The sequence below is a fragment of the Nostoc sp. genome, assembly GCF_036917975.1.
In the GTDB taxonomy this organism is placed as follows: Bacteria; Cyanobacteriota; Cyanobacteriia; order Cyanobacteriales; family Nostocaceae; genus Nostoc.
The window spans coordinates 57,672-269,694 of record NZ_JBALEJ010000099.1 but is presented as its reverse complement, the minus strand read 5'-3'; the positions used below and the strand labels follow the sequence as shown (position 1 = coordinate 269,694).

The 212,023-nt window shown below is 42.2% G+C and carries 200 protein-coding genes, 1 tRNA gene, 7 pseudogenes and 1 riboswitch (1 of these 209 running past the window's edge); of the genes and pseudogenes, 106 read left to right on the top strand and 102 right to left on the bottom strand.

Annotated elements, in window-relative coordinates; genetic code table 11:
* The first annotated feature begins 12 nt into the window (after positions 1–12).
* The 3 genes from V7K76_RS34745 to V7K76_RS31255 all read left to right on the top strand — a co-directional run bounded on the left by V7K76_RS34745 (position 13) and on the right by V7K76_RS31255 (position 881).
* Positions 13–117 (top strand): sunset domain-containing protein, encoded by a 105-nt coding sequence (locus V7K76_RS34745; RefSeq protein WP_442936804.1) that lies wholly within the window; start codon positions 13–15, stop codon positions 115–117.
* 208 nt (positions 118–325) lie between these two features.
* Positions 326–613: a hypothetical protein gene (locus tag V7K76_RS31260; RefSeq protein ID WP_334778940.1), complete on the top strand. Its 288-nt coding sequence runs from the start codon at positions 326–328 to the stop codon at positions 611–613.
* A gap of 106 nt (positions 614–719) precedes the next feature.
* Positions 720–881, top strand: a complete 162-nt coding sequence (locus V7K76_RS31255; protein ID WP_334778939.1) for a hypothetical protein — start codon at positions 720–722, stop codon at positions 879–881.
* A gap of 82 nt (positions 882–963) precedes the next feature.
* Here V7K76_RS31255 and V7K76_RS31250 read toward each other — a convergent pair whose 3' ends face one another.
* Positions 964–1,137, bottom strand: a complete 174-nt coding sequence (locus V7K76_RS31250) for a nicotinate phosphoribosyltransferase (protein ID WP_334778938.1) — start codon at positions 1,135–1,137, stop codon at positions 964–966.
* A 775-nt stretch (positions 1,138–1,912) separates the two neighbouring features.
* Here V7K76_RS31250 and V7K76_RS31245 point away from each other — a divergent pair.
* From V7K76_RS31245 to V7K76_RS31225, 4 genes and pseudogenes are all read left to right on the top strand, one after another.
* A complete protein-coding gene (locus tag V7K76_RS31245; RefSeq protein WP_335030369.1) occupies positions 1,913–2,221 on the top strand; it encodes a hypothetical protein in 309 nt (102 codons plus the stop codon).
* A gap of 253 nt (positions 2,222–2,474) precedes the next feature.
* Positions 2,475–2,810 (top strand): annotated as a pseudogene (locus V7K76_RS31240) (IS4 family transposase); the annotation flags it as partial.
* Between the two features lie 2 nt (positions 2,811–2,812).
* Entirely contained in the window at positions 2,813–3,601 is a 789-nt protein-coding gene (locus V7K76_RS34740; protein ID WP_442936803.1) for a reverse transcriptase N-terminal domain-containing protein, read from the top strand.
* A gap of 117 nt (positions 3,602–3,718) precedes the next feature.
* Complete coding sequence (locus V7K76_RS31225; RefSeq protein WP_335030368.1) at positions 3,719–4,255, top strand: helix-turn-helix domain-containing protein; 537 nt, start codon at positions 3,719–3,721, stop codon at positions 4,253–4,255.
* Here V7K76_RS31225 and V7K76_RS31220 read toward each other — a convergent pair.
* The 3 genes from V7K76_RS31220 to V7K76_RS31210 all read right to left on the bottom strand — a co-directional run bounded on the left by V7K76_RS31220 (position 4,245) and on the right by V7K76_RS31210 (position 7,270).
* On the bottom strand, positions 4,245–5,405 hold the full coding sequence (locus V7K76_RS31220; RefSeq protein ID WP_334778712.1) for a beta-ketoacyl-ACP synthase: 1,161 nt from the start codon (positions 5,403–5,405) through the stop codon (positions 4,245–4,247). The two genes, V7K76_RS31225 and V7K76_RS31220, sit on opposite strands and share 11 nt — an antisense overlap.
* A 347-nt stretch (positions 5,406–5,752) precedes the next feature.
* Positions 5,753–6,553 (bottom strand): peptidylprolyl isomerase, encoded by an 801-nt coding sequence (locus V7K76_RS31215; RefSeq protein WP_334778711.1) that lies wholly within the window; start codon positions 6,551–6,553, stop codon positions 5,753–5,755.
* 147 nt (positions 6,554–6,700) lie between these two features.
* Positions 6,701–7,270, bottom strand: a complete 570-nt coding sequence (locus V7K76_RS31210; RefSeq protein WP_334778710.1) for a photosystem I assembly protein Ycf4 — start codon at positions 7,268–7,270, stop codon at positions 6,701–6,703.
* A gap of 991 nt (positions 7,271–8,261) precedes the next feature.
* On the opposite strand from V7K76_RS31210, the gene psbD reads away from it, so the two are divergent.
* The 4 genes from psbD to V7K76_RS31190 all read left to right on the top strand — a co-directional run bounded on the left by psbD (position 8,262) and on the right by V7K76_RS31190 (position 11,673).
* Positions 8,262–9,317, top strand: coding sequence for a photosystem II D2 protein (photosystem q(a) protein) (gene psbD, locus V7K76_RS31205; protein WP_292844628.1), 1,056 nt, complete (start codon positions 8,262–8,264; stop codon positions 9,315–9,317).
* A complete protein-coding gene (gene psbC, locus V7K76_RS31200) occupies positions 9,301–10,692 on the top strand; it encodes a photosystem II reaction center protein CP43 (RefSeq protein WP_334778709.1) in 1,392 nt (463 codons plus the stop codon). The genes psbD and psbC overlap by 17 nt, the downstream gene beginning before the upstream one ends.
* Positions 10,693–10,821: 129 nt before the next feature.
* Complete coding sequence (locus V7K76_RS31195; RefSeq protein WP_334778708.1) at positions 10,822–11,007, top strand: PCP reductase family protein; 186 nt, start codon at positions 10,822–10,824, stop codon at positions 11,005–11,007.
* A 21-nt stretch (positions 11,008–11,028) separates the two neighbouring features.
* A complete protein-coding gene (locus V7K76_RS31190) occupies positions 11,029–11,673 on the top strand; it encodes a Uma2 family endonuclease (protein WP_334778707.1) in 645 nt (214 codons plus the stop codon).
* 156 nt (positions 11,674–11,829) lie between these two features.
* On the opposite strand, the gene V7K76_RS31185 is transcribed toward V7K76_RS31190, so the two are convergent.
* From V7K76_RS31185 to V7K76_RS31175, 3 genes are all read right to left on the bottom strand, one after another.
* The gene (locus V7K76_RS31185; RefSeq protein ID WP_334953802.1) at positions 11,830–12,666 is read right to left on the bottom strand and encodes an SWIM zinc finger family protein; all 837 of its coding nucleotides are present in this window, start codon (positions 12,664–12,666) and stop codon (positions 11,830–11,832) included.
* A gap of 236 nt (positions 12,667–12,902) precedes the next feature.
* Entirely contained in the window at positions 12,903–13,790 is an 888-nt protein-coding gene (locus tag V7K76_RS31180; protein WP_335030367.1) for a caspase family protein, read from the bottom strand.
* 205 nt (positions 13,791–13,995) lie between these two features.
* A complete protein-coding gene (locus tag V7K76_RS31175; protein WP_334953799.1) occupies positions 13,996–17,286 on the bottom strand; it encodes a DEAD/DEAH box helicase in 3,291 nt (1,096 codons plus the stop codon).
* Between the two features lie 220 nt (positions 17,287–17,506).
* On the opposite strand from V7K76_RS31175, the gene V7K76_RS31170 reads away from it, so the two are divergent.
* Positions 17,507–18,052: a GNAT family N-acetyltransferase gene (locus V7K76_RS31170; RefSeq protein ID WP_334778704.1), complete on the top strand. Its 546-nt coding sequence runs from the start codon at positions 17,507–17,509 to the stop codon at positions 18,050–18,052.
* 101 nt (positions 18,053–18,153) lie between these two features.
* Positions 18,154–20,310 (top strand): polyribonucleotide nucleotidyltransferase, encoded by a 2,157-nt coding sequence (locus V7K76_RS31165; RefSeq protein WP_334778703.1) that lies wholly within the window; start codon positions 18,154–18,156, stop codon positions 20,308–20,310.
* A 325-nt stretch (positions 20,311–20,635) separates the two neighbouring features.
* Here the strand turns inward: V7K76_RS31165 and V7K76_RS31160 are convergent, their stop codons facing one another.
* From V7K76_RS31160 to V7K76_RS31140, 5 genes are all read right to left on the bottom strand, one after another.
* Positions 20,636–21,868 carry a DUF1501 domain-containing protein gene (locus V7K76_RS31160; protein WP_334778702.1) on the bottom strand — a complete coding sequence of 411 codons (1,233 nt, stop codon included), beginning with the start codon at positions 21,866–21,868 and terminating at the stop codon, positions 20,636–20,638.
* Between the two features lie 636 nt (positions 21,869–22,504).
* Complete coding sequence (locus V7K76_RS31155) at positions 22,505–24,040, bottom strand: DUF1800 domain-containing protein (RefSeq protein ID WP_335030366.1); 1,536 nt, start codon at positions 24,038–24,040, stop codon at positions 22,505–22,507.
* A gap of 4 nt (positions 24,041–24,044) precedes the next feature.
* Positions 24,045–24,488 carry a Spy/CpxP family protein refolding chaperone gene (locus V7K76_RS31150; protein WP_335030365.1) on the bottom strand — a complete coding sequence of 148 codons (444 nt, stop codon included), beginning with the start codon at positions 24,486–24,488 and terminating at the stop codon, positions 24,045–24,047.
* 12 nt (positions 24,489–24,500) lie between these two features.
* Positions 24,501–24,848 (bottom strand): hypothetical protein, encoded by a 348-nt coding sequence (locus V7K76_RS31145; RefSeq protein WP_335030364.1) that lies wholly within the window; start codon positions 24,846–24,848, stop codon positions 24,501–24,503.
* The gene (locus V7K76_RS31140; protein ID WP_334778698.1) at positions 24,845–25,441 is read right to left on the bottom strand and encodes a sigma-70 family RNA polymerase sigma factor; all 597 of its coding nucleotides are present in this window, start codon (positions 25,439–25,441) and stop codon (positions 24,845–24,847) included. Before V7K76_RS31140 ends, V7K76_RS31145 begins: the two co-directional genes overlap by 4 nt.
* Positions 25,442–25,721: 280 nt before the next feature.
* Between V7K76_RS31140 and V7K76_RS31135 the strand changes: the two genes are divergently transcribed.
* Entirely contained in the window at positions 25,722–25,973 is a 252-nt protein-coding gene (locus tag V7K76_RS31135; RefSeq protein ID WP_335030363.1) for a hypothetical protein, read from the top strand.
* A gap of 351 nt (positions 25,974–26,324) precedes the next feature.
* Here the strand turns inward: V7K76_RS31135 and V7K76_RS31130 are convergent, their stop codons facing one another.
* From V7K76_RS31130 to V7K76_RS31120, 3 genes are all read right to left on the bottom strand, one after another.
* A complete protein-coding gene (locus V7K76_RS31130) occupies positions 26,325–26,987 on the bottom strand; it encodes a DNA-3-methyladenine glycosylase family protein (protein ID WP_335030362.1) in 663 nt (220 codons plus the stop codon).
* 230 nt (positions 26,988–27,217) lie between these two features.
* Positions 27,218–27,760 (bottom strand): methylated-DNA--[protein]-cysteine S-methyltransferase, encoded by a 543-nt coding sequence (locus tag V7K76_RS31125; protein ID WP_335030361.1) that lies wholly within the window; start codon positions 27,758–27,760, stop codon positions 27,218–27,220.
* A 77-nt stretch (positions 27,761–27,837) separates the two neighbouring features.
* The gene (locus tag V7K76_RS31120) at positions 27,838–28,656 is read right to left on the bottom strand and encodes a class I SAM-dependent methyltransferase (protein ID WP_334778694.1); all 819 of its coding nucleotides are present in this window, start codon (positions 28,654–28,656) and stop codon (positions 27,838–27,840) included.
* Between the two features lie 238 nt (positions 28,657–28,894).
* Between V7K76_RS31120 and V7K76_RS31115 the strand changes: the two are divergent.
* Both V7K76_RS31115 and V7K76_RS31110 read left to right on the top strand, forming a co-directional pair.
* A pseudogene (locus V7K76_RS31115) lies at positions 28,895–29,103 on the top strand (SAM-dependent methyltransferase); the annotation flags it as partial.
* A 33-nt stretch (positions 29,104–29,136) separates the two neighbouring features.
* Complete coding sequence (locus V7K76_RS31110) at positions 29,137–29,817, top strand: Uma2 family endonuclease (RefSeq protein ID WP_334778693.1); 681 nt, start codon at positions 29,137–29,139, stop codon at positions 29,815–29,817.
* Positions 29,818–29,874: 57 nt separating this feature from the next.
* On the opposite strand, the gene V7K76_RS31105 is transcribed toward V7K76_RS31110, so the two are convergent.
* Both V7K76_RS31105 and V7K76_RS31100 read right to left on the bottom strand, forming a co-directional pair.
* Entirely contained in the window at positions 29,875–30,171 is a 297-nt protein-coding gene (locus tag V7K76_RS31105; protein ID WP_334778692.1) for a hypothetical protein, read from the bottom strand.
* Between the two features lie 28 nt (positions 30,172–30,199).
* On the bottom strand, positions 30,200–30,667 hold the full coding sequence (locus tag V7K76_RS31100) for a VOC family protein (protein WP_334778691.1): 468 nt from the start codon (positions 30,665–30,667) through the stop codon (positions 30,200–30,202).
* A gap of 78 nt (positions 30,668–30,745) precedes the next feature.
* Here V7K76_RS31100 and V7K76_RS31095 point away from each other — a divergent pair.
* A pseudogene (locus tag V7K76_RS31095) lies at positions 30,746–30,898 on the top strand (DUF4385 family protein); the annotation flags it as partial.
* 479 nt (positions 30,899–31,377) lie between these two features.
* Here V7K76_RS31095 and V7K76_RS31090 read toward each other — a convergent pair.
* Positions 31,378–31,575, bottom strand: a complete 198-nt coding sequence (locus V7K76_RS31090) for a hypothetical protein (protein WP_334778690.1) — start codon at positions 31,573–31,575, stop codon at positions 31,378–31,380.
* Between the two features lie 306 nt (positions 31,576–31,881).
* Here V7K76_RS31090 and V7K76_RS31085 point away from each other — a divergent pair, with 306 nt between their 5' ends.
* The 6 genes from V7K76_RS31085 (at position 31,882) to V7K76_RS31060 (ending at position 43,854) form a co-directional block, all read left to right on the top strand.
* Entirely contained in the window at positions 31,882–32,946 is a 1,065-nt protein-coding gene (locus V7K76_RS31085) for a metal ABC transporter solute-binding protein, Zn/Mn family (protein ID WP_335030360.1), read from the top strand.
* 48 nt (positions 32,947–32,994) lie between these two features.
* Entirely contained in the window at positions 32,995–33,903 is a 909-nt protein-coding gene (locus V7K76_RS31080; RefSeq protein ID WP_334953797.1) for a metal ABC transporter ATP-binding protein, read from the top strand.
* 1 nt (position 33,904) lies between these two features.
* Positions 33,905–34,804 (top strand): metal ABC transporter permease, encoded by a 900-nt coding sequence (locus tag V7K76_RS31075; RefSeq protein WP_334778686.1) that lies wholly within the window; start codon positions 33,905–33,907, stop codon positions 34,802–34,804.
* Between the two features lie 31 nt (positions 34,805–34,835).
* The gene (locus V7K76_RS31070; protein WP_334778685.1) at positions 34,836–35,723 is read left to right on the top strand and encodes a metal ABC transporter permease; all 888 of its coding nucleotides are present in this window, start codon (positions 34,836–34,838) and stop codon (positions 35,721–35,723) included.
* 1,161 nt (positions 35,724–36,884) lie between these two features.
* Entirely contained in the window at positions 36,885–37,553 is a 669-nt protein-coding gene (locus V7K76_RS31065; RefSeq protein WP_334778684.1) for a DUF6875 domain-containing protein, read from the top strand.
* 256 nt (positions 37,554–37,809) lie between these two features.
* A complete protein-coding gene (locus V7K76_RS31060; protein ID WP_334953796.1) occupies positions 37,810–43,854 on the top strand; it encodes an amino acid adenylation domain-containing protein in 6,045 nt (2,014 codons plus the stop codon).
* 239 nt (positions 43,855–44,093) lie between these two features.
* On the opposite strand, the gene V7K76_RS31055 is transcribed toward V7K76_RS31060, so the two are convergent.
* Complete coding sequence (locus tag V7K76_RS31055; protein ID WP_334953795.1) at positions 44,094–44,297, bottom strand: hypothetical protein; 204 nt, start codon at positions 44,295–44,297, stop codon at positions 44,094–44,096.
* A gap of 117 nt (positions 44,298–44,414) precedes the next feature.
* Here V7K76_RS31055 and V7K76_RS31050 point away from each other — a divergent pair.
* Positions 44,415–44,633 (top strand): annotated as a pseudogene (locus V7K76_RS31050) (Uma2 family endonuclease); the annotation flags it as partial.
* A 127-nt stretch (positions 44,634–44,760) separates the two neighbouring features.
* On the opposite strand, the gene V7K76_RS31045 reads toward V7K76_RS31050, so the two are convergent.
* Positions 44,761–45,384, bottom strand: coding sequence for a tetratricopeptide repeat protein (locus tag V7K76_RS31045; protein ID WP_334953794.1), 624 nt, complete (start codon positions 45,382–45,384; stop codon positions 44,761–44,763).
* A 120-nt stretch (positions 45,385–45,504) separates the two neighbouring features.
* On the opposite strand from V7K76_RS31045, the gene V7K76_RS31040 reads away from it, so the two are divergent.
* From V7K76_RS31040 to V7K76_RS31030, 3 genes are all read left to right on the top strand, one after another.
* Positions 45,505–45,984 carry an MEKHLA domain-containing protein gene (locus tag V7K76_RS31040; RefSeq protein ID WP_334953793.1) on the top strand — a complete coding sequence of 160 codons (480 nt, stop codon included), beginning with the start codon at positions 45,505–45,507 and terminating at the stop codon, positions 45,982–45,984.
* A 133-nt stretch (positions 45,985–46,117) separates the two neighbouring features.
* Complete coding sequence (locus tag V7K76_RS31035) at positions 46,118–46,837, top strand: rhomboid family intramembrane serine protease (RefSeq protein ID WP_334778679.1); 720 nt, start codon at positions 46,118–46,120, stop codon at positions 46,835–46,837.
* Between the two features lie 343 nt (positions 46,838–47,180).
* Positions 47,181–47,852: a rhomboid family intramembrane serine protease gene (locus V7K76_RS31030; RefSeq protein WP_334778717.1), complete on the top strand. Its 672-nt coding sequence runs from the start codon at positions 47,181–47,183 to the stop codon at positions 47,850–47,852.
* Positions 47,853–47,944: 92 nt separating this feature from the next.
* On the opposite strand, the gene V7K76_RS31025 is transcribed toward V7K76_RS31030, so the two are convergent.
* The 5 genes from V7K76_RS31025 to V7K76_RS31005 form a co-directional block, all read right to left on the bottom strand.
* Positions 47,945–50,128: a GumC family protein gene (locus tag V7K76_RS31025; RefSeq protein WP_334778678.1), complete on the bottom strand. Its 2,184-nt coding sequence runs from the start codon at positions 50,126–50,128 to the stop codon at positions 47,945–47,947.
* Positions 50,129–50,356: 228 nt separating this feature from the next.
* Positions 50,357–51,709, bottom strand: coding sequence for a polysaccharide biosynthesis/export family protein (locus V7K76_RS31020; protein ID WP_334778677.1), 1,353 nt, complete (start codon positions 51,707–51,709; stop codon positions 50,357–50,359).
* A gap of 222 nt (positions 51,710–51,931) precedes the next feature.
* Complete coding sequence (locus tag V7K76_RS31015; RefSeq protein WP_334778676.1) at positions 51,932–52,654, bottom strand: cyanoexosortase B system-associated protein; 723 nt, start codon at positions 52,652–52,654, stop codon at positions 51,932–51,934.
* 197 nt (positions 52,655–52,851) lie between these two features.
* The gene (crtB, locus tag V7K76_RS31010; RefSeq protein WP_334778675.1) at positions 52,852–53,745 is read right to left on the bottom strand and encodes a cyanoexosortase B; all 894 of its coding nucleotides are present in this window, start codon (positions 53,743–53,745) and stop codon (positions 52,852–52,854) included.
* A gap of 121 nt (positions 53,746–53,866) precedes the next feature.
* Positions 53,867–55,051 (bottom strand): DegT/DnrJ/EryC1/StrS family aminotransferase, encoded by a 1,185-nt coding sequence (locus V7K76_RS31005; RefSeq protein WP_334953805.1) that lies wholly within the window; start codon positions 55,049–55,051, stop codon positions 53,867–53,869.
* A 752-nt stretch (positions 55,052–55,803) separates the two neighbouring features.
* On the opposite strand from V7K76_RS31005, the gene V7K76_RS31000 reads away from it, so the two are divergent.
* Both V7K76_RS31000 and V7K76_RS30995 read left to right on the top strand, forming a co-directional pair.
* Positions 55,804–57,357 carry a GAF domain-containing sensor histidine kinase gene (locus tag V7K76_RS31000; protein WP_334778716.1) on the top strand — a complete coding sequence of 518 codons (1,554 nt, stop codon included), beginning with the start codon at positions 55,804–55,806 and terminating at the stop codon, positions 57,355–57,357.
* 534 nt (positions 57,358–57,891) lie between these two features.
* Positions 57,892–59,310, top strand: a complete 1,419-nt coding sequence (locus V7K76_RS30995) for an IctB family putative bicarbonate transporter (protein WP_334953804.1) — start codon at positions 57,892–57,894, stop codon at positions 59,308–59,310.
* Positions 59,311–59,376: 66 nt separating this feature from the next.
* Here V7K76_RS30995 and smpB read toward each other — a convergent pair whose 3' ends face one another.
* Positions 59,377–59,844 carry an SsrA-binding protein SmpB gene (gene smpB, locus V7K76_RS30990; protein ID WP_094349892.1) on the bottom strand — a complete coding sequence of 156 codons (468 nt, stop codon included), beginning with the start codon at positions 59,842–59,844 and terminating at the stop codon, positions 59,377–59,379.
* A 466-nt stretch (positions 59,845–60,310) separates the two neighbouring features.
* On the opposite strand from smpB, the gene V7K76_RS30985 reads away from it, so the two are divergent.
* On the top strand, positions 60,311–60,994 hold the full coding sequence (locus V7K76_RS30985; protein ID WP_334778673.1) for a response regulator transcription factor: 684 nt from the start codon (positions 60,311–60,313) through the stop codon (positions 60,992–60,994).
* An 89-nt stretch (positions 60,995–61,083) separates the two neighbouring features.
* On the opposite strand, the gene V7K76_RS30980 is transcribed toward V7K76_RS30985, so the two are convergent.
* The 4 genes from V7K76_RS30980 to murC all read right to left on the bottom strand — a co-directional run bounded on the left by V7K76_RS30980 (position 61,084) and on the right by murC (position 64,956).
* Positions 61,084–61,575, bottom strand: a complete 492-nt coding sequence (locus V7K76_RS30980; protein WP_334953803.1) for a low molecular weight protein-tyrosine-phosphatase — start codon at positions 61,573–61,575, stop codon at positions 61,084–61,086.
* 97 nt (positions 61,576–61,672) lie between these two features.
* A complete protein-coding gene (locus tag V7K76_RS30975; protein WP_179067011.1) occupies positions 61,673–62,020 on the bottom strand; it encodes a YbaB/EbfC family nucleoid-associated protein in 348 nt (115 codons plus the stop codon).
* A gap of 345 nt (positions 62,021–62,365) precedes the next feature.
* Positions 62,366–63,367 (bottom strand): UDP-N-acetylmuramate dehydrogenase, encoded by a 1,002-nt coding sequence (gene murB, locus V7K76_RS30970; protein WP_334778672.1) that lies wholly within the window; start codon positions 63,365–63,367, stop codon positions 62,366–62,368.
* Between the two features lie 125 nt (positions 63,368–63,492).
* Complete coding sequence (murC, locus tag V7K76_RS30965) at positions 63,493–64,956, bottom strand: UDP-N-acetylmuramate--L-alanine ligase (RefSeq protein ID WP_334778671.1); 1,464 nt, start codon at positions 64,954–64,956, stop codon at positions 63,493–63,495.
* Between the two features lie 404 nt (positions 64,957–65,360).
* Here murC and nadD point away from each other — a divergent pair, with 404 nt between their 5' ends.
* Both nadD and V7K76_RS30955 read left to right on the top strand, forming a co-directional pair.
* Positions 65,361–65,987, top strand: a complete 627-nt coding sequence (gene nadD / locus V7K76_RS30960; protein ID WP_334778670.1) for a nicotinate (nicotinamide) nucleotide adenylyltransferase — start codon at positions 65,361–65,363, stop codon at positions 65,985–65,987.
* A gap of 116 nt (positions 65,988–66,103) precedes the next feature.
* A complete protein-coding gene (locus V7K76_RS30955; protein ID WP_334778668.1) occupies positions 66,104–67,117 on the top strand; it encodes a type I glyceraldehyde-3-phosphate dehydrogenase in 1,014 nt (337 codons plus the stop codon).
* 101 nt (positions 67,118–67,218) lie between these two features.
* Here the strand turns inward: V7K76_RS30955 and thiL are convergent, their stop codons facing one another.
* The gene (gene thiL, locus V7K76_RS30950; RefSeq protein ID WP_334778667.1) at positions 67,219–68,262 is read right to left on the bottom strand and encodes a thiamine-phosphate kinase; all 1,044 of its coding nucleotides are present in this window, start codon (positions 68,260–68,262) and stop codon (positions 67,219–67,221) included.
* Positions 68,263–68,351: 89 nt separating this feature from the next.
* Here thiL and V7K76_RS30945 point away from each other — a divergent pair, with 89 nt between their 5' ends.
* Positions 68,352–68,933: a Uma2 family endonuclease gene (locus V7K76_RS30945; protein ID WP_334778666.1), complete on the top strand. Its 582-nt coding sequence runs from the start codon at positions 68,352–68,354 to the stop codon at positions 68,931–68,933.
* A gap of 86 nt (positions 68,934–69,019) precedes the next feature.
* Here the strand turns inward: V7K76_RS30945 and V7K76_RS30940 are convergent, their stop codons facing one another.
* On the bottom strand, positions 69,020–70,126 hold the full coding sequence (locus tag V7K76_RS30940) for a peptidylprolyl isomerase (RefSeq protein WP_334778665.1): 1,107 nt from the start codon (positions 70,124–70,126) through the stop codon (positions 69,020–69,022).
* A 202-nt stretch (positions 70,127–70,328) separates the two neighbouring features.
* On the opposite strand from V7K76_RS30940, the gene efp reads away from it, so the two are divergent.
* The 3 genes from efp to V7K76_RS30925 all read left to right on the top strand — a co-directional run bounded on the left by efp (position 70,329) and on the right by V7K76_RS30925 (position 71,962).
* Positions 70,329–70,886, top strand: a complete 558-nt coding sequence (gene efp, locus V7K76_RS30935) for an elongation factor P (RefSeq protein WP_322655430.1) — start codon at positions 70,329–70,331, stop codon at positions 70,884–70,886.
* Positions 70,887–70,994: 108 nt separating this feature from the next.
* Positions 70,995–71,552, top strand: a complete 558-nt coding sequence (gene accB / locus V7K76_RS30930) for an acetyl-CoA carboxylase biotin carboxyl carrier protein (RefSeq protein ID WP_334778664.1) — start codon at positions 70,995–70,997, stop codon at positions 71,550–71,552.
* A gap of 62 nt (positions 71,553–71,614) precedes the next feature.
* The gene (locus V7K76_RS30925) at positions 71,615–71,962 is read left to right on the top strand and encodes an ArsR/SmtB family transcription factor (protein WP_104909018.1); all 348 of its coding nucleotides are present in this window, start codon (positions 71,615–71,617) and stop codon (positions 71,960–71,962) included.
* An 83-nt stretch (positions 71,963–72,045) separates the two neighbouring features.
* On the opposite strand, the gene V7K76_RS30920 is transcribed toward V7K76_RS30925, so the two are convergent.
* On the bottom strand, positions 72,046–72,660 hold the full coding sequence (locus tag V7K76_RS30920; protein ID WP_334778662.1) for a GerMN domain-containing protein: 615 nt from the start codon (positions 72,658–72,660) through the stop codon (positions 72,046–72,048).
* A gap of 665 nt (positions 72,661–73,325) precedes the next feature.
* Complete coding sequence (locus tag V7K76_RS30915) at positions 73,326–73,625, bottom strand: hypothetical protein (protein ID WP_334778661.1); 300 nt, start codon at positions 73,623–73,625, stop codon at positions 73,326–73,328.
* 689 nt (positions 73,626–74,314) lie between these two features.
* Here V7K76_RS30915 and V7K76_RS30910 point away from each other — a divergent pair.
* Positions 74,315–74,449 (top strand): hypothetical protein, encoded by a 135-nt coding sequence (locus V7K76_RS30910; RefSeq protein ID WP_334778660.1) that lies wholly within the window; start codon positions 74,315–74,317, stop codon positions 74,447–74,449.
* Between the two features lie 273 nt (positions 74,450–74,722).
* On the opposite strand, the gene V7K76_RS30905 is transcribed toward V7K76_RS30910, so the two are convergent.
* The 7 genes and pseudogenes from V7K76_RS30905 to V7K76_RS30875 form a co-directional block, all read right to left on the bottom strand.
* Positions 74,723–75,457, bottom strand: a complete 735-nt coding sequence (locus V7K76_RS30905; RefSeq protein WP_334778659.1) for a hypothetical protein — start codon at positions 75,455–75,457, stop codon at positions 74,723–74,725.
* Between the two features lie 100 nt (positions 75,458–75,557).
* Positions 75,558–75,743 carry a hypothetical protein gene (locus tag V7K76_RS30900; RefSeq protein ID WP_334778658.1) on the bottom strand — a complete coding sequence of 62 codons (186 nt, stop codon included), beginning with the start codon at positions 75,741–75,743 and terminating at the stop codon, positions 75,558–75,560.
* Positions 75,744–75,848: 105 nt separating this feature from the next.
* The gene (locus V7K76_RS30895) at positions 75,849–76,004 is read right to left on the bottom strand and encodes a UPF0175 family protein (protein ID WP_334778657.1); all 156 of its coding nucleotides are present in this window, start codon (positions 76,002–76,004) and stop codon (positions 75,849–75,851) included.
* Complete coding sequence (locus V7K76_RS30890; RefSeq protein WP_334778656.1) at positions 75,985–76,344, bottom strand: XisI protein; 360 nt, start codon at positions 76,342–76,344, stop codon at positions 75,985–75,987. Before V7K76_RS30890 ends, V7K76_RS30895 begins: the two co-directional genes overlap by 20 nt.
* Positions 76,332–76,643, bottom strand: a pseudogene (locus tag V7K76_RS30885) (element excision factor XisH family protein); the annotation flags it as partial. The gene V7K76_RS30890 and the pseudogene V7K76_RS30885, both read right to left, overlap by 13 nt.
* A gap of 85 nt (positions 76,644–76,728) precedes the next feature.
* Positions 76,729–77,250, bottom strand: a complete 522-nt coding sequence (locus tag V7K76_RS30880; RefSeq protein ID WP_334778655.1) for a CPBP family intramembrane glutamic endopeptidase — start codon at positions 77,248–77,250, stop codon at positions 76,729–76,731.
* A gap of 439 nt (positions 77,251–77,689) precedes the next feature.
* On the bottom strand, positions 77,690–79,504 hold the full coding sequence (locus V7K76_RS30875; RefSeq protein WP_334953792.1) for a proline--tRNA ligase: 1,815 nt from the start codon (positions 79,502–79,504) through the stop codon (positions 77,690–77,692).
* Between the two features lie 182 nt (positions 79,505–79,686).
* Here V7K76_RS30875 and V7K76_RS30870 point away from each other — a divergent pair, with 182 nt between their 5' ends.
* The 6 genes from V7K76_RS30870 to V7K76_RS30845 all read left to right on the top strand — a co-directional run bounded on the left by V7K76_RS30870 (position 79,687) and on the right by V7K76_RS30845 (position 86,268).
* Positions 79,687–80,256, top strand: coding sequence for a Uma2 family endonuclease (locus tag V7K76_RS30870; RefSeq protein ID WP_334953791.1), 570 nt, complete (start codon positions 79,687–79,689; stop codon positions 80,254–80,256).
* Positions 80,257–80,442: 186 nt separating this feature from the next.
* Entirely contained in the window at positions 80,443–81,825 is a 1,383-nt protein-coding gene (locus tag V7K76_RS30865; RefSeq protein WP_334953790.1) for a 1-acyl-sn-glycerol-3-phosphate acyltransferase, read from the top strand.
* A gap of 479 nt (positions 81,826–82,304) precedes the next feature.
* Positions 82,305–83,279, top strand: a complete 975-nt coding sequence (gene era, locus V7K76_RS30860) for a GTPase Era (RefSeq protein ID WP_334953789.1) — start codon at positions 82,305–82,307, stop codon at positions 83,277–83,279.
* Between the two features lie 295 nt (positions 83,280–83,574).
* Positions 83,575–84,252, top strand: coding sequence for a response regulator (locus tag V7K76_RS30855; RefSeq protein ID WP_179067025.1), 678 nt, complete (start codon positions 83,575–83,577; stop codon positions 84,250–84,252).
* A 978-nt stretch (positions 84,253–85,230) separates the two neighbouring features.
* Positions 85,231–85,704: a TspO/MBR family protein gene (locus tag V7K76_RS30850; RefSeq protein WP_179067027.1), complete on the top strand. Its 474-nt coding sequence runs from the start codon at positions 85,231–85,233 to the stop codon at positions 85,702–85,704.
* A gap of 90 nt (positions 85,705–85,794) precedes the next feature.
* A complete protein-coding gene (locus tag V7K76_RS30845; protein WP_334778650.1) occupies positions 85,795–86,268 on the top strand; it encodes a TspO/MBR family protein in 474 nt (157 codons plus the stop codon).
* Between the two features lie 322 nt (positions 86,269–86,590).
* Here the strand turns inward: V7K76_RS30845 and V7K76_RS30840 are convergent, their stop codons facing one another.
* The gene (locus tag V7K76_RS30840) at positions 86,591–87,298 is read right to left on the bottom strand and encodes a M15 family metallopeptidase (RefSeq protein WP_334778649.1); all 708 of its coding nucleotides are present in this window, start codon (positions 87,296–87,298) and stop codon (positions 86,591–86,593) included.
* Positions 87,299–87,482: 184 nt separating this feature from the next.
* Between V7K76_RS30840 and V7K76_RS30835 the strand changes: the two genes are divergently transcribed.
* The gene (locus V7K76_RS30835) at positions 87,483–87,671 is read left to right on the top strand and encodes a hypothetical protein (RefSeq protein WP_334778647.1); all 189 of its coding nucleotides are present in this window, start codon (positions 87,483–87,485) and stop codon (positions 87,669–87,671) included.
* Positions 87,672–88,143: 472 nt separating this feature from the next.
* On the opposite strand, the gene V7K76_RS30830 is transcribed toward V7K76_RS30835, so the two are convergent.
* Positions 88,144–88,332 carry a DUF4926 domain-containing protein gene (locus V7K76_RS30830; protein ID WP_334778646.1) on the bottom strand — a complete coding sequence of 63 codons (189 nt, stop codon included), beginning with the start codon at positions 88,330–88,332 and terminating at the stop codon, positions 88,144–88,146.
* Positions 88,333–88,588: 256 nt separating this feature from the next.
* On the opposite strand from V7K76_RS30830, the gene V7K76_RS30825 reads away from it, so the two are divergent.
* The 5 genes from V7K76_RS30825 to V7K76_RS30805 all read left to right on the top strand — a co-directional run bounded on the left by V7K76_RS30825 (position 88,589) and on the right by V7K76_RS30805 (position 93,940).
* The gene (locus V7K76_RS30825; RefSeq protein ID WP_334778645.1) at positions 88,589–90,058 is read left to right on the top strand and encodes an aminotransferase class I/II-fold pyridoxal phosphate-dependent enzyme; all 1,470 of its coding nucleotides are present in this window, start codon (positions 88,589–88,591) and stop codon (positions 90,056–90,058) included.
* Positions 90,059–90,261: 203 nt separating this feature from the next.
* Entirely contained in the window at positions 90,262–91,245 is a 984-nt protein-coding gene (locus V7K76_RS30820; protein WP_334778644.1) for a choice-of-anchor A family protein, read from the top strand.
* A 135-nt stretch (positions 91,246–91,380) separates the two neighbouring features.
* Positions 91,381–92,400 (top strand): ABC transporter ATP-binding protein, encoded by a 1,020-nt coding sequence (locus tag V7K76_RS30815; RefSeq protein WP_334778643.1) that lies wholly within the window; start codon positions 91,381–91,383, stop codon positions 92,398–92,400.
* A 119-nt stretch (positions 92,401–92,519) separates the two neighbouring features.
* Positions 92,520–93,407, top strand: coding sequence for an ABC transporter permease (locus V7K76_RS30810; protein ID WP_334778642.1), 888 nt, complete (start codon positions 92,520–92,522; stop codon positions 93,405–93,407).
* 134 nt (positions 93,408–93,541) lie between these two features.
* A complete protein-coding gene (locus tag V7K76_RS30805; RefSeq protein ID WP_334778641.1) occupies positions 93,542–93,940 on the top strand; it encodes a hypothetical protein in 399 nt (132 codons plus the stop codon).
* 78 nt (positions 93,941–94,018) lie between these two features.
* Here the strand turns inward: V7K76_RS30805 and V7K76_RS30800 are convergent, their stop codons facing one another.
* Entirely contained in the window at positions 94,019–94,456 is a 438-nt protein-coding gene (locus tag V7K76_RS30800) for a peroxiredoxin (RefSeq protein ID WP_334778640.1), read from the bottom strand.
* Positions 94,457–94,630: 174 nt separating this feature from the next.
* On the opposite strand from V7K76_RS30800, the gene V7K76_RS30795 reads away from it, so the two are divergent.
* The 7 genes from V7K76_RS30795 (at position 94,631) to V7K76_RS30765 (ending at position 98,393) form a co-directional block, all read left to right on the top strand.
* Entirely contained in the window at positions 94,631–95,035 is a 405-nt protein-coding gene (locus V7K76_RS30795; RefSeq protein WP_334778639.1) for an Npun_F0494 family protein, read from the top strand.
* A 298-nt stretch (positions 95,036–95,333) separates the two neighbouring features.
* Complete coding sequence (gene cobQ, locus V7K76_RS30790) at positions 95,334–96,818, top strand: cobyric acid synthase CobQ (protein WP_334778638.1); 1,485 nt, start codon at positions 95,334–95,336, stop codon at positions 96,816–96,818.
* 82 nt (positions 96,819–96,900) lie between these two features.
* Positions 96,901–97,137, top strand: coding sequence for a 2Fe-2S iron-sulfur cluster-binding protein (locus tag V7K76_RS30785; RefSeq protein ID WP_069073076.1), 237 nt, complete (start codon positions 96,901–96,903; stop codon positions 97,135–97,137).
* A gap of 109 nt (positions 97,138–97,246) precedes the next feature.
* Positions 97,247–97,549 carry a type II toxin-antitoxin system RelE/ParE family toxin gene (locus tag V7K76_RS30780; protein ID WP_334778636.1) on the top strand — a complete coding sequence of 101 codons (303 nt, stop codon included), beginning with the start codon at positions 97,247–97,249 and terminating at the stop codon, positions 97,547–97,549.
* A gap of 11 nt (positions 97,550–97,560) precedes the next feature.
* On the top strand, positions 97,561–97,872 hold the full coding sequence (locus V7K76_RS30775; RefSeq protein ID WP_179067041.1) for a HigA family addiction module antitoxin: 312 nt from the start codon (positions 97,561–97,563) through the stop codon (positions 97,870–97,872).
* A gap of 97 nt (positions 97,873–97,969) precedes the next feature.
* Complete coding sequence (locus V7K76_RS30770) at positions 97,970–98,182, top strand: type II toxin-antitoxin system HicA family toxin (protein ID WP_334778635.1); 213 nt, start codon at positions 97,970–97,972, stop codon at positions 98,180–98,182.
* Complete coding sequence (locus V7K76_RS30765) at positions 98,175–98,393, top strand: type II toxin-antitoxin system HicB family antitoxin (protein ID WP_334778634.1); 219 nt, start codon at positions 98,175–98,177, stop codon at positions 98,391–98,393. The genes V7K76_RS30770 and V7K76_RS30765 overlap by 8 nt, the downstream gene beginning before the upstream one ends.
* Positions 98,394–98,467: 74 nt before the next feature.
* Here the strand turns inward: V7K76_RS30765 and V7K76_RS30760 are convergent, their stop codons facing one another.
* The 4 genes from V7K76_RS30760 to V7K76_RS30745 form a co-directional block, all read right to left on the bottom strand.
* Positions 98,468–98,911, bottom strand: coding sequence for an SRPBCC family protein (locus V7K76_RS30760; protein ID WP_334778633.1), 444 nt, complete (start codon positions 98,909–98,911; stop codon positions 98,468–98,470).
* A 44-nt stretch (positions 98,912–98,955) separates the two neighbouring features.
* On the bottom strand, positions 98,956–100,395 hold the full coding sequence (zds, locus tag V7K76_RS30755) for a 9,9'-di-cis-zeta-carotene desaturase (RefSeq protein ID WP_334778632.1): 1,440 nt from the start codon (positions 100,393–100,395) through the stop codon (positions 98,956–98,958).
* 276 nt (positions 100,396–100,671) lie between these two features.
* Entirely contained in the window at positions 100,672–100,848 is a 177-nt protein-coding gene (locus V7K76_RS30750; protein WP_292845444.1) for a CopG family transcriptional regulator, read from the bottom strand.
* A 1,794-nt stretch (positions 100,849–102,642) separates the two neighbouring features.
* The gene (locus tag V7K76_RS30745; protein ID WP_334778631.1) at positions 102,643–104,277 is read right to left on the bottom strand and encodes a DUF6930 domain-containing protein; all 1,635 of its coding nucleotides are present in this window, start codon (positions 104,275–104,277) and stop codon (positions 102,643–102,645) included.
* Positions 104,278–104,912: 635 nt separating this feature from the next.
* Between V7K76_RS30745 and V7K76_RS30740 the strand changes: the two genes are divergently transcribed.
* The 3 genes from V7K76_RS30740 to V7K76_RS30730 all read left to right on the top strand — a co-directional run bounded on the left by V7K76_RS30740 (position 104,913) and on the right by V7K76_RS30730 (position 106,149).
* Entirely contained in the window at positions 104,913–105,269 is a 357-nt protein-coding gene (locus tag V7K76_RS30740) for an iron-sulfur cluster assembly accessory protein (protein ID WP_179069217.1), read from the top strand.
* A gap of 85 nt (positions 105,270–105,354) precedes the next feature.
* Complete coding sequence (locus V7K76_RS30735) at positions 105,355–105,777, top strand: tetratricopeptide repeat protein (RefSeq protein ID WP_292845438.1); 423 nt, start codon at positions 105,355–105,357, stop codon at positions 105,775–105,777.
* Between the two features lie 126 nt (positions 105,778–105,903).
* Positions 105,904–106,149, top strand: a complete 246-nt coding sequence (locus V7K76_RS30730; protein WP_292845435.1) for a hypothetical protein — start codon at positions 105,904–105,906, stop codon at positions 106,147–106,149.
* A gap of 95 nt (positions 106,150–106,244) precedes the next feature.
* Here V7K76_RS30730 and thyD read toward each other — a convergent pair whose 3' ends face one another.
* Complete coding sequence (gene thyD / locus V7K76_RS30725; RefSeq protein ID WP_334778630.1) at positions 106,245–107,165, bottom strand: thylakoid membrane protein ThyD; 921 nt, start codon at positions 107,163–107,165, stop codon at positions 106,245–106,247.
* A gap of 185 nt (positions 107,166–107,350) precedes the next feature.
* Between thyD and V7K76_RS30720 the strand changes: the two genes are divergently transcribed.
* Positions 107,351–107,698 carry a hypothetical protein gene (locus V7K76_RS30720; protein WP_334778629.1) on the top strand — a complete coding sequence of 116 codons (348 nt, stop codon included), beginning with the start codon at positions 107,351–107,353 and terminating at the stop codon, positions 107,696–107,698.
* A gap of 82 nt (positions 107,699–107,780) precedes the next feature.
* On the opposite strand, the gene V7K76_RS30715 is transcribed toward V7K76_RS30720, so the two are convergent.
* From V7K76_RS30715 to V7K76_RS30700, 4 genes are all read right to left on the bottom strand, one after another.
* A complete protein-coding gene (locus V7K76_RS30715; protein WP_334778628.1) occupies positions 107,781–108,278 on the bottom strand; it encodes an FHA domain-containing protein in 498 nt (165 codons plus the stop codon).
* Between the two features lie 593 nt (positions 108,279–108,871).
* Entirely contained in the window at positions 108,872–111,340 is a 2,469-nt protein-coding gene (locus tag V7K76_RS30710) for a heavy metal translocating P-type ATPase (protein ID WP_334778627.1), read from the bottom strand.
* A 604-nt stretch (positions 111,341–111,944) separates the two neighbouring features.
* The gene (locus V7K76_RS30705; protein ID WP_334778626.1) at positions 111,945–112,220 is read right to left on the bottom strand and encodes a TM2 domain-containing protein; all 276 of its coding nucleotides are present in this window, start codon (positions 112,218–112,220) and stop codon (positions 111,945–111,947) included.
* Between the two features lie 99 nt (positions 112,221–112,319).
* Complete coding sequence (locus V7K76_RS30700) at positions 112,320–112,445, bottom strand: hypothetical protein (protein ID WP_334953788.1); 126 nt, start codon at positions 112,443–112,445, stop codon at positions 112,320–112,322.
* A gap of 58 nt (positions 112,446–112,503) precedes the next feature.
* Here V7K76_RS30700 and V7K76_RS30695 point away from each other — a divergent pair, with 58 nt between their 5' ends.
* Positions 112,504–112,686 (top strand): hypothetical protein, encoded by a 183-nt coding sequence (locus tag V7K76_RS30695; protein WP_334778625.1) that lies wholly within the window; start codon positions 112,504–112,506, stop codon positions 112,684–112,686.
* 399 nt (positions 112,687–113,085) lie between these two features.
* Here V7K76_RS30695 and V7K76_RS30690 read toward each other — a convergent pair whose 3' ends face one another.
* Together V7K76_RS30690 and V7K76_RS30685 are read right to left on the bottom strand one after the other, a co-directional pair.
* Positions 113,086–114,660 carry a CPBP family intramembrane glutamic endopeptidase gene (locus V7K76_RS30690; RefSeq protein ID WP_335030357.1) on the bottom strand — a complete coding sequence of 525 codons (1,575 nt, stop codon included), beginning with the start codon at positions 114,658–114,660 and terminating at the stop codon, positions 113,086–113,088.
* Between the two features lie 347 nt (positions 114,661–115,007).
* Positions 115,008–116,276, bottom strand: coding sequence for a bifunctional sterol desaturase/short chain dehydrogenase (locus tag V7K76_RS30685; protein WP_334778623.1), 1,269 nt, complete (start codon positions 116,274–116,276; stop codon positions 115,008–115,010).
* Positions 116,277–117,251: 975 nt separating this feature from the next.
* Here V7K76_RS30685 and V7K76_RS30680 point away from each other — a divergent pair.
* Both V7K76_RS30680 and V7K76_RS30675 read left to right on the top strand, forming a co-directional pair.
* Positions 117,252–117,401, top strand: a complete 150-nt coding sequence (locus V7K76_RS30680) for a hypothetical protein (protein WP_334953754.1) — start codon at positions 117,252–117,254, stop codon at positions 117,399–117,401.
* Between the two features lie 12 nt (positions 117,402–117,413).
* A complete protein-coding gene (locus tag V7K76_RS30675; protein ID WP_334777960.1) occupies positions 117,414–119,081 on the top strand; it encodes an MBL fold metallo-hydrolase in 1,668 nt (555 codons plus the stop codon).
* A gap of 70 nt (positions 119,082–119,151) precedes the next feature.
* On the opposite strand, the gene V7K76_RS30670 is transcribed toward V7K76_RS30675, so the two are convergent.
* From V7K76_RS30670 to V7K76_RS30635, 8 genes and pseudogenes are all read right to left on the bottom strand, one after another.
* Entirely contained in the window at positions 119,152–119,463 is a 312-nt protein-coding gene (locus V7K76_RS30670; protein WP_012408115.1) for a DUF6679 family protein, read from the bottom strand.
* 1,040 nt (positions 119,464–120,503) lie between these two features.
* Positions 120,504–120,701: pseudogene (locus V7K76_RS30665) on the bottom strand (hypothetical protein); the annotation flags it as partial.
* A gap of 195 nt (positions 120,702–120,896) precedes the next feature.
* Positions 120,897–121,685, bottom strand: a complete 789-nt coding sequence (locus V7K76_RS30660; protein WP_334777959.1) for a Nif3-like dinuclear metal center hexameric protein — start codon at positions 121,683–121,685, stop codon at positions 120,897–120,899.
* Positions 121,686–121,717: 32 nt separating this feature from the next.
* A complete protein-coding gene (locus V7K76_RS30655) occupies positions 121,718–122,467 on the bottom strand; it encodes a hypothetical protein (RefSeq protein WP_334777958.1) in 750 nt (249 codons plus the stop codon).
* A gap of 356 nt (positions 122,468–122,823) precedes the next feature.
* On the bottom strand, positions 122,824–123,237 hold the full coding sequence (locus tag V7K76_RS30650; protein WP_179067165.1) for a secondary thiamine-phosphate synthase enzyme YjbQ: 414 nt from the start codon (positions 123,235–123,237) through the stop codon (positions 122,824–122,826).
* A gap of 213 nt (positions 123,238–123,450) precedes the next feature.
* Positions 123,451–124,533, bottom strand: a complete 1,083-nt coding sequence (locus V7K76_RS30645; protein WP_334777970.1) for a glycosyl transferase — start codon at positions 124,531–124,533, stop codon at positions 123,451–123,453.
* 134 nt (positions 124,534–124,667) lie between these two features.
* Positions 124,668–125,861: an aminotransferase class V-fold PLP-dependent enzyme gene (locus V7K76_RS30640; protein ID WP_334777957.1), complete on the bottom strand. Its 1,194-nt coding sequence runs from the start codon at positions 125,859–125,861 to the stop codon at positions 124,668–124,670.
* 39 nt (positions 125,862–125,900) lie between these two features.
* Positions 125,901–126,023 (bottom strand): hypothetical protein, encoded by a 123-nt coding sequence (locus V7K76_RS30635; protein ID WP_334777956.1) that lies wholly within the window; start codon positions 126,021–126,023, stop codon positions 125,901–125,903.
* Positions 126,024–126,077: 54 nt separating this feature from the next.
* On the opposite strand from V7K76_RS30635, the gene V7K76_RS30630 reads away from it, so the two are divergent.
* The 8 genes from V7K76_RS30630 to ftsH2 all read left to right on the top strand — a co-directional run bounded on the left by V7K76_RS30630 (position 126,078) and on the right by ftsH2 (position 137,739).
* On the top strand, positions 126,078–127,538 hold the full coding sequence (locus V7K76_RS30630) for a TM0106 family RecB-like putative nuclease (RefSeq protein ID WP_334777955.1): 1,461 nt from the start codon (positions 126,078–126,080) through the stop codon (positions 127,536–127,538).
* Positions 127,539–127,801: 263 nt separating this feature from the next.
* On the top strand, positions 127,802–128,986 hold the full coding sequence (locus tag V7K76_RS30625) for an esterase-like activity of phytase family protein (RefSeq protein WP_334777954.1): 1,185 nt from the start codon (positions 127,802–127,804) through the stop codon (positions 128,984–128,986).
* A 477-nt stretch (positions 128,987–129,463) separates the two neighbouring features.
* Positions 129,464–131,086, top strand: a complete 1,623-nt coding sequence (locus V7K76_RS30620) for a serine/threonine protein kinase (protein ID WP_334777953.1) — start codon at positions 129,464–129,466, stop codon at positions 131,084–131,086.
* A gap of 104 nt (positions 131,087–131,190) precedes the next feature.
* Entirely contained in the window at positions 131,191–132,714 is a 1,524-nt protein-coding gene (locus V7K76_RS30615) for a serine/threonine protein kinase (protein WP_334777952.1), read from the top strand.
* A 110-nt stretch (positions 132,715–132,824) separates the two neighbouring features.
* Positions 132,825–132,898: transfer RNA gene (locus tag V7K76_RS30610), tRNA-Asp, on the top strand.
* A 133-nt stretch (positions 132,899–133,031) separates the two neighbouring features.
* Complete coding sequence (gene gltX / locus V7K76_RS30605; protein WP_334777951.1) at positions 133,032–134,477, top strand: glutamate--tRNA ligase; 1,446 nt, start codon at positions 133,032–133,034, stop codon at positions 134,475–134,477.
* A 414-nt stretch (positions 134,478–134,891) separates the two neighbouring features.
* Positions 134,892–135,386 carry a hypothetical protein gene (locus tag V7K76_RS30600; RefSeq protein ID WP_335030355.1) on the top strand — a complete coding sequence of 165 codons (495 nt, stop codon included), beginning with the start codon at positions 134,892–134,894 and terminating at the stop codon, positions 135,384–135,386.
* Positions 135,387–135,852: 466 nt separating this feature from the next.
* Positions 135,853–137,739 (top strand): ATP-dependent zinc metalloprotease FtsH2, encoded by a 1,887-nt coding sequence (gene ftsH2, locus V7K76_RS30595; RefSeq protein ID WP_334953753.1) that lies wholly within the window; start codon positions 135,853–135,855, stop codon positions 137,737–137,739.
* Between the two features lie 298 nt (positions 137,740–138,037).
* Here the strand turns inward: ftsH2 and V7K76_RS30590 are convergent, their stop codons facing one another.
* The 4 genes from V7K76_RS30590 to V7K76_RS30575 form a co-directional block, all read right to left on the bottom strand.
* Positions 138,038–138,526 carry a hypothetical protein gene (locus tag V7K76_RS30590; protein ID WP_334777948.1) on the bottom strand — a complete coding sequence of 163 codons (489 nt, stop codon included), beginning with the start codon at positions 138,524–138,526 and terminating at the stop codon, positions 138,038–138,040.
* Between the two features lie 210 nt (positions 138,527–138,736).
* Positions 138,737–139,423 carry a ribonuclease III gene (gene rnc, locus V7K76_RS30585; RefSeq protein ID WP_334777947.1) on the bottom strand — a complete coding sequence of 229 codons (687 nt, stop codon included), beginning with the start codon at positions 139,421–139,423 and terminating at the stop codon, positions 138,737–138,739.
* Positions 139,424–139,562: 139 nt separating this feature from the next.
* Positions 139,563–140,363 carry an NYN domain-containing protein gene (locus tag V7K76_RS30580; RefSeq protein ID WP_334777946.1) on the bottom strand — a complete coding sequence of 267 codons (801 nt, stop codon included), beginning with the start codon at positions 140,361–140,363 and terminating at the stop codon, positions 139,563–139,565.
* Between the two features lie 667 nt (positions 140,364–141,030).
* Positions 141,031–141,639 (bottom strand): hypothetical protein, encoded by a 609-nt coding sequence (locus tag V7K76_RS30575; protein ID WP_334777945.1) that lies wholly within the window; start codon positions 141,637–141,639, stop codon positions 141,031–141,033.
* Between the two features lie 274 nt (positions 141,640–141,913).
* On the opposite strand from V7K76_RS30575, the gene bchD reads away from it, so the two are divergent.
* Entirely contained in the window at positions 141,914–143,947 is a 2,034-nt protein-coding gene (gene bchD, locus V7K76_RS30570; protein ID WP_334777944.1) for a magnesium chelatase ATPase subunit D, read from the top strand.
* Between the two features lie 360 nt (positions 143,948–144,307).
* Here the strand turns inward: bchD and V7K76_RS30565 are convergent, their stop codons facing one another.
* The 4 genes and pseudogenes from V7K76_RS30565 to V7K76_RS30550 all read right to left on the bottom strand — a co-directional run.
* Positions 144,308–145,690, bottom strand: a complete 1,383-nt coding sequence (locus tag V7K76_RS30565) for an aminopeptidase P family protein (RefSeq protein WP_334777943.1) — start codon at positions 145,688–145,690, stop codon at positions 144,308–144,310.
* A gap of 28 nt (positions 145,691–145,718) precedes the next feature.
* Positions 145,719–145,979, bottom strand: coding sequence for a hypothetical protein (locus V7K76_RS30560; protein WP_334777942.1), 261 nt, complete (start codon positions 145,977–145,979; stop codon positions 145,719–145,721).
* A 115-nt stretch (positions 145,980–146,094) separates the two neighbouring features.
* Positions 146,095–147,276 (bottom strand): RNA-guided endonuclease InsQ/TnpB family protein, encoded by a 1,182-nt coding sequence (locus V7K76_RS30555; RefSeq protein ID WP_334777941.1) that lies wholly within the window; start codon positions 147,274–147,276, stop codon positions 146,095–146,097.
* Positions 147,277–147,318: 42 nt separating this feature from the next.
* Positions 147,319–147,459 (bottom strand): annotated as a pseudogene (locus V7K76_RS30550) (IS607 family transposase); the annotation flags it as partial.
* Positions 147,460–147,602: 143 nt separating this feature from the next.
* On the opposite strand from V7K76_RS30550, the gene V7K76_RS30545 reads away from it, so the two are divergent.
* Together V7K76_RS30545 and V7K76_RS30540 are read left to right on the top strand one after the other, a co-directional pair.
* A complete protein-coding gene (locus V7K76_RS30545) occupies positions 147,603–147,734 on the top strand; it encodes a hypothetical protein (RefSeq protein ID WP_334777940.1) in 132 nt (43 codons plus the stop codon).
* 148 nt (positions 147,735–147,882) lie between these two features.
* On the top strand, positions 147,883–148,689 hold the full coding sequence (locus tag V7K76_RS30540; RefSeq protein WP_334777969.1) for a PhzF family phenazine biosynthesis protein: 807 nt from the start codon (positions 147,883–147,885) through the stop codon (positions 148,687–148,689).
* On the opposite strand, the gene V7K76_RS30535 is transcribed toward V7K76_RS30540, so the two are convergent.
* The 5 genes from V7K76_RS30535 to V7K76_RS30515 form a co-directional block, all read right to left on the bottom strand.
* Complete coding sequence (locus V7K76_RS30535; protein WP_334777939.1) at positions 148,673–148,936, bottom strand: DUF29 domain-containing protein; 264 nt, start codon at positions 148,934–148,936, stop codon at positions 148,673–148,675. The genes V7K76_RS30540 and V7K76_RS30535 overlap by 17 nt on opposite strands.
* Positions 148,937–149,068: 132 nt before the next feature.
* Positions 149,069–149,899 carry an energy-coupling factor ABC transporter ATP-binding protein gene (locus V7K76_RS30530; RefSeq protein ID WP_334777938.1) on the bottom strand — a complete coding sequence of 277 codons (831 nt, stop codon included), beginning with the start codon at positions 149,897–149,899 and terminating at the stop codon, positions 149,069–149,071.
* A complete protein-coding gene (cbiQ, locus tag V7K76_RS30525) occupies positions 149,874–150,686 on the bottom strand; it encodes a cobalt ECF transporter T component CbiQ (protein WP_334777937.1) in 813 nt (270 codons plus the stop codon). The genes V7K76_RS30530 and cbiQ overlap by 26 nt, the downstream gene beginning before the upstream one ends.
* Complete coding sequence (locus V7K76_RS30520; RefSeq protein WP_334777936.1) at positions 150,686–150,985, bottom strand: energy-coupling factor ABC transporter substrate-binding protein; 300 nt, start codon at positions 150,983–150,985, stop codon at positions 150,686–150,688. The genes cbiQ and V7K76_RS30520 overlap by 1 nt, the downstream gene beginning before the upstream one ends.
* Positions 150,972–151,751: an energy-coupling factor ABC transporter permease gene (locus tag V7K76_RS30515; protein ID WP_334777935.1), complete on the bottom strand. Its 780-nt coding sequence runs from the start codon at positions 151,749–151,751 to the stop codon at positions 150,972–150,974. The genes V7K76_RS30520 and V7K76_RS30515 overlap by 14 nt, the downstream gene beginning before the upstream one ends.
* Positions 151,752–151,777: 26 nt before the next feature.
* Positions 151,778–151,916, bottom strand: a riboswitch (cobalamin riboswitch).
* A gap of 149 nt (positions 151,917–152,065) precedes the next feature.
* On the opposite strand from V7K76_RS30515, the gene V7K76_RS30510 reads away from it, so the two are divergent.
* The 4 genes from V7K76_RS30510 to V7K76_RS30495 all read left to right on the top strand — a co-directional run bounded on the left by V7K76_RS30510 (position 152,066) and on the right by V7K76_RS30495 (position 154,691).
* Complete coding sequence (locus tag V7K76_RS30510) at positions 152,066–152,386, top strand: 2Fe-2S iron-sulfur cluster-binding protein (RefSeq protein WP_292851127.1); 321 nt, start codon at positions 152,066–152,068, stop codon at positions 152,384–152,386.
* A gap of 147 nt (positions 152,387–152,533) precedes the next feature.
* Positions 152,534–152,713 carry a hypothetical protein gene (locus V7K76_RS30505; RefSeq protein WP_334777934.1) on the top strand — a complete coding sequence of 60 codons (180 nt, stop codon included), beginning with the start codon at positions 152,534–152,536 and terminating at the stop codon, positions 152,711–152,713.
* 81 nt (positions 152,714–152,794) lie between these two features.
* The gene (locus V7K76_RS30500) at positions 152,795–153,874 is read left to right on the top strand and encodes a DUF3326 domain-containing protein (protein WP_334777933.1); all 1,080 of its coding nucleotides are present in this window, start codon (positions 152,795–152,797) and stop codon (positions 153,872–153,874) included.
* Between the two features lie 220 nt (positions 153,875–154,094).
* A complete protein-coding gene (locus V7K76_RS30495; RefSeq protein WP_334777932.1) occupies positions 154,095–154,691 on the top strand; it encodes a CPBP family intramembrane glutamic endopeptidase in 597 nt (198 codons plus the stop codon).
* A gap of 385 nt (positions 154,692–155,076) precedes the next feature.
* On the opposite strand, the gene V7K76_RS30490 is transcribed toward V7K76_RS30495, so the two are convergent.
* From V7K76_RS30490 to V7K76_RS30465, 6 genes are all read right to left on the bottom strand, one after another.
* The gene (locus tag V7K76_RS30490; RefSeq protein WP_334777931.1) at positions 155,077–155,679 is read right to left on the bottom strand and encodes a hypothetical protein; all 603 of its coding nucleotides are present in this window, start codon (positions 155,677–155,679) and stop codon (positions 155,077–155,079) included.
* Between the two features lie 45 nt (positions 155,680–155,724).
* Positions 155,725–156,750, bottom strand: a complete 1,026-nt coding sequence (locus tag V7K76_RS30485) for a glucokinase (protein WP_334777930.1) — start codon at positions 156,748–156,750, stop codon at positions 155,725–155,727.
* An 84-nt stretch (positions 156,751–156,834) separates the two neighbouring features.
* Positions 156,835–157,482, bottom strand: coding sequence for a histidine phosphatase family protein (locus V7K76_RS30480; RefSeq protein WP_334768365.1), 648 nt, complete (start codon positions 157,480–157,482; stop codon positions 156,835–156,837).
* Positions 157,483–157,884: 402 nt separating this feature from the next.
* Positions 157,885–158,448, bottom strand: a complete 564-nt coding sequence (locus V7K76_RS30475) for a Uma2 family endonuclease (protein WP_334777929.1) — start codon at positions 158,446–158,448, stop codon at positions 157,885–157,887.
* A 169-nt stretch (positions 158,449–158,617) separates the two neighbouring features.
* Complete coding sequence (locus tag V7K76_RS30470) at positions 158,618–158,857, bottom strand: type II toxin-antitoxin system Phd/YefM family antitoxin (protein ID WP_334777928.1); 240 nt, start codon at positions 158,855–158,857, stop codon at positions 158,618–158,620.
* 35 nt (positions 158,858–158,892) lie between these two features.
* Positions 158,893–159,624, bottom strand: a complete 732-nt coding sequence (locus V7K76_RS30465; protein WP_334777927.1) for an ABC transporter ATP-binding protein — start codon at positions 159,622–159,624, stop codon at positions 158,893–158,895.
* Positions 159,625–159,801: 177 nt separating this feature from the next.
* Here V7K76_RS30465 and V7K76_RS30460 point away from each other — a divergent pair, with 177 nt between their 5' ends.
* Positions 159,802–160,665, top strand: coding sequence for a DUF4351 domain-containing protein (locus tag V7K76_RS30460; RefSeq protein ID WP_334777926.1), 864 nt, complete (start codon positions 159,802–159,804; stop codon positions 160,663–160,665).
* 2 nt (positions 160,666–160,667) lie between these two features.
* Here the strand turns inward: V7K76_RS30460 and V7K76_RS30455 are convergent, their stop codons facing one another.
* The 6 genes from V7K76_RS30455 to V7K76_RS30430 all read right to left on the bottom strand — a co-directional run bounded on the left by V7K76_RS30455 (position 160,668) and on the right by V7K76_RS30430 (position 166,247).
* A complete protein-coding gene (locus tag V7K76_RS30455) occupies positions 160,668–161,468 on the bottom strand; it encodes an ABC transporter ATP-binding protein (protein WP_334777925.1) in 801 nt (266 codons plus the stop codon).
* Between the two features lie 20 nt (positions 161,469–161,488).
* Positions 161,489–162,454, bottom strand: coding sequence for a branched-chain amino acid ABC transporter permease (locus tag V7K76_RS30450; protein WP_334777924.1), 966 nt, complete (start codon positions 162,452–162,454; stop codon positions 161,489–161,491).
* 54 nt (positions 162,455–162,508) lie between these two features.
* Positions 162,509–163,111 carry a Uma2 family endonuclease gene (locus V7K76_RS30445; RefSeq protein WP_334777923.1) on the bottom strand — a complete coding sequence of 201 codons (603 nt, stop codon included), beginning with the start codon at positions 163,109–163,111 and terminating at the stop codon, positions 162,509–162,511.
* A gap of 14 nt (positions 163,112–163,125) precedes the next feature.
* Positions 163,126–164,076 (bottom strand): branched-chain amino acid ABC transporter permease, encoded by a 951-nt coding sequence (locus V7K76_RS30440; protein ID WP_334730366.1) that lies wholly within the window; start codon positions 164,074–164,076, stop codon positions 163,126–163,128.
* Between the two features lie 7 nt (positions 164,077–164,083).
* Positions 164,084–165,343, bottom strand: coding sequence for an ABC transporter substrate-binding protein (locus tag V7K76_RS30435; RefSeq protein ID WP_334777922.1), 1,260 nt, complete (start codon positions 165,341–165,343; stop codon positions 164,084–164,086).
* 580 nt (positions 165,344–165,923) lie between these two features.
* A complete protein-coding gene (locus V7K76_RS30430; RefSeq protein ID WP_334777921.1) occupies positions 165,924–166,247 on the bottom strand; it encodes a DUF6464 family protein in 324 nt (107 codons plus the stop codon).
* 481 nt (positions 166,248–166,728) lie between these two features.
* On the opposite strand from V7K76_RS30430, the gene acnB reads away from it, so the two are divergent.
* The 7 genes from acnB (at position 166,729) to V7K76_RS30395 (ending at position 173,490) form a co-directional block, all read left to right on the top strand.
* Complete coding sequence (gene acnB, locus V7K76_RS30425; RefSeq protein ID WP_334777968.1) at positions 166,729–169,359, top strand: bifunctional aconitate hydratase 2/2-methylisocitrate dehydratase; 2,631 nt, start codon at positions 166,729–166,731, stop codon at positions 169,357–169,359.
* Positions 169,360–169,437: 78 nt separating this feature from the next.
* Entirely contained in the window at positions 169,438–169,797 is a 360-nt protein-coding gene (locus tag V7K76_RS30420; RefSeq protein WP_334777920.1) for a hypothetical protein, read from the top strand.
* Positions 169,798–169,841: 44 nt separating this feature from the next.
* Positions 169,842–170,288, top strand: coding sequence for a DUF29 domain-containing protein (locus tag V7K76_RS30415; protein WP_334777919.1), 447 nt, complete (start codon positions 169,842–169,844; stop codon positions 170,286–170,288).
* A 272-nt stretch (positions 170,289–170,560) separates the two neighbouring features.
* The gene (locus V7K76_RS30410; protein WP_334777918.1) at positions 170,561–170,776 is read left to right on the top strand and encodes a type II toxin-antitoxin system HicA family toxin; all 216 of its coding nucleotides are present in this window, start codon (positions 170,561–170,563) and stop codon (positions 170,774–170,776) included.
* Positions 170,777–170,882: 106 nt separating this feature from the next.
* Positions 170,883–172,082 (top strand): hypothetical protein, encoded by a 1,200-nt coding sequence (locus V7K76_RS30405; protein WP_334777917.1) that lies wholly within the window; start codon positions 170,883–170,885, stop codon positions 172,080–172,082.
* A 301-nt stretch (positions 172,083–172,383) separates the two neighbouring features.
* The gene (locus V7K76_RS30400; RefSeq protein WP_334777916.1) at positions 172,384–172,914 is read left to right on the top strand and encodes a YgiT-type zinc finger protein; all 531 of its coding nucleotides are present in this window, start codon (positions 172,384–172,386) and stop codon (positions 172,912–172,914) included.
* Between the two features lie 168 nt (positions 172,915–173,082).
* Positions 173,083–173,490 carry an HNH endonuclease gene (locus tag V7K76_RS30395; RefSeq protein ID WP_334777915.1) on the top strand — a complete coding sequence of 136 codons (408 nt, stop codon included), beginning with the start codon at positions 173,083–173,085 and terminating at the stop codon, positions 173,488–173,490.
* Between the two features lie 35 nt (positions 173,491–173,525).
* Here the strand turns inward: V7K76_RS30395 and V7K76_RS30390 are convergent, their stop codons facing one another.
* On the bottom strand, positions 173,526–175,352 hold the full coding sequence (locus tag V7K76_RS30390) for a tetratricopeptide repeat protein (protein WP_334777914.1): 1,827 nt from the start codon (positions 175,350–175,352) through the stop codon (positions 173,526–173,528).
* A gap of 252 nt (positions 175,353–175,604) precedes the next feature.
* Here V7K76_RS30390 and V7K76_RS30385 point away from each other — a divergent pair, with 252 nt between their 5' ends.
* Entirely contained in the window at positions 175,605–175,832 is a 228-nt protein-coding gene (locus V7K76_RS30385; protein ID WP_334777913.1) for a DUF433 domain-containing protein, read from the top strand.
* Positions 175,833–175,848: 16 nt separating this feature from the next.
* On the opposite strand, the gene crtR is transcribed toward V7K76_RS30385, so the two are convergent.
* Entirely contained in the window at positions 175,849–176,739 is an 891-nt protein-coding gene (crtR, locus tag V7K76_RS30380; protein WP_334777967.1) for a beta-carotene hydroxylase, read from the bottom strand.
* Between the two features lie 624 nt (positions 176,740–177,363).
* Here crtR and pyk point away from each other — a divergent pair.
* Entirely contained in the window at positions 177,364–179,133 is a 1,770-nt protein-coding gene (gene pyk, locus V7K76_RS30375) for a pyruvate kinase (protein ID WP_334777912.1), read from the top strand.
* Between the two features lie 103 nt (positions 179,134–179,236).
* On the opposite strand, the gene V7K76_RS30370 is transcribed toward pyk, so the two are convergent.
* Positions 179,237–181,018, bottom strand: coding sequence for a M61 family metallopeptidase (locus tag V7K76_RS30370; protein ID WP_334777911.1), 1,782 nt, complete (start codon positions 181,016–181,018; stop codon positions 179,237–179,239).
* Between the two features lie 908 nt (positions 181,019–181,926).
* Positions 181,927–182,526, bottom strand: coding sequence for a hypothetical protein (locus tag V7K76_RS30365; RefSeq protein ID WP_334777910.1), 600 nt, complete (start codon positions 182,524–182,526; stop codon positions 181,927–181,929).
* 84 nt (positions 182,527–182,610) lie between these two features.
* Here V7K76_RS30365 and V7K76_RS30360 point away from each other — a divergent pair, with 84 nt between their 5' ends.
* The 5 genes from V7K76_RS30360 (at position 182,611) to V7K76_RS30340 (ending at position 188,853) form a co-directional block, all read left to right on the top strand.
* On the top strand, positions 182,611–185,130 hold the full coding sequence (locus V7K76_RS30360; protein WP_334777909.1) for a tetratricopeptide repeat protein: 2,520 nt from the start codon (positions 182,611–182,613) through the stop codon (positions 185,128–185,130).
* A 71-nt stretch (positions 185,131–185,201) separates the two neighbouring features.
* Entirely contained in the window at positions 185,202–185,498 is a 297-nt protein-coding gene (locus V7K76_RS30355) for a molecular chaperone DnaJ (protein ID WP_334777908.1), read from the top strand.
* Between the two features lie 121 nt (positions 185,499–185,619).
* On the top strand, positions 185,620–186,411 hold the full coding sequence (locus V7K76_RS30350; protein WP_334777907.1) for a nucleotide exchange factor GrpE: 792 nt from the start codon (positions 185,620–185,622) through the stop codon (positions 186,409–186,411).
* 110 nt (positions 186,412–186,521) lie between these two features.
* Positions 186,522–186,902: a hypothetical protein gene (locus tag V7K76_RS30345; RefSeq protein ID WP_334777906.1), complete on the top strand. Its 381-nt coding sequence runs from the start codon at positions 186,522–186,524 to the stop codon at positions 186,900–186,902.
* 10 nt (positions 186,903–186,912) lie between these two features.
* Positions 186,913–188,853 carry a caspase, EACC1-associated type gene (locus tag V7K76_RS30340; RefSeq protein WP_334777905.1) on the top strand — a complete coding sequence of 647 codons (1,941 nt, stop codon included), beginning with the start codon at positions 186,913–186,915 and terminating at the stop codon, positions 188,851–188,853.
* 187 nt (positions 188,854–189,040) lie between these two features.
* Here V7K76_RS30340 and V7K76_RS30335 read toward each other — a convergent pair whose 3' ends face one another.
* Positions 189,041–189,667, bottom strand: coding sequence for a Uma2 family endonuclease (locus V7K76_RS30335; RefSeq protein ID WP_334777904.1), 627 nt, complete (start codon positions 189,665–189,667; stop codon positions 189,041–189,043).
* 121 nt (positions 189,668–189,788) lie between these two features.
* On the opposite strand from V7K76_RS30335, the gene V7K76_RS30330 reads away from it, so the two are divergent.
* The 4 genes from V7K76_RS30330 (at position 189,789) to purT (ending at position 194,175) form a co-directional block, all read left to right on the top strand.
* Positions 189,789–189,977 (top strand): hypothetical protein, encoded by a 189-nt coding sequence (locus tag V7K76_RS30330; RefSeq protein WP_334777903.1) that lies wholly within the window; start codon positions 189,789–189,791, stop codon positions 189,975–189,977.
* Between the two features lie 225 nt (positions 189,978–190,202).
* Entirely contained in the window at positions 190,203–191,963 is a 1,761-nt protein-coding gene (locus V7K76_RS30325; RefSeq protein ID WP_334953751.1) for an Hsp70 family protein, read from the top strand.
* Positions 191,964–191,969: 6 nt separating this feature from the next.
* Positions 191,970–192,443, top strand: a complete 474-nt coding sequence (locus V7K76_RS30320; RefSeq protein ID WP_335030352.1) for a tetratricopeptide repeat protein — start codon at positions 191,970–191,972, stop codon at positions 192,441–192,443.
* Positions 192,444–193,011: 568 nt separating this feature from the next.
* A complete protein-coding gene (gene purT / locus V7K76_RS30315) occupies positions 193,012–194,175 on the top strand; it encodes a formate-dependent phosphoribosylglycinamide formyltransferase (protein ID WP_335030351.1) in 1,164 nt (387 codons plus the stop codon).
* 652 nt (positions 194,176–194,827) lie between these two features.
* On the opposite strand, the gene V7K76_RS30310 is transcribed toward purT, so the two are convergent.
* Positions 194,828–196,189 (bottom strand): serine hydrolase, encoded by a 1,362-nt coding sequence (locus tag V7K76_RS30310; protein WP_334953757.1) that lies wholly within the window; start codon positions 196,187–196,189, stop codon positions 194,828–194,830.
* 297 nt (positions 196,190–196,486) lie between these two features.
* Between V7K76_RS30310 and V7K76_RS30305 the strand changes: the two genes are divergently transcribed.
* Positions 196,487–197,431 carry a hypothetical protein gene (locus V7K76_RS30305; protein ID WP_334777898.1) on the top strand — a complete coding sequence of 315 codons (945 nt, stop codon included), beginning with the start codon at positions 196,487–196,489 and terminating at the stop codon, positions 197,429–197,431.
* A 61-nt stretch (positions 197,432–197,492) separates the two neighbouring features.
* Positions 197,493–197,882: a hypothetical protein gene (locus V7K76_RS30300; protein ID WP_334777897.1), complete on the top strand. Its 390-nt coding sequence runs from the start codon at positions 197,493–197,495 to the stop codon at positions 197,880–197,882.
* Here V7K76_RS30300 and crtH read toward each other — a convergent pair whose 3' ends face one another.
* Positions 197,883–199,373, bottom strand: a complete 1,491-nt coding sequence (gene crtH, locus V7K76_RS30295; RefSeq protein ID WP_334953749.1) for a carotenoid isomerase — start codon at positions 199,371–199,373, stop codon at positions 197,883–197,885.
* A gap of 131 nt (positions 199,374–199,504) precedes the next feature.
* Here crtH and V7K76_RS30290 point away from each other — a divergent pair, with 131 nt between their 5' ends.
* From V7K76_RS30290 to V7K76_RS30270, 5 genes are all read left to right on the top strand, one after another.
* A complete protein-coding gene (locus tag V7K76_RS30290) occupies positions 199,505–199,693 on the top strand; it encodes a hypothetical protein (RefSeq protein ID WP_334953748.1) in 189 nt (62 codons plus the stop codon).
* A 296-nt stretch (positions 199,694–199,989) separates the two neighbouring features.
* Complete coding sequence (upp, locus tag V7K76_RS30285; protein ID WP_334711302.1) at positions 199,990–200,640, top strand: uracil phosphoribosyltransferase; 651 nt, start codon at positions 199,990–199,992, stop codon at positions 200,638–200,640.
* Between the two features lie 75 nt (positions 200,641–200,715).
* Complete coding sequence (locus tag V7K76_RS30280; protein ID WP_334695264.1) at positions 200,716–201,069, top strand: hypothetical protein; 354 nt, start codon at positions 200,716–200,718, stop codon at positions 201,067–201,069.
* 123 nt (positions 201,070–201,192) lie between these two features.
* Positions 201,193–201,444 (top strand): YggT family protein, encoded by a 252-nt coding sequence (locus tag V7K76_RS30275; RefSeq protein WP_334777894.1) that lies wholly within the window; start codon positions 201,193–201,195, stop codon positions 201,442–201,444.
* Between the two features lie 113 nt (positions 201,445–201,557).
* Positions 201,558–202,358 carry an Rpn family recombination-promoting nuclease/putative transposase gene (locus V7K76_RS30270; RefSeq protein WP_334777893.1) on the top strand — a complete coding sequence of 267 codons (801 nt, stop codon included), beginning with the start codon at positions 201,558–201,560 and terminating at the stop codon, positions 202,356–202,358.
* Positions 202,359–202,963: 605 nt separating this feature from the next.
* Here the strand turns inward: V7K76_RS30270 and V7K76_RS30265 are convergent.
* Positions 202,964–203,395, bottom strand: a complete 432-nt coding sequence (locus V7K76_RS30265) for a biotin carboxylase (protein WP_334711304.1) — start codon at positions 203,393–203,395, stop codon at positions 202,964–202,966.
* Between the two features lie 370 nt (positions 203,396–203,765).
* Between V7K76_RS30265 and V7K76_RS30260 the strand changes: the two genes are divergently transcribed.
* Positions 203,766–204,398 (top strand): hypothetical protein, encoded by a 633-nt coding sequence (locus tag V7K76_RS30260; RefSeq protein ID WP_334953746.1) that lies wholly within the window; start codon positions 203,766–203,768, stop codon positions 204,396–204,398.
* Between the two features lie 17 nt (positions 204,399–204,415).
* Here V7K76_RS30260 and V7K76_RS30255 read toward each other — a convergent pair whose 3' ends face one another.
* The 4 genes from V7K76_RS30255 to V7K76_RS30240 form a co-directional block, all read right to left on the bottom strand.
* Positions 204,416–205,618 (bottom strand): alpha/beta hydrolase, encoded by a 1,203-nt coding sequence (locus V7K76_RS30255; RefSeq protein WP_335030350.1) that lies wholly within the window; start codon positions 205,616–205,618, stop codon positions 204,416–204,418.
* 359 nt (positions 205,619–205,977) lie between these two features.
* Positions 205,978–206,625: a Uma2 family endonuclease gene (locus tag V7K76_RS30250; protein WP_335030370.1), complete on the bottom strand. Its 648-nt coding sequence runs from the start codon at positions 206,623–206,625 to the stop codon at positions 205,978–205,980.
* Between the two features lie 445 nt (positions 206,626–207,070).
* Complete coding sequence (locus V7K76_RS30245; RefSeq protein ID WP_335030349.1) at positions 207,071–208,612, bottom strand: M16 family metallopeptidase; 1,542 nt, start codon at positions 208,610–208,612, stop codon at positions 207,071–207,073.
* A gap of 148 nt (positions 208,613–208,760) precedes the next feature.
* Complete coding sequence (locus tag V7K76_RS30240) at positions 208,761–210,404, bottom strand: M16 family metallopeptidase (protein ID WP_335030347.1); 1,644 nt, start codon at positions 210,402–210,404, stop codon at positions 208,761–208,763.
* A gap of 151 nt (positions 210,405–210,555) precedes the next feature.
* Between V7K76_RS30240 and V7K76_RS30235 the strand changes: the two genes are divergently transcribed.
* The gene (locus tag V7K76_RS30235; protein WP_334706830.1) at positions 210,556–211,170 is read left to right on the top strand and encodes a TetR/AcrR family transcriptional regulator; all 615 of its coding nucleotides are present in this window, start codon (positions 210,556–210,558) and stop codon (positions 211,168–211,170) included.
* A gap of 192 nt (positions 211,171–211,362) precedes the next feature.
* Here the strand turns inward: V7K76_RS30235 and V7K76_RS30230 are convergent, their stop codons facing one another.
* On the bottom strand, positions 211,363–211,809 hold the full coding sequence (locus V7K76_RS30230) for a DUF4332 domain-containing protein (protein ID WP_334777888.1): 447 nt from the start codon (positions 211,807–211,809) through the stop codon (positions 211,363–211,365).
* Positions 211,734–212,023, bottom strand: partial view of a hypothetical protein gene (locus tag V7K76_RS30225; protein ID WP_334777887.1) — the 3' portion only. It continues 70 nt past the right edge of the window; 290 of the gene's 360 nt are visible here — the last part of the coding sequence; its start codon lies beyond the right edge, outside the window; the stop codon is at positions 211,734–211,736. The genes V7K76_RS30230 and V7K76_RS30225 overlap by 76 nt, the downstream gene beginning before the upstream one ends.

Below are 212,023 nucleotides of genomic sequence, written 5' to 3'. Positions count from 1 at the left end.
AAGAGAGGCAACATTTATCACCTTCCCAAAACCTTAGATTACGAAAAAGTCAAACCGGATATTTGTTTTAAAGACCCAGCAACAGCACAACTTGCTGGTTTCCGTGCGCCTAAGTGATCTAAACAGGGCAAAGGCAGTTGTTTTAAAACAGTAGATAAATAGTGGCACTGATTGATGAGCGATTGTGCAAACTGCCTGCTGAAAAGCAATCGCACTCAATGACTTTAGTCATGTTTAAGTGGTGACATTTGCTAGATATCTTTTCTTGATTATGCAGAATATATTAGCAATATACAAGTTAAGTAAAACAAGGACTAAAGAATATATGAACCGCTTAAAATCTATTCTTCTTGGTGGTTTATTAGCATCTGTTTCAATTGCTGCTCTTTCAACTCATGCTAATGCTTCTGTTGTGAATTTTCGCAATGAACATTTAAATACTAATACTATTGCTTTTAATAACGCTAAACTAATTCGTGAGCGTCAATTGCATGAACAGCAGGCTCGTGAACAAAAGGCTCGTGAACAAAAGGCTCGTGAATTACGTGAACGCCAAGCTCGTGAACAAAAAGCCCGTGAATTGCGTGAGCGCCAAGCTCGTCTTCATCACTAAAATTTGAATTTTTACTCGCTCTGCGGTAAGCGAACGCGAATAGCGTCTCCAAGAGTTGCTATACCGTAGGCTTATCGCCCAATCCCTAATTCAGGAATCAAAGTTTTTGAAATTATCAGTTCCAAGCCAGGGGGTTAGCAGCGATCGCCGCGTCGAAGGCAATGGTAGACGAGAGCCATTCGGTAAAAACGCCCAGAATCGCCCATCGAGAGCAAGTCCCCCACTAAATCTCCGATTTAGTGGTGCAATAATCGAGTGGTGGATCTGAATCCCCCACTCATTAATTCTGACCGGAGCTAACGGAAACGTCTCCGGCTCCGCTCCTGAATTCAGAATAGCTGAATTGTTCTTTAATGATGGTTGTATTTCTCGTGATGCTTACCCTTTTTCCAAGGTTCGCCAGAAAAAGGTTGTACGCCAACTGCTGGATAGCTGTCATGATTAGGACTGAATACTTCAAGTGCAGCTTCAGTCACATATCCCAACGTTTGTTCTAAACTAGAAATACCAAATTTAATAGACATTTCACGAAATCCTTTACGCGAGATATGCATATTTAAGCAAGCCATTATGTCAGTCACTAGAGAAAAAAGTCATGACTATAACCAGGAGTTTAGTCATGGTTATAGTTGTGACTTAGAGACAGACAAAAAATAAACTATTGCGCCGTGGTATTCCTAAGACTTTAGGCTAGAATCCAGATGGCTAAAGGCTAGGGGTGTTGACAGGAGATTTATGATTTTTGGCTCATGTCACCGCAAGGATTCAGGTTTTATAATTAAAGTTAAAGGGCTTAGAGCATTAAGCATAGGTTAAAGGCTGTGAATAAAATAGTTGTTGCTGCAATATTCAGCTTAATCGCTGGCTCAACATCTTTACTTTTTACCCAAGCCGCGAAAGCTGATCCGATCACCTTCGCTTTCGATCATTTTATCGCTTGAGTTTTCTTATGAACTACTGCGATCGCTACCTTTTCCTCTCTACGAGACGCGGGAAAGCGATCGCTTGAATACAAGATCACAAAATCCCGTCGCTCCCATTGCGCTCAATCCTCAACCCTTACCTCTTGGTCGTTCTTCACCTCATCCTCGTTCGTAATAAGTTAAAAGTGAGTGAATTTTGTCAATACCTCCAAGTAGAGAAAGAAAACTTCTTAATATGGTTCTTGGTTATCACCCGAAGCTTATCGAATGCGCTTCATCTAAACTTTAAGTAGATGTAGAGTTTTCAACGAAGACTGCGACCTGACTGCAATGCCAAGCTAGAGCTTAACTATGTTTGATTAAAAGCGTATCTTTGATGAAGAAAATTATCGGTTATTGTCTGTTAGGTCTAGTGTTGGCTTCCAGTACAGGTTTAGAGCGAGTCTCTGCTCAAGGAACCGTAGAAAATGAGCGTCAAGTAGACCAAGGTCAGCATGAGCGTCAAGTAGATCAACGTCAGCATGAACGTCAAGTAGATCAACGTCAGCATGAACGCCGATTTGGGCAACGTCAGCATGAGCGTCAAGTAGATCAACGTCAGCATAAGCGTCGATTTGGGCAGCGTCAGCATGAGCGTCAAGTAGACCTTGGTCAGCATGAACGCCGAGTAAATCAAGGTCAATAATTGGGGATTAGAAAAAGCAAGAGTCACAGTAATTAAAGGCGAAAGCCCACTAGTTAAAGGGAGAAAACCAAGAAGTTTTCTCCCTCTGCGATCGCCCCACCCCATCAAGCGAGGAAAAAAGGAGCATCGCATACAAAAAGGCATGAAACCGAGATACATGTAAAAACCTGCAAGATGGGCTGAAAACCCTTATCCTGTATGGTTTTGATAATTTGATACAGTAGGCTGAAAAAAGCCGTGTTCGGTAACGAAAGAAATAGAACCGGAAATTTGGCTGCAATTAAGAGATTTAGGTTTAGCGCCTGGTCTTTCCTTCTTTTACCAAGGCATTAAATATACAAAATACCTTGGGTTTGTTAGCTTTAATCTTGCTGCTAAATGGAAGCGCAAACGTTTAGGAGTTGCGCCGGAGGAGGGTTGGTTTATCCTGAGCAACTTAGATGATTTAGATTCAGTTATTAGAGCTTATAAACAACGTTTTGATATTGTTCACCCTTGGCGTTCCCGAAGGGTAGAAATGTTTAGAGATTTTAAGAGTGGTGGTTATAACTTAGAAGATACTAATGTATCAGGTCAACGGACAATGAATCGATGGTGGAATGGAAACACATCAACTGGCGTAAGTTAGAAAGACGTGTTTTTAAGTTGCAAAAACGAATTTACAAAGCATCTCGTCGTGGTGATGTCAAAGCATTTCGCAGACTCCAAAAGACGCTGATGAATTCCTGGGCAGCAAAGTGCCTATCGGTTCGACGGGTTACACAAGACAACCAGGGTAAAAAGACAGCAGGAGTGGACGGTGTTAAATCACTATCCCCAGAAGCACGTCTTAATCTGGTTGCCAAATTAAAACCTAACTCAAAGGTGAAACCGACACGACGGGTTTGGATTCCCAAACCAGGAACGGATGAAAAACGACCTCTGGGTATTCCCATCGACTCAACCAAATTTGTTCAAATGCCTTTAGGCAAGTTGAAAGACAGATTAAAACAACTGTGTGATTTGCACAGCATTAGATTTATTGAAACAGAGGAAGCCTACACGAGCAAGTCGAGCTTTTTAGATGGAGACTCCCTACCCAAATATGGTGAAAAGCCAGTTGGTTGGAAAGCATCTGAAAAGCGGATCAAGAGAGGGCTGTATCAGTCAGCGAATGGTTCAATTGTGAACGCGGATTTGAACGGCAGTGCGAATATTTTACGAAAAGTAGCCAGCAATCTAAGCATTGACTTAGGCTTACTGGGTAGACGGTGTTTGACGACCGTAACGAGAGTTAGACTTTGGACACTATCTAAGTTTACTCTGTCTGTAGAATCTCATCGGCTTCAGCCCGGAGGTGCGATTCGTTCACTCGAAATGAATAGAAATATTCAGAGATGAGTGACATTTGAGAGATAACCCTTAGTACAGGTTTGCACAAGTTCGTAGCGAATTGACAAGGGAAATTTTTTAGGTGTAGGGTAGGCATATACACACATCCATTAACCATTCAGTACTATGATTGGTCGGCAAAAAACTTACAGGGTGCAACTGACGGAAGAAGAAAAAAAGCTGTTGCAACAACAAGCACTGGCGCGTAAAACAGGTCAAAGCAAAGCCAGACGAGCAAAAATTATCATAAAAGTTGAGGAAAATCCAGATTGGACAGATGCTCAAATCGCTGGAGAAATAGGATGTTCATCGGGTCTTGTACGTAAGTGGCGTAAGCGTTGGTGTCAAACCCGTAGTTTGGAAGAAGCACCACGTCCGGGTCGTCCTTGTTTGTTTCAAGCGATTGTAAAAGCACAAGCTACAGCGTTCGCGCTTCGCGTTGCCGCAGGCATCGCTTGCAGCAAACCAACAGATTTTGATATACCGTTAGCGAGGTGGTTCAGCATCCTACAGCGAAAACTACTAACTCCGAATGATTTTCCTGATCTTAATACATTGCAGCAACGCATCACCGATTTTATTATCCGCCACAATGATTCTGCACAACCAATAAAATGGTCATATACAGTGGCACAGATGATGGAGAAATTCGCTACGAATTAATGCAAAGCTGTACTAAGGCGATCGCGGCATTCTGTCCCCCAAAGCCAAAACTCAAACATAATACCTGCTTAATTTTACTTAGACGTGCGGCTGTAACAATATCTAAATCAAACTCTGGCTGTTTCGAGCCTACACAAGGCGGTAATATTTGATGCTTTAATGCCATGAGAGAAAAAGCTACACCTAAAGCTCCAGATGCTCCTAATGTATGACCTGTGCTTCCCTTGGTGGAACTAACTGCCACGCCTTGGGGAAACAAACGCTGGATTACCATGCTCTCCATTTGGTCATTTAGCTGGGTAGCTGTGCCATGAGCATGAATGTAATCGATATCGCTTGGTGATAGACAACTACGTTCTAGACATTGTTTGATAGCTGCGATCGCACTTTTCCCTTTAGGTTCTGGTGAATTACTATGATATGCGTCGTTGGTTAAGCCAAAACCGAGAATTTCGCCATACACTTTTGCTTGACGCTGCTTGGCAAACTCTACTGATTCTAAGACAAACACAGCTGCGCCTTCACCCAACACTAAGCCTTCCCGATGCAAATCAAAGGGATAAGCGCCAGTTTTCGCCAAAGCGCCCATCTGCTGAAACCCAGCTAAAGTTAAAGGTGTAATTGGCGCTTCCACTGCACCTGCGATCGCTTGTTGACATTGCCCAGTTTGGATAAGCATAGCTGCTTGGGCAATAGACCAAATTCCAGTAGCACAAGCTGCCATCGGTGCTAAAACTATCCCCGATGCACCAATTTGCCTTGCAGCTGCGATCGCATTTATATGAGGTAATGTCTCTAGCCAATTTCCAAAAGAGGACACGGGAAAATTTTCTGCCTCATGATGCATTTGCCGTGCCAGCTTCTCCCAAGAAGCTTGATAAGAGCGACTCGATCCAATGACTACAGCACAATCCGCTGCATGTGCAACTAACCCAGCGTCTTGCAAAGCAGAAGCAACAACCATCTGAGTTAACATCGTCAACTCAGATGGCTGTTGACCAATTAAACCTAGAGGAAGTGGTCTAAGTTCTAGAAATGGTTGGTGTAATCGAATTCCAGATTTACCCGCGATTAAATTTCGCCAACTATCCTCTAAGCTTCCACCCAAGGCGGAAACTAGACCAATACCAGTAACAACAACCTTTACCAATTTGAATTTCGGGGGATGAGGGAGATGAGGGAGATGAGGGGGATGAGGAAGATTAACAATTCAAAATTCAAAATTCAAAATTCAAAATTAAAGACATTTCAGACGTTCGCGTAGCGTCTCGTAGAGAAGAGAAGTGCCTTGCGCGGGTTCCGCGCGTTGTGGCAACTTCGGGGGATTTAGCGAGAAACGCGGTCTTGGGATGCATCCCAAGTGGAGCGATTTCTCAAGACAAACCCCGACTGAAATGGGTGCTACATGTAGATTGCAGGTTCTTAAACCCTTTAATTTACGATAATAATCGTTTGTTTGCTTCCCCTGCACCCTCATCTCTCTCTGCTCTCTTCTCCCTATTTTCCAGGTGTTTTCAGATTTTCAGCACCTTGGGTGACTTTAGCGGAGTCAATGCGATCGCCTTGCTGAATTTTGTTTACAACATCAAAGCCTTGCGTGACATTGCCAAACACCGCGTAATTACCATCTAAGAACGGCAAATCTGCTAAAGCAAAGTAAAACTGGGCAGAAGCGGAGTCTGGTGATTGCGATCGCGCCATTGCTACTGCACCCTGCTTATGTGGTAATACGACAGGTTGGGCACTAGCATCAAATGGTTTATTGTAAATCGGAGTATCTGAGCCTTTTGGCTTAACTTCTAAAGGTATATAACGAGCATTTCCCGTTTTTGGGTCAATATAACTACCGGTTCCCAGGCTATCTGCTGGAACTTTCGGGTCTTTGCTTTGAGGATCGCCCCCTTGAACTACAAACGGTTGGGGTTCGCGCACAACTCGATGGAAAGCTAAACCGTTGTACACACCCTTTTGCACTAAATCTACGAAATTGCCAGCTGTAATGGGGGCATCAGTACCGTCTACTTCAATCGTAATCGGTGAGCCTTTAACCGTGATTACCACAGTTGCCTTGCCTTCTAGCCTTGGTAAATCTGCCAGTCCAGGAATACTCTCACTACTAGTTTGAGATACAGAAGTTGCTTCAGTAGTTGTCTTGGTGCTTGCCTCCCTTGTGTTCGAGGTAGCTGTCGAGGTTGGAGAAGACGCATTAGAAGCGACTTGCTGTGTTGAACATCCTCCCAACATCAAGGCACTGATAAGCACAAAAGAAAGCAAAAATTGTGAAATTTTTAACCGCATTGCCTGTTACCGATTTAACCAGAGTATCTTATCGTTTTAAGGGGGATTGGGGACTGGGGATTAGGGATGTAGGAATTAGACAAATATCAGGCAAATAAATTTTACCAGTACCCAGTCCCCAGTACCCAGTCCCCAGTACCCAGTCCTTTACAATCCTTCTAACGACACTCCCAAAAAGCGGGCTAACTGTGCGCCTTCTGTTTCTAACTCTGTTAAAGATAAAGGTTGTCCAACCCGTGTTAAGGGTATATCTCGCCGGCCCTTAATGCGTAGATAGAGGGCACGACGGGGATTAAGACCTTCTTTCACGTCTATGATCACAGATTGTACATCTTCTATGCGGCTATCAATTTCAATTTGGCGGTTTTTGCCAGGAAACCCCCAACGGAAGATTTTGATTGCGCCAGTTTCGTGATTAAATTCGTTGTAACCGCCTCCAACGTCCAATAAAATCACTAGCCACAGGTATGTGGCTAATAGCAAGCCAGCAGCCCCATATAACCCCATTACCAATCCTTGAGGGACAAATACCAGTTGGGTTGGATCGGAAACTATAAGTAAATTAACTTTTAAATAACTGGATATTCCAGCTAAGAGAAAGCCACTTGCTCCCAAGGTAACGATAGTTGCCCACAAGTAGTTACTGAACCGACGAGAACCGAGAACATTTTGATGCAGGAGGCGATCGCCTTTGTTAATCGTTGTTGATGTCGTCATTGAACTACCATTGCCCGTGAGATACTCGCTGTTACATACTCGCCCACTAAATGCTTTTGCATAGAGTGGTAGCTGTCTGTGCCCATTTAGCTATTGCTGAGGAGGCACTGAGAGCTATGTTTTAAGTCCCCGGAAACCCTTGCCGCAGACTATAAATTTTTTACCCTGTACTCTACAAATTTTACTATCCTGGATGATGCTGGCTTACTTGCACTACGGGACAAACCACTTAGGCTATTTGTAGTTAGTCAAGATATGCCAACTTCTTTTTTCTTTGGCTAAGTTTCACCACATGCATTTTACCAAACATCGTTGACAAAAACTCAACTACGCCCCAATACGCTTGGGTTAAGGACTACTGGCAACAATTTTGAGTTTTTCGAGACGCGATCAATCGCCGTCTCTACAAGTGTTTTGTTGCTCATTCTAAACTGTATTGAATTACGCCCCTCTATGTTCCATACTACCGATATAATTTTTTAGGGTATTATGCAGGGTTTCCCGTCCATCGGACTGGCTCCCAATTGTAAGCGCCGTGTAGACGGCGGGGTTTTTGACCCAAGTTCGGTCACAGGCTTCAGTGCAGGAGTCAGTATTCCCTTCTGCGCCCTGCCCCCATCTGCATTAATTTTTTTGAGATTTCTGAGAAAAGTTGTGTCAAATTGTAAAAATTCTGATATTCATATTATTTATAAGGTTCGTGTTTCATAGCTCATTTGCTTCTGCGTATCAGGCAAAAACCCTGAGTAGTGTGATAAGTTAAGAATCATTAAGTTACCACAAGCTAGATTACTAGCCGATGGTACGTGTAATGTCATAACCCTGAGAAATAATGACTTAACTAGTCAGTAAGCTCTCAGAATCTCAGTTGCTTAAAAGCAGTTGAGATTGTCAAAAAAAACGTTAATTCCTCACGGCAGTCGGTTACACTGGCTCTCCGTAACGCCTTAGAAACGTTGCAATTTTAGTAAAAAAAGAGGATTTTAGTCCGATGACCATCGCAGTTGGACGTGCCCCCAGTAGAGGGTGGTTTGACGTTCTCGACGACTGGCTCAAGCGCGATCGCTTCGTATTCGTAGGTTGGTCAGGGATATTATTATTCCCCTGCGCCTTCCTAGCACTAGGCGGTTGGCTGACCGGCACCACCTTCGTCACCTCTTGGTACACCCACGGATTAGCCTCCTCCTACCTAGAAGGTGCGAACTTCCTGACAGTGGCAGTATCCACCCCCGCCGACAGCATGGGACATTCCCTACTGCTGTTGTGGGGGCCAGAAGCCCAAGGCAACCTCACCCGTTGGTTTCAATTGGGTGGTTTGTGGCCATTCGTTGCCCTACACGGAGCCTTTGGTTTGATTGGCTTCATGTTGCGGCAATTTGAAATTGCGCGCCTAGTAGGTATCCGTCCTTACAACGCCCTCGCCTTCTCTGCTCCCATCGCGGTATTCGTCAGCGTATTTCTGATCTACCCCTTGGGACAATCAAGCTGGTTCTTTGCTCCCAGCTTTGGCGTGGCTGCTATCTTCCGGTTCCTACTATTCCTGCAAGGCTTCCATAACTGGACACTCAACCCCTTCCACATGATGGGTGTTGCGGGTGTATTGGGTGGTGCGCTATTGTGCGCCATTCATGGTGCAACAGTAGAGAACACCTTGTTTGAAGACGGCGATGGTGCTAACACCTTCCGCGCCTTCAATCCCACCCAGTCGGAAGAAACCTACTCAATGGTGACGGCAAACCGTTTCTGGTCACAGATTTTCGGTATTGCTTTCTCAAACAAGCGCTGGTTGCACTTCTTTATGTTGTTCGTGCCAGTCACCGGTTTGTGGATGAGTGCCGTTGGCATTGTCGGTTTAGCACTCAACCTGCGGGCTTATGATTTCGTCTCCCAAGAATTACGGGCGGCGGAAGACCCTGAGTTTGAAACCTTCTATACCAAAAACATTTTGCTGAACGAGGGTATCCGCGCTTGGATGGCTCCTCAAGATCAACCCCACGAACAATTTGTATTCCCTGAGGAGGTATTACCACGTGGTAACGCTCTCTAATAGACCAAATATCTTAGGCGGCGCTGGACGCGACCAAGAATCCACTGGATTTGCTTGGTGGTCTGGTAACGCACGTTTAATTAACCTATCTGGTAAACTGCTGGGTGCCCACGTTGCCCACGCTGGTTTGATTGTATTCTGGGCTGGAGCGATGACTTTGTTTGAAGTCGCTCACTTCATTCCTGAAAAGCCCATGTACGAACAAGGCTTGATCTTGTTACCTCACCTTGCCACTCAGGGCTGGGGTGTTGGTGCTGGTGGTGAAGTCATCGACACTTTCCCCTACTTTGTTGTCGGCGTACTCCACCTAATTTCCTCAGCCGTCCTTGGCTTTGGCGGTATTTATCATGCCGTTCGTGGCCCAGAAACCTTAGAAGAATATTCTTCTTTCTTTGGTTACGACTGGAAAGACAAGAACAAGATGACCAACATCATCGGGTTCCACCTGATTATTTTGGGATTCGGTGCATTGCTGCTAGTGCTAAAAGCAATGTTCTTTGGTGGGTTGTATGACACCTGGGCACCAGGCGGTGGTGATGTTCGGATTATTACCAATCCGACATTAAACCCAGCAGTTATCTTCGGTTATGTAATCAAGTCTCCCTTTGGTGGCGAAGGCTGGATTGTTAGCGTTAATAACTTGGAAGATGTCGTTGGTGGTCACATCTGGATTGCCTTTATCTTAATTGCTGGCGGTATCTGGCACATCTTCACCAAGCCTTTTGCTTGGTCACGTCGTGCATCCATCTGGTCTGGTGAGGCTTACCTCTCCTACAGCTTGGGCGCTCTTTCACTGATGGGCTTCATCGCCTCCATCTTTGTTTGGTTTAACAACACCGTTTATCCAAGCGAATTCTTTGGCCCTACTGGCCCAGAAGCTTCTCAAGCTCAGGCTTTGACCTTCTTGATTCGTGACCAACGCTTGGGTGCTAACGTCGGTTCTGCCCAAGGCCCTACAGGTCTAGGTAAATACCTAATGCGCTCTCCAACTGGTGAAATCATCTTCGGTGGTGAAACCATGCGCTTCTGGGATTTCCGCGGCCCTTGGTTGGAGCCTCTACGTGGCCCCAATGGTCTTGACTTGGAAAAAATCAAGAATGATATTCAGCCTTGGCAAGCTCGTCGTGCTGCTGAATACATGACCCACGCTCCTCTGGGTTCTTTGAACTCTGTGGGTGGTGTGGCTACTGAAATTAACTCCTTCAACTACGTATCTCCTCGCGCTTGGTTGGCAACTTCTCACTTCGTACTAGGATTCTTCTTCCTAGTTGGTCACTTATGGCACGCTGGTCGCGCACGGGCTGCGGCTGGTGGTTTTGAGAAAGGAATTAACCGTGATACTGAGCCAGTGATGTTTATGAACGACCTTGACTAGGTTGTAAGGTTTATTTCATCACTGACAACTAAATTATTTAGAGGCTCTTGCATAAAAGCAAGGGCTTTTTTTGTAGGAGAATTAGTAATCTCTTGATAAATTGAGTGACTTACCAAGGTAATTAATACTATGAGCGATTCCAATTTTATTGATGCTTTGCGATGGACAGACGAAGCGAAGGAAAAGTTACAAAATATTCCCTTTTTTGTTCGCGCTCAAGCTAGAGTCAGAATTGAACAATTAGCTCGTGAAGCAGACCAAGAGGTTGTGACAGATGATTTGGTAGAACGGGCTAGACTTGAGTTTGGACAATAAAACATTCTGGAGTTCGTAACAATGACAGTCGCCAAAAACCGAGCAGACCGAGTAATGCTTTATGACATTAGCTGGGAACAGTTTGAAAATCTTCTAAAAGACTTGGGAGAGCATCGGGCAGCACGGTTAGCTTACGATCGCACTACCTTAGAAATTATCACACCTTTACCAGAACACGAACATTACAAAGAGGTAATTGGCGATTTGGTCAAAGAAATCGCTGATGTGCTGGATTTGGACTATGAAAGTTATGGTTCGACTACCTGGAAGCGAGAAAGCCGAATGGCAGGGTTAGAATCAGATAATTGCTTCTATTTCCAGAATGAAGCTGCGATTCGGGGTAGATTGGATCTAGACTTGAGACAAGACCCACCGCCTGATTTAGCACTGGAAATTGATGTTACCAGTAAGTCTTTAAATCGTTTTCCCATTTATGCCCGCCTGGAAGTACCAGAACTCTGGTGTTATGATTCCGGTGAACTCAAGATTTATCTCTTGCAAAATGGGGAATATATCGAGTCAGAGAAGAGTCTGGTGTTTCCTACTTTAGCAATTCGGGATTTGCCGAAACTGATTGAGCAAAATCGGGCAAATGGCAGACGGGCAATTCGTCAGGCGGTTCGGGAATGGGTGAGAAAAGGCGGGAAGGGTGAACTACCCAGTTAACATAATACAATTTTGGATTTTAGATTTTAGATTTTGGATTGGGAATCACCTTCTCTATCTGGGTTCTATTAATCCATCTATCGTAATCATTTTTAAAATTAGTATAATTTACGAATTAAGAATTACGAATTAAGAATTACGAATTACGAATTATTATCAACTTCCTCCCACATTCATCGCTGTTAAAAAAGCCTTTTGACTCACATCTCTGTAAACTGTATTTAAATACTTCATTACCACATCACTTGAAGTTGAATTTACTGCGCTTTCCTCTTCTTTTGCAAGGGGGATTGCTCCTAATACATCTAATACAGTCTCACTCGTGGACGGCGCAATCACTACCAAGGATGACTCTAGTGGCTCATTATATTGCCAGAAAGAATCAATTTTTACTGAGTATTTATTATTAGGAATTGACTGTTGAATATCGGGCGCTTCTGTAGTATTGGGTTGAATCTTGGCACTACGTAATTGGCGTAAATCGCTGATAATTTGCTCTTTGGTACGTCCGCGCAATTGAAATAGTACAAAGGGGTCTTCACTGAAGCGATCGCCTAACTGATAGTATATCGCACCAATGTGTTTACAGGGATTTGCTTTATCAGGACAAGAGCATTTGCTCTGAACATCAGCAAGGGTAAATGGAAATATCGAAAGACCATTAGCCGTGAAGACTTCTTCTATATTTTGTGGCATTTCTCCTGCTAGTAGCTTGGCAGCAAAAACTGCCCTTTGGGACATAGTTTCAATTACATAACCCCATTGTTCATCGGTAAATGGTTCAAGGGAAAGGGAAACTTTATAAGGTTCGACTTCACTACCTTGCACCCTAGCCAATACTTTTGCACCTTTAAATTCGATGCTCAAAACATTTCCTTGACGGGCGTAATTTCTCGCACGTTCTAAACGCTTTTTAAAACGATAGGAATCTAGCAAATCTAGCCATTGTTGTGACCACCATTCTCGACTTGCTTGTAATGTGTAATTAGTCATAATGAATAGGGAGTAGGGAATAGGGAGTGGGGAGTAGGGAATAGGGAGTAGGGAGTGGGGAGTAGGGAATAAGCCTTTTCGATTGGTACTTAATTTGTTCAAAAATCAAATAGGAGTACTATATACGCCTACAGATTGGAACTCTGGCACTACACAGGGACTTAAAACCTTGAATTAATTACGAATTACGTTAGCGTAGCGGTAGCGAGTCCGCGAGCGTCATTACGAATTACAAATTATTCCATCTCCGCCTTACACCGCAACCGCTCAACCAATTGGCGCGAAAAATCTAAGCCCTCCTCGCGCAGCCGCTCTCGGATTTCCAGGGCAGCCAGTGCCAAGGGTAGCGCCTCTGCGTAGCGCTCCTCTTTCTCCAGAACTCGTGCCAGACCCCCTTGAGCATCAGCCACCAAGCTTTGCCGCCCCACTTCTTGCGCTAGGGCTAACTCACGCTCGTACCAGGGGCGGGCTTCTGTAGGGCGATCGCGGTCAAGGGCTAGAAGTCCCAAGCTGGAGCAACAAGCTGCTTGGTTTGCTTTATTTCCCAGTTTTTCTCCTATCGCCAATGCTTGCTTGTAGTAGGACGCCCGTCCTTCGCCTTGCTTCAAGGCATCGACTACGCCCTTGGGCAATGCTGTAGCGATAAAATCAGCAGGTAGTTCGCCTTTAGAAGTAGCCATACCCTCTGCATGACAACTATCAATTACCACCCACAATCGCTTTGCTTGAATCTGCCGCAAAGCTTGAGTAAATTCTTGGGCAGATAGGGCGGTGTTAGCAATATCTGTGGAATTGAAGTCATGTTGCAGCAAATAATAAGATTGACTTGATAAGTCAAAGCACCCATGACCAGAGTAAAAAACTACAATTGTTGCATCGCCATCGGCAGCAGCCTTTTCCTTTAACCACGTTAATCCATCTAAAATTGCACTGTGCGTTGTCTGTTCATTCTGCAATAAGCGAATATGTTCTGAATCATCCATATAGGCACACAAGTTCGGGTCGGTTAGCACTGTTTTCAGGGCTTGCACATCTTTAACCGTAACAGGCAATGAATATCGGGATTCGGCTGTTGTGCCAACTCCAATTAACAACGCATAACCGTGGGTAAAGTGGTTCGACATTATGGCACAGGGTAAAGGAGAAGGTGTGATATTTTTCAATATCGTATATTTAATCTAGTGGTTCATCGCGTTAATTATCAGGGGGTTGCAGCGTCTCGTTAGAGAAGGACGCGAAGAGCGCAAAGGAAGAAAAATTAAGAATGAGTTCACTTTATAGTGGGTGACTCTAACCCTGAATTCAAGGACTCAAGTCATCACTAAAAATTTATTCTGTATCATCGTCAATTACTGCACTGCGATCGAGTAGTAGTAAGTTGCGGAGTTGGTCTGTATCCATTTCAGTTAACCACTCTTCACCAGCACCTACAACTTGTTCAGCTAGTTGTTTCTTACTTTCAATCATGTCATGAATTTTTTCTTCTAAAGTACCAGTACAAACAAATTTATGTACTTGCACATTCCGAGTTTGACCAATCCGAAATACTCGGTCTGTGGCTTGATTTTCTACGGCTGGATTCCACCATCTATCAAAGTGGAATACATGATTGGCGCGTGTTAAATTCAATCCTACACCACCCGCTTTCAGAGAAAGAATCATAATTGGTGGCCCTTGCGGATCGTGTTGGAAACGGTCGATCATTTCCTCACGTTGTTTTTTACTGGTGCTACCATATAAAAAGAATATTTCTCGCCCTAGCTGTTTTTCTAAATAGGGTTTAAGTAATTTACCCCACTCAGCAAATTGTGTGAAAATTAAAGCGCGATCGCCTTCTGCTAAAACTTCTTCTAACATCTCTTCTAGACGCAGAAGTTTGGCTGAATTATGTGGTTCTAATGTCGCTTGTTTCAAATATTGGGCTGGGTGATTGCAGATTTGCTTAAGTTTGATTAGTAAAGCCAAAATCATCCCTCGACGTTGCAATCCTTCAGCAGATTCTATCTCTACTAAAGATTGTTCGACAATTTGTTGATAAAGTGCAGCCTGTTCACCAGTTAAACCGCAAAATACGGTCATTTCTTGCTTATCTGGCAAGTCTTGAATAATGTCGCGATCGCTTTTCAATCGCCGCAGTATAAATGGCTGAACTAATGAACGTAACTGAGTCAAAGAAGCCGTATCACCATACTTTTCAATTGGCATGGCAAACCGCCTCTGGAAAAATTGCTTATTGCCTAAATACCCTGGATTGAGAAAATCTAAAATAGACCATAATTCTTGCAGTCTATTTTCTACGGGTGTCCCCGTCAATGCAATGCGAAATGTAGCTTCTAGTTGTCGTACTGCTTTTGACTGCTTCGCCTCTGGATTTTTCACGTTCTGGGCTTCGTCTAAAACAATTATCTGCCAAGAGACACTTTGCAATGATTTGATATCTCGATGAAGAAGTGAATAGCTGGTAACGATTAAATCGTGTTTCTTCACGGCTTCTAAAAACGCTTTACCTTTTGGGCGTTTGTCACCGTGATATTGCAAAATTTTCAGGCTTGGTGCAAATTTATTGACTTCCCTTTCCCAGTTGCCTAAAACCGAAGTTGGACAAACTAGCAGTGTTGGATTTTCGAGTGCATCCTGTTCTTTTAGATGTAGCAAGAAAGCAATGAACTGCACGGTTTTTCCGAGTCCCATATCGTCGGCGAGACACGCACCTAAGCCCCAACGTTCCAGGAAAGATAGCCAAGCAGCGCCTCGTTCTTGATAAGGTCGCAATTGCCCTTTAAAGCCTGCTGGTGTGGGCAAAGGTGCGATCGCTTGATTATTATTTAACGCCCCAATCAACTCTTGCAATGCGCCAGATGCATCAAAGCTTACCACTGGTAATTTTTCAATTGCCTGAGTATCTCCTGTACTCAGACGCAAAGCATCTTCCAGGGAAAGCGCCATTTGGTCTTTGCGGGTGGTAAAAAATGTTTGGGCTGTCTTGATATCTTGGGGACGCAATTCTACCCACTCGCCATTAATTTCCACTAGCGGACTATTTAAAGCCACAAGTTTATCAAACTCAGCTTTGGAAATAGTTTGTCCACCAATTGCTAATTGCCATTGGAAATTTAGTAGACTCTGTAACCCTAAACGTCCTTGCTTTCCTTTTGGGGTTTCGGCAGTAATTTTTAAACCCAAACGGTTCGCCCATCCTTCACGGTTCGCTAAACTGGGAGGCAAAATAACTCCCAAACCACTGTCTTCCAACCTCCAAGCTACAGCTTTGATAAACTCATAAGCTTGAATGGGGGTGATACGAGAAGATTGGGGATATTCGGTTTCTAAACTGGGTGCGTAGGCGCTTTGTGCCTTGTCGCCAGACATCGCTGGATACAACCGAGAAGCTACCCCCAAACCTCGTAAAAATGTTTCTTGTGGTTGGTCAATTGTGCGATTTTGATAAACCAATCGTTCAACTGGATTGTTCCAAATAGTTGCTGCATCCACTAAAAACTCAGGATCGTCAGCTGCTTGCAGAAAATATGCCAATGTCCAATCGGTTTCGCCAGATTCAGGAGAACGCAGTTGAAAACAGGTACGAAATAGAGTTTTAAGAGTTAATTGGGATTGTAACGGCATAGTCCAAGCCTTCAATGCCGCTTCTAATCGTTCCACTTCAATAGCATCTGCGTTAACTGTATGAGATGCACTAGTTAAAGCTTGTAACCACTGTCGCACCCCACCTGGTAAAGATGTAGGTTGGGAACCCGCCATTTCTCGCACTTGGGCATCTATTGTACTGTTAAGAAATCCCAAAAGTAATTCTTGAGGTTCGATGGGGAAGTTTACATAAGATAGGGACTGGGGATTAGGGATTGGGGATTGGGAAAACTCTTCTTCAGTCCCCAGTCCCCAGTCCCCAGTCCCTAGTCCCTCTTGATAAGTGCGACAAACTAACGGCATGGTTGCAGAAAATTTTTCTAGGCGGGTTCCATCTATTGCACTATCTACGAGTACTTGCCATTTGGCAGCAAATACACCATTTGATTGTCGGTCAATTGTTGGTAAAAACTTACACCGTGAGATTAAATCTAAACTCCAACGGGCAACTTGCGACCAAAAGCGTAAATCTCCACCTAAAAAGGCATCTTCCCCTTTAGCAGCATTTAAGGGAACAGCAGCGAGAAATTTTACTGCTTCGCTGGGGTTGAGACAAAAACCCTCAACTCGCCACGGTTGTAAATATTGCGGGGAGTCTGGATTTTCCCCCAAGCTGGCAGAATGTACAGGGAAAATCGCTGTTGTTCCTTTATCGCTACCTTCTGGGATATAAGTTGGTAAAGCAATGATTTGAGAGTGCGTTGGTAAACTGATCTCAGGCGCACTGGCGGCTTTGCGCGTTCGCCCAGTAGTTGCGAATGCAACTTGGGGTTTCTGGATGAAGTTGGTAATTGCCATATTCTGGGAATGCAGCCACTCACTCAACTCAACCGATGTCATTGCCAATGGATGTAGTGCTATGTCTCCAGATCCATTAGACTCGAAATTCACTCGTGGCGATCGCCACGTTTCTCCCCAAATAAATAAACTACCATTTTGATTTTTTAGTAACCAATTACAGTGTAAAATCGCCATTTGCTAAGTACTCAGATTTTCCCAAAACTCAAGAATTAAAATTGCAACCATTTTACTTTTTGCATCTTCTCCAGAAATTAGTTATGCGTTGCCCGAAATCCTTGGTAGGGACAATTCATGAATTGTCCCTACGTCATTGTCGGAGATGTCTATTGATTGACCCAGATTTGCATACAATAAATAATATTTAAGTAATTATTCCACATAAACATTGTTAATAATGAATTTCCCCCTAATTAAAGTCTTAAAAAATGGCATATCAGTTGAACTGGATTATATGCATCCTCAAGAACAGGAGGTTGTCAGAGCCTTGCTCAATGTTGTAATTTCTGAAGGTAAAACCTATCCCCAAAAGCAACCTCTATCTCCTACAGAATTTTCAGCTTACTGGTTAAGTAAGGATGCCTTTGTTGTCAGGACATCTGTTGTAGATCCTACACACAAATCAAAAGAAATATTAGGGGCGTTTTATTTAAAGCCAAACTTTCCCGGTCGGTGTAGCCATATTTGCAACGCTGGTTTTATTGTACAACCTGAGTTACGCGGTCAGGGTTTAGGGCGGTTCATGGGAGAGGCTATGCTTTCGATCGCAGCAAACCTGGGCTACGAAGCAGTAATGTTTAATTTGGTCTTTGAGACTAATATACCTTCAATTACACTTTGGCAGTCGTTAGGATTTAAGATCATTGGGCGAATTCCGGGTGCGGCGAAGCTAGAGAATGGGCAAGTGGTAGAGGCGCTAATCCTGTATCACACTTTGCGTTAAACGACTTGTCTATCTTTGTATGTACTAGAAGTCAGCCATAGGGCATAAATGTTAGGATTGCCACAGAAAGAGAATAGCGAAAGAGAAGGAAAAAAAACTGAATGGCAGAAGTTGATAAGTCAATATCCTTCGATGGAAGGGATATTCGACTGAAAGTAGGCCTATTAGCTCCCCAGGCAGGTGGGTCGGTTTTGATAGAATCAGGGGACACATCCGTTTTAGTGACGGCTACGCGATCGCAAGCCAGAGAAGGCATAGATTTTCTTCCCCTGACTGTAGATTATGAAGAAAGGCTATATGCCGCTGGTAGGATTCCCGGCGGGATCATGCGGCGGGAAGGTCGTCCACCAGAAAAAACAATTCTCACCAGCCGTCTTATAGACCGTCCCATGCGTCCTTTGTTCCCCTCATGGTTGCGGGATGACTTGCAAATTATTGCCTTAACGCTGTCGATGGACGAGTTAGTTCCACCCGATGTGTTAGCAGTTACGGGCGCTTCCATCGCTACCCTGATTGCCCAGATTCCTTTTAATGGGCCAATGGCAGCAGTGCGGGTTGGTTTAGTGGGAGATGATTTCATTATTAACCCTACTTATGCAGAAACCGAAGCTGGAGATTTGGATCTGATCGTAGCAGGTTCACCATACGGCGTGATCATGGTGGAAGCGGGAGCCAATCAGTTGCCAGAGCGAGATATTCTTGAGGCAATTGACTTTGGTTATGAAGCGGTGCGGGATTTAATCAAAGCGCAGCAAGATTTAATTGCCGAATTGGGTCTAGTAATAGTGCAAGAAGCACCACCAGCAGTAGACCAAACCCTAGAAAATTATATCCGCGATCGCGCCAACGGTCAGATTAAGAAAATCCTGTCTCAATTTAGTTTGACCAAACCGGAACGCGATGCAGCTTTAGATGTCGTCAAGGATGAAATTGCCGCGACGATTACTGAACTGTCAGAAGAAGACCCAATTCGAGTTGCCGCAACTGCAAATAAGAAGGCACTTGGTAACACTTTTAAAGATATTACCAAACACTTCATGCGGCGGCAAATCATCGAAGATAACGTCCGCGTTGATGGTCGTAAACTCGATCAAGTGCGTCCGGTTTCTTGTTTAGTTGATGTCTTACCAAAGCGAGTCCACGGTAGTGGTTTATTTAACCGCGAACTAACTCAGGTATTATCCACTTGTACTCTGGGTACACCTGGGGATGCTCAAAACCTCAACGATGACATGCAGCTAGATCAGCACAAGCGTTATCTGCATCATTACAACTTCCCGCCCTTCTCAGTCGGTGAAACCAAGCCAATGCGTGCCCCAGGAAGGCGTGAAATTGGTCACGGGGCATTGGCAGAACGAGCGCTAATCCCTGTGTTACCGTCCAAAGAACAATTTCCCTACGTGATTCGCATCGTATCGGAAGTACTTTCTTCCAACGGTTCCACCTCAATGGGTTCAGTCTGTGGTTCTACCCTCGCCCTGATGGATGCTGGTGTACCAATTCTCAAACCCGTCAGTGGTGCGGCAATGGGTCTGATTAAGGAAGGGGACGAAGTGCGAGTTCTGACCGATATTCAGGGCATTGAAGACTTTTTGGGTGACATGGACTTCAAAGTTGCCGGGACGGATACCGGGATTACTGCCTTGCAAATGGATATGAAAATCTCCGGTTTGTCTTTGGAGGTGATAGCCCAAGCCGTCCACCAAGCCAAAGCAGCCCGGTTGCACATTCTAGAGAAAATGCTTGCCTGCATTGACACACCACGGACTGAAACCTCACCTTATGCCCCACGTCTGTTAACAATCAAGATTGATTCAGACATGATTGGTTTGGTAATTGGGCCTGGAGGCAAGACTATTAAGGGGATCACAGAGGAAACTGGTGCAAAAATTGACATCGAAGATGATGGCACCGTGACAATTTCGGCTGTGGATGAGAATAAGGCCAAGAGAGCCAAAAATATCATCCAAGGCATGACCCGCAAGTTGCACGAAGGGGATGTCTACGCAGGACGTATTACTCGGATTATACCGATAGGTGCATTTGTGGAATTTTTGCCTGGAAAAGAAGGCATGATCCACATTTCTCAACTAGCCGACTACCGCGTTGGCAAAGTTGAAGATGAAGTAGCGGTGGGCGATGAAGTGATTATCAAAGTGCGCGAAATTGATAACAAAGGTCGGATTAATCTTACCCGCTTGGGTATCCACCCAGATCAAGCAGCAGCAGCAAGAGAAGCTGCGGCGGTGAATCGGTAACTCGATTTGGGATTTTAGATTAGATTAAATCTAAAATCCGCGATGCCTACTGTGAAGGCATCGCCGTATGCTTCTCTAAATTAATTGCACAAAATTTATTAAGAGACAGTAATCAGGATCGAATTAGTAAATTTTCTCAACGGCTATTAATAAGCTAATGTACTTTTAATTTGCATAACTAGGGCGGGCAAGATGCCCACCCCACAAGAGTTTTAATTCCAGGTAATATGCAAGGTTATTTGTCCAACAGCTTATAATCTTTTTATCAGAGAATCTCTGACAAAGTTGCTTGAGCATTAAACGAATCATTGCAACATAAATAAATTTACTTGATAATTAACGCTACTTTCTCAGTAGAAACGTAATTTGGCAAGACGTGATTCAATTTTGCTTCGTTGATATGCAGATGATCTGACAACACAGCAGAGATCACATTCCGAAAATCAGTAGTAATAGCCAAGTCTCTACCTTGGTAAAGTTGGGTTGTAGATAGACCAGGCCATTCACCGTAAACTTTACCACCGCGAATATTACCACCCAAAACCCACATAACATTCCCGTGACCGTGGTCGGTACCACCATCATCATTTTGCTTGACTGTACGACCAAACTCCGACATCACAACAATTGTCGTATTCTGGTAAACGCTCCCTAAACCTCCGACCAAAGCAGCCAAACCCGAACCCAATTTTTTGAGGTTGCCAGCTAACTGTCCTTGAGTGCTACCTTGATTGACATGGGTATCCCAACCTCCCAAAGCCATAAACCCTAACTCAATTCTGGAGTCTTTGAGCATTAGTTGTGCCAATCGTTGGGCATCGCTGGCGAAGCCATCAGGTAAAGGCGCGCCATTATTCGCCATTTTCATTTCACTATCTAGGTCATTCATGATCGCCTGACGCGCCATCCGTCCTTGGTGATAGGTCTGACTTAAGGCATCATTACCGTCATAAAGTTGGTCAAATGCTGCTGCTAATTGAGGACGATCTATTGGCAGAGGTTTGTTAGCATTGCTTCCTGATGCTATGTTAGCTACAGCCATCCGTCCAGATAAAATCCAGGGTGTTGTTTCTCCAACACTTAGCGCTTGGATGGGTGTTTTTTCAGAAATCACCCCTAGTAAACGATTCATCCAACCATCCTGAGTATGTTTATCACCAGGAGTAGCGCTTTCCATGTATTCTTGAGCATCAAAGTGAGAACGAGTTGGATCGGGAGAACCACAGGCATGAACAAAGGCCAAACTCTTCTGTTGCCAAAAGGGCATCAAAGAATCTAATGCTGGATGTAAGCCAAAGCGTCCATCTAAATCTATTACTCCCCCTTCCTTCCCTGGTTGGGGAATAGCAATTTGCGGTCGGGCTTGATAGTAGGCTGTCTCTGAGTAAGGAACCACGATGTTTAAACCGTCTACTGCTCCCCGGAGGAATATTACAATTAAGCGCTTCTGGTCGCTGTTTGGGGTAGCGGATCTAGCTATCCAAGCATTGCTGCTTAGGGCTGTGATTGCGGAAGCTGAAAAAATTCCACCTTGGATTAGGAAGTTACGTCTTTTCATAATTAAAATTACTAAGTTATCGAACAGAGTTCAGTAGTCAGGAGTCAGAATTCAGAATGAATTTTGTACGACTGGTGGATAGCGCAGCGTTAGCGAGTCTTCGAGCGTCTGAATAACCGACGTTTTTGCACCCCCACCAAATCGTAGATTTGGTGGTCTTCTCCCAAAGGGAGACGCCAAAGGCGAACAATCATAGCGCAGCGTTAGCGAGGAACGAGCGTCTTGATTCTGACCGGAGGCGGAGCATCTCCGGCTCCGCTCCTGAATTCTGACTTCTGAATTCTTCTTCAAGACTGTTTCAAATTTGCTTCTATGTCTCAGCTAGAACTGCTATGTCAACAACCTAGTTCTAAAGACATTGCTACTTTTAGGCATAAGCTTTAAAGCCGAATGGCACTAAGAAAAGCTCGAAAGCTTGTGTAGCCTCGTTCCCAGCCTGGAGGCTTGTGAATGTATTTCCAGAGGCTCTGCCTCTGGTCAAGAAAGAGGAGGCGGAGCCTCCCAGAATGGTTTCCCAGCCTCCAGGCTGGGAACCAGTTAGAGCAAGGGCTGTGTCTTAACTTAGTGCCATTCCTTTAAAGCCGTGTTAACCAGACCACTTAATGATTTGAGTTTTATAATTTCCCAAGTGCGTAACTAACGAAGCATAAATTCTGGACTGCCCAAAATTAAAGCACTATGAATTTGAGGGGAACTAGAGGCGATCGCATTCTGCGTTTTCTTTGACAAAGAATTGCCCAATGTATTGGTTAGTTGCGAAGCATCTACAGGAATACTGGGAGACTTTTGTAAAGGTCTTTGCCCTGTGCCGATTTGCCCCCTCTGTTCTATATTTGCGGGAATGGTTGATAAGGGTAAATTGCCATTAGCGATCGCCGCAGCAAAACTGAGGCGGCGGTTCATTGCATCAGGGTTTAACCACACATCTGCTGTGTTTTTGTAACCATCTGGAGTTTGACAACTGTATAGAGGCATTGCTAATTGTTGCAGCAGATGGGAGATTGGTTGTGTGTTCTCCACTTCCACACCTGTGGCTCGCACCGCAGAGATCGCATATTGATAGGGTGTTTTAAACTTGGCATTAAAGTTTTTGGCATCCCAGAATTCCTCGCTGTGGAATAGGGTGTTGAGAACCTCACGAATATTACCATCAGTGGCAAGATAGCGGTGTGTGAGATTGTTTACCAGATCAGTCGGGGGAAGATCGCTGACAAAATATTGAGCTATCTGATAGCTGATATGACGTGCAGTCACCGGACTTTGAGCCAAAATATCTAAAGCTTCCTCCCCTTGGGCTTCACCACCGCTTTTAATTGTGTGTCCCAGGAAAACTTTTTCGCTAAAATCATGAAGCTTTGGGTTGAAGTAAAATCCTAAAATATTATCTGTTTGCTGACCGGGGCGACTGAAACCCCAACCACTTAAAATCTTTGCCAGAGCAATCACATCTTGCTGAGTATAACCTCCATCCACGCCGAGAGTATGTAGCTCCATCAGTTCGCGAGCATAGTTCTCATTCAAACCTCGGATATTACCTTGGGCATCGGGGCGGCTGTTAGCTCGATTTTGGAAGTTGTCCAAATAATACTGCATGGCTGGATGATGAGCTGTTGCCCCTAACAGGTCACGAAAGCGACCCAAAGTGTAAGGTCGAATCGCCTGTTGTTCATAAGCTCCCACCCAGAGGCGATCGCGTCCTTTATTAGCATCCACATTAAAATGGTTATACCAAAATTCCACCATCACTTCCTGGAGTTGTCTCTTACTGCTAGTTGCCTCTAATAATCGCGCTTGAACTGCCTGATCTAACACCTCTTGACCCCGCTTGTTGGCAGCTTTTCTTTCAGACTCGGTGGGTTTTTTTCCTGGGAGAGTAGTTGTGTAATATTCTAAGAGTCCCACTGGATTCAAGTGGAGAGTATCTAGCTGATTTAGTTTGCTGGTGAGACTTTCTGCTTCGGGAATCGAGTCGGGTGAGAGCTGCTCCTGAATGTATCGCTCTACACCCATAGATTCTACTCTTTGCACATCTCCCGGACGAGGGCCAAAGCTGAGACGATTAATTAGATGTAATACTTTCGGGTCAACAGGTGTGGAAGCTGCATTACTAGGAGCAATTGGCCCCAGTAATATCAACAGCAACAATACCCAATACTTAGGCTTTACAGTCATAGAGTTAATTGTGCTGTGCATGAGGACTTTTATTATACATGCGATCGGCAAATTTCTGCCGTTGCTCTGGGTTCAAGATTTCCCGAATCGCAAGGGTATTTTCAAACTGGGTATCACTAAGCTGTTGCTTTAGAAGGTTAATTTGGTTATATTTACTACGCACTCGCTCTTTAGTAGCTGTCCCTGCGATCAGATCATGTAATTCCTGTTGCCCTTGACGGATTTCCTGTGATTTTTGGGCTATCTGCTGTTTAGATTGATTACGAATTTGCTTAATCTGTTGCAATTGCTGGGATGTCAAATTCAAATCCTTGAGCCATCCACCTGATTTAGCACGGGGGTTTTGGGCAATGACTTGCTGTGAAATTAAAGTTGGCTTGGCCAGAGCAATAGTGCTACCAAAGGCAATCATCGCCGCCGCCAAAATGGAAACACGACGGATTAACATCAAAGCGATCTCCTATTCACTATCTAAGTCTGTAAAATGCCATACATCACTTTCTAGATGTTCGTTACTCACTGTACCTTGCCAATTGCTTTCAATAAAACCTTCCAATGTGGCAAGTTCAGCCGGACTCGGTTGAGCCGGGATGAAGGCACGGTAGCCAACTATAGCAGCGACTAATCCAGCAGCGAGAGCAGGCAGAACGAACCTCGGTCTTGAATAGTGACGTAAGGGTGCTTGAGGCCAAGCTTTCACCTGTTGTAAAATTTGTTGTTCTAAATCAGGCGAGGCTGGCGGAACATCTGGGCAATGTTGGTATAGAAAATTAATTAGGTCACGATCATCATTCGGGATCTGAGTCATAGCTGCACCCCTTGGTTTTGAAGAAATTGACGCATGGCAGCACGAGCATGGAATAGGCGTGACTTGACTGTTCCCAGGGGAATGTCCAGAATTTGCGCTACCTCTTTTTGAGGTACTTCTTCCAAATCATGCAAAACCAATATCGTGCGATGGTCAAAACTTAGGTTTGCCAGTCCTCGTTGCACAAGGTCTTGATAATGCAGATTCATTAACTCTGGGGCTTCCTGTTGGGTCGGAGCTTTTTCACTGAGAATCTGTAATTGAGTTCGCCTCTGAACATCTGCCTGTCGCTGGTCATAAGCGACGTTCCAAGCGATTCGGTACAGCCAGGTAGAGAATTTTGCTGTTTGGCGAAACTTGGGCAATCCTTTCCAGGCTTGCAGAAACACTTCCTGCACTACATCGTCGAGGCTGGCAGGAGTACAGAGTTTATAGAGGATTGACCTGACTCTTTGCTGATGGCGACGGTAAAGCTGACCATAGCTTTGAGTATCACCTCGTAGGCATTGCTGTACTAGATAACTGTCAGATTCGCTTTCTAATTCACCAATCAATTGATTTGCTTTTGAAACCTTGGCTGGTACAACTAACACCTGAGGCGTTCTCCTCTATCCGTTTCGTTGCTTGTATTTATTAGACTGGATGAATGGGAAAAAGGTTCAAATCAGATCCACGCCACACAATGAGCAATAGACATATCCGAAAAAGAATTGTTTTGACGTAGCAGTGCTACGTCTCTACAAGGGTTCTGGGTAACGCATCTTTAATTTCTGGAGATGTCTAATTAAGAATTGGTCTGCCCTAATTGAACCTTTTGTGAAAGGAAGAAGTCTAATAGCTATAGATTTCTGGTTCAATCAAAGGTATGTCTTTATGAACATGAAAAGAATTCTCTCATCTTGTTTGTTAGGTGTTTTGTTAACTTCGAGTGTTTTAGCAGACCGTGCATCTGCTCAAGTAGAAGTCATTCTAGGAAACAATCACCGACATGAGTGGCGCGAACGAGAACAAGCGAGGCTGGCTTTGTTACGTAGAGAGCATGAACAACGTGAGCGCCGTAAATGGGAACATAGACAATATGAAAAACGTGAATGGCGCTTAAGACATGAGCATGACTATCGCTAAGGGAATTCCAAGAAATAAATTATCCAATATTGTGGGGTGGGCGTCTCGCCCGCCATATCGACTGGGCGGGCAGGATACCCACCCCACAAGAGTTAATTGGATATTTTTTTATTTGCAAGTCCCTAATAAATAGACTGAGCCGCAAAACATAAATGCTTACTGTCAAGTGGGTTTAGCGGATTCAGATTGAATAGGCGAGACGCTCCTTCCTCGCCACCGCTATCTTTGTCTACGATAAGATAGCTCAGGAGCAATCATTACAGCAGGAAACAGGGTTGAAACTCTCTTGGTATATGGTTTTGTGCTTAAAATTTGTACCTCATCTACCTGCAATCTGCTGTAAGTGCAAGTTCACGCAGAATTGGTATTACTCAGATAGTAGTGCCATAGAAGTCTTGCCGCAACTGCTCGCCACGGTCGCCAGTGCTGTGTCATTGCTTCTAGTTGTGCTGGTGTTGGACGCATCGCCAATTTTTTGAGTCGCTGTAAAGCGATCGCGATCGCTAAATCACCTTTGGGAAAGACATCAGGACGTTGCAGCGCCATCAGTAAATAAATATCAACTGTCCAGTCTCCTATGCCTTTGAGGCGCTTTAACTCAGTTCTGATAGTAGTTTCATCCATTCTTGCCAGCTTCGTTAAGTCAAGCTGACCAGTTGCGATCGCATTCGCTAACCCACGACAGTATAGAATCTTTTGCCGACTAAATCCAATCCCTTTTAATTGAGAATCATCCAATGTCAGAAAGTTTTCTGGCGTCAGAGTTACAACAACCCCACAGAGTCGAGTAAATACAGCCTTTGCTGCTGCTAAGGAAACTTGCTGTTCCAGAATTATGCACAGAAGTGTTGCAAAACCCGGTTCTCTTGACCATATTGGTGGAGGCCCCAGTATCTCTAAAATCCCAGCCAAATCGCTGTCAAGATTGGCAAGCACCATTAGACCACGGGTCAGACTTTCTTCAGTCAATGATTCTAGTTCAGGTGTTTGTACAGCTGTTTCTTCCAATGTCATCTTTTAGAAATTTCAACCTAAAAATAATTAGGATACAGAGCAAGTTAATTGATTTATTAATCGTAAGTTAAAGGGTTTAAGAACCTGCAATCTACATGTAGCACCCATTTCAGTCAGGGTTTGTCTTGAAAAATCGCTCCACTTGGGATGCATCCCAAGACCGCGTTTCTCGCTAAATCCCCTTATGTAATGTCTTTAATTTTGAATTTTGAATTTTGAATTTTGAATTTTTAATTCCCCTTTGGGGTTGATTCTTGTGTGAGCAGTTTTTGTTTGCGTTCAATTCCCCAATGATAACCACCAAGACTGCCATCACTCCGTAGTACACGGTGACACGGTACAATCAACGCTATCGGATTAGCCCCACAAGCATTTCCCACTGCGCGGACTGCTTGGGGTTTGGCAATATCACAGGCGATATCAGTGTATGTACGCGTTTCACCGTAAGGAATTTTTTGTAATGCTTGCCAAACCTGTTTCTGAAATGCTGTACCACGGACATCAAGTGGTAAATCGAGATGTACCTCACCTCCTGCAATAAAGTCGAGGATTGCTTGTATCCATTCCTTGTGTGTGTGGTCATCACGGATGATGTACGCTTGATGAAATTCCTGATTTAAGATGTGTTCAAGCTTGTCTGCTTCATCACCTAGTTTAACGGCACAGATACCCTTTTCTGTTGTTGCCACAAGCAAATATCCTAGTGGACATGGTGCGATCGCATAGACAATACTAATTGTTTTTCCAGCCTGTTGGTAAGTCTTTGGTGTCATTCCCAGTTGTTTAGATGCTTTCTCATAGAGTTGACTACTTGAACCATACCCTGTGTCGTAAAGTTTTGGTCATCAACCTATTTTCTGGCGCGAACAAATAACTTTGTAGTATCTTCCCAAAGACCTTGCTCGGTTGCTCGTTTCTCAATTTCATTTTGGTACTCAACTTCCAACTGATTTAATTGTTCTTCTGATAATGTTGACAACAGGGGATTACCTTTAAAATTAATATTAATTGCTGTCCAAGATAACCCGTTATTCTTAAGAGGTCGATAACGTCCTGATGGCTCAATCTTAATTTCGATATCTCTAAAACCTGCCTGATTCAGCAAACCGTGACATTTTTCTGGAGTCCCCAATGGTTCCAGTATATGTGGTAGTGATACACCCAAAACTTTCGCCCAGAGACTCTGCTGAAGAGATGCCATAAAAGCAGTTTCGGGAGGACAGGTAAATGCTACAAACCCTCCGCTTTTCAAGCAGCGATGCCACTTTTGCAAAATCGCAAGGATATCAGGAAAAAGTACAATCGCCTCACAGCAAAAGACAACATCAAAACTATTATCATTAAAGTTGAAGTATTCGGCATCAGCCTCAATCAACTCAATATTTTGTAATCTTGCTGCGGCAATCTTTTTTCTTGCTTGATGCAACATTCCAGGGGTCATATCAATTCCAATCACGTAGCCCTCTGAACCAACTTTTTCAGCAGCCGCGATCGCAACTAAACCTGTTCCAGTTGCCACATCAAGAATTTTCTGTCCCGAATGTAGTGGAACAAATTCAAGTAAAATTTTGGCTTCTAGAGGATGGCGAGTACCTTCTTCATGGTCATAAGTTGTTCTACTACCATAAAATTCTCTTAGTTGCTGCTTATAACTATTTAGATCAGTCATAACCAAATGTCAAATTTTCTCCACTTTATAAGAAGAATTCAGAACTCAGGAGTCAGAATTCAGTATGAATTCTGTACGAGTGGGTAATGAATATTGGTTAAAAGCGAGTGGAATGGTGGGCGAAAAAAATTAAAATATTCTCGCCTTAAAACTCTATCCCTTTATGGGTAGAGTATTCACCAATTCTGAATTCTGAATTCTGAATTCTGACTCCTGTTTTATCGTAACTCTTGTTGTGATATTTAGTTGCTGGCTGCTGAATCAAACCCTAACAGCACAAGCCGCGACTTCATCCACCACTGTTTACGAACAACGGATAATCCACAGTCCAGATTGGTATCGGCAAATATTACATGGGGCGCGAAATCGCCAAAGTGATGGGATACACCGGCGCTGGCTGGTTAGAACGTCCCAGCCGAGAGAGAGGAACAGCCAAGTCAAGCCATAATAAAGTAAGACTCCTTGCCAGAGCAGAAAATCATGGTCAACCTATCACTCAAACAGCGAATTCCTCCTTTAGAAAATGGCGATCGCCTCACTCGCTACGAATTTGAGCGACGCTATCAAGCAATGCCCCGTCATCAAAAGGCAGAATTAATTGAAGGAGTTGTATACTTGGCATCCCCATTACGCTTTGAAAGTCATGCTGAACCACATGGTCATGTAATTGGTTGGTTGTGGACTTACCAAATTGCCACTCCTGGTGTGAGATTAGGAATTGAGCCAACAGTCCGCTTAGATCGAGACAATGAACCGCAACCAGATGGAGTACTATTAATCACACCAACATCTCAAGGACAATCTCGTTTGAGTGGTGATGATTACATCGAAGGTGCGCCAGAACTCGTAATAGAGATAGCAGCTAGCAGTGTTGCTATTGACTTACATGACAAGAAAAAAGTTTATGGTCGTAATGGAGTAAAAGAATATATTGTTTGGCAAATATTTGAAAATAAATTAGATTGGTTTCGCCTGCAACAAGGAGAATATGTATCCTTAGAAGTGGACGCAGATGGAATTATCAAAAGTCAAGTATTTCCCGGTTTGTGGTTGTCAATGTCTGATTTACTTGCTGGCAATATGCCGCAAGTATTGGCTACGTTGCAATTGGGATTAAATTCGCCAGAACATCAAATATTTGTGCAGCAGTTATCTGAGTAAGGAAGATAGTTAGTCAGAATTCAGGAGTCAGGGAAACATTTGATGATTATTTTGGCATCAATCTATTTTTTGGGGAATGAGACTGGCGCTTTTGGTTGCACTATCCCAAACAATCCAGCTAAGAGAATTATCTAAATCATCGGGGCTATTTGAAACTTTAAAATATAACTTTTCTGCACGTTTTCTTTCAATAGCAAAGTCGGCATTTTGAGCATAAACGACGATAAAACCTTTCTCTCGCAAACAATACATCGCCCAAGCTTTTAATGATTGCTTGTATGGTTCGTGTGGAATTGGCGGTTTTGCGATCGCGTCTTCAATTACTTGAAATATTTGTGTGAGGTTTGCGGTCATAGTAGATACTTGTGTGATTACCCCTAAGTTAACTAGCTTCTGGATCGCAACGAATTTCAATCATAAAGCCATCTGGATCGTAAAAATACACTCCTCTACCAGTGGGACGAGTGACTGGGCCGTGTGCGATCGCTATTTTATTTTCTCTGATTACTGTCACCGCTTGCTCAAATAACTGCGGATCGATGTCAAAGGCGAGATGATACGCCCTGGTGAAGGTCTTTTCTGGGTCTGGGTTTGGTGGTGTTAAATCGGGTTCCCCAAATAAATCCAGAATTGTACCATCTGGGGTAATGAAGTTGGCTACTTTCCCAGATGCGACAAGTTCCACCAGAGTTGCAGGTACTTCGTCGCCTGTGAGTTCGTGCAAACCCAGGATAGTGCCATAAAAGTAGCGGGAAGCCTTCATATCCTGGACGTTGAGGGCAATATGATGCACTTTACGCAGATTTCCTGGCGCAAGGACACTGTTTAGGGATTGGGTGCTAGATAGCATAGTAGAACAAAATCTCTTTACTAAGATAGAAGTTGAACTTTTATCTTAAAGCTTACTATTTTTACAGCAGATTGCGATGAAGTAGACCCCGTGAAAGCGGAATCAGCAGCAATATTTAAAGCTAAGTGGTTATAAGCGAAGACAAATGAGAAATATCAAGAGCTTTTAGCCAAACATAAGCAGATGTATGACAGTATCTCACCTTTGCAAATAAATATACCTGGCGATTAGAAATCGCGTCTACACAAACTTTCGTCCGCCTGCGCGGACTCAAAAATTTGAAACCCAGGTTGGTGGGTTTTGTCTGTATCGTCGCAAAGTTTATTTGCTAGGGCGAGTATCTGAGGTATATGAACGGAGTTCTGAACTTCGTCTATGAGTCTTTGAACTCCGTGAACGTGGTGTTGTAGCCAATTAATTTAAAAGTAACGCGATCGCATTTCCCTATTCACCAATCTAACAATAATCATAGTTGCCTAAGCGATCGCATTTGGCAATACAGCCGTCGGGGCACCGCAGGCCGCATTGGTGTAAACTTAACGCTACACCTTGCTTACAAAGCAAACTCTCATTTATGGGGGGAGAGTGAAAAACTACAGAATATCACTTCATGAAACTGGATTTAGATCCCCGACTTCTTGAAGAAGTCGGGGATCTGGATAGCAACAAATTACTGCATGAACTTTTGCATTATTCTTTTGCAAACCCAATTAATTATCAGTTGCATCGTCAATCATTTCTGGTACTAAAGCTGGGTTACTTTTACGTTCTTCTGGTGATTGCTCCCGGATAACATCGTCGATTCTCCGAGGGTGTTTGATTTTGTCCAGTACCTCTGGACTTAATTGTGATGCATCACCTTCTGGATTCGACTTTTCAGCTTGATTAGGAACTGTTTCTTTATTCATCACTATTTCCCAAACTTATAAGCCAAGCTTAAGTTTTTTATGGTGAGGTACACACTATCTTGAGACTTAATTTCAGATAGCGGTGGGTAGAAATGCGTCACCCAACAACCCATCGTACTCCTACAGAAAAGGCGTAGGCTAGCAAAAACCGCAGACATCGTGCTCTGGGAAAAACTTTTTGGTTTACTGATTGACAGCTTGACTGGAATTAAGTACTATAAACCACAAATGAATTTTGAGAATGAGTACCATTATTGCCGAGAGCAAGACGGCAACAAAGAATAATTACAGGTGGAACTACAATTTATGCCTATAGTGTCATACATCTTTCAACTAGCCGCGCGTACGCCTCAAGTTGAAGGTCGCTTACCTCAATGGCAAGGAATGATAACGACTAGCTTGTTGTCCTTCTCGATGCTGGTTCCACTTCTTGCTAGCTGTAGCTCTGGAACACAAACCAGTTCCAATCCAGAGTCCAGCGCTAGCACGACTCCTGTTAGCAGTTCCAGTCCGGCTCAAGAGGCTAACGCTAGCTCCAGTAGCACGAGTACAGCACCGGTGCAAGTCGTTGCTGCGGAGAATTTCTGGGGGAGTATCGCGTCCCAAGTGGGTGGTGATCGAGTTAAAGTCACAAGTATCATTAGTAATCCTGACACTGACCCTCACGATTACGAAGCTAAACCCACTGACGCCCGCACTGTCGCCAATGCCCGTTACGTGATCGTGAATGGTGCTGGGTACGATCCGTGGGTATCAAAACTGCTGGCCGCTAACCCAGTGAATGGGCGGAAGGAACTCAATGTCGGCGATCTGGTGGGCAAGAAAGAAGGCGACAACCCACATCTGTGGTATAATCCCACCTATGTATACCAAGCCATTGATCAGATCACCTCTGACCTGAAAAGCATTAATCCAGCCGACGCATCCTACTTCGACCAGCAGCGCACACAATATTTGAACGTTGGTCTGAAGTCCTATAAAGACATCATCAGCACAATTAAACAGAAGTATGGGGGAACGCCAATTGGTGCGACCGAGAGCATTTTTGCTTACCAATCGCCAGCATTAGGGCTGAACTTGACCACACCACCAGAATTCATGAAGGCGATCGCCGAAGGTCAGCAGCCGACAGCATCAGATAAAGTAACGTTTGACAAGCAGGTGACACACAAGCAGATCAAAGTCTTTGTCTACAACAAGCAGAACACCACCCCAGATATAAATGCCTTGGAGAAGAAGGCCGAGGCGGCGAACATTCCCGTGGTTCCGATTACCGAGACACTCAGCCCAGCGACGGCGACCTTCCAGGACTGGCAAGTGGGGCAACTCAAAGACTTGCTGCAAGCCTTAGCCAAGTCTACTGGCAAATAAGCGCCATACTGGGTATTACCAAACTCCAGTTCTAAAGGAAAACAATTTATGACCCATAACTCGATGGGTTTTGATCCAGTGATGCCGCCCTTTACTGAAGCTCATAACGGCTTAGGTTCACAAAACGTGATTCAATTTGAGCACACTGGAGTCCGACGTGGAGGACGTATACTTTGGAGTGATGTCCAGTTGAGCGTAGAGGCTGGTGAGTTTATTGCTATTCTTGGACCCAATGGCGCTGGGAAATCGACGCTGCTGAAGACGATCTTGGGCTTGCTACCGTTAAGTGAGGGCAGGATCAACATCTTGGGAAAACCCGTGCGCCGTGGGAATCCTGCTGTCGGCTATCTTCCCCAGCGACGAACATTTGGTGCAGATGTGCATGTGCAGGGGCGTGAGCTGGTGCGCTTGGGTCTGGAGGGGACACGGTGGGGGGTGCCACTGCCAGGGCTGCGGCGACTTTGGGGTGGCGATCGGCTTGCCCGTGAGGAGCGACGGCGAGTGCAGCAAGCCATCGAGATGGTCGATGCCACTGCCTATGCCAATCGTCCCATTGGTACTCTCAGCGGTGGTGAACAGCAACGCCTACTCATCGCACAGGCACTCGTGACTCGACCACGCATTTTGCTCCTCGATGAACCCCTCGACAGTCTAGATTTGTACAATCAGCAAGCTGTGTCGGCATTAATTCGCCGCGTCAGCCAGGAATATCAAATAACAGTACTGCTCGTTGCCCATGATGTCAATCCGCTCTTGCCTTATTTGGATCGAGTCCTTTACATAGGACGCGGTCAGATAGCAATTGGCACACCGGAATCGGTGATTAACTCAGAGACACTCTCGCATCTTTATGACTCACCCATTGACGTGCTACACACCCAAGATGGGCGATTAATTGTCGTTGGTCAGCCGGATTCGGTTACGTATCATCCTCACCTCGACCATCGGGGTCATTAACATGGCAACATCTGATGTCCAGTTTTCATGGAATCTCGTCTCTGATTTCCAACAGATTTTTGCCTACCACTTTATGCAGAATGCCTTTGTGGCAGGGATGCTAATTGCACTGATTGCTGGGAGCGTGGGATACTTCATGGTGCTGCGCTCTCAAAGTTTCGCTGGGCATACGCTGGCTCACGTTGGCTTTGCTGGTGCATCTGGTGCGTTGCTCTTCGGTGGGTCGCCAGTTGTGGGCTTGCTCTTCTCGTGCATTGGTGCAGCACTTGGTATTGGTCTTTTGGGTGGACGACGCGCCCAGACATCCTGGGCGCATGGCATCGCCATCGGCACGATTCAGACGTTCTCTATGGGACTAGGTATCCTGTTCCTGCAACTATCCCACTCTTATACGGAAAATATCTATGCAATTTTGTTTGGGGCTGTGCTAGGGATTAGCGATCAAGATGTGCGACTCATTGTATTGACGACGGTGGTGACATTAGTCGGGTTAATGGCGATCGCGCGACCCCTGCTATTTGCCTCCATCGACCCGGATGTAGCTGATGCCCGTGGCGTACCTGTGCGCTTCCTCGACTATGCCTTCCTCGTCTTGCTGGCTTTTGCTGTGGCGCAGTCGGTGCAAGTTGTGGGAGTGCTGCTGATCTTTGCGCTACTGGTCACGCCGGCGGCGATCGCCCAACAAGTTACAGCACGTCCAGGCATAGCGGTTGGACTCTCCATCTTCCTGGCACTGTTCTTTACCTGGGCTGGCTTGGCGGTGGCATACTTCACACCTTATCCTGTCGGGTTCTTCATCACCAGCTTGGCTTTCGGAACTTATATTTTAGTGCGCCTCTTCCGGGTTGGGCGTACTATGTTCATTAGGCAAAGGTGGGTCAAGTCGCTTCCCTCCAATTAAAAATTAAAAATTATTAATTAAAAATTGAGATATGACTGATTTGATATTGCTATCAGATATTCCACCGTTCTCGCTTAACCTGATCTCTGATGTTCACGAGATGTTAAGCCTAGATTTCATGCGCTACGCTTTCCAAGCAGGCACTATGGTGGCCATCGTCGCTGGGCTGGTTGGCTACTTTATCGTACTGCGTAATCTAGTCTTTGCGACCGAGGCATTGGGGCATGTCACCTTCACAGGGGCACTGGCTGCTGCTGTGATCGGTCTAGATCCAATGCTGGGATTATTTGGAGCAACGACGCTGGTAGCGCTCTTGCTAGGAGTGCTAGGTACGCGGATACAAGAAAACGATGTGGTGGTCGGCAATGTACTGGCTTGGGTACTCGGACTTGGAGCGCTGTTCTTAAGTATCTATACGACACAATCGAGCGGTGCTAATGGGACTTTCGGGGTTAAATACCTCTTCGGTTCGCTTTTTGGTCTCCAGGCACAACAGGCGCAGCAGGCTGCTATTATCGGCTTGGGAGTCATCGTGGCATTGTTGGTCATTGCCCGACCCCTGCTATTTGCGTCCCTCGATCCTGATGTGGCAATGGCGCGTGGTGTACCCGTGCATGGACTGAGTTTGGTCTTCTTGGTCTTGGTCGCCCTGAGCTTGGCTGAAGCAGTGCCGGCGGTAGGGTCTTTGTTGAACTCCGCACTGCTGATCACACCCGCTGCGATCGCCCAGCGTCTGGTGACTCGCCCAATGGTAGCACTTGTTCTCTCTGCTGTGCTGGCACTGACCTTTACCTGGGTAGGTTTAACCGTTGGTTTCTACGCCTCTTACCCGGTCAGCTTTGTCATCAGCACGCTGGCCTTCTTCACCTATGTCTCGGTAGTTACCTGGCAACGGCTGCGGACTTCGTTCACTCATTGACAAACTAGTACAAGAAGGCAAAAGTAAAAAGAAAGAATGCTTATTTTGTAAGCTTTCTGGCTATTTTAAATGGGTGGTTTATTTGCTTTTTCGCAATTACCTTTGATCCAGCTAAAAATTGTTAAGGGAATATCCAAAACCTCTCTTTTGACCCTTAGTGCATTCCAAAATTTATTGTCATTGATTATACTGATTTATCTCTACAAGTGTGAAGATGATATTTAATCTATGCCAAAAATTCATAATTGGAATAAGTATCTAAACATAAAAATTACAATTAGTTTGCTAAAAATAATAAGAGATTGGAAATACAGGAATCAAAAAAAGGGTGTAATCAAGAAAACTATCCTATTTAGAGTGCAATGAATGATCGGTTTCCAATCTGATGTTTCCCAAGCAATTGGAAAAATCCTTTATTGAGGTAGAACTAGAATTATATATACGATTAAATAATTATCTGTAAGATATTTATATCTACTAAAAATCGTAAGTATTTTTCTCCTTTGACTAAACATCAACTAGACAAAAGGCTATATAGGAAAGATTTTATTGGTTTAGCAAGGATTAACTTTATGCTAGTTTATCGAAACAGGATAGAAGGTGTCAGTCATCAGAATTAAGAATAAATTCTGTATGACTGATAGATAGCGTAGCGTAAAGCTTGCAGGATAGCAAATGTTAGAGACGCTGTTCGCATTCGCTTAGAGGGAGTCCGTGTACCCTTTTGAGGATCTTGCTAGCAAGAGCGTTTTCGTAGAGATGGGTTTACGCCAACTATCAGTGGCAGGTCTGAATCATCACCGAAAGATTGCCGATTGGATAAGACAGGAAACATCTCCGGTTTTGCTCCTGAATTTTTCTTGAACAGCAATGTAATGTTAGTGTCATTCGTCATTTTAGGGTGCATAAATTAGTTTAAAAGCCTCGTTAAATTGTCCACACAGCAGCTCCACAGGAGAGGATTTAGCAGTCTATAATTGATAATTTTTCTAGTAGCAGAGATTTCTTTTATAGACGTGTAGGCAATTTGCTGTAAGCATCTATAGCTACACAGGAACGTCACTTTTTTACAAAGTGTAAGATTTGACTCCGAACTTTCTTTTTCAATAAGACTACTTTCTTAAAGAACTCAGACAAACAACCTCTAATTATTGAAATGTAATGCAACTTTATACACCAAGTGAGCTTGACCATCTTCAGCAAGACCTTCCGTACTTAATTGAAATCATGGAATGGGTTAAAAGTTTTGTAGCAAGGCATCATTCTGATTTAGGTAGGACTGGTTTTGTTTGTCCTTTTGTCCCCTATGCACTCAAGTCAAACAGTATTAAATTAACAGTGATTCGGGCTAAAAATTTAAGACAGAAGCAAATTGAAGAGATTGTTCTAAATTACCGAGATGTTTTTCTTGACATAGTAGAAGCACAACAGAAAGAGTTAGCACTTTACAAAGTATTTTTACTTGTATTTGCTGATCTCCCTATAGAAGATACTGCCAAACTAATTGATGGCATTCAACAAAAACTTAAGCCATTCTTTGTTGAATCAGGACTGATGCTAGGAGAATTTTATAAACAGAATGAAAGTCCAGGTCTACATAACCCAAACTTTCGTCCTCTTCGTAGTCCAATTCCCATGTTAGTTATCCGTTTTATGGTTGAGTCTGACCTTCCTTTCCTTGATAGTGAAAATGATCCACATTTGCGTATTAAATATTTAGAAGCTTATTTACGTCGTTTTAGCCAAGGGCGTAAAGATGAAACCAAGCTAATTAATGCCCAGCAAGCATTAGCGTTAGCAAAACAACAAATAGGACAAGAAATCTTATGAAGTTCAATCTAGCTTTATATATTAATTACATATAAATCTTTATATGTGAATATTTATGGAAAGTTAGAATATGTCTAGGAATGGATGATTGAAAACTGTAGTTAGAAAATAGTATGGTTCAGATTAGAAAAATTATCTGTTGAAGCATATAGGAGGAGAAAAATGTGAATTTTATCTATTTCTAAATATGTTAAGTATGTGGGGAAATCTTCATTTCGTTGATTAGGTTAGGAAGTAATTATCTTAATAGTAAAATATGCAGAAAGCAAAGAATAGCTTAGACAGAACGCAAAATATTTCGGTAAGTATTTTAGGTGACACCAAAATCAATCAGATATTGACACAGTGTGATGAGAGTAATACAGAATCCGTTGGGGATCTGTGCATACATCAAATGTTTGAGCAGCAGGTAGAGAAATCGCCTGATTCAGTGGCTTTAGTGTTTGAAAATACACAACTAACTTATCGGCAGCTAAACAATCTGGCAAATCAATTAGCACATCACTTACGAGGTTTGGGCATTGGTGGTGACGTACTTGTTGGTCTTTGTCTAGAACGTTCTATAGAAATGATAGTAGGAATGCTAGGAATTTTGAAAGCTGGAGGTGCTTATGTACCTTTAGATCCGGCGCATCCTTCAGAACGCCTAGCTTTCATCTTCGCAGACACCCAGACACCTGTGATTTTGACTACAAAACAATTGGTAACTAGTTTACCTAGTCATGAGGCGCAAGTGATTTGTCTGGACTCAGATTGGGAAGGAGCGATCGCTCAACAAAGTCAAGAAAATCCGATAAATGAAATAATAGATGATAATCTAATCTACGTAATTTATACATCTGGTTCTACAGGTCAACCCAAGGGTGTAATGATACCTCACCGTGGTATCCGCAATCTAGTTGATTGGAAGCAAACAACCTTTGGATTAACATCAACAGATAAAGTTTTACAGACGATTCCCTTTAGTTTTGATCCCTCAGTCTGGCAGATATTCTGGACTTTATGTTATGGCGGACAGCTAGTTATGGCTCGTCCTGGTGGACATCAGGACACTGCTTATTTGGTGAAGACGATTGTGGAGCAGCAAATTACAATCATTGCCTTAGTACCCTCTTTGCTGCGTGTATTTCTAGAAGAAAAGGGTATTGAAGAATGCAAACATCTGAGACACGTTACCTGTGGTGGTGAAGCTTTATCAATGGAACTGATCGAGCGATTCTTTGCAAAATTGAATTTGGACGATGTTTTGCACAATTGCTATGGTCCAACAGAAACATCTGTAGATGCGATTTTCTGGACTTGCCAGCGCCATAGTAATTATGCGATGGCTCCCATTGGTCGCCCCATTGCCAATTTTGAAATTTATATCCTAGATGAGAATTTGCAACCTGTGCCTGTTGGTGAATCGGGAGAATTACATATTGGCGGTATTGGGCTGGCGCGAGGCTATCTCAACCGTCCAGAACTGACTAGAGAAAAATTCATCCCTCACCCAAGGAACCCAGAATCTGGGGTACACCTGTACAAGACTGGAGATTTAGCACGTTACTTAAGTGATGGCAACATCGAATTTTTGGGTCGTATTGACCATCAAGTTAAGATTCGCGGCTTTCGTATCGAGTTGGGAGAAATCGAAGCCGCACTAAGTGAATATCCGACATTGAAAGAAGTGATAGTGATAGCCAGAGAGGATATTCCTGGTGACAAACGGCTGGTTGCATATCTTGTCGCAAACTCAAAGCAAATTCCTACTCACAGAGAATTACGCCGCTTTTTACAAGAGAAATTACCAGAATATATGCTTCCTGCGGCTTTTGTATTCTTGGAGACACTGCCATTAAACCCCAACGGCAAAATAAATCGTCATGTTCTACCTGCACCGGATATTTCTAGTTCCAGTCAGTCAACAAACTTTGTTCCACCCCGAAACTCCACTGAAGAAGTTTTAGCTGATATCTGGGTAAAAGTTCTGCATTTAAAACAAGTGGGCATCTACGACAATTTTTTTGAATTGGGAGGTCATTCACTGCTGGCTACACAAGTGATATCACGGGTACGCCAAGCATTTTCTGTACAAATTCCCTTACACATTTTGTTTGAAAATCCCACGATCGCTAGTTTAGCTGAAAAAATTTCCGCACAAACTCAAACAGATCACTCTCCCAACCAAATCATTCCCCAACGAACCAACCAAAACTCAGCTCCTTTATCCTTTGCCCAACAGCGAGTCTGGTTTCTGGAACAGTTGGAACCAAGCAATGCCGCTTATATCATCACCAAAGCAGTACGGTTAACAGGTGAGTTGAACTTTGGTGTATTGCAAAAATCATTAAATGCGATCGTTACTCATCATGAAGCACTGCGGACTAATTTTATCTCATCATCAGATGGTAGTCCCATACAAGTAATTAGTCCATCTCGTCCGGTAGAACTGACAGTAATTAAATTAAGGGCTGGGGAGAATAATTTTAATCAGGGGTCAAAAATTGCGACACAAACTCTTTCCCTCTCTTGTACAGAAGCGATTAATAATGTTTCTACTGCCTTCAATCTAGAATCAGACTTGATGCTGCGTGCCACTTTGTTCCAGGTAAATGAACAAGAGCATATATTACTGTTAGTGATGCATCACATTGCCTCTGATGGCTGGTCAATGGGTATTCTCTGGCAACAATTAGCAGCCGTCTATGAAAGCTTTTTAAACAATAACCCCTTCCCCTTAGCAAAACTGCCCATTCAATATACCGATTTTGCTATTTGGCAACGTCAATGGTTATCTGGTGAGGTACTTTCTAATCAAGTCAACTACTGGAAAACCCAGTTAGCAGACGCTACAACTGTACTGGAATTGCCCACTGATTACCTGCGTCCACCAGTCCAAACCTACCGGGGGGCGGCGAAATCCTTGATGCTACCCCAGAATTTGAGTGCATCGCTAACAGCACTTTCACGTCAAGAAAGTGTCACCTTATTTATGACTTTGCTGGCAGCTTTTGGGACAATACTGCATCGTTATACTGGGCAAGAAGATATCCTGATCGGTTCACCCATTGCCGGACGCAACCGTTCTGAAATAGAAAGCTTGATTGGATTTTTTATTAATACTGTGGTTTTGCGGACTGACCTTTCTGGTAAACCTAGTTTTCGTTCATTGCTTGGTCGAGTTCGCCAAATGGCATTAGATGCTTACGCTCATCAAGATATGCCTTTTGAGAAACTGGTAGAAGAACTACAACCAGAACGAGATCCCAGCCGCCATCCACTGTTTCAAGTGTGGTTTAATATGCTCAACTTGGAAGACTTGCAGCCGGAACTGCCTGGACTGGTTGTAGAATCGATTGCCTTAGAGGAGGCTGCTTCTAAATTTGACTTAACTCTGTACATCGCAGAACAACCACAAGGCATTGAATTGAAACTAGTTTATAATGCTGATTTGTTTGCCGCAGAACGAATGCGGGAAATGCTGCAACAGTTTCATCATTTGCTGAATCAGATTGTTGAAAATCCCGATCAGTCGATTAGTTTCTATTCTCTTGTCACACCAGAATCCCGACCTTTACTGCCAGAATCAAGAGCAGTGTTGCCACAACCAGAGTATGAATTAGTGACAACAATGTTTACCTCTTGGGTAAACACCACTCCCGAACATTTAGCAATTTCTCAAGGAGCTTGCACTTGGAAGTATGGGGAATTGGGCAGAATTGCTCAAACCTTAGCAAAGGTGCTACTGGTTCACGGAGTCGAAAGGGGAGATGTTGTAGCCGTGTTCGGCACAAGGAGTTTTGGGCTAATTGCTAGTATGTTGGGCGTGTTTTTGAGTGGGGGCGTGCTACTAACTATAGACTCGCAACTTGCCCACGATGCCTCCGGTGGGCTACGCCTACGCCAGCAAATGATGCTCAAAGAGGCTAAGGCTAAATATCTACTTTATATAGACGATCAGCCCCTAGAAGATCCGGAAATATGGGAATCTTTAACTATTATCTGTGTAGAAAAAGACACTGGGTATGTTGTAAATTCTCAGGAGAGTGATACCAAAGGTATGCTTAGGGGCGATGCCTGTGGCGGGCTACACCTACGCCAAATCCACTTACCAGAAATAGCTGGAGATGATGCTGCATATATTTTCTTTACTTCTGGTACAACTGGTATACCGAAAGGTGTCTTAGGGTGTCATAAAGGACTGTCGCATTTTCTGAATTGGCAACGACATACCTTTGCTATTGGAGCGCAAGACCGCGTTGCTCAATTAACAGGACTTTCCTTTGATGTCGTCCTCAGAGATATTTTTCTGCCTTTAACCAGTGGTGCAACTTTATGTTTGCCAGCAATAGGAGATAATTTAGAACCAACAAAAGTTCTACGTTACTTGGAAAGCGAAAAGATTTCTGTGCTGCACACAGTTCCGTCTTTAGCCCAATCATGGTTAGTGAATGTGCCGACAGAAGTATCTTTGCGTAGTCTCCGATGGTTATTTTTTGCGGGAGAACCACTAAAAGAGACACTTGTCAAGAAATGGCGGCAGATTTTTCCCGCATCTGGTGAAATTGTGAATCTCTATGGGCCCACAGAAACAACTTTAGCTAAATGTTACTATCAAGTGCCTGCTGCACTTAAACCAGGGATACAACCGATCGGATTACCACTTCCTGAAACTCAAGCACTTGTTTTCACGCCAAATCAGCAACTATGCGGTATTGGTGAAGCGGGTGAAATTGTTCTGAGGACACCATTTCGGAGTTTAGGCTACATTAACACTCGCCAAGAAAATTTGGCTCGATTTGTCAAAAATCCTTTTAGGAATGACGAACAGGATTTACTTTACTATACAGGCGATCGCGGTCGCTATCGTCCTGATGGCTCTTTAGAAATTCTCGGTCGTATTGATCATCAAGTCAAGATTCGCGGCATCCGCATTGAGCCAGGAGAAATTGAGACGGTGTTAGCCCAACACCCAGATGTACAGCAGACTGTAGTAATTGCCCGTGAAGATGAGTTTGGTGAAGTACGTTTACTAGCTTACATTGTCCCTCATCAAGAAACAGAACCCAGCATTAGTGGGATTCGGCGCTTCCTCTCTAGCAAGCTGCCACAGTATATGATGCCTTCAGCTTTTGTCTTGCTGGACAAACTACCCCTAACCCCGAATGGCAAAGTCAACCGCCGCGCTTTGCCCCTACCCGATTTTTTTCAGCAAGAGTTAGAAGCGACCTTTGTTGCTCCCCGCGATGAAGTGGAATGCCAGTTAACAGAGATTTGGGAACAAGTTTTAGGTGTTCACCCGATTGGTGTCAGGGATAACTTTTTTCAACTGGGAGGACATTCTCTGCTGGCAGTCAAACTGTTTTGGCAAATCGAGCAAATGTTTGGCAAGAGTCTGCCCTTAGCAACTCTTTTTCAATCAGATACTGTCGAGGCTTTAGCAAAAATCATCTCCCCAGAAGCAGCAACAAACAAAACTTTAGTAGATATCTCTAGACAACATCGCAATTGGTCATCCTTGGTAGAAATTCAACCTCATGGTTCTAAACCGCCTTTTTTCTGTGTTCACGGACTTGGTGGAGAAGTTTTAGGTTTCCGTCAATTGTCATTATATCTAGGTTCCGATCAACCATTTTATGGATTGCAACCACTTGGACTGGATAGAACTAAGTCAATTCATACCCGAGTTGAAGACATGGCAGCATACTACATTCAAGAAATCCAGACTCTTCAGCCCAAGGGGCCTTATTTTCTTGGTGGGTATTCTTTTGGTGGTGTAGTCGCTTTCGAGATGGCGCAACAACTCCGCCAGCAAGGTGAGCAAGTTGGGATTTTAGTTATGCTTGATACTTGTCGTGAAGGTTATAGCTGGCGTGAGCCATTGCCCAAGCGAATTTACTTGCATTTCAATAATCTCATGAAACAAGGCACCGCCTACCTTTGGCATAAGCTCGGCAGATGGAGCCAGTGCAATAAGTCTCGTCTAGAAAATAGATATAAACATCACTTGGATGCAGCACTGATTCCTAAAACTGACAAGCATTTAGAAATTATCGGTGCTAATGTCCAAGCTAGGAGTCAATACATCTTCCCAGCGTATTCCGGTCAAGTAGTACTTTTGCGAACTGAGGATCAGCATCGGGACGAAGCTGTAGGCATACAATACGATCTGCAATTTGGATGGGGCGATTTAGTGACTGGAGGAGTAGATATCCATTATATTCCCGGTTCTCACCTTTCTCTGCTTGATGAACCTCACGTACAGGTGTTAGCTGAGAAATTGAAAAATTCCTTAAACAAAGCTACTTCTCAAGGATGAAAAGAACAAGCCGGCATAAGCAGATGCAAAGAGAGTTTTATCGAAACGGAATACATACCTCAGGTCGTCAGAATACAGGAAAGGTATTCTGATAGAAACTGTGAATAGCGTAGACTTTTTGCAGAAGTGGGGGAAAGGGATGGAATTTTCCCTTCCCCTTTAACCTTTAACATGCAGCCCAATCTGAAAAAGCGCATTTTGGGGTTGGCAGACCAGTGGGGCGATCACAGTTTTTCAAATTAACTTTGATCTCTTACAATATTCTCACAGCATTGCATCAGATCCCCTAGCGTTACCTGCTGCGGTCGTCCCTCATCAATCCACAAGACGCAGGGTGCGATCGCCTGTTCAATTGCCTCTGTTGGGATAGCTGTTTCTAACGCTTTGAGTACCGTACCTGATTCAATCCTCGGCGAGTTCAGTGAGAATTCTTTGAGTTGCATTCAATCTCACTACACTTGAGTGATAACCCTTAGTCTATCTGGTTTTTGGCTTAATCGAACCGTATTGGAACACCGCGCACCTAAAGACATTCTGGATAATTTGGCAAAGTTGGAAATCGTTACAAGCGTTCTGAATATGCAGCGCGGGGAATTGCTGAGTATTGGATTGTTGATCCGATTGCCCAAAAGGTGACGGTTTTGGAGTGGGTGGAGGGTTTTTATGATGAGCAGGTGTATGTGGCAGATAATGCGTTGGCTCAAGCGCCCGCCGCAGGCATCGCTTCCCCTCTATTTGCTGATCTCAAGTTGACTGTTGCTGAAGTTTTGCAAGGATGAGATGTGATGAAAACTATTAATGAAATTCGACAAGTTTTAGGAAATAGAACAATTAAAATTTGGGGAGTGCCAGAATCAATTAATAACTGTAGTGACCAGCAAACACTGGTAGCTTATCTAAAAAAAATTAGTTTATGCTCGTTCGCAACTTCTTATGTACCTGCGCTAAATACCACATATAATCATCAATTTTGTAATTATCAGCAGCTTTAACTATATAATCGTGGGCTAAATCAATATTATTGTGAGCTTCGTAATATAATCCCAAGTAAAGATGACTATAAAAATCCCCCTTTATCCCTTCTGATTGACCCACAGTTAAAACATCATCTGGTGTACAATTTCCTGCATACAAATCATATACACGCTGCATAATACGTCGAGGATCATTTTTCACAGTTAGTAAAGAATTACGTGCCTCTTCAACACCTAAAGAACGAGCTATGCAGAGATATCGCCATACTGTTTCTTCTACATCTTGAGCATTCACTGTCAAATCTATTTCAAACTGTTTAGCGCCCTCAGCAAATCTTTCTGCATAATAATACGATAATCCCCGTTGCCAGAGGTAAGGTTTGATACGGTCATCCAATTGCTCCGCCATATCAAAATCTTGAATAGATTCATCAATTTTGGCCAGTTGAAAGTTAACCATGCCTCGGCGAACGTAACCATTGGGATTTTTCGGCTGATTGCGAATGGTTTCGTTCCAGCGCTGGAGTTGATTTTCCAGAGAATTTGAAAAAAACATAGGTTTGCTAGCTAATATGCATTAAATAGAATATTTTCAGCCTTGGGGAGAACTCGTCAACCCCTAAAATGAGTCAAGTTTTGTCATACTAAATTCTTGACGTTATATTTCTACTTTTCTATGACCAGTGTGATTGAGTTTCCTTGGCAGCAAGAGGCTATTATTCTCCACAGTCAATATCTAATAAATAGTTTTCAGCATTGGACAGGAAATTGTTTGCTAGATGCCAATGCTTCTGAATTTGAAAAAGCAAAGGCGTTATTTGAAGCACCTTTTGTCTTAGTTTCTCACGGCACTGAGTCAGATCCAATTTTCAACTATGGTAATCGCCAAGCGTTGGAACTATGGGAACTTTCTTGGGAAGAATTTACCAGAATGCCTTCCCGGAAATCGGCTGAAGAGGTTGTGCAGGAAGAACGCGATCGCCTATTATCAGAAGCAGGAACTAAAGGCTTTATCAATAATTATTCCGGTATCCGCACTTCTAGCACTGGTAAACGCTTCTACATAGAAGATACCATCCTATGGAACATCTTAGATGAACAAAATCAGCACTGTGGTCAAGCTGCTTTTTTCTCTAACTGGAAATTTATCGTATAAAACCTACTGTTTCAGGGGGAAGTCCTACAATAAATCTTAAATATAAAACTGAGATCCATCCATGAGGTAGAAGAAACTACTTACAAAATTCAGTATTGTAGAATTGCTGTCTTAAAATCAGGAAAAAACGCTCGTGGTTCCAATTAGCGATAATAATCCGACAAGAATCACGCCTTATGTAACTTATGGGCTGATTGCTGCCAATGTCCTCGCTTTTCTTTATGAAGCAAGTCTTCCCCCACAAGCATTAAATGGATTTTTACACCTGGCGGCTGTAGTTCCACGAGAACTGACTTTAAGCTTTGGTGGTATCTCTTTACATCAACCAGTACCAGAGTGGGCAACTTTGATTACTTCCCAATTTTTGCATGGTGGTTTCTTGCACTTAGCTGGTAATATGTTGTTTCTGTGGATTTTTGGTAACAATGTTGAAGATAAGTTAGGTCATGCCAAATATTTACTGTTTTATTTATCTTGCGGTGTTTTGGCATCCTTAACCCAGTGGTTCTTCGCTCAAGATTCTAGTATTCCATCTTTGGGTGCAAGTGGTGCGATCGCAGGTATTCTTGGTGCATACATTCTCCGCTTTCCCAACGCTGAAGTTCTCGGTGTTGTACCTTTAGGGTTTTTCTTCCCAACTTTCCGCGTCCCCGCATATTTCTTTTTAGGATTCTGGTTTCTCGAACAAGCCTTCTACGGACTTGCCAGCCTTGAAACACGTACCAACATCGGTATGGAAGGTGGCGGTATTGCCTACTGGGCCCATGCAGGCGGGTTTATATTTGGGGCAATTCTTGGTCCACTATTGGGTTTATTTAGCGATAAATCCCAAGAAGAATCTTGGTACAAGTAATTTTTCATAGGATTGTAGTGGCTTTCAATTATACTGATTGATTTAATAAGTGAAATTGCCTAAACTTCGCATCTGTTAGCCTGACCAAAACAGACTCCTGATACAGAGCAACTAAATTTATTTATGGGGATTATTAATTTTGAATTTTGTTAGCGCAGCGTAAAGCCTTCTCTTTCAGAGACGCTAACGCGAACGGCATGGCTTCGCTTAGAGCGAGTCAGCGTACCCTTACAGGGAAGCAAGCTACGCTTTTAGCGTCTCGTAGAGAGCGTCATTTTGAATTAGGAGCAAAGTGACGTGACAAGTTATATTGCAATTAGTCAATAATTTAGAAAAAACACCTGTGTTTCCCCTCTACGACGAAAATCCGACGCGAATCACCCCGTATTTCACCTACGGGTTAATTGGCATGAATATTCTAGTTTTTATTCACGAGGTGAGCCTGTCAAATGCACAATTGAGTCAGTTTTTAAATCAGTATGCGGTAGTGCCTCAACACTTAACCACCAATTTTAATGGAGAGTGGATAACATTATTTACGTCGCAATTCTTACACGGCGGATGGTGGCACTTAATCTCAAATATGGTGTTTCTCTGGGTTTTTGGCAACAATATTGAAGATCGTTTAGGTCATGCCAAATATCTGATTTTTTATTTGGCGTGTGGCGCTTTAGCTGCCTTGTGCCAATGGTTTATTGGCATGAATTCTGAGATTCCTTCCTTGGGTGCAAGTGGTGCAATTTCTGGGGTTTTAGGGGCATATATTATCCGCTTTCCCCACACTAAAGTTGTTACCTTAATATTTTTGGGGTTTTTCATCACCACAATTAGGATACCAGCACTAATAATAATTGGACTTTTTATTGTCCAAAATGTCATATCCGGTCTTGCTGCCCTGCAAACAGCCGCTAACATGACTGTAGAAACTGGTGGAGTTGCTTATTGGGCGCACATTGGTGGTTTTGCTTTTGGGATAATTCTCGCTCCCCTATTTGGCTTGTTTCGGCGCGACTAAATACAGCATTTCCGAAAATTCGTAGCGAAACAATTGCTGCTTCTCAATTCTCTGCGTATTCTCTGCGTTAAAATTTCCATATTTGGCAACTATTAGTTTTTGTTGGCACTCACCGAAACTTCTTCAGACTCTTCTACTTCTTCTACCTCAGATGTAAATGTTGATGATTTTGCAACTTCTTCAGGTACAGAAACGATGATATCAGCACCATTGATAATTGCTCCCAATAACCCTAGTTCAGATTCAACCAATTGATCGATAGCTTCACCTAGCATATTCTCTTGTGTATAGTGTGGTCGTGTAACTAGTACGATTCCATCGCTGTAGGGTTGGATTAACAAAGGGTCATTGGATATACTAAGGGGACTAGTATCTAAAATAACTAAATCAAAACGTTCGCGGACATCTTCCATCAGCCGCCGCATTTCGCTTGATTCAAGAATCGCAGCAGATTGCCGCACCGGGCCAGGACTGGGAAGAATGTATAAATTTTCTACATCAGGAACCAAACGGATACATTCACTCAAATTAGCGTAATAACGCAGGGGTTCAATACCGGCTTCAGGATCAGGAATTACTTTCAGGGATGCACTACGGGAAGGCGATCGCAAATCTGTTTCGATAATTAAGGTTCTTTTACCAGCACGGGCTGAAGCAACACCCAAGTTATAAGCACTTGCCGTTTTCCCCTCTAGGCTACTGGTGCTAGTAATCAACACTACCTTTAAGGCTTTACCACCAATCCGGCGCAGATTACTACGGAATTTTTCATAGAATTCTAAATAAGGAGAGTCGGCGGAAAGCACCACTGGCACAGCGTCTTGATCCAAATCATCAACTGGCATTAAAGGCAACTCTCCCAACACTGCCACTTCCCGTTGCTTGAGGCTCTGGCGGATATCCTCTTTGGTTTTGAAAGTTCCTTCCAATGCTCCCAACAAAAATATTACCCCGCCACCAATCACCACGCCTAAGAAACCGCCCACAGCAAGGGTAATAGGTACACTCTTCGGAGGTTTGACATCGACCGTGACTGTAGGGCGTTTGGCAATGCTGAGACTACTAGTAGTTTCTGCCTCTGCGGTTTTAGCATCAGTTAGCTTCACCTGCATTTGATCGTAGATCGCTTTTTTTAGTGCAACTTCCTGTTCTAAACGCGATCGCTCTAATTGCTTATTGGGTATCAGAGAATACTCTTGTCGTAGTCGCGCTTCTTGGCTGATTTCTTGAGATAGTTGTTGTTGCAGCGTCTCCCGTTGGGTTTGCAAAGACACCATTTGGTTTGCCAATTGCTGGCGGGCTGGATCTAAGCTACTTTGGGTGCGAATACCTGCAATGTTACCCTGAAGCGGAGCTGCCGTCCCACCACCACCTAACACCTCAGCCGCACGTTGTTGCAGCAATTCCTCAGCAGCTTGTTTCTGACGCATCAACTGAATCATCGTTGGGTGTTCTGGTCGCAAATCTTTTCTGAGTATGGCAATTTGCGACTCACTTTGATAAATTTGCGCTCGCAAATTACCAATAATTGGATCGGCACTCAAAGCAGAAGAAATATACGCCTGTCCGACTGTTAAGCCTAATTTATTTTGTAAACTGCGAACTTGACCATCAACCCCAGAAATAGTTAATTGAATTTGCCGTTGGAGATTTTGGCTGGCAGTGATAGCGCTTAACAAGCTACCATTCTCTGCTGCTAATATTGCTGTTCGTTCGACGCGATCGTACTGTTCCAACTTCTTCTCAGCAATTTGCAACTCCCGTTTAGTTGGTGGTGTGCGATCGTTAATTTTTTCAATAATTGCTTGTAATCGCCCAGTATTGATATCACTGCTCAACTTGATCATTGCTTGCATCAATTCTGCCAAAACCTGTATAGCCCGTTTGGGATCAGTATCTACATATTTCAATTCCAAAATACTAGATTCCAATTCTCCACTCCTAATGTTTTTTTTCGGAAGAGAAAGTACGATACTGGCACCGAGCTTTGCCGGTTTGACACCGACTTTTTCTGCCACTGCTGCAACTATCTGGTTTGAGAGTAAAACTTCCTGACTCAATTCCTTTCCTTGCTGTTGGATCTGAGTGCCAGTTGCAGAGAAAGAAACTGGTGGGCCACTATAGGTAAGTGCGGCAGATGCTATGTAGCTAGCAGGTGGGTCTGGTTGCATAGCGACTACAGTTGACCCAGCGACAACTAAAGCAAAACTAGCTAATCCAATCCACTTGTATTTATCAAAAGCAATAAGATAGCGCTTAACAATTGGTGGGGTCATGGTTGCTTCACTCCAATTAAAAATTAAAAATTAAAAATTAAAAATTAGGAAGCACCAAACTAAAGATAGTGGCTTTGATCCAAGGATGCTATCAACTTCCTACTCTATATCTTGGTTGATATCTTTAATATTTTTCCATTAGTGAATTCAAAGACAAGTTTGAGATATGGCTTCCTCCACTCCCAACTATATCCAGCTTGTGTCCTTCTTTTCTAGTCACTAATTTGATCAATTGCCACCGAAGTTTCTGAAAAATTGCAGAAAGGATTGAACGTTGAAGAAAGGTTGGGTAATGGTAGTCAGTAAATTAGTAATTTTACTAATGAGGTTCCGACCGACAACAATAACATCATTATCTTGAAGTGCTACATTTTGAGATGCATCACCACTTAGAGCTTTTTTAGCATCAAGTTTTTGGGTAACAGCTTTACCTTGTTCAGGATCAAAGCGAACCAGAGCGATATCTCGGAGGTTAGCAGTGTCAAGATTGACTCCTCCCAAAGCATCTACAAATGTACTACCGTTAGGCAACGCTTGAACGGAAAGGCCTCCCGCAGCGTAGTTTAAAACCCGGACTCTAATCTGTGGCACAGCCAAGGATGAACGTGCTACCAAATTGCGGTCATAACCGTCATCATTACCAACTTCACGACGGGGTACGAGTATGGCATCTCCGTCTTGTAAGCGTAAATTCGGAATTGAACCGCCATTTTGCAGTGCTGCATATAAATCAATAGTTTGTGAAATCACAGAACCATCCATTAACTTGCGGCGTACTTGCACCTGTCGTAGGTCTGCATTCAAGGTTGAACCACCAGATATTAGCAAAGCATCAGCAATGCGGGGTGTTGGTGAATTAATCGGATAAATTCCTGGTCGAAATATTTCCCCACTAATGGTCACTTGAACTGGTCGCATTCCTGCCAAAGATACTATTACAATTGGATCTGGGAAAAAGCGACTCAAACCCAAGCGAATTTTTTCTTGAGCTTCTTCCAAAGTTAAACCTTGTAATGACACCGTTCCCACTTGCGGCACTACAATGCTGCCTTCTGGACTAATTACAGCTTGAAAACTTAAGTCTTGACGCTGCGTTGCTAAGGCTAAAACTATAACTGGATCAACCACATAACGATTTAAACCCAAGCGAATTTTTTCTTGAGCTTCTTGCAAAGTTAAACCTTGTAAAAAAACTGTTCCCAGTAACGGCACTACAATATTACCCTCTGGGTTGATTAAAGCTTGAAAGCTCAAATCTGGAAAGCGCTGAACCGAAACGCTAATTCCATCACCTATGCCTAAGCGGTATGGCCCAGGGGGACGCTGAAGCACAACGCCAACTCCATCTCCTGGCCCCAAGAGGTAGCGGCTGAGTTGTGGGGAAATTTCGTCATTTGCACGTGGGGGTACAACCTCAGTACCAGGCACCGGCGAGGGAGGTTGCCCTGGTGATTGTCCTTGAGGTGGAAAAGGTTGGGCAAGAACCAGTTGGATAGGTGTTGTTAAGAAAACTCCTACTTGAAGACTGACAAAACACAGGGCGCTGAATCCACGCATATAATAACTGGGATCTATGAACATCGTTGTAGAAAATACTGATATAGAAATTAGGTGCGCCGAGTCGTTATTTTACTCTAAAAATGTCTTAGATGTCTCTTTTATCTGCAAGTATTTACCAAGGAAAAGAGAAAAATTTTACTAAATTTTATTTCCAACTTCATCTTTTAGAATAGTTTCAGCTTGAACGCAATTTCATCGAGATACTTTTGATGAATCTCTGCACAAAGGCATCTTTAACAGACTCTACAAAGGGCCTGCCATTAATGTAGTTTGCACTGTTTCCCCAATAGACTGGGCTAAAGACCAAGATGTTTCTACCTGTCCCAAAGGTTCCATTGGAATTAAAATACTGACGCCCACCCAAGGAGTGCGTTGCTTACGCCACTGTGCTAATTGATCCGCTACAAACCAGTGAAAAGGTGATGAATTTCCGCCGTCTGGCATGGCGTACCATTGCAAGACAGCAAAAGTTTGTTGTGGCGTGGAGGCGCGAAAGAATCTAGCTTCTACTTGAGTTTTGACATTAGAAGCCAACTTGGCAGGTGGTTTCACAGTAAATTCAGCAGAACGAGATTGAGCTACATCCCATTTTCCCCAACGCGATCTTCCCCAGCCGTTAACGTCTGTCCACTCTACCTCTGGTTGATCCATAGGCCCATTTTGCGGCAGCAAAAGCAAGATTGCCTGGGATTCGGAACCTTCTTTTTTAAGCACCTGCAAAGACCATTTATGTTCGCCAATTTGCTGTTCTGCTTGTTCAATAGTTTGCCAACCAGGAAGGGCTAACCCAGAATTGCGAATCTGTTTTAATTCCTTGAGGGTGGTAACAGGTGGCGGCTGTTTCCATTGCCAGTGTCCTGTCAGGTATCCGGGAACCCCTGCAATTGCTAGCAGCAGTAGTAACAACAAGAGTGCTGCTACTTGACTCAATTGGTTTTCCTTGAAAAACTTGGAAAAGGAAGTCATCAGTAAAATTTGCAATACTTACGCAAAATTTTACTTTATAAAATCACATTGTGAGTTCAGTAATATTTAGGACTTACGTATAAGTGATAAAAATTAAGGAAGTGGGCAGCGTGGAGATGGAGAAGCAGGGAGCAAGAGAAAAGAGTTTTCCCCTCTGTCCCCGCACCTCAGCCTCTTTTCAATCCCCAATCCCCATTTCAACTTTCGGCTTCTTGCTGAGTTTCTGGAGATGTCGAGAAATAGTTATTAATCCAATTCAGTAAGGGTACTAATGACACCAGCATACAAGCAGAGTAGAGATCGCCACCCCAACCCTCATGCAGCCATCTAAAGGCCGCTTCTTGTCCTGTGCCGTGAAAGAAAGTCAGTAAAGTATTACGAATGATATTGGCACTAGTACTAACGATCGCAGCAATACATAAAAATGATATAGTTGTGCGGCGCGAAGACAAAGCATCTGTCCAATAAAGCAGCATCAAACCGACGTAGAGAGTAGTAAACAACATTTTCAGCCCCGCACAATAGGGGGCAACTTCTACAATCCGTCCTCCCACATAGAGATTTATCTCATATACAGTCACTTCCATACCAAATTGATTCAGTATAAAGCCTGCTGTACCAGCAATGAAGCTTTGGAGAGGCGAGGTATAGGGAGCAATGAGATAGGGTAATGCCGTTGGGGTTGCCAAAAATACTAGTAGCAGGGGAAATCCTTGCAGTTTCAAACCTGATATTCCCTTAAACCACAAGCATAATCCTACTAATATAACGGGCAAGGAAAGGTTAACCCACTCTGTAACACCGCTAAGATAAAAAACTGCTCCTAATAACAAGAAAACAGCGCCCAAAGGATGGATGGTATCTGGTAAACGTCTCCATTTTTTCCGGTTTATCCAGCCCAGATAAGCCGCGAATGGTAGACCAATAATCCCGTGGCTAAAATATTCGTGTTCTGTACTAATATTTTTGTGTAGCCAACCATCCAACCAATGTAGCAATATCGGAGCATAGAGCAGCAGCAAAACGCCTAAAATAGCTAGATTTAACAAGCCTGATGCGTTTAAGTTTTTAACCTGTTGCCGGAGTGCCATGATTTTCAGTATTAGTCATTGGTCATTGGTCATTGGTCATTGGTCATTGGTCATTAGTTTTAGAGAAAGCACAAATGACAAATGTCTAATTGTTAGATGCACATTTAGGTATGAATTAACTTCAGGCTACCACGCTGCTAAGGTCAGCAAGAGAGAGTTCATTTGCCTCATAACTTGTTGAGACTGCATTAGCGATCGCAGCTACAACTTCTTTAACTTGGCTACTGCTCAAACCAGGATACATCGGTAATGATAATATTTGCTGTGATAACTTCTCTGCTTGGGGAAAATCTCCCCGCTGATAGCCTAAGTTGCTAAATGCTGGCTGGAGATGACAAGGAATTGGATAGTGAATGCCAGTTTGAATCCCCGCTGCTGTGAGTTTTTCCTGGAGTTGCTGACGTTCTATTGGGCAAGAATCATCAACTTTAATCACATAGAGATGATACACATGTCCTGTATCACTTTGGTTTTCTATAGGGATAATCCCAGCAGTGGCTAAAGGTGCTAGTTCTGAATCATACTGCTGGGCAATAGTCAAGCGATCGCGATTCCACTGTGGTAAATATGGTAATTTTTTGTGTAAAATCGCTGCTTGCAAAGTATCCAAACGGCTATTTGTACCTGATTCAGTATGAAAATACTTTTGTGATGCACCATAATTTCGCAAGCGCACCATCTTCTGGGCTACATCCAAATCCCGTGTCAGCAGCATTCCTCCATCTCCAAATGCTCCCAAATTTTTACTGGGATAGAAACTAAAAGCTGCTGCTATTCCTACTGAACCAGCATGATATCCCTCTCTTTGGGCGAGATGTGCTTGAGCGGCATCTTCAAAAATTAGTAGTTTGTAGGTATCGGCAAAATTAATTAGATCATTTGGTGATACCATTTGCCCATAGAGATGCACAGGGATAATGGCTTTAGTTTGAGGTGTAATTGCCTTTGCTGCGGATTCTAAATCAATTAAAGCTGTTTGGCGATCGCAATCTACCAAAATGGGCTTGGCACCAGCGCGCAGCACCCCGATTAAGGTTGCGATAAAAGTGTTTGCTGGTAAAATTACTTCATCGCCAGCACCGATATTACAGGCTTGTAATCCCAGAGCGATCGCATCTGTTCCTGATGCAACACCAACCCCGTAAGCTGCCCCAGACGCTGCCGCAAATGCTGCTTCAAAATCTGAGAGTGCTTGCCCTAAAACAAAATCTCCCCGTTCCAATACAGATTGGATTGCATCTTGCAATTGCGTTTGAATTGGTTCATGTTGTAATTTCAAGTCTACAAAAGGAACTCTAATAGTCATTTTATTCATTACCAGTTGTCCTCAACAAATATTTTCTCGTATGCCAAAAATAGAACAGCCCGCCTAATTTTCGGTGTGAAATTGTAATAGATTTAATCTATTGGATCGGGACTTAGATCAACTATTTAGTAGACTATGGGTAATTCAAAATCATCCCCTATTCATTTGATCCCTCAAAGTTACCATCAGACTTATTCCCAAACGGCCACTCCAACTTCACTCAAAATGCAAAAAGCTTTTCAACTAAGCTTTTGACTAATTTTGTAGCTTGCTTCCCCATAGAAATATGCTTGGTCTATTTACGTCATACTGTACTAGGATTATCATTTATTGGTGCTAGATGTTATCAGTAAAAGTGGCTATATATAATTACACTAACATCTAGTTATTTTAAGTAATTTTACCTTAGATATGCCAGTAAAAGTTTTCGCTTATATAGATCGAGAATGACACCGCCTTTGCATTCTGTCTGTAGGATTAGCTTACCCTAGCTGAATCCAAATCTAACGCAGCCTGATTGCAAAATCTCAAGCAATAAAGACTACACCAGTGATCAAGAAAGAATATTCAGCACCAGTAACTAGTAACTAGCGGACACACTTCCTCGGCTTAGTGGAAGAGATAAAAAATTTTTGCCCTAAATTTGTTTGTCAGAGGCAAAATTAGGGAATGCTTAAAAATAGCAATTGATAACCTAGAAATAGAGCTTATATCAATTACAGAATCGAGAAATTATTAAGGTAGCAGTGGCAATGATAGAGCCTGAAAACAAATTATTTGCCCTAAAGGATAGTTGGGATTCTCATGAATCAAGAGAACAACAACGCCTCAAAGCTTTGTCGGATTTAGGTTTGCGGCAACCAGAAACGATTCCGGTTTTTGAAGAAGCCACCCAGACTGCTGCCCACTTTTTGGAAGCACCAATTTCCATATTGGGATTTGTGGATCAAGAACGTCACTGGTTCAAGTCGTCGGTGGGCTTATCTAGACTGGGATTGATGAATCATTTGGCACAAAGCCGCCAACTGTCACGCCGGGAATCCTTTTGCACTCAGGTAGTAGAGAGTTTACAAGTATTTGTAATTAATGATACACATAAGCTTACAGATCCAGTACTTGCTAGCAGCAAGTTAGTGCAAGATTATGGTATTCGTGCTTACTTAGGAGCGCCACTGGTTGATGCTGAGGGACATTGTTTGGGTGCATTGGCGGTGATGGATTTAGTCCCACGCAATTTTACAAACCGAGACATTGAGTTTTTACAAATCATCGCTCGTTGGAGCATGAGTGAATTTGAGCGTAACCGGCTCCTGCAAGGGAAACTCGAATCAAGCACTCCCAAAAACGCTCCAATATTTTCAATCAATGACGAACGTAATACTGAGATTAAAATCACCGCATCTACTAAAGATAGCGACTCTATTTCTACCAAGCAACTGAAACTAGAACTTTTGGGTCAGCTAACTCAGGAGTTACGCACGCCCTTAACATCTGTACTCGGCATGGCTAGTGTTTTAGGACGTGAGATTTATGGCCCTTTGACAACTAAGCAGAGAGAATATGTAGAAATCATCCAACACAGTGGTCGGTACTTACTTTCTCTAGTAAACGAAATTACCGAACTAGGAGCTATGGATGAAAACTCAACTGTGCTAAATATAGCTCCTGTGGACATTGAAATGCTATGCCAACAAGCTATCAATACCCTAGAAGAAGTGGCTAACCGCCGCGAGCAAGATATTCGCCTGTCTATAGAACCGGGACGCAATCGCATTTGGCCTTTAGATAAAGACAAGGTGCGGCAAATCCTCTATCACCTGGTTTTCAGTGTGATTCAACTTTCGGCTACAGGTAGCATTGTTCGCATTCATGTTTCTTACAAGGAAGATACGCTCAACATTACTATTTGGGTTTCCCATCCTTGGCTGGGAGATGGCATCACTGAGGTTGATCCCTATTTTCGTCTCAATTCTTTGTCGCTGCTGGAACTGACAGGTGAGGTAGCAACTTACAATACTCATGTAGAAGGACAAGAGCAACTAGATGCTTCATCAGTAGCGGTGGATAATTCCAAAAATTCGAGTGATTCCCACTCAAATTTCTTTGCTACTAGTTCCGGTATAAATTTAGCTAAATCACATGGAAGTCTTTCTCGTGAAAGCTTGGGTCTATTACTAAGTTGTCAACTGGCAGAATTGCATGGTGGACACATTTTGATTCAAGGTTCGCCAGAATCAGGATATCGTTATGTGCTTTCTTTGCCCCTGCAAGTGGCGACTCCTTCACAAGCAATTAGTGATGTCTAATCTTGGGGATTGGGGACTGGGAACTTGGGATTGGGGAAGGCGAAGCGCATCGGCGTTAAAATTTCAACCCTCAATTCGCCACGATTTTACGTAAAGTTGTACTAAGTACATGAAGAACTATCTTAACTTCCTATTAACTGAGGTGGTTCCAAATTAAAGGTAGTGATTAATGGCTAGGAATAAGAGCGCCATTACACGATGTACAATTTCCATTATCGTAAATAAAAAAGTTTAAGAACCTGCAATCTACATGTAGCACCCATTTCAGTTGGGGTTTGTCTTGAGAAATCGCTCCACTTGGGATGCATCCCAAGACCGCGTTTCTCGCTAAATCCCCTTATGTAATGTCTTTAATTTTTAATTTTGTTAGCGCAGCGTAAAGCCTTCTCTTTCAGAGACGCTAACGCGAACGGCATGGCGTCTCGTAGAGAGCGTCCTGCTTGAATTTTGAATTGTTAATACCTTTTTATAGGGGTATGCATTATGATCAATTCCAAGTTCTGCGTCGGCAGGCTAATTGATCGCAATGTTTTTATGAATTTAGTCTGGCAACAATTTACTTTATCATCTTTACCGCTCAAAGAATATCTTGCTACCAGTTATGTACACCGCTCTCTGGTGGGACTGTTAAGTTCTTGGCGGCAAACCAGCATCTTGCTCCAGTGGGGAGATGCGATCGCAGCTGCTTTACTCAGCTTAATATATGCTCTTGCACCTTTTGCTTCGAGTACGTTGGTGGGTTTGTTGCTGGTGGCTTGTGTCGGATTTTGGCTGTTGTTGACTCTATCTGATGAAGTCACAACAACAAATGTCTCGTCGGTCACTCCGATTCACTTACTGGTATTGCTCTACTGGGGAGTTGCCGCAGTTGCAACAGCATTATCACCAGTAAAAAAGGCGGCACTTAATGACTTGGGCACGTTGACCTTATATTTGCTACTATTTGCCCTTTGTGCCAGGGTATTAAGGTCGCCTCGCCTCCGGTCTTGGATTATCATTCTTTACCTGCACGTATCGTTAATTGTCAGTGTCTATGGGTTGCGACAATGGTTTTTTGGAGCCACAGCACTGGCGACTTGGGTTGATCCAGAATCTCCTCTGTCTAAGACGACAAGAGTCTACAGTTATTTAGGCAATCCCAACTTATTGGCTGGATACCTTTTACCAGCAGTAATTTTTAGCTTAGTGGCAATTTTCGCATGGCAAAGCTGGCTTAAAAAAGCCTTAGCATTAACGATGTTAATTGTCAATACTTCCTGCATGATTCTGACTTTTAGTCGTGGCGGTTGGATTGGATTAGTGGTAGCATTTTTAGCTGTGATGGCATTGCTAGTTTATTGGAAAAGCGTGGAAATGCCTCGTTTTTGGCGTACTTGGTCACTGCCGATTGTCTTGGGAGGTTTGATTGGGGTATTGGTGCTAGCAGTGATATTTGTAGAGCCAGTGCGCCTGCGAGTGTTCAGTATTTTTGCCGACCGTAAAGATAGTAGTAATAATTTTCGCCGAAATGTGTGGGATGCTGTTTTTGAGATGATTCGCGATCGCCCGATTTTCGGCATTGGCCCTGGTCACGGCTCTTTTAATAAAGTTTATCCCCTCTACCAACACCCTCGTTACACTGCTTTGAGTGCCTATTCGATATTTTTGGAAGTGACTGTAGAAACTGGCTTTGTTGGTTTAGCCTGCTTTCTCTGGCTGATAATTGTCACATTTAATACGGCATTTTTGCAAGTGCGACGATTGCGACAAGTGAAAAGTGTCGAGGGATTTTGGTTAATTGGAGCGATCGCTATTTTGTTGGGTATGCTAGCTCACGGCACCGTAGATACTGTCTGGTATCGTCCTGAAGTTAATACCCTCTGGTGGCTGATTGTTGCCTTAATTGCTAGCTACTGGACACCTTTAGCTCAAAACCAGACAAATTCATCTAACTCAGAACCAGCAGTAAATTAACATCAGTAGGTTGTCAGTTGTTTTTTATGACAACTGACAAAAGAATTCTGACTCCTGAATTCTTCTTCAATAGCTTTTCATTGCCCGTTGAATGTCACGCTGATCTTGGCGTCGTTTCAGGTCTTCTCGCTTATCGTGGAGCTTTTTACCTTTGCCAAGGGCTATACTCACTTTTAGCCAGCCTCGTTTGAGATACATTTTCAACGGGATTAAAGTTAAACCCTGCTGTTCGACTTTGCCAATTAACTTACGGAGTTCTTGACGATGCAATAATAGCTTGCGTGTACGCCGTGGTTCATGATTGAAATATTGTCCACTAGCGTTGTAAGGCGAGATATGCACATTGATCAACCATGCTTCGCCATTACGAAGCAAAGCATAGCCATCTTGGAGATTGACTTTCCCCGCACGAATTGACTTCACCTCTGTTCCTGTCAATTCAATTCCAGCCTCGTAAGTTTCTAGAATTTCATACAAATAACGGGCTTGACGGTTGTCGCAAATAACTTTGTAACCTTCGTTCTTGTCGCTCATTGATAATTTTGTGTGCTTTAAATGTACCTAAAAAATTATTTGGATTGGCTTGTGAATTATAGGGTGTATCTTAGAACCGCTATGAATGGTGAACCATATATCACTAATCTAGCTTTTTTAAGTTCACAATTAAGAGTTTTCTGGCACATTTAAGTTATCGAAACAGAATTCAGGAGTCAGGGGCGGAGCCGGAGACGTTTCCGTGAGTTCCGGTCAGAATATTGATGAGTTGTTACAAATTACAAAGGTCTTTGTGCCTCCCAAGCACGGGTAGTCAAAGGTGAGTTAGACTTCGTTAACCTTCCTAAGGATTTAAGATTTTCTTTATAAATCAGCCCTAAAGGCAGTAATTAGCTGATAATCCTGTCATAGTATGAAACATAAGAACAATATTATTGTTTGTGTTCACTGATGGAACACGTAGAAGTAAATTTCTGAGTAAAAAAATGCTAGGGGTGTATTATCCATGCCCTTGACGATCCTTATAGTGGATGATGATTTGGGCACTCGTCTCTCTGTTAGCGACTATCTTGAACTGTCTGGCTACTCAGTGATCACGGCTAATGACGGTCAAGACGCTTTGTTTATGGTGGATGAGTATCATCCTGATTTGATTGTCACGGATATCGTTATGCCACGGATGAATGGCTATGAATTGGTGCGTCGAGTGCGTCAGCAACCAGTATTTCGTTTATTGCCTGTAATTTTGTTAACGGCACGCACTAAGACCCAAGAAAGAATTCTGGGCTACCAGTCAGGGTGTGATTTATATTTACCCAAGCCTTTTGAACTAGAAGAGTTAGCAGCAGCAATCCGTAATCTTTTGGAGCGATCGCAAATTATCCAATCAGAGTATCGTTTTTCTCATAAAGAGAATTTGGGCATTTCCACTTCGACAAAAGCGGGGGATGTCCATAATTCTCTGTCTACTCAAATTCAGAAATCCCATCTGCACACACCCCTAACTCATAGAGAGCAAGAAGTATTAGAGTTATTAACTCATGGTCTTTCTAATGCCGAAATGGGTCTTCAGCTACACCTGAGTCCTCGAACTGTAGAAAAGTACGTTAGCAGTTTATTGAGAAAAACCTCAACCAGCAACCGAGCAGAATTAGTGCGTTTTGCGATGAAGCATGGTCTGGTGGAATAAAAGTTAGGAGTTAAAAGTGAGGAGTGAGGAATTAAAACTCCTAACTCCTAACTCCTAACTCCTAACTCCTAACTCATAACTCCTAACTCCTAACTCCTAACTCCTAACTCCTCACTTTTAACTTTTGTCAGCAGACCTTCACAAGCATCGATCAATAAATCAATAACCTGATTAAATCCCTCTTCACCGCCGTAATAGGGATCTGGAACTTCCTTTAGAGTGTGTCGAGAGCAAAACTCGCACATCAAACGCACTTTATGCTGATATTCCTGAGTGCGATCAAGAGTAAGGATGTTCTCATAATTTTCTTGATCCATCGCTAAAATCAAATCAAAGTCTTGAAAGTCTGACTTTTGAAACTGGCGTGCCCGTCCACGTAGTTTAATCCCCAACTTTGTAGCAGCCGCAGCACTCATACGTCTGTCAGGTGGGCTACCAACGTGATAACTAGATGTACCAGCAGAGTCACAAAGGATGCGATCGCTCAAGCCAGCCTGCTCAATTAAATGATTCATGATATTTTCTGCCGATGGCGATCGGCAGATGTTACCTAAGCAGACAAACAGCAACTTGTAAGGCATAGATATTATTTGTCCTTTGTCAATAGTCATTTGTCCTTTGTCTAATGACTAATGACTAATGACCAATGACTAATGACCAATGACTAATGACCAATGACTAAAATCCAGGTAATTCCAACCCACTGGTTAATTCTTCCATACGTTCTCGCATGGTTGCTGTGGACTTGTTGTAGGCTTCTTTCATTGCCACTGCTACAAGATCGGAAAGTACTTCTGCACCTTCTGCTAAAGCTTCTGGAGAAATTTCCACCCGCTTGGGTTCTTGGTTCCCACTGACAATCACTTTTACCAGACCACCACCAGATTCTCCTTGAATCTCCATTTGCTCCAATTCTTCTTGGAGTCGCTTTGCACCTTCTTGAACTTGCTGCGCTTTCTTAAAAGCCTCAGCTAATTCTTTCATTTTTCCTAAGCCGAAGCCAAATCCCTGTCCTTTTCCTGTCATAATTATTTGTACGCGTGTGCGTTGAATAACAAATCAAATTCAATTATAGATGCGGTAAGTAATTTGACTCTTTTTTTACCAATAATTAATGCTTCATAGAATGGGAGTAGGGAATTGGGCATTGAGCAAAACAGTTCCGAGTTCCGAGTCCTGAGTAAAGAAGTGAGATTCCCCACTCAGAACTCATTGCGGGCTAAACGCCCCGCTACCGCTAACAGCACTCTTGGGAGGCAGAAGTCTTTAATGTTGAATTTTGTTAGCGCAGCGTTAGCGAGTCTTCTCCCAAGGGGAGACGCCAAGGGCGAACGAGCGTCATTTTGAATTTTGAATTGAATTCCCCATTCCCTATCCACAAGCACCTTGAAACTCTCCGAGCATTTTGACTTCTGGCTCTAAATTAATAGACCAACGTTCTTGTACTTGATTTTGTATGTGGCGAATGAGACAGAAGATATCACTAGCTTTTGCTCCACCACGGTTAACGATAAAATTAGCATGAAGTAATGCTACTTGCGCTCCGCCAATTTGGTAGCCTTTCAAACCAGTTTGTTCAATTAACCAGCCAGCGCTATAAGGTTTGGGATTGCGGAACACACTACCACAACTGGGAAAGTTGTATGGTTGGGTGCTTAACCGATGCTTTTTGTGTTGTTTGGTGATTGCTACAACTGCTGCTGGATCTGCACCTGGGGCAAGTTGTAAGGTGGCTTGGGTGACGATGCGATCGCCACCTTGCAATAATGAAGTCCGGTAACTATAACCTAATTGATCGGGGGTAAGAGTTTCTAGTGTCCCATCGGGTGAAAGTACCTGGGCACTAACTAACATATCTGCGATACAGCTATTATGTGCCCCTGCATTCATCACTACAGCACCTCCTGCTGTTCCAGGGATACCAACAGCCCACTCTAAACCCTGCCAACCTAATTCTGCTGCTGCCCATGCCAAACTAGGAATTGATTCTCCAGCAGCAACGGTTAATTGACCTTTTTCTGGGTCAAAGTGACTAAAGCGGAGATGACGAGTCGCAATGACTAAGCCTGATATACCACCATCGCTCACCAGCAAGTTAGAACCTGCTCCTAGCGTTGTCACCTTTAAATCACGTTCTTTTGCGTATTTAAGACTTTCTTGCAGTGCTTCTAAGTTTCGGGGGGAAACGTACAACTGTGCTTCTCCCCCAACTCTATAGGAAGTGAACGCTGACAAGGAAGCCTGAGACTTGATTGCACAATCAGTATTGGGTAAGTAAATTACTTCACTCTCCACCAAATTAGCTGTTTGCTGTTTCTTTGTATTCAAAGAAGAAACTGTGCAGACGTTTCCAGCGGCCTGGGAAATAGTCATTTTTACTTTTTTTTGGTAAAATTTTTACATTTATTTACCGCAAAGATACGGTAATAGAGTTAACTTATGAAACCATTACTAGAGGGGCGCTTTGCTCAGAAATAAAACTTTGCAAAGTCTCCACTTTAGGATGTGGCTTTAGCAGGCTCACAAAATGTTGTAATTACTTCCGGAATCACCTGGTTCAAGTTTCCAGCCCCCAAAAACAACGCCAAGTCTCCTGGGTGTAGTGTTTGTAGCAAGTACTCACACACTGCGGATAAAGTTGGTTGATAAACTACCTGCGAATGCTGTTTAGCAATCTCTGCGGCTAGACTTTCACCACTAATTTGCCCTAAATTTGGTTCACCAGCACTGTAGATATCAGTCAGCACAACCAAATCAGCATGTGCAAAGGAATCGGCAAATTCTTCTAAAAAGGTCAGTGTACGGCTATAGCGATGAGGTTGGAAGATGGCAACCACTCTTTGCCCTGGTCTTGCCTGTAAACGGGCTGCGGCGAGAGTAACGCGAATCTCGCTTGGATGATGGGCATAGTCATCGATAAAGGTAATGCCATTGACTTCTCCTCGGAACTCAAAGCGTCGTCTTGCTCCTTCAAAGGTGGCGATACCTTTGGCAATTGCTCCAAATTCTAAACCCAAGGCGCGACCAACAGCCACGGCGGCTAGGGCATTGCTGAGATTATGCCGACTGAGCAGCCGCAATGTCAACACGCCCAAAGCTTTGCCTCTTTCCCAAACCAAAGCCGTGGTGCCATCAGCTCGATAATCAATATTGGTGACGGTGTAATCAGCGTTGGTATCTGAGTGTAAGCTGTAGGTAATTGTGGGTTGTAAGCGATCGCGCACTGTCGCACAGTCAATGCTACCGATCAACGTTTTACAACTCTTAGCAAATGTCTGGAAGATGTCAATGACTTCTTCTAATGTGTCGTAGTGGTCAGGATGATCGAGTTCAATATTGGTAATGATGCCAATTTCCGGAGCATGTTTTACCAGGGAACCATCTGATTCATCTGCCTCGGCTACCAAATATTGGCTTTGCCCCAGTCGAGCATTACCACACCAGGCATTAACTTCGCCACCTACTAAAATTGTTGGGTCTAGGCCTGCTTCCAAAAGCATATAGCCAATCATGCTACTGGTTGTGGTTTTGCCGTGTGTTCCTGCCACTGCAATGCTGTAGTACTCGGCAATTAGAGCTGCTAGTACATCTGAACGATGTAAAATTGGACAACCTAATTCCAGCGCTGCTTTGTATTCTAAATTATTAGTGTTAATTGCTGTTGAACAAATGACTTGAGGCAATTTCAAGTTAGTATCAGCAGGTAATTGTTCTTGTGAATTTAATACTACTGCATTAGCCAATACTTGAGGTCGAAAGAATTCAAGATTGCTTGCCTCTTGTTTACCAAAAATATGAGCGCCGATAGATTCTAACTTGTGCGTAATATGGTTTGGACGAAGATCCGAACCTGATACTGGAAATTGACGCTTTGTGAGAACGTATGCCAGAGCAGACATACCTATGCCACCGATGCCAATGAAATGAAATGGTCTACCACTAAAATCTACAGAATTAGTCATTTATTGCTCCTCTTACACCACACCACACCATAATCACAAATGACACGCGTATCATAACAGGAATTTGATTTTTACCGTAACTACTCCTGTATCATGTTCATGTTTGATGTCCAAATGATGTTTCTGCTCTGGTTTTCTTTGTTCAGAATGATTTTACCTTGGTTGGAGGTTTTTGCTATTTTTGAACTGTTCTTAAGATTATTCTGAAAATTTTGGCCGCATCGGGAAAGAAATTCTTGTAATGTCAAATACATAAATTTGGCTGCCTTACTGTAATTGGCTACATAATACATTGTTTAGTGAAACTGATTTGAAATTGCATCCAGTCTAGGCGTGAATTGAGTAAAATATGTACATTGGTAATGAAACTATTTTCCAATTGCATAAAACCCAGGCATAACTGGATGCAGCAACTAGCAATTTTTGGTGGCACATTTGATCCAATTCATTGGGGACACCTGCTTGTAGCCGAGACAGCTTTGCATCAAGTATGCCTTGAAAAGGTAATTTGGGTCCCATCCCTAAATCCTCCTCACAAAGAAGCAGCTTTGTTTGAGCATCGTGTGCAAATGCTGCAATTAGCCATAAAAGATAACCCAGCGTTTACTGTCTCACTAGTGGAGACAAATCGCTCTGGGACTTCTTATGCCATTAACACCCTGATTGACTTATCTGCTTGTTACCCAAATACTCACTGGTACTGGATTGTCGGCTTGGATACTTTCCAAACCTTACCCCGTTGGCACCGTGGACACGAACTAGCACAAATGTGTGATTGGTTAATCGCACCCCGACTGCTAGGTGGTGAGACTATAACTCAAAGCAAATTAATCTGCAAGCAAGTGGAGCAACAACTCAGAGAGCAGTCCTCTACCATTCACTGGCAACTCTTGAATATACCTTTAGTAGGAGTTTCGTCAAGTCTAATTCGCAAATTTCGCCGCGAACGCCAGTCAATTCGTTATTTAGTACCGGAATCGGTCAGATCATATATCACTAACAACAATCTCTACTCTCACAAATCTGAATAAATTATGTGTTTTTTTATTGATCTAACACTTTATGGTTATAAGTGCCCCCCCCCTTTGCGATATGATTGGGGTCAACGATATCAAAATATAAGCATAAATACAGAGGGCAAGGTACTGTGATTAGAGTTGCAATCAACGGTTTCGGGCGGATTGGACGTAACTTTGCGCGTTGTTGGGTGGGTAGAGAGAATAGTAAAATCGATCTTGTCGCGATTAATGACACGTCAGACCCCAGAACTAATGCTCACCTGCTCAAGTATGACTCAATGCTAGGGAAGATCAAAGGTGCTGAGATTAGTGCCGACGATAACTCTATCATCGTTAACGGCAAGACCATTAAGTGCGTATCCGATCGCAACCCCGAAAACTTGCCCTGGAGAGATTGGGGAATTGACCTAATTATCGAAGCAACCGGGGTGTTTACTAGCAAAGAAGGAGCGCTGAAGCACGTAAATGCTGGAGCCAAAAAAGTTCTGATTACCGCTCCTGGTAAAAACGAGGATGGCACTTTTGTGGTTGGTGTGAATCATCACGACTATGACCACAACAAACACAATATTATCAGTAATGCTAGCTGTACTACCAACTGCTTGGCACCAATCGCCAAGGTGTTGAACGATAAGTTCGGTATCATCAAAGGTACGATGACCACCACCCACAGCTATACAGGCGATCAGCGCTTGCTAGACGCTTCTCACCGGGATTTGCGACGGGCGAGGGCGGCAGCGATAAACATTGTACCCACCTCCACTGGTGCAGCGAAAGCAGTGGCGCTAGTTATCCCAGACCTGAAAGGCAAGCTAAATGGCGTTGCCTTACGCGTACCAACCCCGAACGTCTCAATGGTAGATTTCGTAGTGCAGGTTGAAAAGCGTACTATTACTGAAGAAGTTAACCAAGCTCTCAAAGATGCTGCCGAAGGCCCACTTAAAGGTATTTTGGCCTACAGCGATCTAGAACTGGTATCGTCTGATTATCAAGGTCATGATGCTTCTTCGATTGTTGATGCTAGCTTGACTTTGGTCTTGGGTAATGACTTAGTAAAAGTTATGGCATGGTATGACAACGAGTGGGGTTACAGCCAACGAGTTTTGGATTTGGCAGAATTAGTAGCCGAGAAGTGGGTTTAATTAAACAGTGAGGAGTTAGGAATGAGGAGTTAGGAATAAGGAGTCAAGAGTGAACTGTGAGGAATTAAAACTCATAACTCATAACTTCTAACTCATAACTCCTAACTATTGAAGTGTTGAAATCCCTGCCTAAGACTCAGAACTTGGTCGGGGAATTTTTTTTGTTCGTCGTGCAATAGTACTGTTGATCCAGCTGTAATCCTGCCTGCGATCGCAGCACCTTCACCAAGATGTTGCACTAAGGCTGATGCTAACTCTTGTGGTAAACACAGCACTAATTCAAAGTCTTCGCCACCGTATAGAGCATATTGTAGCGCTTGCTCTGGTGGCAACCAATGGTTAAAAGTTTTTGGTACGGGAATTTGTCTGCGTTCTAAGACCGCGCCAACGCTGCTGGCGCGGCAAATTTGGATAATTGCATCTGCCAAACCATCGCTGCTATCCATACCAGCTACGGGTATGGGGCATGGGGCATTGGGCATTGGGCATGGGGATGCTAAAATTTTTTGGAGGATTGGTAAGACATCTAATCGTGGCTGTGGGCGTTGGTGTGCGCGGATTAGAGCCGTGCGTTCTGCATCTTTGAGGTTTTGTCCTAATTCGGGATGTAAGAGTAGTTGTAAGCCAGCGTGGGAGGCTCCATGAATGCCTGTGACAACGATCGCATCTCCGACAACAGCAGCAGAACGGCGGATAATTTGACTAGGGTTAACTTGACCAAAAGCGGTAATTGCCAGAGTAGTTACAGGCGATCGCACAATATCACCACCGACAATTGGGGTATTGTATTTTTGCAGGCATTCTGTCATTCCCTGGTACAAGCGTTCTACCCAACTCACCCTAAGTTCACCGGGTAGTCCCAACCCGACGGTGATTCCCAACGGAGAAGCGCCCATTGCTGCTAAATCTGATAAATTGGCAGCAGCAGCTCGCCAACCAGCATCTTCTGGGGAAGTGGTGAGGTTGCTAAAATGTACGCCATCAACCAGCACATCTGTAGTTACCACCAAAAATTGCTCTGGTGCAGTCTCAAGTACTGCGGCATCATCGCCGATCATTTCTGGAGGACAGAAGCGCTGTAATCTTTCTAAAAGACCTTGTTCGCCAATGTCTTTTACCTGTTGAGAAGATAAATCACTGTTCACAATCGGTTTTCCGTGTTGCAAAATTACGAAGAAAACTGATGATTTACTTTACTGTTTAAGATAAGGGTATCGTCTAGGAGTCAGTTGGAATGGTAACAACACCAGTAACCAGCATCACATTTGAGGAGTACTTAACCTATGATGATGGTAGCGATTTTCATTATGAACTGGTGGATGGCAAGCTAGAGCTAATGAACCCACCTACTATTGAACATTTCCTGATTGCCAAATTTATTGAGCAATTGCTAGATGCAGAAATCAAACGTTGTAACTCTACTTGGCTGTGTTTTCGGGAAAGTGGGGTGAGAACGGGTAGAAATAAATCTAGGTTGACTGATTTGTGTGTAGTGACACTGGAGCAAGCTAGAGAATTGTTGAATGCTTCAGCAGTATTTGAGTCACCTCCGTTACTAGTTGTCGAGGTGGTTAGTCCTGAGTCGGTGAAACGGGATTATCGCCATAAGCGATCTGAATATGCGGCCTTAGAGGTTCCTGAATATTGGATTGTAGACCCACTGGAAACAAAAATTTCAGTGTTACTACTGGAAGATGGATTTTACGAAGAAACAGTTTTTACAGCCAACCAGCAAATTTTATCACGAATTTTTCCAGAATTAGCGATCGCAGTCGATCAAGTGTTCAACGCCGGAAATCTAAATCAGGGGAGTTAGAAGTTAATAGTTAGGAGTTAGGAGTTAGGAGTTAGTAATTATTCTCCCTCATCCCACTTATCTCCCCCTGCTTCCCCTGCCCTCTCTTATGCAGCTTGCGGCTCAACCAGATTTTCTATCCCCTGAACCACTTTTGCTGATTCGATTTTGTCACCAGCTTTCAGTTTATCCAAAACTTCTTTACCTTCGGTGAGATAGCCAAAAACGGCATAGCGACCATCTAAGAGGTTGCGTCCGGCGGGGGTGAGTTCTGGTTCAAACAAAAAGAAGAAAAATTGTGATGAACCACCATTTACTTCACTTTCAGGACGAGCCATCACTACTGCACCAAAGGCAGAAAAAGGTAGAACTGGCATATCAACGTAACGACCAGCTTCTTCTAAAGTAATACCATAAGTAGGTGCTTTATCTCCTTGAACTAAGACTTCTAAGGGAATAGCGCGATATTTGCCCGTTTTGGGGTCAATGAAACCCACATCTTTACCTGCTGGATCTCCAGTTTGGAGAAAGTAAGATTCTTCAGAACGGGTAAATTCTAAACCATTATAAAAACCCCTCTGTACCAAATCTACAAAATTACCAGCAGTCACAGGAGCGCTGTAACCATCTACGACAAGGGACAAATCGCCTTTGTTGGTTTTGATTTCTACAGTCGCACGACCTTTGAGCTGCGGCAGGTTACTATATTCAGCAGGCACTTCAAAGGGGAATTGTTTCACCATTGATTCTTCTAGCTGAGTCACGAGATTCAAAAGTTTGCTTCTCTCTTGCAATATCTGTTCTTTATCTTTGCTGTTCGCCAATTCTTGCAATTTACCCACCCCAGATTTCAACTCGGTAATCCAAGCTTCGGCTTGGGGTTGGCGTTCTGCGGGAACGCTTGTTAAGATTTGGGAAGGTTTATCGAGAATGCGGGATGCTTGGCTAATGTCTTTGGAAATAGCACCCCAACGCCGATTCGCCCGCAGTTGGGCAGAGATGTCCTCTAAACTGCCTTGTAGTTGCCGCACAGGTTTGTTATCTATCGGGAGTGCATACCGCAACAAAGCCTTTCCGTCGGTAATTGCATTGCCGGCTGGCAGTGCGGCGCTACTGGAGGGAGTCCACCCAGCTGTAGTTATGCCTAAAAATATTGTTATCAGCAGTATTGCCATTAGGCTGTTCTTCAGCCAGGATTTTAATAAGTTAAGCATGGGATAACTCAAATGCAGCAGTGAATTGTTGACTGGACGTAACCCATAAATAATCTTCCCACGTTAGGTGATGAGTGGAGCAGAGGTCTAGGGCAGAGGAGAATTACTAATGACAAATGACCAATGACTAATGACAAATGCCCAATGACGACCCTAGAAGGGTACAATAAATGCCGATTGTCTTCCAAAATTTGAAAGTTTCATGATCTCCAGTAACGACTTTCGACCCGGTGTTTCAATTGTATTGGATGGGTCTGTATGGCGAGTGCTTGAATTCCTACACGTCAAGCCAGGCAAAGGTTCCGCTTTTGTACGAACTAAGCTAAAAAATGTCCAGAGTGGGAGCGTGATGGAAAAAACGTTCCGCGCAGGGGAAACAGTGCCGCAAGCCACTCTAGAAAAAAGCACGATGCAGCATACCTATAAAGAAGGCGATGAGTTTGTCTTTATGGATATGGAAACTTATGAAGAAGGCAGATTGACTAGGGCACAAATTGGCGATCGCGTCAAATACCTGAAGGAAGGTATGGAAGCCGAAGTTATTAAGTGGGGCGACCAGGTGCTAGGAGTAGAATTGCCTAAGTCTGTGGTTCTAGAAATTGTCCAAACAGATCCAGGTTTAAAAGGTGACACCGCCACAGGTGGCTCAAAACCAGCAACTCTGGAAACTGGTGCAGTTGTGATGGTTCCTTTGTTTATTTCCCAAGGAGAACGCATCAAAGTTGATACCCAGGAAGATAAATATATCAGCAGGGAATAACTTTCATCTCTACGGAGATCCAAGTCCCGATTTAAATCCCTACATAGGGATTAATCCCCTGCCACACTTAAAATGCTAATTTACGGATAGGTCGAGGTAATAAAAACTGTGCCATTGGACTTTAATGAAATCCGCCAACTTCTGGCAACTATCGCACAAACAGATATTGCAGAAGTCACGCTCAAAAGTGATGACTTTGAGCTAACAGTCCGTAAGGCTGTGAGCATCAGCAATCAGATGTTGTCGGTAGGTCAAGGGACTTTAGGCGGTGTGGTAGGTTCAGGCTTGACATCAGGTTCATCTGGGGGAAACCAGGTGAGCGGAAGTCAGGTAACGGAGGTGTCCACATCTCGTGTGTTTGAGAATACTGGTAGTAGCACACAATTGCAGTTGTCAGTAAGTCCTCCCTCAACCATTGACCAAAGATTAGTAGAAGTACCTTCCCCAATGGTAGGAACGTTTTACCGCGCTCCTGCGCCTGGGGAAGCAGCATTTGTGGAAGTAGGCGATCGCGTCCGCAAGGGTCAAACAGTCTGTATCATTGAAGCCATGAAGCTGATGAATGAAATCGAAGCCGAAGTTTCTGGACAGGTGATGGAAATTCTTCTCCAAAATGGCGACGCTGTAGAATATGGTCAACCTTTGATGCGAATTAACCCCGATTAAGTATTAATGTATATATGATGTGAGTCATTGTTAAAATTTTCTTTCCTTGCGGGTTAATCCTGATGAAACAAACGTTGCCTTTACCACCAGAAGTGGTGCAACAAGTAGCTGAATACTTCAGCCTGTTAAGTGAGCCAATGCGCCTACGGCTGCTACATTTATTACGGGATGAAGAAAAATGCGTGCAAGAGTTGGTAGAGGCAACACAGACTTCTCAGGCAAATGTGTCAAAACACCTGAAGGTAATGTGGCAAGCAGGTATTCTTAGCCGCCGCAGTGAAGGAACTTGCGCCTATTACCGGGTGGAAGATCAAATGATTTTTGATTTGTGTAATCGGGTTTGCGATCGCCTCGCCACAAGGTTGGAGCAGCAAGCCCGTAATTTTCGTGTATTAAATAGCAAACGGTAAGTTTAAGAGAGTTATGAGTTATGAATTAAAACTCCTCACTCCTGCACAGACGCGATTAATCGCGTCTCTACTCCTAACTTAATTTAAAGCGGATAATCTTTTTGAAACTGTTCACGAGTTAGCGGTTGTTGTATCTCTACACCCTCACCGCCTAAAACATCCAACGGTTTGCCGTTCACGTCAATGTACACCTTGGCTTTGGGATTTAAAGTTGTTGCAGTGTAAACAACTTGTCCCACGCGGCCCATCATTGAGGTGCTACCACCGCCGCTAGTAAAATCTTCAGATAAATTAACGTGAACTTCATTATTTTCCGCCTTCAGCCCCAATAATTTGGTTCCTTTAGGGATGGTTGTTGAATCTGTCCCTTCTTTTGGGCCTGCTAACAAACTTTGGAAAGCTGCTTCTAAAGCCTGGTTGGGTAATACAGAAGCTACTTTGACAGGCTGTGGAACCAAAGCAACATTTTTGTCCTTTGGTCTTAGCCAATAAACGTTAGGCGTTTGCTCATTACCTGGCTGCTTAATTGATGGCTGTACTGGTTGAGCTATTTGCCCAGAGACGTTTGATGGTGTGGGAGTAGTATTGCTGGAGTGTGAGGTAAACCAAGCTACACCGCCACCCACCGCTACAACCACTGCTGATACAGCTGCAATTACGCCTGAAGAAATACGATTAGATCCTTGTTGGTCTTTCATGTTCAAAACCTTCCTAACTGAGGGCTGATATGGTAGTTATGTGAGGAGCAGCCTGGTTAACGACGATACTTACAAGTAGAGAGTTTCCTGAAAAGTTGGAGATACCTTAGATTAGCGATAATGCTCTTCCTTTATTTTAGAATCCTATCTCTAGTCCGTCATCTACCCCACTATTGAATTTCATCCTTCTTTGAAGGATAAAATTTATTCGTCGTTAGGTAGTAATTAACTATGGTAAGTTAGATTGAGGTAGGTATAGCTTAATATTTGCTAAATAATAAGATTTTTAAATATTTAATGTTAATAAAATCGAGATATGAATTTGCCTTTAGAAGTTATTTTGAATTTCATTATAACAAGTATTATCGGTTTTTAGACTTAGCTTCTTAGAGGTTGTTTGAAAAGTGGTTTGCTGTGATTTTAGGCACTTATTGATCCCCCCAACCCCCCTTAAAAAGGGAGGAAAAACCTTTCAAAGTCCCCCAATTTATCGGGGGATTTAGGGGGATCTAGAACATTTTGCTACCAAGAAAAGGACTTTTCAAACATCCTCTAATACATCTTTGGGGTTTATCAAGCCACTCCTCCTAAAATTTCCTACCTCTATTGGTGAATTAAAACACTACCTGTTCCAAGTAATTCGACTTATTGCCGTATTAATTTTGTTAAGTATTACCCCACAATAAACGGTTCCAAGTTATTCGTTTCCAAGCTGCTCTTTCAAAATGCTCAAAGTCTCTAGTAGCATGGTTGAAAAAGGCAACATATAGGCTATTTTTGAGTCGCAAATTTCTAGCAATCAGAAGTGTGAGAGAATGCCGAGGTCTAGCTATTTTTTTCTCAGTATTTTGAAAATCAATACATTTCTCAGTACCATCTTCAAACTGCATCCATAGTGCTTGGTTGACCGAAACTGAACTATCAATACCTGTACTATCTCCATAGACCCTAGTACAAGAAGGCAAAATTCAGAAGGCAGAAGTACGAAGGCAGGAGGCTCAGTTGGAACCCACGTTTAAAAACGTGGGATTGATCTTGGACGCTTTGTATCTCGTGGCACTTTCCGCTCGATACAATTCTTTTTTTTAACTGGGCAATAACCCAGAACTAAAGTTTTTATTAATACTTCTTTCCTTCTGCCTTCTGCCTTCTGCCCTCTGCCTTTCTTGTAAAAAGAAAGAATGCTTATTTTATAAGCTTTCTGGCTATTTTAAATGGTTTATCGAACAGAATTCAGGAGTCAGGAGTCAGAATTCAGCAATGTTTTCTGACCGAAAAAGCGGATAGCGTAGCGTTAGCGAGTCTTGCCTCACGAGAATAAGAAACCTAGTATCGCCCATAAAACTGGGTTCCTATTCTTTTTCTTGGCAATCCAGTAGCAAATTGCAGTAGAAACGATAGGCAAAACGATAAACAAAAATACAAATTTCAAGCTGTAGCCTCCTTATTATTCAACAGCAATAAATAAGTACCTGAGCAAAATTAATTGAATATTTTTGGAACAAATCAAAATCCCTGTAGTGTTTATCTGTTAAGAGTTCCCTGTTCCTTTTTCCCTCTCCTAAATGTACAATTTATTTTGCACGACTACTTACAACAACTATCTTTTAAATTTTGAAACAGACTCTAAACTTCTAAAATTGATATGTTTTGTATGTCTTCGCAGGAACTTTTGGCTGCAACAGGAGTTATCGCAAAAACTGGTAAGAGAGTAGCGATCGCTAATAAAAAGGCAAATTGTGTAGGATACAGCACTTACGGCAGCTATGAGGTACATTTTCAAAGCTGAAAGCTATGCTAGGAGAGGGACAAGGAGAAAAACTGTATTGCTTAATAGCGGTAAGCGCTGTATCTCATGACTGAGGTTTTCTCATTCCATTTCATCTAAACTGCTACATTGAAAATCTAGGCTTAATTTATATACGCCGTAGGGTTATCCAGTGCTGCAAATGGTGAAGAAATTTTTTTTGGAGTTTACACCAACCCAGTCAAGAGAGCGATCGCACCAGATAAGGATTCTTTCCCTTCTGGAAAAGATATGATTGCTGAGAGATTTGGTTTTTTACTCAAAAGGAGGTAAATTATTCGGGTCAAGACCTTGAGACTGCAAGTAAGCAATTAACCGTTCTTTTTGCTGGCGTTCCTGTTCAATTTGTTCCACAGCCCAAGGTAACAAATTACCATCCCTATCCCACCAACGTAACCAATAACCAGTCCGTCCTTCTTTTGTTCCTTGCCATGTTCCTAAATATAAACCCATTTCTTCCACCCCATGACGACCATTCTCATCGGGTAACTTTAATTCATAACGTCCATTTTCTAATTGATGATATTCTAATAATCCCCCGTCCGGGGTAAAAATTATGTAGATGGGAACTTGTAAAATCTGTTCATAAAAAAACCATCTTCCTGGTGGGTAGGTGCGCTTGACTGAATATTCTCCCCCGTCGGTATCTGAAATAAATTCCATGACAATGAGCGGAATTTCACCTTCGAGGATGGGTGTGTAACTTTTGCGATTACTAATAACTTCCTTAACTGACGGGACATAAACCCAGTCTGGGGCTTTAATTACCAGTTGCTCGTTGACTGTTGCACATAATCCAAAGTTGGAAGCTATTAACATTTGTGGTTGGATGAAACCACTGATTTCTAAGCTTTCGCGCAAAGCACCAGCCAATAATGGCTGACCTGTATTCTCCACTGGTTCATCCTCTAGTTGAAAATCTTTGGGTAGGGCTTCCCATTTAATTATTAGTTGAGTTTGGGGCTTGGTTTCGCTCAGTTGGGTTGCCATATGTAATTTAAAGTACCCTATGGGATTTTGCTACAGAATTTAGAAACCAATTGATGACAAGTATTATAGCTTTTAGGATTTGGTAATGTCTTATTTAGGCTCAAGACGCTGTTTCAATATCTGACTCTGCTGCTAAAGTTTTGATGTTAACGATCGCACTTTCACAAACGATTAAGCAGATTGCAAAAAGTGCTGCGATCGCTGCGCCCGGCATTCGCGGAACGTCTCGCAGAAAAGGCACCGCAACTAATACAGGAAATCTTCTTAAATATCGAAATATTTGCATTTTCTAACTCTTGGTAGTGACTATCGCACTAGGCTTAATCTATATACTCTAGGTTGATCACCGGGATTTGCAAATGCCCTAGTTCATACATGAATTGGGGTTTGTTCATGTTGCAAAAGGCGGCGGCTTTACAAGAGATAGTCGGCGTAGTTCAAATAGTTTGACTGCAAGTAAGAATGTCAGTTCTGCTTCTAATGCTTGGGGTGATTTTCCCGAGGTAATGAGTAAGTCATCGGGATAATTAAGAGATAGGATGTGCATGGTTCTGATCTTGGTTTCTGATTCCTATGTTTGCAGCCAGAAGTTTACGGACGCTGGGAGAACGAAAACCTAAAATAATATCTTTGTGATCAACCCCGCGCTGAATTAGTTCTCGATCGATGAAAATTTCAGTGCTGTTGTGCTGAATCCAAATTTTCCCCAGGGTAATATCTAGCTGCATCACACATCCATAAATGCGGTATTCATTTCGCCATTCGTTGTGCATGACTAAATAGCGATCGCGCACTGGATCAAAAATTAATTGCGCTTGCACATCGTTAGTAGCAAATTCTTGTAAAAAATCACAGACAATTCGCCGATATTCCTCTATTCGATCCATTGTTCTATGACCTCCCTAAAAGGATTATAGTTAATTAATCTTACCTGGTATTTTTCAATGACTGTTTTAGCTGGTTCAAAGCGGAGGAAGGTTTGATAAGTATCTATAGGTACAGCGAGATAGAGAATACGTTCTGGCTCATCAGAAACTTCTAGAGCAGCTTGGTAGTTGAGGAACTGACCTAACGCTGTATGAAACTCAGAAATGGTCGATCCACCAGCAAAGCTTTTTACTTCTACTGCTATTTTACGTCCTTCTTTCTCAGCTGCGATCGCGGGTTCTGCGGCTAATCCAAATTGTGCCTCCTGCCTCCTGCCTCTTTCAAATTAAATCCATTTCCCTGAATCAATTTATTAGCTCCAGCTCCATTTTTGGCCTTGAGGCTTACACCAACCCTACTAGGATAGCGATCGCACCAAGCACCGAATGACTGACGATAATAATACTATATAAATTCCCAAGCTTGGCGTAGTAGTAACCCCAAAGCAGACCAACAATAAATGTAAAAACCAGTGTGGATAAATCTCTATAGATGAGATGTACGAAACTGTATAGCAAGCTAGAGAGTAAAATTTGCAACCATTTTGCTAATTTAGCTTTGGAGAAAATACTGAAGAGAAAGCCACGATACAAAAACTCTTGTACAGGAGAAGATGCGCCGACAAACAAAACATAGAAAGTCCAGTTATATGCAGAGTTGTCAAGGCGCGATCCTTGAGTAATATAGTGAATGAGTACCAAGAAGGTAACACCCAAGGTGGGAAGGCTGATGGCTTTGAGAGAAGTCCTTTCATGGGTATCTTGGGTGAAGTACTGTAAAGCATAGGCTCTGGCTTGTTGGCGAAACGATGCAGTGATGGGAAATGGAATCGTCATATCTTGTAGGGCATTGAGTTGATCATTCATAGTTGTCTTCTGCAAAAAAACTATGATTTCTGTCCAACCAATCTCGCAGCAATGGTTCACATTTTCTGCGTTGTAGCAGTGTCATTAAGGATACAATACCCTCTACTATCTTCTATACGAAAAATCATGGCTTGCTGCTGCAAAAAGTCATTATTTAATGCCATACCTTCAGCAAAAAAAGAGGGCTAAGATAACACACCACTTAAAAAGTTAAGGCACCAGACGCGATAAATCGCCGTCTCTACAAAAGATCGATCCTTGTAGAGACGGCGATTTATCGCGTCTTTGGATCTAGAATTTTCATCAAAAAACCAAAATCTGACCAGAGAACCTGAAAGAACGTATCTTGGTTGGTCACCTTGAAAGGGCTAGTCCTAGAAGCTTAAGATTGAGTTACATTTTTAGTCTAGGGCAGGCATCTTGCCTGCCCCACAAAAGTTTAAATTTTACCCTCTATTGCTTCGGTAATCCACTTATGAAGTGTAGTTGTAACTTCATCAATGACAATTTCTTGAGATTTACGGGTGGCTCTTTCTATAACTTCAACTTTGCCATTAGCGATCGCACGTCCGGTTACAATTCTATAAGGTATGCCAATCAAGTCAGCATCTTTAAATTTCACTCCCGCCCGTTCATCGCGGTCATCTAGTAGGGTTTCAATTCCGGCTTGATTGAGTTTTGTGTAAAGTTTTTGGGCGATTTCGATTTGTTGAGCATCCTTAATGTTGGGAATTGTGACGATCGCGTGGTAGGGTGCGATCGCAACTGGCCAAATAATCCCGTCTTTATCATAAGATTGCTCGACGGCAGCTTGTGCTAATCGTGACACGCCTACACCAAAACAACCCATAAATAGCGGCTTTTCTTCACCTTGCTCATTGGTATAAGTTGCACCCATCGCTTGGGAATATTTAGTGCCTAATTGGAAGATGTGACCTGCTTCAATTCCACGGGCGCTTGCAAGAGTTTGTTCTGGGTTATGGATGGCGCGATCGCCTGGTCTTGCCTTGCGTATATCTACTATACTATTTGGCAACTTAAATTGCTCACCCCAATTAGCACCAACTACGTGATAACCAGCTTCATTCGCGCCTGTCACAAAGTTTTTTAAATCAACGGCTGTTTGATCAACCAAACGCAAAAACTTGGGATGAATCTGTTTATTGGCGGTAATATACTCATCTGCGATGTCTGGCGCAATGTAGCCTAAAGGTAGAGATTTGGCTGTCCATGCTTGCTGCGCTTCTACATTTGGTACATTCAAACTAATAATAGTTTTAGCACTATACTCAGGAGCTAGTTTGGTCAATTCATTTTGTAATTTGACTTCATTAACTTCCTGATCGCCTCGGATGCTCACCAAAACTAACACTGTTATACCATTATCATAAACTGTTTGATAAAGGACATTTTTAACTAATTGAGTGGGAGAAGAGTTGAGAAATTGACAGACTTTTTCAATGGTTTCTGTTCCAGGTGTATCGCGTTTTTCGTAGGTTGTAAACCGTGAGGTTTCGGCGTCAATTGGTAAAGAAACAGCCTTTTCTACGTTAGCGGCGTATTTACCATCCTCAGTGTAGAGAACTTCATCTTCGCCAGCTTCCGCCAAAATCATAAATTCTGTGGAACCAGAACCGCCAATTGCACCAGAATCAGCTTCCACTGCCCGAAAAGCTAAACCAGAACGCCGTAGGATATTGCTGTAGGCTTTATACATATCCTGGTAAGTTTCTTTGAGGCTGGCTTCATCGGTATGGAAAGAGTAACCGTCCTTCATGATAAACTCTCGTCCGCGCATCAAACCAAAGCGGGGACGAATTTCATCGCGGAATTTGGTTTGAATTTGGTAGAGATGTAGTGGTAGCTGGCGATAAGAGCGAATCATATCACGAGCGATCGCTGTGATTACTTCCTCATGAGTTGGGCCTAACCCTAATTGTTGCTCGCGGCGGTCAATTAGGGAAAACATAATTCCCTCAGCTTTGGTGTAAGTGTCCCAGCGTCCCGATTCCTTCCATAAATCGGCAGGTTGTAATTGTGGTAAGAGACATTCTTGTGCGCCTGTCGCGTTCATTTCTTCCCGCACAATCTGGGAAACTTTTTGCAGTACCCGCCACATTAAAGGCAAATAAGCATAAATACCGCTACCGATGCGACGAATGTAGCCTGCACGGAGTAATAATTTATGGCTAGGAATCTCAGCATCAGCCGGATCATCCCGCAGTGTAACAAATAACATTTGTGAAAGTCGCATCGTTTACTCCCTTTCCAGAATCTCTAATTTGTTTATAAACCAATACAGTTCAGTTAAGGTCTACTGGCAACAATTTTGGGTTTTCGAGACGCGATAAATCGCCGTCTCTACAAGTGTTTTGTTGCTCATTTTGAACTGTATTGTGATATAATCTTTGGAACTATTTAATCTAGGTCTAGGTTATGAGTCTTTTGACATTAAAACTAGACACCGTTAACCTGAGTGACGAACAATTTTATCACTTATGTCAAAATAACCGCGAATTGAAATTTGAACGCACTGCCAAGGGAGAATTAATCATCATGTCCCCCGTTGGAGGTGAAAGCGGAAATCGAGAAGCAGATTTAATTATCGATCTGGGAATCTGGAATCGGCAAACTGGCCTTGGTTTTACCTTCAGTTCTTCTACTATATTCAAATTACCTAATGGTGCTGACCGTTCTCCAGATGCAGCTTGGATTCAAGGAGAACGTTGGCAAGCACTTACACCTGAACAAAGACGGAAATTTCCCCCCATTGCACCCGATTTTGTTATTGAATTAAGATCGGCAACAGATGATTTGGAAATGTTGCGTTCTAAAATGCACGAATATATAGGTGCAGGGGTGAAATTGGCGTGGTTGATAAATCCCCAACAGCAGCAAGTGGAAATTTATCGCCAAAAACAAGATGTAGAAGTGCAAAATTTGCCTACACAATTATCGGGTGAAAATGTATTACCAGGATTTAGCTTGAGTCTATCCTGTTATTAAAATTTGCAAGTGCTGCTAAATCTCCATTATCTGCCCATACTTTACATTGCAATAAAAAATACTCTATAAGTCTGCGTAGGTACGCTTCATTTTTTGTCGTGTGTGACTGCAACTTCAATCGTCAGGATATTTTACAGCAGCTAAGATAGCTTAAAAGAAATCACCACATCTTTAGGAGAAACTACCTTGGCAGATGTAATTTATCAAGCACAAGCACCCTTAGAATTTATTCCTCCAGCGTTTAACCCTTTATTGCTACGAGTCGTCAATCTATTGTTACCCAGTTGGATAAACTGGCAAACATCTATTACCCAAATTCAAGCAGATAACGTAGAAGTTCTGGTGGATCTCTATCGCCAGTTTCAGGAGGGTAAGATCCGTTTTATGCTTGCATTTCGCCATCCGAAAACAGATGATCCACTTTGTTTGGCCTACTTATTTTCTCAACTCGTACCAAAGGTAGCGCGATCGCAACATACAGCGCTACAATATCCCATTCACGCTCATTTTATCTACGATCGCGGCATTCCTCTCTGGGCAGGTTCCCACGTTGGCTGGATTGCTTCTCATTTAGGTGGTACTCCGATTCAGCGAGGTAAGGCTGACTGGACGGGATTACGTTCGGCGCGCGAGTTGTTCGCCAATGGTAAATTCCCGATGGCAGCTGCGCCTGAAGGTGCTACCAATGGTTTATCGGAGAATATTAGCCCTTTAGAACCTGGTATCGCCCAATTAGGCTTTTGGTGTGCTGAAGATTTGCACAAAGCTGGAGGCGATCAACAAGTTCTGATTGTACCAGTTGGGATTAAATATAGTTACGTTGATGCTCCTTGGGATGCGATCGCTAATCTTTTAAGTGAATTAGAGTCGGCTAGTGGTTTACCTGCAAATCCACCAGAAAATGCTTCTGTGGAGTCGCTTTATCCTCGGTTGTTAACTTTGGCAGAACATTTACTTTTGCTCATGGAAGAATTTTACACACGATTTTATCATCAACAATTGCCAGATGCGAAGATTGTCAACGGGCAAATTCCAGATAGAAATGAAGCTTTAGCAGTTCGTTTACAAGCTTTGCTGAATGCAGCGCTGTTAATATCAGAACAGTATTTTAATTTGCAGTCAAAAGGTAGTTTGAGTGACCGTTGTCGGCGGGTAGAACAAGCAGGTTGGAATTATATATTTAGAGAAGAATTTAAGGATGTAAAAGGAGTGTCTGCTGTTGAAAGAGCTTTAGGCGATCGCGTTGCAGAAGAAGCGAATGCACGGATGTGGCACATGCGTTTAGTAGAAAGTTTTGTAGCGGTTTCTGGTAATTATATTCGAGAAAATCCAACAGTAGAAAGGTTTGCTGAGACGACTTTAATTTTATGGCAAATGATTACTAAAATCAAAGGGAATAAAGCTGTGCAGCGTCCACAATTGGGTAAGCAAAAAGTAAAAATAACTATAGGCGAACCTATATCTATTTCGGAACGTTACCCGAAATATCAAGAAAATCGTTTGGCTGCTAGACAAGCTGTTGCTGATGTGACAAATGATTTACAACAAGCGATGGAAGCTTTAATTTGAGCAGGATGGAAAGGACAATTGCTTTAGATACCTCAAATTATCTTGACAAAATAAGATAAATGTGTGTCAAATGTCAAGTAAAAGTCCTTCCTGCTAAATGCCAATTCAGAAGGCAGAAGGCAGGAGGCAGAAGGCAGAAGGGAACCCACGTTTAAAAACGTGGGATTGAAGTAAGGACGCCTTGTGTCTCGTGCTACGCATCTCGACACAAATCTTTTTATACTAGTGGGCTTTAGACCCACAACTAAAGTTTTATTAGTACTTCTTTCCTTCTGCCTTCTGCCCTCTGCCCTCTGCCTTTCTTTGTAATCTTATGTTTGTTTTGTGTCTAAAAACAAAACCAAGTTATCTCAGCTGTAAAATATAAGTGTAGAGCCAGTAGTAGATTAAACCTCGGCAAAAAAATCCCTAAAAATGCCAGGGTAATTTTATGCTTGTTTTGTGTCTAAGAAAAAACCAAGTTATCCCAGCTATAAAATATGAGGGTGGAGCCAAAGGTGACTAGTATTGATGATTACACTTTCTCTTTTCCAGGAGAAGTAACAATTCCCCAGGCTCCTCCTGAATTCAAATCAGGTTTTATCGGCATTGTTGGTCGTCCAAATGTCGGTAAATCTACTCTAATGAATCAATTAGTAGGACAAAAAATTGCCATCACCTCACCAGTAGCACAAACTACACGTAACCGTTTGCGCGGTATATTAACGACACCAGAGGCGCAGTTAATATTTGTAGATACACCAGGAATTCATAAGCCTCATCATCAATTGGGCGAAGTATTGGTGCAAAATGCCAAAATTGCCATTGAATCAGTAGATGTAGTGCTATTTGTGGTAGATGGAGCGGTGGCGTGTGGAGCAGGCGATCGCTATATTGCCGAATTGCTCAGTCGCAGCAAAACACCAGTAATTCTGGGTGTGAACAAAAGCGACCAACAACCGGACGATTCTCAGTATTTAGATGATAGTTACGCTCAGATGGCCCAATCTCACGAATGGGAAATCGTGAAATTTTCTGCCAAGACTAGTACAGGATTACCGCAACTGCAAGAATTATTAATTGAACATTTAGAACTTGGGCCATTATATTATCCTCCAGACTTGGTAACTGACCAGCCAGAGCGCTTTATTATGGGTGAATTGATTCGAGAACAAATTTTATTGTTGACTCGTGAAGAAGTACCCCATTCAGTTGCGATCGCCATTGACCTAGTAGAAGAAACTCCCAGCATTACCCGTGTACTTGCTACCATCAACGTCGAGCGCGATTCCCAAAAAGGCATACTCATTGGCAAAGGTGGAGCGATGCTCAAAGCAATTGGTAGTGAAGCTCGCGAACAAATTCAAAAGTTAATTGCTGGTAAAGTTTACCTAGAATTGTTTGTGAAAGTTCAGCCAAAATGGCGACAGTCGCGGCTCAGTTTAGCAGAGTTAGGTTATCGCGTCGAAGAATAAAATTGGTCATTAGTCATTAGTCATTGGTCAAAAAGACAAAGGACAAAGGACTAATGACTAATGACCAAGCCCCTTCGGGAGCGGGTGTAGGGGTGTAGGGGTGCAGGGTAGCCCCGTATGGAGGGTACAAGCCCCTGTTTTTAAACATGGAATAAAGTTAAAGATGTATTTCGAGATACGTAGTACGAGAAATACAGCGTCCTTGCATCAAGCCCCTCAATTTATTGATGGGGTTCCCTTACACCCTTACACCCCTAATTTTTGACAAAGAACAAATGACTCTTAATTAATAAAAATGTCTTTAGATACTCCCTATCCCTTAAATTTACCCGCTAATGCTCCGCCGTTGCGGGTGTTAATTGTTGAAGATGATCCGATGATGCAATTGGGATTAGAGCAATCATTAATGGCTCATCCTCAGTTGGAGATTGTTGGACAAGCTGAAGATGGTTATTTGGGAGTTCAAGCCGCACTGCAACTGAAACCCGATTTGGTAGTTATGGATATTGGATTGCCGCGATTGGATGGCATTGCGGCAACACAGCAAATTAAAGCGGCGTTACCAGCAACTCATGTAGTGATGCTGACATCTCATCAAACGGAGACAGAAATTATTGCGGCACTATCTAGCGGTGCAGATGCCTATTGTATCAAAGGTGCAAGTGTAGAAAGATTGTTAAGTGCGATCGCCGCCGCAGTTGATGGTGCAGCCTATCTCGATCCCCAAATTGCGCGGCGAGTAATTGATAATCTCAAACCACCTTCACCCACTACCAACACAGCTAATTTATCTGGACGCGAATTAGAAGTGTTGAAACTCATGGTAGACGGGTTGAGTAACCCAGAGATTGCCGAAAAACTCTATCTCAGTCCCAACACCATTAAAACTCATGTCCGAGGGATTATGAATAAATTAGCAGTAGACGATCGCGTGCAAGCAGCAGTCGTTGCATTGCGTTCTGGGCTGGTTTGATTATATATAAATTAAACTTTATAAGTAGAGGCATACATATAATATACGTATACCTCTATGACCGATTAATTCGATTAATTTGTCGCCAAGAATTTGGAAAAATAGTCTACCTCAACGCATTTTAGTTAAAAGAGTTTGAGAATTGATTAGGGTCTAGATGATCTGGAAATAGTAAAATTTCCTTGCCTTCTAAATTTGCCTTTTGGTGAAGCAAAATCGCCTTTTCCAAAGAACAATATTTAATTGGAACCCATCTGTCGCTATAAAAGTAGACAGTTACTCGGCTCATTGCATACTCTTTCATCGGTAGTGGAACGTACCAGGACGAGTCCACAATTTGAACTTTACCTGTCGAGTCCATGCTTTGAACCTCAGCTACTAAGTATATTTACTCTCGCTCATCATTCTTATTACTTTCACTGATCCAAGTGAATTATGGTAACTATCATAAGTAATAAGCTAATTTGTCTTTAAGGTAGAAGTTTAGGAGTCAACTAGCTTTTAGTTGAGATTGAGCCTTAGTAGTTGGTAAAGAATTTTCGGGTAAAGTTTGACAGACTGTGATTGTATTTCCCAAAGTAGGAACTTATGAATTGGAATTAAGCGGTACTCCCAAATCGGGAGCTAGTTTCAAGCCCTTTGTGTTGTCTTACACCATCACAGTCGGCTCATAAAGATTGCTCTGCGTACCTTTGCGTTTACCTCTGTGTTCCTCTGCGTTTAAAAAAGTTACGAACTTATGCAAAGCTGTACTTAGTATGGTACAAACTTCACTGTAATGGCGGTGCGATCGCCTCTAAAGCAGTAGCGATCGCCTAACCTTTCAGCTTCTACCCAATGCCCATAATTTAAAATCCTGCCAAACGATCTCAAGGTTTCAAACTCAGGGACGATGAAGAATTAGCAATTAAATTGACAAAATCACACTATAAAGAGTGATATTAAGCGATAGATAGCGCTTGTAAAGGACTAACGGGCATGATTAAATCTTGGATGGTGATTGGGGGTGTGGCTTTCTTGGTTGCTTTAGCCGCGAACGTGATTACGCCTAGCGATCGCCAATGGTTCAAACGTTTACAACGACCAAGATGGCTAACTTTTGAGGGTGCAATTCCCATTATCTGGACTGTAATATTTATTTGCGGTGCTTGGTCAGCTTATATTGTCTGGGAAAAAGACCCAGGAAGCACTTCAACCTGGTTAATTATGGCTTTATATCTGCTATTAGAAATTGTCACCATTGCCTATACGCCTGTCATGTTTAAGCTTCGCAGTCTGAAAGTGGGCACAATTCTCGGTGGCACAGGTCTGATCATCAGTGCTTTATTGATACTTGCAGTCTTAGGTTTTTCTGGTTGGGCAGCACTATTACTAGTTCCTTATTTGCTCTGGAGTCCCATTGGTACTTATACCACTTGGCAGATGATCAGTCTCAATCCTCAAGATGCCTAAGAATCGCCCCAGAGAATGATTAAACATATAGCCTAAATTGTCAAACTTGCAGTGTATGACTTGACAAAATACACAAAACTTGAGTGCATTATGATTCCATCTTGGATAATAATTGGGGCTGTAACTTTCTTTATTGCTCTTGGGAGTTTCTTGATTACGCCGCGTGATGTTAAATGGTTTGTACATTTAAGTCGCCCTCGCTGGCTAATTTTTGAGCCGTTAATTCCGTTTATCTGGACTGTGATTTTTATTGGTGGTACAGCTTCAGCTACTATTGTCTGGCAAAAAAATCCCGGAAGCCTAATTACTTGGCTATTAATGGCTTTGTATCTTGTGGTGGAAATTATCACCGTCGCCTACATACCTCTAATGTTGAGATTTCGCAGTCTCAAAATTGGGGAAATTCTTGGATTAATGGGTTTGATTTTAGCCGTTGTCCTGGCAATCTGCGTTTTACCGATTTCTCTAATGGCGGCGCTGTTACTCCTTCCCTATCTAGTTTGGACTCCCATTGGTACTTACACTACTGACGAGTTAAGAGAGTTAAATCCTCAAGATGCTTGAAGAAGTATTCAGTAGTCTGAATTCAGTAGACATCTCCGAAAATGAATGTAGAGACGTAGCAGTGCTACGTCTCTACAAGGGTTCTGGATAACGCATATTTAATTTCTGGAGATGTCTAGTAGTCAGAAGAAGAAAGTGTGGGATGAACGCTTATTTATTCCTTATGGATTCCGCAAGAAAGATTTAGCATTTAGTTTCACCATTTATTCAGCATTAGATTGAACAAGTCTGCCAGTCAGACTCCAATTCAATTCTGTTAGCGGTAGCGGGGCGTTTAGCCCATTCTGAATTCTGACTCCTGAATTCTTTTGTGATAACGCATCTATATAAGCCGCCCATAACGTGCCGTGACAGGATTGGCTGGATTGGATTGATTATTCAGCCAAGCCCACATTTGATCGCCGACAGAAAAATGCCACCATTCTCTAGGATTGCGTTGAAAGCCGGCTTTTAACATTACATCTCGCAATAACTGACGGTAAGCATGATACTTTTGTGCTTCTGAGTCGTCGCTATTGGCATAATAATCGGGATGCGATCGCTCTGACATTTCATCAATTGGCGAACCCATATTCACTATTTTCCCAGCATCATCTACCAGCGTCACATCCACCGCCCCGCCAGTACTGTGAGGAGGCGGAGTTTTTTCATCCAAACTCGGTACAGCCCAAATTTCATAAACCGCTTCCCAAATCTCTCGGCGTTGGTTTGGTGATAACTCCACCTCAGTCAGTCCCTTATCCTGCACTGCTTGGGCGAAGCTGTAATCTACCATAAACTGCTGAACTGCGATCGGGCGATAGGCGTCAAAGATTTGGATATACCAGTTAGGATGCAGAATATTAAGATAATTTTGCGCTTGGAGCAAATTTTCGATCGCGCTTTGACGGAGATAATAAGGAGAGCGATCGCCATAAGTAGCACCTAACTTTTCATAAGGATGGGGAGATTCCACCGCAAACAATTCTAAAGGAATCGCCATTAGCGGTTCACCACACTCGAAAATTGGGATTTGATGATAAGGCCTCATCTAGTCAGCCACACAAAAAATTACGGATTTTAACGAAAGCATAGCATTCTGACAGGCCAAACAAGACTAAAGTTCTGTTGTTGCATATAGCCTAACGTACTTTGATAGAGTAGCAAGCTACCCGTAGCGTCTGGTAGAAAAGGTATTGCTCCTTTAATCAAATAATTTTGTTGATGAACGCGATGTGTTTGTTGATGAACGCGATGTGTTTGTTGATGAAAACGATGTGTTTGTTGATGAAAACGATGTGTTTGTTGATGAAAACGATGCGTTTGTTCATGAAAACGATGCGTTTGTTCATGAAAACGATGCGTTTGTTGATGAAAACGATGCGTTTGTTCATGAAAATCATAATTTAAGTAAAATTGTTTAGGCGTAGTCCCTCGTAAATGAGTAAGTGGTTACGCAAAATTATTTATGAAAAGAAGTGAGGTTTAAAACCTCGCCCGCAAGTGGCGCGTTCGCGGTAGCGTCTCGTAGAGAAAGAATCATTGTTTCCCAAGGTAAGTAGAAACCCCACCCCTTGTGGGTGGCTGTCTTTAATTTTGAATTTTGAATTTTGAATTTTGAATTGATTCATGTCATTGCGTAGGCGATTTAGTCTTGTCACGCTACTACAAAATGGGATTTGGGATAATTAAATTATTTGTGTGTACACGGTAGGCAGACAGGGTGCAATGACTATGCAATCATAACTAATTACCCGGACATGATATTAGATAAGCCACACAACGCAACTTTTTTTGTTGTGACTGTATTGATTGTATTATGATAAATAATTGTCAATTGGGTGAATAATTAACGCGATCGCACTTGAATTCACATATAAACCCTAAAGTAAAAACTTAAACAATTGCCAAATCATAATGTAAAACTAAAATTTCATCTGCTCTCAAAGTCGCCATTGCATATTCACAGCCTTGAGTATCAGCAAACTCGACTAAATAATGATATTCTTCTTGCTCATACACTTCTACAATTGTTCCAACTTGCCCACTGGGTAAGCTTTCGATAGAAGTATAGTCTTCTTCCACTAGTTGTAATCTCTCAATGGGAATCAGCTTAAGTGTAGCAATAGTAAGTAGATAAACAAAATTAATTACACAATGTCATTGCGAATGCAGCAAAGCGAAATGAAGCAATCGCAAGGGCTGGGATTGCTTCGCTTCGCTTGCAATGACTGTAATTAATTTTGCGTGGTTACTTATCCAAAAGTTTAATTTTGTTCACGTCTATGAATATGACCTAACAGACTTCAAATTTTATCATTGACGGTTCGTTTCTCAAAAAATGCTCAATCAAAACCAAACACCTCTATTAGATGCCTTAAAAGCCAATGCAGCAAGACCTCATGCATCTTTTTACACCCCAGGACATAAACAAGGTGAGGGAATTCCTCAACCTTTGGCTGACTTATTTGGTAAAGCCGTCTTTCGCGCTGATTTAACCGAATTAGCAGATTTAGATAATCTCTTTGCACCCCAAGGTGTTATTCAAGAAGCACAACAACTAGCGGCTGAGGCCTTTGGCGCTTCGCAAACATGGTTCCTTGTCAATGGTTCTACTTGTGGGATTGAAGCGGCAATTCTCGCTACCTGTGGCACAGGCGATAAAATTATTCTGCCTCGAAATGTGCATTCTTCGGCGATCGCAGGTTTAATTCTCTCTGGTGCAATACCAATTTTTCTCAATCCTGAATATGACCCAGTTTTAGATATTGCCCACAGCATCACGCCCAATGCTGTACAATCTGCACTCCAACAGCATCCTGATGCAAAAGCAGTGTTGATAGTTTACCCAACATACTACGGCGTTTGTGGAGATTTGAATGCGATCGCCAACATCACACATCAATATAATATTCCTCTACTTGTAGATGAGGCACACGGCGCACACTTTGCCTTTCATCCCGAATTACCAACACCAGCTTTAGCCGCAGGTGCAGATTTAACTGTACAATCCATCCACAAGGTACTTGGTGCAATGACACAAGCATCGATGCTGCACATCCAAGGTAATAGGATAGATGGCGATCGCATCAGTAAAGCTTTGCAACTTGTACAGTCTACCAGTCCTAGTTATTTACTTTTAGCTTCCTTAGATGCAGCGCGTCAGCAAATGGCACTCCACGGAAAAATGCTGATGTCTCGCACTTTGCAACTTGCTGATGAGGCTAGAACCAGAATCAGTCAAATTCCTGGATTATCAATTTTAGAAATGCCTCTGTTGGGAGGATCTCCTGGATTTGTGGCTTTAGATAAAACACGACTAACTGTCACAGTTTCCGCTTTAGGCTTAACTGGATTTGAGGCAGATGAAATTCTGGATGAAAAATTAGGTGTTACTGCTGAATTTGCTTCACTGCAACATCTCACCTTTATCATTAGTTTGGGCAATATCCCAGCCGATATTGAGCAATTAGTCCAAAGTTTTACCACCCTCGCAAAAGAATATCTCCGAACTGATTCAACAGTGAAAAACCAAGTTTGGCAAAGTCTGGATAAAACACCGAGTTATGCTTTACAACTTTCTCCTCGTGAAGCTTTTTTTGCTGTCAGCGAAATACTACCTTTGACACAAACCAATAAACGCATTTGTGCTGAAATCATCTGTCCCTATCCCCCAGGAATTCCTGTGTTAATGCCGGGAGAAGTCATCACCAAATCTGTCCTTGACTACCTACAAAAAATCCAGGCGATGGGGGGATTTATCAGTGGTTGCAATGACATTAGCCTCAAAAAGTTGAAAGTTGTGAAATAACGTCCCTACTCCTAACTCCTAAATTCTTATTGATAAAAATTTAATTGATCTAGTCAACAGTATATCTGCGGTTTGACAGATAAAATAAGTAAAAATACACAGTAATTATACCAAGCTATAAAACTTCAATGAAAATAGCAGCAAACCAATGCCATCTTTGATTTATACCCATAGGATAATATTGATGATTATTCAAATAAAAAATGAAATCGAAAGTCTATGATGTTTGGAGATTAGTAGCAACTCCGATTGTAGTCACTCTGGCGCTGGGTTTCTCAGCAAGAGCGAATGCAGTTGAGTTAGGCGCTGCCTCTGATTACAATGTATTTGCTCTGGGAGATATCACTCAACAAAATACAGATATTGAAGGAAAACTTGCTGCTGGCGGTAATGTGAATTTCGTCGGCGGACTTGGAAGCAGACTTTCTGGCAATAGCGGCAACGTAGTAGTAGCTGGAAAAAACTTAACTCTAAGCAACGGTCAAGTCAACCACGGTAATGCTGTTTACGGAGGCAGTGCCAATGTATCCAGCAATGAGGGATTTCCACAGGGAACTTTCACCAAGGGTAATCCCATCGACTTCAATGAAGCAGGGAAACAACTACAAGGACTATCTCAATATTTGGCAACCTTAACCCCTACTGGTAAAACAACTGTTCAATCTTGGGGTGCTATTAACCTTAGTGGTAGTGGTACTGCTTTCAATGTTTTTAATGTTGCCGGCTCAGATGTCTCCAAGACAAACAATTTTGAAATTAAGGGGGACGCAAACTCGACTATTGTTGTCAATATCAGCGGTAAGGATGTGTCGCTGCAAAACTTTGAGTTTAATATCCTTGGCACAGATCAACAAAAGGTGATTTACAACTTCTATGAAGCGACAAACATAACTGCCAGTGGGATTAGCATACTAGGGAGTATTCTTGCACCTTTGGCTAATTTCAATTTCAATAACGGTCAAGTTAACGGTAATGTGGTAGTAGCTTCTTTAACCGGAAATGGCGAATCTCACAACTATCTGTTTAATGGCGATCTGCCAGATGTCCCAACTCAGTACTACACTCCGCCTACGCCTCCCACTCATACTCAGGTTCCAGAGCCGACAAATCTTTCAGGTTTAGGATTAATTGCTGTAGCATTTGGTTTGTTTCGCTACAAACGCAATCCAATAACTTGCTTAAAATAGCTAGAAATTTTTGGCAGCATAGCGCATGACGCGAATTTATTTAGAGATTTTCGCTCATGCGCTATTTCCTTACTCTCTACCTTCTACAATAAGGATAGACTTTATTGAGATTTGTATAGTTGGGGATCAGCTGTCATGGCTCCCGCCGTTTTCATTCAAAATTTGCAAAAGCGCTACGGCACAGTGGTTGCCGTCCAAGATGTTTCCTTTCAGGTAGAACCAGGAGAAATCTTTGGTTTACTTGGCCCCAACGGTGCTGGGAAAACTACTACCTTGCGTGCCTTGTGTACGTTGACCACACCGGATGCAGGCATTATCGAAGTATCTGGCATCTCTGTGTTAGATAATCCGAGAGTGGCAAGACAACGACTAGGCTATGTAGCTCAGGAAGTCGCTATAGATAAAGTGCTGACTGGAAAAGAACTGCTGCAATTGCAAGCAGCACTTTATCACCTCCCAAAAGCAGTAGCCAAACAGCGTATTGAGACGGTATTAGATTTACTCGGTTTGCAAGAATACGCCAATAAAAAGACAGGAACCTACTCTGGCGGTTTACGCAAGCGCCTAGACTTGGCTGCTGGGTTGCTCCATGCACCCGATGTTTTGGTGTTAGATGAGCCAACCGTGGGGCTTGACATAGAAACCCGTTTTGTGGTATGGGATTTCTTGAGAAAATTACGCGCCTCTGGGACAACGGTAGTAATTACCAGCCATTATTTAGAAGAAATTGACGCCCTAGCCGATCGCGTGGCAATTATAGATCGTGGCGTTGTAATTGCCAGTGGTACACCTTCACAATTGAAAGATCAAGTCGGGGGCGATCGCATCACCTTGCGAATCCGCGAGTTTTCCCCCATTGAGGAAGCAGAAATTGCCAAAAACCTCCTGAAACCTTTGCCCTTTGTCCAAGAAGTGATCATCAACAGCGCTCAAGGTAATTCCCTTAACTTAGTGGTGACACCTCAGAACGATGTTTTGATTAACATACAGCAAGCGCTGAATGATGCTGGCTTGCCCATATTTGGCATCGCCCAATCTCGCCCCAGCCTCGATGACGTTTACCTTGCCGCTACAGGACGCACCTTATTGGATGCAGAACTGGCAGCCGTCGCCACCCGCGATCCCAAGGCTGAGAAAAAGCAGAATATGAGATAGGGAATGGGGAGTGAATAAGGGAATAGGTGACAGGTTACAGGGTACAGATTATTCCCTGTCACCTCTCCCCTAATCCCAATCCCCAATCTAAAATCCAAAATCCAAAATCCAAAATTCCTATGAGCGTTACTCCTAAATCTGATATCAATTGGCAGCCATTAGCATCACCGCAAGCAGATGCTAATACTGCGCCTAACTTTTTCGGTGAATTGGTACAAGAGACGTTGGCTTTAACTCGTCGCTTGTTTATTCAGTTGCAACGCCGTCCCTCATCTTTAATTGCTGGAATTATTCAACCAGTAATGTGGTTAGTACTATTTGGTGCATTGTTCCAAAATGCTCCCAAAGGTATATTTGGCAATACAACAAATTACGGTCAATTTTTGGCTGCTGGCATCATTGTGTTTACAGCCTTTGCTGGGGCGCTGAATGCTGGTTTACCTGTAATGTTTGACCGTGAGTTCGGCTTTTTGAATCGTTTGCTGGTAGCACCATTAGCATCACGGTTTTCTATTGTCTTTGCCTCCGCAATCTTCATCATCAGCCAAAGTTTGTTGCAAGCAGCCGTAATTGTTGCAGCAGCAGCATTCTTAGGGGCAGGACTACCAGATGTCGCGGGTTTAAGTGCGATCGCTCTTATTGTCTTGCTCTTAGCTTTGGGAGTAACAGCCATCTCTCTCGGTTTAGCGTTCGCTCTACCCGGACACATTGAATTGATTGCAGTGATTTTTGTCACTAACCTACCATTATTGTTTGCGAGTACTGCTTTAGCACCTCTATCTTTCATGCCTCAGTGGTTGCAGGTTATCGCTACCTTGAATCCTCTTAGTTATGCGATCGAACCGATTCGCTATCTGTATTTCCACAGTAATTGGGAATTAGGTAGTGTAGTGATGCAGGCTCCTTGGGGCAATGTTACCTTTGGGGGGGCATTGCTGGTGTTGTTTGGCTTTGCCCTAGTCGCCTTACTAAGTATTCAACCCCAACTGCGTCGGACTCTTGCTTAAAGAGATAAAATAGATAACAGGACTTAGGCAAAATCATCAAAAAACGAACCACAGAGGGCGCAGAGGACACGGAGAAATAAGAGTTTCAGAGAGTTCTTGCGTAAGTCCTAAATAAATTTTAGGGTAGAAACCCCATGAAAAAACCATTTTTACAAATTACTAGACTGTTTGTAGCTACGGCAGCAGGGATTAGCTTTGCTTCCTTGCTGATGGCTCAACCCAGTTCCGCTCAAGTCAGCAGCCCAACGGATGCTTTTCCCAGTACTAGTACCACAGACCAAAATACCGATCCTTTCTCCCGTTCCAATTCAGATAATTTCAACATGCTTGACCTGATTCATCGGGCAAATTTTGGTACTCTCAACTGGAATTCTGACCAACAGAACGAAGAACTAAACTCAGCAGCAGCAGCCTTTAAAGCAAGGCAACAAAAATTAATTCAAGGTCAACAACGGCAAGCAAACCCCAGTTCGCAAACGATTATACTACCATCAACTACGCCGCTATTGGTTACACCGCCATCAGGTAACTGAATTCAAACAAAGAACCCCAAGCCTCTAGAGGCTTGGGGTTGAGGATATTTAAAAAATCCTTAATTATCAGGTAAAAAACTACAGCCCAAGTGCAGCTAAAATATCGCTAGCATGGGTAGTAGTATTTACACTAGCGTCAACATGGGTAATTTTGCCGTTGGGGTCAATTACGTAAGTGACGCGCTTGGCATAACCACCGCCATCCACATCGAAAGCTGTGATGAGGGATTTATCGCTGTCTGCCAGTAGGGGAAAATTCAAATTATATTTTTGAGTGAATGCCTGATGGGAGACTTCATTATCTGCACTAACTCCCAAGACTACAATATCTTTGCCTTGATATTGAGGTTGGGCATCCCGAAAACTACAGGCTTGTTTGGTGCAGCCTGGCGTGTCATCTTTGGGGTAAAAATACAAAACCACTGTCTTTCCGGCAAAATCAGATAAAGAGACTGTGTTGCCGTTTGTATCTTTGGCGGTAAATGCAGGTGCATCCGTACCAACTGCTAGAGGCATAATTAACCTTTCCTGTTTCAGATTGTTGATGCACTTGAAATTTTACATTAATTTATAATGATTAAATATAATTACTAAAAAATAGCATAACTATACTTTAGGTAACTAATTTTGGTATAAAAAAGACATTCTTCAATTAATCTTTCTAAAAATAAAAATTTCTCCCCATACACAATGCCTGTTGTTGATTCCCAAAACCCAAATATTTTTGTCTATCCTCAAAGCACAGTAGAAAGAGCCGAGCGATCGCTAGTGTGTTCACCCTTTAATGTATCTTTATTTGAAGTGATGGGACACCAGAGTGTATCATTAGCTGCGATCGCACTAGAAAATGGACTCAAGCAGGGCTATACTAAGCGTCCTTTGTCAGAATTAGCCTGTGATAACGCCTTGGGCTGGCTAATTCAAGTGGGTGTATTGCGGCGAGAAGTCGATGGACAGGGGATTACAGATAGTTTTCGCCTCACTCCTTTGGGACGCCAATTGGTGGAACAATATCAAGGAAAAAATTGGCGTACTCCTTCATGGCGCGATCGTTTCTATGATGCTGTGATTCGTTGGTTACGGATACCTTTTTAGAATCAAAACCCCAAGAGTTAGGATTTGGGAATCAAAGGGAACAATATATACGGAAACATCACATCTATTCATGAAGTCTTTACCATAATCATCTTATTGAAGTTTGTTATGGTGGGCATTGGGAATTGGGCATTGGGCATTGGGCATAAGAGGCAGAGGGGAGAAACTTACTGCAACTCTCGCCTGCTTCCTCATCTCCCCTGATATCCCATGATTTTTAAATGATGGATTGATTGTTACATAACTATTCGCTCCTAAAAATTAACCCTGTATCTTGAAAAACTAAGTGATAGCGACTATGAAATCAATTATGGTGGTGGGGACAACATCTCATGCAGGGAAATCACTTTTAACTACAGCTATTTGTCGCATTCTGTCGCGGCGTGGTTGGCGAGTGGCTCCCTTCAAAGGTCAAAATATGGCTTTAAATGCTTATGTCACTGCCAGTGGTGGAGAAATTGGCTATGCCCAAGCAGTGCAGGCTTGGGCGGCGGGAGTAGTGCCTTGGGTAGAAATGAACCCAATTTTACTTAAACCCCAAGGGGATATGACTTCTCAAGTAATTATTAAAGGTAGGTCTGTAGGCAAAGTGAGTGCTTCAGATTACTACGAGCAATATTTTGAACTGGGATGGCGGACAATTGAAGAGTCGCTACAGCATTTAGGAACAGAGTTTGACTTGGTGGTTTGTGAAGGTGCCGGTAGTCCAGCAGAGATTAACCTCAAGCACCGCGATTTAACTAATATGCGGGTGGCAAAATATTTAAATGCGCCAACGATGTTAGTGGTTGATATTGATCGGGGTGGTGCTTTTGCCCATGTTGTTGGCACTTTAGAGTTATTAGAACCAGATGAACGCGCCTTAATTAAGGGTATAGTCATTAACAAGTTCCGAGGACAGCGATCGCTCCTAGATCCAGGGATAAAATGGTTAGAAGAACGTACAGGTATCCCTGTTGTCGGTGTTATACCTTACTTACAAGAAATGTTTCCAGCAGAGGATTCCCTTGATTTACTGGAACGTCAATCGTCGTCAAATAAATCCCAAACTGACCTCAACATTGCTATCATCCGCTTACCAAGAATTGCCAACTTTACTGACTTTGACCCACTGGAATCAGAAAGTACAGTTTCGGTAAAATATCTTAGCCCAAAGCAAGATTTGGGACATCCTGATGCCGTAATTATCCCAGGTACAAAGACCACAATTTCTGATTTGCTACTGCTGCAAAAAAGCGGTATGGCAGAAGCTATCCAACACTATGCAGCTTCCGGCGGAACGGTTTTAGGTATCTGCGGTGGCTATCAAATGCTCGGTCAAATCATCGCCGATCCAGAAGGGATAGAAGGACAAGCAGGCAGATTTCAAGGGTTAAATCTTTTACCGATTAGAACTGTAATTACCGGACAAAAAATCGCCCGCCAGCGCCAAGTTAGCTCAAATTATCCACAACAGGGCTTACCAGTTAATGGCTTTGAAATTCACCAAGGGCGATCGCGCATCGAACAACAAGGCATAGACCCCCAATCGTACCACGCCTTATTTGACGATATTAATTTAGGATTAGTAGATAGTTGTCAATCGGTGTGGGGAAGCTACCTCCACGGGCTTTTTGACAATGGCCCTTGGCGACGGGCTTGGTTAAATCGCCTCCGTCAACAGCGCGGTTTAAAATCTTTGCCCACAGGTGTTGCTAACTATCGGGAACAGCGAGAGCAGATTTTGGACTCCCTAGCCACTGAAGTTGAAAGCCATTTAGACTTAACTGCATTTTTGTCTTAAACTAAAGTGCATATTTTTTCGATCAAAGTGTCATTAGTAAATGACTAATGACCAATGACCAATGACCAATGACTAATGACCAATGATTGTTCGTGTCCGCTTTTTACCAGATGATGTCACAGTAGATGCTGAAGTAGGCGAAGCCCTTTTAGATGTAGCAGACCGGGCTGGGGTATTTATTCCCACCGGTTGTCTAATGGGGTCTTGTCATGCTTGCACTGTCGAATTAGAAGATGGAGAGATTATTCGCGCTTGTATCACCGCAGTACCGCCACGCGAGGAATTGACGATTAATTTGTTTAGCGATCCTACTTGGTAATGTCGTCCCTGTTATTGACAAGGACTAGTATAGTATGCGGATATTAATTGTATTATTGTAGATGGAGTAACTTATGAGTTACATAACGCATAATATCTACTACTAATTTATGTCTCCGTCAGACAAATATCCAAAATTTAAAGATAAAAGGACGGAGCGGTTTGCTTTAGGTGAGAGGGTCAAAGAGTTTCAGGCTTTTACAGATCAAGCCTACAAACGACTTGATATATTAGAAGCCGCTACTAACAAAGAATCTTTGATGAAACTACCGAGCAACCATTTTGAGTCTTTAGAGGGTGATCGAAAAGGTCAATATAGCATTCGGATCAATAAGCAATGGCGAATTTGTTTCAATTGGCCAGATGAAGAATCTAAACCTTTCAACATCGAAATTACAGACTATCATCCTTAAAGGAGAACAACATGGCACGGCCACCTATCCATCCTGGAAAAATTCTTGCTGATGAGCTTCATGAATTGCAGATGAGTGCAAGTGAGTTAGCACGTATCCTTCATGTACCAACAAATCGTATTACTGAAATAATTAATGGTGAACGGGCAATTACTGCTGATACAGCATTACGATTGGGTCAATGGTTTGGTACTGGTGCAGAGTTGTGGATGAATTTACAAAAGAATTATGAGCTTAGACTAGCTGAAGAAAAAATGGGTGAAGAAATTCAGGCAACTATTTCGCCCCGGATATTATCTGAGTACAAGCAAGTCAATGCCTAAACAAAAATCTAATGATTGATTAGATTTTTGGGATAGACAGCAAGAAACTTTGACCCATTGTTTCTTAGTGCGGCGATCGCATATTCTAACAAAATTAATGCCAAAGAAAATCCGGGAACTGAAGCAAATGCTTTCCCAAGTTGGTTTTACAGAAATCCCAGGAAAAGGAAGTCATACCAACTGGGTGCATCCCCTGTATAGTGGAAAAATCACGATTTCAGGCAAAGACGGAGCAGACGCTAAACGCTACCAAGAGAAGGAAGTGAAACAGGCAATTGAGGAAGTAGAAGAGAAAGAAAAAGATGAGTAAGTTTAAGTACCAAATGATTATTCAGTGGTCTGAAGAAGATAATTGCTTCTTGGTAGGATTCCCTGATTTTCCAGGACAACACTGGCGGACTCATGGGGATACTTACGAGTTAGCGATGGCAAATGGAATTGAAGCTTTAGAGTCTCTAATTATTGCTTACGAAGCTGTGGGTGATCCACTTCCAGAACCAAAAATTTATAAAGCTGCATAGTTTCGGATCTTAAATTCTCACAGCTTTATCACAATAATATAAGGAAACTTACTATTAACAAAGTCCATCTTTGCTTAACTAGATTTAATGTTTAACGCGTATTCTTTAAACCTTTCCAAATCAGCTTGAATTGTCGATTCAACTATCCGCCCCAAAAATAAGTTATCCATAATTTTGCCAATAATGCCGGGGATGGCGTAGGAAATGGTCATTTTGACAACGCTAGTACCGTGGCGATCGTAAAAGCGAATTGCTCCCTGATTTGGCAAACCATCAACAGATTCCCATTGGATAATTTGGTTGGGAACAACTTTGAGAATTCGAGATTTCCAATTAAATTCTAAACTTCCGGTCTTCAGTTTCCAAAGAGATATATCTGGATTATCTGGCGGAATTTTCACCGAATCAATCCACTTCATCCACCGGGGCATTTGCTCTAAATCAGACCAGAGGCTCCATACTAAATCTATGGGAGCCTCTACTTCTACCTGCACAGTATGCTCTAACCAGTCTGACATTTCTCTTCTTCCTTCTCTACGAGACGCTGCGCGATCGCAATTCGTTATTTCTTCAAACTTTCTAAAATTACTTTTGCCGCCCGCCGTCCAGAAATAGTAGCACCTTCCATACTGTCGATGTAATCTTGCTGAGTATAACTGCCAGCCAGGAAGAAGTTATCTACTGGTGTTTTTTGGTTGGGACGGTACGCATCCATTCCTGGCGCTTCTCGGTAGAGAGACTGAGCAAGTTTTACCACGCTGTACCAAGTCATATTTAGCTCCCGCGATGAGGGAAACAGTTCATGGACTTGTTTGAGGACATGCTGTGCGATCGCTTCATTACTTTGAGCAATAAACGGATCTCCCGGTGTCAGCACTAGCTGTAACAAAGATCCCTGTCCTGGGCGATAATAATCAGCAGGGCTAGTCAACGCCAAATCGGCAAAACAAGAAAAATCAGCATCGGCTGTATAAAGTAAATTATCAATTCCAGCCGCATGATTTAGTTGTTTACGTTGCTCTTTATCCTTCAATTCCGTTACCCAACCATCGAAGCGTAACTGCACTGTGGCCACTGGCACTGCATCAAGTTTGTAAATATTGTCAAATTCTGACCACTTACGCCACTCCTGGGGTAAGATGCGTTGAATTCCTGGAACATCACAGGCAAAAACGTAAGCATCAGCAGTGATTGTTTCTACGGTATCACCTTGGGCAACTGCTATACCAGTGACGCGGGTTTGTTCATCTAACTCTCTAAACTGAATTTCCCGCGCCTGCCGACGCGTGTAAACTTTAGTGCCTCTAACTTCCAGATACTCCAGAATGGGCTTATGTAAATACTCGTAAGGAGAACCTTCCAGCATTCGCAAAACTGAAGCTTCAGTTCTGACTGCAAATAACTGGAATATCGTTAACATACAACGGGCAGACATATTTTCGCAATCAATAAACCCCAATGCGTAGGCAATAGGATTCCACAGACGCTTGATGCTGCCATTACTCCCACCGTGACTGCGGAACCAATCAGCAAAGCTAACTTTATCCAAATTGCGGATGGTTTTCATCGCCCCGTCAAAGTCTACCAACCCGCGCACTATGGGACTAGTACCCAAAGCGATCGCATTTTGCAATTTATCTTGTAACGATAGTTGAGAAGTAGTGAAAAATGCCTTTAAACCATTGAAAGGCGCACCTGTTAGAAAGCGAAAATCTAAAGCACCAGTCTGGCCCCCTTTGTTAATGAAAGTGTGGGTATGTTCCTTGAGGCGTAAGTTTTCTAACACCCCCACTTTCTTCATTAAGTCAAATAGTTGGTAGTAGCACCCGAAAAATACATGCAGCCCCATTTCTAGATGGTTGCCATCTCCATCAACCCAACTGCCAACTTTACCACCCACAAACGGACGAGACTCAAAAATCTCGACTTCACAACCAGCATCAGCTAGATCTACTGCGGTTGCTAGTCCAGCCAGTCCCGCACCTACGATTGCAACGCGCATTCCGTCGTTCCTTTTCAGTTTCTTTACAGATTGTAACTGGGTTGGTGTCGGAATTTGCTACTTAATATCAACTCCACCAGCATATTAAGGCATGGCAATATCGATACTAAAACCTCTTTGATTACTTCTTTTAGTCCCAGCAAATGACCAGACGCGTTTTTCTCGCGTCTGTATCATCTAGACAAACTCTTGTCCATAGCAGCGGACTCTCAAAAGTATCATAGATATTTTTTTGGTGGCAAAGCAGTTTTCTGGATAAGTCATGAAAGTAACTTCTTACTTATTTCCATCTTTGCTGTCATCGGAGACAGGCAAACTTCTAATCAGTTCACGAATCACGTCAGTTGCAGGTCTACCTGTTTGCTGACAATATTTTTCTAGTTTTTCCGCTTCCTGTGTTGCGAGATTAACTGTTATGCGTTTAACGGCCCATTTTTTATTTGTCATTATCATGCTATTTGCTGTATATTTAGATGGTCGAAAGAGTCTAAATTAAAGAGGGAACCGATAAGATTATCAGAGTTTGTCTCAGGAAACAAGTAATACCATTAATATTAAAAATTTTCGTTTTGTCAAAGGATTCATAATTTTCTAAAAAAATCAAAAAGTAATACTTTATTTGTTACTATTGTGACAGCATAATTAGCACATAGTTGCTTTTGAAGATAATAACCCTACTAACAGCATGAGTAAAGACTGACAATGAAATTTGATAAATCAATTTGAGACACCTACTGTTGACCCAATCAAGATTTACAAAGTTATTCTTCATCGAAAGCACTTGACCTTCTCTCTTAACTAAGTTCGGCAAACCTGTTTGGAGAGAACATCTGCTAGAACACTAGAAAATAAAACTTCAGAATCACAATGGTGCTGGAATGCTGCCTGACAGGCGGGTTAGAGTGGTTTGTGTAGAGCGTGAATAGTCACTTATAAAGTAGGCAAATAAGCGATCGCTCCAGAACAAACTCTCATCTGCACCCATCACTGTAAGCAAGAATTTAGAGCTACTTGAACGGCCATAAATTTTGGCTTACCTTGATCAAGCTGATTGCTTTTCAGTGTCAATGTAGTAGCCATAAAAAAGGGAACAAAACTCAGTCTACTGGGTGTAAATTGTAAATTATTTTGGTAAATTTTGACAGCATTATCTGTAATTTCACACAGATGAATTAACCCAGGTAGATGTGATGTTAATTGACTGTTGCCGATAATAATATTTTAGTTTGATTTCATGCTTTTACACTGAAGTTCCTGTAAATATACGATTAAATTTTGCGTATTTTTTATCTTTTATCTAGCGATATAATCTGCTTTCAATCCAACGACTGCTTTGCATTTTTCCGATTCATCTATCTATAGGTTATGAAAATAATTTTTAGCCAATCATCGCACTAAAAATTCAACAGCAAATCTTCTTATGAGATTTAAGCTAAGAGATAAACTATTGTCAGAAAAAATTGATTTACAAGTATTTATTATTTGGTAAGTATACCTATAAAAATAATTGTATATTTCAATCTCCTCTGGTGGTTTGTTCATTATAGCCATTATTTACGTACTTTAAATAATCTTCATTTAGACATTCAATCAGCTAATTTTCATGCTTTATAAAAAAATTACAAAGAAAAAGATATACATCTGAACTTTTGCTTAATGATATTGATATATAAGAAGATACTCAAATAAAAAACTTGCTAAAAAAAGATTCAGATATCTAAACTGCATCAGTTAGGTTTGATTAAAGCAAACTTTGCATATAGTTTTTAGTAATCTGTAGCTATTTATACTGAATATATTTCAATGAGATGAATGAAAAATTATGAAAATACAGGTACTTCATGAACTTAAGGTAAAGCTATACCAATTCAAAAAAATTTTTTCGACAGATAACCCACCCGTCCCTTAGTAATACCATTTTGAATTTTAGATTTTAGATTTTGGATTGGGAATCGCTTTCTGTGTCTGGTTTTTGTGAAACCATCTGTAGCAATCATTTTTCAAATTGGTATATAGCGGTTCCTATTTAGATGAGGTACAACATTATATCCCAAGGTGTATGGGATATCGCATACGGGTGTACCTTACGCTTGTCGGGAAACGCTATAACTACGGTGTACACACATCTTTGTACAAAACCACAACCATTGAAGATCCTCCTAAATCCCCCGATCAATTGGGGGATTTTGAGAATTTTTTGCACCCCTTAAATCAATGTGAGATTGGGAATTATGGAAATTCGTGCAACTATTCAAATTTAAGTTGGGGCATCAGTTGGAGAGTGCCAATACCTAAATCTTTGGGTGAGAGCGATCGCGCCTCAAACAAAGCCATCATATCTCGTAACTGAGGATTGCCACGGGAGGCTCCCGTTAGTCCTTTAGCAATGATTAAACCACAGTAACCCTTAGTGTTTTTACACCGTTGATTCCATTTTTTTCGGGCTTCGACATGAGTCGGATCTTCGTCTAAAAATTCACCAAATAGGAACAATTCGCCATTTTGAGTTTGCAATAAACCCAGGTCGTAGCGATCGCCATCGAAGGGGTCAGCACCCGGATTAAAGCAAATTGCTCTCAGTCCGCCTGTTGTTTCAATTCTTTCAATTACAGTTTTCGCCTTGGGTCGGGAAGTTTGAACTAAAATTACTGGCAAACCGTCACCCACTGGTTTGATTTCACCAGCCTGATGGTAGCTGACTCCCTTTCGCAAGTACTCCAACATTTCCCAGGACACCACACCTAAGCTGAGGAAGGAATCTTCTGGTATCAAGTCATCTTGCAATGATTGGAAATCAAGATTGTCAATCTCTTGATCGTCGTCGATATCAAAACCTGCCATTTCCTCTAATTCTGCTGCTAACTGCGGCATGGTAGAGACTGTCACAGGCACAGATTTAGTTGATTCTTCCGACTGCGGTAGAGAAATGCGATAGCGACGGCTCAGAGTCGGGAAGATATCTTCATGAAGCTGGCGACGGTGATCGCGAATAAAGCGGCTCAGGCTTTCGATCGCAACCAAGATTACCAATGCTTCTTCCTCATACAAAACAGACCGTAGTCCTTCTAAGGGGTGGATATTACCGAAGCTGGGGTCAATTTCTGATAATGGCAGATCCGCCAAATCATCTTCTTCATCCTCATCTTCATCGGTTTCATCACCACTCTCAAAAGTGAGAAACAAGCAATCTTGCTTGAGGAACGCTTCTTCTAAATGCTCTGTGGATTCTTGATCTGTTAAAACTGCGGCGCGAAATTGTTTTAAAGACTCTTCTGAGCGATAAAACAGAATTCCATATTCCATTCCCAGCATTCCCATAACTGAGGCATAGAGTGTACCAACATCCCACTTATTAATCTCAATTGACAAAATTTGCTGTTCTTCTAAAAATTCCCAAGGTGCGGCTTGCCAAATTGCAAATGCTTTTTCTCGTAAGATTTGTGCATACTGTGGGGGTAAGTCGGGGGTTTGACTATCGAGGAGGTCAGCAAATCCACGAAATAGTTCGTCAATTAAAGGCAGTTCTGGTGCGTAGTCAATGGCAATATCCAAATCTTGTAGCACTCCCCGCAGGTAAAATTGGATCTCGCGGTCTTTGACTACAATTCTTTGGGGTCTGGCAGGTCTTGCCGGACTTTGGGGATGCTCCATAGCTTGCATTAAGGTGCGAACTATTGCTTCTGGGCCAATATCTGAGGCTACTATGTCCATGCCTCGAACAACACCTTGGGAGTAATCTACCCAAAGAATGCATTCTCCCTTTGCCTCTGAGTCTGAGAACTGGTTTGGTGATGACAACGGACGGCGATCGCCCTCCCATACAGAAGGAATTTGAGTTAATTTCTTCAACCGACGACTGGTAGAGCGATTAAAACTTGTCATAGAGATCAAAAGAAGCAATTTGGAAGTAAACTTTGGGAGATAGTTCGTCTCGGATTAAATTTTTATGGCTGCACCTGAAGGGTGGTTGCTTCTCAGGGCAGGGGGCAGGGGGCAGGGGGCAGGGAGCAGAAGGTAATCCCGATGAAATGAGTTTTTTAAGCCTTGTATGAAAATGTTCTAGAGACTGGGATTTTTACTCAACACGGGTTAAACCAATTCGCAATTCGCAATTCGCAATTACGTTTTGTGTTAGCGAAGCGGTAGCGAGTCTGCGAGCGTCCGGGGATTTAGACCCCGACACAAAACGCGCTGCCTGTAGAGACTCTTGACTTAAACCCCCAAAGTTCGTTAAATGACTTGATACAATTCTTCTTTTTAAACTGGATTTTATACCGAGAACTAAAGCTTTCATTCATAATTCTTTCCTCCTGCCTCCTGCCTTCTCGTATAAATATACTGAGTCTCTCAATTCTAGAATAAAAATCTTTGGCTGCTTTTAACAGAGTGTTTACAATTTGGCATCTAGCGCCTTAGAAGTCGCTAGAATGAATACAAAAACACTCAAGAGCAACCCAGAGGCATTAACAAGCCGATATCGGGTAATGCTTAGACTAATTAAGGAGTTTAAAAAGCAGATGACACAAGCAATTCAGGCTCAACAACGCGGAATTCTGTTGAGCGAAGCCGCATTGCACCAGGTAAAATCCCTCCGGGACAAGCAAGGCACAGACTTCTGCTTACGGGTAGGAGTGCGTCAGGGTGGCTGTTCTGGGATGTCTTACATGATGGACTTTGAAGACACTAGCAAGATCACCCCCCAGGATGAAGTTTTTGACTATGATGGCTTCAAAATTGTCAGCGATCGCAAGAGTCTTTTATATCTCTACGGCTTAATGCTCGATTATAGCGATGCCATGATTGGCGGTGGTTTCCAATTCACTAACCCCAATGCTAACCAAACTTGTGGTTGCGGCAAGTCATTTGGGGTGTAATATTGTCCTTTGTCATTAGTCATTTGTCCTTTGCAAATGACCAATGACTAATGACTAATGACTAATGACCAATGACCAATGACCAATGACTAATACAGTTGAATCCCTGTTTGATACGGGTTTAGAACGCTATAAAGCTGGAGAATCGGTAGAATCTTTAATCCCTGTGTTTAAAGAAGTGTGCGATCGCGCTCCTAAAACCAGTGCTGCTTGGGTTTGTTTAACGTGGTTGTATCTACTCGATAACAAACCCAGCTTGGCTTACAAAGCTGGGCAAAAAGCAGTCAAGTTAAACCCACAAGATCCCCAAGCCAGAATAAATCTTGCCCTAGCAATGCTAGAAACAGGTCAAAAAGGTTTACGGGAACACATTGACATAGCACAACAATTGATTTTTGTCAATGAAGAATGGAGTGATGAAATAAAAAATAGTATTGAAGACGGTTTAAGTAGAAAACCAGATTGGCAGAGTTTGAAAAAAGTCAAAAATTGGTTGTTTGAAGAATGATGGTTGGGGACTGGGGACTAGGGACTAGGGACTAGGGACTAGGGGAAATTTATTGAAGTCAGTCTCTAAGTTGTCTCTTCCCAATCCCCAGTCCCCAATCCCCCAATCCCCAATCCCCCTCGAATCATGAAAGATAAATTGTTAAATTGGCTAAACATGGCTTTAGTCGCAGATGTTTTTTTGGTTTTGTTTGGCTTTGGCTGGTTAGCGATCGCTGCGATCGGTGATGCCGTAGGAGTAAACCTGGGCTTGGATTTGTGGCATCAACTGTGGCAACCCTTATTTAACCCAGCGATCGGCATCCTCATGGGCGGTGCCATTCTTAGCGGTATTATCAGTTGGGTTTCCAAAAAATTTCTTTCTAGTCAATAGTCAAAGAATTGGGCATGGGGCATGGGGAATAGGGAACAGGGAATAGGGAACAGGGAATAGGGAACAGGGAAAAGTTTTTAAATGCCCAATGCCCATTAACTAAGAATTTGTGTTAATGCTGATTGTAAATTAGGATATTTGTACTCAAAGCCAGTTTCTACAGTGCGTTTTGGGATGACTTGCTGCCCTTCTAAAACTACTATAGCCCCGTCTCCTAAAAGAGCTTCGATCGCAAAACCAGGAACAGGCAACCAAGAAGGGCGATTCATAACTTGTCCCAAAGTTTGGCTTAAATCTGCCATCCGAACTGGGTTAGGGGCAGTGGCATTATATATACCTTCTATTTCCGATTTACTTAAAGCTTGCAAAATCAGGTTAACTAAGTCGTCTACGTGAATCCATGAAAACCACTGACGTCCACTGCCAATAGGCCCACCCGCGAAGAGTTTGAAAGGTGGAATCATCTTACCTAAAGCACCACCATTGCCCAAAACAATCCCAAAACGCAGAATTACTAGCCGTACACCACTATCTTTTACCTTTGTTGCCTCTGCTTCCCAGGCTTGGCTGACTTGGGCCAGAAAATCGTTACCAGATAGACTGGTTTCATCAAAGGTGGCCGTTTCACTCGTGCCGTAGTAACCAATAGCGGAAGCGTTAATTAAGACTTTTGGTTTGGGGTTAGCATTAGCTATTGCTTCAACTATTTTTTGTGTACCTAACTTTCGACTATTGAGGATTTCTTGTTTGCGTTCAGGTGTCCAACGTCCTTCACCAATGGGTTCTCCTGCCAAATTAACTACACCATCACAACTAGCGATGACATTTTGCCAAGAACCAGATGCATTTGGTGTATAGGCAACAATTTCTATATTGGGAAAAGCCTCAGATGGAAAAACCTTTTGAGCAAAGGTGGTGTTCCGAGTTAATACTACGATCTTATGACCTTGGGCGTGGAGTCGTTGTACCAAAAGATTACCAACAAATCCTGTTGCTCCAGTAATTGCGACTTTCATTTTCTATCTCAGCCAAACCTTTATTGTAAAGTTTTTGATCAAGTTTTCAGCTTACGGCACTTTCCCTATCCATAAAACAGATGTTGGTAATACCTGATCTCAAAAACTTTGCTTTGTTAATGACTATGTGTTTAGATGCTTCGGTATTATAGGATGGACGGAATGTTGCAAGGCGTGGGGCTATTATGGCTCGCTATACCGGTTCATTTGTTGTTTCTGTTCCTAGTGACCATCTGTTGCCGTTACTTGTAGAACTTCTACAGGACTGTCAGTTGGATATTCAATACCACACGGGCGATTACATTATCGCTCGTCAAGTTCCTGGCAATGTTCCTTTTCCTAAATTGGTAACAGTAGAAGTACTGATTGACAAATCAAAATCTACTGAAACAGAAACCCGGATGAGTATTGTGATTAAAAACGAAGAACTACCACTTCAACTAGATAATTACTGCCGACAAATGTTTGAATTTATCAAGCAGGCTATTGAAAATAGCCGCCATTGGCATTTGATTGAAAGTCTTGCAGGATAGCTTTGGTGATTGAATTGACACTCCCACTGCTTAAAGTTATGGGAATGTCAGACTGTGATTGTTAGTGATTGGTAGTTATAATTCACTCTCCTATATCCTCTAAATCCTCGGCCATACCGGGGTTTATTAGTGTAATGTCGTATTCACTCGAATCCGTTTGTCCCAAACGTTGGGTGTTTCTTAAAAGGTAATAAATAGCACGTACTTGAGGTCCAAAAACGATCTCGTCTTCATTTCTGAGATCGTGGGCTGGTATCTTGCGCCCATTAATCATCAAACCGTTAGAACTAGGCTTACCTTTGACATCGCCATCTACAATCCGGTAATAGTAGCTATGACTATTATGCTCTCGTGGCAATCTCACTAATGTGGCATGGCGGCGGGAGACAAACTGCGACATCAAACGGATATTACATTCGCGATCTCTACCGATAGAGTAGACGGGGTGCTCTAGAGAAAATTCTTTGCGACCTTGATCGTCTTCAATAATCAGTAGATGGTTTTCATTGGTTTCTGCTGCCATTGACAAATCGGTGGGACTATGATTAATCAAGATTTGTTTTGTATCGTATCCTGTCATTTTCGCGCACCATAAATCTGTGGTGCTGATCTAAATAAGCTTTAAAATTGCATGATACCTTGAAAGAGTAAAACATGTACCTTCTACTCCAGTAGCTATGATAGCTTTGGTAAGTGTCTAAAAAAGGTTTGTGAGCCGATAAAACTTGAATACCGACTCAGTTTAACTTTAGGGAACTCCAAGAAATAAATTATCCAATATTATGGGGTGGGCAACATGAGCGCCTTATGAACTGGGCGGGCAAGATGCCCACCCCACAAGAGTTAATTGGGTATTTTTTATTTGGAAGTTCCTTATATGGGAATTACCAAGATTGGCGCTGGGAAATTTTACAACCCCTTCGGGGCGGGAGTAGGGAGTAGAGAGTAGAGAGTAGGGGAAGAAATTAGCCCCGAACGCGAACAGCGTCTCCCTTTGGGAGAAATTGAGGTTTAAACCTCGCCCGCAAGTGGCGCGAACGCGAACAGCGTCTCGTCAGAGAAAAAATCCTTGTATCCCAAGGGTTGTTGAAACCCAGCCCGATGAAAAGCTTTCTTAGTTTCCCCACTCCCCACTCCCTACTCCCTACTCCCTTTCATGTGTAAAGGAATATTCTAAGGGTGATGAGCTAATCGCCGTAATAATATTGAGTTGGTGACGACGCTCACAGAGCTAAAAGCCATTAATGCAGCAGCACCAGATGGGTTCAGGACAAAACCCAGACTAGGGAACAAAACACCTGCTGCTAAAGGAATGCCAACTGTATTATATGCAAAAGCCCAGAATAAATTTTGGCGGATTTTGTTGAAAGTAGCACGACTCAGCTGAATAGATTCGACGACATCGTTTAAGCGATCGCGCATTAAAATAATTTCAGCAGTTTCCATCGCCACATCTGTTCCAGAGTGTAAAGCAATTCCTACATCTGCTTGAGATAAAGCTGGAGCATCGTTAATTCCATCTCCCACCATTGCGACAACGGATTGGGGATTGGGAATTGGGGATTGGGAATTGGGAAGAATTTTTCCTAGTCCCCAGTCCCTAGCCCCCAGTCCCTCCTTCTGAAGAGACTGTATTGCAGCCGCTTTTTTAGCTGGAGGAACACCTGCGATTACATCAGCGCTGTCTAATCCCAGTTGTTTAGCTATGGCGCTAGCTGCTTCTGGGCGATCGCCACTCAGCAGCATTACCCGTAAGCCCATCTGACGCAATTTATCTACGGTGGATTGGGCATCTGGTCTGAGGGTATCAGAAACACCAATGAGTCCGGCTAAAGTTCCCCCAATTGCTACACAAACGACTGTTTTGCCATCTGTTGCCAAATCCTGTGCTACCTGTTGTGCAGTTTCACTAATGGGAATGCCGTGCCAACTCAACCAGTCCCAGTTACCCAATAGCACAGCTGTGTTATCTACCACAGCAGATACCCCTAATCCCGGTTCCGTGTGAAAGTCTACAGCTTTTGGAATAGATAATTGTTGTCGCTGTGCTTCTTGCTGAATCGCTTTTGCTAGGGGATGGTGAGTACCGCTTTCTACGGCTGCTGCTAGTTGAATTAAGGATTGGGAATTTTCAGTGCCCAGTCCCCAGCCCCCAGTCCCCAATCCCTCAATTAACAGACAATCTGTGACGATGGGATTACCTGTGGTTAGAGTGCCTGTTTTATCAAAAACTACCGTGTCTAGTTGGTGTACTTTTTCTAAAACGTCGCCACCTTTGATTAACAGACCCCGTTCTGCACCCATAGCAGTGCCGACAAGAATGGCTGTTGGTGTGGCAAGTCCTAAAGCACAGGGACAGGCGACTACCATCACTGCGATCGCTAGTTTTAAACTAATTAATAAAGGGGAGTGGGGAACTTCATCTGTAGCGTGGTTCATCATTTCCATACCACCAGACATGGTGATATCAGTCCAGATGTGAGTGCCGAAAAAGTACCAAAAGATAAATGTTAATACAGATGCTGTCAGCACCCCGTAGGTAAAGTAACCTGCTACTGTATCTGCTAACTTTTGTACTGGGGCTTTCCGAGTTTGGGCGGCTTCTACTAGAGCGACAATTTGAGCTAGAGTTGTATCACTTCCAATACGGGTTGCCTGAATGGCGATCGCTCCTGATTGGTTTAGCGTCCCCCCTGTCACCATATCCCCTGGTTGCTTAATTACTGGCACGGCTTCCCCAGTTAGCATTGACTCATCGACCGTTGTTTGACCAACAACCACTTCACCATCAACTGGGATTTTATCACCTGGCAGCACTTGTAACCATTCACCGACACGTACCTGTTCCGCAGGAATTTCTATACTAGAAGAACCCGCTCCGATTTTCTCTGGATTGGCAATCAATCGCGCTAAAACCGGCTGGAGTGCTAGCAATTTCCTAAATGCGGCGGCGGCGCGACCTCTAGCTTGTTGCTCTAATGTCCTTCCTAAGAGAATAAAGCCCAACATCATTACTGGTTCGTCAAAGAAGCACTCCCAACCCATTTTGGGAAACAGTAGCGCTACTAAACTAGCAACGTAGGCTGTGAGTGTTCCTAATCCCACTAGGGTGTTCATGTTGGGTGCATTTCGCCGCCACCCCAGCCAGCCATCTACTAAAATTGGGCGGCCGGGAATTAATAGCGCCACTGTCGCCAGTCCACAGTGAAACCAGATGTTATTTAGCACTGGTAGCATTGAGCTACCAAAATGTCCACTTCCCGACAATAACAGCAACACCGCAGCGATCGCTAACTGTCTTACCGAAGATTGCATTTCCCGGCGTTGGCGTTCTGCTGGGTCTGGTAAGGTAGATATCTCACCTGCTACTGTGCCACTAGCTTTTCGGGGTTGAGTCGGAAATCCAACGCCTGTTAATCGCTGTGCCAGTGCATCTGCATCTACTGCACCAACTTCTGACTCTACAACTGCTACCTCTGTGGCCAGGTTTACACAGGCACTCTTAACTCCTGGATGTTGGGTTAGCTGTCGCTCTACTGCATTCACACACCCAGCACACTTCATGCCCCCAACATCGAGAATAATTTTCTCTAGAATTGGTTCAAGTTCTGGGACTAGCTTAGTTTTCGGGACAAGTTGCATGGCTTGTGTTTAGATTCGCTACAGAAATTCAACGCCTGACTAAAAGCGTCTCTAATTTGAGCGTAGGCGAAATATCGGACTACGACTGAACGTCAACCATATTAAAATTATTAATTTATCGTACTTTGCTGAAGATTAACGACGGCTCCAGCGTAGATAAGTTATATAAATAATAGCTCCAACCTGTATTGGCATCAGCACAATTAGGCTTTTTAAAAAATAGTTGACTTCCAAATTAGACATAGCACTGAAATATCCTAAGCCCAACATGAGGAATATCACTGAGGTAAGATGTTTAGGTTTAAGAGTCAGCATATCAGTATAAATAAGTGCTGCATATACAGCAGGGAATAGGGAATCAATACTATTCGCTTAAGACAAGATACGCGATGAATCGCCGTCTCTACAATAATCAATCTTTTGTAGAGACGGCGATTTATCGCGTCTTTATAATGATTTATCGCATCTTTGCGCTCTACAATTTCCATCAAAAAACCTTAACTGAACCGTATTGAATAGGGAATAGGGTTGTAAGTGTCTTGGTATATGGCTTTTTTATGAGATTTTTCACCAATTTACACGTATAAAATTTGCTGGAAAACTACTAAAACCAGCCCTGCTTTTTCACAAAGTAGGTATTTACGAATTTTTCAGGGGACTGGTTCAAGTAGATCATGCCTTCAACTAAACCTACAAGCTGCATAACTAACAAGGCAATGCCGTAGGTGAAAGAACCACCAACTACAGAAATCACCAACATGATAAAGCCTTCCGCAGCGTATCCTAGAATAAACTTATGAACTCCAAATGCTCCCAGGATAATGCCAGAGTAACCAGATAGAAGTTGCTTGGTGGGGTGACTGGGGTTGAGATTTGCCATATAAGTGTTGCTCCTTAATGAGTGAGTATAAAAATAAAGTCTTTATTGTAATGAAGGCAAATACGTTTACTTACTTAAATAAATAGATTTTTAATTTTTTCAGTATGAGTCAGCCTCAAGACGAATAACCAAAATCAGCGTGCTTCTATTCCAGAGGAACGCTAAGTCTTGCGGCATAGCCTGAAAATCTGGCGTTCCTTCATCACTTTTGATGGATTTGACCATCGCAACTCTGGTGCAGCAGTTTTGCAGATTTTTAGGTAAGACATTGATCTTGAGAACAATGAACCTCAATAATCAGCAATTCCTCTGCTACATCACAACTTTTTACAACCCTATCAGTATTATTTCCGGATTTTTTTGGCGATCGCTAGCGGGTGTAAAATGCGATCGCACCAATGAAAAAACCAACTGTGTGGCTAGTAGGAATCTAGAAGCGCAAGACGCATCTTCCACTTCTTTCTAACCTTTAGTTACCGATCTCCACTTCGATGAGCGCAAACGGAATTGCAATCCAATTTATGACAGCTAAAAATGGTTCGGGAAGACAATTAACATCTCGAAAATGGCTAAAATCATCCGAATGAGAATAAATGCTTAACTAGTACAACACGGCGTAAAGAAACCACCCATTTAAAATAGCCAGAAAGCTTACAAAATAAGCATTTTTTCTTTTTACTTTTGCCTTCTTGTACTAGATAGTTTGTTGCCTATGTTAACAGCATTCTTTGATTTGCTTTTGCCACGATCTCAATTTGGTTTTCAGCCAGTATTTATGCTTGAACCAATTGTAACTAGTTAATTGTCTCTACTTATGGAGATAAAAGCAAATATTTTGGTTTTGAGCAACAGTACTATTTTAGTGCTAATTACTACCTAAAATAAATAAGCTTAATAGTGTACCACTATTCCAGAGACTATGGAGGAGCATCGGAGCGAGGAGGTTACGCGATCGCGTGTAAACTACTCCCAAGACAATGCCCAATGCGGTCAGTGGCAGAATTTCTGACAAGCTGAGGTGAGCGATCGCAAACAACAAACTACTGATCAGAATCGATCCCCACACGGGTAAGTAACGAGTCAGAGAGGGTAACAAAAAGCCACGAAACAGAATTTCTTCAAAAAATGGTGCTGCGATCGCGGCTGTGAAGAAAAATATGCCAAGTGCTACACCATCTTGGCTTTCTAGGGCTAGTTGCAACAGGGGATTACTACCACCCTGTCCTTGCCATAGCTGTTGATTAATCAAAGATACCACCACAACTATAGGTAAAGCCGTGCAATAGCCTCCCAGTCCCCACCAAAACCAATTATCTTGAAAACGGAAGCGAAACCAGAATTCTGGTAATGGAAAAAAGCGCTTGAGAGAAAAATACAGCACTAACAGCGCACCTAATGCCACTAATAGGTAACTAACCAAGACAGAAAACGCCTGAAGTCGCACATCCACAATCGGACGCGGGATAGGTAGCACCGAGATTACCAAGGGTACAAAAATTTGCCCCATGAAGAAAAAGCCGATGATAAAAACCTGCAAAACTGTTTCACCATCCCAAGGCGTTGACCAAGGGATATCAGAATTTTGAGCTAATAAGGAGGCTTTTCCTTTCAACAAGCGTTGAGCAAATAATAAAATCAGCAGTATTAGACCAATTAAAGCTGCCAAGGTGGGAATAGTGCCAATAACCGCCAATTTCAACACAGCTTGAGCCGATGATTCTTGTTGTGCAGCTTTTACTGCTGATAAAGCATCTTGTCGTTGCTGGAGTTGATATAACTTAACCAAAGCAGTAGAGCGAAACCAACCTTCTAAATTCCTTTGAATCGGTTCTTGAGCATTTGGGAGGAGACGAGGAGGATTGCTCCACAATCCACTTAATACAGCAGCAGTTTGTCCAAATTCTGGATTGATATCTGAGCGTTGTTGTAATTCGCTCCAAGTCTTGGAGGCTGTATCCGTTTGTCCTTGCTGTGCTTGTAAAATTCCCAGGCGTAAGTCTAATTCAGCGAGTAATTTTTGTAATTGCTTGAGGGATTGCTGTAACGGTTGCTTTCCCTGTCTAGAGGCTTTAGTCGGGGGAGGAACCTCCGGTAGAGGTTTTGGAGGTGTGGGAGTTATTTCAGCTTGAGAGCGTAGTTGTGCAAGTTGATTGTTAACTTTGTCTAAATTAGCTTGAACTGATTGACGCGCCTCCTGATACTGCTTTGTAGCATTCTCTAGGGGTTGCTCACCAAGTATGGCTTCCCGAATCGCTTGGAGATTGTCATCGTTGCTATCTTCTGATTGCCAAGCTTGGGCTTGTAAAGCAATATTGGTTTGGTATAATTCTAGGCGACTTTGAAATTGAGGTTCTTGCCAACTACCGTATAAAGCCCAAACTGCCAACAGAACTGCTATCGGCGTCAGTACAAAAAATAAAATCAATCGCTTGAGTGTCATCTATCCCCCTTTGACTAACCAGTGAGGAGCGTGTCCCCCTTGGGAATTATCGCATTGAAGAAGAGGCAAGGGAGCAGGGAGCAGGGAGCAGGGGAGATAGTTCAGATGGGGATTCAAACCCGCCACTGAATTGTTGCACCACTTTGAAGATTTAGTGGGGGTATGTCTCGTTCCCAGTCTCAGACTGGGAATGCCTGTCCTTGAGGCTCCGCCTCTCTTGCTGGCGGCAGAGCCGCTTTTGAGTTGCATTTCCAGTCTCAGACTGGAAACGAGATTTGAAAATGGTTTTAGCTTAAGTTGAAACCAATGTTCATTAATTGCTCCTACCTGAAAATTATTCTTTCCGGCTATTGTTTGCTTAAGTCCGGTTCACTTTTCGCTGTCCGGCTAAAAAGTCGATAGTATAGCGACGTACTAGTTTCCTTTAAGGGAAACAGCAAATAGGTGAGAGGATTTATTGCCACAATAATATTTCGGAAGTCGCGCCGTGCCCAAAATAAGATCGAACGAGCAACTTGCTGTGCAGACATCACTCCATAAGGATTCAGTTGACTCTTAAATGGGCCAAGAATTAACTTGCGAATTACACAATCCCCATCCAAACGCTTGAGGGTAATAATATCAGCAAGCGATCGCTTGCTGAGTTCATAAAGCGGACTTAACGCTGGAGAAACCTCAGCTTCAGAAGTGTTTACCCAAATTTCCTTCGTTGCTTTTGCTTGTGGGCCTGTGACAGTTGTCGAAAATATATCCATCAACCGCAATGCCGAAAAGGTATTCACCTCATAAGAGGAGTTAATAGCCTCCGGTGTGCGGCTGGTGTAAACATTGATTCCGTGGTTGATAATTAAAATATCTACTTTCTCTAAAGTATTTCTCAAATTGGCTTCATTTCCCAACTGCCAGGGAACTACTTTCACGCCAACTTGCTCTCCTAATTTTTCTGGATTAGTGGTTAACGCCACGATTTTAGCATTATTCTTGACAAGTTCAGCCACTAATGCTTGTCCCAAGGCTCCTGATGCTCCGGTTAAAGCGATAGTTTTCCCCTTGAGAGACAATCCTGTACCCAGAATTTTATCCACTAAGGGAAAGACACCACTGTAGTAAGCGTTGACATCATCAAAATGATGCCGCCAATGGTAAGACCTATTCACCCACCAAATAGATGGTATTGTCTCTAAAGGGCCGGGTAGATGGTTATAGTCTGTGTCAATTTTTCCTTGAAAATACCGCACAGACGCACCATACAAGAAGGTGCAAGCATAAGCTACTCCCAACCATAACCCTAGTTGCTGGATAATTAAAGCAATTACCAGCAATACCACCAGCAGGAGACTCGACTCTAAAATGTCGTGATATAGCTGGGATTCTTGATAAATTTTCAGAGAAACTATCGATAAATCGCGGCGGTAGGCCATGTGGTGCTTGTTATGCCATTTAGCAAGCCAATTGACTTGGTGACATAAAGCATGATATGTGTCTCTCAAAACCTCAGCGAGTAAAAGTGAAAAAAGTCCCCAACCAGCGAACTGTAAGCTGGCATTTAGCCAAACCCAATTAATTTGTAATCTTGCCTCAATTCCAATCAAGTTTTCGGCTAACATTTTTATCATGTTTGTCTATACTCGTTTTTCTTAATCATTCTTCATGATCTGATAAAGCTGCGTTAAGGTCGAGTCTAGAGCAAATTAAAATCCAAATAGAGAGCAAGGGAAAAACAAGCAATGCCAAATTACGAATTACGTTAGCGTAACATTAGCAAGTATTCGAGCCTGATTACTGGAGTTGCGAGAAAAAATAAATAATAAATATTTAACTATATATTTGGTAATAACACGCTTTGTGCTTTTTGATTGAGCAGATTCTAGATAAGGATTTTTACAACAGAGCAAGCGATCGCGGGATAATACATCGATTGATGGACAGGTGAACCGAAAGGTTCTACAATCTGACTGATTGCGGTAAATTTACCTATTGCCCAATCCATATAAGCATAGTAAAGATTTTCTAGTGATTCCGTTTGATTGCGGAAGCACTAAATTAATATAGGAAAGTCTTTGAGTAAAGGGCAGCAAACAAATGGATGTAAAGCTGATTTTAGCTGGATTAACAGTTATATTTACGCTTTCGTGCTTATTTTTTGGCACGAAAAATGGATTCTATGATTCAGATAACTATCACGGCAATGGCTCCGCACATTGAGATAAGTCTGTAGACGCTCGATCGACTTCCCAGAAGGTGAGTTGGCTAAGATAGCTCTGAACTTGCAAAGGGAAAAGAAACAAGAGGCAAACTCCTTTGGTTTCTAGTTTGATAGCTTCTCGTTAGCCCACCTTTCCGAACTAGTGCGGGTTTGGTGGAGGCGTCCTCCCCAATCAAAAATCTGTATTTTCAGGGTGTAGGGGCGCACGATAAAACTTACCCCTAAGTCACAAAACCAAAATTTGTATGAGAAGGAGTCAGAAGACAGAATTCAGAATTCAGAATACCCCAAGCTATCAAGTCAGGGGTTTCAGTAAGGAAAGAATTTTTTCTTCTTCACGATAGCGACGCGGAAAGCGAGTCTTCTCCCAAAGGGAGACGCAATCATGCGAACGAGCGTCTTAAAATCGCTTGCTCTAAACCTCGATTCTCCATCCAGTCGCACAGAATCCATTCTGGATTCTGTCTCAGGAATTGCTGAATTCTTCTTCGGTAACTTTTGGCTTTTGGGATATGTCCATGATGATGAGGTTTGAGGGGAGGAGAGCATGAGGGATAATCTGTCGGCATCCTCTCGCTTAGATGCTGCGGAAGCGGGTAGTGAATTAGAATGTTTGCCCTATAGTGTCCAGCATGACAATGAGGGCGTGTGTTTATTGGTGAAGATGGGCCCACACCGCATTCTATTAGACTGCGGTTTAGAGGATGTTTCATTGCTGGCTAAGGGGCTTACTAAGTCGGTAGGAGAAGCTAGTTCGCCCCTACCAGCAGATTTAGTTTTGATTAGTCATGCCCATCCAGATCACTCCAGAGGCTTACTGGCACTGAATAAAGCTTTTCCCAAGTTACCTATTTATGGTAGCGAGGTGACTAGCAAGTTGCTGCCGCTGAATTGGCCAGAGGAAGATCCTGAGAAAATTTCCAAATTTTGTCATGCGCTGCCGTTGCGATCGCCTGTGGAACTCCAAGATGGTTTGGTAGCAGAATTATTTCCCGCAGGGCATTTACCAGGGGCAGTAGCAATTCTCCTGACCTACACTACCCAGCAGCGTACATATAAGCTACTGTATACAGGAGATTTTTTCTTATCGAACTCCCGGTTGGTAGAAGGTTTGCGTTTAGAGGAACTGCGGGGCTTAGACTTGGATGTGCTAATCATTGAAGGTAGTTATGGCACATCCCGTCATCCTCACCGCCGCAACCAAGAAAATCAACTAGCCGAGCGAATTAATCGCGCGATCGCTGATCGTTGTTCTGTAATCCTTCCCACTCCAGCTTTAGGATTGGGTCAAGAATTATTAATGCTCTTGCGATCGCATCACCATTTCACCGGTCGAGATTTAGATATTTGGGTAGATGGTGCGGTCGCTACTGGGTGTGATGCCTACCTAGAACTGCTACCCCACCTCCCCCCGTCAGTACAGAATTTTGCCCGCCATCAACCTTTATTTTGGGATGAACGGGTACGTCCCCGCGTGCGTCGTTTGCAACCAGAACATCGTTCCAATGTGGGCAAGTCACCTTGTATTGTCCTCACCGACTCGACATCTGATTTAGGTGAACATTGCCAACTAGACACCGGCCCCTGGCTGATTCTCCTACCAGAAAAAATTGATATAAAAGTTAATAAAGAATATTTAGCACCGACTAGTGTTGAAACCTATCTCTTAGCTCAACATAGTGATGGCCCTGGTACTACGCAGCTAATTCATAACTTGCGACCCCAGCACGTAATTTTTGTCCACGGTTCTCCTGCCTACTTGGCAGACCTGACTAGTTTAGAGGAACTGCAAAACCGTTACCATGTGCATTCCCCGGCGGCTGACACCTTAGTAGAACTGCCCATCGGCGATACATTTCTACAACCGGCAGCACCAGAGACTAATTACGAAGGCGAACTGACAGAGTTGGGAACAGTAATCACAATCACCCTACCCAATGTGATTACTGTTGATCCGCGTTGGCGGCAATTTGCCGACACTGGTTTAATCGAAGCTCGTTGGCAAGGGGAAGAACTGGTATTAAGGGGATTATCTCAACGAGAACTGCTCAACCAAAATAGCGATCGCTATACATGGACAGATGTAGACTGTTGTGGTACTTGCCGACATCAAAGGGGGCAGAGGTGTTGGAATCCAGCTTCCCCGTTGTATAACTTCAAAGTAACTCTCGAAGGTTACTGTCCTGCCTTTGAAGGTTTGAATGATAGCCAATAGTCATTAGCTGTTCGTCCTTTATCATTAATAACTAATGACTAATGACCAATGACTAATGACTAATGACTAATTATTCTGGATTCGAGTCAGTGTAACGGTTGTGGATGCGCTCTGCTTCGGGACAATCTTCAGTCATCAGAGGTTCCACATTCCCGCGTGGTACTGAAGCCAATTTTTGAGTTACAGCACCAATGCTCTCAAGGCGAACCATTTCTTCCCAAGAACAAACTTCATCCTCTTCTTCTGTTTCATAGCGTAGGGTAACTAAATCTCCCTCTATGTCTATGATGCGGGCGCGTTCAATCCAGCGTTGCTGGTCCCGCAAGAAAACACATACCTCGCGCCCATCGCAACACAGTTGATAAATCTTGCGGTGTAGCATGTATTGTTTCTGCCTTTTTAAACAACGTAGTTAAACCTGTCAAAATCTGGGTTCTACCCCATTACATTACACCTTTAAGAGGTTAATTTCACTCTTCAGAACAAGTATGCTTCATCACCCAATCCCAAGACTTGCTTCTAGTTGTCAAAATATCGGGAAATGTTAGGTCATAAATCAATGGTTGCTCTCACAATGAACTAAGTCTCCCTCAGGCTGATTCTAGGGAATGTCTGCTTCATCGAAGAAGTCAAACAATTCGGTACCTGTCCTAACCAGGTTTATATTTGTTGGTGAGTCATTCTTACCATTATGTAATAAAGAATACTCCAAAACAATCGTTGATTGCGGTTGTTTAATTTGCCTACTTTTACTCATTGGCATTACTGGGAAGTCCGGGGACTTGATTTTACTTTTACCCACTTGTATCTGATCTTAACTCATTCTCTTGCTGACCTTGATGGTTTTCTACAATAACACCCAAAGAGTTTTGAGTTTTTAAGATTTTTGCCTGATTATAACTGAGAAAAAGGCAACGGAGTCGGGAAAAAAGGCAGATAGACAAAAGAGATAAGGCGCTGAGGGTAAATACCCTGAGAAGATTCTCTTCTGCTTCTTTTCTGGGAGTATCACCAAGATTTATCAAGAAAGACAGTTCTTGCTGTTCGCGCAGCGTGTCGTAGACAGGCTAGTAGTCTGTCAAATAAATTTTGACGGATAAAGAAACGAACCGCATACTCCTACGGAGAAGCAAGCTACGCGCAGCGTCTCGTTAGAGAAGGACGCAAAGAGCGCTAAGGAAGAAGGAAGGAAAGAAAGAAGAAAAATTGAAAAATTTATTTACCCGTCAATTAGTTCTTGACAGACTACTAGGAGGCAGGAGGAAAACTTTCAGTAAAGCGACCAGATGGAGCTTGCGGTTTAAGACTATCACTGAATTTCCGTTCAGTGACTCCAAATCATTCGGGGTCGAATCCCATTGGAGTTTGCTCATCCTGCCTCCTGCCTCCTGCTTCCTGCCTCCTGCCCCCTTCAACCGATAGAGGAAATTCCATCAGCACGTTCGAGGAGGACGCTTCTCGTTTAATTTGACCTGCGCGAACTGCATTGTATAGGGATGCGAGAAAAGGCAAATCCTCTGACTGATAGCATTTGGTGGACAGCACTTGCTGGAGTAGACCCTCAGATTCAACACTAAGATATCCAGTTTCAAAAGCAGATTCAATGAGTGTGCGAATCATCTTGATTAGGGCAGAGTAAACAATTTATTATGTCAAGTGTGGAACATTTCTCTCGCTTGTTAATTGATATAGAACATTAATACTGTGTGATTAGTATTACACTTAAATAGTGATTCATATCACAGTGAATAGTATAAGTTTTGGATGGTCAGTACATTAATATACGGAGATGAGTTGCATATTAATAATCAGCAATCAAGCAAAAAACTGGCGGAAATCTTCATCTTTTCGACTTAATTGCACCCAGTCTAGATTTAAGGACTGGAATTTTTGCACTAAGCGATCGCAAGCTGGACGTTCGGTAGCGTAATGTCCAGCATCGATTAAAATAAGATTGCGATCGCGGCTTTCTTGAAACTGATGGAATTTACAGTCAGAAGTCAGATAAGCTTCGGCACCAGTTTTAGCTACGGCTGAAATGTAACTAGCTCCCGAACCACCCAAAACAGCAACTCGTGAAATTGTTTGCTGTAAATCAGCAGTTGGGGAAAAAATTAAATTAGGGGGAGAAAGTCGGGTTTGAATGGTGGCGAGTAATTCATGTAATGTTAGAAATGGCTCTAGCAAACCAACACGACCATATCCTAATCCTCCTTGTGTAGGTTCTATGGGAGTAACTTCTTTTAGTTCTAAAATCTGAGCTAAAACGTCAGCAGTGCCATCTTGCACTTGGTCAAAATTCGTGTGAGCAGTGTAAATACCAATATTGTGGGTAAAAGCTAACCGTACCATTTCTGCGATCGCTTCACCAGTGCGTAAAGATTTGAGAGGATTAAAAATTAAGGGATGATGGGCGAATATCAGATTAGCATTTTCTGCGATCGCTTCCTGCATTACCGCCAAAGTTGGTGTCAAACAAACTAAAACCCGTGCTTTTGCTTGTAAAACTCCTGGTTCAATTTGCCAGCCACAATTATCCCAACTTTCACACCACGCGGGATTTGCCCATGCTTCAAACCAAGTAATTAAATCAGCAATTTTCATAATTATTTTTTTCAGCAATTTTTAATTGCTCATCAGTGTCTCTGTGGTTGAATATTTAATTTTAATGCTAATTGCTGGCGCATTTCTTGGAAAGGTTTGTTCCACACAGGGCTAGCATTCCAGTTCCATACTGCTACTGGAATAAGTTGTTCTTCAGCAAGATAACTTAACAGACGGTATTCGTCTTCTGGTTCACGAGAAAAAGTGAAGGGGTTGCGGTAGCCTGTATCACACAGTTTATAAGATACGACCTGACCATGATTAATCCGTTGTAAAAGTTCCTTCCCTTTGACGAGCAAATAATCCAAAAACAACAGACTAAAAGGCTCTATATGTGCGCGATTTTGTGGCTCTTTTTGTACCCATCTTGCCCACTCAAATCCATACATAAAATCATGAACATAACGGAAGCGCATTTCCGTTTTATTTCCAAACATCTCCGTTAGGGAAATCATCTTTTCACCAAAGATTTTTAAGAATGGAATAGCGCCCTCATCTGCGGTTAAAGCCTGTCTTAACATACTACTTACAAGAAAATCAAAATCCCAGAATATATTTTCTGGGAAGTTTTGCAATTGAGTACGAACGATGCTTTCGAGAGTTTGTTGAATGGTTATGATAATTTGAATATCAGTGTTTTGTTCAGCAATCAAATCTCCCAATTCTGCAAAACTGGTAATTAATGTCTTTTCAGGACTAAGTGACAATAAGTTAACAGATTGCTGGGCAAGTACTTCATCAATAAATTTAAAATTATGAGTTTGTGTCAGTTTTTGCTTCATAGAAATAGCGCACACAGCCTACACTAAATATTAGTGTATATCGGCATAAGTAGATTATTTAATAATCACAAATAAACTTAACTTTTGAATTTACAAATATACACGAATTATTTAGTCTATATAGCAATCCTAAATGAGTTATGAAAATCGAGAGACTAAGATCCCCGGCTTCTCAAAGAAGTCGGGGATCTTATTGTTCAGTTTTGTATCAATAATTTTTATGATCAAGGTATCACGGCGAAATTTATTTAATGCTTATCACCACGAGTTGAGGAGATTATATCCAAAAGTTAGGCAGTATAACCAGAGTATTTAAACTCTATCTAATTACACCTCAAATAAAACTTGAGAATCGGCTATCCAGAAATGTGAATCACCAATTCTCTGGAATGACTACGCTGGCGGTGTTCCCAAATATAAATTCCCTGCCAAGTTCCCAGTACCAGATGGCCACGGTTAATGGGGATATGTTCAGAAGTATGGGTAAGTGCAGTACGGATATGTGCTGGCATATCATCGGGGCCTTCTGCATCGTGAATGTATTTGCCCGATTCTGGGACGAGTTTCGCCATAAAATTAGCTAGATCCACAAGAACATCAGGATCGGCATTTTCTTGAATGACTAAGCTGGCTGAAGTATGGCGTAAAAATAAAGTACAAAGACCAGTTTCAACTCCCGATTCTGCAACTGCGGCTGCAATTTTTGCAGTGATGTTGTAAAAAGATTTGCCAGTAGTGGAAATTTTTAGTAACTTTTGGTAGTGAGTCACGTCGCTTCGCTCCGAATTCAAAATTCAAAATTAATTATCCCCAGAAATAAATTTAGTTGCTCTGTATCATGAGTCGTTTTCGGTTATTTCAAACAGTAATGTTTGCATCTTATTTAATCCATGTTTAATCTATGTTCCTTGGGTGGTTAATTCTAGAGTTTCTTTATCTATGGTCGAAGATTCCATTATTAATTGATGTTACTTTGAATAACTTTATTTTGTCTGTAAATAATTGATAACAGCTTTAGCGATCGCTTCATTACCATCCTTGGCAATTGGTTGAGATTGCTTTGGTAGTTGGGGTAACTCATGGAGAAAATTCCAAGTCCCTTGAAAAAACTCAGATGGGGTGATGATTTGATGCTGGTTGTAATTAGTTATACCTTCTACTATAAAAGTTGCTTCGGCAAAATCCTTACGCGGTATGGTAACAATGGGTAATCCTAATAGTGTGGCTTCAGAAAAAGTACTGTACCCAGGTTTAGAGACGACTCGCGCACAAAGAGGCATAAAATCTACAGGGCGGTATTTGCGGTTATCAATTTTCACTAAATTAGGTAAATCGGGTGCAGATTGATCGAATACGATAAATTGCCAATCTGGAAATCGCTGTAGGTTATCATAAGGGATTTGTTGTAAACCCAAGCCGCCAAAGGTCAACAAAATAGTTTTTTCGACTGGTGCAGTTATCCCCCAAAGAGAACGTAAATCATCAGCAGAGTAACGAGGGGAACCGCCTGTTAAGCCGACATCTGTGATATTGTTAAAAGCTGGCATCGGTTCGTGAAAAGGGAGACGAAACAGGCGATCGCACTTTGAATACCAATCACTAATCCAATCTGCAACTGCGGTAAATTCGCCTCCCCAATCCCGGTAGATCAAGTCCCAGCCAAAGTTACTCATCATCCAGCAAGGAATATTTGCAGCTTTGGCAAACCCAGGAGCGAGGAAGGGAATATCTGCCAAAATGAGATTAACGCGATTTTGGCGAATAAAATTTACTTCTGAGGCAATCAGCGAATTTTGATGTTTCTTAATATCGAGCAACTTTTCTAAAGTCGCTACTTTATCCATTGTCAAACTATCCGCTTGCACCACACCCAAATCAAATGCACGGGGACGATAAATAAAATCACCTTGTATGTAGCACTCTAGCAACCAGCGTGGGGCAGTACTCGCCAGAATTAGCAGAACTTCTGGACATAATCTTTGAATGGTTGCGGCTACAGAAGCCGTGCGGGTAGCATGACCAAAGCCGTGGTTAGTTATGGCTATGTATAAGATTGGACGTTCCATTTTTAAGTTAGGAGTCATTCAATTTTGGATTTTAGATTTTGGATTTTGGATTGAAGGAAAAATCCAAAATTGGCAGAGTTAGGAGTGAAAATTATAATTTTCACACTTATAACTTACAACTCCTAAACTTTTAATTAATTTTGTTTGTCAAAATTTTTAATCGCCTCAACCAATAGGTCAATTTCCGATTCTAAAGTAAAGTAATGGACACTGGCGCGTATACAGCTAGGATCGGCAATTGTCCGAGTTAATATCCTTTGTGAGTTTAAAAATTGCACTAGCTTTAAATGAGCTTGAGGCTGATTATTTGTAAGTTGAAAGGAGACTATACCGCTTTCGGGTGGGGAAGTTCGCAAACATTTAATATCGGGTAACGCCGTCAATTGTCGCCAGAGGTACTCACTATTGTGGCAGATTTGCTCGTAACGTTCTTGTGAGGTTCCCCATTGCTGATGAATTGCGATCGCTTCCTTTAACCCAAGATACAACGGATAAGATAATGTAGACACTTCGTATCGTCGCCCATCTGGCAGCCAATCCACAGGCTGAGATTGACTATCCACAACAATGCCACTCAAGCCAATAAACGTAGGTTTCAGGCTTTCTCGTGCTTCTGGGCGGACATATAAACCACCAGCACCCGCAGGGCCACATAACCATTTGTGACCAGTGAAAGCATAAAAATCTACTCCCAATTCAGTCAAGTTTAAAGGCAATAAACCAGCAGATTGGGCAGCATCTATTAATAATGCAGAATGATTATTTCTGCATACTTCGGCAATTTTGTCCAGAGGTAAAACTTGACCAGTATTCCAAAAAACATGACTTAATATTACAAGACGGGTATTGGGGCGCAAGTGCTGGGCAATGACTTTTATGGGGTCGCCCTCATTTAAAGTCGCCTTTAGGGGACAGGTGGTAACTTCTACTGCGAATCTACGTGCGATTTCTTGGGATGTAGCAATTACGCCTGGATGTTCGCAGTCAGAGAGTAGCAGATGGTCGCCAGCCCGCCATTCAATGCCCCACATGGCGATATTACAGCCAACAGTGACATTTTGGGTGAGAGTAATTGTTTCAGATGGTGCATGGAACTCAGAAGCGATCGCAACTCTAGCAGCTTGAATCTGGGGCGCGATCCAGCTATATGCCTCATTCCCGAAGGGGCCTATTTCCTGAACATAAGCTTGAGTTTGGGCCATAGTATCCATTGCTCTTTGGGGCATCGGCCCTTGTCCCCCATAGTTAAAATAAGTCTTATTCGCTAAAGCCGGAAATTGCTCTCGATGGCTATGCAACCTGGTTTGTGCAACAGAAGTACTAGTCATATCAATTTTGGATTTTAGATTTTAGATTTTGGATTAGCATTAGTTTCTCATCTCCCCCATCTCCCCCATCTCCCCCATCTCCCCCATCTCCCCCATCTCCCTCATCTCCCCCATCTCCCTCATCTCCCTCATCTCCCTCATCTCCCCCATCTCCCACTCCATTATTAATTGTCTGAGGTACTCCCAGAGTGTGCTAAATCTTGTTAACTTAAAAGGATGCTAATCAATGCTGAACTCCTACTGCAATACCAACGCTGTAAACGCCGGCCTTTTCTAGATATCCACGGTGACAAAAGTCAACGCGATGCTCCCAATGAGTTGCTACGGAAACTGCAACAGGATAAAATCGCTCATCAGCTGAGTGCTTTGGCACAGATAACTTATCACCAACCAGATTATTCTTATGGAAACTGGGAAGTGGCAAAGGCAGCAACTTTAGAATTGATGCAGCGTGGGGTTGAGTACATCTATAAGGGAGTACTGTTAGCAACTTATTCTGAAGGATACACCCTGCTAAGTCGTCCAGATTTACTCGTCAAACGGCCAGGAAAATCCTGCTTTGGAGATTGGATATACGTTCCGGCTAGTATTGAACTGGGTAAGCGCCCTAAGCAAGAATATCAAGTTGTTGCCGCATTTCACGCCCAAGTATTGGCAACAATACAGGACTTTGCACCAGAAACAGCTTGGCTGATATTGCGTACCAAAGATAGAAATTATCCTGTTGATTTGCTCAAATGGACACCACGAATGCAGCTAATTCTGGAAGAGTTTATTCAAGTTTTAGAGTTACCGAATCCGCCAGAGGTGTTTATTTCTCGCCAAAAGTGCAATTTTTGTCATTGGTATAGTGAATGTTATGCGATCGCTCAATCTGAAAAACATCTCTCACTACTACCAGGTGTAACACCCCTTCGCTACACTCAACTCCAAGCTTTAGCCATTACCACACTGGAATCTCTTGCTAACACCAGTCCCAGCAGCTTAGAAAATCTACTTGGTTTTGACGGCGAAGTAGCACCCAAGTTAGTAGTGCAAGCTCAATCTGCACTAGAAAAACGACCGTTAATTTTACCTTACCCTCTACCGACAGAAGATATTACATTTACAGCGCCCATAGAGCTTTATTTTGATATTGAGGCCCAGCCAGACTTAGATTTAGATTATCTCTTAGGGGTTTTGGTCGTTAATAGACAAGCTAATACAGAACAGTTTTATTCCTTTTTAGCAGACAAACCAGAAGACGAAGAATTAGTTTGGCAGCAATTTTTGGATTTGGTTTGGCAATATCCCGAAGCGCCAATTTATCATTTTTGTGTCTATGAATTTGATACAGTCAAACGGTTGGCAAAACTTTACGGCACTCCACCCTCCTTAGTGCGTCCTGTACTGAATCGATTTGTGGATGTGTATGAACAATTAACCCAAAGTGTAGCATTACCAATAGAAAGCTATGCCTTGAAAGCGATCGCTCGTTGGATAGGATTTGAGTGGCGTGATAAAGAAGCCAGTGGTGCCAAGTGTATTTACTGGTACGATGAATGGTTAGAAACAGGCGATCGCACCTTACTAGAAATTATCCAACGCTACAATGAAGATGACTGTCGTGCTACTCATCAAGTGAAAGATTGGCTTGTAAATTTTTTCCAAGATGAATATGGTTTGCGACGAGCTTAAGTAATTTCCTATTTTCTAAAGCTTTTCAAATTAACAATTAATAAAGCCTATTTGATCAGGTTTCCAGGCTTATATCTGTCATTTAACATTGTTTTTTCATTGGTATTCTTTATAAAGATGCACAACTAGGCATTTATAATGCCAATACAAACCATCATGTAGAGACGCGATTTATCGCGTCTTAAAAGACCAATTATCTACACCAACAACCCTTAACTAAACCATATTGCTTTATAACGCATATTTATTTAACAAAAAAATCTATGCAGCTAATTAAAAAAATATTTGTATTCCCACGAATTATTTACTTTTTGCTCCCAATTATAATTATCGGTTTCATATTCACAAACTTAACGTCAAATGCTGTTGAAATCAATAGCATAGAATTTATTGGGGAAGCCACCTTACCGAAAGGTTTAATCTTTCAAAAAACGGAAATTGGAGGTTTATCTGGAATTACATATAATGCCAAAAGCAACCTTTATTATGCTATTTCCGATGACCGTGGACAAAAGGCTGCCGCTCGTTTCTACACTTTGAAAATCGACTTGAGCAAAGGGGTTCTACAAAAAGGTGGAATTATCCCAGTCAGCGTTACCACATTACTAAATGAAAATGGTCAAACATTTCGCCCTGGTGAAACTGATACAGAAGGTATTGCCTTAACTAATAAAGAAACTGTGTTTATTTCTTCTGAAGGTGATGCTGTAAAATTAATTAATCCTTTTATTAAAGAGTTTTCACTATCTTCTGGCAAAGAAACTGTAACACTCCCCATCCCAAACAAATTTTTGCCAGATAAAAATAGTCAAAAAGGTATCCGTAACAATTTGGCTTTTGAAAGCCTCACCATCACACCCGATAAAAAGCATCTATTCACAGCTACCGAAAATGCTCTAATTCAAGATGGTGTCGCAGCTAAACCTAATACCGGTAGTCCTTCTCGAATTTTGCAATACAACTTGCTCAACAACCAGCCAGAAAAAGAATTTCTTTACCAAACTGAACCAGTTGCACCATTTTTGAATCTGCTTGGCAAATTCGCGAGTGGATTACCCGATTTACTTGCACTCGATAATCAAGGACACTTCCTAAGTTTAGAAAGGTCTTTTACTGGTTTAGGATTTGCTATTTCCCTGTTTCAGGTTTCTTTAGAAGGAGCCGATGATATTCATAATATTGATAGCCTTTTAGCAGTTGATTCCAAAAATATTAAACCAGTTCAGAAAAAATTGCTGTTAGATTTAAGAACCCTAGATGTACTACTAGACAACATTGAAGGCTTAACTCTTGGCCCTAAATTACCCGATGGTCAGCAATCATTAATCCTCGTCAGTGATAACAATTTTAACTCCCTGCAACGCACCCAAATACTAGCCTTTAAAGTTAAAATTCAAACTCCGCTCATGAGATTATTACGCCGTTTATTCCCAAATCTTAACCTTTAACTGCACAGATATAATAGACATCTCCAGAAATTAAATATGTGTTATCCAGAACCCTTGTAGAGACGTAGCACTGCTACGTCTCTACATTCATTTTCACCAGATGTCTAATACAGCTTTGCATAAGTTCGTAACTTTTTTAAACGCAGAGGAACACAGAGTTTTGTCAAAGTTAATTCGTTATGAATTAATGAAATGTTGTAATAATACTGTTATTTCTTTTTTCTGGTTATTTCTGTGTATCCACGGAATCTACTAGACAGCTTTATCGATCCTGCTTGTAGTTTACGTGTAATTTCTCAACCGTAATCCTTAATAAATATGTTACACAATGTTTAAGAGATTTTGCAGAGAGCTTAAGCATATTTACAGCATATAATTAATTTTCTCGAAATGCGGATATTTTTTAGATTTCAATTTAATAATTAGCTAGACTTAATTAAAGTATTTTGCCAATAACATTTTTCATGAATAATTTTTATGCCAGAAAATAAAATTGAGAGTATGGTAGGGCAAAAAGTAGAATTAGACGATTATATTGGACAATTTTTAAACAATCGCTATCTAATCAGAGATTTGATTGGCAAAGGGGGGATGGGTAGAGTTTATCTAGCGGAAGATACTGCTAAAGGTGGTATGCCGATCGCAGTCAAAATCTTATCACTTAGTTTGGCAAACCAACAAATGTCTCAACGCTTTGCCAGAGAGATTTTTATTGGCGCTCAATTGGGTCGTAAAAGTAAACATATTGTTCGCATCTTAAGTTATGGCATTACTGAAGATAAAACTCCATTTTATGTAATGGAATATCTTCAAGGAAAAAATCTCAAACAAATTCTTAAAATTCAGCCCTTAACAATCTCGAAGTTTTTAGAGATTTGTAATCAGATTTGTTTAGGTTTACAATGTGCCCACCAAGGCATCAGTCTGAAAGGAGAAATTTATCCTATTGTTCACAGGGATATTAAACCAGAAAATATATTTCTTGCTGAAGATAGTAAACAAGGAGAAATTGTTAAAATACTAGATTTTGGTATTGCCAAATTTCTCACAGAGCGAAGTGGGATGACTCTTACAGATTCTTTTATTGGCAGTTTGCCTTATTGTTCTCCAGAACACATGGAAGGGCGAAAACTGCTAGATGTCCGCTCTGATATTTATAGTTTGGGAGTATTAATGTTTGAGATGCTGACAGGGAAACATCCATTTAAAACAAAAAGTAACTCCTTTGGTACTTGGTACCAAGCCCATCGCTTTCAAATTCCACCAACAGTTACAGAAGTAAATCCGCAAGTCAAAATACCGGAAATATTAGAAAAGATATTGATGAGTTGTTTAGCAAAAGAAGTAAGCGATCGCCCTCAAAATATCAACCAAATATTAGAAGGTTTAGAAAAAGTTAATCTTCAGCTTAATAATGCTATTCCTAGCAATAGTACTGACATTATTAAAGTATCATTTCCGGTTCAATTAGTACCTGCAAATTTAGTATCAGAAAAAGAGTGTTTGCAGAAAAATTGGCCGAGAAATAAACCAATTGCACCAATTGGGTTTCCGCATTTACTAAATACTCTGCAAAGACCAATACCAACTTTTTGGGCAATGTTACCCAAACAAGATATTACAAAGTTTTTGGATAACATACATGGCACTGAATTTATTAGTAAAATGAATGTATATCCGATGCTATTGTGGGTAACAGTACTATACGATGCCCAACCTTCTATGACTAAATGGCTACCTTATTTTCTGGATTTGAAAGATAATAAGGGGCAAAATATAGTACGTAGTTTAGCAGAAGTAGGCTACTATCATTTACTATTTTTTCCTCTAGAAGATCCAACACGTTGCTCTCATGTAACGACTTTAAACCTTACGGCTAACCAACGGCAACAACTTGTAGATTGGTTAAATATGAGTAAACAGTCAAATGAATCAATTTTGCCTAATCAAGCCAAAAATATTTTGAAAATAGAATATGAAAAGTTGAAGTTAGACATCTTACGCAAGTTAGCTGCACATCAAAAAGCAGATAAAGAAGGTTTAAAAAATTGGATGGTTAAATTTTTGGAGATTTTTTTAAAATTTTTATCACGTCCTTGAAAGTTTGCGATTACAATTCTTGCTATGCTTGCTACAATTGTCTAATGATATTTTTATGTGTGTATTGCTAACTTTAAATAGACTCAACAGCAGAGGTGAATAAAGTGAATAAGAGCTTATTTACATCTCCAAGTACTACGGGCTTGCTTGCCAATCGTTATCAACTTCAGCAATTAATTGGTAGTGGTGGTATGGGTGAAGTTTTTTTAGCCAATGATATTTTGCTAGGAGGCATACCGGTTGCTGTCAAGTTTTTGACTAAAACTGTTGTTAATAGCAAGATGCAACAAGACTTTGCTCGTGAAGCTTTAATGAGTGCAGCTTTGAGTCAAAAAAGTATACATATAGTCCGGGCTTATGATTATGGTGTGAATGAGAAAGGAAAACCATATTATGTCATGGAATATCTATCTGGCAAGAGCTTAAAGGATTTAATTCCGCTGCCTCTACATATATTTTTGACTCTCTCTCGCCAGATTTGTTTGGGCTTACAATGCGCTCATCAAGGTATTAACATTGATGGCAAAATTTGTCCGTTAGTTCATCGAGATATCAAGCCTGCCAATATATTAGTTATTCCCGATCCGATATTGGGTCAGTTAGTTAAAATTCTCGATTTTGGGATTGCTAGATTTTTAAATTATGCATCAACAGCCAGTACAAATAGGGGATTTAATGGCACTTTACCCTACTGTTCTCCAGAACAATTAGATGGAGAAAAATTAGATAGCCGCTCTGATATTTATAGCCTTGGTGTGATGATGTTTGAGATGCTCACAGCTAAAAAACCTTGGCAACCTGAAACTGATTATTTTGGCGCTTGGTATAAGGCACATCAATTTGAACAGCCAAAAACGATCGCAGAGGTTAAACCCACTCTGAAAATACCTCAAAAGCTGAATAATTTAATCATGGCTTGTCTAGCTAAAAAAGCAAGCGATCGCCCCCAAAATATCGCTCAAATTTTGCAAGTATTAAACAGTCTAGAATCATTAAATTGTCCCAGCATACCTACAAATCTAGCCTCTAGTTCCATCTTGAGCCGTCCTTTAAATCCTGTATTACCAATTGCAATAGAACAAAGCTGTCGGCAACTTTTATGGCCTCACAATAAACCAATTCAAGAAATTGTTTTTCCTCAGCTTCTAGACACCGCACAAGGATCGATGACAGCACTATGGTTGATGTTGTCTCAACAAGAAATCAAAAATTATGCGGCTTCTACCCGTTACAGCCGATTTATCTTCATCATATCCCCTCACCCAATGCTGTTGTGGGTGACAGTACTCTACAATCGGCAATTGGCTCCTAAGTGGCTACCATGCTACTTAGATATGCAAAATCCCCAAAATCTTAAGATGGTAAGTCTCCTGACTGAAAATGAACACTATCCTTTGATTTTCTTTACTCTGGAAGAACCGCATTCCTGCACCCAGGTTCTCAGCAGTCGCATTGAGCCAACTCAACGGCAAATGTTGAAAACCTGGGTGCAACAGAGTCAGACTCTACCACCCACTTCTCAAGCCCAGTTGAGCAGACAGCTATTAAAGCAGCAGTATAAACAAATACAATCTCGGATATTGCAGCATTTGGAATCAGAGCCACAGGTTGCATTATCAAGGTTTTAACGAAAAATTCGCACCTTGGAGAGACAGGACAAAAATAATTTCTAATTCCCAACTCCAAAAGGCTTGACAAGTAGAAAAAAAATAGTGATAATAGCAAAGTTGCCAAACAAGGGACTGTAGTTCAATTGGTTAGAGCACCGCCCTGTCACGGCGGAAGTTGCGGGTTCGAGCCCCGTCAGTCCCGTTCTAAATTTATGAGTAGTTAATCACTGAACTTCGGTGATTTTGGATTTTGAATTCCCCAAAGGCATTGCCTCAGAATTCAGGATTTGATTATAAGCTACATTTATCATGCTTTGCGAAAGAGAGAATTAACTGTGACTGTTAGAGTCCGTATTGCGCCGAGTCCAACCGGAAATTTACATATTGGTACAGCTAGAACGGCTGTATTTAACTGGTTATTTGCCCGCCACCACGGTGGGAAATTTATCTTGCGGATAGAAGATACAGATTTAGAGCGATCGCGTCCCGAATACACCGACAATATTCTTGAAGGATTGCGCTGGCTAGGGCTGAACTGGGATGAAGGGCCATTTTTTCAATCCCAACGCCTGGATCTTTATAAAGAAGCAGTACAAAAACTTCTAGAGCAAGGATTAGCCTATCGCTGCTACACCACTTCCGAAGAACTAGAGGCACTCCGAGAAGCCCAAAAAGCCAGAGGTGAAGCCCCTCGATATGATAACCGTCACCGCAACCTCACCCCAGAACAACGCGCCGCCTTTGAAACCGAAGGTCGTTCTTCTGTGATTCGCTTCAAAATCGAAGATGGGCGGGAAATTGTCTGGAATGACCTAGTAAGGGGAAAGATGTCTTGGCGAGGTAGCGATTTAGGTGGTGATATGGTCATCGCTCGCGCCTCAGAAGAAGCTAGCGGTCAACCTTTATACAACTTTGTGGTTGTCGTGGATGACATCGATATGCAAATCACCCACGTCATTCGGGGAGAAGACCACATCGCCAACACCGCAAAGCAAATTTTACTGTATGAAGCCTTGGGTGCAAAAATCCCAGAGTTCTCCCACACGCCGCTAATTTTGAACATGGAAGGGCGCAAGCTTTCTAAGCGAGATGGTGTCACTTCCATTTCTGACTTTCAGAAAATGGGATTTACTGCTGAAGGCTTGGTAAATTACATGACATTGCTGGGTTGGTCGCCACCAGATTCGACACAGGAAATATTTACCTTAGAAACAGCAGCGAAAGAATTTGGCTTTGAGCGTGTAAATAAAGCAGGTGCAAAGTTTGACTGGGATAAGCTGGATTGGTTGAACAGTCAGTATATACACAACACGCCAGTAGATAAACTTACAGATTTACTCATACCCTATTGGCAAGCAGCTGGGTATAAATTTGATGGTGGAAGAGAACGCCCCTGGTTAGAACAGCTAGTAACTTTAATTAGTCAGAGTTTGACTCGCCTGGTAGATGCAGTAGCTCAAAGCCAACTGTTTTTTAGCGATACAGTTGAATTTAGCGAGGAAGGTAGTACGCAACTGAAGCAAGAAGGCTCGGCGGCTGTTCTTGAAGCGATTGTCACAGCTTTAGAAAATCAGCCGCAATTGTCAGAAGCCGCAGCCCAGGAGATTATTAAACAAGTGGTGAAAGAACAAAAAGTCAAAAAAGGCTTAGTAATGCGATCGCTCCGAGCAGCCTTAACTGGAGATGTTCATGGCCCTGACTTAATCCAATCTTGGTTACTACTAAATCAGATTGGTTTAGATAAGCCGCGCTTAAGTCGGGCAATCACAGAAGTGAATTAGCAATTACTTTTGAATTTTAGAAATATTTTAGATTTTAGGGGCGCACATTTATTTGTGGGCCCCTATCCATAAGGCAATACGCTTTTCCTCGTTCCCAGTCTCCGACTGGGAATGCATTCATTGAGTCTCTGACTCAATGTCTGACTGGAGGCAGCAGCCCCTAATCAGGCATTCCCATGCAGAGCTTGTGTTCGAGAGCAATGAGAAAACAATAGAAAATCAAGCTTTTTTCGACTTGTGTGTACACCGTAGATCCATAAGTAGAGCAACGATGAGAACAAGAAATCATTGACTAATTACTAATGAATTATTCTCAATCTCACATCTAAAATAGTTAGTCAATTCTCCTCATGTTGGGAACTTGGTGTGTAAAATTCATGTCTTCAAAAACACTTAGAAGCGAACGTAATTACAATGCCGACAAAAGCGCTCAATAGAGGGATGAGATTATCGTTCATGATAGTTACGCTCTTCATCACCTCGGCAGTTAATGCTGTGACTGATGCTCAAGAAGCGCCAAAAATATTTGGAGATGTCACCATTGGCCCTCAGTTTTCCCCAGACCCTTTGACAGTTCGCGGGATGAGTGGTGGTTCAATATCTGGGAGTCAAATAGGTGGGAGAAGCGAAACAGCCACCGGTCCTTGTACCGGATTTGTTGATGAAACAGCAGACCACACATTAGTGCTAACAAGTAAATTTGACTACCTCAAGCTGCAAGTTCAAAGTCCTGAAGATACCACCATAATTATCAAGGGTCCCGGTGGTACTTGGTGCAATGACGATTTTGATGGCAAAAATGCCGGCATTGTTGGTGAATGGCTACCTGGAACTTACCAAATTTGGGTTGGTTCCTACGAAAAAGGCAAGTATCTTCCTTACACTCTCAAAATTACAGAAGTTAAGTAGGGGATTGGGTACTGGGTACTGGGTACTGGGGATTGGGAAAAAACTTGTTGAATTATTCTCCCTCATCTCCCACAATCTCCAATCCCTAATCCCCAATCTCCAATCCCTAATCCCTAATCCCCAATCCCCAATCCCTAGTCCCCAGTCCCCAGTCCCCAGTCCCCCAGAATCATGATTGAGGAAGACTTGAACCGACACGAGGAAGATTCTGGAGAAATTATCCGTGTCTTTGCATCCCGTTGCGCTTCCTTTGATCGTGCGATTTTGTATTAAAATTAAGTTAACTTTGATTAAGATTTTTATATGTACTGTCATAATGCTCTAGTTGCTTTATGACAGTGCATATAAGAGATCAAATTAAACAAAATGGATTTATAAACATCCGTTTAACAGCTTAAAGTGACAGAGGATGAACATTCTGTTGCTAGAGCTAATGATTTGTATAGGCATCTAGAGGCAAATTAAGATGAAATTCTCTTGGAAAGTCGTAGCACTCTGGACATTACCGGCTCTGGTAATTGGCTTTTTCTTCTGGCAAGGGGCCTTTGCAGGCGCTCCTGCTGACATGAATAGGAATACAGCCAATACCCGTATGACCTATGGTCGCTTTCTAGAATACTTGGATGGCGATCGCGTCACCAGCGTGGATCTTTACGAAGGCGGTAGGACAGCAATTATAGAAGCCCGCGATCCAGATATCGAAAATCGTGTCCAAAGGTGGCGTGTGGATTTGCCTATTAACGCTCCTGAGTTAATTAGCAAGCTCAAAGAAAAAGCCATTAGTTTCGATGCTCACCCCATGCGGAATGACGGCGCAATTTGGGGATTGTTGGGTAATCTTGTCTTTCCAATTCTATTGATTACCGGGCTGTTTTTTTTGTTCCGGCGTTCTAGCAACCTCCCCGGCGGGCCAGGTCAAGCGATGAACTTCGGCAAATCCAAAGCGCGTTTCCAAATGGAAGCGAAAACTGGGGTCAAATTTGACGACGTAGCCGGCATCGAAGAAGCTAAGGAAGAACTGCAAGAAGTCGTCACCTTCCTAAAGCAGCCAGAAAGATTTACTGCTGTAGGCGCACGCATTCCCAAGGGAGTGCTGTTAGTTGGGCCTCCTGGAACTGGTAAAACTTTACTAGCAAAAGCGATCGCAGGCGAAGCGGGTGTACCTTTCTTCAGTATTTCTGGTTCAGAATTTGTGGAAATGTTCGTTGGTGTGGGTGCATCCCGCGTCCGCGACTTGTTCAAGAAAGCTAAAGATAACGCCCCTTGTATCATCTTTATCGATGAAATCGATGCTGTGGGCAGACAACGGGGTGCTGGTATCGGTGGCGGTAACGACGAGAGAGAACAAACCCTCAACCAATTACTCACCGAAATGGATGGGTTTGAAGGTAACACAGGCATCATTATTATTGCTGCTACCAACCGTCCCGACGTACTAGACTCAGCCTTGTTGCGTCCCGGTCGCTTTGACCGCCAAGTAACAGTCGATGCACCTGATATCAAAGGGCGTTTGGAAATCTTGCAAGTCCATGCGCGGAATAAGAAACTAGACCCTAGTGTATCTTTAGATGCGATCGCTCGCCGCACTCCTGGATTTACTGGTGCTGACTTAGCCAACTTACTCAACGAAGCAGCAATTCTCACTGCGAGAAGACGCAAGGAAGCCATCACCCTCCGCGAAATTGATGATGCAGTAGATCGGGTAGTCGCTGGGATGGAAGGCACTCCTTTGGTGGATAGCAAGAGCAAGCGCTTAATTGCCTACCACGAAATTGGACACGCCTTAGTTGGGACTTTGTTAAAAGACCATGACCCAGTACAGAAAGTTACCCTGATTCCACGAGGACAAGCACAGGGTTTAACTTGGTTTACGCCCAACGAAGAACAGGGGTTAATTTCCCGTTCTCAGTTGAAGGCGAGAATTACTGGTGCTTTGGGTGGTCGCGCCGCCGAAGAGGTAATTTTTGGCGCTGCGGAAGTCACAACTGGCGCTGGTGGAGACTTGCAGCAGTTATCGGGAATGGCGCGGCAAATGGTGACTCGTTTCGGGATGTCCGATTTAGGGCCACTGTCGTTAGAAAGCCAGCAGGGAGAAGTATTCTTGGGTCGTGACTGGACAACCCGATCTGAGTATTCCGAATCCATCGCTTCCCGCATTGATGCTCAAGTCAGAGAAATTGTTGAGCAGTGCTACGACAATGCTAAGAAGATCATCCGTGACCATCGCACTGTCACCGATCGCTTAGTCGATCTGCTCATCGAAAAAGAAACCATTGACGGCGAAGAATTCCGCCAGATTGTGGCTGAGTACGCTGAAGTACCTGATAAGCAACAGTACGTACCGCAACTATAATAGTTGACTCAATCCTAGCTCAATACGCTTGGGTTAAGGATAATCGTAGGTTGGGTGGAACGAAGTGAAACCCAACAAACCCGCGAAAATGTTGGTTTCGTTCCTCCACCCAACCTACGCATCTGAGGGGTTTTTGGCGCTAACTGAACCGTATTGAATTCTAGCTACCATCTGGAAATGAGTAAAGTAACAAAAAATAAAATGGGGATGGCGTATACCATCCCCATTTTTTTGGCTGAAATTTGGGGTTTTTTAGCTAAAACTTAAAGTTGGCTTTCACTGACCCCAAATCCTATCTCTATCTATGATGTTCAGCATCGTAAAGGGCACGCTTAGTAGCTTTGAGTGCAGCATCGATATGCCAAAGGGAACGATGTTGCAAGCCACGTGCCGCCGGATCATCTTCCTCACGCCCCACATCAGAATGCACTTTCTTCAATATTTCCTCTGCCTTGTGTAACCGTCCAGGATGATCATTGGGAACATCGAGTTTTGGATGATTATGAATATCTTTTCCATCATCAATAGATGCTTTCTTAATGTCGTTAATAGTGTCATCTATCTGCCCAATTGCAACATCTTCTTGTCTACTAACGGCAGCATCACCTGGGCGATGTTCCAGCAGCCACCGTGCAGTGCGTAAATCACTGAGTGCGTGCAGGTAAGAAGGATGTCTTCCTGGCAAGTCGGCATACGCACTTCCCGAAGTAATCGAGAGACTGTTACCTAGAACTACTGCTACTAGTCCTGTCAACACACTAATCGAACGAATTTTCTGCTTGATCATATTTATAGAGATAAATTCAACGAAGTCTACATTATTTAGACTTGCTGATTTCACAAAAGGTTTAATTATATTTACGTCAATCTTGTGTAGTTAATATGTCAATCTTCTAACTCGCACCCTCTGTCTTATTTTGTATATTTATGTAACAAATTTGACCCATAGTTGCTAAAAAGTTTTAAGGTGATCTAAAAATTTCTGAACCCATAAACTCTATAACAAACCTTGTTTTTTCAACTTAGCAAGCGCATCTTCAGCAGCAGCTTTTTCTGCATCTTTTTTATTGCGTCCCTTACCTTCTCCGTAAATTTTTTCATCTACCAATACTTTTGCTATGAATTCTGGCGCATGAGAAGGGCCTCCTATTTGTTCTGTAAAATATTTGGGTGGATTTGGAGTAATATTGCGTTGCACCCATTCTTGAAAGCGATTTTTTGAGTCTACATTAGAACGAGATACAACTATATGCTTAGGATCTACAGAATCAAATAGTGGTTCTATAATTGCGCGAACTGTTTCAATATTGGAATTATTATCCAAATAGTAAGCACCAAGAACGGCTTCAAACGTACTACTGAGCAAATTAGGATTTTGGTAGCCTCCATCGCGAATTGCACCTTTTCCTAACCGCATTCTAAAGTCTAAACCCACTTCCTCAGCGAACTTTGCTAATTGTTTCTCATCTACCAACGCCGAACGCCGCCGGGTTAATTCATCTTCTCCCATTTCTGCATGACGACCATAGAGATATTCGCCGCTTAAGAAATTCAGCAAAGCATCACCAAGAAACTCTAAACGTTCATTGTGTTCACCTTCTCCGGGGTTTTCATGAACATAAGAACGGTGGGTAAGCGCGCGGCGTAGAAGTCTTTCATTATGGAATATTAGAAGTTTGTGCATTTTTATCTTGTGTTTTGTTGCGAAAATTGACTATTGGGAAACTGTACAAGTGTGATTGTCTTTAGACATGAAAAAACCGCAAATTGCGGTGTCTTAGGAAAACCCAGTTTTTTATTCAACTGGGTTTTTCAAAGCTATTTTAGGCAGCCAGTATATCTAACTCAGTTAAAAATAACTGCTGATTTTGCTTTTTGACTTTGCCATCCTTTACAGCAACATCAATAAACTGGCTAAAACTCTTAAATTTCTTTCCATCATCTGTAGAAATAGATAAGTATCCTTTATAGTTAGCACAACGTTGACGCATCAATTTATCAATGTGACCAAATACGGTAGGCTTACCTTGCTTTGAAGCAGTTTTGATAGCTTCAATTAGATACTCTATAGCCTCTTTGCAATTAATCTGAGACATAAGAGACGTGTTTTGAGGTTGAGTCTTATTGCTATTGCCAACTAGCTGAGGTAATTCATCTACAAAGTAGAAGTTCTCATTACCCACTAGTTTAATCAACTTTGGACTGGCACTACCTCGCTGACCAAAGATTATCACTTTTTTACCTAAAGCCTTTAAAATGCAAATTAATCCAGCATAGTCCCAGTCTCCTAATACCAGGATAATTATATTAACAGAAGCATTAAACGCAACCCAATTAATACAGTCATTTATCAATCTATAATCTGCACTATTCTCTGAACTATCAGGAACATTAACACCCCTCATACCAAGAATTTCTAGCTCATTTTTGATAGAAACTTGGTCTATGTAGTGTAAATTATAGTAGACATTTTTGCAGCCTATACGCCCCTTGGATTGAGCAAATTCTAGCAAAAGATGACCCTTTCCTTTAATTGAAGAGACGTTCTGAATATCGGCAAAAATACCGATAGAATTTTTCTGCTGGCATGTTTGTTTTTTGGAAGACTTATCAGCGTGTGTCATTGTAATGTATCCAGAATTCTTTGGTGAACTGGACAGCTTCAACAAATCACACATCTAGCAGTAGCAGAGCTTTATACGAGGAATTTGTACTCAAAAAGTACTACCATGCGATAAAGCTCTCTACCGTCGCTTTCGTTTGGTTCAAGTCTCAGCCGTAGAACTCCTGGCTTCCTACCAAGTTTCGCGTCATCCTTTCCCCTGAACATTCATCCAAACATCTTGTCTTCCAATTGAAAGTCTAGCCAATCAGTTGACCTGACATTGGACTGAGTACTCAGCCGAAGGGATGACACGAAGCTCGGCAGGAAACTAGGAATTCTGCTGCTGAGACAACACCAAAAATCTACGCTTTAGAGTGCGGTTCTTTTGCTGTCTTAAGTACATACTTTCATATCTGATGCCGTATTGTCAATATAGTTATATCATGTTCGACTTAATGCTTATGTCATTGCGAGCGGAGCGCAGCAATCCGAAACCTTTGGGATTGCTTCATTCCACTTCGTTGCATTCGCAATGACATATCGTAAGTGATTTACAGAACATGATATTACTTATGAAGATTTCGTAAAAGCGTAGAGGCTTGTCGTAAAACATCGCCTGTTATTCATCAATTGTAAAAATCATCTATATTTTGTCACAACTACCATTTTTTTAGTTAATAAATAATTTACGGTTTACTTTGCGCGATCGCACCATACAAAATACCTAAAATTTTCTTAATATCCTTAATATAATATTCACTCAAATCAATCGAAACCACATTACCTTCAAGCTTAAGAAATTGCCAGAGCGTACCGATAGTAACAGCACCATATATAGCTTTGATTTGATTTCCACCTCTCTCGTTAAATAACTGAGCAGCTACCATTTCAGCAATACATTGCGCTAATCCAGACCTCAAATTCTCATTTTTACTTTCTACTAACATAATTACCGGACTACGCACAAGCAACTGCTCCGAAGAAAGACTCAAAATAAAATCACAAAAGCCGTTTAATCCTCGCTGGCTGTCAACAGTAAAATCAACTCCAGAAAAAAAGCTTATTTCATAATTAAATTTGCGTCTAATTTCTAATAAAATTGGACTTATTATCATTTCACTACGAGCTTTTTCTGAACTTATCGCTATTGCTAAGTCAACATTTTCTCTAAGAAGAGTAGATAATAAATCGCTACATTCTTGCTCCTGCACATTTGCGAATAGTCCAGATGACTCGTGGATAACTAACCCAAAAGAATCAATAACTTCAATAAGTTTAAAATCACTATAAGCCATGAATCAATTCAAAATTCAAAATTCAAAATTCAAAATTAAAGACAGCCACCCACAAGGCGTGGGGTTTCTACCTACCTTGGGAAACAATGATTCTTTCTCTACGAGACGCTACCGCGAACGCGCCACTTGCGGGCGTTAGCCTGGGCAATACTCATAAATCTTCCTCCCAAGGGAAATGTGATGACGTAACGCCCACCGGAGGCGATCGCACTTATATTCTAAATGTGTCAGAAATTGGTATGCTAAAGGCCGAGACTCGCTATGAAAGCAAACAATGCCTGCGCCTACTATTAATCCCACCATCACTGCCTTTCCCTTGACAGCCGTAGTTGGTCAAGAAGCAATTAAATTAGCCTTACTGTTAGCCGCAGTTGATCCTGGTTTGGGAGGAGTAGCGATCGCAGGTCGTCGCGGTACGGCAAAATCTGTAATGGCTCGTGCTATCCACGCTCTACTACCGCCGATAGAAGTTGTCAAAGGTTCAATCAGCAATTGCGACCCCAATCACCCAGAAGAATGGGACGATCAACTGTTGGCGGAGTACGCAGATAAAGATATTCAAGATGTGCCTGTCGAAATTATCCCCGCCCCTTTTTTGCAAATTCCTCTAGGTATCACAGAAGACCGGCTATTAGGTTCAGTGGATGTTGAAAAGTCCGTAAAACAAGGTGACACAATTTTTCAGCCCGGATTACTCGCTACAGCAAACCGTGGTGTACTGTACGTAGATGAAATTAATCTATTAGATGACCAAATATCAAATCAGCTTTTAACAGTATTATCTGACGGACGCAACCAGATTGAACGGGAAGGGATTAGTTTTCAGCATCCGTGTAAATCCCTGTTTATTGCCACCTACAATCCAGAAGAAGGCGGATTACGAGAGCATTTGCTAGATAGAATTGCGATCGCACTCTCTGCTGACGGTGTACTCGGTTTAGATCAAAGAGTAGAAGCAGTTGAAGTGGCGATCGCTTATTCTAAATCTCCCCAAGATTTCCTCAAGCAGTACAACGAAGATTTAGACTCCCTCAAAACTCAAATCATCTTGGCGCGGGAATGGTTGAAAGAAGTAATCATCACCCATGAACAAATCACCTACTTAGTAGATGAGGCGATTCGGGGCGGAGTTCAGGGACATCGCGCCGAGTTATTCGCCACGCGGGTTGCCAAAGCAGCGGCGGCTTTAGAGGGACGAACAACAGTTAATGCCGAAGATTTGCGCCGTGCGGTGGAATTGGTAATTGTACCACGCGCCACAGTTGTGCAGACACCACCACCAGATCAAGCACCGCCACCGCCTCCACCCCCACCACAACAGAATCAAGAAGAACCCCAGGACGAATCAGAAGAAGAAGAGGAAGAACAAGAAGAACAGGAAGAAAATCAAGAGCAAGAACCCCCCAGCATCCCGGAAGAATTCATTTTTGATCCAGAAGGGGTAATTCTTGATGATAACGTGCTTTACTTTACTCAAATGGCGAAGCGGCAAGGTAAATCTGGTAGTCGCAGTGTCATCTTTTCTGATGACAGGGGACGCTACATTAAGCCAATGTTGCCCAAGGGGAAAGCGCGACGCATTGCGGTAGATGCCACCTTGAGAGCTGCGGCTCCATATCAAAAAGCACGAAGAGAAAGACACCCAGATAGAAAAGTTATTGTCGAACAGGCTGATATTCGCTCGAAACGCCTGGTACGCAAAGCCGGGGCGTTGGTAGTATTTGTGGTAGATGCTTCTGGCTCAATGGCCTTGAATCGAATGCAATCGGCTAAAGGTGCGGTGATGCAACTGTTGACTGAAGCTTATCAAAACCGCGATCAAATAGCATTAATTCCCTTTCGGGGAGAACAGGCAGAGGTATTATTGCCTCCAACACGTTCTATTGCTTTGGCGCGTAACCGCTTAGAAAGGTTGCCCTGTGGTGGTGGTTCGCCCTTAGCGCATGGTTTAACTCAAGCTGTGCGCGTCGGCTTAAATGCTCAGATGAGTGGAGATATTGGGCAAGTTGTCCTTGTCGCAATCACCGATGGGCGGGGTAATATTCCCTTAGCGCGTTCTTTGGGCGAACAGCTAGAACCAGGAGAAAAGCCAGATATCAAAGGAGAACTATTAGAAATTGCTGCCAGAATCCGTGCTTTGGGGATGCAGCTATTAGTAATTGATACAGAAAGTAAATTTGTGTCTACTGGCTTTGCCAAAGAACTATCGCAAACAGCAGGCGGTAAATATTATCATTTGCCAAAAGCCACAGATCAAGCTATTGCTGCTATGACCAAAGGTGCGATCGCTGATTTAAAATCTCGTTAACTCATCCCCCGGCTTGAAGTCGAGGGGAAATCGAAGTCATTAGTCATTAGTCATTAGCACCAATGACTAATGACTAAATCTTTTCGGTTAAGGCAAGAGACGTGATGAATCGGCATCAAGACAAAAGACTGATTATTGTAGAGACGCCGATTTATCGCGTCTTTGAGATTTATAATTCAATACGGTTCAGTTAAGCATTTTTTCTCTTCTCTCTGTTTCCTCTGCGCCTCTGCGGTAGCCTGCGGCAAGCCGCTCCGCGTCTACGTTAAAAAAGTTGACTTTGACAAAGAGTTTTAGCCTTAACTGAACCGTATTGATTTATAATTTTCACCAAAAAACCCATATCTAAGAGTAATGAAATCAGCCATTGACTAGATTTTCTACAGCATCAGCATCGTTTGGCAATGCGGCTGTTAAAACTTCGCTGCCTTCTGTAGTAACTAAAACATCATCTTCAATGCGAATTCCTCGGACATCGGCAAATTCAGATAAACGCTGCCAATTCACCACATTCTGATATTTTGAACGGACATTAGGATCATTTAAAATTGCTGGTACTTGATAAAAACCAGGCTCAATTGTGACTAACATTCCTGGACGCAGGGGACGATTTAAACGCAGGTAGCTTAAGCCAAAGCGATCGCTCCTTTCACGTCCCTCTTCATACCCTGCTAAATCGCCTAAATCTTCCATATCATGGACATCTAAACCCAGTAGATGACCAATACCATGAGGGAAAAACAGCGCGTGGGCATCGATTTCTACTAAATCTTGGGGATTTCCTTGTAAAATACCTAACTCTACTAAACCTTCTGCGATCGCTGTAGCCGCTAGTAAATGAATATCCCCATACTCTACACCAGGTTGTATTTTGGCAATGCAGGCATCATGGGCTGCCAACACCACATTATAAATATCTCTTTGGGTAGATGAAAACTTCCCCGAAACTGGCCACGTGCGTGTTACATCACCTGCCCAACCCATCTCGGTTTCAGCGCCAACATCGGCAAGCAGTAAATCACCTGGTTGCAAACTATGGTGATAATGCTCGTTATGCAAAACTTCACCGTGAACAGTGACAATACTGTTGTAAGAGGTGGTCATATTGTGAGCAATAATTACCCCTTCCATCGCTGCCCGAACTTCTGCTTCTAATTTGGCTTGGGGTGTTGCAGCCATCCCAGCTTTGTGGGCTTCTACAGTGACAGCAGCAGCTTTTCGCAACTCGATTAATGCCGCATCATCGTGGATGAGGCGGAGAGAAACGATCGCTTTAGCTAATTCCAAGTCAATTCCTTGGGGAGGACTTTGCGGTAAAACCCATTTATTTAATATCTGTGATTGCTGCGTCCAAGTAGCTGCATCTTGAGCAGCAAGTGTGGCGGCATTTTCTACCCAAGACTCTAATTCTGCCATTGGTCGAGCCACATCTGCCCCAATCTTCTCGGCTATTTCCTCGCGCGTTGGCATTTCTCCATGCCAAAGGGCGCTGCTGGGTGACGGATCGTCGATGAATAGTTCTAGCTTGCCTGCTTCTAAACGAATTGCTGCCTTTGATAATGGCAGTCCGGCAAAATAGAGGAAATGACTGCTAGCACGAAACGGAAAGGAATTTGCAGGAAAGTTGCGCGGATTGTTGCTACCTGACCACAGAATTACTGGAAAATCAATGAGATTGGCTAATTGTTGGCGGCGGCGGCGTAAAGTATCGATGAGGGAAGTAGAAGTTTGTGGGATAAGCATAAATTTAAGGTGATAATTTTACCTTGATTTAGTCGTTATCGTCTTTATCGTCATCTTTTTTATTATTTTTGCGATCGCCATCTTTTTTATGATCATCTTTGTCATTCTGCTTTACCTGCTTAGGCTGTTGGCTGGGTTGTACGACTGGTTTTTGTTGCTCAGTTGGAACAGGTGGCTGTGGTACTTCAACAACACAGCTAACTAATCCTCCAGAAATTAGCGCTAAGTTGACCACAGCAAAGATGCTTCTGAAGATTTTTATCCTCATATTTTCGTTTTGCTTTAACATTGACTGCTCCGAAAAACTTACCTAAACTTCCTCAAACTTGTTGATTGGTTTCGTGTTTTCTTCCTGCTTTAACCAAGGTAGGCGGCTACTTCTTGTCCACAGGCGTAAATTTCGCTTAAGCCAAGCGTATTTTATTTATAGGGGCATTTTCCAGATTCACAGACGCATTTTTATCCCGATCTCGAATATTGCCACACCCAGCAGAACAAATAAATATTCGTTCAGACAGACTCATCGGCTGAATATGATGGCATTTGCAGCACATTTTCGAGCTAGGATACCATCGATCAATCAACTCAACCTTAGTTCCATAATGAGCTTGTTTGTAAGTTAACTGACGACGAATTTCGTAGAAGCAGTTATTACTCACAGCTTGTGCTAATTTATGGTTTGCAATCATCCCCGATACATTCAGATCCTCAATCCTGATGACAGCAGCCTTACGGCTTATGTCAGTGGTCATTTTCTGAGTTGTATCAAGTCTGATATTGTCTATGTGAGCGTGAAGTCTAGCTAATTTTGTGTAGTACTTAAGAGCGTTGTTTGATGCTTTAATTCTTGGTTTCTTGTTCCCAAGTACTTTTTTGCGATTCCGCCACTGCAATTTACCTAGCTTGATTTTCGCCTTTTTGGTGGTAATGGGCATATCGTATTTTGTACCATCGGAACAAGTCGCTAAAGTCTTTACACCTAAGTCAAGACCAATCGTCTCAATTCGGTGAAATATTGGTGGAATCTTTTGAGCATCCAACATGAACGACACGAACCATTTATCCGCAGTCCTGGATACAGTAAATGTCTGAGAACTACAAATGAAATCAATTCGTTCCTTTAGCCTAAGTTCCTTTAATCCAGGCAGCTTTATCAGCTTCCCAACATTGATTACAACTCGATTAGTAAATGGTAGTGGTGACTCCCCAATAGATGGATAAATCCCAGCCGTTTTGTACACGGTGAATGAGTCGCCTTTTTTCTTTGTTTTCTTCTTAGGGAACTCTGCTAACCCTTTGCGCCACCTCGAAAAAGCATCTTTCAAGTCCATAAACGCCGACTGATATACCGTGGACGGATACAACCTCATCCACGCATATTCAGGTCTTTGCATCGTGATTTGAGTAAATACTTTTTTGATGGCATCAATGCGCTTAGAGTCAGATACCCTTACGCCGTCGAAACTCCAAGACGTAGTTAGTAGTTCTAATCCATAGTTGTAAACAAACCGTTTAAAACCAGCATTGCCGCGCATCAAGGAGGTTTCAACATTATTTAGTTTTAATTCTCGCTTGATAGCAAACATAGCTAAACTTTTGCGAACTTACTTACTTAGAATTTGTATACACTACTTTGAACGAGGATCAACACCTTGAGCAATTAACTTTACCTTTTCCTTGTATTTGCATAATCCATACAATCGGCTAGAAAAGCAATGTACGATTGATAACAAATCTTGAACCAGTTCTTCGTGAGGTGACAATGCCTCCTAGTTTTTGGAGATTGTATTCCTAATTTATAAGGTACTGTATATAGCGGTTCTCATTTGGATTAACACAATGTAGTGGCGTAGCAAGGCTCGCATTGGTGTCAACTTAACGTAAAAACTAGCCTAGTAAAAGCTTTTAGATATTGTCTCGTTCCCAGTCTCCGACTGGGAATGCCGTCCTAGAGGCTCCGCCTCGCTTGCTGGCGGCAGAGCCACCAGGAGCAGCATTTCTAGCCGGAGGCTGGAAACGAGGTTTTAAGGAAGTTTCAGCTTAAGTTGACACCAATGGGCTTTGCGTAACCCAACATCCTGAGATATGTTGGGTTGCGCTCCGCTCCACCCAACCTACGTCTAAATTTATTTATGGGGATCATTAATTTTGAATTTTGAATTTTGAATTCGGAGCGAAGCGACGTGACTCTAATGGGACAAATCATTACTCAAGTTGATGCTTTTACCAATACACCTTTTGCAGGTAATCCGGCTGCTGTCTGTGTTTTGCCTACTCCCCAAGATGAAGGCTGGATGCAGAACGTAGCCCAAGAGATGAATTTATCTGAGACGGCTTTTCTTGTCAAACAGAATGATGGTTTCAATCTGCGTTGGTTTACGCCCACGGTGGAAGTACCGCTTTGTGGTCATGCAACTTTAGCTAGCGCCCATGTACTTTGGTCAGAGGGACATTTATCACCTGATGAAGTTGCGCGTTTTTATACCAAAAGTGGACTGCTGATTGCTAAATTGCAAGGTGAGTGGATTGAGTTAGATTTTCCCGTGAATCATTCACAAGTAACGATCGCACCTCCAGAACTCAAAGTTGCTTTGGGTGTACCATACAGATTTACCTTGCAGAATTCACTAGCTTATTTAGTGGAATTAGAATCGGAAGATTTGGTGCGGCAAATCCAGCCTAATTTTCAACTACTAAAAACCTTACCACTTGGTAAGGTTATAGTTACTAGCTTGACTAATCCTGATTCAGATTATGATTTTGTTTCTCGTTTCTTTGCACCAGGATTAGGCATTGATGAAGATCCGGTAACTGGTTCAGCCCATTGTTGCCTTGCTGCGTTCTGGCGCGATCGCTTGCACAAAAATGAGTTTTTGGCTTATCAGGCATCCAGTCGCGGCGGTGTGGTGAAGGTATATTATGATGGGGGCGATCGCGTCTTTCTCTCTGGACAAGCGGTAACTGTGCTGCGAGGAGAGTTATTTACCGCATCAACTTAATATTACAAATCAATAATATCTGGCAAAAACTCATTATCAAGAACTTGAGCAAATGCTGTAATAATACTTCCAAGCGGCTTTTCAACTCTCGTCGTTCTGACGGTTCCAAGCTTTCAATCTCCTCAATCACAGCATCCCAGTCTACTTGTCCAAATTGTCCAGCACGAATGAGTTGTACAGTTTTTTCTGTCCATGCTGCAAAGTCTGTTTCATACAACTGGGTTGCGCTTTTCGGAATCTGGGTCATGAGCTTGCTGCAATCTACCGTATACTAGCTAAGGGACTTCCAAATAAAAAAATATTCAATTAACTCTTCTGGGGGGAGAGTGAAAAACTACCTTACGGGTGTACGTTACTAGGTCGGGAAATGCTATAATCATCAAAAATTACGAAATAGCTCTAATATCCGCTGTCGCACTCGTTCTATAACTACCCCTGACTCAGCAGATAGCCCATCAAATAACATCTCATATACCAATGGTACGCCCAACTCTAACTCTTCTAAAAGTGTACGCTGGCTAAATACATCTTGTGGTTTACCTTCTAACATCAGCCGCCCTTTATCCATAACAAAAACCCAATCTGCCCACCGATAGACTAAATCTAAATCATGGGTTGCCATTAATAAAGTGGTTCCATCTCCATGAATTTTTTTCATGGTTGCTATCAAATTACGAGTATGTTTGATATCTAAATATGCAGTTGGCTCATCCAACACCAACAGTTCTGGTTGTAATACCATCACATCTGCTATGGAAACTCGCTTTTTTTGCCCTAAACTCAGATGATGCACTGGTCTTTCTGCTAAAGCAGTCAGTTCAAATTCAATTAATGCTTGTTCTACTCGGTCTTTAATTTCTGGTTCTGGTAAACCCAAATTACACAAACCGTAAGATATATCTTCTTCAACAGTAGAAGCTACTAATTGTTGTTCTGGGTCTTGAAATACTAGTCCAACTTTCTGCCGTAATTTACCCAGATAATTACGATTATAACTTAATGGTTCACCACGCCAACGGACAACGCCAGAATCAGGTTTATATAAACCGTTAGCTAATAAAAATAGCGTCGTTTTACCACAACCATTCTGACCAATTAATGCACACCTTTTACCTGATGGAATCTTCAGTGTTAGACCATTCAAAACTGATTCCTGTGCTACTGAATAGGTGTAATATACCTGCTCAAATTCGAGTAAATATTCCTGCATTTCGCCAAAACTCTAATCCTATTAATCCTACACAACCGCAAATAGCTTCGATGATATATCGCGCTTGGGGACGATAGCGGCGGGGATGCCAAACTCGAAATTCACTCACAAAACCCCGTGCTTGCAGTCCGAGAGAAAACTGACTATATTTTTGTAAGGTTCGCTGTAATAGTTGTCCGATTAGTAGTGCTAAACTTTTCATTCCACTAGCAAGAGTGCGGTAGCCACCACGAGAATTTTGCGCCGTCCACAATTCATTGGCTGTGTTCAGCAGGATGAAAATAAACCGATACATTAGTAATAATAAATCGGTTAAAAGCACTGGAAATCGCAAGTAACGCAGAGTTTGTAATATCTCGGTGAAAGGCACAGTTAGCATGAGAAAATATAGGCAAGAAACAGAGGCTAATGCTCTGGTTAAAATTCCCCATGCTTGGATACTGCCACTATGACTGATATAAATATAGAAGTGTCCGAGAGTTAGTCCATACCATGAGTCTAATTTGACACTTTGTAAATCAGTAATTGCAACTCCATTCACCATTAATGCTGGTAAACTTGTCAAACAAAAAACTATGGTGAACATTAACAACCGAAAATAAACACCAGCCGGAATTCTTGCATAAATAACTGTCCAAACACCCATCCAAAGCGCTATCAAAATTTGCACTAGCGGATGGGTAGCAAGGGAAATAGCAAGAGTAGTAAGTGCAAAAATTAGTTTATGTTCTGGTGGCAATCTTCGCAATCGATTGGTATAAGCTAAAGTATCTAGTTGCAGGCTCATTATTCACGTTTTTGTTGTTGGGAACGTCCTTTATACAACCCAATTGCAAAACCAACTACTCCCGCGCCTAAAGCTGCTTGCGAAGCAAATAATAAACTTTCTATTTCATCACTAGCTGGTTCAAAAAATGATTTAAACCAGGGTTTATATCCAGGTTGGATTTCAGTAATAGCTTTTTCTGCTTTATCATCGGAACCGGCAAATTCGCCACCACGCACAAATATTAACGGTGCAACTGCTAAAGCTAATACAGCTACTACCAACAGCCAGTTACTCAACCCTTTTTTAGACTGATTCATTTCCTTGGGGTTCCTGTTTGATTAATTTCAGCAATTCCAATTCTTGAGGATTATAAGATTGCAGCCAGTTCCACACCAACACAGTTAGCAATCCTTCGCTAATTGCTAAGGGAACTTGAGTTATAGCGAAAATCCCGGCGAACTTGGTGAATGAAGCGATAAACCCACCAACAGGTGCAGGAAAAGCTAGGGCGAGTTGGATAGAAGTGATAACGTAAGTGAGTAAATCTGCGATCGCAGCTGCTAGAAATATGGCGATTTTTTGCTTACCACCCAACTTTATTGTCAGATTATATATCCAGTAAGCTGCAAATGGCCCGGCGATCGCCATCGAAAAAGCATTTGCACCCAGCGTCGTCAAACCGCCATGCGCCAGTAACAAAGCTTGAAACAACAACACTAAGCTACCCAAAACCGTCATAGTGAGGGGGCCAAACAGCACCGCACCTAACCCCGTCCCTGTTGGGTGAGAAGAGCTACCTGTGACGGAAGGGATTTTCAACGCTGACAGCACAAAAGTAAAAGCACCAGCCAAGCCCAGCAATAGTTTCAGTTCTGGGTTAGCTTGGGTAATGCGAGTCAGACTACGCAATCCTAGTAGAAAAAATGGTAATGCCACAATCCACCAAAAAATTGCCCACTGCACGGGTAAAAAACCTTCCATAATGTGCATGGCGTAGGCGGGTTTGGGTAAACCAACTACCAAGTAAAAACTAATAACTCCCATCAGCGTTAGACTGACTAACGCCTGTTTTTTTCTGTTCATAATCTGTACCTCGCAGATTTATGTAAACGCATTGATTCTAATCGGCGGGCATCCTGACTCACCAATTTTGGTTTACAGTTGCGGGACAGCGCCGGATTTACACCGGACTTTCCCCCTTGCGTCCGATGGCTGCTAACCATCAGAACCGATTGGAGTAACTATATCACCATTACTAAATTTTTATAGTAAAATTTTCAGAATTAGTTGCTAGAAGTATCACTTTTTAACCTAAATTTTTATAGTAATATCTGGATATTTTTAACTAATTCAGATAAACTAATAGGTTTGTCCGTAGGATCACACTTTCTTTGTATATGTCCAAAACTTACACCGTAGAAATTAATCATCAAGGCAAAATTCATACTTTGCAAGTTCCCGAAGATGAAACGATCTTATCAGTTGCCGAGGCTGCTGGTTTGGAGTTGCCCAGTTCTTGCAATGCTGGTGTTTGCACAACTTGCGCCGGCCAATTATCTGAGGGAACTGTAGATCAAACTGATGGTATGGGCGTAAGTCCAGATTTACAAAAGCAAGGTTACGTATTGCTTTGTGTTGCCAAACCCCTTTCTGATTTGAAACTTGAGACAGAAAAGGAAGACATCGTTTATCAGTTACAATTTGGCAAAGGGAAATAATCAACGAACAGTTATCAGTATATCGGATGATTATTCATCACTGAGTAACTGTTCACTAACATGACAAAATCTGATAAATAACAAAAATATTTCATCGCAGTCAACATCAGCTATTCTAGAAACTACAAATAAACAGGATTTCCCAAAATGACGACTCATTTTATTACCGCAGAAATTGATTTACAAGAAACTCCCGCAGAATTACTAGAAGCAATTGAAACAGAGTTGAAGAAACAAGGCGAACCCTTGCGTTGGGCAGTTACCTCTGTGGACGTTGACGAACAAAAAGCGACAGTTGAAGCCGTTGTCACGACAGTTAGGAGTTAGGAGTTAGGAGTTAGGAGTTAGGAGTTAGGATTTGATGGCTTGTGATTCATCAATTCATAACTCAGCACTCATAACTGTAAAATGAATCGTCCATACACTGCTATCTTAATTGTACCAACTGGCGTTGGGGCTACTATTGGGGGTTATGCAGGAGATGCTTTACCTGTTGCTAGGGTTATAGCACAGGTTTGCGATCGCCTCATAACTCACCCCAATGTCCTCAATGGCGCAAGTTTATATTGGAATCTCCCTAACGCTTTCTATGTTGAAGGTTACGCACTTGACAAATTCGCATCTGGATGCTGGGGCTTGCGTCCAATCCGTAGCAACAGAGTAGGTTTGCTTTTAGACCAAGGCATTGAGCCAGAATTACGGCTACGACATATACAAGCATCTGATGCAGTCAGAGCTACTCTCGGATTGACTTTAACAGACTATGTAATTACAGATGCACCATTAAATGTAGAATTACGGACTACCCCATCAGGAGCTAGTTGGGGAACAATTGGCAACCCAGATAGCTTGTTACGGGCAGCTGAAATATTAATCAAAGCGGGGGCAGAAGCGATCGCAGTTGTTGCCCGTTTCCCCGATGATATGGATGAGGAGGCAGTACTAAAATACCGCCACGGTGAAGGCGTAGATCCTTTAGCGGGCGCAGAAGCCGTAATTAGCCATTTGCTAGTGCGAACCTTTCAAATTCCTTGCGCCCATTCTCCCGCACTTTTGAGCGCACCTCCCGAACCTGATTTATCTCCCCGTTCCGCCGCCGAAGAATTGGGCTATACCTTTTTGCCCTGTGTCCTTGTAGGATTAAGTCATGCCCCACAATTTATAATAGAGAAAAGAGCGATTGCATCAAAGAAAGGTGATATTTGGGTAGATGAAGTAGATGCTGCGATCGTGCCTGCAACTGCCTGTGGTAGCAGTGCCTTACTGAGTTTAAGTCAAAGACGATGCCAAATAATTACAGTCGAAGAAAATAAAACTCTGATAAAAGTTCCTCCCCAGCCGTTGGGGATAAAATCTATACAGGTAAACTCATATTTAGAAGCAGTGGGTGTATTAGTAGCACACAAAGCAGGCATCAACCCCTCTGCTCTCCGTCCTAAATTATTACCTTTGCAGTCAATTAGTCATTGGTCAAACAACAGGGAGTAGGGAGCAGGGAGTAGGGAGTAGGGAAGACGGCATTGGTCGTAGCTCTGAACCACAAACCAATGCTCTCGTCTTGAAAGACGTAGCTCTATTCCCACCATGAGAGTTGGGGAAGCGTCTTTTTCCCCTACTCCCTACTCCCTACTCCCGCCCCAACGGGGCTTGGTCATTAGTCATTCTCCCCCTGCCCCCTACCTCCCCTGCCCTCTCCCCTTAAAAACCTGTGGTTGAACAACAAAAGCAAGAGCCAGAAATTCCATACCTGACGCGCATCCAAATACTTGGGGCGATGGGAGCGACTGCAATCATTTTGTTGATAGTCGCCAAACTGTCGTTATACTTTGGCAACTTTTCTCTATTTTCTTGGGACTTGAACCAAAGAGAGTTGCTGTTGGGCATAGGGTTAGGGTTCTTCATCACTGCGTTAAGTGGCTTAACTTATCGCCTATGGAGTGCCTATCGTAAAAGTGCAGATTATTACCTAGAAGTGGTGCTGAAGCCTTTAGCTTTACCAGATTTAATATGGCTGGGGTTACTACCGGGGTTAAGCGAAGAATTATTATTTCGAGGTGTGATGCTGCCAGCTTTAGGCTCTGATCTTACAGCCGTAATTGTATCGAGTCTTTGCTTTGGCATCTTGCATTTTAGCGGTTCCCAACAATGGCCTTATGTGATTTGGGCAACAATTGTCGGCATCATATTGGCATATAGCGCCCTGTTCACGGGCAACTTATTAGTGCCAATTGTCGCTCATATTATTACCAATTGGATTTCTAGCTATTTCTGGAAAATGTGGCAATTGTCGGCAATTAAAAAATAGATGACTTTAGCTATGAGACGGGAATTTCAATTCCCGGCGGACAAGCGGTTTCGCATTAAGTTGACACCAATGAGCATTGCTGTGCCCATAGGGCGTGGCCATATTTCAAATCTCGTTTCCAGTCGGAGGCTGGAAATGCTACTCCTGGCGGCTCTGCCGCTATTTCAGACTAATGTGTATACCGTAGCCTTTCCACGCGGAGGTAACGGAAGCCTCAATTTCACGAGAGCATTCCAAATATAAACGAAACCCAACATTTTCGCGGGTTTGTTGGGTTTCACTTCGTTCCACCCAACCTACGATTATCCTTAACTGAACCGTATTGATATATAAGTTATATCAAACCCACATGATAAATTGGGATGCTCCCGATGTTAGAGTTATTTTACTTTTTCAAAACTACATGGAAGGAATTTAAATATCCATTAATAGTTTTAGCTAATGTCTTCTGCTGTTTTTTTGTAGTTATTGCCATTACTTGATATAATCTGCCTTCGGCAACATACATTCTACTTTTAGTGATTTTCCCTCCAGAATTAATATACTCAATTTCTTTGCCAGGATGATTATTAGAACTACGAATGTTTCGTTGACTAATTAAATTACTTTTCGTAGTCTTTAAAGCCATATCCCGTGCATTATTAAGTACAACTTGGGGATCAGCCATTTGACCATAACTATAAGGAAAATCATTGTAAGCAACTATGTATGCTACTTGTTGTTTTAGTGGTTGAGCGACAAATATTTCTAAGGTAATTTCCCCCATGTAAGTTTTTTGATGTTCGGTATTTCTGTTTGGGCTTCCCGGCATCAAAATACTAAAGCGTCCATCGGGAGCATTGTACAATTTCCATTGTGGCTGCACGGGTTGAGAAACTGTTGGTTTGACAACAGCCGCCGGAAGTTTGACTGGACGCGCTTCCACCAAAATAGAGCCACCACAGACAATGGTGGCGGCGATTAGTGGCAACAGACTTTTAACTGTCATAAGTTTTACCTTTTGAGATGCCGATCTCACTGATGATGCCAGCTGTTATAACCTAGCAGCACATAAAGCAGCACCAATTAGGCCGACTTGCGAATTGAGGATTACATACACGGGGATCTCTTCCAGGAGGCGGCGCATTCTCCCTTTTTGGGTGAAATTTAATAAGAAACCACTGTTTTGGATTAAGGGCAGGATTTTGGGCGCAATTCCGCCAGCGATGTATAAACCGCCGTAAGGTAGGAGTTTCAAGGCAAGATTCCCGGCTTCTGCACCATAAGCGTCTATAAATAATTGCAAAGTTTGTTCCGAGAGGCGATCGCTACCTTGCAATGCAGCCGTACCAATAGCAGCACCAGGATCGACGCTTTTCTCTTCCTGTCCCGCTTCTTGTTCCCAAGTTCTGACGATTTTGGCAATATCTGGTGATTCAGTGGCAAATTTGCGATCGCGCAAAAATTGGTAAATTGCCACAATTCCCATCCCAGAAACCACACGTTCTACAGAAAGGCGCTGGATATCATGTTTACCCAGCAGGTATTTCAACAGTTGAAACTCGATCTCGTTCCGAGGGGCAAAGTCAGCGTGTCCACCTTCTGAGGGAAAAACTTGATAGTTGTTTCCTTGTTTAATTAAAAATCCTTGTCCTAAACCAGTACCAGCACCAATAATGCCAATGGGGGCTTCGGGTTGAGATTTGCCAACTTGTAACGTGTGCAAGTCTTGTGTTTCTAAACCTAAAATACCGTAGCCAACGGCGGCGAAGTCGTTAATCAAAGAAATATGCGGGATACCTAATTCTTGTTGTAGACGTTCGGTATCTAGGAACCAGATTAAATTGGTCAGTTTGGCAGTATTTTTGACAATGGGGCCGGCGATCGCAAAACAAGCCTTTTCTGGTGTTGGTGTATTAGCTTTGGCCAAAAACTGCTGCACTATCGGTACTAAATCGGGAAAATCAGCACTGTGGTAACTTTCCTGATAAATAGTATGTAAAGTTGGTGAATCTGATGTTTCAACCAATCGCAGAATAGTTTTCGTACCGCCGATGTCTCCTGCTAGTAACAAAGTCATAGAATTTATTCGTGAATTAATTACTTTTTTTGTAGGATATACCCAACGTAGCAGAAGCCATGAACACAAATCTCTATCAGAGGTTTAAGCAAATCGAATAACTTCTTCTATGTGGGTTAAATGCGAAGTATCTCCCGTTAGTTCTAATAACCATTCTGGTTCCTGGCGTACCACTTTTACCAGGGAACACAAAGAAGCTTTAACTTCTGTTTTGGCAATTTCCCCCACTAGCCCCATTGCCCCGCCCAACACAGATGCGCCATGTGCCACTAGCAGGATATCCTCTGGGAAGAACTCAGTAGCTAGACATCTAGCAGTTTGCCCAGAACGTTCTCGCACTTTTTCGTGAGTTTCAGGATATTTAGCAGCGATGCGCGAAGTATAGCTAGTGTCAATTCTGGGGAATAACTCTGCTAGGGCTGGAGTTGAGAGTCTTTCGGGTTCTTCTGTCATCCAAACTGGATTTAGCCATTCACTCAAGCCTGTTTCGAGTTTGATTGGCAATTTGAGCATTTCTGCAACTGCGTTTGCTGTTTGTACAGTTCGCAGGAAAGGGGAAGCAAAAATATGGCCAATATTTTCTTTTTTCAAACGTCTAGCTAACTGCTGTGCCTGAAGCATACCATCATCAGATAAGGGCGGATCGTAGCGTCGTTCGGCGGTGAGAAACCAATCGGGGTTTACGAAGTCGAGGCGGTTAGCGTGTCTTGCTATCCAGACTATTTGACTCATGGGTTTAATGATTCCGGTGAATAGAATTCGCCGCTAAACAAATACATAGATATCTGCAAGGAGGGCTATAAATATTAATATATTATGACAAAATCGTAATAATATTTAATAATACTAATGATTTGGAAAAGTTATCAGTGGCGTCATACCAATTCACGAAAATCCTGATACATATAGATTTATCGTAGGGGCATGGCATTGCCATGCCCTTACCAGCGTATTTGTATCATTATTAAAGTGAAATGGTATCAGTGTAGTTTTATTCATAACAATTGGCTATAGCAATCCTGAATCAAACGCGCAGAAACAAGATCCCCGACTTCTTAAAGAAGTCGGGGATCTCTGGGTTGCAATTCTCACAAATCAAATAAGATGAAGATAAATATGAATTTCTACAATTGCTTATAACTTTAACCATCCAAATAATTGCCCTACAGTTAACTGAAAACCGCTAACTAAATCGGGAACTGGTAATATTTCTTGTGATTCTTGTAAAAGTTCTGGTTGCTGCTTTGGCGGATAAACTAAAACAGAGCGATCGCCTGGATCAATTAACCAACCTAAACGACTACCATATTTTAAACAATGTAGAATATTTCCGGTTACTTTAGTCTGGCTTTGATCCGGCGAAAGAATCTCAATCGTCCAGTCTGGATATGTATTGAAAACATTAGCGATGTCTCCACGTTCATCTATGGGAATCCGTTCCCAAGCAAATACAGCGACATCAGGGACAATTGAACGTCCGCCAAAAGTACACCGCAATTCTGGAAATGCAAGGGCAATTCTTTGAGGTTTCGCTACAGAATTGATATTAATGACTAGTTCACCCTGAAGAATACTATGTTTTCCTTGTGGCATTGGCTTTTGAATAATTTGACCGTTAATGTATTCTGAGCTAGGTTTTGTTTCTGGTAGTTTCAGAAAGTCTTCTAAAGTTAGGGGTTTAGTTGGTGATTTTACCATCTGCTTGTACTTGCTAATTTTTTACATACAACAATCATGTATCGTTTAAAATTTTAACTGGGTATATTTGACAAACGGTGTTGGCTATGCGCGTCGTTCGCGTAGCGTCTCGTAGAGAAGGCATCGCTACTAATAAACCAGAGGAAAATATGGGTATCTAGTAGGAGTTTCATTTACCCTCAAACTCACTTATAATATTCTCTGGCAGTGGTTCATCAAAATCATCAGGTACAATAAACTCTCCTGCACAGAGTCCGAATGGTCTAGAGAGATCAGGTGCTTTTACCGTCGGTTTAATTTCAGCAATTGGCTTTCCACCACGTATAATTATAAGAGTTTCCCCAGCCTCAACGCGCTGAAGGTAGCCTAATAAGTCACGTTTTATTTCATCGACACTAATCCAGTTCATAAGAATTTTATTGGATTATTACTCTACTATAATCATCACCCTAAATAAGCTTTTTTAACTCGCTCATCACTAATTAATTCTGATGCTGCACCTGTTAAAGTTATAGAACCAGCCTCTAGAACGTAACCGCGATCGGCAATTTGTAGCGCCAGATTAGCGTTTTGTTCAACTAACAAAATAGTCACCCCTGTAGCCCGGAGATTTTCAATAATTGAGAAGATTTCCCGGACGATCGCAGGTGCTAAACCTAAGCTAGGCTCGTCTAAAAGTAAGAGTTGTGGTTTACTCATGACAGCACGTGCGATCGCTAACATTTGTTGTTCACCACCGCTAAGAGTTCCTGCTAGTTGATTGCGTCTTTGGGATAAGCGAGGAAATAGCTCAAATTGGCGCTGAATATCTGCTTTCACCTCTGCTTGATTGGAGCGAATATAAGCACCCAAAAGTAAATTATCAAATACTGTTTGCCGCGCTAACACTCTGCGTCCTTCAGGACAATGGGCAATACCAAGTTGTACAACTTCATGAGTTTGGCGGCGGGTAATATTATGTCCATTATAGATAATTACGCCACTCTTAGGATTAACTACTTTACTTATGGCGCGGAGTGTAGTAGTTTTACCAGCACCATTAGCACCAATTAAAGTAACTACTTCGCCTTTTTGAATAATTAAATTAATCTTTTTGAGAGCTTGGATACCGCCATAATTTACATCAAGTTCTTGAACTTCTAAAATTGTATAGTTTGGTCTACTATCGGCTTTCATCGGCAGTTTATATCTAGAAATGTTGATTCAAAACCTAACATACATCAATCATACATTTCTTAAAACAGTGCGTAAGCGTACCTCATCCGAGAAATTGCTTCAACTTATAAATCAAGGCCAGAATACTGCAATCTTTATGATGTACCATTAATTACTGATAAAGATATCAAGCGTCCTGTGGCAAAAGTAGCAGATATTGGTAGCAAGCGACTAATTAATTTAGCTCCAGATGCATGGGTACAATGGGTGACACAGCGTCCTGAAGTCGTGGCAAAAGAAATTCTCGGTTCTGAATTTCAGTGGATTAGCCGAGAAACAGATGTATTGGTGAAGGCATACAGTGCCACTCACGGCGATTTTCTTGTACTCAACGAACTACAACTACGTTACACTGCACACATGCCTCTACGGATGAGAGCTTATGCTGCCTTGGCACAAGAACGGTATCGATTGCCAACTTACCCAGTACTGATTAACATTTTACCGCCTCCACCTACGTTAACTATTGTTAATAGTTACGAGCAGGAATTTTTAGGATTACGTGCCATTCAAGATTATCGCGTGATTAATTTGTGGGAAATCGATGCTGAAATAGTCTTTCAGCAACCACTACCATCGTTGTTACCCTTTGTGCCAATCCTGCGGGGAGGGGGAGAAGTATCAGTTGTGCAACGCGCATTACAGACGCTACGAGCTGATGCACAATTGAACCAATTAGAATCATTGCTAGCATTTTTTGCTAGCTTTGTGTTAGACACGCCTTTAGTGCAACAAATCATGAGGTGGGATATGGCAGTATTGCGAGAATCGCCTTGGTATCAGGAAATTGAGCAAAGAGGTATTCAGCAGGGTATTCAGCAAGGCGTTCAACAGGGTGCGCGACAGCAGTTAATCCGAGTATTGCGACGACGCTTTGGTGAAATTTCCCAAGAGGTAGAAGCAAGGCTTGAGAGCGAAAGTGTGGAAAAATTAGAAAATTTAATGGATAGCGCGATCGCAGTGAATTCTTTAGACGAATTTGTGGTAGTTTTATCTACATAAATTCATTCATTTCCCAAATAAGCTTCAATTACAGCTGGATCATTTCTAACTATAGATGGTTCACCCAAAGCGATTAATTGACCAAAATCTAACACCGCAATGCGATCGCACAAACCCATAACCAAGGGTACATGGTGTTCTATAAGAACGATCGTCAAATTGAAGCGATCGCGTAGACTGCGGATAAATTCACTCAATTGCTGCTTTTCATTGGGGTTCATCCCCGCCGCCGGTTCGTCGAGAAGTAAGATTTGCGGTTGTAATGCTAAAGCGCGGGCAATTTCTAGCCGCCTCTGATCGCCGTAGGCAAAGTTTTTGGCTTTTTCGTCAGCGCGATCGCTTAATCCCACCAAATCCAATAAATCTAAAGCTTTTTGCTTAGTTTTCAATTCTTCACGAGGCGCTGGTGGTAATCCTAAAACTCCTGTAATCATATTACTTTTAGTGTGTAAATGTCGGGCAATTATCACATTTTCTAACGCTGATAATTCCCCAAACAACCGAATATTTTGGAAGGTACGGGCAATACCTAAAGCCGCAATTTGATGGGGACGCAGTTGGGAAACTTCTGTACCTTGATAAATTAATTTACCGCTAGAAGGTGAAATAAAAGCAGTAATCAAATTAAACAGTGTTGTTTTACCAGCACCATTAGGGCCAATTAATCCAAAAATCTCATGTTTATTTACACTAAAAGACACATTATTTACCGCCACTAAACCACCAAAGCGGCGAGTTAATGCTCTTGCTTCTAAGACAATACTGCTGTTATTTATTGGAATACTTGGAATACTATGTGACATTTTTGTATCTAAAAGTTTTATTACTTCGCGCTCTTTGCGTCCTTCCCTTCGGGACGCTTCGCGAACGCGGTTCGTTTTTTTCTTTGAAAAATATCTGGAGTAATTAGCCCTTGAGGAAAAAAGATTGTACCTATTACTATAAGTAAGCCAAAAATAATTAATCTTCCATCGCGCAAAAACTGTGCTAACCAATTAGGTAAACCACCAGTGTCAGCGAGACCTCGTAGAATCTCTGGTAAAGCTGTAAATACCATACCACCAACTACCGGCCCTAAAAAAGTTCTTGAACCACCAATTAAAACAAAAGTTAAATATATAATACTGGCATCAAAAGTACCTTGACGAGCATTCCAGGTATTGAGAAAGTGGGCACTAATAGCACCTACAACCCCTGCAAGTATAGCCCCTAACGTAAACGCCAAAACTTTGTAATAAGTGGGATCAATTCCCATTGCACCCGCAGCTAACTCATCTTCGCGGATAGCGATAAAAGCCCTTCCTACACGAATACGTTCTAAACGGTAAAGCAGCACCATACTAATTAATAGTAATGGCAAAGCAATCCATAAATACTCAAGTTGTGTTTGGAAAGGTTGAGGAATACCAAAAATTCCAACAGCGCCGCCTGTAATATCCAAATTGAGGGAGATGACGCGCAGAACTTCGACAAAAGCAATGGTTGCGATCGCTAAATAAATTCCTCGCAATCTCAACGCTGGGATTCCCACTATTACACCCAATACACCAGAAATTATACCCGCAATTAACATCTCCAATAACAACAATGGAATAGGAAATAAACCACTACTAGGAGTTAAAACTTTTGTAGATAAAATTGCTGCAATATACCCACCTAAAGCATAAAATCCTGGACTAGCTAAAGACAATTGCCCTGTCATTAGCGGTAAGTAAAGTGACAGTCCTAATAGCGCCCCCAATACCATAGAGACAATTAAAGAAGCGTAAGTAGCGAAAAAATCAGCCATTTATTTTAAAGTATTTCCATATAAGCTCAATTAAACTATCATTTTTATCAACTATTAAGCTGTTAATATTTGCTCTGCTGTCAGCGTCAGTTCAGGAAAAGTTCGTGACACAATTCGTTCTGAACCTCTAAAATGTGTGCGTTGATATTTCCCATCGGCATCTAATAGAAAAACAAATACAGCCGGAACTTTTGGATTTCCTAAATACTCTCTTAGCCCAATTGCTAAATAATCTACAATCCAATATTCTGTAATACCTAAGCGTTGATATTCATCTAACTTATCAATGTAGTCATCTTCCCAATTGGTTGATGTCACCTCCACAGCTAACTGGATAAGTTCTTCAAGTGCAGCATAAGCAGAACGATTTGAGCGCCATTTATCTTTTTCTATGACACTTACATCAGGCTTGCGCCCTTGTTCTATGTCATTGGCAGTTATAGTTTTAAGTGATGCTGTATTTTTTACTACGTAATTCAGATTTAGACGTTTAATTTCATCATTAAAACTAAATAATATAAACTCAGCGACATCATCATGATTTCTGGTCGCACGCACTTCTACAATTTCTCCATCTACAAGTTCATATAAACCTTCATCTGGACACTGTTCTAAAAATTGCTCAAAAGTTAACTTTTGTTTGGTGTATGTTTTCATAACAATTCGTCTCTTTAAACTTTCTGAATAAACCGTCGTCCTAGCAAACCTTGGGGTCTAACTAATAGCATAATAAACAAAATTCCAAAGGCTACTGCGTCTTTATATCCAGAGTAATCGGCGGGTACAAACGCTTCCACTAATCCAATCACCAAGCCTCCCAATACTGCACCAGGAATACTACCTAAACCACCTAAGACAATTACCGCTAAACCCCGCAAACCAAAAGCAATGCCGAAATATGGCCCTGCAATACTAACACTAGAAGCGACTAAAGTTCCGGCTAATCCTGCTAAAAAACTGCTGATGAAGAATGTTAGGATAATAAAGCGATCGCTATTAATGCCTAACAAACTAGCTGTGGTTGGATCTTCTGCGATCGCCTGCATTGCCTTACCATATTTAGTCCGATTGATAAAATAGGTAAGAATTGCCACAATCACCACAGATACAGTAAAAATTACCACCTGAACACTGCGAATCGGAATTGGGTTTTCTGGACTACCAAAGTTAATCGCAGGTGGCAAATTACCGTAAGTATTTGCGGGGTATGTATAACTTTCCGCACCTACTAAATACTGGATTAAATTCACAATTACCACTGCTACCCCCAAACTGGAAACAACAGTTAGTAAAGGATCAGATCCTTGACGGCGCAGAGGTTGAAAAGCAACGCGTTCCATTACTACCCCTACCAACCCCGCCAAAGTACTTCCTAAAATCAAGGCGATCGCAAATGGTAATTTTATCGGCAGGGCTGCATTAGCTAACAAGCCATTAAATCCAAAGTTTCCACCCATAAGTGCATAAGTGAAATATGCACCCAAGGTAAAAATTGCGCCATGAGCTAAATTAATGATGCCCAAAATAGAATAAACCAGGGTATATCCTAAGGCAAAAATTGCATAGACGCTGCCGATGGATAACCCATTTAATAATTGCTGTAAAAATAGATTGATATTCATTTAGCAATTATTTTAGAAATGTGAATTTACCTTTGCTCCCGTCTTTTTCCATCTTGATTTGGGCAACATAGAAATCTTTTTGCACAACTTCACCTATGGGAGTAAAACCAATTTCACCTAGCGGTGTGTTGTATGTTCCTGCAAGTATCTGTTTGTTTAATTCTGTCCGCAATTCTGGTAGCTGTAATTTGTTGACTTTGCTCTTTTTATCTAAAGCTTGGAGTGCTTCGACATAAACCTGTACTGCTGTAAAAGTTTGAGCGCTAAATTGGGGTGGCTCTTTTTTGTATTCGTCAGTATAGGCTTTACGAAACGCCGCGTTAATTTCACCTGGATGTTCTGGACTATAAGCTTGAGCAATCAATACACCATCACAAAGGGCTTTACAAACTGGCAATAAATTCGATGTATTTAAACCATTGCCACCGACAATTAAGCCTTTATAACCAAGTTCTCGCAATTGTCTGACTAAATTTCCACCATCAGCAGCCAAGCCCGAAATAATGATCAAATCTGGTTTGAGATTAATGGCATTGGTAGCTTGACTTTGAAAATCTGTATCACTGGTTTGGAACTTTTGGACTGTTATTAATTCCAGCCCTTGATCCTTAACTGTTTGTTGAAAAATTTCCGTTTCTGACTTGCTAAATGCGTCATTTTGAGCATAGAAAACTGCGACTTTTTTAAGTTGGGGATTTTGCTTAAGTGCAGCTTTCACCGAATTAGGCGCGACAACGGAAACTGGTGCGGAAACACGAGCAACATAATCACCAATTTCGGGAATGCCTTTAGCAGTATTTGATGGGCCAATAATTGGTACTTTTGCACGTTCGCCAATGGGGTCAGCACTAAAGGCTTGCTGGGATAAAGTTGGGCCTACAATACCGACAACTTTATCTTTGTTAATGAGAGTTTGAAAAGCGTTAATTGCCCCGGCTTCATCACCACTAGTATCTTGAAAAACTAATTTAATTGGTGTGCCATTAACCCCACCTTTACTATTGAAATACTTCTCGGCAAGTTTAGCTCCAGCAACTTCCTCTTGTCCTAGTAATGCCACATTGCTAGTTTGAGCAACAGCAATACCGATGGGAATAGCACCTGATAATGTGGCGGTATCGCTTGCAGTGCTACTTGGGGTACTTGAACTATTAGTTGGAGAACTTGTCACAGGGGTATTGCCACCACCACCATCACCACCACAGCCCGTTAGTAGTAAAGCGCAAGTTGATAATAATGCTGTTGTCCGAGCGATCGCGTTGTTCATCGTTGAATAATCATGTAGTTATGAGATATTCCTAAAAAGCTCATAATCTGCAAATAAAGTGATGCAGATTTACACTTTTGCACGAATTCTATTAAATCATTCTTATTTCACCATGCAAAGAGAAATATTCAAAGTGTTTGTAAATACAAATTATTATAATTAGTAATAATTTTATCATTCCTCCGTTCTAGTACAGCACGGCGGAAATAGATATACCATTCTAAATCCCTGAAAACCTTACGCTGTATTAATTTTGAATTTTGAATTTTGTTAGCGCAGCGTAAAGCCTTCTCTTTCAGAGACGCTAACGCGAACGGCATGGCTTCGCTTAGAGCGAGTCTTCGTTCGCTTTTAGCGTCTCGTAGAGAGCGTCATTTTGAATTCCGCCTTGCGGTACTAGTGCATGAAGTCCCTGACAAAATCTCCAGGTTAGAGCGTCTGCGCTAACCAGGAAATTGTAGCTTGTTGAGTAGATATCTCCAGAAATTAAATATGCGTTACCCAGAACCCTTGTAGAGACGTAGCACTGCTACGTCAAAACAATTCTTTTTCGGAGATGTTGAGTATTCAGTCAGAAATTTTAAGTCTTTTTTTCACTACCAGCTAATTCCTTTGGTTCGTAGTGACGGCAACCGTTACATGGGCCATCGGGATTGATTGCACAGCGAATGTAGCCAGATCGAGCATTAAACTTGCAGCTGATATCGCCAATTAGATAACCCACCCCTTCTAAATAATAGCGATCGCCTGCAACCAATCTCACATTTTGCCGTTCCTGCACCACTGGAAAATTCGTCGCGGCTTGTCTCATCCGTAAGCGCGATCGCTGGGTTTTGCGGATTATCCACAGGGAAAACAGGGACGGTAAAAAACCAACGGCAATCACTAAAAGTGTCTGTAACACCTTCCTTTTACCTCTTCTGTGCGCTGATTGATTTTCCCTGATGTTGCACTCTAGTTTTACGGAAGTGCAAATATTAGGGCAGCTTTGCCTCTTTGCTACCAACTATGGTTGCAATTAGCAATGGCAGTGTGGTATCAAGCAATTTTGAAAAAGAAGTTCTTTCCACCACTTCAATCAGCATAACTGCTACAACCTCAAGGGTGAGATGCCGTTGAATGTCGATAATTTTAAGATTTGTTAACTAATACCTTCTGGGTTAAAAATCCTTGATTTTCTTTTAGTCCACGGAGGTGAACTTTGTTTGTGTAGTAGCTAATTCCATTCGCCCAATACCTTCCAAACTTTCAGTATAAAAAAAGCTGCTAATAACCGATTACCAGTAAGGCTTTTAGTAATAAAAGTAAGCTAAAGTTTTATAGCCAAGTATTGCCTAAAAATATTTCATAATTAAAGGGAGAAAATCCCAATGGAGAAGATAAAAATGCTAGAACAATATCGTAAACACCTTGCCGAAAGAGCAGCACTCGGTATTCCCCCCTTACCATTGGATGCGAAGCAAACCTCAGAATTATGTGAATTACTGAAAAATCCGCCCAAGGGTCAAGAGGAGATATTATTGCATTTATTGAGCGATCGCGTTTCTCCTGGTGTTGATCCAGCAGCTTATGTGAAAGCCGGATTTCTTACCGCCATTGCTAAGGAAGAAATCACCAGTCCGTTAATTGCGCCCATAGAAGCGGTGCAATTGCTGGGCACAATGATCGGTGGTTACAATGTGCAATCTTTAATTGATTTGCTGCAATTGCCTACTGTATCCCTCTCCGACTCATCCGAAACACCTCTAGTAATGGGCGGACAAGGAAAGGAACCCATCGCCGCCTACGCCGCCAACGCCTTAAGCAAAATCCTGTTGGTGTATGACGCTTATCACGATGTTTTAGAGTTATCTAAAACCAATCCTTTCGCCAAGCGGGTGGTTGACTCTTGGGCGGAAGCTGAATGGTTTACCCTTCGTCCAGCCGTACCAGAAGCCATTACTGTCACCGTTTTTAAAGTTCCTGGCGAAACCAACACCGACGATTTATCCCCCGCCCAAAGCGCCACAACTCGCCCAGATATTCCCTTACACGCCTTAGTGATGTTAGAGTCAAAGCAACCGGGAAGCTTGGCAGCCATTGCCGAATTGAAGAAAAAAGGCCATCCTGTAGCTTACGTGGGAGATGTAGTTGGTACTGGTTCCTCGCGTAAATCTGCTATCAACTCAGTATTGTGGCATACAGGAAATGATATACCTTTTGTGCCAAACAAACGCGCTGGGGGTTATGTTTTAGGTGGTGCGATCGCGCCTATTTTCTTTAACACAGCAGAAGATGCCGGTGCTTTGCCTATTCAGTGCGATGTCACCAAACTCGAAACTGGTATGGTAATTACCATCCATCCCTACAAAGGCGAAATCACCAACGAATCAGGTGAAGTCATTTCCACCTTTACCCTCAAACCTGATACTATCCTCGATGAAGTCCGTGCAGGTGGACGCATCCCTCTACTTATCGGCCGTACCCTCACCGACAAAACCCGTCTTGCACTCGGTTTAGAACCCAGCACCGTTTTCACCCGTCCCCAGCAAGCCTTTGATACAGGCAAAGGCTACACCCTAGCACAAAAAATGGTAGGTAAAGCTTGCGGATTACCTGGTGTGCGTCCCGGCACATCCTGCGAACCCATCATTACTACCGTTGGTTCTCAGGATACCACAGGCCCCATGACCCGCGACGAGTTGACAGAACTAGCTTGTCTTGGTTTCAGTGCAGACTTAGTAATCCAAAGTTTCTGTCATACTGTTGCTTATCCCAAACCAGTAGACATCAAAACTCATCACGAACTCCCTGATTTCTTTGCCTCTCGTGGCGGTGTTGCCCTCCGTCCCGGTGATGGTATCATCCACTCTTGGTTAAACCGGATGCTGCTACCCGACACCGTGGGAACTGGCGGCGACTCCCACACCCGCTTCCCCTTGGGTATTTCCTTCCCCGCCGGTTCTGGATTAGTGGCCTTTGCAGCCGCCTTGGGTGTCATGCCTTTAGATATGCCAGAGTCAGTTTTGGTAAGATTTAAAGGAGAATTGCAACCAGGTGTTACCCTGCGCGATGTCGTGAATGCCATTCCCTACGTGGCAATTCAAAAAGGTTTGCTGACAGTAGAGAAGCAGAATAAGAAAAATGTCTTCTCTGGGCGAATTCTAGAAATAGAAGGTTTGCCAGATTTAAAAGTTGAACAAGCCTTTGAACTCACTGATGCCAGTGCCGAACGTTCTTGTGCTGGATGTACAATTAAGCTGAGTGTAGAGACAATTTCTGAATATCTGCGTTCTAACGTCGCACTGCTGAAAAATATGATCGCACGGGGCTATCACGATCCGCGTACCATGCTGCGCCGTGTGGCCAAGATGGAAGAATGGTTAGCAAATCCCGTGTTATTAGAAGGTGATGCCGATGCGGAGTATGCCGAAATAATTGAAATTGATTTGAACGAAATCAAAGAACCAATTGTAGCTGCTCCCAATGACCCCGATAATGTTAAATTATTATCAGAAGTTGCTAACGATCCAGTACAAGAAGTATTCCTCGGTTCTTGTATGACAAATATTGGTCATTATCGGGCAACAGCGAAAGTTTTAGAAGGCGCAGGTGAAGTGAAAACTCGCCTGTGGATAGCACCACCAACGCGCATGGATGAACACCAATTAAAAGAAGAAGGTGTATATAGCATTTTTGGGGCTGCGGGTGCGCGTACAGAAATGCCCGGATGCAGTTTGTGCATGGGTAATCAGGCGCGAGTTGCTGATGGTACAACAGTATTTTCTACCTCTACCCGCAACTTCAATAATCGCATGGGTAAAGATGCGCGAGTGTATCTCGGTTCAGCAGAATTAGCCGCAGTTTGTGCGCTGCTGGGGCGGCTTCCCACAGTGCAGGAATATTTGGATATTGTGGGGAGTAAAATTGAGCCTTTTGCAGATGATTTGTATCGGTATTTGAACTTCGATCAAATCCTCGGTTTTGAGGATGAAGGGCGCGTGATTTCTAAAGAAGAGCAGGCTTTGTTGGTATAGTTTAGATTAGGGTGGGCTTTTTTAGCTCACCTTAACTTTAAATATAAAAAATTGAATAACTAAAAATTATTATTAATCATGGAATATCAAGAGATTTTTGAGAAAATTAGAGATATTGTTGCTGAAGTTCTAAAAATTGAGCAACAAGAAATTACATTAGATTTTCCCTTGTTTCAGTCAAAACTTTATGATGAGCGACTATATTGGTCTAGTAATAATTATGTTAGCCATGTTATTCATTTTAAGGCAGAGGATAGTCAATATTATTTTTATAACCCAGTAATGGTAGGAGAAGCAGATGGATTAAATGCTGATGTAATATGTGGTGAATTAATTGTAAACTTTGAAGATATTAACTTTCCTGATGATATTTTTTTAGAGTTTACTACAGTTAAAGTTGCTGTTGATTACATTAATCATCAAATCAACCAAGGTTAACTTTCCTAAAAATTTGTATCAGTCATTTAACTTGAGTTTTTATCATGACAATTTCATCTTTTACAAATGAAAAAAATCTCTATGAACAAGACTTTTACTTGTGGACACAAACAATTGCCCATCAGTTAAAAGAAAATAATTTTAATGAAATAGATATACCTAATCTAATTGAAGAAATTGAAAGCATGGGGAGAAGTGAAAAACGGGAGTTAAAAAATAGATTAATTGTGCTATTAATGCACTTGCTCAAATGGCAATATCAACCAGAAAAACGTAGTGAAAGTTGGCGCAGTACCATTTCTGAACAGCGTATCTGTATTGAAACATTATTAGAAGATAGTCCCAGTTTGCAACCTCTACTTGTAGAAGTATTTGAAAATTGTTATCAAAAATCTCGTCTAAAAGCATCTGATGAAACAGGGATTAAATTAAATTTCTTTCCTAAAGAATCTCCTTTTACATTAGAAGAAACTTTAAAAAATAGTTATTAATTTGGAGGAAAGAATGAATTTTTACACCGTTGTACTCCGAAAAGATTCTGGCTATTGGGTTGCTTTATGTTTATAAAACGGCATTGTCGGGCAGGGAAATATTCAAGAGGATGCAATTAATAAACTGAAAGAAGCAATTGAATCTTTTGAAGTGGTTTATGATTCTGAAAGTAATATTTATAAATCTACCGTTTCAATAGATGAATTACATGAATTTTTATCTTTTGAAGAAAAAGAACAAGATTTAGAGATATATGAATTAAGAAAGGTTTATGCCTAAAAATATACCTTCCCTGAAACCAAAGGAGTTAATTAAGCTTTTAGAACAAGCAGGTTGCACATTTCATAGAGAAGGAAAAGGCGACCATTGTTTATATACTCGTGAAGTTGATGGTAAAAGAAGAGTAGTTCTTATAGATATGGGTGCAAGAGAAATGTCTCCTGCTTATTCTTTGCGTATTTTTCGACAGTTTGGGTTGACAAATTAGGAAGTTGAGAGTCCGTTAAAATAGATAAGGTTTCGGTATTTTTACCGTTAGCACTATTGTATAACTACAATAGTTTGTATATAGATTATTGTATTTAAAAATTTTCATGCCCTACCTAAAATCGAAACATTTAACAACCAACTCGAAGAGACGGAATGAGGAGTCAGACAAAGCGAATCGTAAATTAATCTACATTGGCGGAGAAATTCGCTTTCAGTCTGAACAAGATTTAGAAGATTATATTGAAGCTTATTTTGACATAATATTCCCAGAATTAGTTTTAATTAAACGTCAGCATAGCCTCCAAATGCAGCGTTGTGATTTACTATGCTGTAGCAAATTAGATAAACAAGCAGTCATTATTGAATTAAAAAATGAAGAAGATAGAGGATTAGTATCACAGCTATTGAGATATCGAAAGAATATTTTACAAAATCAATCTTTTGCCGATAAAATCGATTACTCGTTACCGATAAAGTTAATCGCTATTGCTCCTACTTTTCATGAAGATAACTATACAGAGAAAGAAGCATCAAAATTTGAAGATGATATATATTTTTGGAAATTCCATATCGAATATCAGACAACAACTCCTAAATTCCAATTAGAAGATAAGAATTATGATATTCTTTACCCTGTGTTTGGCTTACCTGGTAGCTCACAAAATAAAGACCTAAGAGGTACAGTCTTACCAGCTTTTACTCATAACTTTGAAAGTAAATTGCCTGTAGATGCTCGTCAAAATTTTAGAATCATCAGAGAGCTTTTTATGGCTCAACCAAAAGTTAAGGAAATGGTTAGCCCTACTTATAGAAAAATACTATATGGTACTGGCGAAGGAGAAAATCATAAGAAACTAGCAGAAATAACTAATACAGGTAAAGGAATATGGTTATTTCTTTGGATACCAACTGCGGTGAAAACTAAAATCAAAATTCCAGTAGCACGATTTGGTTTTGTATTAGCTGCAAATAACAGCCATTTTGCTCAAGATTCTGTCGTTGAATGGTTGGTGTGTACTAAGACTACCGTTAATCTTGAAGATAAATCTAATAATCATTTTTGGTGTTCATTTGACAGGCATGGTATGACAAAATGGACAAATGCAAATATGTATTTATGTCAAGCCACTAATGGTATAAATATAAATACTTTAGATTTATTCATCTATCTCTTGAAAGGTGCTACCCGTCCTTTTGATGATTCTATTTGGGAATGGTGGAGGTCACAGGAAAAAAATACTCCTACTAATTTAGGATGGTATATTGATTTAGCTATTAAGACTTGGAACTATAGGATTAAGTGAACAATATCTAATAAACAATTTATTGATTTCATAGATATCATTTTCCGTCAAGCTTTAGGAGTAAAAGATAACAATATTTTCATCTAATTGACCATTCTATCAGCGCGATCGCACCCTTGCACTTCCCACACAGACCTAACCCCCCAACCCCCTTCCCTACAAGGGAAGGGGGAGAAATCCGGCTCCCCTCTCCGCCTCGGAGAGGGGCTGGGGGAGAGGTCAATCTATGCGATCGCACCTAGTAAATTAGGGATGCAATCGCTGTAAACTATTAAAGTCTAATTCGTCTGAGATTACTACCTTGTTCGATGAGATTTTGCAACGAATGCGGGATAAAGTTTCTTCTCGTCAGTATTTAATGACGCTACACGCTGAAGAAGAAATGAGCGATGATAATCTAACAATCTATGACATTGAACAAGGTATCCTCACAGGCGAAATACTGGAACGTCAAAAGGATAAAGTTACAGCAGAATGTAAATATCGTATCAGAGGTTTAACTCTTGATGCAGGGGAAGTCGAAATAATTGCAAAGCTTAAGTCTAACTGGAAAACTTGTTATCATTACTGTATACATACCCTAATACCAGGAAAGCGGCAAATGCTGTGTGATATTTGTGGAAGCGAAGGTGTAAAAATCCGCCAAATTACTAGAACCTATGGTAAGGGTAAAAACCTGCTAGTAATAGAAAATATTCCAGTGATAACCTGTGCTGATTGCGGCGAAACTTATTTAACTGCTGAAACTCTTCACAAAATTGAACAAATCAAAACTAACCGTAAAAAATTAGCTGTTGAACGTCCTGTAGAAGTAGCTAGTTTTGGATCGTGAATAATTGCCAAAATTAAATATTGCTTCAGCTATTCTCTCACTAATACACATTTATGGACTTCTACACAACAGTTTTGCGAAAGAGTGCGGGTTATTGGGTTGCTTTATGCTTAAAAAATGGACTGGTAGGACAAGGGATAAATCAAGAAGTCGCAATCAAGCAACTTAATGAAGCGATCGCCTCTTTTGCGCCCATCTATGCGAGTATGTTTATATCCAGAAGGAGACGGCTTAGGCTTTCAAGTTGACCATATAATCAGTGTCAAACATGGTGGCGCTACAACAGCAGATAATCTCTGTTATGCCCGTATCTTCTGTAACCTGCAAAAAGGCACGGATTTAGGGTCAATTAATTGGCAAACTGGTGAACTTGTGCGGTTTTTTAACCCACGCAGAGACTTTTGGGGCGATCATTTTCGACTAGATGAGGCTGTAATTCAACATCAAACAGACATCGGTGAAGTTACCGCACGCATCTTAGATTTTAACAGCGACGATGACATTATAGAACGACAAGCTTTAATTGCATCTGGTCAGTATCCCTCAGCATCAGCGCTAAAACAGATAAATAAATAGGTTATGGTGTGCGAATTTTCTTCAGCACAGAGTTGCTAACCTAACTCAAGTTGTTTAATGCGTTTTAGAGCATCTTGATAGTCACTTTCTTTTCCTTGTTGCTTATACAAATCGGCAGATTTACGAAAATCTTCAATTGCTGCTTGCTTTTTTCCTAAATTAGACTGAGAATTACCCCGATTGTAGTAAGCATTTGCATAGTTGGGATCAATTCTTATAGCTTGGTTGTAATCTTCTATTGCTGCTTGATTATTTCCTAAATTATAGCGCGCTAAACCCCGATTGTAGTACGCATTTGCATAGTTGGGATCAATTTTTATAGCTTGGTTGTAATCTTCTATTGCTGCTTGGTTATTTCCTAAATTATAGCGCGCTAAACCCCGATTGTAGTACGCATTTGCATAGTTGGGATCAATTTTTATGGCTTGGTTGTAATCTTCTATTGCTGCTTGATTATTTCCTAAATTATAGCGCGCTAAACCCCGATTGTAGTACGCATTTGCATAGTTAGGATTAATTTGGATGGCTTGGTTGTAATCTTCAATTGCTGCTTGATTATCTCCTAAATTATAGCGTGCTAAACCGCGAGCGATGTAAGTATTTGCATCGTTGGGATTAATTTTAATGACTTGGTTGTAATCTTCTATTGCTGCTTGGTTATCTCCTAAATTATAGCGCGCTAAACCCCGGTTATAGTACGCATTTGCATAGTTAGGATTAATTTGGATAGCTTGGGTGTAGTCTTCAATTGCACCGCTAAAATCTTTGTTGTTGTATTTTTCTAATCCTTCATTATAGTAAGTTTCAGCACTTTTACTTTTCTGTTCTATTGTTACTGGATTTGTGGGTCTTAGCAAATAAACAGCACCACCACCTATCAATACAATTAATGGAATAACAACAAGATATATAGGAATAGATTTTTTTTGCCGAGGTGGTGGAGTAACTGGAGGTGTAACAGGCTGAGTTACTGGTATTGGCTCTGAATTTAACGCTTGTAAAACTTCCGTCGCCGACTGATAACGCTGCTGGTATTCTTCTTGCAACAATCTATCCAGTATTCGCCCTAAATCCTCACTCACTGGTTGCTGCAAATACTGTCTCCAACTAGCAACCCAACCATAACCTTGTCGTTGCCAAAGTTCCCAAGGGTGAATTCCACTCAACAGGTGAAAGCAAGTTGCACCTAGACTATATAAATCACTCGCCGGGTAAGCTTTACCTCCCTGCATTTGTTCCAGTGACGCATAACCAAAAGAACCAATGGTTGTTCCTATTTGTGTCATCACTGTTGCTGTCAATTGTTTGGATGCACCAAAGTCAATCAGCACTAACTGCCCATCACTGCGACGAATGATATTCTCTGGCTTGATATCGCGGTGAATGACTTGCTGTTGATGAACTGTTTTGAGAATATCTAACAAATCGAGCAATAATTCTCTAACTTTCTGCTGATTGAAAATTCCCTGCTGTTTTAATTCATCTAATAAATTCTGTCCGTCGATAAACTCCTGCACCAAATACAGACGATTATCTTGGTTAAAATACGCCAATAATGTTGGAATTTGGCGATGGTTTCCTAATTGTTGCAGTTGCTTTGCTTCTTGCTCAAATAGTTCTGTGGCTTTTTTTAGTGCGGCAGTTCCCTGGACTTGCGGTGCAAATTGCTTGATGACACAATACTCATTTAGTTTGTCTATATCTTCTGCTAAATAAGTTTTACCAAATCCCCCACCACCTAATGATTTAATTGGGCGATAGCGGTTTCTCAGCACTACCAGTCCTGTACCGCAGTTGAAGCAAAACATTGTGCGATCGCTATTGGGCGGATTGTGGCAATCTGGATTTAAGCAGCAGATCATAGCTATGCTTTCATTAGGAAATGTAATTATTATCGCTTAACTACAAGCTATTACCCAGAGAAATCGCAAAAAAGCTCGTCAGTACATCAGCGCGGAGTAAGTATTTAAAATGTCTCGTCCATATATTAATGCAGAATTACGGCGTTTAGTTAGCGATCGCGCTCCGCAAAAGGATAATAAAATATATGCTGAGATTTCTGAGACTACGAGAGTTAGGATCAGAAGGTAGTCTGTCGAACACATGTTAACTATATGACATCCACATCGCGTGTTGTTCATAGCGACCCCGATATATTGGGGGGAACTCCTGTTTTTGTTGGTACTCGTGTGCCGATAAAAACCTTGCTTGATTATCTAGAAGCGGGTGACTCACTGGATGAGTTTTTAGATCACTTTCCCAGTGTCAGCCGTGAACAAGCGATGTCTACGACGGGCTACGCCTACTCCGCTCTAGAATTAGCAAAGGAAATGCTGACGTGAGCTGCATGCAACAACTCTATTCTTTGTGATGATGAAACCGAATTCCTAAAAAGATGTCATAAACAAACTCAAAAAAGTCCTTTTTCTGCAACAATCCTGAAGTTTGATAACATCCTTTTTCATCTAACAAGGGCTTCATGACATAGTACGCAGGCTGGTAATTATACCAAGGAATAGAAGGCCATAAATGATGAATTAAGTGGTAATTCTGTCCCATAATTAGGATATTGAGAATCGGGTTCGGATAAACGCGAGCATTTTTCCAGCGATCGCGCTCCGCAAAAGGACGATGGGGCAAATAGTCAAAAAATAATCCCAGTGCTATCCCCACCACAAAAGCCGGTAAAAACCAAAAATTCAGAATATAACCCAAAAAGTGGTATTGCACTGATATGTAAACAATTGCGCCGATAATTAAACGGCTGATGAACCATTCTAGTAGCTCATATTTCCGCCACAGTCGCCGTTGAAAGAAAAATACCTCGTGGTACAAAAACCGCACTGCAATCAGCCATAACGGCCCACCCGTAGAGACATAATGATCTGGGTCGTCTTTGGGATGGTTGACATGACCATGATGCTGTAGATGCACCCGCGTAAATACAGGAAAAGCAAAAGCTAGCATCAAAGCGCTACCATGCCCTAATACTGCATTCATCACGCGGTTACGATGGGCAGATTGGTGACAGGCATCATGAATTACTGTTCCAGCACAATGCAAGGCAATAGTGTTAACGCTAAAACACAGCCAATGCGGCCATTCCCAAAGCCAGTAACCAAAATTGGATAACACCAACATTGCCACAGCTACGGAAAACAGCAGCAGCGTGGGATTGAAATCACCAGGAGGCGCTAAAAATTCCTTGGGTGGGATTGTCAGTGGCTTTTGTGCCTCCGATGCGATCATCTCTAACATTGACTCCTTCTCGATCAAACATTACCGAAGAAGAATTCAGAATTCAGAAGCCAGAATTCAGAATGGATTCTGTGCGACTGGATGGAGAATCAGGGTTTAGAGCAAGCGATTTTAAACGCGCGTGTTCGCTCTTAGCGTCTCCCCTTCTCCCAAAGGGAGAGGCTGCGCCAAGGGAGAAGAAAAAATTCTTTCCCTGACTCAAACCCCTGACTTGATAGCTTGGGGTATTCTGAATTCTGAATTCTGACTCCTTCTCATGAATATACGATCAATATTAGTGAATAATAAAGATTTACAAAGTTTTGTATAGCAAGATTTATCCGCAGCTTTGGATATCAGCAGATGAATAACGTTATGATTCCAGACGAGGACTAGTCTTTACTGATAAGTGGGGTATGACAATCGGCAAAAAGTTTATGGGATAAACTCCTTCGTGGGGAGGATGGATACAAAAATTGATGTAGTATATCTAGTCTATCCCACAGCCCCCACTCTCCCATAAATTCTCTCTAACTGCTTATATCTATTTTCTATTTATTGATATAGCAGTGACTGAAAAGGAGATGCGACTTAAGTTACGATGACTTCCCAGATAGCTCCCTAACTTCAGCCCCTATGCAATTAAGAGATTCTCTGCGCCGAACAAAAATTGTCGCTACTATTGGCCCCGCTACTAGCAGTCCTGAAATGCTCAAGGCGATTATTGAAGCGGGAGCCACGACGCTGCGGCTAAACTTCTCCCACGGAACTCATGCCGACCATCAGCGTAGTATTCGCTTAATTCGGCAAACCGCTTTTGAACTAAATCAGCCAGTGGCTATTCTCCAAGACTTGCAGGGCCCAAAAATTCGCTTAGGAAAGTTTGACAACGGGTCTATAGTTTTGGCAAAAGGCGATCGCTTCACCTTGACAAATCGTCCGGTGGTAGGTACTCAAGAAATTAGCTGTGTCACCTACGATTATTTAGCCGAAGAAGTCCCAGTTGGCGCAAAAATCCTGCTTGATGATGGACGAGTAGAAATGGTTGTAGAGGAAATTAACCGGGATAAAGGTGATTTGCATTGTCGCATTACCGTGCCTGGTAAACTTTCTAACAACAAAGGCGTAAACTTCCCCGGCGTTTACCTGTCAATTAAGGCAATGACCGACAAAGACCGAGAGGATCTAATGTTTGGTCTAGATCAGGGTGTCGATTGGGTGGCACTTTCCTTTGTCCGCAATCCCCAGGACATGATCGAAATTAAAGAACTAATTTCCAGCACAGGCAAGCAAGTGCCAGTAATTGCCAAAATTGAAAAGCACGAAGCTATTGAACAAATGGAAGCGGTTCTGGCTTTGTGTGATGGCGTGATGGTTGCCAGAGGCGATTTAGGGGTGGAATTGCCAGCAGAAGATGTTCCCGTACTGCAAAAGCGGCTAATTGCCACAGCAAATCGCTTGGGAATTCCCATCATCACCGCTACTCAGATGTTAGATAGCATGGTGAGCAATCCCCGTCCCACTCGCGCAGAAGTGTCGGATGTGGCCAATGCGATTTTAGACGGTACGGACGCGGTAATGCTCTCTAACGAAACCGCCGTGGGTAGCTTCCCTGTAGAAGCAGTGGCAACGATGGCACGAATTGCCGAACGTATGGAACAGGAAGAAGCCCAACACTTAAACCTACGTTCTACGAGAGATGCTCGGCGCTCCATTCCCAATGCCATTAGTCAAGCTGTCGGTCAAATTGCCGAACAATTAGGTGCAGCGGCAATTATGACCCTAACCCAAACCGGAGCAACCGCTCGTAATGTCTCTAAGTTTCGTCCTCATACACCAATTTTGGCAGTGACACCCCATGTAAATGTGGCGCGCCAGCTACAGATGGTGTGGGGAGTCAAACCACTGTTGGTACTAGGATTGCCTTCCACTGGTCAGACATTTCAAGCTGCGATTAACGTGGCTCAAGAGCTTAAGTTACTGTCTCAGGGAGACTTAGTAGTGATGACTGCTGGTACACTCCAGGGGATTTCTGGCTCTACAGATTTGATTAAGGTAGAGGTGGTGACGGCGGTACTAGGTCACGGAATTGGACTGGGACAAGGTTCAGTAAGTGGTCGCGCACGGGTGGCTAGTACTGGCATGGATGTAAGTAACTTTAATCACGGAGATATTTTGGTTGCACCCCGCACTAGTGCCGATTTTGTCGAGGCAATTCGGAAAGCGGCCGGGATTATTACTGAAGATGAAAGTCTCACAAGTCACGCGGCAGTAATTGGCTTACGTCTCGGTGTACCAGTGATTGTCGGTGTGAAGCAGGCAACGCAGGTGATTCGCGATGGGGCGATTATAACCCTGGATCTGCAACGGGGTTTGATTTACTCTGGGGCGGTGAGAACGGCTTAGGAGTGGGGAGTTAGGAGTTGGGAGTTAGGAGTTATAAGAATTCTTTCCTCAATTCCCAGTTCCCAATTCCCAATGCCCAATGCCCAATGCCCCATGCCCTTTATTAAACAGTTGCGATCGCAGCTCCAAGCCATCCAGCAAAGTTTTGCTGCTGTGTGGAGTTAGGATGTTCAACAGGTTTTACCTGATATCTCGTTGGACGTGGTGAGGTGAGGGTGATGGAATAAGTACGCAGTTCGTCTTGGTGGAACACTGCAACTTGAATGGTGTCCGTTGGTTGGTAATCTTTCAGGCGATCGCTTAAGCCACCCGCAGCTAGCTTAATTCCATCAATTGCTAACAACTCATCACCTGCATCAATTCCCCCTACTTGTGCAGGTGAACCACTCTCTACAAACTTAATAATCTCTCGCCCATTCTCTGTATTTATTTTCACACCCAAGTAAGGTTCTTCTTGCTGATCAGCTACCAACTGCAAGCCAAAGGGTTCTAAATACTTATTCAGGGGTAAATCGTCAATGCCATCAATGTAGCGTTTAAAGAAATCAGTCAAATCGATGCCGGCAACAGATTCTATAACTTCCTGCAACTCTTCTGGGGTATAGCCAATTTCATCTTGTCCAAATTGCTGCCACATTTTCAGCATCACATCATCGAGGGAACGCTGATTGTTGTGAGTCGAGCGAATCAGTAAATCCAGCAATAACGATACCATTTCTCCTTTTAAATAGTAGGAAATTTGGGAATTGCCGCTATTGACATCGGGGCGATAGAGTTTTATCCAGGCATCAAAACTCGACTCGGAAACAGGTTGTACTTTGCGCCCCGGTGTTGTTTCATATCTGGTAATTTCCTTACCCAAGTTATTCAAATACGATTTAACATCATAAATTCCCGCCCGCAAAGGAATTAACAAGTCATAGTAACTAGTAGTGCCTTCACAAAACCACAATGATGGTGTGTAATTTTCTTGGTCGTAATCAAAAACCTCTAGTGCTTTGGGGCGAATTCGCTTGACATTCCACAAGTGAAAGAACTCGTGTGCCACTAATTGGAGAAAGCGATCGTACTTATCCTGAATGCGAAACCCAAAACGGTGGTAAATTAACGAGCAAGAGTCTTTATGCTCCAAACCACCAAAAGCTTGGCTAAATAAATGTAGCAGAAACACATATCGTTCATAAGGCAAACCGCCGAACATCTGCGCCTCTACCTGAATAATTTTTTGGATATCAGCAATCAATTGCTGAACTTGGTAATTACCTTGTCCCCAGATTGCCAGTTCATGGGATTTTCCCAAAGCCTCAAATTTATACAATTGGTGGCTACCAATCTCAAAGGGAGTATCCACCAGAGTATCAAAATCGCCAGCCAAGAAAGTATTCGTTTGTTCAGCAACGGGTGGTAAGGCAGTAGTTACCTGCCATTCCGGGCGTGGTGGTACGACAGTAACGCGAATGGGTTGCTTATCCCAGCTTGGTATTCTAAAAAATAGTGCCGCACCGTTGAAATAACCGTGGGTGGTATCGAGGTGATTTGTCCGTACCGATAGCTCATTGGCAAAAACGCGGTAACGTACAGTTAATTCTGAAATACCTGTTTTGTCTATTTGCCAGTGGTTTTTACTAATCTTCCGCCAAGATAAAGGTTTATCCTCTGCAAAAGCCACAAAATCCTGTAAATTCTTGGCGTATTCCCGAACTAAGTAGGAACCGGGTGTCCACACCGGCAGTTTTAAATCGAGAATCGGCGAGTGGTAATCCACAAGGCGTAAAGTCACCTCAAACAGATGGGTTTCTGGTTGGGACATTGCCACCAGGTAATGAATCGTTGGCCCGGTTTCCTGAATGTAGGTGTTGGGACGAGTTGCTGTTGCTTCAGTCATCTTGTGTGCTGAGTTAATAGTAGATGTGTAATTTTTCCCATCATGACAAATTTACCGAAGAAGAATTCAGAATTGAGTAGCCCCAATTTTCTGAAAGCCAGTTTCAATTTCTGAAACCAGCCTGACAAAAGCTTTAGAAAAGGCTAGGTTAAGTGTTAATCACAAGCCGCATCAACTTTTAGAACTGATCCAACTAGCTATAGAATACTCTAGGGTCAATACGCTTGGGTTAAGGGCTACTGGCAAAAATTTTGGGTTTTCGAGATGCGATAAATCGCCGTCTCTACAAATCTGTCTTATTTGAACTGTATTGACTCTGGGATGACAACAATTTTTATGGCATTTCTAGCTGATTTTAGTGTTCTAGCGTTGTTAAACTTCGAGTTGACAAGGAGGTTGAAGAAGAATTCAGAAGTCAGAATTCAGGAGTCAGAATCAAGACGCGACGCTCGAATACTTGCTATCGCGGACTCGCTCTAAGCGAAGCCATGCCGTTCGCGTAGCGTCTCGTAGAGAAGGCTTTACGCTGCGCTATCAGTCGGGGATTCAGACCCGCGACTGAATTGTTGCACCACCAAATTTCCAATTTGGTGGGGTGCAAAAACGCCGATTATTCAGACGCTCGTTCGCGCAGCGTGCCGTAGGCAAGACTCGCTAACGCTGCGCTATCCGCCAGTCGCACAAAAAACATTGCTGAATTCTGGCTCCTGACTCCTGAATTCTGTTCGATAAAATGACGTTCTGATGTTAAATTAACAATTTGATTAATCCCATTTAATGTTAAGAGATGAATTCCTTGAAAGCATTGGAATACTGCTCCCCTAGAGCGAGAAGGGAAATTATAGTTTAACGATATGCAATAAATATGGAGTTCAACTAAGTCATCTCGTTATGAAGGCGATTCATTTTTACAAAACCCAGTTACATTTCAGTAATTCTTCAAACAAAGGATCGCCAAAATTCATTAAACGTAGTGAAGGCATTTCATCAAAAATATTAGGGTAAAAAGTAATCATGTAATTCTGCCCTTCATAATTCAGTTGCCAAGTACGTTCGCTCATTCTCTCAAACTGCACACCACTGGCTTTTAAAATTGCTGAGTTGGTGAATAACTGCTCAATAGCTTCTGGTGTAAAAGGAGTAAAGGGGATTGGTTTTTGAATTTCTGCTAAATCAGCCTCTAAATCCATTGCTACCATTTCTTCAATTGCGAGACGAGGTGGTGGGCTATCTAACACAGAATCGAATTGAGACATTAAAACATCCTCTTCTTCTGGATCAGCACTCATAACAGCCCGTTCAATAAAGGTAGGGACTTGGGCTAGAATAGGCTGAAGATTACCAACAACAGTGGCAAAGTCATTAATGCGATCGCGCAATTTTCGATAAACCTTTGCCTCTACAGTGCCATCATAGTAAAAATTGTGAATTCGCACAGTCGGATATCTTTGTCCAATGCGGTCAATTCTCCCAATGCGCTGTTCGACCCGCATGGGATTCCAAGGCATATCATATATTGAAATTAAGAGAGTAGTTGGAGCCGCCCTTAACTATGAGGGTGAAAATCAAAAAACAATTAGGAAGAAAGCCCAGTGGCTAAACATCAATCCAAACAGCGCTCACAACAACACGTCTCTAGCACAGAGACAAAAGTTGCTGAAAACTCTTTCCAGATGCAACTGCAAGAATTACTGAAGCAGAAAAAATATCGGCAGGCATTGGAAGAAATCAAAAAAAATCAGCGCTTGCACCCTGATATTGAATTCACTCCCAAAGAATCAGAGATTTGGTTGCTACGGGGTCAGCAAGAATTCCAAAAACAAGATTTTAAACAGGCAGAAAAATCCTTTGTCCGCGCTCTAGAATTTGGTTTGGTTGGAGAAGTTCATTATTGGCAAGCTAGATGTTTGCTGGAGTTGAAGCAATTAGATGCGGCGCTGAATTTGCTCAGAAATGCTTTTGAGGCAGGCACTCTATCCAAAGACTACAGCATCTGTTACCTAAAACTCTTGTTACTCAAAGGAGATACCGCCACAGTTGAGCAGTTAATTAACGAACAATCCAAACGCTTTAGTGCTGCCCAACTCCACTGGGTACGAGGTGTTCTGGCGCTAAAAAATAGTCAACCAGAAGTAGCTTTGACATCTTTTCAGAAAATTAAGCAAGCCATCACCGATGGAGACTCGCCAATAGCTTGGATTGTTTACACTCAACAAGTTAGCGGTCATTGGGATGCTGCCGCTAATATTTTGGGGTTGAAATCATCTGGAAGGTCATCCGACTTGATGAACTATGGCGAACCAAAGTATTTGGAGCATCCAATTTTAAAGCGATTGGCGACTTTCCAGCAAGGAAAAACGGGACAACAACTTCTACAATCTAGGAATCCGCAAAAAACAGTAGATAAAATTACCCAAGAGGCATTAACGGCGTTGCAAATGCTGCAACTGATTGACCAAGGCGATCACCATGAGGCCGCACATCTGCTGTTGAAGATAGAGCGGCGTTCCACACGCTTTCTAGAAATAGAAAGTCTCCGTCCACTGCTGTTGACCCTAGCCGGACAACAAGCACTGAATCAAGGACAATTAAACTGTGCTGAACTATTCTGGCAGCTTTTGTTGACAGAGCAACCCTTTAACCCCCAGTTGGCAATCAATCTCTTAGAAGTTTTGGATGCTAATGATTCCGATCAAGAACGCCCACGTCTGTTGACCCGTTTTTTGAAGTGGTTAGAGCAGGAAGCAAAACAAAAACCTCAAGAATGGCCTTCACAACGATTGAAACCGACCCTAGCACATCTCCACTGCTGGATGGCAGATGCTTACATGGCAGTGGATCGCTCACGCGCCGCTTTAGGATCTTTGCAACAAGCAGAACGCATCTGTCCCACATCACCAGAGTTACTGGGGCGTAAGGGACTAGTTGCGGCAATGGAGGAAAATTATACTGAAGCGATCGCACTGCTTACCCAAGCATTAGAAGGTGGATGTCGGTATAACGAAGTTTACGGTATTTTGCTGCAATGTTGGGAGGAAGTAGGAGATAAACTTGCACGTAATGAAGCTCGGCGTAAATTTGGCAAGTACTTTGGCGACCTGAGCATTGAAACTGAAGTGGAAATATTGCCTTGGGTAGATGCTCTATCTACGTTAAGTTATCCCTTATTTAGCCGTCTGGTGCAGACAGAAGATAAAAAAGATCCTGCTATCCGTGCTTGTCAGATATTCGTGAATGCAGTGCAAAGTCCGCCCAATTCCGGCGGTCGAGTTTCATTACACCAAAAAGTAGCAGTTGAAGCATGGGACACTCTCCTGAAAAAATTATCTGGTCAAGAACAAATTCCTGTATTGCAGGCGATCGCTCTTTCTATCCACCTCTTCGCCAAACGTGAAAAAGGCATCGCCGCTTTAACAAGTCAGTATCTACAAAAATTATTCAACTTATCAACAGAACACCCAGAAGCCAGAGTTGCTCATTTAGTTGTTTTAGCCGTCAAAGAAAATAATCCCCAAAAACTAGAACCTCCTCTACGTACCTACCTCGACACCATGCCCCAGCCAGGAAATGCTCTGGCAAATATTCAACTCCAAGTGCGCCGTTTTGGTGAGATTACAACCCTTGTACCTGTGCTGGAGTCAGCACTGCGTCGGGAACCTCAAAATCCTTTATTATTATTAGCTAGAGCAACTACTTACCATGTTGATCACCCAAACTATGAACAATTAAAGCAACAGGGATTTGAATTAGCCCGTCGCTTACAAGATGCCAAAGCATTACAAGCATTTCGGGAAGAACAGGCTTTTCTCTCTGCTCAAGAAACGACTAGCATAATGCCAGACCCAGAGGAATTTGACAACCTGGATATGTCAAATATTGATGACTTCTTATCAGGGATGCTTCAAAAATTACTTGGCAACAAAATGCCCAAAGCTGAGTTTGAACGGATGCTTCCAGAACTCAAGCAAAAGATGTTAAACAGTATGCCTAACTTCGATGAAGATGATCAGGAAGAAGAAGAGCCAGACTTAGACTTGATCTTTGGAAACTTACCGCCTACGCGTAAGAAACGAAAGGGTAGAAGAAAAGGTGGTTTTCAGGAATTGTTGTAAAAGTTAGTTTTTAGTAGGTTGTACGTGACGAACAATGAATAAATAGTAAATTTTTAATTTGGAATTATTTTATGACTGACCACTACGAACGCTTAGGCATTTCTCCAGGAGCTATTGCCGCCGAAATTAAAGCGGCCTATCATGCCAAACTGCGGGAATTTCCCGCTCATACTTATCCAGAAGAGTTTAAGAAAATTCGAGGAGCTTACGAGGCAATTCGCAAAGGAGAAACAACTCAGCATGAGGATTTCTTAAAATTTCGTCCACTAGAAGCAGAACTGAACCCAGAGATATTAAAACAGGTGCGAGAAAAAGCGCTTGCTCAACTAGAAGTGAGCCTGGATGATTTAATTCGTGCCACATTTTAAATAATTCGGAATGGGCTACGCCCCTCTACGCTCCAAGCAAAGCTATGCCGCAGGCTTTACGTAATTCGTAATTGTTAGTTACTAATTTTTCTAATGTCCGCTAACTATTGACCAATGACAAATGACAAATGAGAAAGAAGCTTTATTTGCCAAATTTCTAGATTATTTACACTCAGAACAACCAATCCCTGAATATCTGGGTGAACCACCAGAATCTGCTAATTCCTTTGATCCCTATCAAATGGTGGCAGAATGGACTGCTCTACGCCATGAAGTTAAGCAACAGGGTAAATTATTGCGTTCTACTCAAGATGCTCTGGTGCAAGCATTAGAAGTAACTCGCGCAGATAAAGAACAGCTGCAAATACGTCTGGAAGAAAGTCAAAAGCAAGCATTGGATAAATTTGAGCAACAGCAGGAGAAATTCTTAAAAGAATTACTGGGTATTGTAGATGCGTTAGATCAAGCGTGTAATTACTGGCAAGAAGAATTAGAAGTATTATCTATTAACCCAAAACCTGTTACACAAAAAAGCTTTTGGGAAAAATTGGGAGAGTGGGTTACTGGCAAGGGTTCTCAATCAAAGGTGTCTGAAAAATTACCAACATCAGAATCCTTAAGTGAAATTTTCACCAGCAATCAACAGGGTGTAGAGTTAATTAGGCGATCGCTTTTAGAATTACTAAGACAACGGCGTGTTGTTCCCATTGCATCTATGGGCAAACCCTTTGATTCCCAGACAATGTATGCTGTGGGACGTGAGTCCAGAGCAGATATTACAGACAATACCGTAATTCAGGAAGTAGTACGGGGTTATTTATGGGGCGATGCCTCCGGCAATAACGGAGTTGTACGCATTTTGAGGGAAGCACAAGTGATTGTAGCAACAAGTCCCGACAAGTATCAAAATTAACCCCTAATTTATAATCAGATACTCATTTTCCTCTGATATGTCAAGCAAAAAACTTTTCGGGAATATTCAAACATCTAATTGAAGTATTATCCAGAAACCGAGAATTTACTATGCCTACCACATCTGATATTCAAATCACACTTGATCTGAGAAACCCCCAGTTAGATGACGAAGCATTGGAAAAATTAACCCAAAGCCTTCGGCGCGAAATGCTCGACTTAGACGAAGTAAAAGACGTTAAACGTGTTCTCGATCCTAATCCACCAGCAGGTAACAAGGCATTAGGCGCAGTTTTGGTCGGGTTGCTAACGGCTGAGGTGAATGTAAAAAATATTAAGGCTCTATTTGGATTTTTGAGCGATCGCTTGGGTGGTAAAGCAATCACAATGGAGATTGAAGCCAACGGTAGAAAGCTCAAAGTCACAGCTAGCAGTCAGCAAGAATTATTAGCAGCAATTCAGGCAGCCCAACAATTCGTAGCATCCACATAAGGGGTCAAAAATGGCTAAGATGGCACTTGCGATCGGGGTGAGTGATTACGAACCGGGTTTAACTCCCCTACCTGGGGCTACCAGAGATATAGAGGCGATGCAGCGAGTATTACAGCACCCTGATATAGGTGGATTTGATGACGTTAAAACTTTGTCAAATCCTGAGCCACTAGTGATGCAAGAAGCGATTGAAACATTATTTTCAAGTCGCACGAAAGACGATCTAGTACTGCTATTTTTCTCTGGACATGGTATCAAAGATGACAATGGTAAGCTATACCTAGCTACGCGCATCACTCGTAAAAACCCACAGGGAGAACTAATCCGGGCAACAGCGGTTCCAGCCAGTTTTGTACAAGACATCATGAGCAATAGCCGCTCTCAGCGACAAGTTGTAATTCTAGATTGTTGCTTTAGTGGAGCATTTGCCGAAGGTTGGTTAGCTAAGGATGACGGTTCTGTAGATGTAAAAAAACAACTGGGAGGAGAAGGACGGGCTGTCCTCACGTCTTCGACTTCTACCCAATATTCCTTTGAGCAGGAAGGGTCAGACCTTTCGACTTATACTCGTTATCTAGTCGAGGGGATCGCGACTGGAGTAGCTGATCTCGATAGCGATGGTGTGGTTTCCATTGATGAGTTGCATGAATATGCCAAAGGGAAAGTTCAAGAAGCAGCGCCAGCAATGAAACCAGAAATTTATGCTGTCAAACAAGGCTACAAGATCCGTATTTCTCAAGCACCCACAGAAGATCCCAAGCTAAGGTATCGCAAAGAAGTTGAGCATTTTGCTAGTCGTGGCGTGATTTCTGCTGTGGGGCGTAATGTCTTAGATGCGTTACGAAATGGGTTGGGACTGCTACCAGAAGATTCTGCGGCAATTGAAAACGAGGTGCTTAAACCTTACCAGGAGTACCAGAAAAGATTGCAGAACTATGAGCAAGTTTTAGTTGAGGCGATTGGGCGCGAGCATTCTCTCAGCAGCGACACTCAAAACGAGTTGAAACGTTTGCAGCGAGTTTTAAAACTTAGAGATGAAGATATTGCTCAAATTGAAGCTAAAATTACTTCCCAGAAAATAGCAATCCAACCTTTAGGTGATCCTGGGGCGGTGATTCAGGCTAAAGCCCTCGTCAGCAGGGATGATGTGGCATCAATCAAACCGCCAAACAAAGCTGTAGCAGCAAGCCAAGCTGAAACTCCTACCCCACCTAGAATTAGGCTTCCAAGGGTGTCTACTATTTCTGTCCCATTTCTGAGAAACCCCAAACTTCTTATTGGGGGAAGCATTGTTACTTCTCTAGCTTTAATGACTTATTTGGGGGTAACATCATCACCTGATAAACCAATTGAATCACCTCCACTAATTGCCAGTCCTACTTCATCTTACTTAACCAAGATTGCTTCATTGGACTTGTATAATCAGGCATTCAACAAACAAAAGCAAGGAAATAACCAGGGAGCGATCGCAGATTACACTCAAGCAATTCAAATTGACAAAAACTGGGGAACAGAAAATCCTGACACTAACTATTATGGTAGTGCCTCTGCCTACTTCAACAGAGGTTTTGTTCACTATTCGTTAGGCGAATTTCGACCCGCTTTTGAAGATTTCAAGCAAGCAATCAATCTTAAATCTGACCTAGCTATTGCCTACTACTACCGGGGGCTTGCCCGCTACTTCTCAGATGCCGATCGCAAAGGAGCGTTTAGGGACTTCATGCAGGGAATTGCTATCAACAAGAACTGGGGAGCTGCCAATCCGGCAGCTAACTATTTTGGTAAAGCCTCTGCCTACTTCAGCTTGGGAGATATCAACTCTGAGCTAGGCAATATACCAGAAGCCATTAAAAATTACCAGGATGCAGCTTCTCTGTTTCAGAAAAAGGGAGAGATACTCAATGCTCAAAAAGCGCAGGACAGAATTAAGGAACTCAGTAGCCGTAAGTAGCATTTCTTCGCTGAAGAACAAAAAAAAGGGTAAAGATGTTGAGCGATTGCCTTTTCAAATAATTCAACGGTCTGACAAGCAATTGCACGCAAAAAGGAGAGCTACCTACGTTAACAGTTATATGCAACGGCGATCGCCGTCCAGCGAAGCACAGTCTGTAAAATACTTGCTGTATAAAAATTAAAAATTACGAACTAACCAAACCAGCTTGAAAAATTTGGTTTGGGGTGAGATGCAATTCGGGAAAGGTTTGGGAGATAATGCGATCGCTATCTCGAAACTTACTGATTTGATATTCTCCATCAACCAAATTACAGACTGAGATTGTTGGTTGTTTGGGATTACCGATAAAATTACGTCCACCCAAAGCAGCATAATCGACAATCCAATATTCAGGGATACCCATCTCTTCATAGTCAGCATATTTCAAATAGTAATCGTCCCGCCAGTTGGTTGATACAACCTCAATTACCAAAGGTATTGATGCGCCCAAACTTAGGGTAGATTGTTTTTTCCACAATGGTTCATTTGCCAGATTTGTCCTATTTAGCACCAATACATCTGGAAAGTAACCAGAATCTTTTTCCAGAGGTCTAACTATAACTTGGTTAGGGACAATGTAAGGGAGATTTAATCGGTCAATTGAAGCACTAAGCTTTATTGTCAAAAACCCTTTAACTTCTTCGTGGTCTCCTACTGGTTGCGCCATTTCAACAATACTTCCATTATGTAGTTCGTAACGTACCCCGGTATTTTCAGGTAAGCGCTCGACGAATTCCTCAAAAGTTACTAGCTTGGATATGGCTTGAGTCATTAGTTTTGAGAATTAGTGCTTTGGAAATATTATCTCTAATCTAGAGGACTGCGGACAGCTTTTCCACCACGGTTAAGGACATGGGTATAAATCATCGTGGTTTTTTTGGTTGAAACAGTACTTGACAGACTCTTCAGCCACCTCACAATTCTGGTGCAGCGATCGCACCAGAATTGTAGGATGCGTTACGCTAGCGCTAACGCATCCTACAGTTGTCTATAGTGGACTGGAACATACCGATATATCGGCGAGTGCGATCGCATCACAGCATTTACCAAATTATGCGAATTATTTGCTCAATATCTTGTAATCTTATATCTAAATACTGAAGCTATCACGCTTCAAAAATATAGGACTCCTATTTGATTTTTGAACAATCAAGCTGCCTAGAAGCTTGACATACAAAGCTTGACTTCTCAGTATACTGAGCAAGATTAAAGTAGGATTACTATATAGTACTTTGTAATGACCCAAGGCTACGCACCTGTGAATGGGTCAGAAAGTTAGGGCAAATAACTTTTAAACTTTAAATTTTATGAAAGCAGTTGGTATTGACTTAGGCACAACAAATTCCGAAGTGGCGATCGTCGAAAACGGGCAAGTGCGGGTATTACCAGGAGAAGATGGCGACCTGATTTTACCTTCCTGTGTGGGATTTAGCGATACAGGTAAACTGCTAGTGGGACGCGAAGCACTCCGTCAGTATGCAGCAGCACCTGAACGCACCGTCAAGTCAATTAAGCGCTGGATGGGAACTGACCACAAAACCACTTTCGGAGATAAAGAATACTTACCTCATGAAGTTTCTGCTATTATTCTCCGCGCTCTGAAACAACGGGCTGAAAATGCTTTAGGAGAAACAATTACCCAAGCAGTGATTACGGTTCCAGCCTACTTTACGGACGCTCAACGGCAGGCAACTAAAACTGCTGGCGAGATAGCTGGTTTGGAGGTACTGCAAATTATCAACGAACCAACGGCGGCGGCTTTAGCTTATGATTTACGCTCCGAAGAGACAGAACGAGTTGTAGTTTATGACTTGGGAGGTGGTACTTTTGACGTGTCGGTAGTTGAAATTACAGGCGAAGTGACAGAAGTACTAGCTAGTCATGGTAATAATCGCTTGGGTGGAGACGATTTCGACAGACTTTTACAACTGTATCTGGCGGATTTATTCCGCAAACAGCATGGTGTCGATGTGCCAGATGATGCGGCTACCCAGGCTCGTCTCCTGAGAGCAGCAGAGCAGTTAAAAATTGACCTGAGTTCCCATGCTTTTGCTACAGTCCGGGAAGCCTTTTTAGGTAGTAAAGGCAAGACTGCACTACATCTGGAGACAGAAGTAGCACGAGCAGATTTTGAAAAATTGATTCGCCCACTCTTGGCAGAAACCCTAGAGGCAATTGACCGCGCACTAACAGATGCCAGCCTGGAACCCAATGAGATTGACCGGATTATCCTAGTTGGTGGTTCTACACGCATTCCTCTAGTACAACAAATGATCCAAGAGCATCTGGGACAAAACCCCACCGATGGCATTCAACCAGACCTTTGTGTAGCATTAGGAGCAGCTTTACAAGCTGGGGTACTGGTAGGTGAATCAGTGGATGCTATTCTTGTAGATGTGATTCCTCATTCTCTGGGCATTGCTGCGGCTGTGCCTACACCAATGGGTATTATGCCAGGTTACTTTAGTGTGATTATTCCCCGCAACAGCGTTGTTCCCGTTTCTCGCTCCCATGTTTATTCCACCGTGTTTGATGAACAAGAAGTGGTAGAAATTGAAGTTTTTCAGGGAGAAAATACGGTTGCTGAAGAAAATGTTCCTCTAGGTTCCTTTAGAGTGGAGAACTTACCACCCAAACCAGCAGGAGGTATTGAAGTCGAGGTTCACTTTGACTTTGACCTGAATGGCATTCTCACTGTCACCACTACTGAGAAAGGCAAAGGACAACAAGGAACGCTAGTAGTAAATAATGCAGGTATCCAGAAACTTTCTAGCCATGAATTGAAGCAAGCAAGGGCAGATTTAGATGCATTGTTTGACAGTGATGAAACAATTGAAATCTCCGCAGAAGATTCAATCGAGTCTGTAGAAATCGCTCCAGAATTGGCAGCACTTTTAGACCGCGCGGGGCAAGCACTTCTTACGGTAGACTCTGAACAAGCTCTTGAATTACAAGACTTATTAGAACAGATTGAAAGTGCGATCGCTAACAATAGTCCAGAACTACCCCAGTTAGAAGAAGAACTCTCAGATTTTCTTTACTACGCAATTTCCAATGAGTCAGAGTGAGAAATCATGAAATGTCCTGTCTGTGGTGCAGTTTATCGTCCAATAAAGGGGAGCAGAGTCGGGATTGAGCAGCACAATAATGATTACAAGGAAGAAACTGCTACCATATCTGCCTCATCTTCTTCATCTCCCTTACTCAGCACTGCTTCTTCCTCCCCAACTTGCAGACGCTGCAAAGTAGACTTGTCTGACTTGTTCCGTCTGCACGACCAAGCCATCTGGTATCACAGACAAGCACTGCATTTATTGTCCAAAGGGTGTTATCCAGAAGCAGCAACGCACAACAATCAAGCTCTAGCTTTGTATTACAGCAATGCAGACTTCCATGCCTTGGCTGGGAAATTATCGGCATTGCAAGGAGAATGGAGAGAAGCGATCGCATCTTGGCAACAAGCACTCAAGTTTGACCCACAAAATGCCATTGCTTCTGATTCTCTACAAATGATCAAGCTTATGGCAACTCTCACCGCTTGCGGTTAGCGGTGAGAGTTGTCACAAAAAAAGCCCTCAGAGATTTTATGAGGGCATTGATTAATATCACCAAACAAGGCAAAAGTAAAAAGTAAAAAGGCACTCATAAAAACATTTATTTCGAGATGCATAGCATTTATAGTATCTACAAAAGGTGATCGCCCAAAATAATTAAAGTCACGATATGTTTAAATGTATAGAGATATTAAAGTATTAGACCTTTATGGTATACACTAATTAACGCTTTAGTTTTTTAACAAATGATTGTTATCAGTATCTTTTTCTTTCTTGACTTTTTTATCTAGTTTTCTTAAGCCACTATCCAAATGTGTAAAAACATAATTTGTCATTGCGTACTCCTTTGGAGAACCCGTAGGTACGGAACTCAGTGAAGCAAAGCAATCGCAAACTACAGATGTTGCGATTGCTTCATTCCGCTTTGCTTCATTCGCAATGACAAGTAACGATTTTGGTAAATTTACAATATTGGGATGTTCCCGATTTAATTCTTGAGAAGACGGTAATTAAAACACAAAAAATTATAAGATTATTTAGTTGAAATTGACTGGATAAGTTAATGAGTATTAAGTTACCCCAAAAATTGATGTTGCTGGGTTCAGGAGAACTAGGCAAAGAATTTGCGATCGCGGCTCAACGTCTTGGTAATTATGTGATTGCTGTTGACCGCTATGCCAATGCTCCGGCGATGCAGGTTGCTGATGCTTATGAAGTTATTTCTATGCTCAGTGCTGATGATTTAGAAGCTGTAGTGACAAAACATCAGCCAGACGTAATTATACCAGAAATTGAAGCAATTAGAACAGAAAAACTGCTCGAATTTGAACAGCGAGGGATTACAGTTATACCAACTGCGGCTGCTACTAATTATACAATGAACCGCGATAGAATTCGGGAACTAGCACATCAAGAATTAGGCATCAGAACGGCTAAATATGGTTATGCGACAACTCTAGAAGAATTAATTGCAGTTTCGGATAAAATTAGCTTTCCCAATGTTGTTAAACCTGTGATGTCATCCTCTGGGAAAGGTCAGTCTGTAGTGCCGGATCGTAGCGAGGTTGAGAAGGCTTGGAATTATGCCATTGCCAATTCTAGAGGTGACAGTCAAAAAGTCATCGTTGAAGAATTTATTAACTTTGAAATCGAAATAACTTTACTGACCATTAAACAGTGGAATGCACCAACAATTTTCTGTTCTCCTATTGGTCATCGCCAAGAACGAGGAGATTATCAAGAATCGTGGCAACCCGCAGAAATTTCTGAAGACAAGATATTAAAAGCTCAAGAAATAGCCATAAAAGTCACTGATGCTTTAGGAGGAGCCGGAATTTTTGGCGTTGAATTTTTCATTACCAAAGATGAAGTGATTTTTTCAGAACTTTCTCCCAGACCCCATGATACGGGAATGGTGACGTTAATTTCACAGAATCTCAATGAATTTGAATTACATCTACGAGCTATTTTAGACTTGCCAATTCCTCATATAGAGCAGTTAGGAGCCTCAGCCAGTGCGGTGATTTTAGCTTCAGAAAAATCTGATTCTATTGCTTTTAGTGGTATCGCCGATGCTTTGTCAGAAAAAGATGTAGATATTAAATTATTTGGTAAACCTAATGCTCATCCATATCGGCGAATGGGCGTAGCTTTGGCGAAGGGTGTGAATGTCCAAGAGGCTAGAGAAAAGGCTACTAAAGCTGCAAGTAAAATCACAATTATCTAATTACTATAGGGGCTTAAGTAAGCCTGGGCGAATAGCAATACAGTTCAGTTAATACCATTTATTTGTGAGGCTGCGCCAAATTTTCTTTCTTTGTGTCCTTTGCGCCTTTGCGGTAGCCTACGGCAAGCTGCTTTGCGTCTACGTTTTTCTTTATATGGTTTAGCGCATCTTCATACAGAATAGACATCTCCGAAAATGAATGTAGAGACGTAGCAGTGCTACGTCTCTACAAGGATTCTGGGTAACGCATATTTAACCCTCTTTTATCACTTTCGGGAGAGAATAATCTGGAATGCTTACAGCATAAGACTTTTACCAAAAAATCATGATTTCAGCCATTGTGTTAGAAAATAAACGCTCAAATGCCCGTTGTATCTACAGTTCAAAATTTGGCTTTGATTTTTATTTTCCCAGAGTGACAAAACAGGGTTAATTTCTGGAGATGTCTAATTGGTATAAGGCTAAAACTTTTTGCCAAAGTCAATTTTTTTGACGAACCGCAAAGGACGCAAAGGGAAGAAATAAATGCTTCACTGAACCGTATTGGGCTATACAAGCAAAGTCCGCCTCGGCGGACTAAGGGAAAATTAAGGTTTTTTAACCCACGGAGGTGGGTTTTGTTTGTGTAGACGCGGTTTCTAACCGCCCATTACTATCTCGTAACACCATAAGATGAATTAACCGCAGCAACCGGATTCATCTGATTCAGGTAATTGTAAACAAGTTGGGAAACTTGACGAATAAAGTCTCTCCCCCTGCTGTCTTTATAGGGACGGGTAACGAAGATGGAAGCTAAGTAGCGCTTACCATTGGGCATAGTTACAAATCCCGCGTCGCCAATGAGAAAGCCAATATCTCCGGTTTTGTTGGCAATGACAGCACCTTTCCCCAAACCTGCGGGAAGCAGGGTGTGAATTGTAGTGTGGCGCAGAATATCTAAGGCTTGTTCTCGACTCTGTAAAGAAACTAGCTTGTTGTTCACAACTAAAGCCAGCACCCGCGCCATATCTTGAGAACTTGTGGTGTTGGTTCCTCTCAAGTCAGCTAAAAGATGGCGAATTACTGTATCTTTCAGTCCCCAACTACGGAAGCGCTGATTTAGTTTCGCCGCTCCACCTAAGCGATCGATAATCATGTTGGTGGCGGTATTATCGCTAATGGTAATCATCTTAGTGATGGTTTCCAAAGCTGTGTACTTCTTACCAACTCGTTCATACTGCATACTTCCAGAACCATTGGTAACTAAGTCACGCCGCATCGTCAGGTTTTCCTGAAGGGTGACTTTACCAGCATCTAAATCTTGGAAAAAGGCGATGAGTATTGGCAGTTTGATTGTACTAGCAGCAGGGAAAACGCGATCGCCTCCAATATCCAAATAATCCCCAGTATCCAAATCCAGGAAAAACATTCCTGTTTTCAGAAAACTGTAGCGATTCATCAAGGCTTTAATTTGAGGTTCTAGCGCTTTCATCGGTGAATGCATCGGAACTACGCCAGCAAAGAGAGTGCTATTATCATTCACTCTTGGAGAAATACTTGGAGTTACTTCTAGATATTGCGGCTGGGTTGCAGTCTGTTGTATTGGTTTGGGTAACTGCACAGACCAATGATTGGGGGATTCCTGTTGCAGTTGCACTTGTGCTAAATCAAAGGTGTAACCAGGTGCTAAAGTAACTACCATGCGGGTAGTCTCTGCGTTAAACTGCTCGATGCGAATATTTTGAATTACTGGCCCCACTCTTTGACTAGTCTGTGGATATCCTAATGTAACTCCAGGCAAATCAATTACTAAACGAGTCGGGTTGTTAAGTAATTGTACCTTTGGTTGAACATTCTTATCTGTAGTGAAGTCCAGATGATTTCGATTGCTATCAAAATGCCAATTTGCGATGGCTACGCCCGCCGCAGGCATCGCAGCATTAGCTTTAACAGTGGAACCAAGCAGGAGCAAGCTTAAGAAGCTGGGTAGAAACCAGCTAAATTTTACAATGTTTTCTTTGTGTGTGAGTAGCATTAGCGATCGCTTTGTGTGTGAGGAAGATTTTAAACGAACAAAAGCCGCCACTATTAAAGCACAATTATAAAAATTTTTGTAAACTATGCGCTTATACGAAAAAGCATCTGTTACAACAAGTGTTTAATTTAATCAGTATATAAGCTTTCCGCGATCCTCTACGGTTACTAAAAATTCCAGATTATTGGGAAATAAAGATTTAATTTGACCGCAATTAGCTTTTTCATCATTTCCATACTGATGATTTAATGATGTAAATAAGTAATAACTATATCTGGGCACAGCTAAATATTGTCTATGAGAGTTTCCGATATCCAGAAATTCAAATTATGGAAATTTTGGATAGTAGCCTGTACTATCAGTTTCACCATTAGCGGTTGTACGCCTGAAAAACGAGCGATGCTGCGAATAACTGCCGAGAATTTTCGCGATCGGGCAGCTGATGCTATTACATCAGTGAAGAAAATTTACCAACTGAATAATTTACCAATAGATGACAATTTAGTTGTCGATCAATTACTCACTGATACCAGTATTGAATTTGGAATTCCTACAGAAGTAAATAGCATTATCACCGGAGAAAGTCAGCAAAATTCCCAGTCATCAGATGTCGATCAAACACTCGATGCTTTGAAAGCAGAATACGATACAGCCGTCGAGGTATTTAACAAGCTGGAAACAATTGATTATGAAAGTAAAAAGATAGTTGCTCAAACTGCCCAGCCAGCAAGATGTTTAACAGTAAAAATGCTACTTTTAGCCAAAAGAATTCAAGAAAAACCACCAAGACCTATGGATTGGGAACGAGTAATCATCAGTTCTAAACTAAAGCATCTTAGTGAAGAGTATAGAAAATTAAATATATCCTCACAACCAGAAGCACAAGAAATTAAGCATCAAGTTGTTGAACAGATAGATGATTGGCGAAAGGTTAATGCTGCTGAACAACAAAGTTTAAATGAATCTATCTCTAAACTTTTGGCAGCAGCTGACACCGGTCGAAAACTCTCAGAACTTATTGATGACTATCCTAATCTTAATTTTGAAGTTATCGCCGCTAGAGTTACTCAGATTATTGGGGTAGCTACCAATTTCACCGGTAACGACTACAATTCATTACTCACAAAGATTAACACTGTTGAAAGAGAAGTTAACAAAGATGATGTTTTGAAAGAATTTATGAAAGAAGTATCTCTTAGAAACACACAGGTACAACCAAAAAATTCTCAATTATGTCAATAATTTTTAATTTTTAGGGTAAATGTAACACATTTGAATAAACTTTTATGGGAATATATAAATTATGGCTACCGATAAGATTTTAGATACTTTTGCGGAAATAATTTCTCAGATGAAAGAAGTTCCTGGCAATCAAATTGACTTAGAGCAACTCAATAATACAGAAGAAAAATTACGAGATATTCTTTTTCAGCTTCAATTTGAACTTTTAAGCGCGCAAAATCAAAAAAACTGGGAGGAAGTAAACAAATTTAAGTTAGCAGTTAGTGAATGCCAACTTACTCTCAATCAGGTAAGAGCAGCAATTATAAATGTTAGTATCATCGGCATCGATCAAAAAAATCTGGCACAAATGCAGAAAATATTAGAGGAAATCGAGACTGCACGTAAAACTCAGGTAAATATAGATTTAGCTATCCGTTTACTAGGTTTTTTGCGTAGGCTGTTCCTTTAATCACAATCCTAAATCTACGGCAATGCGATGGGCACAAGCAAACCCAGAAAAAGCCACTGCATTCAACCCTTGACCGGGAAAGGTACTATCCCCTACACAATAAAGTCCTGAAATAGCTGTGCGATTAAAGGGCATATTCAATAACCCCCACAACTTACGCCGGGGAATTGGCCCATAAGTGCCATCTTCACGACCCAAAAAGCGGCGATGGGTGCGCGGTGTTCCCACTTCTAAATAATCCAATCCGGCATCTAAACCGGGAAAAATTTTCTCTAGGCGGTCAATAATTTGCCAAGCTGCTTTTTCTTTCTTTGCTTCGTACTCACCCTGAGAAAGTTCTCGCCAATCATCAATCCAGTGAGGCGTGAAAGCATGAATGATGTGATATCCATTTGGTGCTAAATCTGGGTCAAGTAATGTGGGAATCGAAACAAATACTGTGCCTTCTGCATCTGTCATCTTTTCCCAATCTTCCAGCAAAATATGGTGACACTCTGTCCCCACTGGTAAAACTGACTCCTTTACGCCAATATGCAAACTCAAAAAGCTTGGAGATTTTTGGTAATTTTGTTGCCATCTTTTCTCATTATCTGGCATTGCTTCTGGTGGCAATAATTGTGCAAATGTATCCCACCGCGTAGCATTAGAAACTATGCGTTTACCCCGATATACTTTACCATTCGCTAGTTGCACACCTACTGCTTTTCCTTGTTCTGTAAGAATTTTGGTGACTCTAGCTTGGTACTGAATCTTACCTCCAGCTTTTTCTAGACCATCTACTAGTTTTTGGGCAATTTGTCCGACTCCGCCTTTGGGATAGTTAACTCCGCCATAATGCCTGTCAGAAAAGACCATCCCAGCATTAATCATCGGTGTCATGTCTGATGGAACCACCGACCAGCAATAACATTCCATATCGATAAATTTCAATAATTGCGGGTCTTTGATGTAGCGCCGCGCCACATCTCCGGCATTTTGGGGCAGATACTTAGCTAAACCAAGACACGCTAAAGGATGCTGGAAAAATACGCGCAGTAGATACCGAGGTTCTTCTAGTGACAGCAAATCCATACTGTTGAGGCACTTGAATACTTTTTGGCATTCGTCATAAAAGCGACGAATCCCTTTTTCTTCGTGGCGAAAATGAGCAATAAGATTTTGCAAAAATTGTTCATAAACCCGGTCAACCTTCAGGTCTAAACCTTGGGGTAGATGATAGTGAATCTGTACCGGATCTGCGATCGCTTCTTGGCTAACATTTACACTTGATAATGCACGGGTGAGTAAGTTGGTAGTGCCATTTTTTCCCAGTCCAAAAATCATTGATGCACCAACATCGAATCGATAGCCTTGGCGTTCAAAATAACCAGCGCTACCACCTGGAATCAAATAACGTTCCAGTACCAGTACTTTCGCTCCCTTCGCCGCTAACTGGGTCGCTGTTACTAATCCGCCAATCCCAGACCCAATTACGATCGCGTCATTTGTCATTTGTCCTTTGTCCTTTGTCCTTTGTACTGAGCTTATCGCTAAAGCGAAAGCTCCACTAACGCGTAGCGTCTCGTAGAGAAATATTTGTCCTTTGTCTAGAGTCAATGAATATTTAATTTAACTAATGACCAATGACAAATGACCGAATGGCACTAAGAAAAGCCCAAAGTCTTGTGTTACCTCGTTCCCAGCCTCTAGGCTGGGAATGTATTCAAAGAGGCTCTGCCTCTCGTCAACCCCCTGGAGGCGGAGCCTCCCAGAATCCGTTCCCAGCCTGGAGGCTGGGAACCAGTCAGGGCAAGGGCTATATCTTTTCTTAGTGCCATTCGACAAATGACCAATGACCAATGCCCAATGCCCCATTCCCCATGCCCAATGCCCTAATCAAAAAAAGAGGGACGAGCCTGCTGCTGCTGGCTAATCCCGTTTGCCGATCCTTAAAAGAGAGGAGAACACTGTATAAGAATATAGCCTTGATTGAGAATAAATATCAACTATTAATAAAAATAATTCTCAATAAAATTGAGCGTGTTAATTTTTAGCTGTCAGCCGGATGCAGGAAAGAGTATTATGGTGTTTCAGTTCTTATACAATAAAAAGGCGCCTATTTCTGGCTATGACGCTACAATTGCGCGTTTATGTTCCACCCCATCCCCTGATCAAACACTGGCTAGCAGTTGCCCGTGATGCAGGTACGCCTTCAGTATTGTTCCGCAGTGCGATGACTGAGTTGGGAAGATGGCTGACTTATGAAGCTGCGCGAGACTGGTTGCCGACCCAAGAAACGGCGGTGCAGAGTCCCTTAGATACCTGTCCCGCAACGGTGATTGATCCGCAAGTGCCGATGGCAGTAGTGCCAATCCTCCGGGCTGGATTAGGATTACTAGAGGGAGCGCAGACTTTATTACCTTTAGCATCGATTTACCATCTTGGCTTGGCACGAGATGAAGAGACACTGCAACCTCATTGTTATCTGAACAAGTTACCAGAAAAATTTGACCCTCAAACACGAGTGTTAGTTACCGATCCAATGTTAGCAACTGGAGGGTCAATCATGGCAGCAATGGCAGAATTGACACAACGGGGCGCTGATCCATCTTTGATACGAATTATTTGTGTAGTAGCAGCTCCACCCGCTTTGCAAAAACTGAGTGAAGCTTATCCAGGTTTAATAATTTACACCGCTACTATTGACGAAAAACTGAATAGCAAGGGATATATTGTACCGGGATTGGGAGATGCAGGCGATCGCATCTTTGGGACTTAAGCTACTATGCAGCTAGGGCAGGAAAATAGCATAACTACTGTAAAAGTTGCAAGGTTTGTTGAAGGCGGTAAAGATATGAGTCAGCGAGATGGTTTTGGCAGTGGCTTTTTAGCAGGGGCCTTTGTTGGTGGGATATTTGGCGGTGTGATCGGGGCACTGATTGTTTCTCGACGCGAGCCAGAATTGCTAGCAGAAGAAGAAACACAACTGACAGATAGCCAAGCCGAAGCTAAGAAAATAGTAGCAAAGCGGCGTCAGATGAAAGCCTCAGAAAGTGAGAGCAACAGCATAGAAACGGCCAGGCGATCGCTAGAAGATAAAATTGCCCAGCTAAATGCCACAATTGACGAAGTGCGAAATCAACTAGGGAACGTGAATAGTAGTTCACCCCAACCAAGCAATGACCGCTCCCTCACTAAAGACTCCTGAGTTTGTTCAGGCGTGGTGAAAGTGTCAAATGTGGTAAATATGGAATCCGCAAACATGACATGGACTAAATTAAAATTAAAAGATAAGACCGCGTTTGACACTTAGTAGGAAACCAACAAATCCATGTACCTTCTGATTAACACTCTGGCCAGTTTCATCCAGATTTATACTGTTCTGCTAATTATTCGGGTTTTATTGACCTGGTTCCCCACTATCAACTGGTACAACCAACCATTTGCCACTTTGAGCCAGATAACCGATCCTTATCTGAATCTGTTCCGCTCAATCATTCCCCCTTTGGGCGGTATAGACTTTTCAGCAATGTTAGCTATCATACTGCTTCAAATAGTAGGTGGTGGTCTGCAATCCATCTGATAACACAGAATTTGCAGTTTGCTCCATGTCCAACTGATGAATTTTAGGTCTGGGCTAACTAGCTCAGACTTATCCAGTTTCAAGGCTAATAAGGATAATTATGGATGTAATAATTGAAAACTGACGCTATATTCTACGATATATTTCAAGAATTTCCTAGTATTTTATTTGAACTTATTGGTCAACCTAATACTAATACCAATACTTATAAGTTTATTGCACCAGAAATTAAACAACGTTCTTTTCGTTTAGATGGAGTATTTTCTCCTCTAGAAGTATTTGGTAATCAACCGCTTTACTTTGTAGAAGTTCAGTTTTACAAAGATGAAGAATTTTATGACCGTCTATTTACAAGTATTTTCCTCTACTTTTCTCAATATAAACCAGTCACTTCTGAGTGGTATGCAATAGTTATTTATGATCAGCACAGCAATGAAACATCCTGTCCTTTACGTTATCGTGCCTTGTTAGAGCCTCATTTACGCTGCTTTTATCTGGATGAACTTGAGTTAGTAGCCCAAGAATCTCTGGGTGTAGGAATTGTCCGATTGGTTGTAGAAACTGAGAACAAAGCCCCAGAACTTGCTAAACAGTTAATTGACAAAGCTAGATTGGAATTAGCCGATGTTCTTATCCAAAGAAAAGTTTTAGAATTTATAGAAGAGATTATTGTTTACAAGTTTCCTAATTTTAACCGAGAGGAGATAGAAGCTATGCTGAATTTAAATTTACTGAAACAAACCAGAGTTTATCAAGAAGCGAAAGAAGAAGTAAAAGAAGAAGTAAAAGAAGAACTAAAGCTAGAACTAAAGTTAAAATTGATACCCAAATTAGTACAAAAAGGGCTAAGTATTCAGGAAATAGCAGAATTATTAGAATTAGATGTTGAAATCATTAGGAAATCTCTTAATTAGAGAACTATTCCTAAAGTAGGATTTTACTATCAGAGGAGCATCGCTGCACGCTACATTCTGTGAAGGGACTATTCTTATAAAAACACTCGTTGAAAACCATTGAGTAACAGGCGCTACGCGCCGTATTACGTAATTTAGGCTGCGTGATGAAAACGGTTTGAGGTGTTTACGCCTTAGTCACGTTCTGGTAAAATTAGGTTGAACAGGAACGGTAATCAACCTGTATAAAAACCTAAATGCCTAAGAGCAATCTGTACCTTGACAATTGAAGATATGGGGTTCTATTCCATAGTTCTAGAACAACCCAGGAATAGGTAAAATCTACCCTTCGGGAACGCGAAGCGCGAACATGGGGACTAGGCGAGCAGAATTTCAATCAAACAAATTTTGGAATCATCCAACTACCGAGGGGCACTCGGAAAGTTAACGCTTGAGGAGAGAACCACCTCTGGGTTAGATACCGCAAGGGGTCTAATCTAAGTGGACTCGCTGAAACCTTGAATCCTCGTACCTTTAGGTCGAGGAGTGTCAATTGTACACTATTCATCCCGACACCGAATCTTTTGATAAAGTGCGGGACTTATAGGAGGAAAAGTTAAAATTTATTACTTACGCACTTGACCGCTAAACCCCGCAGCCTTAAACTGTTTCAGCTTCAACGGAGTAGGCTGATTCGCAGGTACAGAAATTCTCAATTCAAAATCGCTAATACCTGGTGGCACTTCGGTAATGGAGCCTAAGCGAGTACGGTTTTGCATCACTGAGTCATTATTGGCATCATAGATGCGTCCAAAAATATCTGCATCATAGACTGTTTTATTAGTGCCATTTTCTGCCTTGCCAATGACAATAAAACAATTGGCAGCTGTGCTACCACTACTGAGAACAGCCCCTTCTGCTAATTCTGGTGGGCAATCTTTATAAGAGACATCAAATAGTTTAATCTGTGTCAGGGCTATAGCTGGGGGAACAATCACCCACGATAGAAAGGTGATAAGACAGGAAATAAAAATGACCGTGAGTGAGCGCAACCGCATAAAAAACCCCGTGACTTAATTTAATAATGATTTAACTTACAACCTCAGCTTACAACATACCCCTACTCCGTTTCTCTACTTCCCTGATTGATTAGCAACTGTATCGTCATAAGCCAGAAATTCCTCAAAAGTCAGGAGTTTTGTGGGATGCTGAGTTTGAGTCATGGCAATTTCCCTAACTAAGTAGAAAATATCAAACCGATACCAAGAACTCAGGAGACAGAAGACAGAATAGAGTTTTTCTCCTTACTTCCCTGAATATTAAGCATCTTAAGTTTAATTATGTCCAGATTTAACGACAAAGGGATTGGAGACTTTAATTTAACTTTTGTAATAATTAGGGAAATATACCCTCAATTGCTATTAAATTATGACTCCAGATGAGATTGAAACAGCTATGCTTGCAGCCTTTAGTAGTTGTGATGCCGCAAGCTGTCCTCTCACTGACACGCAGAAGCAGATATTACTGCGACTGGTCGAGCAAATTCAGGGAAATTCTACCTCTGGGATGGCAAATATTGCTAATCCCTTAGATGAACTTACCCCAGAGGAGTTAGAAGTATTTTTACAATTTGTTAAGGATGAAGAACAACGCAACCGCACTTGGAAAGTGCAATTACTCAACGACTGGTTGCTGGAAAATGACTCTGGAACGGTGCAATTCATTCGCCAACGCTATGGTTTACAGTGGTTGAATCGGGTTGAGGCGTGTCATTTTGACAAGTATTCTTATTTTGAGGATGCACTAAAGTTAAGAGTAGGCGATCGCATTGAAGTTTCTAATGCACTATGGGAATGGGTGCAAGAGGATGGGCCTTGTCAGCGCGAATGGTTTCCCTGTATGGTGATCAAGGTCGAGGAAATTAGCGATGTCTACGACGGGCTACGCCTACGCGATGATTCCTCTACTAATTGCGTCGTCCGCTTCTTCAACGGCGCTGAGTATGAAATTCAAGGAATTTATGAATGGAATCGCTACAATTGGCGCTGGCCTCAAAAGTAGTAAGGAATGCTGAGTTTTTAATGCTTGAACAACGCCCAAGCTAAAAATCTCTCAGTATAATACAACGCTAATTGATTGCTCACACCGTTGAAAACAGCATCAAAAGCGTGTTCCGCCCAAGGAATTTCTAGAAAAACCGCAGTGTTACCAGAGTTATGTAAACGTTCATACATCTGTCTGCCAAATCGTGCTTCAACTAAATGGTCACGACTGCCGTAAATTAATAAAGTTGGCGGTAAAGGGTGCGTTAGGTAATTTATCGGTGAAGCAATTTGATACTGATTAGGCAATTCTTCTACAGAACCACCAAGAAATGCTTTTAAAACAGCGCGGCTATTTATAGGATCGGGATTTGGCGGTGTTTTGTATCCTTCTGTTAAGTCAACAGGCCCATAATAATTTACCACAGCACGGATGGGTGGTGCATCTGTTTGATAAGCCGCTAGCATTGCTAGATGTGCCCCCGCAGAACGTCCTAAAAGTACCATATGTTCTGAATCAGCTTCATATTCAGCTGCATGTTTGCGAATAAAATTCAGGGCTGTACGCACATCATCTAACTGAGATGGAAACTGATATTGAGGGGCGTGTCGATAATCGATCGCAAATACCGTATATCCATGATTAGCAATATATTGATTAAACTCAGAATTGGCATGAGGATTGCCATATTGCCAAGCTCCACCATAAATTACTACCACTGCGGGATATTTCCCTACCTCTGAGGGTTGGTAAACTTCCATTTTTAAAGGCACTCCCCCAGGAGAAGCAAAGAGAATATCTTTTTGATGGCGCGTTTTACCTAATGGAATACCCCGGGAAAAATTAACTAAGTCAAAGGGATGAGTTTGCATCTTAGCCCTGACTTGGGGTGGAATTTGCTCTAGATAATTTGCTCCAAGCCCTTGTTTCATGGCTTTAGCCATCTGTATTTGAGTTGGTGGGATATTTATTAGCACCCATCCACAAATTAGTAATCCAATTAAACTGAAAATGCAAACTAGGCGTTGTATTTGACGGCGACGAATATAGAATAAAGACAACAATAAAAAGAGCAAATTTAATAAGAATAACCAAGGACTGATTTCTGGCGCTCCCACTGCTAGGGTGAGTAAAAACATGTTTGGAGCGGGAAGAATAATCCAAGAACTAAGAAATAGACTGGCAAAACTGAGTAATAATATCAGCCATGATAAAAGTATTTTGGGTTTAGCAAACATAGATTAAAGTTCGGCAAGAATGACTCAAAAAAAGTACAATTTAGCCGCTAATTATAAGATTAGCAATGGTTATACCGTTTCTTTGTGAAGCTACATATATTTACCCCCGGCTACGCCGTCCCCCCTTACCAAGGGGGGACTACAGGCAATACCGTTCGGTTAAGGTTTTTTGATGAAAATTATAAATCTCAAAGACGCGATAAATCGGCGTCTCTACAAAAGACTGATTATTGTAGAGACGCCGATTCATCGCGTCTCTTGCCTTAACCGAACAGTATTGGGACTACAGGGGGGTATTATTATGTACATCTTCATGCAGAATTGGTATTAGACATTGTGAATTATGGTGACAGCATAAATTATTGCTGTTGTAATTGCTTTTGTACCCAAATACGAAAAGCTTTGAGCGTTGCATTTCTGCCTGCTGTTATACTTTGCTCTAAATGTTGGGGAATTGCTTCAATTATTGGGAATAGAGGAAAATTTAGGCTTTGCTGAGATTCTACATAATGACCATCTTGCAAAACATTAATTTGGAGCTTTCCTCGATCGAAACGCCAAAGTTCAGGCACTTTTAGCGCTTCATAAATATTAGGATGAGTGCGAGAAGTAATATCAATTTCTAGAGCTAAATCTGGAGGAGGATCTACTGCTAAATCTAGCCGCTTCTTGCCGCGAATCTTAGATTCATTTTTGATATAGAAACACTGATCGGGTTCTATACCTTGAGCCATTGCTTGGTTTTTGAAAGTGGTAGAACCAAGGCTGATGAACTCAGTACTCAACTCTTCCAAAAGCGCTTTGACTAAATCGCTAATAATTTCTTTGTCAAATTCATGTTCTGGCAGTGGTGCCATAATCTCCAATATTCCCCGATCATAAGCAATTCGTGCTGCTCGGTGTTCCCCTAAATCCTCTAGAATTGCTTCTAATTCTTGCCAGGTTACATCTCGTAGCAGCACTCTTTGTCCTGGTGGAACATGGATGCGCTTTAATTCCAACAACATCATTTCCACTCCCAGTAGTTGAAACCTAAATTTAGCTTACTCTAGTTGACTAATGCGCTGCGACAATTTTTGCTGCTTCATGGCTAGTATATACTGGGGCGATCGCTCCAAAAAACCAGAGTAAAGAAAAAACCTCTGGAATTCCCAGAGGTTTTGGTTCCTGATTTAGTTTCTAGTTGTTACTCCAATTTGTCCTCAGTCATTTCCTGATAATCAAAAAAAATTATTTGAACAACAAGATCCCCGACTTCTCTAAGAAGTTGGGGATCTGAGCCTCGCGATTTTATTTGTATAGGGACTTCCAACAAATAAATTACCCAATCTTGTAGGGTGGGCATCTTGCCCGCCTTTAGGTATGGGCGGGCGAGACGCCCACCCCACAAGAAGTAGTTGAGTATTTTTTTATTTGGAAGTCCCTATATTGAGTCTCAATCTATCTACGCGATTAATTCTTCGCCTGTGGCTGTGAACCAGGAATTGTTACATCTATTGGTGTCACCTTTGGTGCTAGCTGTGTCAACGGTGGTTGAATGGCGGTTTGATTCCCCACTACTAGAGTTACGATCTTTTCTGGTTTGAGGTATTCTCGTGCTACCCGTTGCACATCAGCAGCCGTGGTGGCGGCGACGGCTTTTTGATAGCGAAAGAGAAAATCAGCAGGATAGCCGTAATATTCGTATCGCATCAACCGTGATAAGGTTTGGCTGGGGTCTTGAAAGTTGAAGACAAAGGAATTGAGTGTAGACTCTTTGGCATAAGCTAGTTCTTTTGCTGTCACTCTTTGAGTTTGGGTGCGCTTAATTTCAGCTTGTAAAGCTTTGACAAACTGGACGGTAGCATCCGATCGCGTTTGTCCACCAGCAATAAAGATGCCAGGATAATCGTAGCGGGGACTCCACTGCCCGTAGACAGAGTAAGCTAAACCTTGGCGCGATCGCAATTCATTAAATAAGCGTCCACCAAATCCATTTAACACCCCATTTAATACATCCAGCGCCGCATAATCGGGATTGTCGAAACGTCCGCCTAAATGTCCCAGAAGTACACTACTTTGCGTGAGTTGTGGCTGATTGACAAAAAAGACTCCACCTGTATTAGCTGGCAAAACCTTTGGTAATGTGGGTTTAGCAATACCTGGATTACGCTGCCAATCGCCAAACTTAGCTTGAACGAGCGATCGCATTTTCTTACTATCAAAATCGCCCACAATCCCCAAAATTATATTATTGGGGTGAAAATATTGTTGATAAAACTTGAGCAAATCCTCACGCTCAACTTTATCAACCGTTGCATACTCGATAGTGCGAGAGTATGGGCTATCTTTGCCATAGATCAATTTTTTAAATTCTCGATTAGCAATCCCATCTGGATTGTCATTACGACGGGCAATGCCACCTTTGGCTTGTGTTTTAGCTAAGTCTAGCTTTTCTTGAGCAAATACAGGCGATCGCAGCACCTCGGCAAACAGCCCAAACACCGGTTCTAAATTTTCGCTGAGTGCGTCAAAGCTAGCACCACCAGAAGTTTCACCAATACTAGTTTCTACAGATGCCGCTCGTTGTTCTAATATTTCGTTGAGTTCATCAGCCGAATGCTGCTTAGTTCCTCCAGTTCGCATTACCGCGCCGGTAAAACCAGCCAGCCCGACTTTCTCCGGTGGTTCCAAACGATTCCCTGTGCGTACAAAGGCCGTTCCATTCACCAACGGTAACTCGTGATCCTCCATCAAATAGACAACCAAGCCATTTTGCAGCACAAACCGTTCATACTTAGGTAACTTAATCTCAGGTAGCGGTGGCAGTTGCAAGTCTGTATAATGCTTTGCCTCAGTCGTCGCCGCCAGAGAAAAATTACAAGTTAAAAGTAAACACGCAAAAACAGCAACCAAAGCATAAATCAGCCCCTTCACATTTCGGATTTTAGATTTTAGATTTTGGATTGATCGGAAGCGAAATTTTTTTATGCCAGCAAAAGACTTTTTTACCATCTTGAATTCTCCATATTTCTCTTTCTCTACATCTGGGGCTGTTTGTTACACCATTTCACTTTTTGGTCGTTACATTTGAATTCCTCGAACCGTAGCTTCAGCAAGCTTTTGATAATCCAAAATCCCAAATCTAAAATCTAAAATTGTCTCATGCTTCTTTCGACAACAGCTTGCCAATCGTGCGATTTTCTGGCGTAAACGTCTCCTTTGCCACCCGCACAATATCAGTCGTCGTCACGGCTGCAATATCATCCAACTGCTTAAACAAATTCCGCCAAGAGCCAGTTTTCACCTCATATTCCAACAATTGTTGAGCCATCCCCGTATTAGAATCGAGGGTACGCAACAAACTTGCCCGTGCTTGGGTTTTCACCCGTTCCAAATCAGCCGTCGCTACAGGCTCAGTTTTTAATTTGTCAATTTCTTGCCGCAAAGCCACCGCCAACTCATCAACTGTATGACCAGGAGCCGTGAGAGCATAGAAAAATATCAGATTTGGGTACTTATCTCCAGGAAATCCGCTATAACCTTGGGCATTTAGTGCCAAACGCTGCTTTTCTACCAAAGACTTATACAGTCGCGACGTGCGTCCATCACTTAATAAACTGCCAATAATTTCATAGACTGCATTATCTGGATGAGTCACCGCCGGACGGTGATAACCTTCTAAATACCAGGGTTGAGAAGATAGCTGTAAAGTAACTTCCCGTGTTTGTTTTTGTGGCGGTTCCACCGGAATTTTTTCCACAGCTTTGGTTTTTGCTTGAAAGCGGCCAAAATAAGTTTGCGCCAGTTTTTTCACTTGAGCGGGATTGACATCTCCGACAATGGCAATGGTCAAATTACTTGGTACATAGTGAGTATCAAAAAACTCCTGGACATCTTCTGGTGTCAGATTGCGAATATCTTGGTCATAACCAATCACCGGACGCCTGTAGGGATGGACTTTGTAAGCCGTATCGATAAATTTTTCCACCATCAAGCCAATGGGGGAATTTTCCACCCGCATCCGTCGTTCTTCTAAAATTACATCTTTCTCTTTATAAAACTCACGACGAATTACCGGATCGAGAAATCGTTCCGACTCCAACGACATCCAAAGTTCTAGCTTATTAGCAGGAAAGCTATAAAAATAACGAGTGGCTTCAGTAGAAGTATTGGCATTTAAACCCACGCCTCCCGCTTGTTCGACAATTTGCCCCAATTCGTTTTGCTTGACTAGCTTGGCTGCTTGCGATTCTACTTGCTTAAATTCAGTTTCTAAGCGAGCAACCTCATCTTTTTTGCCATCGGCTTTCGCGGTTTTAATTTGGGCATTCAATTGCTCTAAGGCTTCTAGTAGCGGTTTTTCTTTTTTGTAGTCTTGTGTACCGATGCGCGTTGTACCTTTAAACGCCAAATGTTCCAGAAAGTGAGCTACACCCGTTTTTCCATCTACCTCATCGACACCACCAACATTTGCATAGGTAAGAAAAGAAACCACAGGCGCTTGATGCCGTTCCAAGACAATGAATTTCAAACCATTATCGAGGCGAAACTCCGTTAACTGCTTGATGACTCGATCTAGATAAGGTTGGATCGAACTTTGAACTGGCGGGGTTTGAGTTTTGGTTTCTTGAGGAGGTGCTGCTGTCTGAGTTTGAGCGAGAGCAACTTCTGGTAGCAATCCCCACGAGAAGATGATCCAAGTCAACAAAGCGATCGCCAACCGCCGCAATATGACAGATACTCGATCTGACCAATCCAAAATCCTCAATTTAAAATCCAAAATTGACCGACTGCTCTGGCTCATAAGCGAAAATTACGATAAAGTTACATTACCTAAAAAACAGGATACTTAGTAAAAGAGCGTTAATCTTGTATTAAGCTTTCAGTGGCTCTTTATGCCTAACGTTAGACAATAATGCTACAAATCCTGTTACGGATATCTAACCATAACTGTTATGCGAATTTTTAATTCTTCCCCACCTTCAGAGGCTCAGACGCGCACCCGGATTTTAGAGGCTGCACAACGGTTGTTTGCCTCTCAGGGATTTGATGGTACTACCACCCGCGATTTAGCACAAGCAGCAGGTGTAGCTGAAGGCACTCTATTTCGTCATTTTCCCAATAAAAAAGCAATTTTGGTGGAAGTAGCCACAAGTGGCTGGGTAGAGATTCTTACAGATTTGCTCACAGAGTTAAGTGAAATGGGCAGCTATAAAGCCGTAGCGCAGGTGATGCGCCGCCGGATGTGGAATTTCCAAAAAAATGCCGATTTGATGCGCGTTTGTTTTATGGAGGTGCAGTTTCACCCCGATTTACGCGATCGCATTCAATTAGAAGTTATTACCAAAATGACTGATGTGGGCGAAGCATTCTTTCAAACAGCAATGGATAAAGGCATTTATCGTCAAGGGGACGCCAAGCTAGTTGCAAAAGTTTTCTTAGGAATGTTTGCGATCGCAGGTTTTTCTAACAACACCCTCATCGAACCTGATGCCTCCCCCCAACAAATGCAGGAAATGGCCGAAGGACTGGCTGATATTTTCCTGAATGGTGTCTTGGTTAAAGAGTAGGGAATTGGGGACTAGGGACTGGGGATTGGGGATTGGAAAGAAACTTGTTCAATATTTCTCGCTTATTTCTCCCAGTTAAGGCAAGAGACGCCGATTTATCGCGTCTTTGAGATTTATAATTTTCATCAAAAAACCTTAACCGAACGGTATTGAGTCCCCAGTCCCCAGTCCCTAGTCCCCAGTCCCCAATCCCTAGCCCCCAGTCCCTAATGTTTTCGCTTGCTGACTCCACTGTTGTACTAACTCAATTGCTGGACACAAATCTCGGCGCTGCATTGTGGCTACTTGCAAGCGCATAATTTGTTGGTGCAATCTGTGAGTAGGAGTTTGAGCTAACTGCACCACAGAACCAATACCCGCATGGAGCAATAAACCACAATATTGTGTCCCGACGCTGGGAATACGCGCCAAGTCAGCTAAAGCCATCCATTTATTTACATACTGAAGATGAATCTGTAGTTTATTTGCTAATGCTAGTCTTGATTCTAAAGTTTTACCTTGTTTGAATAGCGCTACTGTGCTGGTAATTCCACAATTTTGCAGTTGAGATTGTTCCTCGTGGCTCAGTCCAGGTAATTGCTCAATTGGCCAATCACGAGATTGGATAGTAGTTCTACTATCTTGGTGTTTAGCAGACATTTTTGAAATAAAAATATAGGCTTGTTTAAATATTGTGACAGTTGTTTCTTCGCAAAATGACGCTTTTGCAGTTTAGTGTTTGTATTGACGTGCAATTTTAAGCCAACCTGCTGCAATGCCATTGCATCGTCTGACAAAGTCATTGCATCGCCCGACAATGCTATTGCATCGCCCGACAAAGTCATTGCATCGCCCGACAAAGTCATTGCATCGC

Excerpts from the sequence above, each read along its gene's own strand:
- V7K76_RS31260 (WP_334778940.1), top strand. The coding sequence starts at position 326 with ATGAACCGCTTAAAATCTATTCTTCTTGGTGGTTTATTAGCATCTGTT.
- V7K76_RS31250 (WP_334778938.1), bottom strand. The coding sequence starts at position 1,137 with ATGTCTATTAAATTTGGTATTTCTAGTTTAGAACAAACGTTGGGATAT.
- V7K76_RS31245 (WP_335030369.1), top strand. The coding sequence starts at position 1,913 with ATGAAGAAAATTATCGGTTATTGTCTGTTAGGTCTAGTGTTGGCTTCC.
- V7K76_RS34740 (WP_442936803.1), top strand. The coding sequence starts at position 2,813 with ATGGTGGAATGGAAACACATCAACTGGCGTAAGTTAGAAAGACGTGTT.
- V7K76_RS31225 (WP_335030368.1), top strand. The coding sequence starts at position 3,719 with ATGATTGGTCGGCAAAAAACTTACAGGGTGCAACTGACGGAAGAAGAA.
- V7K76_RS31215 (WP_334778711.1), bottom strand. The coding sequence starts at position 6,553 with ATGCGGTTAAAAATTTCACAATTTTTGCTTTCTTTTGTGCTTATCAGT.
- V7K76_RS31210 (WP_334778710.1), bottom strand. The coding sequence starts at position 7,270 with ATGACGACATCAACAACGATTAACAAAGGCGATCGCCTCCTGCATCAA.
- psbD (WP_292844628.1), top strand. The coding sequence starts at position 8,262 with ATGACCATCGCAGTTGGACGTGCCCCCAGTAGAGGGTGGTTTGACGTT.
- V7K76_RS31195 (WP_334778708.1), top strand. The coding sequence starts at position 10,822 with ATGAGCGATTCCAATTTTATTGATGCTTTGCGATGGACAGACGAAGCG.
- V7K76_RS31190 (WP_334778707.1), top strand. The coding sequence starts at position 11,029 with ATGACAGTCGCCAAAAACCGAGCAGACCGAGTAATGCTTTATGACATT.
- V7K76_RS31185 (WP_334953802.1), bottom strand. The coding sequence starts at position 12,666 with ATGACTAATTACACATTACAAGCAAGTCGAGAATGGTGGTCACAACAA.
- V7K76_RS31180 (WP_335030367.1), bottom strand. The coding sequence starts at position 13,790 with ATGTCGAACCACTTTACCCACGGTTATGCGTTGTTAATTGGAGTTGGC.
- V7K76_RS31175 (WP_334953799.1), bottom strand. The coding sequence starts at position 17,286 with ATGGCGATTTTACACTGTAATTGGTTACTAAAAAATCAAAATGGTAGT.
- V7K76_RS31170 (WP_334778704.1), top strand. The coding sequence starts at position 17,507 with ATGAATTTCCCCCTAATTAAAGTCTTAAAAAATGGCATATCAGTTGAA.
- V7K76_RS31165 (WP_334778703.1), top strand. The coding sequence starts at position 18,154 with ATGGCAGAAGTTGATAAGTCAATATCCTTCGATGGAAGGGATATTCGA.
- V7K76_RS31160 (WP_334778702.1), bottom strand. The coding sequence starts at position 21,868 with ATGAAAAGACGTAACTTCCTAATCCAAGGTGGAATTTTTTCAGCTTCC.
- V7K76_RS31155 (WP_335030366.1), bottom strand. The coding sequence starts at position 24,040 with ATGACTGTAAAGCCTAAGTATTGGGTATTGTTGCTGTTGATATTACTG.
- V7K76_RS31150 (WP_335030365.1), bottom strand. The coding sequence starts at position 24,488 with ATGTTAATCCGTCGTGTTTCCATTTTGGCGGCGGCGATGATTGCCTTT.
- V7K76_RS31145 (WP_335030364.1), bottom strand. The coding sequence starts at position 24,848 with ATGACTCAGATCCCGAATGATGATCGTGACCTAATTAATTTTCTATAC.
- V7K76_RS31135 (WP_335030363.1), top strand. The coding sequence starts at position 25,722 with ATGAACATGAAAAGAATTCTCTCATCTTGTTTGTTAGGTGTTTTGTTA.
- V7K76_RS31130 (WP_335030362.1), bottom strand. The coding sequence starts at position 26,987 with ATGACATTGGAAGAAACAGCTGTACAAACACCTGAACTAGAATCATTG.
- V7K76_RS31125 (WP_335030361.1), bottom strand. The coding sequence starts at position 27,760 with ATGACACCAAAGACTTACCAACAGGCTGGAAAAACAATTAGTATTGTC.
- V7K76_RS31120 (WP_334778694.1), bottom strand. The coding sequence starts at position 28,656 with ATGACTGATCTAAATAGTTATAAGCAGCAACTAAGAGAATTTTATGGT.
- V7K76_RS31110 (WP_334778693.1), top strand. The coding sequence starts at position 29,137 with ATGGTCAACCTATCACTCAAACAGCGAATTCCTCCTTTAGAAAATGGC.
- V7K76_RS31105 (WP_334778692.1), bottom strand. The coding sequence starts at position 30,171 with ATGACCGCAAACCTCACACAAATATTTCAAGTAATTGAAGACGCGATC.
- V7K76_RS31100 (WP_334778691.1), bottom strand. The coding sequence starts at position 30,667 with ATGCTATCTAGCACCCAATCCCTAAACAGTGTCCTTGCGCCAGGAAAT.
- V7K76_RS31090 (WP_334778690.1), bottom strand. The coding sequence starts at position 31,575 with ATGAATAAAGAAACAGTTCCTAATCAAGCTGAAAAGTCGAATCCAGAA.
- V7K76_RS31085 (WP_335030360.1), top strand. The coding sequence starts at position 31,882 with ATGCCTATAGTGTCATACATCTTTCAACTAGCCGCGCGTACGCCTCAA.
- V7K76_RS31080 (WP_334953797.1), top strand. The coding sequence starts at position 32,995 with ATGACCCATAACTCGATGGGTTTTGATCCAGTGATGCCGCCCTTTACT.
- V7K76_RS31075 (WP_334778686.1), top strand. The coding sequence starts at position 33,905 with ATGGCAACATCTGATGTCCAGTTTTCATGGAATCTCGTCTCTGATTTC.
- V7K76_RS31070 (WP_334778685.1), top strand. The coding sequence starts at position 34,836 with ATGACTGATTTGATATTGCTATCAGATATTCCACCGTTCTCGCTTAAC.
- V7K76_RS31065 (WP_334778684.1), top strand. The coding sequence starts at position 36,885 with ATGCAACTTTATACACCAAGTGAGCTTGACCATCTTCAGCAAGACCTT.
- V7K76_RS31060 (WP_334953796.1), top strand. The coding sequence starts at position 37,810 with ATGCAGAAAGCAAAGAATAGCTTAGACAGAACGCAAAATATTTCGGTA.
- V7K76_RS31055 (WP_334953795.1), bottom strand. The coding sequence starts at position 44,297 with ATGCAACTCAAAGAATTCTCACTGAACTCGCCGAGGATTGAATCAGGT.
- V7K76_RS31045 (WP_334953794.1), bottom strand. The coding sequence starts at position 45,384 with ATGTTTTTTTCAAATTCTCTGGAAAATCAACTCCAGCGCTGGAACGAA.
- V7K76_RS31040 (WP_334953793.1), top strand. The coding sequence starts at position 45,505 with ATGACCAGTGTGATTGAGTTTCCTTGGCAGCAAGAGGCTATTATTCTC.
- V7K76_RS31025 (WP_334778678.1), bottom strand. The coding sequence starts at position 50,128 with ATGACCCCACCAATTGTTAAGCGCTATCTTATTGCTTTTGATAAATAC.
- V7K76_RS31020 (WP_334778677.1), bottom strand. The coding sequence starts at position 51,709 with ATGTTCATAGATCCCAGTTATTATATGCGTGGATTCAGCGCCCTGTGT.
- V7K76_RS31015 (WP_334778676.1), bottom strand. The coding sequence starts at position 52,654 with ATGACTTCCTTTTCCAAGTTTTTCAAGGAAAACCAATTGAGTCAAGTA.
- crtB (WP_334778675.1), bottom strand. The coding sequence starts at position 53,745 with ATGGCACTCCGGCAACAGGTTAAAAACTTAAACGCATCAGGCTTGTTA.
- V7K76_RS31005 (WP_334953805.1), bottom strand. The coding sequence starts at position 55,051 with ATGACTATTAGAGTTCCTTTTGTAGACTTGAAATTACAACATGAACCA.
- V7K76_RS31000 (WP_334778716.1), top strand. The coding sequence starts at position 55,804 with ATGATAGAGCCTGAAAACAAATTATTTGCCCTAAAGGATAGTTGGGAT.
- V7K76_RS30995 (WP_334953804.1), top strand. The coding sequence starts at position 57,892 with ATGAATTTAGTCTGGCAACAATTTACTTTATCATCTTTACCGCTCAAA.
- smpB (WP_094349892.1), bottom strand. The coding sequence starts at position 59,844 with ATGAGCGACAAGAACGAAGGTTACAAAGTTATTTGCGACAACCGTCAA.
- V7K76_RS30985 (WP_334778673.1), top strand. The coding sequence starts at position 60,311 with ATGCCCTTGACGATCCTTATAGTGGATGATGATTTGGGCACTCGTCTC.
- V7K76_RS30980 (WP_334953803.1), bottom strand. The coding sequence starts at position 61,575 with ATGCCTTACAAGTTGCTGTTTGTCTGCTTAGGTAACATCTGCCGATCG.
- V7K76_RS30975 (WP_179067011.1), bottom strand. The coding sequence starts at position 62,020 with ATGACAGGAAAAGGACAGGGATTTGGCTTCGGCTTAGGAAAAATGAAA.
- murB (WP_334778672.1), bottom strand. The coding sequence starts at position 63,367 with ATGACTATTTCCCAGGCCGCTGGAAACGTCTGCACAGTTTCTTCTTTG.
- murC (WP_334778671.1), bottom strand. The coding sequence starts at position 64,956 with ATGACTAATTCTGTAGATTTTAGTGGTAGACCATTTCATTTCATTGGC.
- nadD (WP_334778670.1), top strand. The coding sequence starts at position 65,361 with ATGCAGCAACTAGCAATTTTTGGTGGCACATTTGATCCAATTCATTGG.
- V7K76_RS30945 (WP_334778666.1), top strand. The coding sequence starts at position 68,352 with ATGGTAACAACACCAGTAACCAGCATCACATTTGAGGAGTACTTAACC.
- V7K76_RS30940 (WP_334778665.1), bottom strand. The coding sequence starts at position 70,126 with ATGCTTAACTTATTAAAATCCTGGCTGAAGAACAGCCTAATGGCAATA.
- efp (WP_322655430.1), top strand. The coding sequence starts at position 70,329 with ATGATCTCCAGTAACGACTTTCGACCCGGTGTTTCAATTGTATTGGAT.
- V7K76_RS30925 (WP_104909018.1), top strand. The coding sequence starts at position 71,615 with ATGAAACAAACGTTGCCTTTACCACCAGAAGTGGTGCAACAAGTAGCT.
- V7K76_RS30920 (WP_334778662.1), bottom strand. The coding sequence starts at position 72,660 with ATGAAAGACCAACAAGGATCTAATCGTATTTCTTCAGGCGTAATTGCA.
- V7K76_RS30910 (WP_334778660.1), top strand. The coding sequence starts at position 74,315 with ATGTCTTCGCAGGAACTTTTGGCTGCAACAGGAGTTATCGCAAAAACT.
- V7K76_RS30905 (WP_334778659.1), bottom strand. The coding sequence starts at position 75,457 with ATGGCAACCCAACTGAGCGAAACCAAGCCCCAAACTCAACTAATAATT.
- V7K76_RS30900 (WP_334778658.1), bottom strand. The coding sequence starts at position 75,743 with ATGCAAATATTTCGATATTTAAGAAGATTTCCTGTATTAGTTGCGGTG.
- V7K76_RS30895 (WP_334778657.1), bottom strand. The coding sequence starts at position 76,004 with ATGCACATCCTATCTCTTAATTATCCCGATGACTTACTCATTACCTCG.
- V7K76_RS30890 (WP_334778656.1), bottom strand. The coding sequence starts at position 76,344 with ATGGATCGAATAGAGGAATATCGGCGAATTGTCTGTGATTTTTTACAA.
- V7K76_RS30880 (WP_334778655.1), bottom strand. The coding sequence starts at position 77,250 with ATGAATGATCAACTCAATGCCCTACAAGATATGACGATTCCATTTCCC.
- V7K76_RS30875 (WP_334953792.1), bottom strand. The coding sequence starts at position 79,504 with ATGCGACTTTCACAAATGTTATTTGTTACACTGCGGGATGATCCGGCT.
- V7K76_RS30870 (WP_334953791.1), top strand. The coding sequence starts at position 79,687 with ATGAGTCTTTTGACATTAAAACTAGACACCGTTAACCTGAGTGACGAA.
- era (WP_334953789.1), top strand. The coding sequence starts at position 82,305 with ATGAGGGTGGAGCCAAAGGTGACTAGTATTGATGATTACACTTTCTCT.
- V7K76_RS30855 (WP_179067025.1), top strand. The coding sequence starts at position 83,575 with ATGTCTTTAGATACTCCCTATCCCTTAAATTTACCCGCTAATGCTCCG.
- V7K76_RS30850 (WP_179067027.1), top strand. The coding sequence starts at position 85,231 with ATGATTAAATCTTGGATGGTGATTGGGGGTGTGGCTTTCTTGGTTGCT.
- V7K76_RS30845 (WP_334778650.1), top strand. The coding sequence starts at position 85,795 with ATGATTCCATCTTGGATAATAATTGGGGCTGTAACTTTCTTTATTGCT.
- V7K76_RS30840 (WP_334778649.1), bottom strand. The coding sequence starts at position 87,298 with ATGAGGCCTTATCATCAAATCCCAATTTTCGAGTGTGGTGAACCGCTA.
- V7K76_RS30825 (WP_334778645.1), top strand. The coding sequence starts at position 88,589 with ATGCTCAATCAAAACCAAACACCTCTATTAGATGCCTTAAAAGCCAAT.
- V7K76_RS30820 (WP_334778644.1), top strand. The coding sequence starts at position 90,262 with ATGAAATCGAAAGTCTATGATGTTTGGAGATTAGTAGCAACTCCGATT.
- V7K76_RS30815 (WP_334778643.1), top strand. The coding sequence starts at position 91,381 with ATGGCTCCCGCCGTTTTCATTCAAAATTTGCAAAAGCGCTACGGCACA.
- V7K76_RS30810 (WP_334778642.1), top strand. The coding sequence starts at position 92,520 with ATGAGCGTTACTCCTAAATCTGATATCAATTGGCAGCCATTAGCATCA.
- V7K76_RS30805 (WP_334778641.1), top strand. The coding sequence starts at position 93,542 with ATGAAAAAACCATTTTTACAAATTACTAGACTGTTTGTAGCTACGGCA.
- V7K76_RS30800 (WP_334778640.1), bottom strand. The coding sequence starts at position 94,456 with ATGCCTCTAGCAGTTGGTACGGATGCACCTGCATTTACCGCCAAAGAT.
- V7K76_RS30795 (WP_334778639.1), top strand. The coding sequence starts at position 94,631 with ATGCCTGTTGTTGATTCCCAAAACCCAAATATTTTTGTCTATCCTCAA.
- cobQ (WP_334778638.1), top strand. The coding sequence starts at position 95,334 with ATGAAATCAATTATGGTGGTGGGGACAACATCTCATGCAGGGAAATCA.
- V7K76_RS30785 (WP_069073076.1), top strand. The coding sequence starts at position 96,901 with ATGATTGTTCGTGTCCGCTTTTTACCAGATGATGTCACAGTAGATGCT.
- V7K76_RS30780 (WP_334778636.1), top strand. The coding sequence starts at position 97,247 with ATGTCTCCGTCAGACAAATATCCAAAATTTAAAGATAAAAGGACGGAG.
- V7K76_RS30775 (WP_179067041.1), top strand. The coding sequence starts at position 97,561 with ATGGCACGGCCACCTATCCATCCTGGAAAAATTCTTGCTGATGAGCTT.
- V7K76_RS30770 (WP_334778635.1), top strand. The coding sequence starts at position 97,970 with ATGCCAAAGAAAATCCGGGAACTGAAGCAAATGCTTTCCCAAGTTGGT.
- V7K76_RS30765 (WP_334778634.1), top strand. The coding sequence starts at position 98,175 with ATGAGTAAGTTTAAGTACCAAATGATTATTCAGTGGTCTGAAGAAGAT.
- V7K76_RS30760 (WP_334778633.1), bottom strand. The coding sequence starts at position 98,911 with ATGTCAGACTGGTTAGAGCATACTGTGCAGGTAGAAGTAGAGGCTCCC.
- zds (WP_334778632.1), bottom strand. The coding sequence starts at position 100,395 with ATGCGCGTTGCAATCGTAGGTGCGGGACTGGCTGGACTAGCAACCGCA.
- V7K76_RS30750 (WP_292845444.1), bottom strand. The coding sequence starts at position 100,848 with ATGATAATGACAAATAAAAAATGGGCCGTTAAACGCATAACAGTTAAT.
- V7K76_RS30745 (WP_334778631.1), bottom strand. The coding sequence starts at position 104,277 with ATGACAAGTTTTAATCGCTCTACCAGTCGTCGGTTGAAGAAATTAACT.
- V7K76_RS30740 (WP_179069217.1), top strand. The coding sequence starts at position 104,913 with ATGACACAAGCAATTCAGGCTCAACAACGCGGAATTCTGTTGAGCGAA.
- V7K76_RS30735 (WP_292845438.1), top strand. The coding sequence starts at position 105,355 with ATGACTAATACAGTTGAATCCCTGTTTGATACGGGTTTAGAACGCTAT.
- V7K76_RS30730 (WP_292845435.1), top strand. The coding sequence starts at position 105,904 with ATGAAAGATAAATTGTTAAATTGGCTAAACATGGCTTTAGTCGCAGAT.
- thyD (WP_334778630.1), bottom strand. The coding sequence starts at position 107,165 with ATGAAAGTCGCAATTACTGGAGCAACAGGATTTGTTGGTAATCTTTTG.
- V7K76_RS30720 (WP_334778629.1), top strand. The coding sequence starts at position 107,351 with ATGGCTCGCTATACCGGTTCATTTGTTGTTTCTGTTCCTAGTGACCAT.
- V7K76_RS30715 (WP_334778628.1), bottom strand. The coding sequence starts at position 108,278 with ATGACAGGATACGATACAAAACAAATCTTGATTAATCATAGTCCCACC.
- V7K76_RS30710 (WP_334778627.1), bottom strand. The coding sequence starts at position 111,340 with ATGCAACTTGTCCCGAAAACTAAGCTAGTCCCAGAACTTGAACCAATT.
- V7K76_RS30705 (WP_334778626.1), bottom strand. The coding sequence starts at position 112,220 with ATGGCAAATCTCAACCCCAGTCACCCCACCAAGCAACTTCTATCTGGT.
- V7K76_RS30700 (WP_334953788.1), bottom strand. The coding sequence starts at position 112,445 with ATGGTCAAATCCATCAAAAGTGATGAAGGAACGCCAGATTTTCAGGCT.
- V7K76_RS30695 (WP_334778625.1), top strand. The coding sequence starts at position 112,504 with ATGAACCTCAATAATCAGCAATTCCTCTGCTACATCACAACTTTTTAC.
- V7K76_RS30690 (WP_335030357.1), bottom strand. The coding sequence starts at position 114,660 with ATGACACTCAAGCGATTGATTTTATTTTTTGTACTGACGCCGATAGCA.
- V7K76_RS30685 (WP_334778623.1), bottom strand. The coding sequence starts at position 116,276 with ATGATAAAAATGTTAGCCGAAAACTTGATTGGAATTGAGGCAAGATTA.
- V7K76_RS30680 (WP_334953754.1), top strand. The coding sequence starts at position 117,252 with ATGCGAACGAGCGTCTTAAAATCGCTTGCTCTAAACCTCGATTCTCCA.
- V7K76_RS30675 (WP_334777960.1), top strand. The coding sequence starts at position 117,414 with ATGAGGGATAATCTGTCGGCATCCTCTCGCTTAGATGCTGCGGAAGCG.
- V7K76_RS30670 (WP_012408115.1), bottom strand. The coding sequence starts at position 119,463 with ATGCTACACCGCAAGATTTATCAACTGTGTTGCGATGGGCGCGAGGTA.
- V7K76_RS30660 (WP_334777959.1), bottom strand. The coding sequence starts at position 121,685 with ATGAAAATTGCTGATTTAATTACTTGGTTTGAAGCATGGGCAAATCCC.
- V7K76_RS30655 (WP_334777958.1), bottom strand. The coding sequence starts at position 122,467 with ATGAAGCAAAAACTGACACAAACTCATAATTTTAAATTTATTGATGAA.
- V7K76_RS30645 (WP_334777970.1), bottom strand. The coding sequence starts at position 124,533 with ATGGAACGTCCAATCTTATACATAGCCATAACTAACCACGGCTTTGGT.
- V7K76_RS30640 (WP_334777957.1), bottom strand. The coding sequence starts at position 125,861 with ATGACTAGTACTTCTGTTGCACAAACCAGGTTGCATAGCCATCGAGAG.
- V7K76_RS30635 (WP_334777956.1), bottom strand. The coding sequence starts at position 126,023 with ATGGAGTGGGAGATGGGGGAGATGAGGGAGATGAGGGAGATGAGGGAG.
- V7K76_RS30630 (WP_334777955.1), top strand. The coding sequence starts at position 126,078 with ATGCTAATCAATGCTGAACTCCTACTGCAATACCAACGCTGTAAACGC.
- V7K76_RS30625 (WP_334777954.1), top strand. The coding sequence starts at position 127,802 with ATGCAGCTAATTAAAAAAATATTTGTATTCCCACGAATTATTTACTTT.
- V7K76_RS30620 (WP_334777953.1), top strand. The coding sequence starts at position 129,464 with ATGCCAGAAAATAAAATTGAGAGTATGGTAGGGCAAAAAGTAGAATTA.
- V7K76_RS30600 (WP_335030355.1), top strand. The coding sequence starts at position 134,892 with ATGCCGACAAAAGCGCTCAATAGAGGGATGAGATTATCGTTCATGATA.
- ftsH2 (WP_334953753.1), top strand. The coding sequence starts at position 135,853 with ATGAAATTCTCTTGGAAAGTCGTAGCACTCTGGACATTACCGGCTCTG.
- V7K76_RS30590 (WP_334777948.1), bottom strand. The coding sequence starts at position 138,526 with ATGATCAAGCAGAAAATTCGTTCGATTAGTGTGTTGACAGGACTAGTA.
- rnc (WP_334777947.1), bottom strand. The coding sequence starts at position 139,423 with ATGCACAAACTTCTAATATTCCATAATGAAAGACTTCTACGCCGCGCG.
- V7K76_RS30580 (WP_334777946.1), bottom strand. The coding sequence starts at position 140,363 with ATGACACACGCTGATAAGTCTTCCAAAAAACAAACATGCCAGCAGAAA.
- V7K76_RS30575 (WP_334777945.1), bottom strand. The coding sequence starts at position 141,639 with ATGGCTTATAGTGATTTTAAACTTATTGAAGTTATTGATTCTTTTGGG.
- bchD (WP_334777944.1), top strand. The coding sequence starts at position 141,914 with ATGCCTGCGCCTACTATTAATCCCACCATCACTGCCTTTCCCTTGACA.
- V7K76_RS30565 (WP_334777943.1), bottom strand. The coding sequence starts at position 145,690 with ATGCTTATCCCACAAACTTCTACTTCCCTCATCGATACTTTACGCCGC.
- V7K76_RS30560 (WP_334777942.1), bottom strand. The coding sequence starts at position 145,979 with ATGTTAAAGCAAAACGAAAATATGAGGATAAAAATCTTCAGAAGCATC.
- V7K76_RS30555 (WP_334777941.1), bottom strand. The coding sequence starts at position 147,276 with ATGTTTGCTATCAAGCGAGAATTAAAACTAAATAATGTTGAAACCTCC.
- V7K76_RS30540 (WP_334777969.1), top strand. The coding sequence starts at position 147,883 with ATGGGACAAATCATTACTCAAGTTGATGCTTTTACCAATACACCTTTT.
- V7K76_RS30535 (WP_334777939.1), bottom strand. The coding sequence starts at position 148,936 with ATGACCCAGATTCCGAAAAGCGCAACCCAGTTGTATGAAACAGACTTT.
- V7K76_RS30530 (WP_334777938.1), bottom strand. The coding sequence starts at position 149,899 with ATGCAGGAATATTTACTCGAATTTGAGCAGGTATATTACACCTATTCA.
- cbiQ (WP_334777937.1), bottom strand. The coding sequence starts at position 150,686 with ATGAGCCTGCAACTAGATACTTTAGCTTATACCAATCGATTGCGAAGA.
- V7K76_RS30520 (WP_334777936.1), bottom strand. The coding sequence starts at position 150,985 with ATGAATCAGTCTAAAAAAGGGTTGAGTAACTGGCTGTTGGTAGTAGCT.
- V7K76_RS30515 (WP_334777935.1), bottom strand. The coding sequence starts at position 151,751 with ATGAACAGAAAAAAACAGGCGTTAGTCAGTCTAACGCTGATGGGAGTT.
- V7K76_RS30510 (WP_292851127.1), top strand. The coding sequence starts at position 152,066 with ATGTCCAAAACTTACACCGTAGAAATTAATCATCAAGGCAAAATTCAT.
- V7K76_RS30505 (WP_334777934.1), top strand. The coding sequence starts at position 152,534 with ATGACGACTCATTTTATTACCGCAGAAATTGATTTACAAGAAACTCCC.
- V7K76_RS30500 (WP_334777933.1), top strand. The coding sequence starts at position 152,795 with ATGAATCGTCCATACACTGCTATCTTAATTGTACCAACTGGCGTTGGG.
- V7K76_RS30490 (WP_334777931.1), bottom strand. The coding sequence starts at position 155,679 with ATGACAGTTAAAAGTCTGTTGCCACTAATCGCCGCCACCATTGTCTGT.
- V7K76_RS30485 (WP_334777930.1), bottom strand. The coding sequence starts at position 156,750 with ATGACTTTGTTACTAGCAGGAGACATCGGCGGTACGAAAACTATTCTG.
- V7K76_RS30480 (WP_334768365.1), bottom strand. The coding sequence starts at position 157,482 with ATGAGTCAAATAGTCTGGATAGCAAGACACGCTAACCGCCTCGACTTC.
- V7K76_RS30475 (WP_334777929.1), bottom strand. The coding sequence starts at position 158,448 with ATGGTAAAATCACCAACTAAACCCCTAACTTTAGAAGACTTTCTGAAA.
- V7K76_RS30470 (WP_334777928.1), bottom strand. The coding sequence starts at position 158,857 with ATGAACTGGATTAGTGTCGATGAAATAAAACGTGACTTATTAGGCTAC.
- V7K76_RS30465 (WP_334777927.1), bottom strand. The coding sequence starts at position 159,624 with ATGAAAGCCGATAGTAGACCAAACTATACAATTTTAGAAGTTCAAGAA.
- V7K76_RS30455 (WP_334777925.1), bottom strand. The coding sequence starts at position 161,468 with ATGTCACATAGTATTCCAAGTATTCCAATAAATAACAGCAGTATTGTC.
- V7K76_RS30450 (WP_334777924.1), bottom strand. The coding sequence starts at position 162,454 with ATGGCTGATTTTTTCGCTACTTACGCTTCTTTAATTGTCTCTATGGTA.
- V7K76_RS30445 (WP_334777923.1), bottom strand. The coding sequence starts at position 163,111 with ATGAAAACATACACCAAACAAAAGTTAACTTTTGAGCAATTTTTAGAA.
- V7K76_RS30440 (WP_334730366.1), bottom strand. The coding sequence starts at position 164,076 with ATGAATATCAATCTATTTTTACAGCAATTATTAAATGGGTTATCCATC.
- V7K76_RS30435 (WP_334777922.1), bottom strand. The coding sequence starts at position 165,343 with ATGAACAACGCGATCGCTCGGACAACAGCATTATTATCAACTTGCGCT.
- acnB (WP_334777968.1), top strand. The coding sequence starts at position 166,729 with ATGCTAGAACAATATCGTAAACACCTTGCCGAAAGAGCAGCACTCGGT.
- V7K76_RS30420 (WP_334777920.1), top strand. The coding sequence starts at position 169,438 with ATGGAATATCAAGAGATTTTTGAGAAAATTAGAGATATTGTTGCTGAA.
- V7K76_RS30415 (WP_334777919.1), top strand. The coding sequence starts at position 169,842 with ATGACAATTTCATCTTTTACAAATGAAAAAAATCTCTATGAACAAGAC.
- V7K76_RS30410 (WP_334777918.1), top strand. The coding sequence starts at position 170,561 with ATGCCTAAAAATATACCTTCCCTGAAACCAAAGGAGTTAATTAAGCTT.
- V7K76_RS30405 (WP_334777917.1), top strand. The coding sequence starts at position 170,883 with ATGCCCTACCTAAAATCGAAACATTTAACAACCAACTCGAAGAGACGG.
- V7K76_RS30395 (WP_334777915.1), top strand. The coding sequence starts at position 173,083 with ATGAAGCGATCGCCTCTTTTGCGCCCATCTATGCGAGTATGTTTATAT.
- V7K76_RS30390 (WP_334777914.1), bottom strand. The coding sequence starts at position 175,352 with ATGATCTGCTGCTTAAATCCAGATTGCCACAATCCGCCCAATAGCGAT.
- V7K76_RS30385 (WP_334777913.1), top strand. The coding sequence starts at position 175,605 with ATGACATCCACATCGCGTGTTGTTCATAGCGACCCCGATATATTGGGG.
- crtR (WP_334777967.1), bottom strand. The coding sequence starts at position 176,739 with ATGATCGCATCGGAGGCACAAAAGCCACTGACAATCCCACCCAAGGAA.
- pyk (WP_334777912.1), top strand. The coding sequence starts at position 177,364 with ATGCAATTAAGAGATTCTCTGCGCCGAACAAAAATTGTCGCTACTATT.
- V7K76_RS30370 (WP_334777911.1), bottom strand. The coding sequence starts at position 181,018 with ATGACTGAAGCAACAGCAACTCGTCCCAACACCTACATTCAGGAAACC.
- V7K76_RS30365 (WP_334777910.1), bottom strand. The coding sequence starts at position 182,526 with ATGCCTTGGAATCCCATGCGGGTCGAACAGCGCATTGGGAGAATTGAC.
- V7K76_RS30355 (WP_334777908.1), top strand. The coding sequence starts at position 185,202 with ATGACTGACCACTACGAACGCTTAGGCATTTCTCCAGGAGCTATTGCC.
- V7K76_RS30350 (WP_334777907.1), top strand. The coding sequence starts at position 185,620 with ATGACAAATGAGAAAGAAGCTTTATTTGCCAAATTTCTAGATTATTTA.
- V7K76_RS30345 (WP_334777906.1), top strand. The coding sequence starts at position 186,522 with ATGCCTACCACATCTGATATTCAAATCACACTTGATCTGAGAAACCCC.
- V7K76_RS30340 (WP_334777905.1), top strand. The coding sequence starts at position 186,913 with ATGGCTAAGATGGCACTTGCGATCGGGGTGAGTGATTACGAACCGGGT.
- V7K76_RS30335 (WP_334777904.1), bottom strand. The coding sequence starts at position 189,667 with ATGACTCAAGCCATATCCAAGCTAGTAACTTTTGAGGAATTCGTCGAG.
- V7K76_RS30325 (WP_334953751.1), top strand. The coding sequence starts at position 190,203 with ATGAAAGCAGTTGGTATTGACTTAGGCACAACAAATTCCGAAGTGGCG.
- V7K76_RS30320 (WP_335030352.1), top strand. The coding sequence starts at position 191,970 with ATGAAATGTCCTGTCTGTGGTGCAGTTTATCGTCCAATAAAGGGGAGC.
- purT (WP_335030351.1), top strand. The coding sequence starts at position 193,012 with ATGAGTATTAAGTTACCCCAAAAATTGATGTTGCTGGGTTCAGGAGAA.
- V7K76_RS30310 (WP_334953757.1), bottom strand. The coding sequence starts at position 196,189 with ATGCTACTCACACACAAAGAAAACATTGTAAAATTTAGCTGGTTTCTA.
- V7K76_RS30305 (WP_334777898.1), top strand. The coding sequence starts at position 196,487 with ATGAGAGTTTCCGATATCCAGAAATTCAAATTATGGAAATTTTGGATA.
- V7K76_RS30300 (WP_334777897.1), top strand. The coding sequence starts at position 197,493 with ATGGCTACCGATAAGATTTTAGATACTTTTGCGGAAATAATTTCTCAG.
- crtH (WP_334953749.1), bottom strand. The coding sequence starts at position 199,373 with ATGACAAATGACGCGATCGTAATTGGGTCTGGGATTGGCGGATTAGTA.
- V7K76_RS30290 (WP_334953748.1), top strand. The coding sequence starts at position 199,505 with ATGACAAATGACCGAATGGCACTAAGAAAAGCCCAAAGTCTTGTGTTA.
- upp (WP_334711302.1), top strand. The coding sequence starts at position 199,990 with ATGACGCTACAATTGCGCGTTTATGTTCCACCCCATCCCCTGATCAAA.
- V7K76_RS30280 (WP_334695264.1), top strand. The coding sequence starts at position 200,716 with ATGAGTCAGCGAGATGGTTTTGGCAGTGGCTTTTTAGCAGGGGCCTTT.
- V7K76_RS30275 (WP_334777894.1), top strand. The coding sequence starts at position 201,193 with ATGTACCTTCTGATTAACACTCTGGCCAGTTTCATCCAGATTTATACT.
- V7K76_RS30265 (WP_334711304.1), bottom strand. The coding sequence starts at position 203,395 with ATGCGGTTGCGCTCACTCACGGTCATTTTTATTTCCTGTCTTATCACC.
- V7K76_RS30260 (WP_334953746.1), top strand. The coding sequence starts at position 203,766 with ATGACTCCAGATGAGATTGAAACAGCTATGCTTGCAGCCTTTAGTAGT.
- V7K76_RS30255 (WP_335030350.1), bottom strand. The coding sequence starts at position 205,618 with ATGTTTGCTAAACCCAAAATACTTTTATCATGGCTGATATTATTACTC.
- V7K76_RS30250 (WP_335030370.1), bottom strand. The coding sequence starts at position 206,625 with ATGTTGTTGGAATTAAAGCGCATCCATGTTCCACCAGGACAAAGAGTG.
- V7K76_RS30245 (WP_335030349.1), bottom strand. The coding sequence starts at position 208,612 with ATGGTAAAAAAGTCTTTTGCTGGCATAAAAAAATTTCGCTTCCGATCA.
- V7K76_RS30240 (WP_335030347.1), bottom strand. The coding sequence starts at position 210,404 with ATGAGCCAGAGCAGTCGGTCAATTTTGGATTTTAAATTGAGGATTTTG.
- V7K76_RS30235 (WP_334706830.1), top strand. The coding sequence starts at position 210,556 with ATGCGAATTTTTAATTCTTCCCCACCTTCAGAGGCTCAGACGCGCACC.
- V7K76_RS30230 (WP_334777888.1), bottom strand. The coding sequence starts at position 211,809 with ATGTCTGCTAAACACCAAGATAGTAGAACTACTATCCAATCTCGTGAT.